Annotated in this window: 162 protein-coding genes, 2 tRNA genes and 1 riboswitch; of the genes, 73 read left to right on the forward strand and 91 right to left on the reverse strand. The window is 56.1% G+C overall.

Features of this window, described 5'->3' with window-relative positions; all coding sequences use genetic code 11:
* Positions 1-21 precede the first annotated feature (21 nt).
* On the forward strand, positions 22-1,707 hold the full coding sequence (locus tag Q7C21_RS10225; RefSeq protein WP_375150703.1) for an alpha-amylase family glycosyl hydrolase: 1,686 nt from the start codon (positions 22-24) through the stop codon (positions 1,705-1,707).
* Here Q7C21_RS10225 and Q7C21_RS10230 read toward each other — a convergent pair whose 3' ends face one another.
* Positions 1,708-1,977 (reverse strand): YdgH/BhsA/McbA-like domain containing protein, encoded by a 270-nt coding sequence (locus tag Q7C21_RS10230; protein WP_003853019.1) that lies wholly within the window; start codon positions 1,975-1,977, stop codon positions 1,708-1,710.
* Positions 1,978-2,148: 171 nt separating this feature from the next.
* Positions 2,149-2,925, reverse strand: coding sequence for a pimeloyl-ACP methyl ester esterase BioH (gene bioH, locus Q7C21_RS10235; protein WP_003853021.1), 777 nt, complete (start codon positions 2,923-2,925; stop codon positions 2,149-2,151).
* Between the two features lie 34 nt (positions 2,926-2,959).
* On the opposite strand from bioH, the gene gntX reads away from it, so the two are divergent.
* Together gntX and nfuA are read left to right on the forward strand one after the other, a co-directional pair.
* Positions 2,960-3,640, forward strand: coding sequence for a DNA utilization protein GntX (gene gntX, locus Q7C21_RS10240; RefSeq protein WP_003853023.1), 681 nt, complete (start codon positions 2,960-2,962; stop codon positions 3,638-3,640).
* A gap of 58 nt (positions 3,641-3,698) precedes the next feature.
* Complete coding sequence (gene nfuA / locus Q7C21_RS10245) at positions 3,699-4,274, forward strand: Fe-S biogenesis protein NfuA (protein WP_003853024.1); 576 nt, start codon at positions 3,699-3,701, stop codon at positions 4,272-4,274.
* A 35-nt stretch (positions 4,275-4,309) separates the two neighbouring features.
* Here the strand turns inward: nfuA and malQ are convergent, their stop codons facing one another.
* The 5 genes from malQ to glpE form a co-directional block, all read right to left on the reverse strand.
* Positions 4,310-6,391, reverse strand: coding sequence for a 4-alpha-glucanotransferase (gene malQ, locus Q7C21_RS10250; protein WP_039660829.1), 2,082 nt, complete (start codon positions 6,389-6,391; stop codon positions 4,310-4,312).
* Between the two features lie 9 nt (positions 6,392-6,400).
* On the reverse strand, positions 6,401-8,806 hold the full coding sequence (gene malP, locus Q7C21_RS10255; protein WP_375150704.1) for a maltodextrin phosphorylase: 2,406 nt from the start codon (positions 8,804-8,806) through the stop codon (positions 6,401-6,403).
* Between the two features lie 160 nt (positions 8,807-8,966).
* The gene (locus Q7C21_RS10260) at positions 8,967-9,725 is read right to left on the reverse strand and encodes a DeoR/GlpR family transcriptional regulator (RefSeq protein WP_003853028.1); all 759 of its coding nucleotides are present in this window, start codon (positions 9,723-9,725) and stop codon (positions 8,967-8,969) included.
* Positions 9,726-9,755: 30 nt separating this feature from the next.
* Positions 9,756-10,577, reverse strand: coding sequence for a rhomboid family intramembrane serine protease GlpG (glpG, locus tag Q7C21_RS10265; RefSeq protein ID WP_033743324.1), 822 nt, complete (start codon positions 10,575-10,577; stop codon positions 9,756-9,758).
* Between the two features lie 29 nt (positions 10,578-10,606).
* On the reverse strand, positions 10,607-10,933 hold the full coding sequence (gene glpE, locus Q7C21_RS10270; protein ID WP_003853030.1) for a thiosulfate sulfurtransferase GlpE: 327 nt from the start codon (positions 10,931-10,933) through the stop codon (positions 10,607-10,609).
* 227 nt (positions 10,934-11,160) lie between these two features.
* Between glpE and glpD the strand changes: the two genes are divergently transcribed.
* The 9 genes from glpD (at position 11,161) to mdcH (ending at position 20,088) form a co-directional block, all read left to right on the forward strand.
* Positions 11,161-12,666, forward strand: a complete 1,506-nt coding sequence (gene glpD, locus Q7C21_RS10275) for a glycerol-3-phosphate dehydrogenase (RefSeq protein ID WP_003853033.1) — start codon at positions 11,161-11,163, stop codon at positions 12,664-12,666.
* 359 nt (positions 12,667-13,025) lie between these two features.
* Positions 13,026-14,681: a malonate decarboxylase subunit alpha gene (gene mdcA / locus Q7C21_RS10280; protein WP_003853034.1), complete on the forward strand. Its 1,656-nt coding sequence runs from the start codon at positions 13,026-13,028 to the stop codon at positions 14,679-14,681.
* The gene (locus Q7C21_RS10285; protein WP_039660832.1) at positions 14,681-15,541 is read left to right on the forward strand and encodes a triphosphoribosyl-dephospho-CoA synthase; all 861 of its coding nucleotides are present in this window, start codon (positions 14,681-14,683) and stop codon (positions 15,539-15,541) included. Before mdcA ends, Q7C21_RS10285 begins: the two co-directional genes overlap by 1 nt.
* Positions 15,542-15,549: 8 nt before the next feature.
* On the forward strand, positions 15,550-15,849 hold the full coding sequence (gene mdcC, locus Q7C21_RS10290) for a malonate decarboxylase acyl carrier protein (protein WP_008926277.1): 300 nt from the start codon (positions 15,550-15,552) through the stop codon (positions 15,847-15,849).
* Positions 15,842-16,675, forward strand: coding sequence for a biotin-independent malonate decarboxylase subunit beta (locus tag Q7C21_RS10295; protein WP_078805134.1), 834 nt, complete (start codon positions 15,842-15,844; stop codon positions 16,673-16,675). Before mdcC ends, Q7C21_RS10295 begins: the two co-directional genes overlap by 8 nt.
* Positions 16,675-17,475, forward strand: coding sequence for a biotin-independent malonate decarboxylase subunit gamma (mdcE, locus tag Q7C21_RS10300; RefSeq protein WP_003853040.1), 801 nt, complete (start codon positions 16,675-16,677; stop codon positions 17,473-17,475). The genes Q7C21_RS10295 and mdcE overlap by 1 nt, the downstream gene beginning before the upstream one ends.
* Before the next feature lie 135 nt (positions 17,476-17,610).
* The gene (locus Q7C21_RS10305) at positions 17,611-18,570 is read left to right on the forward strand and encodes an AEC family transporter (RefSeq protein ID WP_375150705.1); all 960 of its coding nucleotides are present in this window, start codon (positions 17,611-17,613) and stop codon (positions 18,568-18,570) included.
* Position 18,571: 1 nt separating this feature from the next.
* Positions 18,572-19,189 (forward strand): malonate decarboxylase holo-ACP synthase, encoded by a 618-nt coding sequence (locus Q7C21_RS10310; RefSeq protein WP_003853042.1) that lies wholly within the window; start codon positions 18,572-18,574, stop codon positions 19,187-19,189.
* A complete protein-coding gene (mdcH, locus tag Q7C21_RS10315; protein WP_078805130.1) occupies positions 19,186-20,088 on the forward strand; it encodes a malonate decarboxylase subunit epsilon in 903 nt (300 codons plus the stop codon). Before Q7C21_RS10310 ends, mdcH begins: the two co-directional genes overlap by 4 nt.
* On the opposite strand, the gene Q7C21_RS10320 is transcribed toward mdcH, so the two are convergent.
* The 7 genes from Q7C21_RS10320 to asd all read right to left on the reverse strand — a co-directional run bounded on the left by Q7C21_RS10320 (position 20,069) and on the right by asd (position 32,118).
* On the reverse strand, positions 20,069-21,004 hold the full coding sequence (locus tag Q7C21_RS10320) for a LysR family transcriptional regulator (RefSeq protein WP_187513116.1): 936 nt from the start codon (positions 21,002-21,004) through the stop codon (positions 20,069-20,071). The genes mdcH and Q7C21_RS10320 overlap by 20 nt on opposite strands.
* A gap of 215 nt (positions 21,005-21,219) precedes the next feature.
* Positions 21,220-23,667 carry a glycogen phosphorylase gene (gene glgP / locus Q7C21_RS10325; protein ID WP_008926283.1) on the reverse strand — a complete coding sequence of 816 codons (2,448 nt, stop codon included), beginning with the start codon at positions 23,665-23,667 and terminating at the stop codon, positions 21,220-21,222.
* A 19-nt stretch (positions 23,668-23,686) separates the two neighbouring features.
* Positions 23,687-25,120, reverse strand: coding sequence for a glycogen synthase GlgA (gene glgA / locus Q7C21_RS10330; RefSeq protein ID WP_003853048.1), 1,434 nt, complete (start codon positions 25,118-25,120; stop codon positions 23,687-23,689).
* A 63-nt stretch (positions 25,121-25,183) separates the two neighbouring features.
* Positions 25,184-26,476 carry a glucose-1-phosphate adenylyltransferase gene (gene glgC, locus Q7C21_RS10335; protein ID WP_003853050.1) on the reverse strand — a complete coding sequence of 431 codons (1,293 nt, stop codon included), beginning with the start codon at positions 26,474-26,476 and terminating at the stop codon, positions 25,184-25,186.
* A 10-nt stretch (positions 26,477-26,486) separates the two neighbouring features.
* Positions 26,487-28,469: a glycogen debranching protein GlgX gene (gene glgX / locus Q7C21_RS10340; RefSeq protein WP_003853051.1), complete on the reverse strand. Its 1,983-nt coding sequence runs from the start codon at positions 28,467-28,469 to the stop codon at positions 26,487-26,489.
* Positions 28,466-30,649: a 1,4-alpha-glucan branching enzyme gene (glgB, locus tag Q7C21_RS10345; protein ID WP_003853052.1), complete on the reverse strand. Its 2,184-nt coding sequence runs from the start codon at positions 30,647-30,649 to the stop codon at positions 28,466-28,468. The genes glgX and glgB overlap by 4 nt, the downstream gene beginning before the upstream one ends.
* A gap of 359 nt (positions 30,650-31,008) precedes the next feature.
* Positions 31,009-32,118, reverse strand: coding sequence for an aspartate-semialdehyde dehydrogenase (asd, locus tag Q7C21_RS10350; RefSeq protein WP_003853053.1), 1,110 nt, complete (start codon positions 32,116-32,118; stop codon positions 31,009-31,011).
* A gap of 217 nt (positions 32,119-32,335) precedes the next feature.
* Between asd and Q7C21_RS10355 the strand changes: the two genes are divergently transcribed.
* From Q7C21_RS10355 to Q7C21_RS10365, 3 genes are all read left to right on the forward strand, one after another.
* A complete protein-coding gene (locus Q7C21_RS10355) occupies positions 32,336-32,929 on the forward strand; it encodes a YhgN family NAAT transporter (protein WP_003853054.1) in 594 nt (197 codons plus the stop codon).
* A 180-nt stretch (positions 32,930-33,109) separates the two neighbouring features.
* Positions 33,110-33,271: a hypothetical protein gene (locus Q7C21_RS10360; protein ID WP_003853055.1), complete on the forward strand. Its 162-nt coding sequence runs from the start codon at positions 33,110-33,112 to the stop codon at positions 33,269-33,271.
* Positions 33,268-33,585, forward strand: a complete 318-nt coding sequence (locus Q7C21_RS10365; protein WP_003853056.1) for a DUF805 domain-containing protein — start codon at positions 33,268-33,270, stop codon at positions 33,583-33,585. Before Q7C21_RS10360 ends, Q7C21_RS10365 begins: the two co-directional genes overlap by 4 nt.
* Before the next feature lie 24 nt (positions 33,586-33,609).
* Here the strand turns inward: Q7C21_RS10365 and gntU are convergent, their stop codons facing one another.
* The 4 genes from gntU to Q7C21_RS10385 all read right to left on the reverse strand — a co-directional run bounded on the left by gntU (position 33,610) and on the right by Q7C21_RS10385 (position 37,423).
* Positions 33,610-34,950 carry a gluconate transporter gene (gene gntU / locus Q7C21_RS10370; protein WP_008926287.1) on the reverse strand — a complete coding sequence of 447 codons (1,341 nt, stop codon included), beginning with the start codon at positions 34,948-34,950 and terminating at the stop codon, positions 33,610-33,612.
* 2 nt (positions 34,951-34,952) lie between these two features.
* Positions 34,953-35,489, reverse strand: coding sequence for a gluconokinase (gene gntK, locus Q7C21_RS10375; RefSeq protein ID WP_003853059.1), 537 nt, complete (start codon positions 35,487-35,489; stop codon positions 34,953-34,955).
* Between the two features lie 140 nt (positions 35,490-35,629).
* Positions 35,630-36,625: a gluconate operon transcriptional repressor GntR gene (gene gntR, locus Q7C21_RS10380; protein ID WP_003853061.1), complete on the reverse strand. Its 996-nt coding sequence runs from the start codon at positions 36,623-36,625 to the stop codon at positions 35,630-35,632.
* A 102-nt stretch (positions 36,626-36,727) separates the two neighbouring features.
* Positions 36,728-37,423, reverse strand: a complete 696-nt coding sequence (locus tag Q7C21_RS10385) for a pirin family protein (protein WP_003853063.1) — start codon at positions 37,421-37,423, stop codon at positions 36,728-36,730.
* Positions 37,424-37,921: 498 nt separating this feature from the next.
* Here Q7C21_RS10385 and Q7C21_RS10390 point away from each other — a divergent pair, with 498 nt between their 5' ends.
* Entirely contained in the window at positions 37,922-39,205 is a 1,284-nt protein-coding gene (locus tag Q7C21_RS10390) for an HAAAP family serine/threonine permease (RefSeq protein ID WP_003853066.1), read from the forward strand.
* Between the two features lie 60 nt (positions 39,206-39,265).
* Positions 39,266-40,633 carry an L-serine ammonia-lyase gene (locus tag Q7C21_RS10395; protein ID WP_003853069.1) on the forward strand — a complete coding sequence of 456 codons (1,368 nt, stop codon included), beginning with the start codon at positions 39,266-39,268 and terminating at the stop codon, positions 40,631-40,633.
* Positions 40,634-40,711: 78 nt separating this feature from the next.
* On the opposite strand, the gene Q7C21_RS10400 is transcribed toward Q7C21_RS10395, so the two are convergent.
* A complete protein-coding gene (locus Q7C21_RS10400) occupies positions 40,712-41,155 on the reverse strand; it encodes a helix-turn-helix transcriptional regulator (RefSeq protein ID WP_003853070.1) in 444 nt (147 codons plus the stop codon).
* 500 nt (positions 41,156-41,655) lie between these two features.
* Between Q7C21_RS10400 and Q7C21_RS10405 the strand changes: the two genes are divergently transcribed.
* Positions 41,656-42,150: a GNAT family N-acetyltransferase gene (locus tag Q7C21_RS10405; RefSeq protein ID WP_375150706.1), complete on the forward strand. Its 495-nt coding sequence runs from the start codon at positions 41,656-41,658 to the stop codon at positions 42,148-42,150.
* 250 nt (positions 42,151-42,400) lie between these two features.
* Here the strand turns inward: Q7C21_RS10405 and ggt are convergent, their stop codons facing one another.
* Positions 42,401-44,152, reverse strand: coding sequence for a gamma-glutamyltransferase (ggt, locus tag Q7C21_RS10410; protein ID WP_375150707.1), 1,752 nt, complete (start codon positions 44,150-44,152; stop codon positions 42,401-42,403).
* Between the two features lie 207 nt (positions 44,153-44,359).
* Here ggt and Q7C21_RS10415 point away from each other — a divergent pair, with 207 nt between their 5' ends.
* Complete coding sequence (locus Q7C21_RS10415) at positions 44,360-44,641, forward strand: DUF2756 domain-containing protein (protein ID WP_003852222.1); 282 nt, start codon at positions 44,360-44,362, stop codon at positions 44,639-44,641.
* On the opposite strand, the gene ugpQ is transcribed toward Q7C21_RS10415, so the two are convergent.
* The 10 genes from ugpQ to Q7C21_RS10465 all read right to left on the reverse strand — a co-directional run bounded on the left by ugpQ (position 44,638) and on the right by Q7C21_RS10465 (position 55,045).
* Complete coding sequence (gene ugpQ, locus Q7C21_RS10420) at positions 44,638-45,381, reverse strand: glycerophosphodiester phosphodiesterase (RefSeq protein WP_003852221.1); 744 nt, start codon at positions 45,379-45,381, stop codon at positions 44,638-44,640. The two genes, Q7C21_RS10415 and ugpQ, sit on opposite strands and share 4 nt — an antisense overlap.
* Entirely contained in the window at positions 45,378-46,451 is a 1,074-nt protein-coding gene (locus tag Q7C21_RS10425) for a sn-glycerol-3-phosphate import ATP-binding protein UgpC (RefSeq protein WP_003852219.1), read from the reverse strand. Before Q7C21_RS10425 ends, ugpQ begins: the two co-directional genes overlap by 4 nt.
* A 1-nt stretch (position 46,452) precedes the next feature.
* Complete coding sequence (gene ugpE / locus Q7C21_RS10430; protein WP_003852217.1) at positions 46,453-47,298, reverse strand: sn-glycerol-3-phosphate ABC transporter permease UgpE; 846 nt, start codon at positions 47,296-47,298, stop codon at positions 46,453-46,455.
* On the reverse strand, positions 47,295-48,182 hold the full coding sequence (gene ugpA, locus Q7C21_RS10435; protein ID WP_375150708.1) for a sn-glycerol-3-phosphate ABC transporter permease UgpA: 888 nt from the start codon (positions 48,180-48,182) through the stop codon (positions 47,295-47,297). The genes ugpE and ugpA overlap by 4 nt, the downstream gene beginning before the upstream one ends.
* Positions 48,183-48,237: 55 nt before the next feature.
* Entirely contained in the window at positions 48,238-49,554 is a 1,317-nt protein-coding gene (ugpB, locus tag Q7C21_RS10440) for a sn-glycerol-3-phosphate ABC transporter substrate-binding protein UgpB (protein WP_003852214.1), read from the reverse strand.
* Positions 49,555-50,172: 618 nt separating this feature from the next.
* Entirely contained in the window at positions 50,173-50,886 is a 714-nt protein-coding gene (gene livF / locus Q7C21_RS10445) for a high-affinity branched-chain amino acid ABC transporter ATP-binding protein LivF (RefSeq protein ID WP_008926291.1), read from the reverse strand.
* A 1-nt stretch (position 50,887) separates the two neighbouring features.
* Complete coding sequence (livG, locus tag Q7C21_RS10450; RefSeq protein ID WP_003852209.1) at positions 50,888-51,655, reverse strand: high-affinity branched-chain amino acid ABC transporter ATP-binding protein LivG; 768 nt, start codon at positions 51,653-51,655, stop codon at positions 50,888-50,890.
* A complete protein-coding gene (locus Q7C21_RS10455) occupies positions 51,652-52,923 on the reverse strand; it encodes a high-affinity branched-chain amino acid ABC transporter permease LivM (protein ID WP_003852208.1) in 1,272 nt (423 codons plus the stop codon). The genes livG and Q7C21_RS10455 overlap by 4 nt, the downstream gene beginning before the upstream one ends.
* Positions 52,920-53,846, reverse strand: coding sequence for a high-affinity branched-chain amino acid ABC transporter permease LivH (gene livH / locus Q7C21_RS10460; RefSeq protein ID WP_008926292.1), 927 nt, complete (start codon positions 53,844-53,846; stop codon positions 52,920-52,922). Before livH ends, Q7C21_RS10455 begins: the two co-directional genes overlap by 4 nt.
* 71 nt (positions 53,847-53,917) lie before the next feature.
* Positions 53,918-55,045: a branched-chain amino acid ABC transporter substrate-binding protein gene (locus Q7C21_RS10465; RefSeq protein WP_003852205.1), complete on the reverse strand. Its 1,128-nt coding sequence runs from the start codon at positions 55,043-55,045 to the stop codon at positions 53,918-53,920.
* 395 nt (positions 55,046-55,440) lie between these two features.
* Here Q7C21_RS10465 and panM point away from each other — a divergent pair, with 395 nt between their 5' ends.
* On the forward strand, positions 55,441-55,836 hold the full coding sequence (gene panM, locus Q7C21_RS10470; RefSeq protein ID WP_008926293.1) for an aspartate 1-decarboxylase autocleavage activator PanM: 396 nt from the start codon (positions 55,441-55,443) through the stop codon (positions 55,834-55,836).
* Positions 55,837-55,896: 60 nt separating this feature from the next.
* On the opposite strand, the gene rpoH is transcribed toward panM, so the two are convergent.
* The 4 genes from rpoH to ftsY all read right to left on the reverse strand — a co-directional run bounded on the left by rpoH (position 55,897) and on the right by ftsY (position 60,341).
* Complete coding sequence (rpoH, locus tag Q7C21_RS10475) at positions 55,897-56,754, reverse strand: RNA polymerase sigma factor RpoH (RefSeq protein WP_003852201.1); 858 nt, start codon at positions 56,752-56,754, stop codon at positions 55,897-55,899.
* Between the two features lie 239 nt (positions 56,755-56,993).
* Positions 56,994-57,977 carry a permease-like cell division protein FtsX gene (ftsX, locus tag Q7C21_RS10480; protein WP_003852199.1) on the reverse strand — a complete coding sequence of 328 codons (984 nt, stop codon included), beginning with the start codon at positions 57,975-57,977 and terminating at the stop codon, positions 56,994-56,996.
* Entirely contained in the window at positions 57,967-58,635 is a 669-nt protein-coding gene (gene ftsE, locus Q7C21_RS10485; RefSeq protein ID WP_003852197.1) for a cell division ATP-binding protein FtsE, read from the reverse strand. The genes ftsX and ftsE overlap by 11 nt, the downstream gene beginning before the upstream one ends.
* Before the next feature lie 5 nt (positions 58,636-58,640).
* Positions 58,641-60,341: a signal recognition particle-docking protein FtsY gene (gene ftsY / locus Q7C21_RS10490; protein ID WP_337028761.1), complete on the reverse strand. Its 1,701-nt coding sequence runs from the start codon at positions 60,339-60,341 to the stop codon at positions 58,641-58,643.
* Positions 60,342-60,573: 232 nt separating this feature from the next.
* On the opposite strand from ftsY, the gene rsmD reads away from it, so the two are divergent.
* The gene (rsmD, locus tag Q7C21_RS10495) at positions 60,574-61,173 is read left to right on the forward strand and encodes a 16S rRNA (guanine(966)-N(2))-methyltransferase (protein ID WP_003852194.1); all 600 of its coding nucleotides are present in this window, start codon (positions 60,574-60,576) and stop codon (positions 61,171-61,173) included.
* Entirely contained in the window at positions 61,163-61,435 is a 273-nt protein-coding gene (locus Q7C21_RS10500) for a DUF1145 family protein (RefSeq protein WP_003852192.1), read from the forward strand. Before rsmD ends, Q7C21_RS10500 begins: the two co-directional genes overlap by 11 nt.
* 26 nt (positions 61,436-61,461) lie before the next feature.
* Here the strand turns inward: Q7C21_RS10500 and Q7C21_RS10505 are convergent, their stop codons facing one another.
* Positions 61,462-61,818: a DUF2500 domain-containing protein gene (locus tag Q7C21_RS10505; protein ID WP_039660845.1), complete on the reverse strand. Its 357-nt coding sequence runs from the start codon at positions 61,816-61,818 to the stop codon at positions 61,462-61,464.
* 145 nt (positions 61,819-61,963) lie between these two features.
* Here Q7C21_RS10505 and Q7C21_RS10510 point away from each other — a divergent pair, with 145 nt between their 5' ends.
* Positions 61,964-62,593: a lysoplasmalogenase gene (locus tag Q7C21_RS10510; RefSeq protein WP_003852187.1), complete on the forward strand. Its 630-nt coding sequence runs from the start codon at positions 61,964-61,966 to the stop codon at positions 62,591-62,593.
* A 95-nt stretch (positions 62,594-62,688) separates the two neighbouring features.
* Entirely contained in the window at positions 62,689-64,974 is a 2,286-nt protein-coding gene (locus Q7C21_RS10515) for a zinc/cadmium/mercury/lead-transporting ATPase (RefSeq protein WP_375150709.1), read from the forward strand.
* Between the two features lie 53 nt (positions 64,975-65,027).
* Here the strand turns inward: Q7C21_RS10515 and tusA are convergent, their stop codons facing one another.
* Positions 65,028-65,279, reverse strand: a complete 252-nt coding sequence (tusA, locus tag Q7C21_RS10520; RefSeq protein WP_003852184.1) for a sulfurtransferase TusA — start codon at positions 65,277-65,279, stop codon at positions 65,028-65,030.
* A 204-nt stretch (positions 65,280-65,483) separates the two neighbouring features.
* Between tusA and Q7C21_RS10525 the strand changes: the two genes are divergently transcribed.
* Both Q7C21_RS10525 and Q7C21_RS10530 read left to right on the forward strand, forming a co-directional pair.
* Positions 65,484-66,149 carry a 7-cyano-7-deazaguanine/7-aminomethyl-7-deazaguanine transporter gene (locus Q7C21_RS10525; protein ID WP_003852182.1) on the forward strand — a complete coding sequence of 222 codons (666 nt, stop codon included), beginning with the start codon at positions 65,484-65,486 and terminating at the stop codon, positions 66,147-66,149.
* Between the two features lie 322 nt (positions 66,150-66,471).
* Entirely contained in the window at positions 66,472-67,026 is a 555-nt protein-coding gene (locus Q7C21_RS10530) for a DcrB family lipoprotein (protein WP_003852180.1), read from the forward strand.
* Positions 67,027-67,075: 49 nt separating this feature from the next.
* On the opposite strand, the gene iolE is transcribed toward Q7C21_RS10530, so the two are convergent.
* From iolE to iolD, 3 genes are all read right to left on the reverse strand, one after another.
* On the reverse strand, positions 67,076-67,972 hold the full coding sequence (iolE, locus tag Q7C21_RS10535) for a myo-inosose-2 dehydratase (protein ID WP_008926297.1): 897 nt from the start codon (positions 67,970-67,972) through the stop codon (positions 67,076-67,078).
* Between the two features lie 47 nt (positions 67,973-68,019).
* The gene (locus tag Q7C21_RS10540; RefSeq protein ID WP_003852177.1) at positions 68,020-69,030 is read right to left on the reverse strand and encodes a Gfo/Idh/MocA family protein; all 1,011 of its coding nucleotides are present in this window, start codon (positions 69,028-69,030) and stop codon (positions 68,020-68,022) included.
* A gap of 62 nt (positions 69,031-69,092) precedes the next feature.
* A complete protein-coding gene (gene iolD, locus Q7C21_RS10545; protein ID WP_008926298.1) occupies positions 69,093-71,033 on the reverse strand; it encodes a 3D-(3,5/4)-trihydroxycyclohexane-1,2-dione acylhydrolase (decyclizing) in 1,941 nt (646 codons plus the stop codon).
* Positions 71,034-71,578: 545 nt separating this feature from the next.
* On the opposite strand from iolD, the gene iolC reads away from it, so the two are divergent.
* Complete coding sequence (gene iolC, locus Q7C21_RS10550; protein ID WP_105099958.1) at positions 71,579-73,492, forward strand: 5-dehydro-2-deoxygluconokinase; 1,914 nt, start codon at positions 71,579-71,581, stop codon at positions 73,490-73,492.
* Positions 73,493-73,983: 491 nt separating this feature from the next.
* A complete protein-coding gene (locus Q7C21_RS10555; RefSeq protein ID WP_003852174.1) occupies positions 73,984-74,832 on the forward strand; it encodes a MurR/RpiR family transcriptional regulator in 849 nt (282 codons plus the stop codon).
* Positions 74,833-74,924: 92 nt separating this feature from the next.
* Here the strand turns inward: Q7C21_RS10555 and iolB are convergent, their stop codons facing one another.
* The gene (gene iolB / locus Q7C21_RS10560) at positions 74,925-75,743 is read right to left on the reverse strand and encodes a 5-deoxy-glucuronate isomerase (RefSeq protein WP_039660847.1); all 819 of its coding nucleotides are present in this window, start codon (positions 75,741-75,743) and stop codon (positions 74,925-74,927) included.
* A gap of 126 nt (positions 75,744-75,869) precedes the next feature.
* A complete protein-coding gene (locus Q7C21_RS10565; RefSeq protein WP_375150710.1) occupies positions 75,870-77,375 on the reverse strand; it encodes a CoA-acylating methylmalonate-semialdehyde dehydrogenase in 1,506 nt (501 codons plus the stop codon).
* A gap of 421 nt (positions 77,376-77,796) precedes the next feature.
* Between Q7C21_RS10565 and Q7C21_RS10570 the strand changes: the two genes are divergently transcribed.
* A complete protein-coding gene (locus Q7C21_RS10570) occupies positions 77,797-78,612 on the forward strand; it encodes a TIM barrel protein (RefSeq protein WP_003852169.1) in 816 nt (271 codons plus the stop codon).
* Positions 78,613-78,687: 75 nt separating this feature from the next.
* Here Q7C21_RS10570 and Q7C21_RS10575 read toward each other — a convergent pair whose 3' ends face one another.
* Positions 78,688-79,911 (reverse strand): MFS transporter, encoded by a 1,224-nt coding sequence (locus tag Q7C21_RS10575; protein WP_110410945.1) that lies wholly within the window; start codon positions 79,909-79,911, stop codon positions 78,688-78,690.
* A gap of 300 nt (positions 79,912-80,211) precedes the next feature.
* On the opposite strand from Q7C21_RS10575, the gene Q7C21_RS10580 reads away from it, so the two are divergent.
* Positions 80,212-81,267, forward strand: coding sequence for an AI-2E family transporter (locus tag Q7C21_RS10580; protein ID WP_003852166.1), 1,056 nt, complete (start codon positions 80,212-80,214; stop codon positions 81,265-81,267).
* Here the strand turns inward: Q7C21_RS10580 and Q7C21_RS10585 are convergent.
* The gene (locus tag Q7C21_RS10585) at positions 81,256-81,933 is read right to left on the reverse strand and encodes a FadR/GntR family transcriptional regulator (RefSeq protein ID WP_039660851.1); all 678 of its coding nucleotides are present in this window, start codon (positions 81,931-81,933) and stop codon (positions 81,256-81,258) included. The two genes, Q7C21_RS10580 and Q7C21_RS10585, sit on opposite strands and share 12 nt — an antisense overlap.
* Positions 81,934-82,081: 148 nt before the next feature.
* Here Q7C21_RS10585 and uxuA point away from each other — a divergent pair, with 148 nt between their 5' ends.
* The 5 genes from uxuA (at position 82,082) to Q7C21_RS10610 (ending at position 89,266) form a co-directional block, all read left to right on the forward strand.
* Positions 82,082-83,266, forward strand: a complete 1,185-nt coding sequence (gene uxuA, locus Q7C21_RS10590) for a mannonate dehydratase (RefSeq protein ID WP_003852162.1) — start codon at positions 82,082-82,084, stop codon at positions 83,264-83,266.
* 273 nt (positions 83,267-83,539) lie between these two features.
* The gene (locus Q7C21_RS10595) at positions 83,540-85,126 is read left to right on the forward strand and encodes an EAL domain-containing protein (RefSeq protein ID WP_375150711.1); all 1,587 of its coding nucleotides are present in this window, start codon (positions 83,540-83,542) and stop codon (positions 85,124-85,126) included.
* Positions 85,127-85,587: 461 nt separating this feature from the next.
* Entirely contained in the window at positions 85,588-87,093 is a 1,506-nt protein-coding gene (proP, locus tag Q7C21_RS10600) for a glycine betaine/L-proline transporter ProP (RefSeq protein WP_375150712.1), read from the forward strand.
* A gap of 127 nt (positions 87,094-87,220) precedes the next feature.
* Positions 87,221-88,198 carry a porphobilinogen synthase gene (gene hemB / locus Q7C21_RS10605; protein WP_033734324.1) on the forward strand — a complete coding sequence of 326 codons (978 nt, stop codon included), beginning with the start codon at positions 87,221-87,223 and terminating at the stop codon, positions 88,196-88,198.
* A gap of 99 nt (positions 88,199-88,297) precedes the next feature.
* Positions 88,298-89,266: a diguanylate cyclase gene (locus tag Q7C21_RS10610; RefSeq protein ID WP_003852154.1), complete on the forward strand. Its 969-nt coding sequence runs from the start codon at positions 88,298-88,300 to the stop codon at positions 89,264-89,266.
* A gap of 26 nt (positions 89,267-89,292) precedes the next feature.
* Here Q7C21_RS10610 and Q7C21_RS10615 read toward each other — a convergent pair whose 3' ends face one another.
* Complete coding sequence (locus tag Q7C21_RS10615) at positions 89,293-90,315, reverse strand: alpha/beta fold hydrolase (RefSeq protein WP_003852152.1); 1,023 nt, start codon at positions 90,313-90,315, stop codon at positions 89,293-89,295.
* Positions 90,316-90,654: 339 nt separating this feature from the next.
* On the opposite strand from Q7C21_RS10615, the gene Q7C21_RS10620 reads away from it, so the two are divergent.
* Entirely contained in the window at positions 90,655-91,155 is a 501-nt protein-coding gene (locus tag Q7C21_RS10620; RefSeq protein WP_078805114.1) for a helix-turn-helix domain-containing protein, read from the forward strand.
* On the opposite strand, the gene Q7C21_RS10625 is transcribed toward Q7C21_RS10620, so the two are convergent.
* Entirely contained in the window at positions 91,156-91,815 is a 660-nt protein-coding gene (locus tag Q7C21_RS10625) for an epoxyqueuosine reductase QueH (protein ID WP_003852147.1), read from the reverse strand.
* 270 nt (positions 91,816-92,085) lie between these two features.
* On the opposite strand from Q7C21_RS10625, the gene Q7C21_RS10630 reads away from it, so the two are divergent.
* Positions 92,086-93,474 (forward strand): sugar porter family MFS transporter, encoded by a 1,389-nt coding sequence (locus Q7C21_RS10630; RefSeq protein WP_375150713.1) that lies wholly within the window; start codon positions 92,086-92,088, stop codon positions 93,472-93,474.
* A 15-nt stretch (positions 93,475-93,489) separates the two neighbouring features.
* On the opposite strand, the gene Q7C21_RS10635 is transcribed toward Q7C21_RS10630, so the two are convergent.
* Positions 93,490-94,167, reverse strand: coding sequence for an SDR family oxidoreductase (locus tag Q7C21_RS10635; protein WP_375150714.1), 678 nt, complete (start codon positions 94,165-94,167; stop codon positions 93,490-93,492).
* A 229-nt stretch (positions 94,168-94,396) separates the two neighbouring features.
* Between Q7C21_RS10635 and Q7C21_RS10640 the strand changes: the two genes are divergently transcribed.
* Complete coding sequence (locus Q7C21_RS10640) at positions 94,397-95,416, forward strand: LacI family DNA-binding transcriptional regulator (RefSeq protein ID WP_182630257.1); 1,020 nt, start codon at positions 94,397-94,399, stop codon at positions 95,414-95,416.
* Positions 95,417-95,473: 57 nt separating this feature from the next.
* Here the strand turns inward: Q7C21_RS10640 and Q7C21_RS10645 are convergent, their stop codons facing one another.
* Positions 95,474-96,301 carry a hypothetical protein gene (locus tag Q7C21_RS10645; RefSeq protein ID WP_182630258.1) on the reverse strand — a complete coding sequence of 276 codons (828 nt, stop codon included), beginning with the start codon at positions 96,299-96,301 and terminating at the stop codon, positions 95,474-95,476.
* 1 nt (position 96,302) lies between these two features.
* A complete protein-coding gene (locus Q7C21_RS10650) occupies positions 96,303-96,500 on the reverse strand; it encodes a hypothetical protein (RefSeq protein WP_003852137.1) in 198 nt (65 codons plus the stop codon).
* A gap of 293 nt (positions 96,501-96,793) precedes the next feature.
* On the opposite strand from Q7C21_RS10650, the gene Q7C21_RS10655 reads away from it, so the two are divergent.
* The gene (locus tag Q7C21_RS10655) at positions 96,794-97,780 is read left to right on the forward strand and encodes an aldo/keto reductase (protein WP_110410942.1); all 987 of its coding nucleotides are present in this window, start codon (positions 96,794-96,796) and stop codon (positions 97,778-97,780) included.
* A 7-nt stretch (positions 97,781-97,787) separates the two neighbouring features.
* On the opposite strand, the gene Q7C21_RS10660 is transcribed toward Q7C21_RS10655, so the two are convergent.
* Positions 97,788-98,972 carry an NAD(P)/FAD-dependent oxidoreductase gene (locus tag Q7C21_RS10660; protein WP_072040370.1) on the reverse strand — a complete coding sequence of 395 codons (1,185 nt, stop codon included), beginning with the start codon at positions 98,970-98,972 and terminating at the stop codon, positions 97,788-97,790.
* Between the two features lie 242 nt (positions 98,973-99,214).
* On the opposite strand from Q7C21_RS10660, the gene pitA reads away from it, so the two are divergent.
* Positions 99,215-100,717 (forward strand): inorganic phosphate transporter PitA, encoded by a 1,503-nt coding sequence (gene pitA / locus Q7C21_RS10665; protein WP_139364727.1) that lies wholly within the window; start codon positions 99,215-99,217, stop codon positions 100,715-100,717.
* Positions 100,718-100,754: 37 nt separating this feature from the next.
* On the opposite strand, the gene uspB is transcribed toward pitA, so the two are convergent.
* Positions 100,755-101,090 (reverse strand): universal stress protein UspB, encoded by a 336-nt coding sequence (gene uspB / locus Q7C21_RS10670; protein ID WP_003852126.1) that lies wholly within the window; start codon positions 101,088-101,090, stop codon positions 100,755-100,757.
* 414 nt (positions 101,091-101,504) lie between these two features.
* Between uspB and uspA the strand changes: the two genes are divergently transcribed.
* On the forward strand, positions 101,505-101,942 hold the full coding sequence (gene uspA / locus Q7C21_RS10675; protein WP_003852123.1) for a universal stress protein UspA: 438 nt from the start codon (positions 101,505-101,507) through the stop codon (positions 101,940-101,942).
* Positions 101,943-101,998: 56 nt separating this feature from the next.
* Here uspA and rsmJ read toward each other — a convergent pair whose 3' ends face one another.
* Together rsmJ and prlC are read right to left on the reverse strand one after the other, a co-directional pair.
* Positions 101,999-102,745 carry a 16S rRNA (guanine(1516)-N(2))-methyltransferase RsmJ gene (rsmJ, locus tag Q7C21_RS10680; RefSeq protein WP_375150715.1) on the reverse strand — a complete coding sequence of 249 codons (747 nt, stop codon included), beginning with the start codon at positions 102,743-102,745 and terminating at the stop codon, positions 101,999-102,001.
* An 8-nt stretch (positions 102,746-102,753) separates the two neighbouring features.
* Complete coding sequence (gene prlC, locus Q7C21_RS10685; RefSeq protein WP_375150716.1) at positions 102,754-104,796, reverse strand: oligopeptidase A; 2,043 nt, start codon at positions 104,794-104,796, stop codon at positions 102,754-102,756.
* 430 nt (positions 104,797-105,226) lie between these two features.
* Here prlC and Q7C21_RS10690 point away from each other — a divergent pair, with 430 nt between their 5' ends.
* The gene (locus Q7C21_RS10690; RefSeq protein WP_008926315.1) at positions 105,227-106,069 is read left to right on the forward strand and encodes a 23S rRNA (adenine(2030)-N(6))-methyltransferase RlmJ; all 843 of its coding nucleotides are present in this window, start codon (positions 105,227-105,229) and stop codon (positions 106,067-106,069) included.
* Between the two features lie 6 nt (positions 106,070-106,075).
* Positions 106,076-106,894: a CPBP family intramembrane glutamic endopeptidase gene (locus Q7C21_RS10695; RefSeq protein ID WP_105099952.1), complete on the forward strand. Its 819-nt coding sequence runs from the start codon at positions 106,076-106,078 to the stop codon at positions 106,892-106,894.
* On the opposite strand, the gene rnz is transcribed toward Q7C21_RS10695, so the two are convergent.
* Complete coding sequence (rnz, locus tag Q7C21_RS10700; RefSeq protein ID WP_008926317.1) at positions 106,891-107,802, reverse strand: ribonuclease Z; 912 nt, start codon at positions 107,800-107,802, stop codon at positions 106,891-106,893. The two genes, Q7C21_RS10695 and rnz, sit on opposite strands and share 4 nt — an antisense overlap.
* Before the next feature lie 128 nt (positions 107,803-107,930).
* Between rnz and gorA the strand changes: the two genes are divergently transcribed.
* Positions 107,931-109,283 carry a glutathione-disulfide reductase gene (gene gorA / locus Q7C21_RS10705; RefSeq protein ID WP_008926318.1) on the forward strand — a complete coding sequence of 451 codons (1,353 nt, stop codon included), beginning with the start codon at positions 107,931-107,933 and terminating at the stop codon, positions 109,281-109,283.
* A gap of 57 nt (positions 109,284-109,340) precedes the next feature.
* Here gorA and Q7C21_RS10710 read toward each other — a convergent pair whose 3' ends face one another.
* Positions 109,341-110,471: an ROK family transcriptional regulator gene (locus Q7C21_RS10710; protein ID WP_003852110.1), complete on the reverse strand. Its 1,131-nt coding sequence runs from the start codon at positions 110,469-110,471 to the stop codon at positions 109,341-109,343.
* A 300-nt stretch (positions 110,472-110,771) separates the two neighbouring features.
* Here Q7C21_RS10710 and Q7C21_RS10715 point away from each other — a divergent pair, with 300 nt between their 5' ends.
* From Q7C21_RS10715 to Q7C21_RS10745, 7 genes are all read left to right on the forward strand, one after another.
* Positions 110,772-111,545, forward strand: a complete 774-nt coding sequence (locus Q7C21_RS10715) for an inositol monophosphatase family protein (RefSeq protein WP_008926320.1) — start codon at positions 110,772-110,774, stop codon at positions 111,543-111,545.
* Between the two features lie 255 nt (positions 111,546-111,800).
* On the forward strand, positions 111,801-112,937 hold the full coding sequence (locus Q7C21_RS10720; RefSeq protein ID WP_050556837.1) for an ABC transporter ATP-binding protein: 1,137 nt from the start codon (positions 111,801-111,803) through the stop codon (positions 112,935-112,937).
* Positions 112,934-113,803: an ABC transporter permease gene (locus Q7C21_RS10725; protein ID WP_008926322.1), complete on the forward strand. Its 870-nt coding sequence runs from the start codon at positions 112,934-112,936 to the stop codon at positions 113,801-113,803. Before Q7C21_RS10720 ends, Q7C21_RS10725 begins: the two co-directional genes overlap by 4 nt.
* The gene (locus Q7C21_RS10730) at positions 113,800-114,636 is read left to right on the forward strand and encodes an ABC transporter permease (RefSeq protein ID WP_105099948.1); all 837 of its coding nucleotides are present in this window, start codon (positions 113,800-113,802) and stop codon (positions 114,634-114,636) included. The genes Q7C21_RS10725 and Q7C21_RS10730 overlap by 4 nt, the downstream gene beginning before the upstream one ends.
* A 31-nt stretch (positions 114,637-114,667) precedes the next feature.
* Complete coding sequence (locus Q7C21_RS10735) at positions 114,668-115,771, forward strand: extracellular solute-binding protein (protein ID WP_033743318.1); 1,104 nt, start codon at positions 114,668-114,670, stop codon at positions 115,769-115,771.
* Between the two features lie 37 nt (positions 115,772-115,808).
* The gene (locus Q7C21_RS10740) at positions 115,809-116,555 is read left to right on the forward strand and encodes a glycerophosphodiester phosphodiesterase family protein (protein ID WP_003852105.1); all 747 of its coding nucleotides are present in this window, start codon (positions 115,809-115,811) and stop codon (positions 116,553-116,555) included.
* A 197-nt stretch (positions 116,556-116,752) separates the two neighbouring features.
* Entirely contained in the window at positions 116,753-117,832 is a 1,080-nt protein-coding gene (locus Q7C21_RS10745; protein WP_375150717.1) for a porin, read from the forward strand.
* 117 nt (positions 117,833-117,949) lie between these two features.
* Here Q7C21_RS10745 and Q7C21_RS10750 read toward each other — a convergent pair whose 3' ends face one another.
* From Q7C21_RS10750 to Q7C21_RS10765, 4 genes are all read right to left on the reverse strand, one after another.
* Positions 117,950-118,882 carry an alpha/beta hydrolase gene (locus Q7C21_RS10750; RefSeq protein WP_003852102.1) on the reverse strand — a complete coding sequence of 311 codons (933 nt, stop codon included), beginning with the start codon at positions 118,880-118,882 and terminating at the stop codon, positions 117,950-117,952.
* Positions 118,883-119,049: 167 nt separating this feature from the next.
* Entirely contained in the window at positions 119,050-119,394 is a 345-nt protein-coding gene (locus Q7C21_RS10755; protein WP_008926325.1) for a hypothetical protein, read from the reverse strand.
* A 22-nt stretch (positions 119,395-119,416) separates the two neighbouring features.
* A complete protein-coding gene (locus Q7C21_RS10760; protein WP_078805108.1) occupies positions 119,417-120,763 on the reverse strand; it encodes a sodium:proton antiporter in 1,347 nt (448 codons plus the stop codon).
* 61 nt (positions 120,764-120,824) lie between these two features.
* Positions 120,825-122,027 carry an MFS transporter gene (locus Q7C21_RS10765; protein ID WP_008926326.1) on the reverse strand — a complete coding sequence of 401 codons (1,203 nt, stop codon included), beginning with the start codon at positions 122,025-122,027 and terminating at the stop codon, positions 120,825-120,827.
* A 93-nt stretch (positions 122,028-122,120) separates the two neighbouring features.
* Between Q7C21_RS10765 and Q7C21_RS10770 the strand changes: the two genes are divergently transcribed.
* Complete coding sequence (locus Q7C21_RS10770; RefSeq protein WP_105099945.1) at positions 122,121-123,089, forward strand: LysR family transcriptional regulator; 969 nt, start codon at positions 122,121-122,123, stop codon at positions 123,087-123,089.
* A gap of 38 nt (positions 123,090-123,127) precedes the next feature.
* Here the strand turns inward: Q7C21_RS10770 and Q7C21_RS10775 are convergent, their stop codons facing one another.
* The 9 genes from Q7C21_RS10775 to Q7C21_RS10815 form a co-directional block, all read right to left on the reverse strand.
* Positions 123,128-123,625, reverse strand: coding sequence for a TIGR00645 family protein (locus Q7C21_RS10775; protein WP_003852093.1), 498 nt, complete (start codon positions 123,623-123,625; stop codon positions 123,128-123,130).
* Positions 123,626-123,679: 54 nt separating this feature from the next.
* A complete protein-coding gene (gene kdpD / locus Q7C21_RS10780) occupies positions 123,680-126,355 on the reverse strand; it encodes a two-component system sensor histidine kinase KdpD (protein WP_110410937.1) in 2,676 nt (891 codons plus the stop codon).
* 16 nt (positions 126,356-126,371) lie between these two features.
* Entirely contained in the window at positions 126,372-126,938 is a 567-nt protein-coding gene (gene kdpC, locus Q7C21_RS10785) for a potassium-transporting ATPase subunit KdpC (protein ID WP_039661149.1), read from the reverse strand.
* Positions 126,939-126,948: 10 nt separating this feature from the next.
* Complete coding sequence (gene kdpB / locus Q7C21_RS10790; protein WP_105099943.1) at positions 126,949-128,997, reverse strand: potassium-transporting ATPase subunit KdpB; 2,049 nt, start codon at positions 128,995-128,997, stop codon at positions 126,949-126,951.
* Positions 128,994-130,682 carry a potassium-transporting ATPase subunit KdpA gene (kdpA, locus tag Q7C21_RS10795; RefSeq protein ID WP_003852084.1) on the reverse strand — a complete coding sequence of 563 codons (1,689 nt, stop codon included), beginning with the start codon at positions 130,680-130,682 and terminating at the stop codon, positions 128,994-128,996. The genes kdpB and kdpA overlap by 4 nt, the downstream gene beginning before the upstream one ends.
* The gene (kdpF, locus tag Q7C21_RS10800; RefSeq protein WP_010253443.1) at positions 130,682-130,771 is read right to left on the reverse strand and encodes a K(+)-transporting ATPase subunit F; all 90 of its coding nucleotides are present in this window, start codon (positions 130,769-130,771) and stop codon (positions 130,682-130,684) included. The genes kdpA and kdpF overlap by 1 nt, the downstream gene beginning before the upstream one ends.
* Positions 130,772-130,879: 108 nt before the next feature.
* Positions 130,880-132,046, reverse strand: a complete 1,167-nt coding sequence (locus Q7C21_RS10805) for an HD-GYP domain-containing protein (RefSeq protein ID WP_140034144.1) — start codon at positions 132,044-132,046, stop codon at positions 130,880-130,882.
* A gap of 157 nt (positions 132,047-132,203) precedes the next feature.
* Complete coding sequence (locus tag Q7C21_RS10810; protein ID WP_140034143.1) at positions 132,204-133,160, reverse strand: 2-hydroxyacid dehydrogenase; 957 nt, start codon at positions 133,158-133,160, stop codon at positions 132,204-132,206.
* Complete coding sequence (locus tag Q7C21_RS10815) at positions 133,141-134,532, reverse strand: MFS transporter (RefSeq protein ID WP_375150718.1); 1,392 nt, start codon at positions 134,530-134,532, stop codon at positions 133,141-133,143. Before Q7C21_RS10815 ends, Q7C21_RS10810 begins: the two co-directional genes overlap by 20 nt.
* Positions 134,533-134,951: 419 nt before the next feature.
* On the opposite strand from Q7C21_RS10815, the gene Q7C21_RS10820 reads away from it, so the two are divergent.
* Positions 134,952-135,869, forward strand: a complete 918-nt coding sequence (locus Q7C21_RS10820; protein WP_140916329.1) for a sugar ABC transporter substrate-binding protein — start codon at positions 134,952-134,954, stop codon at positions 135,867-135,869.
* Positions 135,870-135,904: 35 nt separating this feature from the next.
* Here the strand turns inward: Q7C21_RS10820 and Q7C21_RS10825 are convergent, their stop codons facing one another.
* Complete coding sequence (locus Q7C21_RS10825; protein WP_078805101.1) at positions 135,905-136,405, reverse strand: GNAT family N-acetyltransferase; 501 nt, start codon at positions 136,403-136,405, stop codon at positions 135,905-135,907.
* A gap of 72 nt (positions 136,406-136,477) precedes the next feature.
* Between Q7C21_RS10825 and Q7C21_RS10830 the strand changes: the two genes are divergently transcribed.
* Positions 136,478-138,310, forward strand: coding sequence for an ABC transporter ATP-binding protein (locus Q7C21_RS10830; RefSeq protein WP_008926335.1), 1,833 nt, complete (start codon positions 136,478-136,480; stop codon positions 138,308-138,310).
* On the opposite strand, the gene Q7C21_RS10835 is transcribed toward Q7C21_RS10830, so the two are convergent.
* On the reverse strand, positions 138,307-139,431 hold the full coding sequence (locus Q7C21_RS10835; protein ID WP_078805100.1) for a GNAT family N-acetyltransferase: 1,125 nt from the start codon (positions 139,429-139,431) through the stop codon (positions 138,307-138,309). The genes Q7C21_RS10830 and Q7C21_RS10835 overlap by 4 nt on opposite strands.
* Positions 139,432-139,572: 141 nt before the next feature.
* Between Q7C21_RS10835 and Q7C21_RS10840 the strand changes: the two genes are divergently transcribed.
* The 3 genes from Q7C21_RS10840 to Q7C21_RS10850 all read left to right on the forward strand — a co-directional run bounded on the left by Q7C21_RS10840 (position 139,573) and on the right by Q7C21_RS10850 (position 142,147).
* On the forward strand, positions 139,573-140,478 hold the full coding sequence (locus tag Q7C21_RS10840) for a LysR family transcriptional regulator (protein WP_110410929.1): 906 nt from the start codon (positions 139,573-139,575) through the stop codon (positions 140,476-140,478).
* A gap of 98 nt (positions 140,479-140,576) precedes the next feature.
* Positions 140,577-141,518 carry a glutathione S-transferase family protein gene (locus tag Q7C21_RS10845; protein WP_182630269.1) on the forward strand — a complete coding sequence of 314 codons (942 nt, stop codon included), beginning with the start codon at positions 140,577-140,579 and terminating at the stop codon, positions 141,516-141,518.
* A gap of 23 nt (positions 141,519-141,541) precedes the next feature.
* Entirely contained in the window at positions 141,542-142,147 is a 606-nt protein-coding gene (locus tag Q7C21_RS10850; protein ID WP_039661131.1) for an alpha/beta hydrolase, read from the forward strand.
* Here Q7C21_RS10850 and Q7C21_RS10855 read toward each other — a convergent pair.
* Positions 142,144-142,959, reverse strand: coding sequence for a sugar phosphate isomerase/epimerase (locus tag Q7C21_RS10855; RefSeq protein WP_039661130.1), 816 nt, complete (start codon positions 142,957-142,959; stop codon positions 142,144-142,146). The genes Q7C21_RS10850 and Q7C21_RS10855 overlap by 4 nt on opposite strands.
* 127 nt (positions 142,960-143,086) lie before the next feature.
* Complete coding sequence (gene crcB / locus Q7C21_RS10860; protein ID WP_003852055.1) at positions 143,087-143,464, reverse strand: fluoride efflux transporter CrcB; 378 nt, start codon at positions 143,462-143,464, stop codon at positions 143,087-143,089.
* Positions 143,465-143,553: 89 nt separating this feature from the next.
* Positions 143,554-143,629, reverse strand: a riboswitch (Fluoride riboswitch).
* A gap of 117 nt (positions 143,630-143,746) precedes the next feature.
* Here crcB and Q7C21_RS10865 point away from each other — a divergent pair.
* Positions 143,747-144,667: a nucleoside hydrolase gene (locus Q7C21_RS10865; RefSeq protein WP_182630270.1), complete on the forward strand. Its 921-nt coding sequence runs from the start codon at positions 143,747-143,749 to the stop codon at positions 144,665-144,667.
* A 9-nt stretch (positions 144,668-144,676) separates the two neighbouring features.
* On the opposite strand, the gene Q7C21_RS10870 is transcribed toward Q7C21_RS10865, so the two are convergent.
* Positions 144,677-145,705: a zinc-binding alcohol dehydrogenase family protein gene (locus tag Q7C21_RS10870; protein ID WP_375150719.1), complete on the reverse strand. Its 1,029-nt coding sequence runs from the start codon at positions 145,703-145,705 to the stop codon at positions 144,677-144,679.
* Positions 145,706-145,842: 137 nt separating this feature from the next.
* On the opposite strand from Q7C21_RS10870, the gene Q7C21_RS10875 reads away from it, so the two are divergent.
* Positions 145,843-146,745, forward strand: a complete 903-nt coding sequence (locus Q7C21_RS10875) for a GntR family transcriptional regulator (RefSeq protein WP_140034141.1) — start codon at positions 145,843-145,845, stop codon at positions 146,743-146,745.
* Positions 146,746-146,915: 170 nt separating this feature from the next.
* Positions 146,916-148,268, forward strand: coding sequence for an MFS transporter (locus tag Q7C21_RS10880; protein ID WP_003852047.1), 1,353 nt, complete (start codon positions 146,916-146,918; stop codon positions 148,266-148,268).
* Positions 148,269-148,287: 19 nt separating this feature from the next.
* Here the strand turns inward: Q7C21_RS10880 and Q7C21_RS10885 are convergent, their stop codons facing one another.
* Positions 148,288-149,679: a hypothetical protein gene (locus Q7C21_RS10885; protein WP_003852046.1), complete on the reverse strand. Its 1,392-nt coding sequence runs from the start codon at positions 149,677-149,679 to the stop codon at positions 148,288-148,290.
* Positions 149,672-150,583, reverse strand: a complete 912-nt coding sequence (locus tag Q7C21_RS10890) for an alpha/beta fold hydrolase (protein ID WP_110410926.1) — start codon at positions 150,581-150,583, stop codon at positions 149,672-149,674. The genes Q7C21_RS10885 and Q7C21_RS10890 overlap by 8 nt, the downstream gene beginning before the upstream one ends.
* Before the next feature lie 351 nt (positions 150,584-150,934).
* On the opposite strand from Q7C21_RS10890, the gene Q7C21_RS10895 reads away from it, so the two are divergent.
* Positions 150,935-151,264, forward strand: a complete 330-nt coding sequence (locus Q7C21_RS10895; protein WP_003852044.1) for a hypothetical protein — start codon at positions 150,935-150,937, stop codon at positions 151,262-151,264.
* Here the strand turns inward: Q7C21_RS10895 and Q7C21_RS10900 are convergent.
* The 3 genes from Q7C21_RS10900 to mntP form a co-directional block, all read right to left on the reverse strand.
* The gene (locus Q7C21_RS10900; RefSeq protein ID WP_008926344.1) at positions 151,242-152,057 is read right to left on the reverse strand and encodes a DUF4225 domain-containing protein; all 816 of its coding nucleotides are present in this window, start codon (positions 152,055-152,057) and stop codon (positions 151,242-151,244) included. The two genes, Q7C21_RS10895 and Q7C21_RS10900, sit on opposite strands and share 23 nt — an antisense overlap.
* Positions 152,058-152,494: 437 nt before the next feature.
* Complete coding sequence (azuC, locus tag Q7C21_RS10905) at positions 152,495-152,572, reverse strand: stress response protein AzuC (RefSeq protein ID WP_123809971.1); 78 nt, start codon at positions 152,570-152,572, stop codon at positions 152,495-152,497.
* Positions 152,573-152,689: 117 nt separating this feature from the next.
* On the reverse strand, positions 152,690-153,265 hold the full coding sequence (gene mntP / locus Q7C21_RS10910; RefSeq protein WP_003852038.1) for a manganese efflux pump MntP: 576 nt from the start codon (positions 153,263-153,265) through the stop codon (positions 152,690-152,692).
* A gap of 316 nt (positions 153,266-153,581) precedes the next feature.
* Here mntP and Q7C21_RS10915 point away from each other — a divergent pair, with 316 nt between their 5' ends.
* Positions 153,582-153,824 (forward strand): DUF1158 domain-containing protein, encoded by a 243-nt coding sequence (locus Q7C21_RS10915; protein ID WP_078805093.1) that lies wholly within the window; start codon positions 153,582-153,584, stop codon positions 153,822-153,824.
* Here Q7C21_RS10915 and Q7C21_RS10920 read toward each other — a convergent pair.
* Positions 153,814-155,256 (reverse strand): PLP-dependent aminotransferase family protein, encoded by a 1,443-nt coding sequence (locus Q7C21_RS10920; protein ID WP_375150720.1) that lies wholly within the window; start codon positions 155,254-155,256, stop codon positions 153,814-153,816. The two genes, Q7C21_RS10915 and Q7C21_RS10920, sit on opposite strands and share 11 nt — an antisense overlap.
* Positions 155,257-155,313: 57 nt before the next feature.
* Between Q7C21_RS10920 and Q7C21_RS10925 the strand changes: the two genes are divergently transcribed.
* From Q7C21_RS10925 to Q7C21_RS10935, 3 genes are all read left to right on the forward strand, one after another.
* Positions 155,314-155,769 (forward strand): carboxymuconolactone decarboxylase family protein, encoded by a 456-nt coding sequence (locus Q7C21_RS10925; protein ID WP_008926347.1) that lies wholly within the window; start codon positions 155,314-155,316, stop codon positions 155,767-155,769.
* A gap of 511 nt (positions 155,770-156,280) precedes the next feature.
* Positions 156,281-157,894 (forward strand): malate dehydrogenase (quinone), encoded by a 1,614-nt coding sequence (gene mqo, locus Q7C21_RS10930; protein WP_003852028.1) that lies wholly within the window; start codon positions 156,281-156,283, stop codon positions 157,892-157,894.
* A gap of 126 nt (positions 157,895-158,020) precedes the next feature.
* Positions 158,021-160,405, forward strand: coding sequence for a phosphoketolase (locus Q7C21_RS10935; RefSeq protein WP_375150721.1), 2,385 nt, complete (start codon positions 158,021-158,023; stop codon positions 160,403-160,405).
* Here the strand turns inward: Q7C21_RS10935 and Q7C21_RS10940 are convergent.
* Positions 160,402-160,989, reverse strand: a complete 588-nt coding sequence (locus tag Q7C21_RS10940; protein WP_003852024.1) for a LysE family translocator — start codon at positions 160,987-160,989, stop codon at positions 160,402-160,404. The two genes, Q7C21_RS10935 and Q7C21_RS10940, sit on opposite strands and share 4 nt — an antisense overlap.
* 134 nt (positions 160,990-161,123) lie before the next feature.
* On the opposite strand from Q7C21_RS10940, the gene Q7C21_RS10945 reads away from it, so the two are divergent.
* The gene (locus Q7C21_RS10945) at positions 161,124-162,611 is read left to right on the forward strand and encodes a PLP-dependent aminotransferase family protein (RefSeq protein ID WP_375150722.1); all 1,488 of its coding nucleotides are present in this window, start codon (positions 161,124-161,126) and stop codon (positions 162,609-162,611) included.
* Here Q7C21_RS10945 and Q7C21_RS10950 read toward each other — a convergent pair.
* Positions 162,578-163,201: a glutathione S-transferase family protein gene (locus Q7C21_RS10950; RefSeq protein ID WP_003852022.1), complete on the reverse strand. Its 624-nt coding sequence runs from the start codon at positions 163,199-163,201 to the stop codon at positions 162,578-162,580. The two genes, Q7C21_RS10945 and Q7C21_RS10950, sit on opposite strands and share 34 nt — an antisense overlap.
* A 106-nt stretch (positions 163,202-163,307) precedes the next feature.
* Here Q7C21_RS10950 and Q7C21_RS10955 point away from each other — a divergent pair, with 106 nt between their 5' ends.
* Entirely contained in the window at positions 163,308-164,156 is an 849-nt protein-coding gene (locus Q7C21_RS10955; protein WP_110410923.1) for a PhzF family phenazine biosynthesis protein, read from the forward strand.
* A 39-nt stretch (positions 164,157-164,195) separates the two neighbouring features.
* Here the strand turns inward: Q7C21_RS10955 and Q7C21_RS10960 are convergent, their stop codons facing one another.
* Positions 164,196-164,954, reverse strand: a complete 759-nt coding sequence (locus Q7C21_RS10960; protein ID WP_008926351.1) for an SDR family NAD(P)-dependent oxidoreductase — start codon at positions 164,952-164,954, stop codon at positions 164,196-164,198.
* 115 nt (positions 164,955-165,069) lie between these two features.
* On the opposite strand from Q7C21_RS10960, the gene Q7C21_RS10965 reads away from it, so the two are divergent.
* The 3 genes from Q7C21_RS10965 (at position 165,070) to Q7C21_RS10975 (ending at position 168,638) form a co-directional block, all read left to right on the forward strand.
* The gene (locus Q7C21_RS10965; protein ID WP_008926352.1) at positions 165,070-165,969 is read left to right on the forward strand and encodes a LysR family transcriptional regulator; all 900 of its coding nucleotides are present in this window, start codon (positions 165,070-165,072) and stop codon (positions 165,967-165,969) included.
* Between the two features lie 45 nt (positions 165,970-166,014).
* A complete protein-coding gene (gene yhjD / locus Q7C21_RS10970) occupies positions 166,015-167,034 on the forward strand; it encodes an inner membrane protein YhjD (RefSeq protein ID WP_003852018.1) in 1,020 nt (339 codons plus the stop codon).
* A 272-nt stretch (positions 167,035-167,306) separates the two neighbouring features.
* Positions 167,307-168,638, forward strand: a complete 1,332-nt coding sequence (locus Q7C21_RS10975; RefSeq protein WP_003852017.1) for an MFS transporter — start codon at positions 167,307-167,309, stop codon at positions 168,636-168,638.
* A 628-nt stretch (positions 168,639-169,266) separates the two neighbouring features.
* On the opposite strand, the gene ilvC is transcribed toward Q7C21_RS10975, so the two are convergent.
* Complete coding sequence (ilvC, locus tag Q7C21_RS10980; RefSeq protein ID WP_008926354.1) at positions 169,267-170,742, reverse strand: ketol-acid reductoisomerase; 1,476 nt, start codon at positions 170,740-170,742, stop codon at positions 169,267-169,269.
* Positions 170,743-170,904: 162 nt separating this feature from the next.
* Between ilvC and ilvY the strand changes: the two genes are divergently transcribed.
* The gene (gene ilvY / locus Q7C21_RS10985) at positions 170,905-171,786 is read left to right on the forward strand and encodes an HTH-type transcriptional activator IlvY (protein ID WP_008926355.1); all 882 of its coding nucleotides are present in this window, start codon (positions 170,905-170,907) and stop codon (positions 171,784-171,786) included.
* On the opposite strand, the gene ilvA is transcribed toward ilvY, so the two are convergent.
* The 6 genes from ilvA to ilvL form a co-directional block, all read right to left on the reverse strand.
* Positions 171,787-173,334 (reverse strand): threonine ammonia-lyase, biosynthetic, encoded by a 1,548-nt coding sequence (gene ilvA, locus Q7C21_RS10990; RefSeq protein WP_039661112.1) that lies wholly within the window; start codon positions 173,332-173,334, stop codon positions 171,787-171,789. It abuts the gene before it with no gap.
* Positions 173,335-173,336: 2 nt separating this feature from the next.
* On the reverse strand, positions 173,337-175,187 hold the full coding sequence (gene ilvD, locus Q7C21_RS10995) for a dihydroxy-acid dehydratase (protein ID WP_008926357.1): 1,851 nt from the start codon (positions 175,185-175,187) through the stop codon (positions 173,337-173,339).
* 62 nt (positions 175,188-175,249) lie between these two features.
* The gene (locus Q7C21_RS11000; protein ID WP_039661111.1) at positions 175,250-176,179 is read right to left on the reverse strand and encodes a branched-chain amino acid transaminase; all 930 of its coding nucleotides are present in this window, start codon (positions 176,177-176,179) and stop codon (positions 175,250-175,252) included.
* Between the two features lie 18 nt (positions 176,180-176,197).
* Positions 176,198-176,455, reverse strand: a complete 258-nt coding sequence (gene ilvM, locus Q7C21_RS11005; protein WP_008926359.1) for an acetolactate synthase 2 small subunit — start codon at positions 176,453-176,455, stop codon at positions 176,198-176,200.
* Complete coding sequence (ilvG, locus tag Q7C21_RS11010) at positions 176,452-178,098, reverse strand: acetolactate synthase 2 catalytic subunit (RefSeq protein WP_008926360.1); 1,647 nt, start codon at positions 178,096-178,098, stop codon at positions 176,452-176,454. The genes ilvM and ilvG overlap by 4 nt, the downstream gene beginning before the upstream one ends.
* Before the next feature lie 150 nt (positions 178,099-178,248).
* On the reverse strand, positions 178,249-178,347 hold the full coding sequence (gene ilvL / locus Q7C21_RS11015) for an ilv operon leader peptide (RefSeq protein ID WP_072101316.1): 99 nt from the start codon (positions 178,345-178,347) through the stop codon (positions 178,249-178,251).
* A gap of 330 nt (positions 178,348-178,677) precedes the next feature.
* Here ilvL and Q7C21_RS11020 point away from each other — a divergent pair, with 330 nt between their 5' ends.
* Positions 178,678-180,198, forward strand: a complete 1,521-nt coding sequence (locus Q7C21_RS11020) for a YifB family Mg chelatase-like AAA ATPase (RefSeq protein WP_008926361.1) — start codon at positions 178,678-178,680, stop codon at positions 180,196-180,198.
* 26 nt (positions 180,199-180,224) lie between these two features.
* Here Q7C21_RS11020 and Q7C21_RS11025 read toward each other — a convergent pair whose 3' ends face one another.
* On the reverse strand, positions 180,225-180,563 hold the full coding sequence (locus Q7C21_RS11025; protein WP_008926362.1) for a DUF413 domain-containing protein: 339 nt from the start codon (positions 180,561-180,563) through the stop codon (positions 180,225-180,227).
* A 120-nt stretch (positions 180,564-180,683) separates the two neighbouring features.
* Here Q7C21_RS11025 and hdfR point away from each other — a divergent pair, with 120 nt between their 5' ends.
* Positions 180,684-181,517 (forward strand): HTH-type transcriptional regulator HdfR, encoded by an 834-nt coding sequence (gene hdfR, locus Q7C21_RS11030; protein WP_008926363.1) that lies wholly within the window; start codon positions 180,684-180,686, stop codon positions 181,515-181,517.
* 120 nt (positions 181,518-181,637) lie between these two features.
* Here hdfR and Q7C21_RS11035 read toward each other — a convergent pair.
* Both Q7C21_RS11035 and Q7C21_RS11040 read right to left on the reverse strand, forming a co-directional pair.
* A tRNA-Trp gene (locus Q7C21_RS11035) sits at positions 181,638-181,713 on the reverse strand.
* Between the two features lie 7 nt (positions 181,714-181,720).
* A tRNA-Asp gene (locus Q7C21_RS11040) sits at positions 181,721-181,797 on the reverse strand.
* Positions 181,798-181,954 lie beyond the last annotated feature (157 nt).

A 181,954-nucleotide genomic window follows, 5' to 3' on the forward strand; every position in this document is an offset into this window, starting at 1 on the left:
TGCTGTGGCACCCAATTCACGATGGAAACGATCACCGATCTGATTGATAAGATTTATGCTGGCACATTCCCGGAGGCGACCTTAGCGCGCCTGAAGGCTGACATTGCCACAGCCCGCGAGGCGATTAAGCTGCCGCGCAAGGCCCACTGGGATGAGCAGGATGTGGTGCTCATCACCTACGCCGACCAGTTTCGTGAAACCGATAAACCCACGCTCAATACCTTTTCCCGTTTCTATCAGCAGCACCTGCAATCCACCTTTCCGTTGGTTCACCTGCTACCTTTTTTCCCCTGGTCGTCCGACGACGGATTTTCGGTGATTAATTACCACGAGGTCGATCCGGTGTGTGGCGACTGGCAGGATATTTCGCGTTTGCATCAGGAAACCCGCCTGATGTTCGACTTCGTCTGCAATCATATGTCGGCAAAAAGCGCCTGGTTCAGCCACTTTCTGGCGCAGGATCCCGGCTGGGACGATTTCTTTATCAGCATGCCACCCTCCACGGATCTCAGCGCCGTGACGCGCCCACGCACCTCGCCGCTGCTGACACCGTTTAAGATGGCGGATGGTGATACCCGCTTCATCTGGACCACCTTCAGTGCCGACCAGATTGATCTTAACTTTGCCAATCCTGAGGTATTGTTGCGCATGGTCAACGTGTTGCTCGACTACCTGGTCCGTGGCGCCGACTATGTGCGCCTTGATGCGGTCGGCTATATGTGGAAAACGCCAGGCACGCGCTGTATTCATCTGGAAAAGACCCATCAACTGGTGAAGCTGTTCCGCGCGATTGCCAACCATGTCGCGCCAGGTACGGTGATTATTACCGAGACTAACGTGCCGCATCAGGACAACATCAGCTACCTGGGCAACGGGCACGATGAAGCGCAGATGGTTTATCAGTTTTCGCTGCCGCCACTGGTGCTGCATGCCATTCACACCGGCTCGGCGCGCGCGTTGCGGCAGTGGGCCAGCTCACTGGATCTCAGTAGTAATGACACCACTTTCTTCAACTTCCTGGCGTCTCACGATGGTATCGGGCTGAATCCGGCGCGCGGCATCCTGTCTGAAGTGGAGATTGTGTCGCTGGTGCGCGACCTGGCGCTGGAGGGCGCGCTGGTCTCCTATAAAAATAACCCTGACGGTAGCACCAGCCCCTATGAAATTAATGTCACGTTTCTGGATGCGCTGAACCGTGAAGCGGATGATGATGCCACGCGGCTGAAACGCTTCCTGCTGGCCCATGCGATTCTGCTGGTCTTTCCTGGCGTGCCGGCCATCTATGTCCAGAGCATTCTGGGCGGTCGTAACCATTATGATGGCGTGCGGGCCGCCGGACATAACCGGGCGATTAACCGTCAGAAGTATGATTTACAGCAGATTGAGGCGGCCCTGGCGGGTGGTGACTGGCTGCGTCAGCAGATTTATACCCGACTCAGCCAGTTGATCCAGCTGCGTCGTCGTCAGCCCGCATTCCATCCTGATAATCCGATGACGATCTACGACAGCGAAAACGCCCTGCTGGTGCTCAGCCGTCATCAGCCAGAAAGCGGCGGCGGATTGCTATGCGTGTTTAATCTGAGTGGCCGGTCAGTGGAAACGCGATTGCCGGTGGCGCATACGTTGCAGGATGTGGTGAGCGGAGAGAAGATTGATGGCACCCAGCCGGTTAAGCTGGATGCCTGGCAGTTCATGTGGCTGCGTTAATTACTTGTAGACTTCAGCCGTTGCACTGAATTTACCGTGTTCGCGACCGGCGATCACCAGGTAGTATTTCCCGCCTTTTTCGTCAGCGAGCTTAGACAGTACTTTTTTAGCATCCATTGGCGAGGTGGTTTCCGCTGTGGTGTTAACGGTGCCAATTTTCTGCAGGTTCATTGTCTTAACTTCTTCTTTGGTGACTTCCTTCGCTGCCATCGCAGAAAATGAAATCGCGCCCATCATCATTGAAGCCACAACCCATTTAAAAACCTTCATTATGTTTACCCTCATTCATGATCCATTGTGAGATGTAAGCAGCCGCTAAACGCGTAAGGCAGTATGGAACGGCATAGTCATTTCCGTGACTAATCACATAAAATTGCAGCGGCCTTGCTCACAAAGAGAAGTATTGATGCTGTTAACGATTTTTGCCAACCCGTAGCACGACTATCCCTCTAAACTGCTGATAAAATTAATAATGTGCTGACAAAACATCTCTGGATGAGAAATAAAAGGTGCATGTGCTGCTTTTTCGATAATCACAGAGGGCGAGGCTGGCAACATTTCATCGATCTCAGCAGCAATCCGACGCGGCACCAGACCATCTAATGCCCCGTAGAGTCGCAAAAACGGCAATGTGATCTGCGGTAACGCGTCGCGCAGGTCGACCTGACGCAGAATGTCGAGCCCGCCATCCAGCACCGCCACCTCCGGCACGGGTTGTGACAGTACCACCTCTTTCAGCTGTCGCGCATCGGCACGCGCCGTTTCGGTGCCCAGCGTCTGCAGCGCCAGAAAGCGCTCCACCGTGCGCTGAAAATCATTACTGAGCATCTGCTGAAAGTTCTGCAGCGTTTCCGGTTTAATGCCGGGCCAGTGCTCTGTGGCGGTGAAACAGGGTGATGATGCAACGGTAATCAGGGCGTCCAGCTTTTCTGGCGCGGTCAGCGCAAGCTGCGTCGCGACCAGTCCGCCCAGCGACCAGCCCACCACAATGGCCTGCGGTGGCAGGAAAGGCATTATCTGCTCAGCCATCTGCTCCAGTGTCAGCGCGTCAACGTTCTGGCTGCGACCATAACCGGGCAGGTCGACCAGATGCAGACGGTAATGCGCGCTGAGTCGCGGAATAATGCTTTGCCAGACTTCGGCATTCAGTCCCCATCCGTGCAGCAGCACAAGATCGCGTTTTCCTTCTCCGCAGGTGTGCCAGTAGAGCGACGTCATCAGTTACTATCCCGAAAATGATAAGGAGGTCGCTATGCTAGCAATGCCCGCCCTGTGTTGGCTATGCCGGATGCCGTTGCGGATAGCCCGGCACGGTATCTGCAGCTTATGTTTACGCAAATTACCGCCATTACCGCGGCTCTGCCCACGCTGTGGGTTACCGGCAGGATCAGAAAAGGTCGCCTGTGGCCGCTGCCAGCTTAAACCGCCCGCCTGGCAGGCGCTGGTCTGCGTTAATGACTATTGTCTGCCGTTCAGCCAGTGGGTTAATCAGCTTAAATTTTCTCACATAACCGCACTCAGGGTGATGCTGGCGCGGCTGATTTTGCTAAGCTGGCTTAATGTTTACCGACGCGGTGATGTGCCGCGTCCTGATCTGCTGCTGCCGGTTCCGCTGCACCAGCGACGACGCTGGCAGCGCGGCTTCAACCAGACTGTCCTGCTGGCCGCACCGCTGGCGCACTGGCTGGGATGTGAATGGCGTGAAGGGCTTTCCCGCACGCGCAGAGGCGCATTACAGCATCAGCTCAGCGCCCGCCAGCGCCGCACTAACTTACGCGGTGCTTTCCGCCTTGAAATGGCGGTGCAGGGACGCCATATCGCTTTGCTGGATGACGTCATTACCACCGGCAGTACCGTAGATGAAATCAGTCGTCTTTTACTGGCGCAGGGTGCTGCCAGCGTGCAGGTCTGGTGTCTGTGCCGTACCTTGTAGCGCGTCATTGATGGGCGTATTATAACCAACTAAATTAGTCAACTATTGAGCAATCGACATGATCCGAATTACTGACTCTGCCCAGGAACATTTTTCTAAACTGCTATCCAAACAAGAAGATGGCACCCAGATTCGCGTATTCGTGATTAACCCGGGTACGCCAACAGCCGAGTGTGGCGTCTCTTACTGTCCGCCCGATGCTGTTGAAGCCACCGATACTGAACTGAAGTTCGAGAAGCTCTCAGCGTATGTTGATGAACTGAGCAAACCTTATCTGGAAGATGCGGAAATCGACTTCGTGACTGACAATCTGGGTTCTCAGCTGACGCTGAAAGCGCCGAATGCCAAGATGCGCAAAGTCTCTGATGATGCGCCAATGGTTGAGCGTGTTGAGTACCTGCTGCAGGCGCAGATCAACCCACAGCTCGCTGGCCACGGCGGTCGCGTATCGCTGATGGAGATCACCGAAGATGGCTACGCCATTCTGCAGTTTGGCGGCGGCTGTAACGGCTGTTCGATGATCGACGTGACCCTGAAAGATGGTATCGAGAAAGAGCTGCTGGCTGCCTTCCCGGAACTGAAAGGCGTGCGGGATATTACCGAGCATCAGCGTGGCGAACACTCGTTCTACTGATGATAAAGCGCGGCAGCCTGACTGCCGCGCTATTTTTATTGCCCTTTCTGTCCTGACTGACGCTGCTCACTGACCACCTTCAGCAGCGTATTCACCTCCTTGTCCGCAAAGATCGCCTCCAGCGTTTTGCTCAGCTTGCGTCGCCAGTTAGGGTACTGATCTACCGTGCCCGGCACGTTGACCGGCGTGGTCATACCGAGCCAGTCTTCAGGCTGCAGGCCAAGCAGCGCACTCTCGGTATCTGCCAGGAAGCGATGGATGGCCCGGTTCAGCGCAGGCGTCATGGTCAGCTTCTCCGCCTTCTTCTGACTGCGGGCCGGTAAGGCACCTGCCTGATGCAGCGCATCCAGCAGCGCCTGTTTCTGCGCGGCACGCTGCTGATGCAGCGCTTTCACTGCATCGCCTGGATAAAGGCCCAGCTTCTCACCCAGATCCAGGTCGCCCTGCTCCCAGAAACCGGTCAGCGTCGGCAGATCATGGGTACTGGCGCTGGCGATAGACTGGCGTGGATAGTCCTGCGGCGCGCGATAACGCTGATCTTTCTCCTGCTCAAACCAGAGCACCTTCCATGAAAAGACACCGCTTTTACGCAGCAGGCTGATAATTTCCTGAGGCACGGTGCCCAGGTCTTCACCAATCACCATGCAGCGCAGCCGATGGCTCTCCAGCGCCAGGATGCCCAGCAGGTCATTGACCGGATAGGCGACATAGGCGCCTTTATCCGCTGTCTCCCCGGCCGGTACCCACCACAGACGCAGTAGAGACATCACATGGTCGATACGCAATGCGCCGCAGTCGCGCATGTTGGCGCGCAGCATGTCGATGAACGGCTGATAGCCCCGCGCCTGCATCACATGCGGGTCCATCGGCGGTAAGCCCCAGTTTTGTCCCAGCGGACCCAGACGATCGGGTGGCGCGCCCACTGAGGCTTTAAGGCGATAAAGCTCCGGGTCGTGCCAGGTTTCCGCACTGCCCTCTGCTACGCCCACCGCCAGATCACGATAAAGCCCCACACTCATGCCCAGCGCCTGACTGTGCGTCCAGCAGGCCGAGAACTGCTGCTGTGCCAGCCATTGTAGCCACTGCCAGAACGCGATCTCCTCTTCATGCTGCTCACACCACTGCTGCACCTCGGGCAACTGGCTGTTACGCCACGCTTCCGGCCATGCAGGCCAGCCGCCCTGCTGCGTCTTGTCCGCCTGCCGCTCCAGCTGGATACCGTCGTAGGCCGCCTGATAACGCAGGCTGTCGCCGCCTTGACGTACAAAAGCTGCCCAGGATTGATGCTCTTCGCTCTGGTTATCACGCGCCTGGAAGTGGGCCCAGGCGTGCCGCAGCGCAGTGAGCTTAAGCGCCATCACGGCCTCGTAGTCAACCCACTCTGCCTCTCGCGCTTTGGTCAGCGCCTTCTGGGTTTTGGCACTTTTCCACCACTTCTGTGCTGCCGCGCTTTGCTGAAAATCGGCGACCTGACTGACGTCGATATAAATCACATTCAGCCAGCGGCGGGATGACGGACTGTACGGGCTGGCGAAACCGGCGCTGGCGGGATAGAGCGCATGCAGCGGATTCAGCCCGACAAAATCGCCGCCGCGCTCAGCCAGTTGCACCAGCAGCTGGTCAAGGTCGCCGAAGTCGCCAATGCCCCAGTTCTGTTCAGATCGCACCGTGTAGAGCTGCACCAGCGCGCCCCAGCGTTTCTCTCCCGCCTCCAGCGCTGGCGGCAGATAGCAGCGGCGCGGCGCGACAATAATCCGCGTCTGCCAGCGCTTCTTTCCTTTAGTGAGCGTGAGCTGGTGATAACCTTGTGTCAGCGGCCCCGGCAGCGAAAAAGGCTCTCCGGCGGTTAACTCGCCGCTAAACTGCTTGCCCTTTTCGGTCTGCAACTGCCAGCTGTAGACGCCGCTGCCCTGTGGCGTCAATTGCCGTTTGCCACTGCCGCTGAACACCGCGACCGGCGGCAGCGGTGATTTTTTGGCATCCTGCGGATCGTCCATTACCGCCAGCAGCGCGCGTTTGGTCTCATCGCTGATCGCCGCTTTCTCGCCGTTAACGTTGATGTAATCCAGTGAAATTCCCGCGGCACGGGCGGCCTGATCGAGTGCATTTTGCTTCATTGCTGCTCCTTAGCGCGGTGCCTGCCAGATACGTTGCTGATAGTCACGAATGGAACGGTCCGAACTGAACATGCCGGTTCGGGCCGTATTGAGGATAGCGGCGCGGGTCCAGCCTTCCGGGTCACGCCACAGGGCTTCCACCCGTTGCTGTGCCTCGACATAGGCCTGAAAATCAGCCAGCACCAGCCAGGGATCGCCATTTTTGGTCAGGCTCTCCAGCATCAGGTCAAACGCATGTTTATCCCCGCCGCTGAATTTGCCTTTCTCCAGCGATTTCAGTAAATCGTCCAGCGGCTTGTTCTGCTTACGCACCTTTTTCGGGTTGTAGCCTTTCGCTTTGAGCGCCTTCACCTCATCCACGGTGTGACCGAAGATAAAGATATTCTCCTCACCCACCTGTTCGGCAATTTCGACATTCGCACCATCCAGCGTGCCAATGGTCAGCGCGCCATTCAGCGCCAGCTTCATGTTGCCAGTGCCGGAGGCTTCATAACCGGCTGTAGAGATCTGCTCGGAGAGATCGGCCGCCGGGATCATCAGTTCAGCCACGGTGATGCGGTAGTCCGGGATAAACACCACTTTGAGCCTGTCACCCACCCGCGGGTCGTTGTTCACCACCTCCGCAACCTTGTTAATGGCGTAGATAATATTTTTTGCCAGGTAGTAACCCGGCGCGGCTTTGGCCCCGAACAGGAACACCCGCGGCGTGAAGGTGACATCTTCCGGGTTGTTCAGAAGCTTCTGATAGCAGTAGAGGATATGCAGCAGGCTGAGGTGCTGGCGCTTGTACTCATGCAGACGTTTGATCTGCACATCGAACAGCGCCGCCGGGTTCACGATGATGCCGGTATGGCGGGCGATATACTCTGTGAGCTGCGCTTTGTTCTGCTGTTTGATGCTGCGATAGCGCTGACGAAACGCCTGATCGTCGGCATACGGCTCCAGACCGGTTAACGCATCAAGGTTATTGGCCCACTCCGTTTTCAGCGTCTCATCAATCAGTGCCGCCAGCGCCGGATTACACTGCTTCAGCCAGCGACGCGGCGTAATGCCGTTGGTGACGTTGTGGAATTTTTGCGGCCAGAGCTGGTGATATTCCGGGAAGAGATCGCTGACCACCAGGCGGGAGTGCAGTGCCGCCACGCCGTTGACCGCAAAGCCACTCACCAAACAGAGATTGGCCATGCGCACCTGTCCGTCCGCCACCACCGCCAGCTTGTGCCACATCGCTTTGTCATCCGGCCAGTGCTGTTTCACCTGCTTTTTCAGCCGCTGATTAATCTCTTTGATAATCAGCATATGGCGCGGCAGCAGGCTGCGCATCAGCTTCTCATCCCAGCGCTCCAGCGCCTCCGGCATCAGCGTGTGGTTGGTGTAAGCGAACAAGCGGCTGGTGATATGCCACGCCTCATCCCAGCTCAGCTGATGTTCATCCAGCAGCACACGCAGCATCTCGGGGATGGCGATGGTCGGATGGGTATCGTTGAGCTGGATCACCTCAAAGTCCGGCAGACTGTGAATGCTGCGGCCCGCCAGATGGTGACGGCGCAGGATGTCGGCTACGGCGCAGGCACACTGAAAATATTGCTGCATCAGACGCAGCCGCTTGCCGGCCTGATGGTTGTCATTGGGATAGAGCACTTTGGTGAGTTTTGCCGCCTCAATACCAGGCTGCTCCGCCTGAAGGAAATTGCCGTCGTTAAAGGCCGTCAGGTCAAACGGGTGCGCACTTACGGCCTGCCACAGGCGCAGCGGCAGTGTCACGCCGTTGCGGTAGCCGGTCACCGGCAAATCCCAGGCCTCACCACGCAGCGTAAAATCGGGAAGCCAGCGTACACCGCCATCCTCACGCTTTTCCACCCGGCCGCCCATCGCAACGTCCACATCCAGCGCCGCATTGTGACGAAACCACGGATAGCGTTCACGCTGCCAGTCATCGGGCGCTTCAATCTGCTTACCCTCCTCGAAAGACTGGCGGAACAGGCCATACTGATAATTCAGCCCGTGGCCGGTGGCGGACTGCCCCACCGTTGCCATCGAATCCATATAGCAGGCGGCGAGTCGCCCCAGCCCGCCGTTGCCGAGTGCCGGGTCGATCTCCTGCTCCAGCAATTCGGTTAAATCAAGTTGCTGCTCAGCCAGCGCCGCTTTGACCTCGTCATACCAGCCGAGATTCAGCAGATTGTTGCCGGTCAGACGACCAATGAGAAACTCCATCGACAGGTAATTTACGTGACGCTGCTGCTTAGCCGGACGCGGTGCCGGCTGGGTATCGAGCAGTTCTGCCAGTGCCGCACTGACCGCCTGCCACGCCTGGTGCGAGGTCATCTGTTGGGCGGAATGGAGACTCAACTGTTGCCACTGTCGGGTCAGGGCAGCGGTAAAACGGGCTTTATTAAATTTTTGCTGCGGCATATCACTCCCTTCTGTTACGCAATGAGGTGAAGCAAAACAAAAATAGAAAGCGCACGGGCTGGCAACCGGGTGCCAGCAACCGTTAAGTTAAGACGTGAGTGGGGGAAAAAGCGACAACAATCAAAGAAAAACGCCAGCCGGGTGGCTGGCGTCGCAGGAATCAGCAGAGTTCGAGGTGAACCTCATGCTGCTCAATCACTTTCATGACGCTGGCTGGCGGCATTTTATCGGTGTAGAGATAATCCAGCAGACTCATGTTGCCAAGGTTAACCATGGCATTTCGGCCAAATTTCGAGTGATCCACCACCAGCATCGCGCAGCGTGAATTTTCTATAATCGCGCGTTTGGTGCGGACTTCGTGATAGTCGAACTCCAGCAGCGACCCATCCATGTCGATGCCGCTGATCCCCAGGATGCCGTAATCGAGCCGGAACTGAGAAATAAAGTCGAGCGTCGCTTCCCCCATCACGGCGCCATCGCGGGTGCGCACTTCACCGCCCGCGATAATCACCCGGAAATCGGGTTTGCCCATTAACAGCATCGCGACGTTAAGGTTATTGGTCACCACACGTAAATTGCTGTGGTTGAGCAGCGCATGCGCCACCGCTTCCGGCGTGGTGCCAATATCAATAAACAGCGTAGCGCCATCCGGGATCTGGCTGGCTACACGCTGCGCAATCCGCGCTTTTTCCGCTGACCACATCATTTTGCGATCGTGCCAGGCGGTATTCTCAGAGCTGGAAGGAAGCGCCGCGCCGCCGTGGTGGCGCTGAATTTTGTTTTGATCGGCCAAATCGTTGAGGTCGCGACGAATGGTCTGCGGGCTGACCTCAAAATGATCTACCAGCTCCTCAGTACTGACATATCCCTGACGACGGACTAAATCGATAATCGCGTCATGACGTTGCGTCTGCTTCACGTTCCTCTCCTGTTAACCCGCTAAACCTGTCTATCGACGCGTGACGTTACGCGTATCGACCAGCGCCATCGCCAGCCCGACCACCAGACCAGCAACGTGCGCCGCGTTGGCAATCGCCAGACCAAAGACGCCGAACCAGCCAATCACCAGCCAGACCACCGCAAAACCGATCAATCCCCGTTCAAGATAGACGCCGCTGTCGGGATCGCGCTCACCGCGTAGCCAGCAGTAACCCATCAGGGCATAGACCACGCCCGACAGACCACCAAACCAGATGCCACTGAACTTCGCCTGCAGCCAGCCGCTGAGCAGCGCCGAAATCAGCATAATTACAAACAGTTTGCCGCTGCCCAGACGCTTTTCAACCGCGCCGCCGAGATACCACCACCACATCAGATTAAACAGGATGTGCAGCAGTGAAAAGTGCAGCAGCGCATGACTGAACCAGCGCCAGACCTGAAGATGCTGGTCGGCATCCGGCCAGGAGAGCCACGCCATCACGGCCTGATCGCCCATGACCTGCATCAGAATAAAGACCGCGATGCAGAGCACCATCAGGGTCATGGTCAGCGGACCGGCACGCTCGCGGATGTTCGCCCAGATATTGCTACGCTCATAGCGCAAACCGCTGTCAGTCTTGCCGCTGTGCCAGCTGGCGGCCTGATAGCGCGGATGGTTAGGGTCATGCAGAAACTGCTGAAGTTCGTTTTCGACCACTGCAATCTTGCTCTCATCATCCAGCATGATGACGTAGTGATTTTCATGCTCAATACGCAACGTGATGCCCTGCGTCGCCATGTAGTCAACAAACGCCTGCGCCATGCGCGGCTGATTAAATTGGGTAATGCGCATCATTAACTCTCCATGTGACGAGCAGCAAGCTATTCACTGCCAGAGGCAACCTGCTGAGGGAAGGCGGCACGCCAGGCATCAAAGCCGCCATCAATGCTGTACGCCGCGCTGAAGCCCTGTCCCAGAAGATACTGCGCCGCACTTTTGCTGCTATTACCGTGATAGCACATCACCAGCACGGGCAGGCTTTGATCCGCGCCACTGACAAACTCGCTGAGGTTGGCGTTGGTCAGATGCAGCGCGCCCGCCGCATGGCCAAGGGCATAACTTTGCGGATCACGGATATCCACCAGCAGCGCACCCTGCGCCAGACGCGCCTGCGCCTGCTGCACATCAATACATTCAAACGTTTCCATGGGATCTCTCATAACAGCATCACAATAGCGCGTAGTGTAACCCGATAATCCGCGCCGATAACCTGACAATCGTTACGGCTATCTGTTTTTTTGGTGGGCAGAATGTTAGCTATATCACGCAAAAATGTTTTTACCGGGTTAAAGACTGGCGTAAATGTTGGTTTGCGATTATGATTATGCTCGAAAACGAACATAAGAGAACTATTCCGAACATCGGAGGAGATGACGTGGAAACCAAAGACCTGATCGTGATCGGCGGCGGCATCAACGGTGCCGGCATTGCAGCAGACGCTGCAGGACGCGGACTGTCGGTGTTAATGCTGGAGGCGCGGGATTTGGCTTGCGCGACCTCTTCAGCCAGCTCAAAACTGATTCATGGCGGCTTGCGCTACCTTGAACATTACGAATTCCGCCTGGTCAGTGAAGCACTGGCCGAGCGCGAAGTCCTGCTGAAAATGGCGCCGCACCTGGCGTTTCCGATGCGCTTCCGCTTGCCGCACCGTCCGCATCTGCGTCCGGCGTGGATGATTCGTACCGGCCTGTTCATGTATGACCATCTTGGCAAGCGTACCAGCCTGCCAGGCAGCAAAAGTTTGCGATTTGGCGCGGATTCGGCCCTGAAGCCAGAAATCACGCGCGGATTCGAATACTCCGACTGCTGGGTAGATGATGCCCGCATGGTCGTTCTGAATGCGCAGGAAGTGGTTAAGCATGGTGGCGAAGTGCGTACCCGTACTCGTGTCACCCGCGCCTGGCGTGAAGGTGGCCTGTGGATGGTCGAAGCCGAAGATGTTGATACCGGCAAAACCTTTACCTGGCAGGCGAAAGGTCTGGTCAACGCGGCAGGCCCGTGGGTCAAACAGCTGTTCGACGACAGCCTGAAGCTGAAATCGCCTTACGGTATCCGCCTGATTAAAGGCAGCCATATTGTGGTGCCGCGCGTCCATACCGAGAAACAGGCTTATATCCTGCAGAACGAAGATAACCGCATCGTGTTTGTCATTCCCTGGATGGATGAGTTCTCAATCATCGGCACCACCGATGTGGAATACAAAGGCGATCCGAAAAGCGTCCATATCGACGACAGCGAGACCGAGTACCTGCTGAAAGTGTTCAACGGACACTTTAAAAAGCAGCTGACCGCCGACGATATCGTCTGGTCTTACTCGGGTGTCCGTCCGCTGTGCGATGACGAGTCTGATTCGCCGCAGGCGATCACTCGCGATTACACGCTGGATGTGCGCGATGATAACGGTCAGGCACCGCTGCTTTCCGTGTTTGGTGGCAAGCTGACCACTTATCGCAAGCTGGCAGAACATGCGCTGGAGAAACTGGCGAAGTACTATCCGAAAGCCGGCCCAGCCTGGACCAAAAACTGCGTGTTGCCGGGCGGTAATATCAACGGCACCAGCGATGATTATGCGGTCAGCCTGCGTCGTCGTTATCCGTTCATCACCGAAAACATGGCGCGCCACTTCTCACGCACTTACGGCAGCAGCACTGAAACCCTGCTGGCGGGTGCGAAAAGTCTGGACGATCTGGGTGAGAACTTCGGTCACGACTTCTATGAGGCGGAGTTACGCTACCTGGTGCAGCATGAATGGGTACGTGAGCTTGACGATGCTATCTGGCGTCGTACCAAACAGGGTATGTGGCTGACCAAAGAGCAGCAGGCCCGGGTGGCAGAGTGGCTGGCGGCCAAAGCCAAACCGGCACTGTCCCTGGCGTCATAAGCGAGCAATACAACAACAGAAAGCAGGCTTCGGCCTGCTTTTTTATTGGCTGCTTATTCGGTTAATATTCAGGCCAGCCGCATCCTCACACCTCATCAGAAGAAACGCCTGTCATCGAGCAAACCGGTATGACTGGCTTTGTTCATCATGAATACCGATTCAGGCTTTTGCCCCCCTGCAACCTTTTCTTCATGCTTCCCCGCGTAAACTCAACGCATCCTGACTGCGTATCCCCCTTTTCGCCATTGTTACCTTAAATCTAACGTTCCGTTTTTTTGCTTAATTGAACACCGTTTTAAGAAAGCTCAGACTTCCCTCAGCATAAACGTCAACAGAGCGATTCAAATCCGGAGGTTGAAATGAACACAGGCCAAACGCCTGCCCGGGAGTGGAACACACGCCGCAGTGAAAAAGCGCGTCGTCTGGCCTCCTTTCCCCTTGATGGCAAAGTTATTCCTGCTGAAAGAGCCGTTGAAGCATTTGAACAGTTAATCGCACCAGGCGACCGCGTGGTACTGGAAGGCAACAACCAGAAGCAGGCTGACTTTTTATCCCGCACCCTGGCGGCGGTGAATCCGGCGAAAATTCACGACCTGCATATGATTATGCCCAGCGTCGGCCGCAGCGAACATCTCGATATTTTTGAAAAAGGCATTGCCCGCAAACTCGACTTCTCCTTCTCCGGTCCCCAGAGCCTGCGCATGTCTCAGCTGTTGCAGGATGGTCAGCTGGAAATCGGCGCGATTCACACCTATATCGAACTCTATTCCCGTCTCTACGTTGACCTCAGTCCGAATGTGGCGCTGATTGCCGGCTATAAAGCCGACCGCAAAGGCAACCTTTATACCGGCCCGAGTACCGAAGATACCCCGGCGCTGGTGGAGGCCGCTGCGTTTCGTGACGGTATCGTGATAGCCCAGGTCAACGAACTGGTCGATGACGAAACCGACCTGCCGCGCGTCGATATTCCTGGCTCCTGGATTGACTACATCGTGGTGGCAGATAAACCGTTCTTTATCGAACCGCTGTTTACCCGCGATCCGCGCCTGATTAAGCAGGAGCATATCCTGATGGCGATGATGGCGATTAAAGGCATCTACGCCGAGCATCAGGTGCAGTCGCTTAACCACGGTATCGGTTTTAACACCGCCGCGATCGAACTGCTGCTGCCCACCTACGGCGAACAGCTTGGTCTGAAAGGCAAAATCTGTAAGCACTGGGCGCTGAACCCGCATCCGACGCTGATCCCGGCCATCGAGAGCGGCTGGGTGGAGAGCGTGCACTGTTTCGGCGGCGAGCTGGGGATGGAAGAGTATATCCGCGCCCGTCCCGACATCTTCTTTACCGGCAGCGACGGTTCAATGCGCTCTAACCGTGCGTTCTGTCAGCTGGCAGGTCAGTACGCGGTCGATATGTTTATCGGTGCCACCCTGCAGGTTGATGGCCTGGCCAACTCCTCTACCGTCACCCGTGGTCGTCTTTCCGGCTTCGGTGGCGCGCCAAACATGGGTCACGATCCCCACGGCCGCCGCCACGCAACACCCGCCTGGCTGAATATGATCACCGAGCCAGACCCGATGCAGCGCGGTAAAAAACTGGTGGTGCAGATGGTCGAGACCTTCCAGGCCGGTGCAAAACCAACCTTCGTTGAAACCCTCGATGCGGTTGAGGTGGCGAAATCCTCCGGTATGCCACTGGCGCCGGTGATGATCTACGGCGATGACGTGACGCACGTGCTGACCGAGGAAGGTATCGCCTATCTCTATCGGGCAGAAAGCCTTGAGGAACGTCGCGCCATGGTCGCCGCAGTCGCCGGAATTACCGATATCGGTCTGGGTGTGGATGCAGCACGCGTCGCTGCCCTGCGTAAAAGCGGCAAAGTAGTTTACCCGGAGGATATGGGTATTCGTCGCTCCGATGCCACCCGTTCACTGCTTGCCGCTGGCAGCGTCGCTGACCTGGTTGAATGGTCAGATGGCCTGTACAACCCGCCTGCTAAATTCCGGAGCTGGTAATGAAACTCCTGTCACAGACTCATGCCGAGGCGCAGGCCAGTCATCTGGCGACGATTGCGCGCGATTGCCTGATTGATGAAGCACGCCTGAGCCCCAAGCCGGGTCTGGTAGACAGTCGGGGAAACGGCGCACATCGGGATCTGACGCTGGCGCTGATGGAGCGTTCTGCCCACAGCCTGATGCCCACCTTTCTGGCGCTGGCCCGTCACAGCTGGCTTCGTCCCGCCGACATCGCCCTGCGCGAAACAGTCGGTCGGCTCGGCCGCGATGGCGAACAGCAGATGATGGCAGCAACCGGCGGCGTGAACACCCATCGGGGCGCGATCTGGGCGCTGGGATTGCTGGTCAGTGCCGCTGCCATGCAGGGTGGCACAGCCACGGCTGACACGCTGGCCCGCACCGCTGCCGCGCTGGCGAGCCTGCCCGACAGCCACGCCCCCAGAGTGTTCAGCAAAGGGTTAAAAGCGACGCACCGCTATCAGGTACCCGGCGCACGCGAAGAGGCGCAACAGGCATTTCCTCACGTGATGAAGCTGGCGCTGCCGCAGTTGCTGATCAGCCGTGCGGTTGGTGCCAGTGAGAGCGAAGCCCGGCTGGATGCGCTGATGGCAATCATGACTTCACTCAGCGATACCTGCGTGCTGTCACGTGCAGGCATGACCGGACTCGACGCCATGCAACAGGGCGCACGCGCCGTGCTGCTGGCAGGCGGCTGCCGTACAGCGGCGGGTCAGAGGGCGCTTCAGCAGCTTGACCGCCGGATGCTGGCGCTCAACGCCTCGCCGGGCGGAGCCGCCGATTTGCTGGCCGCAACGCTGTTTATCGATCGGGTCTGTTCGCCTGAACATTCTTATTTTTAGAGGCCATTATGGAACACATCACATTATCTCTACCTGCTAACCGCCTGCTCAGTGGCAGAGCGCTGGCCGGGGTCGTTGGTTCCGGTGATATGGAAGTGCTGTACACCGCAACTGAAGGCCAGACACTGAACGTCAATATCACCACCTCACTGGATAACAGCGACGCCCGCTGGAAAGCGCTGTTTGACCGCCTGAACTTAATCAACGGCCTGCCCGCCGGAGAGATGATTATCCACGATTTCGGTGCGACACCGGGCGTAGCGCGTATTCGTATTGAACAGGTTTTTGAGGAGGTGAGTCATGCGTAACGATGCCAGTTTTATTGAATTACGAGCCCGCGAACGTGCGCATGCGCTGCTGGATGCGGGCAGCTACCGCGAACTGCTGGATCCTTTTGAGGGCATCATGTCGCCCTGGCTGGCTCCGCAGGGCGTGGTGCCCCAATCCGATGATGGCATGGTCGTGGCACGCGGCACGCTGAACGGTCAGTCTGCGGTGGTGATCGCCATCGAAGGCACCTTCCAGGGCGGCAGCATGGGTGAAGTCTCCGGGGCGAAAATGGCGGCGGCGCTGGAGCTGGCGGCAGAAGACAATCGCAACGGCATCCCGACACAGGCGGTGCTCTGCCTTGAGACCGGTGGCGTGAGGTTACAGGAAGCGAACCTGGGGCTGGCAGCGATTGCCGATATTCATGCGGCGATTGTCGACCTGCGTCGCTACACCCCGGTGATCGGCATCGTCAGCGGCACCGTTGGCTGCTTCGGCGGGATGTCTATCGCCGCCGCGCTCTGCAGCTATCTGATTGTGACCCGTGAAGCCCGTCTGGGCCTGAACGGCCCGCAGGTGATTGAGCAGGAAGCGGGAATTGAAGAGTACGACTCTCGCGATCGTCCGTTTATCTGGAGCATGACCGGCGGCGAAATCCGCTACGCCAGTGGCCTGGTCGATGCGCTGGTGAATGACGGTATCAATGCCGTGAAAACCGCGATGCATGATTTTATTGCCAGGGGCGTTCCGGCGCAGAACCGCAGTGATAAGTATGACGACTTCCTGTCACGTCTGACGCAGTTCGATACCCGCCAGCAGGCGGACACCGCGCAGATTAAACAGCTTTTCGCCCGGGAGGAGAAATAATGACGCAGACAAGCAGCCGTGGTGCAACCTGGCTGGAAAAACTTGCACCTGATGCACAGCGCCTGAGCGGTCTGTGCGCCTCTGTTCAGGTGGCTGACGGCCAGCTTAATGGCGAAGATGTCCGCTTTATCGCCGTCGTGCCCGATGCCCAAAACCACTATCCGCGCGCCGCGCAGGGCGAAGTGGGTCTGCTGGAAGGCTGGACGCTGGCGAAAGTGGTGAATGAAACGCGGGAAGCTGACAAAAACAGCGCTGTGAAACGTCCGATTGTGGCGGTGATCGACGTCCCCAGTCAGGCCTACGGTCGCCGCGAAGAGGCGTTTGGCATTCACCAGGCGCTGGCAGGTGCAGCAGGCGCCTATGCGAATGCGCGCCTTGACGGTCATCCGGTGATTGGTCTGATTGTGGGTAAAGCAATGTCCGGTGCGTTCCTGGCACACGGATATCAGGCCAACCGCCTGATTGCGCTCAACGATCAGGGCGTGCTGGTCCATGCCATGGGCAAAGCGTCAGCGGCGCGCATCACACTGCGTTCGGTAGAGGCGCTGGAGAAACTGGCCGCCACCATTCCCCCAATGGCATATGACGTGAATAACTTCGCCACGCTGGGTCTGCTCTCTGATCTGCTGAACGTTGCTAATCCTGATGCGCCGTCTGACGCTGATGTGGCGATGGTCGAAATTGCATTACAGAAGGCGATCAGTGACGCGCGTCAGGATCCTACCCTGAAAAACCGCCTTGGCGCCTCTAATCGTCAAAGCTCCTCCCTGGTTCGCGAACGTATGCGCGCGACCTGGTAATGACATAAAAAAAACCAACCTGCCGAAACCGGTCTGACGGGGCGCATCGCGACGTGCGCCCCGGAGCAGTGGCCGTGTTCAGAATTATAAACATCGCTGTTTTTAAAGAATTTTTCTCTTAATTACAGGTGATTTATGATTTACATAATTGTTCATGCCCTTGCTCCAATTTTTATCACTATGCTGTTAGGTTTCTGGGCCGGTAAGGCCGGAATGGTCAATAACAGAGATGTCTCCCTGCTCAATATTTTCGTGATGGATTTTGCGCTGCCCGCTGCGCTGTTCAGTGCCACCGTACAGACACCCAGGTCGGGTATCGTGGCGCAGTCGCCGTTGATTGTGGTCTTAACCGGGGCGATGTGGATAACCTATGTGGCACTCTATTTCCTGGCGACCCGCCTGTTTAAAAAGTCGCCTCAGGATGCTGCGGTATTAACGCTGACTGTCGCCCTGCCCAATTACGCCGCGCTGGGGCTGCCGATTCTGGGCAGCGTACTGGGAGAAGGTTCAGCAACTTCACTTTCTGTTGCGGTTTCAATTGCCTGCGGCTCGGTGCTGATGACACCCTTCTGCCTGCTGATTCTGGAACGGGAAAAAGCGCGCATTGCCGGTGAGAATGTGGGTTCGACAGTGACCATGCTGCCGGTGCTGATGTGGCGCTCGCTCAAAAAGCCGATCGTTCTTGGCCCGCTGCTGGGTGTGGTGTTGTCGGCGCTGGGCTTCAGAATGCCGGAGCTGGTCATCTCAGCGATTAAGCCGCTGGGGCTGGCAGCCACCGCCGCCGCGCTGTTCCTGACCGGCGTGATCCTCTCCGCACGTCAGCTGAAACTCAACGCCATCGTCGGCGTCGGGACGGTTGCCAAACTGCTGATTCAGCCCTTTATCGCCTGGGGTCTGGTGCTGGCGCTGGGACTTCACGGGTCAGTGGCAATCACCGCTATTCTGATGATAGCGCTGTCAGCCGGTTTCTTTGGCGTGGTGTTCGGCAACCGCTTTGGCGTGCAGTCACCCGATGCTGAGGCCGTGCTGCTGCTAAGCTCAATTCTGTGTATTTTATCTTTACCGTTGTTCATTACGCTGACATCAGGAATGTAATATGCGTGCGCCGCGTCCCCACGATTTGCTCTGGCTGCGACACAGCAGTGCTTTAGCCACGATTCAGGAGAGCTGGGTCAGCCCGTTCTGGCATCCCGACATGCCGGTGGTGGTGCGGCGCGATCGCCATGAATCCGGTTTGATCCCGATTGGCGTGCGCGGTGAGCGACGTGAGCAACGCGCCGCTGGCTGGATCACGTCAGACACTATTATCCGCGTGGTGACGCCAGAATGGCTGGCTGAACGCACACGGCTGCTGGATTCGCCCTTTACGGCTTATGCGCCTGTCAGCGCGGCGATTTCGCTCAGCGAGACCGCCTGGCCGTGGCGCTGGGGCATTACCGGCAGCACCGGTTATGCGCTGGCAACGCAATGCCCTGTGTTGCACGCCGCCAGCGATCTGGATGTCATCATCCGCGCCCCGCAGCCACTGCCACGCGATGCGCTGCAACGCTGGCAGACAGCGACCGACGCGCTGAGCTGCCGGGTGGATACGCAGGTGGAAACGCCGTCTGGCGCCTTTGCTCTGAACGAGTGGCTACGCGAGGAGCGCGTGCTGTTAAAAACCGACACCGGACCGATCCTGACCGCTTCACCCTGGAGCAGGGAGAATCCATGAAAATACTCTTTACCTTCCCCGGCCAGGGCACCCAGCGTGCCGGGATGCTGCAACATCTGCCTGAGGGCGATGCGCTGAAAAGCCGCGTGCGTGCGGTGCTGGGCGAAGAAGCTGACCGGCTCGACAGTGCCGATGCACTGCGCCACACCCGCGCCGTGCAGCTCTGTCTGCTGATTTCAGGTGTTGCCTGGGCGCGCGAACTGATCCGCCGTGGGGTGAAACCCGATATCGTCAGCGGTTTATCGATTGGCGCGTTTCCTGCGGCGGTGATTTCCGGCGCGCTGGATTTCAGCGACGCTCTGCGGCTGGTTGCGCTGCGCGGCGATCTGATGGAGCAGGCGTATCCGCAGGGATATGGCCTGACCGCGATCACTGGCTTAACGCTGAGCCAGCTGGAGAAACTGCTACCCGGCAGCAACACCTACATCGCGAACCTCAATGCGGAAACGCAGATTGTGATTGCTGGCCGCGACGAGGATATGGCAGTGGTCGCGCAGAGGGCGCTGGATGCGGGAGCCAGTAAAGCGATTAAGCTCGCGGTGAGCGTGCCGTCGCACTGCGCGCTGCTGGATAAACCCGCCGCCGAACTGGCTCGCGCCTTTGCGTCCGTCACCCTCTCCCGCCCCGATTGTGCCTACCTCAGCGGCTCAACCGCGCGGGTGATTTGGGAGCCGGAGAAAATTGCCGACGATCTTGCCTTTAATATGGCGCGCACGGTGCAGTGGAATGATGCGATGGTTGCAGCGAATCAGCGTGATGCCCGACTGGCCATTGAGATGCCGCCTGGCAGTGTGCTGACCGGTCTGACGCGTCAGGCGAACTGGCAGGGCGAAGCGATTTGTCTGGAGCGCAATAGCGTGGAGGTAGCACTGCATCTCGTTAAACGGTTACATCAGTAAGGCTGCGGGCGTACATTCGCCCTTCTGCCGCCAGGGCCAGCAGGTCATTGTCACGTTCGCGGTGATGTGAGTAGACAATCGAGATCTGCTGACGCATCTGGTAAGGCTCAGCCAGCCTCAGCAGCTGGATGTTATTTTCATACACCTTCTTCATCCGTCCCGGAATCAGCGCCAGACCCACGCCCGCCTGCACCAGGCTTATCATCGAGAAGATGTCATTTACCTGAGTAACCATGCGCGGTTCAAATCCGGCAATCTGAAATGCCTCCTGTGAACCGGCATAAGTGGCGAATCCCTCTGCCAGTGAGACAAAATCACGGTCAGCATAATCACGCAGATCCACCGGTCCGGATTCGCTCTGCGATTCTTCAGCCGGCATGGCCAGAAAGATGCTGTCTGTGAACAGCGGAATCACTTCAAATTGCGCATCACTGAGTTCGCCCTCATCGGTGGCGATCAGAATCGCATCCAGCGCGTCATCTTCCAGCATATTGAGCAGCATCTGATTCGACCCCATAGTCAGGTCAAGCTCCAGTGCTGGACGACGCAGCTTCATGCCCATGATCAGGCGGGGAATGGTTTCAAGCGTCAGCGAGTAGAGTGTGCCAAGCCGCAGGCGACCCCCGCCGATACCCGCCACTTTGCGCGCCTCTTCAATGCCTTTGCCCATCAGTGTGGTCACGTCGCGACAATAGTCCAGCAGCGTCCAGGCAGCCGGCAGCGGCACCAGGTTGCGGCCTTTATGAATAAACAGCGGGCAGTCGATGCCCTCTTCCAGCGTGTGCAGGGCGCGATGCACGCTGACGCTGCTCAGCTCCAGCGCTTCCGCCGTGCGGGCGATATTGCCTTTGCTCATAAACATCATGAAGACGCTGAGCTTACGGAAGGTAATTTCCTGGTTAATGTTGTCACTCATTGGCTGCGGTTGCCTGTAGGGTCGTTTTGCATGTCCGCATAGTAACGATTCTTCACCAGGGTGTAATGATCACGCTCGCACAACGGGCATTTACAGGCCCGGAGTCGATAAGCGGCTGAATTTTTTAGAGGTGTGTGGCGTGGGAGAGAAGCAGAAAGAGGAAGAGTGCGGCCGATCCCTCGGCCGCAGAGAAAACAAAATTTACTGCAGGAGCCTTACAACCTTACCGGCGAGATATTCCAGATCTCGTCAGCGTACTCCTGAATAGTACGGTCCGACGAGAAGTAGCCCATTCCGGCGATGTTTTTCGCCGCGCGGCGCTGCCACTCATCCGGCTTACGGTAGAGCGCATCCACCTTATCCTGGGTATCTACGTAGCTGCGATAATCCGCCAGTAACTGATAGTGATCGCCGAAGTTAACCAGTGAATCGAACAGATTGCGGTAGCGGCCCGGATCCTGCGGACTAAACAGACCTGAAGCAATCTGGGTCAGCACCTGGTGCAGTTCCTCATCGCCTTCGTAATAGTCACGCGGGTTATAGCCGTTCTTACGCAGCGCTTCGACCTGTGGCGTGGTATTCCCGAAGATAAAGATGTTCTCTTCACCAACGTGATCCAGCATCTCAACGTTAGCCCCATCCAGCGTACCGATAGTCAGCGCGCCATTCAGCGCAAACTTCATGTTACTGGTGCCGGAGGCTTCAGTGCCTGCGGTGGAGATCTGTTCAGAAAGATCGGCTGCCGGAATGATGATCTGCGCCAGACTCACGCTGTAGTTCGGGATGAAAACAACCTTAAGCTTGTTCTTCACCTGCGGATCATTGTTGATCACATTCGCGACATCGTTGATCAGGTGAATAATGTGCTTGGCAACGTAATACGCTGATGCCGCTTTACCGGCAAAGATATTCACGCGCGGCACCCAGTTCGCCTGCGGATCGGCCTTGATTCGGTTGTAGCGGGTGATCACATGCAGCACATTGAGTAACTGGCGTTTGTACTCGTGAATACGCTTGATCTGCACATCGAATAGCGCATTCGGGTCGAGCACCACGTCCAGATTCTTCGCGACCCAGTCAGCCAGGCGGCGCTTATTCTGATGCTTGGCGACCGCCACTTTTTCAATAAACGCCGGATAGTCGATCTGCGCTTTCAGTTCGCTCAGCTGACTGAGATCGGTGCGCCAGTTACGACCAATCTCCTCATCCAGCACCTCTGACAGCGCCGGGTTGGCCAGCGCCAGCCAGCGACGTGGCGTCACGCCGTTGGTTTTGTTACAGAAACGCCCTGGGAACAGGCGCGAGAAATCGGCAAACAGAGACTGCACCATCAGATTGGAGTGCAGCTCAGACACGCCGTTCACTTTGTGACTGACCACAACCGCCAGCCAGCCCATGCGAATCCGGCGGCCGTCGTTCTCATCAATGATCGAAATGCGTGACAGCAGATCCAAATCATCCGGGTAGTGATCCTGAATGGTCTTGAGGAAGAAGTCGTTAATCTCGAAAATAATGCTGAGGTGACGCGGCAGGATCTTGCCGATCATATCAACCGGCCAGGTCTCCAGCGCTTCGGTCATCAGCGTATGGTTGGTATAGGAGAAGACCTGACAGCAAACGTCAAAAGCGCTGTCCCAGCTGAATTTATGGTCGTCGATCAGCAGGCGCATCAGTTCAGGGATCGCCAATACCGGATGGGTATCGTTGAGGTGAATGGCGATTTTGTCCGCCAGGTTGTCCCAGGTCTGATGCATCCGCCAGTGACGATTCAGGATGTCCTGCACCGTCGCGGAGACCAGGAAATATTCCTGACGCAGACGCAGTTCACGGCCGGAATAGGTGGAGTCATCCGGATAGAGCACGCGCGACACGTTCTCAGAGTGGTTTTTATCTTCCACTGCCGCAAAATAATCACCCTGGTTAAACTTACCGAGGTTGATTTCGTTGCTGGCCTGCGCACCCCAAAGTCGTAAGGTGTTGGTGGCGTCGGTGTCGAAGCCCGGGATGATCTGGTCATAAGCCATCGCCAGAATCTCTTCGGTCTCCAGCCAGCGCACTTTCGTGCCTTCATGCTGCACGCGACCGCCGAAACGCACTTTGTAACGGGTATTGAAACGCTGGAATTCCCACGGATTACCATACTCAAGCCAGTAATCCGGAGACTCTTTCTGCTCACCTTCCACGATGTTCTGTTTGAACATGCCGTAGTCATAGCGGATGCCGTAGCCACGGCCCGGCATGCCCAGCGTCGCCAGCGAATCGAGGAAACAGGCCGCCAGGCGACCGAGACCGCCGTTGCCCAGTCCCGGATCGTTCTCCTCTTCCATCAGCTCGGCCAGATCCAGCCCCATCTCATCCAGCGCCTGGTTGAGATCGTCATAAATCCCCATCGCCAGCAGCGCATTCCCCAGCGTGCGGCCCATCAGGAACTCCATCGACAGGTAATAAACCTGGCGGACATCCTGAGAGAGCTGGGCACGGCTGGAACGCAGCCAGCGCTCCACCATCCGGTCGCGCACCGCCAGCAGCGAGGCGTTGAGCCACTCGTGCTTGTTGGCAATAGAGGGATCTTTGCCGATGGTAAACATCAGTTTGTAGGCAATCGAATGCTTTAAGGCATCAACCGTCAACGTTGGTGAGGCGTAAGTGAAAGGTGCATTCATATCCAGTTTTCCCAATCCGTTACATCAAACGTTGGTAGAGATCACGGTAGGCTGTTGCTGCCACCTGCCAGCTAAAGTCCATTGCCATCGCCTGGCGCTGAACATAGCGCCATAACGAAGGACGGGACCACAATACGAACGCACGTCGGATGGCCCGTAACAGCGACCAGGCATTGGCATCTTCGAAACTGAATCCACTGGCGATACCGTCGGCCAGATTCTCTAACGAGCTATCATTAACGGTATCGGCCAGTCCACCCGTACGTCGCACTAACGGCAACGTACCATACTTCAGGCCATAAAGTTGTGTCAGACCGCAGGGCTCAAAGCGACTCGGCACCACAATGACGTCCGCGCCACCCACAATGCGGTGTGAAAATGCTTCGTGATAGCCAATCTGCACGCCTACACTTCCGGGATGTTCTGCCGCCGCCGCCAGGAATCCCTGTTGCAGTTCGGCATCGCCCTGACCCAGCAGCACCAGCTGTCCGCCCTGCGCCAGCAAGCCAGGCAGCGCCTCTAAAACCAGGTCCAGACCTTTCTGTTTAGTCAGGCGGCTGATCACGCAGAACACCGGCGCTTTATCATCCACTTTCAGGCCCATCGCAACCTGCAGCTGACGTTTATTTTCTGCTTTTGCTTCCAGCGTGTCGCGGTTATAGCGTGCGCTCAGCAGCAGGTCGTGCGCCGGATCCCAGATAGAGGGATCAACGCCATTAAGAATCCCGCTAAGACGACCTTCCCGCATCCGCTGCGCCAGCAGGGTTTCCATGCCGTAAGCATATTCAGCAGAGGTAATTTCATGGGCGTAAGTCGGACTGACCGCCGTGATATGGTCGGCGTAAAAGAGCCCCGCTTTCAGGAAAGAGATCTGACCGAAGAACTCCAGCCCATGCATGTTAAAGAATGACCATGGCAGGCCAATCTCATCCATATGATGCGCCATGAACAGGCCCTGATACGCCAGGTTGTGCACCGTGAACACCGACTTAGCCGGACGTCCTCGCGCTTCCAGATAGGCGCAGGTCAGGCCTGCATGCCAGTCATGCGCATGCACGATATCGGGACGCCACATGGAATCCATGCCACACGCCAGTTCGCAGCCAACCCAGCCCAGCAGCGCAAAGCGCAGATAGTTGTCGACATACGCAAACTGCGACTCATCATGATAAGGACTACCAGGACGATCGTAGAGGCCGGGCGCATCAATTAAGTAGATGCCCACACCGTTAAATTCACCAAATAACAGACGTATATGACCAGCAAATGTCTCTCGCTCCGTCACTACCTGGAGATCAGGTATGCCTTTGCGCAATGCGGGAAAAGCAGGCAACAGCACCCGCGTATCCGTACCGCCCGCAATTTGCGCCTGAGGTAATGCCCCGACTACATCAGCCAGTCCGCCCGTTTTCAGCAGCGGGAAAAGTTCTGAACAGACATGTAAAACCTGCATCCTCGACCTCATTAAGTTATCCGGCACGCTCCGCGTGCCGATTGCGTAAGTTCCGCTTATCGCTTACAGCCCCGCTTTGGCCAGTCTGGCCAGCATGGCGCGGGTTACCAGTACGATCCCTTCATCCGAACGATGAAACCGGCGACTGTCTTCATCGGGGTTTTCGCCAATCACCATGCCTTCCGGCAGTTCGCAGGCGCGATCAATCACGCAGCGACGCAGACGACACGATCGGCCAACGACCACATCAGGCAGCAGTACAGTTGAATCGATATTGCAAAACGAGTTAACGCGTACCCGTGGGAACAGCACCGAGTTGACCACCACCGAACCGGAGATGATGCAGCCGCCTGAAACCAATGAATTCATGGTCATCCCGTGACTGCCGGAACGATCCTGAACAAATTTGGCTGGCGGCAGCGGCTCCATATGGGTACGAATCGGCCAGGTGACGTCATACATATCGAGTTCCGGCATCACCGATGCCAGGTCGAGATTGGCGCGCCAGTAGGCTTCCAGCGTCCCGACATCACGCCAGTAAGGTGGCGCGTTGTCGTCGTTCTGAACGCAGGAGAGCGCGAAAGAGTGTGCATAGCCTTCGCCACTTGCCACAATTTTCGGCAGAATATCTTTGCCAAAGTCATGGTTAGAGCCTGGCGTCTGCAGATCTTCCTCCAGCAACGCATAGAGATAGTCCGCGTTAAAAACGTAGATCCCCATGCTGGCCAGCGCCTGCGTGTCATCACCTGGCATGGTAGGCGGCTTCGCAGGTTTTTCCACGAAGTCGATCACCATGTTCTCTTCGTTCACCGCCATCACACCAAACGCCGTGGCTTCATGTACCGGCACGGGCAAACAGGCAATGGTACATTTCGCCTCGTTGACCACGTGATCCAGCAGCATGCGTGAATAATCCATCTTATAAATGTGGTCCCCGGCAAGGATCACGATGTACTGCGCCTGATAGCGGCGAATCACATCAAGGTTTTGCGTCACGGCATCGGCCGTACCGCGATACCACTGTTCGGTCGAAAAGCGCTGCTGCGCTGGCAGCAAATCGACAAACTCATTCATCTCTTCATTGAAGATGGACCAGCCACGCTGGATATGCTGAGTCAGGGTATGGGACTGATACTGCGTAATCACGCCAATCCGTCGGATACCGGAGTTAACGCAGTTGGAGAGGGCAAAGTCGATAATGCGGAACTTGCCGCCGAAATGCACCGCAGGTTTGGCACGCTTAGCCGTTAAATCGACCAGTCGCGTGCCGCGTCCGCCGGCGAGGATCAGAGCAACCGTCTGTGTAGGGAGCTGGCGGGCCAGCATCAGGTGATCTGTTCTATCTAACTTAACCATGTCTGACTCCTTATGATTGCTTTTGGAACACGCACACACCGTGTGCGGGACCATGCCAGACAGTTAACAGGATGGGGTTGTCGTCCCCGGCGAAAGGAGGAAGGGCACGCCATTCTCCGTCTGGTAACACGATGTCATTCACCGTATCCGTGGCGTTTATTGTTATTAACCAGCGGCCGGACAGCAGGATCTGCAATCTGTGCATTCCCTGTGCCCATTCATCGTGTTGCAGTGGCTGGCCACCGGCATTGAGCCACTGCACATTGCCGTCACCGTCCTGCCACCAGCGATCTGCGGTCAGCGCCGGAATGCGCTGGCGCAGAGCAATCAGTGCTGCGGTGAATCCGACTAATCCTTTCTCATCCGCCTGCCAGTCAAGCCAGCTCAGCGCGTTGTCCTGACAGTAAGCGTTGTTATTACCGCGCTGGGTGTGGCCACGCTCGTCACCTGCCAGCAGCATCGGCGTGCCCTGTGACAGCAGCAGCGTCGTCAGCAGTGCCCGTACGCTGCGGCGACGGCGTTCAATGACGTCAAAGCTGACGTTCAGCCCCTCTTTGCCGTGGTTGTGACTGTAGTTATCACCATGGCCATCGCGGTTATCTTCCCCGTTCGCCTCATTGTGTTTACGTTCAAAGCTCACCACATCCCACAGCGTAAAGCCGTCGTGGGCGGTGATGAGATTAACCGTGGCGTGTGGCGGCCGGTCGTCGTGCTGGTAGAGATCGCTGGAGGCGGCAAAGCGGCGAACGAACTCGCCATTGCTTAAGCCACCATGGAGCCAGTATTGACGCGCGGTGTCGCGAAACTTATCGTTCCATTCGGCAAACGGTGGCGGAAAGCGGCCAACCTGATAGCCGTCAGGGCCGATATCCCAGGGTTCCGCAATCAGCTTGACCTGAGAGAGCAGCGGACAGGCGCGTATCGCGTCAAAAAAGGGCGCATCACGCTGGTAATCGGGCGTGCGGCCCAGCACCGGCGCAAGGTCAAAGCGGAAGCCGTCGACGTGGCAGACCCGCACCCAGTAGCGCAGCGCCTCCAGGGCCCACGTCATCACCTGCGGATGGTGGATATTCAGTGTGTTGCCGCAGCCGGTCCAGTTCTGATACTCACCCTGCTCATCCAGCCAGTAGTAGCTGGCGTTATCGATGCCGCGCATTGAAATCGTCGGGCCAATCACATCCAGTTCGGCTGTGTGGTTAAACACCACATCCAGCACCACTTCGATACCCGCAGCATGCAGGTTTTTAACCGCCTGCTGGAACTCCTGAAGCGGCGTTACGCCCGGCTGACCGGAGGCGTACCGGGGATCCACCGCCCAAAGTGCAAAGGGGTTGTAGCCCCAGTAGTTACTCAGGCCAAGCTGCAGCAGTCGCGGTTCACTGGCGAAATGGGCAACCGGCAGCAGCTCAAGAGTGGTAATCCCCAGATCGCGCAGGTAATTCACCATAACAGGATGACCCAGCGCCGCGTAAGTCCCGCGTAACGTTTCCGGAATTTCCGGATGCTGCTGCGTCAGGCCGCGCACGTGGGCTTCATAAATCACTGTGTTACCCCACGGGATACGTGGTGCGACATCGCCCTGCCAGTCAAAATCCTCCGCGACGACCCGGGACTTCGGCGCAATCGCCGCGTTGTCATGCGGATCGGGCTGCGCTTCACCGCCATGAAACAGCGGATCATCAGGCACATCGCCTTCCACGGCGCGGGCGCAGGGGTCAACCAGCAACTTCGCCGGATTAAAACGGTGTCCCTGCTGCGGCGCCCAGGGGCCATGCACCCGGTAGCCATAGCGCTGTCCCGGTTTTAACGCCGGAACATAACCGTGCCAGATATCCCCACTGCGGCCAGGCAGGTCAAGACGCTGTTCCGCGCCCTGTTCATCAAACAGGCAGAGCTCTACGCGCTCTGCATGCTGTGAGAACAGGGTGAAGTTAACGCCTTTGCCATCGTAACTGGCACCCAGCGGTTCGGGATCGCCGGCAGTGATGGTCATTCAGCCTCCCGCACCAGCCATACTGTTGCCAGCGGTGGCAGATTGAGACTCAGCGACTGCGGTCGTCCGTGGCTCTCCTGCTCATCGGTATGTACCCGCTGATTTCGCACGTCACTGCCGTGATAATCATGCTGGTCGGTATTCAGCACCTCGCGCCAGTAGCCCGGCTGGTTGACGCCAAAGCGATAACCCGGGCGCGGCACCGGCGTAAAGTTACTGACCACGATCACTTCGTTGCCTTCACGATCGCGGCGCACAAAGGCGAAGACGGAATGCTCTGCGTCGTCTACCACTAACCACTCAAAGCCTGCCGGATCGAAGTCGAGCTGATGCAGCGGCGTGTAGTATTGATAGGTATGGTTGAGATCACGCACCAGACGCTGAACGCCGTTGTGCCAGTTATCCTCCCCTTCCAGCAAATGCCAGTCGAGACTGACGTCATGGTTCCACTCACGGCCCTGGGCAAATTCATTGCCCATAAACAGCAATTTTTTGCCCGGGAAGGCCCACATCCAGCCGTAGTAGGCACGCAGGTTGGCGAACTTCTGCCAGGCATCGCCCGGCATACGATCCAGAATCGAGCGTTTACCGTGCACCACTTCATCATGCGATAGCGGCAGCACAAAGTTTTCAGTGTAGTTGTACATCATGCCGAAGCTCATCAAATTGTGATGATGCTTGCGGTAAATGGGATCGACTTTCATGTAGTCGAGGGTGTCGTGCATCCAGCCCAGATTCCATTTGAACCAGAAGCCCAGCCCGCCACCTTCAGTTGGACGCGTCACGCCAGGATAGTCTGTAGACTCTTCAGCCATTGTCACCGACCCGGATGCTACCGTGCCGAGCGTGCGGTTGGTGTAGCGCAGGAACTCAATCGCTTCCAGGTTCTCACGGCCACCGTACTGATTTGGCACCCACTCCCCTTCACTGCGGCTGTAGTCGCGGTAAATCATCGACGCGACCGCATCCACACGCAGGCCATCGATGCCAAAGCGCTCCGTCCAGTAGAGCGCATTACCCGACAGGTAGTTGCTCACTTCGCGGCGGCCAAAGTTGTAGATCAGGGTGTTCCAGTCCTGGTGGAAGCCTTCACGCGGATCGCTGTGCTCATAGAGCTCTGTTCCGTCGTACTTCGCCAGACCGAAATCATCGCTGGGGAAATGGCCTGGCACCCAGTCGAGCAGCACGTTGAGGCCCGCTTCATGGGCAGCGTCAATGAAGGCGCGAAACTCGTCACGCGTACCAAAACGGCGGGTCGGCGCATACATGCCCAGCGGCTGATAGCCCCAGCTGCCGTCAAACGGATGTTCGTTAACGGGCAGCAGTTCGATATGGGTAAAGCCCATCTCTTTAACGTAAGGCACCAGCTGTTCAGCCAGCTCTTTGTAGCTCAGCCAGAAGTTGTTGTCGGTGTGACGACGCCAGGAACCCAGGTGGACTTCATAGATTGAGATGGGCGCGTCGAAAGCGTTGGCGGCCTTGCGCTCCTCTTTCATCTCAACCGGCTCCGGCAGACCACAAATCATCGACGCCGTCTGCGGACGCATCTGTGCCTCAAAGGCGTACGGGTCCGCTTTGATGCGCAGCTCACCATTGGCATCGATAATTTCATATTTGTAGAGCTGGCCATTAACCGCACCTGGCACAAACAGCTCCCAGATACCTAACTCCTGACGCAGACGCATCGGATGACGGCGGCCATCCCAGAAGTTGAAATCGCCAACCACGGAAACGCGACGGGCATTGGGTGCCCAGACGCAGAAACGGGTGCCGAAGACGCCATCAATCACGTCGCCGTGCGCGCCCAGCGTCTCATAAGGGCGCAGGTGCGTCCCTTCCGCCAGCAGCCACAGATCCATCTCCTGCAGCAGCGGGCCGAAACGATAGGCATCATCGACGAGGTTTTGCTGACCATGCCAGTTGACCGCCAGCTGATAACGGAATGGATTTTTACGGCGTGGAATGACGCCACTGAAGAAGCCGCGTGCATCTTCACACACCAGCTGAGCCAGTTTGCGCCCGGTGGAGGTTTCAATGACCCACACTTCAAGCGCTTCGGGGAGCAATGCCCTGACCTCAAGGCCTTGCTGAGTTCGGTGCATCCCTAGTAACGAAAAAGGGTCGGCATAATTACCCGCAAACAGGGCATTGATCGCATCGCGATCGGGAAGCTCTGACATGACTTTCTTCCTGTGATAATTGGCAGCCGAAATGAACGCAACATAGCCTGTCGCGCTTCACCTGCGCTGCTCTTCATTGAGCCATACGTACAACGACAAAGCAGTCAGGCCATTCCATGGGAAAAGTGTTTTTGTCGCGTACCACAACCATTTAATCCGGAAAGCACAAGGGTTACCTGTGGCACATCATGGTTAAATCATAGCTTGGTCACGGCAGTTGCCATGGACTTAAGCAAAATATTCTTTAACGGCTGGCAAAAAAGGGAAGCTGATCACTGAGTAAGCGAAACGGCAGGTTGTTTTGCATACGACAAAAACAAAAAAGGCCGGGTAAATCCGGCCTTTGGTGCTATTTCTGTTTAGCTGATTAACAACCGCAGCATGCGACGTAGCGGTTCGGCTGCGCCCCATAACAACTGGTCGCCCACCGTGAAGGCCGAGAGATATTCCGGCCCCATGTTGAGTTTCCGTAACCGGCCAACGGGTGTGGTGAGCGTGCCGGTGACAGCGGCAGGCGTCAGTTCACGCATCGTCAGCTCACGGTCATTTGGCACCACCTTGACCCACTCATTGTGAGAGGCCAGCAGCTGTTCGATTTCCGCCAGCGGCAGGTCGCGTTTCAGTTTCAGCGTAAAGGCCTGGCTGTGACAGCGCAGCGCACCGACACGTACGCACAAGCCATCAACCGGGATGACTTTAGAGGTGGCAAGGATTTTGTTGGTCTCTGCCTGGCCTTTCCACTCTTCGCGGCTCTGGCCGTTGTCCAGCTGCTTATCAATCCACGGAATCAGGCTGCCCGCCAGCGGTACGCCGAAGTTGTCGGTCGGTAACGTGCCGGAACGGGTGAAGTCGGTCACGCTACGCTCAATGTCGAGAATGGCGGAAGCCGGGTTCTGCAATGCAGGCGCAACGTGATCGTGCAGCATGCCCATCTGGGTCAGCAATTCGCGCATGTGGCGCGCACCGCCACCCGAGGCTGCCTGATAGGTGGCAACTGAGGCCCACTCAACCAGATCCTGAGCAAACAAACCGCCCAGTGACATCAGCATCAGGCTGACGGTACAGTTACCGCCAACAAAGGTTTTGATGCCACGGTCGATGCCGTCACGAATAACCGCGTGGTTAACCGGATCGAGGATGATGATGGCATCCTCTTTCATGCGCAGCGTGGAGGCCGCATCAATCCAGTATCCCTGCCAGCCGCTGGCGCGCAGCTTAGGATAGACGTCACTGGTGTAGTCGCCACCCTGGCAGGTAATAATGATATCCAGCGCGCGCAGCGCCTCAATATCAAACGCATCCTGCAGTGTGCCCTGCTGTTTGCCCGCAAACGCGGGTGCCGCCTGACCATGCTGCGACGTCGAGAAGAAGACCGGATTGATTGCATCAAAATCACGCTCTTCACTCATGCGGGACATCAGCACTGAGCCGACCATGCCGCGCCAACCAACAAAACCTACATTCTTCATGTCGTGTCCGTCTAAGGCAGTTACACCTGCTTTTCATTTCAGAGGAGAGAGCGGCGTGCTATTTTCACGCCGCTCTGCGTAATAATAAGATTTACCTGTGTCCCCTCACTCTACAAAATGCAGGCCGGGTAGCAAGTGAATTAATTCGATTACGCTAACTTTTTCAGCAGCGTAACTAATAACTCTGCTTTTTCGCGAACAACATGGCGTAAAACCGATGACTGAAATGATTTCGGCGACAATATTATTGTTGTTAATTATGGATCCGCTGGGCAATCTGCCGATTTTTATGTCGGTTTTAAAGCATCTGGAGCCGAAAAGGCGGCGGGTTGTGCTAATCCGTGAAATGCTGATTGCCCTGATCATCATGCTGCTGTTCCTGTTTACCGGCGAACGCATTCTGGCATTTTTAAATCTGCGCACCGAAACGGTATCGATTTCTGGCGGGATCATTCTGTTTCTGATCGCCATCAAAATGATTTTTCCGTCGGCGGAAAGCAGCAGTTCAGGCTTACCGGCGGGTGAAGAGCCATTCCTGGTACCGCTGGCGATTCCGCTGGTCGCCGGGCCATCGCTGCTGGCAACGCTGATGCTGCTATCGCATCAGTATCCACATCAGATGTCGCATCTGGTCGGTGCGCTGTTGATCGCCTGGGGCGTGACGGTCGGCATTCTGCTGATGTCAGGACTGTTCCTGCGTCTGCTGGGTGATAAAGGCGTGAATGCGCTGGAGCGGCTGATGGGATTGATACTGATTATGCTGGCCACCCAGATGTTCCTGGATGGCATTCGGGCTTATCTGAAGTTGTAAGCGCACCTGTGTCCTTTTATCCTGGCAGGCGAGCAGGCTGCCGCCTTCATTCAGCCGGCTTATCACAACGTTACGGCATTGAAATGAATAATAATATTTATATAATGCCGCAAAAAGAGATATCCATGGCAGGCAGTATCGAAAATTAGATGCAGCGTCTGAAAACGCGGGGGAAATGTAATGAGGTTGGGCCTGACCGTACTATCCTTCCCGGGCCAGAAAGCGGCGCTGAATGACGCGCAGCTGATGCAGGTTGACGTTACTGATTTTGCCTGGGTTTACTTATCTGCCGCCGCCATCACGCTGGTTCTTTTTGCTCTGATAAGAAGAAAATGGGCATGAACAGTCTGCTGCAGATCATCAAAAGCTGTTTTTTGCGCACCTTTAATTATCAAGGGCGTGAAGGCAGGACGAGCTATTTTATTTTCCTGCTGTTCCAGCTGGCCTGGTTCTGCAGTTATCTGCAATGGTTTACCGGGCCATTGCATGAAATTGGCTTAATCGCGCTGCTGCTGTTTATTTTGCCTGTTTTTTCCTGCGGGGTGAGAAGAATAAATGACGCTGGCTATTCATCCGGCGTCATTGTCCTTTTGGTAGTAGCGCCTTATCTGCTGTTCCCTTTTTTACTCTTCCCCCGCTCGCGGGAAAAAAACTGACGGGCAGTTAGCCCGTCAGGTTGGTCAGGAAAGCAGTTCGAAAGCAATCATCCCGACCACCGCGCCAACAGTGCCAAGAATGGTCTCCATCAGCGTCCAGGTCTTCAGCGTTTCCGCTTCGCTGGCCCCGGTGAAGCGGCCAAACAGCCAGAAGCCGGCATCGTTCACATGGCTGATAATGATTGAGCCACCGCCGATGCAGATCGACAGCGCTGCCAGCTGAGCACCGCTGTAGTGCAGCGGTTCAATCACCGGCATGATTAGCCCGACGGTGGTCAGACAGGCGACCGTCGCCGACCCCTGAATAACCCGCACCGCGCCCGACAGGATAAAGCAGGCCAGCGCAATCGGCAGTCCTGCGCCGGTCAGCGCATTGCCCAGCACCGGACCGACGCCAGAATCCACCAGTACCTGCTTAAACACACCGCCCGCGCCAATCACCAGCAGGATAATCCCGGCCGGTTGCAGCGCGCTGCCACACACCTGCATCACCCGCTCTTTATCCATACCCTGACGGTAAGCCAGGCCATAAATCGCCACCAGCAGCGCCAGCAGGATCGCAGTGAAAGGATGGCCGATAAATTCCAGCCATTCATACAGCGTGGTGCCTTCGGTTGTGAAGCGTGCGCCGATGGTTTTCAGGCCAACCAGCACCAGCGGGAAGAGGATCAGTGAGAGGCTGAAACCAAATGACGGCAGCTTGCTCTCATCAACATCCGGCTGATGATCTTCCGGCGGCGCGCTGAACGTGACGTGGTTGCCGATAAAGTTGCCAAACAGTGGTCCGGCAATCAGCATGCCGGGAATCGCCGCACACAGACCCAGCAGGATCATCCAGCCAAAGTCCGCGTGCATCTGCGAGGCCAGCAGCATCGGGGCCGGTCCGGGCAGCAGGAAGGCCGCCGATGCCGCAACGCCCGCAAACAGCGGGATCACCAGTTTCACCAGATTGCCGCCGGTACGCCGCGCCACCGCAAACGCAATGCTGATCAGCAGCACCACGGCAACTTCAAAGAAGAGCGGCAGCGCGCAGATCAGACCGGCAATGCCCATCGCATAATGGGCACGACTCTGACCAAAGGTTTTCAGCATCCGGATGGCAATCTGATCGACGGCGCCGGTTTCATGCAGGATTTTGCCGAACATCGCGCCCAGCGCAACCACAATGGCAAGGAAGCCGAGCGTGCCGCCCATCCCCTTTTGCATGGTTTCCGCGATTTTGTTGAGTGGCATGCCGGAGAAAAGTCCGGCACCAATGGAGACTAACATCAGCGCGACAAAAGCGTGCATGCGCGCCTTCATCACCAGAAAAAGCAGCAGCAGGACAGAGCCTGCTGCGGTCAAAACGAGTGTTGCGGTATTCATCTCTAACCCTGGCTGATAGCGTCCTGGATAGTGGCAACCGTAGCTGCCACCACATCGTCCAGTGAATGCGCGATATCCACCACCAGTACATCCGACTCATCGCTGCCTGGCTCTTCCAGCGTGGCAAACTGAGTTACCAGCATCTGCGGCTTGAAGAAGTGGCCTTTACGCGCTTTCAGACGGGCTTCGATAGTGTCGAAATCGCCTTTCAGGTAAACAAAACGCAGGTTGTCATTTCCCTGACGCAGAATGTCGCGATAACTTTTCTTCAGGGCTGAACAGACAATGATAGAGATCGCCTGGGTGCGCTGCATGGCAAACGCGGCATCGTTCAGCGCCTGTAACCACGGCTGACGATCGCTGTCATCCAGTGGATGACCATCGGCCATTTTCAGGATGTTGGCACGCGGGTGGAGAAAATCACCGTCAAGAAAGGCCGTGTTGAGCTGGTGAGAAACCTGGTTGGCGACGGCAGACTTTCCGCTGCCTGAAACGCCCATCAGGATGAAGACGTGATGTGACGGGGATTGCGTTGTCATTTTTCTGCTCCGGCAGGTGAGAATTTGCCAATGTTACCGATAACAATGTCGTTTCTCATTCTCCTGGCCGGTTAACAGCCTGGCAACCTTTTTACCAGGAAAAGCATGAAAGTGTGAGCTGACTCATAAAAACGCCACAATCAGATGCTGCCACCTTCACTGATTTCAAAACCGACATCCAGCAGCCGATTATCGCTGCTTTCACCGGCAATGCGCGCCAGTAGCCGCGTCGCCGCTTCACGCCCCATGCGGTCACGTGGCGTGAGCACGGTCGCCAGTTGTGGCGTCACCACCTGGCTGATGTCATGGCCGTGGAAACCGGCAATGGCCATCTGCGAGGGCACCTGTAATCCCTGCCGCTGGCACTCAAACATCGCCCCGACCGCCAGATCGTCATTGGTACAGAACAGGCTATCCGTTTCAGGATAAAGACGCTGCGCCTCACGCAGCAGATCGCCACCGGCGCTGAATGAAGAAGCCTCTTCCATCATCACGCTGCGTGGCGTCAGTCCCGCTTCGCGCATGGCGATTTCATAACCCTGCTGCTTCTGCAACGTACGTTCATCAAGGCGTGCGCCGAGGTAGACAGTGTGACGATGGCCTTTACTCAGGATAGTCCGCGTCATCTGCCGGGCTGCTTCAACGTTATCAAAGCCGACGGCCATATCCAGGCAGGGTGTGACGCTGTCCATCATCTCTATCACCGGAATACCGGCCACTTCCAGCATGCGCAGCGTGCCTGGCGTATGGGTACGTTCGGTGAGAATCACGCCATCGATGTTCCAGCCCAGCAGCGAGCGCAGTTGCCGCTCCTCTTTTTGCGGGTTGTAACCAAAGTGGGCGACCAGCGTCTGATAGTTCGCTTCGTCGGTGACGGCTTCAATGCCGCGCAATACGTCGGCGAAAACCTGGTTGGTGAGTGACGGCAGCAGCACGCCAATGGCGCGACTGGTGGCGTTAGAAAGCATATCGGGGGCGCGATTGGGGATATAACCCAGCTCATCCAGTGCCACTGCAATCTTGTCCCGCAGGGCAACAGAGACCTGCTCAGGATTACGCAGGTAACGGCTGACGGTCATTTTAGTAATGCCGACGCGATCGGCAACGTCCTGTAATACCGGTCTTTTCTTCTTCATCGTAGCGCCTGGGATCGCCCTGAAAGCTAAAGTACGATGAGTCTATCACTTTTCTGTCACAAAATTGCCAACCGGGCGCGATGATGCGCGCCCGTAATCTGCTTAGACCGGTGGCAGATCAAACAGCAGGACTTCTGCAGCCGTGCTGGCTTCAATCGTCAGCGCGCTTTCGTCCCAGATCGCCAGGGCGTCACTGGTTGTCACCGCGTTACCGTTAACAGTCACATTGCCTTTGACCACCTGAATCCAGATACGACGTCCTGCCTCAACGGCGACATTGTCCTGCTCACCAGCAGCCAGTACCCAGCGCGATAAGGTCATGTCCTGATAAACTTTCAGCGACCCTTCACGGGCATCCGGGCTTAACACCAGCTGACGCCCTGTAACATCCGGGAAGCGGCGCTGATCGTAGCGTGGCTCAATGCCGGTACGCTCAGGAATGATCCAGATCTGATAAAGGTGCAATGGCTCGCTTTCACTGGCGTTGTACTCAGAGTGACGTACACCCGTGCCGGCGCTCATGATCTGGAACTCCCCTGCCGGGATCTGCTCTTTGTTACCCATGCTGTCCTGATGCTCAACGGTACCGGAAAGCACGTAGGTCAGGATTTCCATATCTTTATGAGGATGGGTGCCAAACCCCTGACCACCATCGATCACATCTTCATTGATGACACGCAGCGCGGAGAAACCCATGAAGTTCGCATCGTGATAGCTGGCGAAAGAGAAGGTATGCCAGCTATCCAGCCAGCCATGGTTTGCGTGACCGCGTTCTTCAGCTTTGCGTACATAGATCATGTTTAATTCTCCTCAATGTTTTTTATAGTGTGTTCCCGAGGCGGTATGATTGATAGCTGAAAAACTTCACTTCTCTGTTCAAATTCGTTGAACAAAATCGGGCTTCTCACTGAAACAGATCGAAGGAAAAGGAGGTGATGCAGGAATGAAAGATATTAAGGGAAAGCCTGAAATAAAGGTTAATCTGATAAACCCGTAAAATAATGAAAGCCGGATAATCCGCGGTTACTTTATTTTCCGTGTCATCATCCCAGGCTAATTTAGCCTCTGGATTTGACACACACAACGTGATTAACGCATTAAAAATGATACCTTAAAAAATAGAGTCAATAAGGTATTACTTTTGATGCCTTAAAACTTCACCTGTAAATTAAAGAATGTGATCGCCGTAAATAACCCGCCTTCATAAATCCTACTAAAATAGCCGATAAATAAAAACCTTTCGTTTTAAACACCCTCCGATTCATTTTATTTTAAATTATTATCAGGAGCCCGATTATGGATGCCGTTCAAAATACGCTGATATCAGATGAAACGCCACGCTGGAGAAGAAGTGATACCGTCTGGATGCTGGGATTATATGGAACTGCAATTGGTGCTGGCGTTTTGTTTTTGCCGATAAATGCAGGCACTGGCGGTTTGCTGCCGTTAATCATTATGGCTGTGCTGGCTTTTCCGATGACATTCTTTGCCCATCGCGGGCTCACCCGTTTTGTTCTTTCCGGCAAAAATCCGGGGGGAGATATTACTGAAGTGGTGGAAGAACATTTTGGTATCGGCGCGGGAAAACTCATCACTCTGCTCTACTTTTTTGCTATATACCCTATCCTGCTGGTGTATAGCGTCGCGATTACCAACACCGTCGACAGTTTTCTCACCCACCAGCTTCATCTGATATCGCCGCCGCGTGCGGTACTGGCTTTCATTCTTATTGTCGGCATGATGGCTATCGTACGCTTCGGCGAAAAAGCTATCGTGAAGGCGATGAGTATTCTGGTGTTTCCGTTCGTGGCCGCACTGATGCTGCTCGCGCTGTATCTGATTCCACAATGGAACGGCGCTATTCTGGATACGCTCTCGATGAGGGGTTCTGAAACGACCGGTAGCGGATTATGGCTCACACTATGGCTGGCTATTCCCGTCATGGTCTTCTCCTTTAATCATTCTCCCATTATTTCATCATTTGCAGTAGCCAAGCGTCAGGAGTACGGCGATCAGGCGGCGTCAAAATGTTCACGCATTCTGGCCTGTGCTCATATCATGATGGTGCTCACCGTCATGTTTTTCGTTTTCAGTTGTGTGCTGAGTCTCTCTCCGGAACACCTGGCGGAGGCAAAGGCGCAGAATATTTCTATCCTTTCCTACCTCGCTAACCATTTTAACGCGCCGTTAATTGCCTGGATGGCCCCCATCATCGCAATTATCGCGATCACCAAATCTTTTCTCGGCCACTATCTGGGGGCGCGTGAAGGTTTCAATGGCATGGTGATCAAATCGCTTCGCAGCAAAGGCAAGTCGATAGAAATCAATAAACTGAACCGCATCACCGCCCTTTTTATGCTGATCACCACCTGGATTGTCGCCACCCTAAACCCCAGCATTCTGGGCATGATTGAAACCCTGGGCGGACCGGTTATCGCCATGATCCTGTTCCTGATGCCGATGTACGCCATTAATAAAGTCCCGGCGATGCGTAAATATAGCGGTCATTTGAGCAATCTTTTCGTCGTCATCATTGGCCTGATTGCTATCTCCGCCATCGCCTTTTCTTTACTTAACTGATGCCGTCGCTTGCCATACTGGTCAGCGCCTCTTTCATATTGCAATCCGCATGGGTGAATCATGATTAGCGTTTTCGATATTTTTAAAATCAGCATCGGGCCATCCAGTTCGCATACGGTGGGCCCCATGAAAGCGGGTAAACATTTTGTTGATACGCTAAAGGAAAAAGGCCTGCTGGATAGTGTGAGCCGGCTGGTCGTGGATATTTATGGCTCTCTTTCCCTGACGGGAAAAGGCCACCATACAGATATTGCGATTATTCTCGGCCTGAGTGGTTATCTGCCTGACACGGTAAATATCGATCAGATCCCCGCCATCATTCGCGACGTGAATACGCAGCAACAGTTACGTATCGAAGAAGGGCACCGGGAGATTGCCTTCCCGGTGGCAGAGTGCATACGCTTTCACAGCGAGTTTCTGCCGTTACATGAAAATGGCATGAGCATAACCGCCTTTTGTGATGGAAAAAGCGTTTACACCCAGACCTATTATTCTGTCGGAGGCGGCTTTATTGTCACCGAAGACGATTTTGGTAAAAGCCTGGATAGCGAAATCGATATTCCCTTCCCCTTCTATTCCGCCCGTAACCTGCTGGCGCATTGCCATAGCAATAACCTTTCGGTTTCGGCCGTCATGATGAAGAACGAGATAGCGCGTCATGGTCGCCGTGAGGTCGAAGAGAACATGGCACAACTGTGGCAAACCATGCGCAATGCGATAACACGTGGCATCAGCACTGAGGGCGTCTTACCCGGTCCGCTGAAGGTGCCACGGCGGGCATCTTCCCTGCATCGCATCCTGGCGCCACTGAGCCAGTCCATTAATCCCCTGAGTGCCATGGATTGGGTGAATATGTTCGCGATGGCAGTGAGTGAAGAGAATGCCGCTGGAGGACGTGTGGTCACCGCACCCACCAATGGCGCATGCGGGATTATTCCGGCGGTACTGGCTTATTATGATCGCTTCATCAAGCCGGTAACGCCTGAACTCTATATGCGCTATTTCCTCACAGCAGGCGCAATCGGCATTCTTTATAAGATGAATGCGTCAATTTCTGGCGCTGAAGTCGGCTGTCAGGGAGAGGTCGGCGTGGCCTGTTCCATGGCGGCGGCGGGTCTGGCTGAACTGCTGGGGGCCGATGCGGAGAAAGTCTGCATCGCCGCTGAAATTGGCATGGAGCATAATCTGGGTCTGACCTGCGATCCCGTTGCGGGTCAGGTTCAGGTGCCCTGTATTGAGCGGAATGCGATTGCTGCCGTCAAAGCCATTAACTCAACCAGTATGGCGATGTACCGCACCAGCGATCCCAAAGTGTCACTGGATAAGATTATCGAAACCATGTTTGAAACCGGCAAAGACATGAACGCCAAATACCGTGAAACCGCCCGCGGCGGTCTGGCGATCAAAGTGGCGATATGTGAATCGTAACGATCTGAAAACCGCTGGCTGTGAGGCTGGCGGTTTCTTCATTGCTCCGGTTTTGCTGAAGATGGGCTTTGAGCAGGATTATTTTGATTCGTTTTCGCGGGGCAGACTGGACCAGACCATACTCCGCATTTCAGAGGAGGTGTACCACTCATTTATCGTTGCGCTGACAGACTGCTCAGCAACAGCTTCAGTGTTATTCGCCGCCGGTGACTGGCTGCGCTGTTTTTTTCGGATGCGAATACGTGCAGGTGGCGAGTCGGTAAACTGCGCATTAAAGGTTCGCATATGAGAATCGGACAAAATGGACTCCAGCTGATGCAACCGTCCAAGACCCCGCAATATTCCTATTAAGGTGCTCAGCGTAACGGACTCACCTAACTCTGCCCGTTTAATGGTGGCCGTACCAACGCGTGCACGTTCAGCCAGTTCAATCTGAGAGATCCCAAGCTGCATACGGGTTTCTTTAATTCTGCAGCACAATTCAGCAATTATTGCGCCATCGGAAAGAGTATTAAAACGCATAGCAATATCTCATTGCGGGATATACAGAATAAATTATTGAGTAAACCCGCCGGCAAATAAAGAAGATAATTTTAAAATAACAGCACCTGCATCAAAGTAAGTTATTTATTAACAACGTAAGCGATGAAATATAACCTTCAGGCTTTATTTTTATTGAATTATGGCTATGTCTGAAAAGGGGCGAAAAGGGAAACCTGTTCCGCTGTCGGTCAGGCTCATATTACCGGCTTAAAACCAAATGATGAGTGAGCTTACCGCCTCTCTTTGCCAGTCAGTGAGTGGCAGGCAAAAAAAAGCCAGCGGATAAGCTGGCTAAATAATACTGGAAGCAATGTGAGCAATGTCGTGCTTTCTCAGACTGTCGATGACTGCCCGGGAACGCATGACAATAATAATCATTATCATTCGTATCTGTAAAGCTCTTTTCACGTTTTTTTCGCTTGATTATTGTGGTGAATACCTTGATGTTTAAAGGGTTTTTATCGGCAAAAGGAGAGCACATGAGTGACATCGTTATCCGCCACGTTACGCCAGAAGATGCCGCTGCGCTGCACAGGATTTATGGTCAGCCAGATACTCAGGCCAGCACATTGCATCTGCCTCACGCATCCCTGCAGATGTGGCATACCCGTCTCGCTACGCCACAGCCCAATGCGCATCTGCTGGTCGCCTGTATCGACGAAGAGGTTGTTGGTCAGTGTGCGCTGCACACAGAAGATCGCGCCAGACGCCGTCACACTGCCTCTTTAGGGATGGGCGTGGATGATCGCTACCGGCAGCGCGGCGTCGGCACGGCGCTGATGCGTGAAATGGTCTCGTTGTGCGACAACTGGCTGCAGGTGAGCCGGATGGAGCTGACGGTGTTTGTCGATAATGGCCCGGCCATCGCCCTTTATCAGCGTTTCGGTTTTGAGATTGAGGGAACGGCTAAAGGCTTCGCTATGCGACACGGTGAACTGATCGACGCGCATTATATGGCGCGGGTTAAAGCCTGACGATTGGAAGCATAAAGGGCACCGAAGGTGCCCTTTATGCTGATAAACCTGCCAGGATTCGCTGTCAGTTAGCGCCTGCGCAGGAAACAGGGTCAGATCGGAAAGACGCAAAAGCTGTCATCCATGACACGCTCGGCCCGCGCCGTCCTGCCGCGGGACGCTTTCCTCTTCTGACCCAGTTCCCTGCACATTGAGCTTATTTATTGCTGTCAGATTCACCTGGGTTTAGGTTTGTCAGCAGTCCTGGAAATTAATAACCCGCACTCAAATCATCAATGCTACGCGGATCAGACGCGCCATACAGCATGCCATCCGGCCCGATCATGATGCTCTGTGTACTGCCCATCGACGGCAGCACCTTCACATGCTGACCTTTGGCTTCCAGCAGACGCAGCGTATCGGGACTGAAGCCCTTCTCCACCCGCAGCTGGTCCGGCAGCCACTGATGATGGAAGCGCGGCGCATTAGTGGCTTCCGCCACATTCATCCCGAAATCGATACTATTTACCACCATCTGCAACACCGTAGTGATAATGCGGCTGCCGCCAGGACTGCCGGTGACCAGCCAGGTTTTGCCGCCTTTGGCGACGATGGTCGGTGACATCGATGACAACGGACGCTTCGCCGGTTGCACCGCATTCGCCTCACCGCCCACCAGTCCGTAGACATTGGGCGTGCCTGGCTTGGCAGAGAAGTCATCCATCTCGTTATTCATCAGGATGCCGCTTTTGCCCGCCACAATTCCGCTGCCGAAATAGGTGTTCAGCGTGTAAGTCACCGCAACCGCATTTCCCTGCTTGTCGACCACCGAGAAATGGGTCGTCTGATTGCTTTCATAAGGTTCGAGCTTGCCGGGTTTGATCTCACTGGAAGGCCGCGCCTTCGCCACATCGATCTGCTGCGCCAGGCTTTTAGCATAGGCTTTACTGGTCAGCGCCTGCCACGGCACCTTCACGAAATCGGGATCGCCGAGATATTCCGAGCGGTCCGCGTAGGCATATTTTTCCGCTTCAGCCATCACCTGCATGGCGTCAGCACTGCCAAAGCCCATCTTCGCCAGATCGAAGTTCTCCAGGATATTCAGAATCTGCACGATATGGATACCACCGGATGAGGGAGGCGGCATTGAGAAGACTTCATAGCCACGGTATGTCCCGCTGACGGGCTTACGCTCGACCGCGCGATAGGCTGCCAGGTCAGCTTTGTTGATCAGGCCGCCGTGTTGCGCCATCTCTACGGCAATCTCATCTGCAATTTCACCTTTGTAAAAGGCATCCGGTCCCTGACGGGCAATCAATTGCAGGCTGTGCGCCAGGTTCTTCTGCACCAGCCGGTCACCCTTCTGCCACGGCGTGCCGTCCGGTTTATAGAAGATCGCTTTGCTGTTGGGATGGGTAATCAGGACCTCTTTGCCGTAGGTTTTCAGGTCATCCGCCAGTGCGTCATTGACCGGAATACCGTCACGCGCCAGTTTGATCGCCGGTGCCAGCAGAGTGCTCAGCGGCAGGGTGCCATATTTCTGCGCAGCCAGCGCCAGTCCGGCCACAGTGCCCGGCGTACCTGAGGCAAGATGTGATGTCAGCGACAGCTTACTGTCGGCATTACCCTGCTTATCCAGGAACATATCGCGCGACGCGTGGCCCGGTGCCATTTCACGGAAATCAATAGCCGTCGCGCGTCCCGATGCGGTGCGCAGCAGCATAAACCCGCCGCCGCCCAGATTGCCTGCCTGCGGATGGGTCACAGCCAGCGCAAAGCCCACAGCGACCGCGGCATCCACTGCATTCCCGCCCTGACGCAGGATCTCCACGCCGACCTGGGTTGCCATCGCATCCACCGACGCCACCATGCCGTGCTGCGCTTTTACCGGATGAAAGGTGTCACTGTCCACGCCGTAAGAGACCGGCGGTGCCTGAGTGGGTGCGGCGTTCGCCCCTGCCACCACGGTGAAACTCATCACCAGCGACCAGCTAAGCTGACGCACTGTTTGCTGCATTTTCATCCTGCCACCATCCCGTATAGTTATTTACATTTTTTTATCATTTCTGCAAGTCTCTACAAATACAGCAAAATAACCGGGGTTAAGTCAAATCAGGAATACATCTGAAAGTAAGGTCTGTGATATCGGGTAAACTTATGGATGCGACCCTGATATCGGGGTGCGCGATTGTGCACCCAAAACCCTGTCGCGTTTACGGAAGGAGGAGTGATGAAAAAGTGGATAATTGTTTTAGCGGCCCTGCTGCCATTCGCCAGCCAGGCGAACACGCTCAACAGCACCAATGATCCCAATAAACCGGGCTATAACCCGAGCCAGCAGCGGATGCAGTCGCAGATGCAGACCGATCAGCAGCAGCAGCAGCTGAAGCTGCGCCAGGATCAGCAGCGTCAGACGCAGGATATGCAGCGCAAAATGCAGGAACAGCGAAATAGCGCCCAGCAGCGGGTTATTACCTCGCAGCCGGGCCAGCAGAATCAAAACCAGAACTAATGAAAATCGGGGCCAATGATGTCGATGCTGTCAGTACAGATGGCATCGACGCCCCATTTCAGCAATTCCCGCGCCCGATCCGGGTTGTTCACGGTATAAACCAGAATTTTCAGTCCGGCCGCTTTCAGTTCGGCGACCCGCTCAGCGGTCAGCACCTTGTGATTCAGATGGATCGAGACGCAGGCCAGCGCTGTTGTTTTTGCCTGCCACTCGGGATCCCAGCTGTGCGACAACAGACCACGCGGCAGTTGTGGTTCGGCCTGCATTGCTGCCTCCAGCGCCTCAAACGAGAATGAAGAGAGCAACGGCGCGGTCTGTCCCTGCCACAGGATTGCGGCTGCCTGCGCCACCGCACGTCCGGTTTCGGCATCACTGCCGGTGGTCGGTTTGATTTCGATGTTTGCCATCATCTGATGCTGACGGCAGCGTGCTGCCACCTCATCCAGCCGCGCCAGCTTCTCGCCGGTAAACGCCTTGTCAAACCAGCTGCCTGCATCGAGCTGCGACAGCTTCTCCCAGGGCAACTGACCTGCCACGCCCCAGCCGTTGCTGGTGCGATCCAGTGTGTCGTCATGCAGCAGGAAGATTTGGGCATCCATTGATAATTTGGCATCAAACTCAATCATTTGATGGCCATATTTCGCACCCGTGTCGATGGCTGCCAGGGTATTTTCCGGTGCCAGTTTACCGCCGCCGCGATGAGCGACGATGCGGGGATAAGGCCAGTGTTGTGTGCTCATTCCAGACGCTTTCCATGGGTTGAATCGAAGAAGTGTAACGCATCTGACGGCAGATGCAGCCACAGCGTACTGCCTGGCTGCGGCCGTTCGCTGTGGGCTAAGCGTACCACCAGTGGCGTCTCCCCGATGCGACCATGTGCCAGATTATCGGCACCCAGCATCTCCAGTGTATCGACCCGCAAAGGCACGCCGCCCTGCTCGCGGCTACTGAGTTGAATATGCTCTGGCCGGATGCCCAGCACCACCGGGCGGTTAGCCCATTTCGCTTTTGTGTCGCTGAGTGGCAGCGCGTGTGAGGCATCAAGCTGGAAGCGCGAGCCGTCACTGCTGAACTGTCCTTTCAGCAGGTTCATGGCGGGCGCACCGATAAACGAGGCCACAAACTGGCTGGCCGGACGTTCATATACGTCGACCGGCGTGCCAAGCTGCTCGACCACGCCTTTGTTCATCACCATCACCCGCTGTGCCAGCGTCATCGCCTCGACCTGATCGTGCGTCACATAGAGACTGGTGGTCTGTAAGCGGCGGTGCAGCTGCTGCAGCTCCAGCCGCATCTGCACCCGCAGGCGGGCATCAAGATTCGACAGCGGCTCATCGAACAGAAACACCGCCGGTTCACGTACGATGGCGCGACCCATCGCCACGCGCTGGCGCTGACCGCCCGAGAGTTCGCGAGGCCGACGCATCAGCAGGTGATCCAGTTCCAGGCTGCGCGCTGCGTCCAGCACCCGCTGGCGAATCTGCTCTTTGCCCATGCCGCGGATTTTCAGGCCATAGGCCATGTTCTCCTCCACCGACATGTGGGGATAAAGCGCGTAATTCTGGAACACCATCGCAATGCCGCGATCTTTTGGCTCTTCCTGAGTGACGCGCCGGTTGTCGATGTAGATATCACCGGAGCTGACGCGCTCCAGTCCGGCTACCATGCGCAGCAGCGTCGATTTACCGCAGCCGGATGGCCCCACCATCACCATAAACTCGCCGTCATTGATGGTGACGTTCAGCGGCTGAATGATCTGATTTTTGCCATCGTAGGACTTGGTTACTGCCTGAAGGGTTACGCCTGCCATCTTATTTCTCACTCTCAACCAGACCGCGCACAAAGGCACGCTGCATGACTAACACCACCACCAGCGGCGGGATCAGGGTTAATAACATTGCCGCCATCACTTCATTCCACTGGGTCGGCGATCCACTGGTGGAGATCATACTTTTGATCCCCGCCACCGCTGTGCCGAGGCTGGCGTCATTGATGATCAGCAGCGGCCAGAGATACTGGTTCCAGCCGTAGATAAAGGTGATGACAAACAGCGCCGCCAGATTGGTTTTCGACAGCGGCAGGACAATGTCGATAAAGAAGCGCATTGCGCTGGCACCGTCGATACGCGCCGCTTCTACCAGCTCATCCGGCAGCGACATAAAAAACTGACGGAACAGGAAAGTCGCGGTGGCCGACGCCATCAGCGGCAGGGTTAATCCGCTGTAGCTGTCGAGCATATTAAGGTCGGCTATCACCTGCACCGTGGGGAAGATACGCACTTCAACCGGCAACATCAGGGTGATGAAGATCAGCCAGAAAAAGAGCGTGCGCAGCGGAAAGCGAAACCAGACCAGCGCAAACGCCGACAGCATTGAGACGGTAATTTTGCCGAAGGTGATACCCAGCGCCATGATCATGCTGTTGAGCAGCATGAGGCCAAACGCTGGTCCGCTGCCGTTGACGCCCTGCGTCCAGATGCGCGAGATGTTCTCCCACAGGTGCGTGCCGGGCACCAGGGTCATCGGCACCTGATAGACCGCCTCGTTATCCAGCGTTGCCGCCACAAAGGCGACATAGAGCGGAAAGAGGATAGTGAGCACGCCCAGCACCAGCACGATGTGGCTGAAGATATCCAGCCCGCGTCGATTCTCAATCATTGGTATTGCACCTTACGTTCAACAAAGCGGAACTGAAGCACCGTCAGCCCGATCACCAGCAACATCAGCACCACCGACTGCGCCGCGGAAGAGGAGAGATCCAGACCGGTAAAGCCTTCGCGATAGATTTTGTAGATCAGCGTGGTGGTCGCCTGCACCGGCCCGCCGCCGGTTGCGGCATCGATCACCGGGAAGGTATCGAAGAAGGCGTAGATCAGGTTCACCACCAGCAGGAAGAAGCTGACTGGTGTGATCAGCGGCAGCGAGAGATTGAAGAAGCGACGCACCGGTCCGGCACCGTCGATGGCAGCGGCTTCCACCAGCGATTTAGGGATAGACTGCAGTGCGGCAAAGAAAAACAGGAAGTTGTAGCTCATCTGCTGCCAGATCGACGCCAGCACCACCAGGAACATCGCCTGACCGCTGTTCTGCGCGAAGTTCCAGTTGTAGCCGACGTGGTTCAGCAGGTAGCTGAACAGGCCCAGGCCAGGGTTAAACAGAAACATCCACAGCACAGCAGCCACCACCGGCGCAACGGCGTAAGGCAGCAGCAGCAGGGTCAGATAGAGGCGGCGGAGTCGCACCACATAATCCACCAGCGCCGCCAGCAGCAGCGAGAAGACCATGCCAAACACCGTGACCATGCCACTGAATTTTATCGTGGTCCAGAAGGAATCCAGATAGTAAGGATCGGCAAATAGCCGTCTGAAGTTTTCCAGCCCGACAAAGCTGCTGGAGATGCCAAAGGGATCGAGGCTTTGCAGCGAGTACCACAGCGCTTCACCCGCAGGCCAGAGAAAGAAGATGGCGGTAATCAGCAGTTGCGGCAGTACCAGAAGATAGGGCAACAGACTGGTGCGAAAGACCGGACGGGATGAAGACATGGCATACCTGGCGTCAGAAAGAGCGGGCCAGCCTGAGCGGGCCCGCAGGAAGAGATTACTTCACCTGCTGCTGAAAGCGGCGCAACAGCTCGTTGCCGCGTTTCACGGCGTTATCCAGTGCGCTTTGTGGCGACTGTTTGCCGGTCCAGACACTTTCCAGCTCTTCGTCGATCACGGTACGAATCTGCGGCATATTGCCCAGACGCATGCCTTTAGTGAAGGGCAATGGCGGCTTGTTCATCATCTGGCGAGTGGCGATATCCGCACCCGGATTTTTGTCGTAGAAGCCCTGCTGTTTCGTCAGCTCGTAGGCGGCGGTCGTAATCGGCAGATAGCCGGTTTTCTGGTGCCATTCCGCAGCGATTTCCGGTTTAGCCAGGAACTGCATGAACTCAGCTACGCCTTTGTACGTTGCTGCATCTTTGCCTTTCATTACCCACAGGCTGGCTCCGCCAATCAGGGCGTTCTGCGGCGCATTCGGTACGGTGTCGTCATACGGCATCATGCCAACGCCGAAGTTGAATTTGGCGTAGTGACGGATATCGGCCAGCGAACCGGATGAGGCGGTGGTGATACCGCAATCGCCGTTATAGAACTTGGCGGTGGATTCATCTTTGCGGCCAAAGTAGGTGAAGTCCCCTTTCTTGTTCATCGCTTCCAGCAGTTCGATATGACGAACCTGCACCGGCTTGTTGAACTCCAGCACCGCATCGAGTCCGTCAAATCCGTTGTTTTCCGTCGCGACCGGCAGAGCATGCCAGGCACTGAAGTTTTCAATCTGGATCCAGCCCTGCCAGCCGCTGGCGTAGCCACAGCTCATGCCCGATTTACGCAGTGCGGCGGCATCTGTCGCCAGCTCCTGCCAGGTTTTAGGCGGCTGGTCCGGGTTCAGGCCCGCTTTTTTAAAAGCGTCTTTGTTGTAGTAGAGCACCGGCGTCGAGCTGTTGAACGGCTGAGAGATCAGCTGACCTTTGCTGTCGCTGTAGTAGCCCGCCACCGTTGGCACGAACTGTTTTTCATCGAAGGGAATGCCGGCGTCTTTGAATACCTGATGCACCGGCACAATCGCCTTTGAGGCCATCATGGTCGCCGTACCGACTTCATAGACCTGCAGCACCGCTGGCGCTTTGCCGCTGCGCACGGCCGCAATCCCTGCTGCCAGGCTCTGCTCGTAGTTACCTTTGTAGGTCGGAACAATTTTGTAATCGGGATGCGTCTCGTTAAAACGCTGTGCCAGCGAATCCACTTCTTTGCCAAGCTCGCCTTCCATGGAGTGCCAGAAAGGGATCTCAGTGGCGGCCATGGCATGGCTGCTGAGCGTCAGACCGAGCAGCGCGCTCATCAGGCTACGACGAAAGGTAACGACGGACATAGAATTTTCCTGTGCAGGTAAATACGCGTGAAATCACGGATTTCTGTTTCGCGAAGTAACATGACACGGGGAAATGACGGATTAATAACAGGGAGATGACAGCAGGATGACAGGCGAAAAAGAGGAAAAGCGGAGCAGCTAACTATTGTTGAGATTGTTGACAAAGTCTGGCTTGGTTGCTTTAAGACTGTGCCCTGCACAGAGAACACGGTCAGATCGGAAAGACGCAAAATCCGCCATCCATGACACGCTCGGCCCGCACCGTCCATGGCGCGGGACGCTTTCCTCTTCTGCCCGTGTTCCCTGCGCGTTAAGTTTATGTGTTGCGGCCAGATTCACCTGATTTGAGTTTGTCAGCAGCCTGAGCTGCTATACATCATTATTACGTCGGATTTATTACCAGAAGCTGCAACGGCCTCTGGCAATGGCAGAACTTGCCCCTACTTTCAGGCAAATTTAAAGGCCGTCGGCACCACCACCCACACCGACACTCAAGGCCGTCGGCGTCGCAGGCAGTTCGGCACCGGCCAGCGCACAGCATCCGGAGCGTACTGAAGTACGTGAGGAATGCGAGCACTGCCCGGTGTCGAAATGGCAAGTAAGCCAGGCCTCTAAACCTTAAGCGCCGAGGTAAGCGCTGCGGACGGCTTCGTTGGAGAGTAGCGCTGCACCTGTGTCTTCGAGCACCACATGCCCGTTCTCCAGCACATAGCCCCTGTCCGCCAGCTTCAGCGCCTGGTTCGCATTCTGCTCCACCAGGAAGATCGTCATCCCCTCGCTACGCAGTTGCTCAATAGTGTCGAAGATCTGCTGAATAATGATCGGTGCCAGCCCCAGTGACGGCTCATCCAGCAGCAGCAGTCGCGGCTGGCTCATCAGTGCACGGCCAATTGCCAGCATCTGCTGTTCGCCGCCTGACATGGTGCCAGCGCGCTGGATTTTACGCTCTTCCAGACGCGGGAAGAGTTCATAAACGCGTTTGATCCGCGTCAGATAATCCGGACGGCTGGCAAAAAAACCGCCCATCGCCAGGTTCTCTTCCACCGTCATGCGCGAAAACACCCGCCGGCCTTCCGGCACGATGGCAATCGCTTCACGCATAATGCGCGCCGTTTGCCAGTCGGTGATAGCTTTGCCATCAAAGGTAATGGTGCCCTGCGTGGCGCGTGGCTCACCGCACAGCGTACCCAGCAGCGTGGTTTTTCCGGCGCCGTTAGCGCCAATCAGGGTAACGATTTCACCCTGATTGATATAGAGGCTGACATTGTGCAGCGCCTGAATTTTGCCGTAGTGGGCGCTGACGTTCTCAATGGTTAACATCGCATTTGCCATCTCAGGCCTCTCCTAAATAGGCACGGATGACATCCGGATTATTACGAATCTCTTCCGGCGTTCCGTTAGCCAGCGGCGTTCCCTGATTAACCACATAAATACGGTCAGAAATGCCCATCACCAGCTTCATATCATGTTCAATCAGCAGCACTGATACCTTATGTTCGCCACGCAGCTCCGCAATCAGCGCATCCAGCTCGTGGGTCTCTTTAGGGTTAAGGCCTGCTGCCGGTTCATCCAGCATCAGGATCTCCGGGCGCGTCACCATGCAGCGTGCAATCTCCAGCCGACGCTGCTGACCATAGGCCAGATTGCCCGCCTGACGGTTAGCCAGCTCCAGCAGACCGACCCGCTCCAGCCAGGTCGCCGCGCGATCCAGCGCCTCGCTCTCACTACGGCGAAACGCAGGTGTTTTCAGCAGGCCGGAAAACACGCCGCTTTTCAGATGCTGATGCTGAGCGACCAGCAGGTTTTCAATTACCGTCATCTCACGGAACAGACGCACATGCTGGAAAGTACGCACAATGCCCATCTGCGCAATCTTCTGACCCGTCAATCCTTCCAGATGCTGTTCACGCAGTTTAATCGTGCCGCCAGTGGGCTTATAAAAACCGGTCAGGCAGTTAAACACGGTGGTTTTACCGGCACCGTTAGGGCCAATCAGCGAAACGATCTCCTGCGGACGCAGCTCCAGCGCCACATTGTTCACGGCTAACAAACCGCCGAAGCGCATCATCAGGCCTTCAACGGCTAATAAAGGCTGGATCATGCCTGCTCTCCTTTTTTACCGGTTCTGAGCTTCAGATGCGGACGCTTCATCGGCAATAATCCCTGCGGACGCCAGATCATCATCAGCACCATCAGGCCACCCAGCACCAGCATGCTGTATTCATTCAGATCACGCATCAGCTCGCGCGACACCACCAGCAGAATGGCCGCCAGAATCACTGCAAACTGCGAACCCATTCCGCCCAGAACCACAATCGCCAGCACAAAAGCCGATTCGACAAAGGTAAAGGACTCCGGGCTGACAAAGCCCTGGCGCGCAGCAAACAGCGTGCCCGCGAAACCAGCAAACGCGGCACTGATGGTAAAGGCGGTCAGCTTGATGCGGGTCGGGCTCAGGCCCAGTGAACGGCAGGCAATCTCATCCTCACGCAATGCTTCCCAGGCACGGCCCAGCGGCATCCGCAGCAGCCGGTTGATCACGAACAGCGTCAGCACCACCAGCAGCAGCGCCACCAGGTAGAGATAAATCACGCGGTCGCTGGGATCGTATTTCAGGCCAAAGAAATCGTGGAAGGTGTTCCAGCCCCCTTCAGAGACTTTGCGGCCAAACTCAAGGCCGAACAGTGACGGTTTGGGGATCTGCGCAATGCCGTTGGGACCGCCGGTAATCGCCGTGTTATTCAGCAGCAAAATACGCACAATCTCGCCGAAGCCCAGCGTGACGATCGCCAGATAGTCTCCGCGCAGGCGCAGCACCGGAAAGCCGAGCAGCAGCCCGAACAGCGCCGAGACAATGCCCGCCAGCGGCAGACACTCCCAGAAGCCGAGACCAAAATAGTGGTTCAGAAGAGCAAAGGTGTAAGCGCCAATGGCATAGAAGCCACCATAGCCGAGCACCAGCAGCCCCGACAGGCCGACCACCACATTCAGGCCCAGACCGAGCATCACGTAGATCAGCGTCAGCGTGGCGATGTCTACCGTGCCGCGCGACACGAAAAAGGGCCAGGCCACAGCGACCAGGATCAGCGCCAGCATAAACAGCTTCTGCTTCGGCGTTGAGCCGTCGATGCCAGGCAGCACCAGCGCCGGACCGGAAATCTTTTTCAGACCGCGCTGCCAGAACGGACGCAGCAGCTGAAACAGAAAGACCACGGCACAGCCGACGAAAATCCAGTTCCAGCGCACGTCGCCCGCGCTCTGCACCACCAGTCGGGTGCCGTCGAGGCCGAGACGCATGCCCATAAAGAAGCTGGCCAGCACCAGCAGCATGACAGAAGAGAGCAGCGCGTTGATAAAGGAAGATTTCATACTTTCTCAACCTCCGGGCGACCCAGAATCCCGGTCGGCATTACCAGCAACACCACGATCAGCAGAGCAAACGACACCACATCTTTGTATTCCGTGCTGAGATATGCGGAGGTCAGTGCTTCAGCAATGCCCAGAACCAGGCCGCCAATCATCGCGCCCGGAATACTGCCAATGCCGCCCAGCACGGCAGCGGTAAAGGCTTTCATGCCCGCCATAAAGCCGATGAAGGGGTTGATGGAGCCGTAGAACTGGCCCAGCAGCACGCCCGCTACCGCCGCCATGGCAGCACCAATCACAAAGGTCAGCGAGATGACGCGGTCGGTGTTAATTCCCAGCAGGCTGGCCATTTTCAGGTCTTCAGCGCAGGCGCGACAGGCGCGGCCCATGCGGGAATAACGGATAAAGGTGGTCAGCGCCAGCATCGCCAGGAACGTCACCACCCAGATCACAACCTGCATGGTAGAAATTGTGGCGGCAAAACCGTTGCTCTCGCCTACCGTCCACTGTCCGGTGATCAGGCTCGGCAGCGCCAGGTCGCGTGAACCCTGCGTCAGGCTGACGTAGTTTTGCAGAAAGATCGACATGCCGATGGCGGAGATCAGTGCGATCAGACGCTTCGACGATCGCACCGGCTTATAGGCGACGCGCTCTATGCTCCAGCCGTAGGCGCTGGAGATCAGTATCGCCATCACGAAGCCAGCGGCAATCATCAGCCAGCCCGTGTCGATACCCATCATCATCAGGGCGGCAATCACGATAAAAGAGACATAGCTGCCGATCATATAGACTTCGCCGTGGGCGAAGTTGATCATGCCGATAATGCCGTAAACCATGGTGTAACCAATGGCGATCAGCGCGTAGGTGCTGCCGAGAGTGACCCCGTTAAGCATCTGCTGAATGAAATAAAGAAACTGCTCGGACATAGTGAAGACCTGCATGAGAACGGGAAAATCCTCTGCCGACGCGGCAGAGGATTGGTCTGTCGATGGAACGATTACTTAACTGCGGTAGACGAACCGTCTTTGTGCCATTTGAATACGCCGAACTCGAAGCCTTTCAGATCGCCTTTCTGATCCCAGCTCAGGTTGCCCATCACTGTTGGTACCGGCTCACCGGTTTTCAGGTTTTTCGCGATCGCGTCTGGCTCGTCGCTCTTACTGCGTTCGATACCCGCTACCAGCGACTGGATTGCCGCATAAGTGGTCCAGACGAACGGACCGGTCGGATCCTTGCGATTCTGTGCGCTGTTGGTTTTGATGGCCTCAACAATCGCCTTGTTCTCCGGCAACTGGTCGTAGCGCTTCGGCAGCGTCACATAGATACCTTCTGATGCATCACCCGCGATATTGGAGAGTGAAGCGTTACCCACGCCTTCCGGTCCCATAAAGCCCGCTTTCAGGCCAGCCGCTTTCGCCTGACGCAGAATCTGACCCATTTCCGGGTAGTAGCCACCGTAATAAACGAAGTCGACGTTCTCTTTCTTCAGGCGCGTAATCAGCGTAGAGAAATCTTTATCGCCTGCAGTGATGCCTTCAAACAGCACCACGTTGCCGCCTTTCGCTTTCAGCGTTTTCTGTACTGATTCCGCCAGACCCTGACCATACTGCTGCTTGTCATGCACCACGGCGATACGCTTAGGCTTGATCTGATCAAGAATATAGTTCGCGGCAGTCGGGCCCTGATCGGAGTCCAGGCCGGTTGTACGCATAATGGTTTCGTAACCGCGTGCCGTCAGCTCCGGTGCCGTGGCTGCCGGGGTAATCATCAGCACACCTTCATCGTTATAGATGTCGGACGCAGGCTGGGTAGAAGAGGAGCAAAGATGGCCGATAACGTATTTAATGCCGTCGTTAACAACCTTGTTTGCCACCGCCACGGCCTGTTTCGGATCGCAGGCATCGTCATACTCTACGCCGACCAGCTTGTTACCGTTTATGCCGCCTTTGGCGTTAATGTCCTTAATCGCCTGCGCGGCACCAGTGAACTGCATATCACCGTACTGCGCGACCGGGCCAGTTACGGCACCAACGATAGCGATTTTAATGTCGGCAGCCAGGGCGGCGTGGCTCATTGCCAGCGCAACGCAACCCGCCAGTAATGCGCGGCCTTTACTCATTTTCATGCGGACTTCCCCATCTTGTTGTGACTGTGAGTTGTGGTTTGCTGTTGCTACCGGATAAAGCCGAAAAATGATGTTTATGAATGGTTTAGCGCACTTTTCCGGTATTTTTTGATAATAAGGCTTTATTTTTCAGGTTATTAAACAGGAATTTTCTTCTTTAAATCAACTGACATATTCAGAATTGACTGAGTGAAACAGCATAATACACTGGAGGCAATGGCCGGTTTTTCACCATTTTGCCAGCGCGTTGTGCTGGATTGATCGTCTGATTTCCCTGTTTACAACTATCATCCTGGCATCCAGGCCATCTTTTGACCTGTTTTATTGATGAAAATGTGGTGGCACTCTGGTTGTATACTTTCGCTGCACTTTCCCCTATTACAGAGGTTTTTGTTATGAAGCTCACTATTCAGCGTTTAACCACGCTGACCGCGCAGGACCGCATCGATCTGGGCAAAGTCTGGCCGGATCTGGAGATTGAAAAACTGGAGCAGCACCTGGATGAGCGTCATCGTCTTTATGCCGCACGCTTTAACGATCGGCTGCTGGCGGGTCTGCAGCTGGAAATCTCAGGGATGCATGGCAAGGTCCACCGGCTGACGGTGCGCGATGTCACCCGGCGACGCGGTGTGGGACAATATTTGCTTGAGGAGACGATCAGGCAGAACGGGTCGATATCAGACTGGTGGATTGCCGATGATGGCAGTGACGATCAGCAGGTGCGGGCGGCATTTATGCAGGCGTGTGGTTTCAGGGCGCAGAGTGATGGGTGGATACTGGCGGTAGAGTAGCCTGACGCAGAAAACAAAAAGGGCGACATCATCTGTCGCCCCTTGAGGTGTCGAAGTGCGTTACGCTTCGATCGCCATACGCAGTTTCTTCATGGCGTTCTTTTCCAGCTGCCGGACACGTTCCGCTGATACGCCGTATTGATCGGCCAGCTCCTGTAGCGTGGTTTTGTTGTCTTCATCCAGCCAGCGGGCGCGAATGATGTGCTGACTGCGCTCATCCAGACCTTCCATCGCATAGCTCAGCTTGTCAGCGGCATGCGCGTCCCAGTTATCCTCTTCAATGCCGTCAGCAAAGTCAGAGGTTTTATCCTGGAGATAAAGCACCGGCGCCATCGAACGGCCTTCGCTGCTCTCATCGTCGGCAGACATATCAAAGGTCATGTCCTGCGCGGCCATACGCGATTCCATTTCACGCACATCTTTGCTGCTTACGCCCAGCTCACGCGCAACCATCTCGACTTCGTCCTGATTGAACCAGCCCAGACGCTGCTTGGTTTTACGCAGGTTAAAGAACAGCTTACGCTGTGCTTTGGTGGTCGCGACTTTCACGATACGCCAGTTACGCAGCACGTATTCGTGAATCTCCGCTTTAATCCAGTGCACGGCAAATGAAACCAGACGCACGCCCACTTCAGGATTGAAGCGACGCACCGCTTTCATCAGACCGATGTTGCCTTCCTGGACCAGGTCAGCCTGTGGCAGACCGTAGCCGGAGTAATTACGAGCGATATGAACTACAAAGCGTAGGTGAGACAGGATCAGCGTCTTTGCTGCTTCCAGATCGCCCTGGTAATGCAGCCGTTCAGCCAACGCTTTTTCCTCTTCAGCCGAGAGCATCGGCCAGGTATTCGCAGCCCGGACGTAAGACTCCAGGTTGCCAAGAGGAGCAATAGCTAAAGTTTGCATTTCTTTGGTCATTCAAACCCTCACAAATTTAGTGGAATTGCCGCACATTTCCCTGCGCAGACGATACATTACGTCAACGTCGCGCGAAATCCGAAAGCAATCTGTGCTACTTAGAGTGCTAAAGTTATCCACAAGTTCAATTATAGCGGTGAATATTTTACACACAGATGACAGGAAGGGAAGAGGGAGAAATCCTCTGCACCCACCATCGGTAGCAGAGGACCATTATAACAAAAAAATGTTGCAGGCGTTTACTGCGGCGTAAATCGACGTAAATGTTGTACCGTTGCCAGCCACGCAGCCACCCAGCCGATGATTGCTGCAATCAGTAAAAGCAGCAGCGCCTCATCCCAGGAGAAGCCTTCCAGCGAGAAGGTGGTACCAAATACGGTCGCCACACTGGCGACGACAGACTGGAGACGCAGCACCAGCACTTCCGACAGCAGCAGCGACAGCACCGCGCCGCTGAACCCCAGCAGCGCCCCGCCGTAGAGGAAAGGACGCAGGATAAAGCCGTCAGTCGCACCAATCAGCTTCTGCACGTTAATCGTGTCGCGTCGGGCAAAGATGCTGAGACGAACACTGTTACCGATCACCAGGAACACCGCCACGATCATCAGCACACCAATCATCGACGCGATTTGCCCCACCAGTCCGGTCAGTGCAGCCAGCCGCGCAAACCAGCTGTCATCCATCCGCACTTCATCCACGCCCTGCACTTTGGTGACCCGATCGCGCAGGCTCTGCATGGTGTCAGAGTTCTGGAAATTGAGTTTCGGCGTAATGATGGCTACCGCAGGCAGCGGATTCTGCTCCAGCATATCCATTGCGCCGCCAAAGCCTGACCAGTTGCGGAACTCATTCAGCGCCTCTTCCCGTGTCAGGTAGTTAACGTTATCCACGCCTTCGACCTGCTTGAGCTGCGCCACGACGTTTTCTGCTGCCGTGTCATCAAGCGTTTTGGAGAGATAAACGGTTAACTGCGGCGCCGGATACCATTGCGTGGCCGCCTGGCTAACGTTTTTCCACACCATGTAGCAGACGCTGGGCAGCGTCAGGGAGATGGCAATAACCATCACCGTCAGCAGCGTGGCCAGCGGCTGACGCCACATGTCTGAGAGCGTGCCACGCAGTGCATAGCGCCACTGCTCCTGCCAGCCGCCCTTCAGCGCTTTACTCTTCGATGGCTGCTTCGCTTTCGGTGCAGCCGGACGTTTAATGCGTTTATTGACCATCGTGGCCTCCGTGCAGACGTCCCTGATTCAGCGTCATCATCCGGTAATTACGCCGGGCGATCAGGCCGCTGTCATGCGTTGCCATCAGAACGGTGACGCCAACGCGGTTAAACTCTTCGAACAGGCGCAGAATGTCTTCTGACAGCGCGTCATCAAGGTTACCGGTCGGTTCATCTGCCAGCAGCACGGCTGGCTTGTTCACCACCGCCCGGGCGATGCCCACACGCTGCTGTTCACCACCCGAAAGCTGAATCGGATAACTTTTCGCTTTGTCGAGCAGGCCGACTTTATCCAGCGCCGCCGAGACGCGACGACGGATATCTTCGCCGCTGGCACCGGAAATAATCAGTGGGATAGCCACATTGTCGTAAACAGAGCGATCCATCAGCAGGTGGTGATCCTGGAAGATCATGCCAATCTGACGACGCAGGAAAGGCACCTCACTGTTGCGCAGGCGGGAAATGTCATGGCCGCTGAACCAGATTTTTCCGGCACTCGGGCGTTCAATGCCACAAATCAGCTTCAGCAAGGTACTTTTACCGGCACCGGAGTGGCCGGTCAGAAACGCCATTTCGCCAGGACGCAGACGGAAATCTACTCCCTGTAGCGCCTGACGTCCGCCGAGATATGCCTTACTGACCTCTTCAAAGCGAATCATCCTAATTAGTCCTCTCGGGCAAACAATGCCTCAATAAAATCTTCCGCCTTAAACGGCCGTAAATCTTCAATGCCTTCACCGACGCCGATGTAGCGAATCGGAATACCGAACTGATCGGCCACCGAGAAGATGACGCCGCCTTTAGCGGTGCCATCCAGCTTGGTGAGCGCGATACCGGTCACGCCAACCGCTTCGTTAAACAGTCGGGCCTGGCTGACCGCATTCTGTCCGGTGCTGGCATCCAGCGTCAGCATCACTTCGTGTGGCGCTGAATCATCCAGTTTTTTCATCACGCGGGTGATTTTTTTCAGCTCTTCCATCAGGTGCGATTTGTTCTGCAGACGACCGGCCGTATCAGCAATCAGCACGTCAACGCCGCGCGATTTCGCTGCCTGAATGGCATCGAAGATCACCGAAGCAGAATCTGCACCCGTGTGCTGAGCAATCACAGGAATGTTATTACGCTGGCCCCACACCTGCAGCTGCTCAACCGCCGCTGCACGGAAAGTATCACCAGCCGCTAACATCACCGTTTTGCCTTCGGCCTGATACTGGCGCGCCAGCTTACCGATGGTCGTGGTTTTACCCACGCCATTGACGCCAACCATCAGGATGACAAACGGCGTTTTGCCTGAGACTTCCAGTGGCGCATCCACTTTTGCCAGAATCGAGGCCATTTCCGCTTTCAGCAGGCCGTAGAGCGCTTCGGCGTCACGTAGCTGCTTGCGGTTTGCCTGCTGGGTAAGATGGGTAATGATGCGGCGCGTGGTATCCACACCGACATCCGCAATCAGCAGCTGCTCTTCCAGCTCATCAAACAGGTCATCATCAATCTTTTTGCCACGGAACAGACTGATAAAACCGGAACCGAGGTTCTGACGGGTTTTGACCAGGCTGCGCTTCAGGCGAGCAAAGAAGCCCTCTTTGCTGGGACGTTCCTGCTCCTGCACGATGAGTGGCGCGGCGGCCAGCGGAAGATCGCTGACGGTGTCGGATAATGTATCTGCCGGTTCCGCGTCAGTGACGTCGGCTTCGCTCAATGCCAGCGCGGTCAGCTCTTCTTCGGTCAGCGGTGATTCCGCTTCACTGTGAGAGATTTCAGCGGTGGGTGCGTCATCCCGTGCCAGCGCGGTCAGCTCTTCTTCGCTTAATGGCGCGTCTGCTTCACTGTGTGGCGTTTCAACGATAGGAGCATCGCCCAGCGCCAGCGCTGTCAGCTCTTCGTCGCTTAACGGCGCGTCTGCTTCACTGTCCGGGATTTCAATGATCGGAGCGTCGCCCAGCGCCAGCGCGGTCAGCTCTTCTTCGCTTAACGGCGCGTCTGCTGATGCGTCGTCCGCGATCGGCGTGACCACATCGTCGGCATCGATAACCGGCGTCGCGTCATGTTCAGGTGCGGAGACGTCCAGTAATGCTTCAGGATCGGCCTCAATCGGCTCAGCCTCATCCAGCACCGCCGGTGCTGATTCGTGCGGCGCAGCCGCGGTGACGTCCGCCTCACGCTGCTGTTCGGCCACCGTTTCGGTGATAGCGACAGTCTCTTCCGCTTGCGCTTCAGCCTGGCTTAATGCCGGCGCTTCCTGTTCAGTCTGCTGCTGTGCGGGTTCTGCGACCTCGTGTGTCTGCTCCTCCGCTACAGGTTGTTTCTCTTCCTCTTTGCCAAATCCCAGCCAGGAAAAAAAGCCACGTTTTTTCTCTTTTGCCATTGTGTGACGACACTCCTCGATGGCTTTGTCCCGGTCGCGCGTGGTTTCCAGGGGTAAATCAATGAAAGTCGGTCAGCGCCAGACCGGCGTAAACCGCAGAATAATGCATGACTTCAGCAACTCAGTAGTCTAACACTTTCCAGCCAGCTCACCACAGCACCCTTTTTTAACGTTTCTTCTCACCGATTCGCCCGTTAAACTACGCAACAAATTATGACGAGTTGTGAGCAAGATGAATAAAAACCCCCGCAGTACAGGCGGTGCCGGGCAGATTCGCATCATTGGCGGCCAGTGGCGCGGACGTAAATTGCCGGTGCCGGACAGTGCCGGACTCCGCCCGACCACCGATCGGGTGCGTGAGACACTGTTTAACTGGCTGGCCCCGGTGCTGCCAGAGGCGCGCTGCCTCGACTGCTTTGCCGGTAGCGGCGCATTAGGGCTGGAGGCGCTGTCGCGTTACGCGGGATCGGCTACGCTACTGGAGCTGGAACGGCCTGTGGCACAACAGCTGACAAAAAATCTGCAGACGCTGCGCGCGAGCAATGGCACTGTGATTCAGACCAATGCGTTAAACTGGCTGGCACAGCCGGGTACCCCGTTCGATGTGGTGTTTATTGATCCGCCGTTTCGTCAGGGATTGCTGGAGCAGACGTTGCAGTTGCTGGAGCAGAATCACTGGCTGGCCGACCAGGCACTGATTTACGTCGAAAGTGAAGTGGAAAATGGCGCACCGCCGGTGCCGCCCGAGTGGGATCTTTATCGCGAGAAAATAGCCGGACAAGTGGCTTATCGTTTGTATCAACGTCAACAGGAGACGCAGGATGTTACTTAATTTGGGGCGTCTGTTGATGCTATGCGTGTGGGGATTTTTACTGGCTAACCTGGTTCATCCCTACCCTAAACCGCTGACGTATTTTATCAACGTTGCGCTGATTTTCATGATCCTGATGCATGGCCTGCAGCTGGTTTTACTGCGCACCACGCAGACCAAAGATGCGCCGCCAATTGACCGCGTCACCCAGGCCAAAGTGTTTCTGTTCGGGGTGTTCGAACTGGTCGCCTGGCAGAAGAAAAACTTCCCACGCAAGAAATAGTGCCGTGCGGGCGCCATGCCCGCCGGTCACTGCAGGGGCGTGAAGCTGATAAAGCGCGTGCCCTGCATCTTCAACTCGCCTCTCGCGCCTTTATCCAGCTGATGATATTCCGCCTCTTTCAGCTGCACCTTGATGTCGCTGGCCCCGTTCAGTGGATGAAACAGCACCTCATACCGCATCTCTTCTCCGGCGATCACCTCACGCTGCCGTGAACGGCGATTGGGAGAAGGAAATTCACGTTTAGTTTTGACCTCGGCCTGCAGAGAACGCACCGGTGAGGCATCATTGACCGCCACTTCACGGCGTTGCTTAATGAACTGACGGGTCGCCAGCACGGCGATTATCGCCAGGACAATGATAAAGATTAGCGGCGGTTTGCTCATAGTGCTCTTGTGCCTGCGGGGAAAATTAATCAGGCGGTAAAGCATACAACCAGAGTTGACCGATTGTCACATCTCAGGGGCTTAACCTAAACTGGAAGGGATATTTTGGGATCTTTCACCACTTTGAGTAAAAAAGGGAGAAACAATGCTCTGGTCTTTCCTCGCTGTACTTTTCTCCGGCTGGCTCTATGTCGACGCCACCTATCGCGGCCCTCAGTGGCAACGCTGGCTGTTTAAACCGGTCACACTGCTGCTGCTTGTCGGGCTGGCCTGGCAGGCGCCGGTGCTGCAGACCACGGACTACCTGATTCTGGCCGGTCTGGTCGCGACACTGGTCGGTGATGCGTTAACGCTGCTGCCGCGTCAGCAGATGCTCTATGCCGTCGGGGCTTTCTTCCTGTCGCACCTGCTTTATACGCTCTGCTTCGCCGCCAGCATGACCATGACCTTCTTCTGGCCGATTCCGCTAACGTTGCTCATTATCGGTGCCGCCCTGACTGGCATCATCTGGAGCCGACTGGAAGATCTTCGCTGGCCTGTCTGTACGTTTATCGGCATGACGCTGGTGATGACCTGGATAGCGACCGAGCAGTACTTCTTCCGTCCAACTGATTACAGCTTCTCTATCATGGTCGGTGCCGGCCTGCTGCTGCTGGCAAACGCCGTCTGGTTTATCTCGCACTATCGCCGTCGCTTCACCGCTGACAGCGCGATCGTCGCCGCCTGCTACTTTGCCGGTCATTTTATGATCGTGCGCTCATTGTGGGTCGTCTGAGAAAATAGCCTTGACTCTGGAGTTCACTCCAGAGTGTAGGATAGCGGGATGAGCCGGGTTGCTCATCCCGCTTTTTTTTACACTCTGGAGGTCATATGCATCAACATCACGCCTGTGGCTGCGGCAAACCGCGTGCCAGCCACGCCGCAGCGAAACCGCTGTGCCAGGTTCGTCAGGCCCGTCCCCTCTCCCTTTCTATTCATGCTGCTACACCCGTAACGGCGGATACAGCGGGCTGTTGCTGTGACAGTAACAGCAGCCCTGGCAATGACGCCGACGCCGCTGAGGAAAGTGACCGGCGAGGCTCCTGGCCCTTTAGCTGGCAGGTCAGCGGGATGGATTGCCCGAGCTGCGCCCGCACCATTGAAACCGCCGTCCGTCAGGTAAAAGGCGTGACCGACGCCCGCGTGCTGTTCAGCAGCGAAAAGCTGGTCGTCAACGCCGATCAGGATGTGCAAAACGCCGTTGTACAGGCGGTGAAAAAAGCCGGTTTTCAGCTCGCCATTCCATCAGCCTCGTCACCCGCCACGGCAGCCACTCCGGGCTGGCAACAGAACCGGATGCTGATTTTGCTGGCATTGCTGGTACTCGTCAGCAGTGTCGTCAGCCAGTTCGCGCCCGCCTGGGGCGATCGGCTGTTTGTGCTGACCACGCTGGTCGGCCTGATCCCGGTCGCGCGCGGTGCATGGCAGCGCATTCGCAGCGGATCGCCTTTTACCATTGAGACATTAATGACACTGGCGTCAGCCGGTGCGCTGATTATTGGCGCGCACGCTGAAGCCGCGATGGTGCTGGTGCTGTTTCAACTGGGCGAACAGCTGGAAAGCTATGCCGCTTCCAGGGCGCGCAGCGGCGTCACCAGCCTGATGGCGTTGCGGCCTGAGTCGGCTATTCGCCTTGAACAGGGCAAACGTCGTGAAGTACCGCTGGCAGCGCTGCAACCCGGCAATGTGATTGAAGTGGCGGCGGGCAGCCGCCTGCCGGTCGACGGCCGTTTAATCAGCCCGCTTGCCAGTTTCGATGAGAGCGCGCTGACCGGAGAATCATTACCGGTCACGCGGGCCAGCGGCGAAAAGATTCTCGCCGGCGCCACCAGCGTGGATCGGCAGGTAATGCTGGAAGTGGTGTCGAAGCCGGGTGAAAGCGCGATTGACCGTATCCTGCAGCTGATTGAGGAGGCGGAAACGCACCGTGCGCCGGTAGAACGCTTTATCGATCAGTTCAGTCGCATCTATACGCCACTGGTGATGCTGCTGTCGCTGCTGGTGATGGTGGTGCCGCCCCTGCTTTTCGCAGGCGACTGGCAGCCGTGGATCTATAAAGGTCTGACGCTGCTGCTGATTGGCTGCCCCTGTGCGCTGGTGATCTCCACGCCCGCCGCGATTACCTCCGGGCTGGCGGCGGCGGCGCGACAGGGCGCGCTGATTAAAGGCGGTGCGGCGCTGGAGCGGCTGAGTTCGCTGCGCAGAATGGCGTTTGATAAAACCGGCACGCTGACGCTGGGCAAGCCACAACTGACGCAGATCCTGCGATTTGGCGAGGCCAGCGAATCAGAGATGCTGGCGCTGAGTGCCGCTGCGGAACAGGGTGCGACCCATCCACTGGCCAGCGCTATCGTGGCGGCCGCGCAGGCGCGTGAGCTGGTGATTCCTGACGCGCTGGATCAGCAGGTGCAGGCCGGACGCGGTATCCGTGCGCAGGTCTCAGGCCAGCAGATTCAGCTGCTGACGCCAGGCCATGCTCCCGGTCTGACGCCGCAGCAAAATGCGCAGATAGCGCAACAGGAAGCCGAAGGTGAAACGCTGGTAGTGCTGATGCGCGATGGCGACGCGCTGGGTGCGCTGGCCCTGCGCGATCAGCTGCGCGACGACGCCGTGGAGGCGTTAAAGGCGCTGAAAAAGCTGGGCATTGAGAGCCTGATGCTGACGGGTGACAATCCTCGCGCCGCAGCAACCATTGCCCGTCAGCTCGATATCGATTATCGCGCCAGCCTGCTGCCCGCCGATAAGGTGGCGGCCATCCGTGAACTGAGTCAGCAGCAGCCGCTGGCGATGGTCGGAGATGGTATTAACGACGCCCCGGCGATGAAAGCGGCGACGCTGGGCATTGCCATGGGTAGCGGCACTGATGTCGCGCTGGAAGCGGCCGATGCGGCCCTGACGCGAAATCAGCTCAGCAATCTGGCCCCGATGATTGCGCTGGCACGCCGGACACGGCGCATCATCCGCCAGAATATCGGTATTGCGCTGGGTCTGAAGGCGATTTTCCTGGTCACTACCCTGATGGGCCTGACCGGACTGTGGCTGGCGGTGCTGGCAGATTCCGGTGCGACCGCGCTGGTCACTGCCAACGCCTTGCGGTTACTGCGTCGTCGCGCCTGAGTGTGAGGCTTCTGATCGATGAGTAAAGTTAACGACGGCCCGAACGGCTGTCGTTAACCCGCCATGCCTTTACGAATCAGAAACTGATAAGGCAGCGTGTCGGTCTGCTGCGCCAGCAGGCCATGTTCCATAAAGCGGCAGAAGCCGGGAATGTCGCGCGTCGTCGCCGGATCGTCGGCGATAATCAGCAACGTCTCGCCATCCTGCAGGCCGCGTACGGTTTTGCGCACCATCATCACCGGCTCCGGGCAACGCAGGCCACGGGCATCCAGCTGATGATCGGCAGAGGAAAAAGCATCGCTCATAATCAACTCAGTTCAGCAAAAGGGCGCCTATTCTAGCGCGTGCTGGCGGTGAAGCAAGGCGATAACGATTGCGTTAAAATTAACCATTGCATAAAAAGCACAACGCGGTAAGATGCCGCCGCTTTTTGCTCATAAAACTGCCAGGCGCTGCCCGAACGGCGTCCCGCAATGGGTTCCCTCACCCCAACATTAAAAAGGTTGAATATGCTCGCATTTTCTTCACGTCAGCGCATGCATGCGCTTTTCTGGTTGTCGCTGTTTCACCTGCTGGTGATCACATCAAGTAACTATCTGGTACAGCTGCCAATTTCTGTCTTTGGCTTCCACACCACCTGGGGTGCATTCAGCTTTCCCTTTATCTTCCTGGCGACCGATCTCACCGTGCGTATTTTTGGCGCACCGCTGGCCCGACGCATTATTCTGGCTGTGATGATCCCGGCGCTGTTTATCTCTTACGGCGTTTCGGCACTGTTTTATCAGGGTGAATGGCAGGGCTGGCAGGCACTGGAAGTCATGAATCTCTTTGTTGCCCGTATCGCCTGCGCCAGCTTCATGGCTTACGCGCTGGGTCAGATCCTCGACGTTCATGTATTCAACCGTCTGCGTCGTCTGCCGCAGTGGTGGATAGCACCAGGCTGTGCCATGTTCCTGGGAAATATCAGCGATACGCTGGCCTTCTTCTTCATCGCCTTCTACAAAAGTCCTGATGCCTTTATGGCGCAGCACTGGGTTGAGATTGCACTGGTGGATTACAGCTTCAAAGTGCTTATCTGCATGGTCTTCTTCCTGCCCGCCTACGGCGTACTGCTCAACGCCGCGCTGAAGCGTCTGGCGGAACGCCAGACCGCCCGCCAGGTCAATTTCGGCTGAGCCGGGTTTATCAGACGTTATTGGTGCAGGCAGTCTGGACACGGACAGCGCGGAACAATCCGTAGTACACGTAGTTCGTGAGGATTACTCGCTGCGCCCGCCCCTTCAGGGCCGCCCTGACGGGCGTTCAGGTTGCTAAAGCAGCCTGTGTGAGCACTGCCCAGGTTCAGAATGACAAAAAAATAGTCTGATTGGCCAGGCGCTAAGAGCCCATACCATTTCCGCCATTACCCGCTAAGATCTTCTGACAATCATCAGGTTGCGTTTGCAGCCTGATTCCTGTTGTATTACTGCCTGACTGGAAACTTAAAAAGGGATTCTGATGCGCAATCTGGTGAAATATGTAGGAATGGGTTTACTGGTATTGGGCTTAGCCGCCTGTGACCAGAAGAAAGATGAAGCGGCGAATGACAACGGCGTCAGCGCCAGTCAGTCGGCGCAGACTGTCACGCTGATGGATGGCAAACTGAGCTTCTCACTGCCACCAGGCATGTCAGATAAAAGCGGTAAACTGGGTTCGCAGACCACGAACATGCACGTTTACGCAGATGAAACCGGTGCCCGCGCCATCATTGTGATTGCCGGCGACCCGACCAGTGATGGGCTGGATGTGCTGTCGAAGCGCATGGAACAGCAGCAGCGTAACCGCGACCCGCAGCTGCAGGTGGTGTCGAACAAATCTGTGACGCTGAAAGATCAGCCCGCACAGCAGCTGGATACGGTGATTTCTGCCAACAATCAGACCTCATGGTCTTCTGTGGTGCTGGCTAAAGTCGATGGCAAGCTGGTGACACTGCAGATTACGCTGCCAGGCGATAATCAGCAGCAGGCGCAGAGCGATGCAGACAACATTGTGAAAAGCATTACGCTGAAGTAAAACAAAAGGCTGGCTTCCCACGGGGAAGCCAGCCTTTATTCAGAGCAGATTATAAACCTGTATTTTCCCGGATATATTTCCGCGCTTTCACGGCATATTCAAAAGGATTGGCCAGCGCCGGATCCTGCTCCGCTTCCACCACCATCCAGCCTTTGTAGCCGTAATCATTCAGAATTTTAAACACCGGTTTGAAGTCGATCACGCCATCGCCAGGCACGGTAAAGGTGCCCTTTTTCACACCTTCCAGGAATGAGAGATGATTCTCCCGCACCTCAGCGACCACCTCATCACGCACATCCTTGAGATGAACGTGGAAGATGCGCGGCAGATATTTTTCCAGTACCGCCAGCATCTTCTGCTGGGAGCCTTCGGAGTAGTAAACGTGGCCAGTGTCATAGAGCAAACCCACCTGCTCGTCAGTCATCGCCATAAACCGGTCAATCTCTTCCGTGGTCTGAATGCCAGTACCCATGTGGTGATGCAGCGTCACGCGCATCCCTTTCTCCGCTGCAATGCGGGCGAGTTCGTTGTAGCCTTCTGCCGTTAACTGCCACTCTTCATCGCTGAAAATCGCTTTCTCTTCAAACACCGCAAGCCCGGTGCCCTGAATACTTTTACTCTGCTCAGAACAGCCGATCACCCGCGCGCCCATCGCATGCAGGAAGTTCATGTGCTCGATGAACTGTTCGATGGTTTTCTCTTTGTCACCGTTGGCGAAAAAGGTGCTGAACCAGGCGTTGCAGATCTGGATGCCGCGAATGTCGAGCATCGGTTTCAGAATCGCCGGATCGCGCGGGTATTTGCTGCCCACTTCGCTGCCGGTAAAGCCAGCCAGCGCCATCTCACTCACGGTCTGCTGGAAAGTATTTTCACTGCCGAGATCCGGCATGTCATCGTTGGTCCAGCCGATCGGCGCGATAGCCAGTTTTACGTTCTCTTTGTTCATTTTCTCATTCCCAGGCGGAGAGCGGCCAGGCCGCATAGACAGCTGAATCAGTTATAGAAAGCAGGACGTGGCGGCATCTCTACCGGCTCAATCGCACCACTGTTCTGCGCTTTGATACAGGCATCGGCGGCCACGGAGGCGGCAAAGCCATCCCATGCAGAAGGTCCGGTAAGCTGGCCCGCTTTGATGTCGTTGATAAACGCCTGCAGCTCAACGTCATACGCTTCGATAAAGCGATCTTTCCAGTCCACCAGAATGGTGTTCGACAGGCGCGCATCTTTGCGCAGCTGTACTGATGAAGGCTCCGGCAGACGAGCAATCCCCTCTTCACCGACCACTTCACACTGAATGTCATAGCCGTAAGCGCAGTTAACAAAAATCTCAACGTCGATACGCACCCCTTTGTGGGTTTCGAACAGGACGATCTGCGGATCTTTCAGCTGACCATGCGACTTCGACGTCACGCGCGGGAAGATGACCTGCACGGTTTTATAGTCGTCGTTTGTCAGCCAGCGCAGCACATCCAGCTCGTGGATGAGGGTGTTGGTGATCGCCATCGGCGTGGTGTAGTTCTCTGGCACGGTCGGGTTGCGGTGCGCGCAGTGCAGCATCAGCGGCTCACCGATATCGCCATCGGTAATCACTTTTTTCAGGGCGCGATAGCCCGCATCGTAAGGACGCATAAAGCCGACCTGCACCAGGCGTTTACCGGCCTGAATCTCTGCATCCACCACCCGGCGGCAGCCCTCGGCGCTCATCGCCAGCGGCTTCTCACAGAACACCGGTTTACCGGCGGCAATCGCCGCTAAGGTGAACTCTTCATGGGTTGGATCCCATGAGGTGACCAGCACCGCATCAACATTCGGTGACTGAATCACATCGTGGCCATTTTCGAACACCTCCGCCTCAATGTTCAGGCGCTGCAGTGCAGCACGCGCGCCTTCGACATTGATGTCAGAGACGGCAACCACCTGGGCACCCTGCAGCACATGGCTGCAGCGGCGAATATGTTCCTGACCAATTGCACCTGTACCGATGACACCAAGTTTCAAAGTCATAATTACACCTGTGTAGGGTTCGTACGGAGAAGAGGAAAACGGGCCGCAGCACGGCCCGGAAATTAATATTTGCGCGCCTGATCCAGATGGCTGTTGAGCTTGTCCGCCACCGCCTGAGCGCGTTCGGTCTTCGACGCCTGCGCCACACCGACATGCCACCAGCTGAAATATTTGTGGATCATGGTTTTAGGCAGCACTTTGATGTCGATAAGGGTGGAAACCGTCTGGGTGCGGGCATCTTCCAGCGCCGCTTTGAGCTGCTCCAGCGTGGTGACACGATAGGTTTTGCAGCCATAACCGGCAGCAATCGCGGCGAAATCGACCGGGATAAAACCGCCGTCCAGCTTGCCGCCTTCCGGGTTACGGAAGCGGAACTCGGTGGTGAAGCTGTCCATGCCGTGTTCCATCTGCAGGTTATTGATGCAGCCGTTGGTCATGTTATCCAGCAGCACCACGTTAATTTTCGCCCCTTCCTGAATCGAGGTGACCAGCTCTGAGTGCAGCATCATAAAGGAGCCATCACCGACCAGCGCATAGACCTCGCGCTGCGGTTGCGCCAGCTTCACACCCAGCGCGGCATTCACTTCATAGCCCATGCAGGAGTAGCCATATTCAACGTGGTAGGCGTTGTAATCTTTGGTGCGCCAGACGCGCTGCAGGTCACCCGGCAGACTGCCTGCCGCTGCCACGACCACCGCATCTTTTGGCAGTTGCTCGTTCAGCGTGCCGAGTACGCTGCTTTGCGTCAGCAGCGACTGGGTCAGGCGGTTAAATTCAGCGAACACCGCTTCGCGGTCGAGATGGTCAGCAATCTCCGGCACAAAGTCGCCATCGTGATATTCCACCTGGTAGACGCGCTGCGTCTCTTTCAACAGCTGACTCTGCGCCTGCTCAATCTGGTTGCCCCAGTCGTTGCTGTAGTGCTGTGAGGCCAGCGCGGCAGTGAGCGCGGTCAGCCCTTCGCGGGCATCGGCCAGCAGCTGCACGCCATCCAGCTTGTAGCTGTCGAAGTTGCTGACATTGATGTTCAGGAAGCTGACATCGGGATGCTGGAAAATCCATTTCGATGCAGTAGTGAAATCGGTGTAGCGGGTGCCGATGCCGATCACTAAATCGGCCTCTTTTGCCAGCAGGTTAGCGGCCAGACAGCCGGTTTCACCCACGCCGCCGACGTTCAGCGGATGGTCAGAAACCAGCGTGCCTTTGCCCGCCTGCGTCTCGGCAAAGGGAATCTGATAACGCTCAGCAAACTGGCGCAGCGCCTCGCCCGCTTCGGAGTATTTCACACCGCCGCCGCAGATAATCATCGGCTTGCGCTTACGATTAATCAGCGTCAGGGCATCTGCCAGCTGCGCCGCCACCGGCAGACGGCGATCCAGACGGTGCACACGTTTCTGGAAGAAGTAGTCCGGATAATCCCAGGCTTCGCCCTGCACATCCTGCGGAAGAGAGAGCGTGACCGCGCCGGTTTCAGCCGGATCGGTGAGTACGCGCATGGCATTAATACAGGCGGACATCAGCTGCTCCGGGCGGCTGACGCGATCCCAGTATTTGCTGACGGCGCGGAAGGCGTCGTTGGTGCTGATGCTGAGGTCGTAGCTCTGCTCAATCTGTTGCAGTACGGGATCGGGCTGGCGGGTAGCGAAGACGTCGCCGGGCAGCAGCAGCAGCGGAATGCGGTTAGCCGTCGCCGTCGCGGCGGCGGTGATCATATTCGCCGCACCAGGCCCCACGGATGAACTGCAGGCGATAATCTGACGGCGCAGTGACTGGCGTGCAAAGCCGGTGGCAGCATGGGCCATGCCCTGCTCATTACGGCCCTGATAAACCATCAGATCGCCGCTATCCTGTTCCAGCGCCTGGCCCAGCCCCAGCACGTTGCCATGGCCGAAGATCGCGAAGATACCTTTGACGAACTTCGTTTCAACGCCATCGACATCAATGAATTGATTATCCAGAAATTTAACCAGCGCCTGTGCCGTGGTCAGTCTGATAGTGCTCATATTCTTCCTTACATGCTGGTGGACCCCGACTTCCGCGACAGCACGCCAGGCGTTGTCTTGGGCGGAAAAGGCGACCGGAATAACTGAAACGTGAGGCGATTATAAACAAATATTTTTTTCATAAAACACGATTACAGAAGAAACATTTCATTTTGCGAGTGAGATCAAATTTAATGGCGGCTTCAGGTGTGACGGGGGATTGCAGAGGGGAAATCTGGAACGTTTAACAGAGAGTGGCACATGATGAAAAAATTTATTTCAATGCAGCAGCATGCCTGACTGGCGTGCGGATTCCTGCGATCCCCTTCACAACCCTGACATACCGGACATCGTGCCGACGAAGACTGCGCAGACGGAAGAGAATCAGGAGTTTTACCTGGTTCACAAAATTGCGATGGATATTTCATTTCGTGTTGAATATGGAATTTTTATTCCTCATAATTCTCCCATTGTCAGTCAGACACCCACAGACCCGGATGCAGAGCGAATATAGCGTCGACCTTTTCGCCCGCCAGCCCTGCTAATCACAAGAGGAAACCACAGGTATGAGTACACAACAGAAGCCGCTTGATGTGATTTGTATCGGGCGAATTGCCGTTGATTTTTATGGTCAGCAAATTGGAGCGCGGCTGGAAGATGTCACCTCCTTTGCGAAATATCTGGGCGGTTCCTCAGGCAACGTCGCCTATGGCACCGCGATTCAGGGGCTGAAATCAGCGATGCTGGCGCGGGTGGGAGATGAGCATAATGGTCGCTTTCTGCGTGAAGCGTTGCAGCGCGTCGGCTGTAATACCGATGCACTGATCACCGATCCGCGGCGTCTGACGGCACTGGTGATCCTGGGCATCAAAGACGAAGAGACTTTTCCGCTGATTTTCTACCGTGATAACTGCGCTGACATGGGGCTGGTGCCGGAAGATATTGATGAAACCTTTATTACCTCTTCCCGCGCGGTAGCGGTAACCGGCACTCACTTATCGCATCCACAAACCCGTGAAGCTGTGCTGAAAGCGCTGGATATCGCCCGCCGCAACGGTCTGCGCACGGCGCTGGATATTGATTACCGCCCGGTATTGTGGGGGCTGACCTCGCTGGGTGACGGTGAAACGCGTTTCATTGAGTCTTCCCAGGTTACGCAGCAGTTGCAGGAAGTGGTGCACTATTTCGATTTGATCGTCGGCACCGAAGAGGAGTTTCACATCGCCGGTGGCAGCACCGACACCCTGACTGCTCTGAAGAACGTTCGCAAGGCGAGCCAGGCAACGCTGGTCTGCAAACGCGGTCCGCTGGGTTGCGTGGTGTTTGAAGGGGATATACCGGATAGCTGGGAAGAGACTCAGCTGCACACCGGCGTGCGCGTTGACGTGCTCAACGTGCTGGGCGCGGGTGATGCCTTTATGTCTGGCCTGCTGCGCGGCTGGCTGAATGATGAAGGCTGGGAGCAGGCGTGCCGTTACGCCAACGCCTGTGGGGCGCTGGTGGTTTCACGCCACGGCTGTGCCCCGGCCATGCCAACCAAAGCGGAACTGGATGATTTCCTGAGCCGCGACAAAGAGGTGAAACGTCCCGATCTCGACAGTCGTCTCAACCACCTGCACCGCGTGACCACCCGCAAGCAGGCGTGGCCGGAGCTGAACGTTTTCGCTTTTGATCATCGCAAACAACTGGCGGACATGGCGGAGGAAGCGGGCGTGGATGAAAGCCGTATTCCACAGCTGAAACTGCTGCTGCTGGAAGCCGCTCAGAAGGCCGCCAGAGAGGCGGGATTAGAGAATAAGAGCGGTATTCTGGCGGATACCACCTATGGTCAGAAAGCGCTGAATGCCATCACCGGGAAGAACTGGTGGATTGGCCGTCCGATTGAGCTGCCGAGCTCACGTCCGCTGCGCCTGGAGCATGGCAACATTGGCTCGCAGCTGATCGACTGGCCCGCCGAGCACGTCGTGAAATGTCTGGTGTTTTATCATCCTCACGACAGTGCTGAACTGCGCAAAGAGCAGGATGACGTGGTGCTCGATGTCTGGAATGGCTGTAATAAAAGCGGGCATGAGCTGCTGCTGGAAGTGATTCTCCCGGAGAGCAACCCGGATAAAAATGAAGCCTATTACCTTGATATGCTGACGCATTTCTACAGTCTGGGCATCCAGCCTGACTGGTGGAAACTGCCACCGCTGTCCGCGGAAAGCTGGCAGGCGATCAGCACGCTGATTGAGCAGCAGGATCCCCACTGTCGCGGCATTCTGTTGCTCGGTCTGGATGCGCCTGAAGAGAAGCTTAAAGCGGGCTTTGCCGCGGCGGCCAACGCGCCCTGGGTGAAAGGCTTTGCGGTGGGTCGCACCATCTTTGGTCAGCCTTCGCGCCAGTGGCTGCAGGGTGAACTGGACGATCAGGCGCTGATTGAGACCGTTAAAGGCAATTATCTGCGGCTGATTGAGTACTGGCGTGCTGCCCGCGCCTGATTTCATGCTCTGCTATAGACTGTCTCAACCGCGATGGCCTCAGACGGCTGACTTACTCAAGGCAGGGTGAAGGTTGCAGCAACAAATAAGCTCAACGCGCAGGTAACATGGTCAGAGGAGGAAAGCGTCCCGCGCCAGGGACGGGGCGGGCCGAGCGGCCATGGATGGCTTAAGCGACTTTCCGATCTGACCATGTTACCTGAGCCTGCGCGAACTCATAGCAGGCAGAGACAGACTCTTTCATCACGCTATCCCAACCGGGATGGCGTTTTTTACTGGTTACCCTCCCAGCCTGCTGTCATTTCATCCCGGTTTTCACCCTGACATTGCCCGCGAAGAGTCACGCCTCGGGCGCTAAAGCTAATCTGTGAACCATTTCATAAAGCCATGAAATAAACTGCGCCGTTAACGCAAAGAAATGAAATTTTCCATCCATCTGGTAATATAGCGCTCATTATGCAGCCATTATTCTAATTATACGGGCAGAAGTGATGAACAATAATCCCACCCAACTTTCTCTCTTGCAGGACGATATTCGTCGCCGCTACGAAACGCTGAGCAAGCGTCTTAAACAGGTTGCGCGCTACATCCTTGATAACAGTAACAGTATTGCTTTCGATACCGTCGCCTCGATTGCCCAGCAGGCCGATGTGCCGCCGTCGACGCTGATCCGTTTTGCGAATGCGTTTGGCTTCAGCGGTTTCAACGAAATGAAACAGGTTTTTCGTCAGCACCTGATGGAGGAGACGGTCAACTATACCGAGCGCGCTCGCCTGTTTCGTCAGACCTCAACGGACGACAGCGCCAGTGCCCCTGAAAGCCCAGCGGAGATCCTCAACGTCTTTACGATGGTGAACAGCCAGGCGTTGCAGCAACTGGCGATGCAGGTTAATCCTGAGCAGCTGAACAAGGCAGTGAAACTGCTGAATGAGGCTGAGAACATCTATGTCATCGGCCTGCGTCGCTCCTTTAGCGTCGCCTCCTATCTGGTTTACGCGCTGCGTCACCTGGAGCGTCGCGCGTTTCTGATTGATGGCCTGGGCGGGATGTTTACCGAGCAGCTCAGCCTGGTAAACCCGAAAGATGTGGTGATTGCGATCAGCTACTCGCCTTATGCGCGTGAGGCGGTCGAAGTGGTTGAAATGGGTGCTAAACGTGGCGCGCATCAGATTGCTATTACCGACAGCCAGGTCAGCCCGCTGGCCGCCTTTAGTGATGTCTGCTTTGTGGTGCGTGAGGCGCAGGTCGACGGCTTCCGTTCGCAGGTCGCCTCGCTCTGCCTGGCGCAGACGCTGGCGGTGTCACTGGCTTTGAACAACGCCGAGAGTTCCGCTCAGTAACCTGCGTTCCACACAGTAAAAAGGGCAGCCCAATTGGCTGCCCTTTTTGTGGCTATCCACGCACTATGCACGCCTGATAAAACCGCCGTGATTTACGCGTTGCGCGGATAGCTGTCGCTGTTCACCCAGGCGTGATCTTTCTCCCAGCTGAATTTCCACAACCGCACCGGCCCCGCCATCACGTTCAGATAGTAGTTGTTGTAACCTGCCAGCGTCGCCACCGGATGATAGCCGCGCGGCACCATCACCACGTCGCGATTATAGGGTGCCATGCAGACATCCAGTGAGCGGTCGTCGGTGTAGACGCGTTGCATGGCAAAGCCAGGCTCCGGATCGAAACGGTGATAGTAGGTCTCTTCCAGGTAGGTTTCGTTTTCACTCTCCTCCTGGTCGTGCTTGTGGCTGGGATAAGAGCTGGTATCGCCCTCGTTGGTATAAACCTCAACCACCAGCAGGCTGTCAGCCGGTTCAGTGTCAGGCAGGATATTATGCACCAGGCGCTGATTGCGCCCTTTTCCGCGATGCTCAACACCTACATCCGCTGGTGCAATCAGTCGTGCAGGCAGATTTCCCTGACCGGGCGCGTTACAGACCGCCAGTTCAAGATCGCTGTCTGCATACACTTCCACTTCATCATCATGCGGCACATAAACGGAATAAGGCGGCACGCGTTCGAAAGGCGACATGCGCTTACCGATACCGGGAAACTCAGCATGGCGGGTTTTCACCGAGGCCAGCCCGGCCACCAGCACCAGACACAGCTCTTTATCACCACTGTTGAGGCGCAGGGTTTCCCCTTTCTTCAGCAGATAAGCATCAAACCCGACATAACGCCAGCCAGCACGCTCAGGTGTGACATGCTGAATACGGCCCTGTGCGTCAGGGGCCTGTGCTTTCGACAGTAAAGACATCCCGATCCTCCTCTCTGTCACGATTAACACGGCGAGAGTCACGCGGACGCAATGCCAGCGAACAAAGCGACCGGCAGACTATCCTGCCGGTCGCACACCGTGATCCGTGATCGACGTTGAAATAAATTAGCCTAAGGTTGGCATACTGAATTCAGACACGGTCTGCTGACCGGATGGCCAGCGCACGGTGGCGGTTTTCATGCGCGTATAGAAGCGCACGCCGTCCGGCCCGTGGACATTCAGCGCGCCAAACACGGAACGTTTCCAGCCGCCAAAGCTGTGGAATGCCATCGGCACCGGAACCGGCACGTTGACACCCACCATGCCCGCTTCAACGTTCTGCACAAACTCACGCGCGGTGTGACCGTTGCTGGTGAAAATCGCACTGCCGTTGCCAAACTCATGGCTGTTAACCAGTTGCAGTGCGCTGTCGTAATCCGGTGCGCGCATGATGCTCAGCACCGGCCCAAAAATCTCTTCACGCCAGATCACCATCTCAGAGGTGACGTTATCAAACAGCGTGCCGCCAACGTAGTAACCTTCTGCGTGACCCGCAACCTGCACGTTACGGCCATCCACCACCAGCTTCGCACCTTCCTGCTCGCCTTTATCGATGTAACCCAGCACCTTCTTCTGGTGCGCAGCGGAGACAACCGGACCCATCTCATTTTCTTCGGCACCCTGACTCATTCCCGGGCCGATACGCAGTGCTTTCACCAGCGGTGTCAGGCGGGCAATCAACTTGTCTGCGGTGTCATCACCCACGGCGACAACAACAGGCAGAGCCATACAGCGTTCACCGGCAGAACCAAACGCACCGCCCATGATGGCGTTAACGGTGGCATCCAGATCGGCATCCGGCATAACGATAGCGTGGTTTTTCGCCGCGCCAAATGCCTGCACTCGCTTGCCGTGGGCGCTGGCGGTCTTATAGATATGCTCAGCTACGCCTGAAGAGCCGACGAAGCTCACCGCGGCAATGCGCGGATCCTTATAGAGCTGCTCAGCATCTTCATTAGAGCTGTGCACCACGTTGAATACGCCATCCGGCAGGCCCGCTTCGGTCAGGAGCTCGGCCATACGCACGGCCGCAGACGGATCCAGCGCCGGTGGCTTCAGGACAAAGGTGTTACCGCAGGCCAGTGCGATCGGGAACATCCACAATGGCACCATCGCCGGGAAGTTGAACGGCGTAATGCCCGCCACGACGCCAACCGGCTGCATCAGCGAGAAGCTGTCAACGCCGCCGCCGACGTTCGGGGAATATTCGCCTTTGAGCAAATGAGGGATCCCGCAGGCAAACTCAATCACTTCAATGCCACGCGTCAGTTCACCCAGTGCATCGGACCAGACTTTGCCATGCTCAGAGACAATCAGCGCCGCCAGCTCATCACGATGCTGCTCCATCAGGGCTTTAAAGTTAAACAGAACGCGGGCGCGACGCAGCGGCGAAGTTTTAGACCAGGCTGAAAATGCGTCATGCGCGGCACCAATCGCCTGAGCCACTTCATCAGCGGTACTTTGCGTCAGTTCACGAACCACTTTGCCGGTTGCCGGATCGTAAACAGGAATGGTTTCGTTGCTGGCGCTGAACGTGATTTTACCGCCAATAAAGTTACCTATGGTTGTCATGATGTTGCCTCTTAAGATGGTTAAGTTCCCTGCAGACGGGCCCTTTGGCCTGCCACACTGCCTGACCAGGCAAACCTGAAAGCGTGCTATGAAGCTATTACAGTGGAATAAATTTTTCAAATAGTTATTTTTGGAAAATTTGATTTTAGCGGCACAGATCGCATTTTTATTGTCCACCCCTGTCTGACCGCGTGATGAGAGCAGCAGAGCAATATTACCGGTCAGCCTTAGCGTAACAGGGGAATTACCGCGGCGTGGATTACGTCTGTTTCTGCGAAGTCGATCCTGCGTTGACGCATCAGCGTGAAACGAAATATGAAATTAATGCGAGGCTGATCTAATAAAATACATTTCATAATTCACTAATTATGAAATAAATGTTTTCTTTAGTCGAAACATTCTCCTGTTCCGGAGTTAGCGCATGGCCATCGACCCAACCCGTTTCTGTATCAACCGCAAAATTGCGCCCCGGCTCTCGCTGGAAGCCTTCTTTCAGCTGGTTCAGCGTCTGGGCCTGAGCAAGGTTGAACTGCGTAATGATATGCCCGGCGGCAGCGTCACTGACGATCTCAGCACCGATCAACTGCGCGCCCTGGCCGACAGATACCACATTGATATCATCAGCATTAATGCGCTCTATCCGTTTAACCATATTGATGACGCGCTGCTGAGCCGGGCCGAGGCGCTGTTACAGACAGCACAACAGATTGGTGCAAAAGCGCTGGTGATGTGTCCGCTGAATGAGGGGATTACCGTGTCGCCTCAGCAGACACAGGCGGCGATGCAGGCACTGGCGCCGCGCTTTGCCCACTATGGCATTCTGGGGCTGGTGGAGCCACTGGGTTTCCCGGTCAGCTCACTGCGTTCGATCGTGCAGGCGCAGGCGTTAATTGCTGCGGCAGGCGTGCCTTTTAAACTGTTGCTGGATACGTTTCATCATCATCTCTATGAGAAGGCTGAACAGGAATTCCCGGTGGGTATCGATATTGACCAGATTGGACTGGTGCACCTTTCAGGCGTGGAAGATCAACGTCCGACCGCCGAACTGACCGACGAAGAACGCATCATGCTGAATGACAATGATGTGCTGAAGAGCGTGGTGCAGGTTAAACGGCTGGAGATGCTTGGCTATAAGGGCGTCTACGCCTTTGAGCCGTTCTCCGGTCAGCTCAACAGCTGGACCCCGGCGGAGATTGAACGCCAGATCCGCCACAGTATTGAACTGCTGCAGGCCTGAATCCTGCTGCATCCCGCATTTATCCGTTTATCTGTGTCTGAAAAGACGTTATGGCCCGCTGCTGGGCCATTTTTTTTATTCTGAAGAACCGTCTGCTGCTGACTGCGATGCCTGACGCTTCAACAGCCGCAGCGTGCAGAAAAACGCGACACAGACCAGCAGCGCCGTGAGCAGATAGACGCGTGAGACATCCGCATAATTCATGATGAATCCGGCCAGTGGCCCGGTTATCCCCAGCGACAGATCCATAAAGGCGGTATAGGTTGCCAGGGCGCTGCCCTGATTCTGCTGCGGCACCACTTTTACCGCCACCACGCCCAGCGCCGGGAACACCAGAGAAAACCCGGCCCCGGTCAGAAAAGCACCCGCGTTTGCCATCCAGGGATTACCCGCAGCGGCGACCAGAAACAGTCCGGCCGCTTCAACCGCCAGACAAACGCTGGCGACCCGCAGACCGCCGTGGCGGTTAATCGCATTGGGAAACAGCAGGCGTGCGCCAACAAAAGCCATGCTGAACAGGGAAAGCGCAAAAGCGGCTCCCTGCCAGCCTTTATCCTGATAGAACAGCGTGATAAAGGTGGCGATAACGCCAAAACCCGCCGATCCCATCGCCAGAATCGCACCAAAACCGGCGATTTTTCCCAGCACAGCCCGAAACGGCAGCGGTCTGGCGCGGCTGGCTTTTACGGCCGGACGCGGCACGGCACAGACGATGCCCACGACACAGATGGCAACAATGACCAGTGACAGCCACAGCAAACCGCCTGCCTGAAAAATCACTACGCCGAGCGGTGCGCCAATGGCCATCGCGCCATAGGTGACGATCCCGTTCCAGGATATTACCCGACCAATGTGCAGTGAACCCACCCTTGCCACTCCCCACAACGAGGTGCCGGTGCCGGTAAAACTCTGGCCCACGCCCAGAATCAACCGGCCCACGCAGAGCAGGATCAGGCTCCACATCGGTGATGCGATCAGGGCCGCCAGCAGAATACACAATCCGCTGATCAGACAGCCTACCAGGCCCGTGACCACCACTTTTTTGGGTCCCCAGAGATCGGCATAGCGCCCAGCATGTGGCCGGCTCAGCAGCGTCGCAACATATTGCAGGCTGATCACCAGGCCGGCCCAGAACGCGCTGAAGCCCAGCTGGTCATGCACCCAGCCTGGCAATACCGCCAGCGGCAGACCAATGGTGAGATAGCTGGCAAAGTTGTAGGCCACAATAGAGAGGATCAGCAGAGAGATATTCAGGTTGCCATGTGGGGTAGTCGGTTCCGCTGCAGGCTGTTCAGGCATGCGTCCTCACGATCGTATTTGGCTGAATGATAAGGTTTATCCCTTAACTATACCCGCTTTCGCCTCCTGCGCATCACAATGGCACGGTTATCTGGCAAACACGACTGCCCGAACGTGCTGCAGATAACCGGATGAAAACAGCCACAAGGGAGAGTGGCTGTTCTGTTGCTATAGCTGAGTGCTGTGGCGCTAATACTCTCGCCACTTTGCCGCCGCGCTTTACCGTTTCTCTGATAAATCAGATTGTTAATTTTCTTTCAGCTACACTTTCAACAGCCAATTTACGTTATGAGAGAGAGAATGAGCGAGCTGCAACGGGAAAAGATCGGACAAAATATTCTGATAAAACTGGCGATGCTGGTCATCATCCTCGCCGGGGTTCGGGCAGCGTCCGATATTCTGGTTCCGCTTTTGCTGGCGGCGTTCTTTGCAATTGTACTCAACCCACTGGTGACGATGCTGATGCGCCGGGGCTTTCGCCGTGGACTGGCCATTGGCCTGGTTATCACGGTGATCTTCTGCGCACTTGTGCTGCTGGGCGCCATCATCGCCAGCTCAATGAGCGAGTTTTCCGACCTCTACCCGCAACTACGTGCCACGATGGAGCAGAAGATGACGGTGCTGCAACATCTGGCGGCAGGCTTTCATATCAATATCTCAACAGATGCGCTGGTACAGCGTTTCGATCCTAACACTATGATGAACCTGGCAAGCGTGGCGCTGAGCGGCTTTTCCGGTGCGATGACCAATACTGTGCTGCTGGTGCTGACCGTGGTCTTTATGCTGTTTGAGGTTCATCACCTGCCCTATAAAATGCGTAACGCGCTGGTGAATCCTAAAATCCGCATCGCCGGGCTGCATAAAGCGTTGAAAGGGGTCACGCACTATCTGGCGCTGAAAACGCTGGTGAGTCTGATTACCGGCATCGCGGTCTGGCTGAGTCTTTATCTGCTGGATGTGAAGTTCGCGCTGCTCTGGGGTGTCGTGGCATTTATCCTCAATTTCATTCCCAATATTGGTCCGATTATCGCCGGTATCCCGCCCTTACTTCAGGCGCTGTTACTGAACAGTCTGTTTGATGCCGCGATGGTGGCGGCGCTGTTTACCGCGATTCACATGGTGTTCGGCAATATGCTGGAACCGCGACTGATGGGTCGCGGTCTGGGCTTATCAACGCTGGTGGTGTTCCTGTCGCTGGTGTTCTGGGGCTGGCTGCTCGGGCCGGTCGGCATGCTGCTCTCGGTGCCGCTGACCAGCATTACCAAAATCCTGATGGAAACTACGCCAGGCGGCAGTCGTCTGGCGATTATGCTGGGCACCGGACGACCTAAGCGGGCGCGGGGATTAACCAAGTAGCTGCTGCTGCACGTGCTGCAGATGGTTCTCCATCGCCTGACGGGCAGCCGCTTCATCGCCCGCCACGACGGCCTCGGCGATCTGCTGATGGTCAGCATTCATCTCGCGTGCGAAGTTATTATCAGCATAATGGCGCTCCAGTCGCTGCACATGCGGACTGTGCCGCCGGTTCCATAACTGCTCCAGCAGGTCGCGTAACACATCATTGCCGCTCATCTCGCTGATGAGCAGGTGAAAGCGTTTGTCCTGCTCCAGGAAAGCCGCATCGTTTGCATTGTACTGCTGCAGTTCAGCGGTCAGCGCCAGCAGTGCCGCGCGCTGAACGGCGGTGCCGTTACGTGCGGCAAATCCCGCCAGCATCCCTTCAAAGGCTTCCCGCGCCTGCAGCAGGTCCTGCAGACTGCAACTCTCCTGCGGAACGGCGGCCTGCGGCAGTGGCTGCGCGACGTAGACGCCGTTGCCCGTGCGGATATCGACCCAGCCGGTCATTTCCAGCGCAATCAATGCTTCACGCACTGACGAGCGGCTGACACCCAGCTGTTTTGCCAGCTCGCGCTCTGGCGGCAGTAAGCCTCCTGCCGCAAAGTCACCGCGCGTAATGCCGGCCATAATGACGTTGGCGATCTGACGATACAGGCGCTCAGTTTTAATAACGGGTAGCGTCATCACCCTCTCCTCTTCGTCCGCTTAAAACCGATCACATCGCTGATGCAGTTTGTGATGCTGCGATCCGGATCACGGCCCTGTTTTGTCCACTATCATACTCTTGGCCCAGCGGCCTGACCACTGGGCCACATCACACTAAGGAGTAATAATGGAACATACATGGCGATGGTACGGCCCAAGCGACCCGGTATCCCTGGATGATGCGCGTCAGGCGGGTGCGACCGGCATTGTAACGGCGCTGCACCATATCCCTAACGGCGAGGTGTGGCCGGTTGAAGAGATTAAAGCACGCCAGGCCCTGCTGGCTGAAAAAGGTCTGGTCTGGTCGGTGGTCGAAAGTATCCCGGTCCATGAGGCGATCAAAACTCAGCGGGGTGACTACCTTCGCTACATTGCCAATTACCAGCAGTCGATACGCAATCTGGCTGCCTGCGGCATTGATACCGTCTGCTACAACTTCATGCCGGTGCTGGACTGGACGCGCACCGACCTCGCCTGGACGCTGCCAGATGGCGCAAAAGCGCTGCGCTTCGACGCTGATGCGTTTGCCGCCTTTGAGCTTTATCTGCTACAGCGCCCGGGCGCGGAGAAGGATTACAGCGCTGCCGAGCAGCAGGCCGCAGCGCAGCGCTTTTCCGCCATGAGCGCAGAAGAGAAAAACACCCTGGTGCGCAATATTATCGCCGGTCTGCCAGGTGCTGAAGAGGGTTACACCCTGGCGCAGTTTCAGGCGCAACTGGCACAGTATGACGGTATTGATAAAGCGAAACTGCGCGAGCATATGGCAACGTTTCTGCGCGCCATCGTGCCGGTTGCGGAAGAGACGGGCGTTAAACTGGCGGTGCATCCGGACGATCCACCGCGTCCTATTCTGGGTCTGCCACGCATTATCTCCACGCAGGAAGATATGCAGTGGCTGAAAGAAACCGTGGACAGTCTGCACAACGGATTCTGCTTCTGTACCGGCTCTTATGGTGTGCGTGCCGATAATGCGCTGGTTGAGATGGCGGAAACCTATGCCGACCGCATCAACTTTGTCCATCTGCGCGCCACGAAGCGCGAAGCTAATCCCGCCAGCTTCCATGAAGCGGCGCATCTGGCGGGCGATGTCGATATGGTCGGCGTGATCAAAGTCATTCTGGCGGAAGAGCAGCGCCGTCGCCGTGCAGGCAACCTGCGGGCAATACCTATGCGTCCCGATCACGGTCATCAGATGCTGGACGACCTGCATAAACGCACGAATCCGGGTTACTCAGCCATTGGACGTCTTAAAGGTCTTGCTGAACTGCGCGGCGTTGAAGTCGCCTTGAAACAGATCTATTTTGCTCATTAAGTCAACGGCTACCCTGTGCCCGATTCTGACGGGCCAGGGTCTCTGCCGGCCGCAATGAGATGTTTTCCTCCGCGTTACTTATCCCTGCCTGATTTCTGCCGAATTCAAATGAAAGCAAAACAACCCCCTCAATTAAGGCTGTGTCGGGTCGATAATTGACCTGAGTCAGTTCTGTTGCTCGCAAAAACGCTAATCTGCCCGGCCCGGAGAAATGCTATGCTGCGCAACTGTTCAGCCCCTGCATAAAACGAATAATACTCAGAGGATTCAGCGGTGCCGCTACTGAAACGAAAACGCGACTATGCCAGGCTGGTGATTATTTTCTCCGGTGTGCTGCCTCTGCTTATTGGCCTTTTTTTTACTGCTCTGGATGCGCGTCACACCGTCCAGCAGCATCAGGTGAATGCAGCCAATACCCTGCTCTCTCAGGCTGAAAGAATGAGTGACAGCGCCTGGGATATGATTAATACGCTGCGCCAGTTTCAGTATCAGCCCTGCAGTCAGATTCAGAATCAGTTACAGCGCATCGGCTCACTGAATCCCTATTTCCGCGCAATCGGTAAAATTGAAGAAAACAGAATTGGCTGTTCGTCAGCATATGGAACCATGCCGGGTTTACTGAAAGATATGATCATGCGCGATGCGCCGGTTACCGGAAAAGCCTGGTGGAGCCTGTCAATTGCCGGCACCTCCGGTGTGCCGGATCGCCCGGCCGTGATTTTTATGCGTGACCTGCCTGATGGCGTGGGATTCTGGGCAGTGGTTGATGGCCAGTATCTGCTTGATCTGATGCGCGCTATCAGCAGCACTCACCGCTATCATTTCAGCATGGCATTCAGCGACGGCGCCCCCATCTCGTTTGGTGACCCACAAATTGCTGCATCCGGCTGGTTTGAGCCTCTGATTTATGAGGCCCGTTCAAACCGCTACCCGCTCTCTGTCAGTCTGATTGCCTCGCCCACTGAGCTGATCTCTGCCTGGCGCCAGGTGATTTTTATTATCATGCCGATGGCGGCGATCTTTTCTGTTCTGCTGATGATGCTGACGGCGAACTGGCTGCGACGGCGTATTTCATGGCGCGATGAGATTCGCCGGGCCATCATCTGCGGCCAGTTCAGGGCGCACTATCAGCCAGTCTATGATAACCGGCTGCAACGCTGTAGCGGTGCAGAGGTGCTGCTGCGCTGGACAACGTCCGACGGTAACGGCGTTCGGCCTGATATTTTTATTGGTGCAGCAGAAGCGGAAGGGATGATTGTGCCGCTGACCCGCCACCTGCTCGATTTGATTGCAGAGGATGTGCAGAGCTGGCAGGTGGATCCCCATTTTCACCTTGCGATTAACGTGGCGGCGGAGCATCTGCAGCATCCTGATTTTGTTCGCGATATGCTGCAATTCGCCGACAAAATAAAAGATAAGCAGTTTGTCATTACGCTTGAGCTGACTGAGCGCAGTCTGATTAAAGAGGGTGAAGCGGTGGCGCGTAAGCTGGAGCAGTTACGCCATGCGGGTATGAAGGTTGCGATTGATGATTTTGGTACCGGCCACTGCTCACTGAGTTACTTACAGACCTTCACGCTGGATTATCTGAAAATCGATCGTGGATTCATTAACGCTATCGAATCGCTGGAAGGCGAAACGCCAGTGCTGGATGCGATCATCAATCTCAGTCACAGTCTGGCGCTGGAGGTGCTGGGTGAAGGTGTGGAAACGGAGCTGCAATTTTGCTATCTCCAACAGCGCGGCGTCGTGTTTATTCAGGGTTTTTATTACGCCCGCCCGATGGATAACACATCGCTGGCAGAGTGGCTGGCGCGTCAGGGGGATCAGCGTGTGCTGGCTGACCCGTGTCACGTTTGAACCTCCGCAGCACATCGAAAACCGGACGACACCGAAACCGGGATTGCCACCCGCGGCTCTTGCGCCAGCCCGTTCACCGACGAATAATGTCCAGCCCCCGACCCTTCGCACTGAACCGTCGGACAGGGATCCCTCCCGTTAAGCGCAAATAAACATCACTTGCGCAGACAATCTGCTGAAAAAAACGGCTGTCGTCACGCAGCGTGATAATTTTTTTGCGGTGCTAAACAGTCATAAAGATTGCCGGAACAGGTCAGCATTAGCTCAAACATGACAGATATCACACAAAAACGGTATACTCTGTCGCTGTTTGCAATAATCACAACAGTAATTATTGTGTTCGCTGGCGCGTAATGAGCGCTTAATTACGGCTATGCTTAAATTTCTCAACGCAGCGGTCTGAACGATTTACCACGGCTCGCGCCGTTGAGGACTTTCGTGTTCCATTACAGGGTAATTCTATGAAATTGCGTAGGAAGCGTGTAAAACCAATTGGGATCAATGATGTCACCATCATTGATGATGCTCGTTTACGTAAAGCCATCACTGCGGCCTCTCTGGGTAACGCGATGGAATGGTTTGACTTCGGTGTGTATGGCTTCGTGGCCTATGCGCTGGGTAAAGTCTTCTTCCCGGACGTGTCACCCGGCATTCAGATGATTGCTGCACTGGCAACCTTCTCTGTACCCTTCCTGATCCGTCCGCTGGGTGGCCTCTTCTTCGGTATGCTGGGCGACAAATATGGTCGTCAGAAAATCCTCTCCATTACCATTATCATCATGTCGGTCAGTACCTTCTGTATCGGCCTGATACCGTCCTATGCGTCTATCGGCATCTGGGCACCGATTCTGCTGCTGCTTGCGAAGATGGCGCAGGGCTTCTCCGTGGGCGGTGAATATACCGGCGCCTCAATCTTCGTGGCGGAGTATTCGCCTGACCGCAAACGCGGCTTTATGGGAAGCTGGCTCGACTTTGGCTCAATTGCGGGCTTTGTACTCGGTGCGGGTCTGGTCGTGCTGATCTCTTCTGTTATCGGAGAAGCACGTTTCCTTGAGTGGGGCTGGCGTCTGCCGTTCTTCGTGGCGCTGCCGCTGGGCATTATCGGCCTTTATCTGCGTCATGCGCTGGAAGAGACCCCGGCATTCCAGCAGCATGTGGACAAACTGGAACAGGGTGACCGCGAAGGCCTGCAGGATGGTCCGAAAGTCTCGTTTAAGGAAATTGCAACCAAACACTGGCGCAGCCTGCTCTCCTGTATCGGTCTGGTTATCGCCACCAACGTCACCTACTACATGTTACTGACGTATATGCCGAGTTACCTGTCGCATAACCTGCACTACAGCGAAGACCATGGTGTGATGATTATCATCGCTATCATGATCGGTATGCTGTTTGTTCAGCCTGTGATCGGCATGATGAGTGACCGCTTTGGCCGTCGTCCCTTTGTTATCATCGGCAGTATCGCTCTGCTGGTCTTTGCCATTCCCGCCTTTATGATGATTAACAGTGGCGTGCTGGGACTGATTTTTGGTGGTCTGCTGCTGATGGCCGTTATTCTTAACTCGTTTACCGGTGTCATGGCCTCGTCGCTGCCTGCAATGTTCCCGACCCATATCCGTTACAGTGCACTGGCCAGTGCGTTTAACATCTCTGTACTGGTTGCCGGTCTGACGCCAACGCTGGCCGCCTGGCTGGTTGAAACCACCAACAATCTTTACATGCCAGCCTACTACCTGATGGTGGTGGCTGTCATTGGTCTGATTACCGGTCTTTCCATGAAAGAGACGGCAAACAAGCCACTGAAAGGTGCAACGCCAGCTGCGTCCGATATGGAAGAAGCGCGCGAAATCCTGCAGGAACATCACGATAACATCGAGAACAAAATCGAAGATATCGATGCAGAGATCGCCCGCCTGGAAGCGAAACGTAAAAACCTGGTGCAGCAGCATCCGGATATCAACGAGTAATCGTTCTGCTCTCCCGCCGCCCGGCGGGAGAGCGCTTTTCCCTCTCTGTTACCGCACACAAACCTTCATCCCTCGCGGTCAAAGGGAGTAAACTGTTGTTACTTTTTTCACCTGCGTAAGAATGAAAATGTCTGATTATTCCCTTATCCAGCGCCCAAGAAGATTGCGCGCCAGCGCCTCAATGCGTGAAATGTTCCAGGAGTCATCCCTGAGCCTGAACGATCTGGCTCTGCCTATCTTTGTTGAAGAAGAAGTCGACGATTACAAAGCGATTCAGGCGATGCCTGGCGTGATGCGTATTCCGGAAAAGCGCCTCGCCTATGAGATTGAGCGCATCGCCAAAGCGGGCATCCGCTCGGTGATGACCTTCGGTATTTCTCACCACACCGACGCCACCGGCAGCGATGCCTGGAACGAAAACGGTCTGGTGGCGCGCATGTCGCGCATCTGCAAAGATACCGTACCGGAAATGATTGTGATGTCTGACACCTGCTTCTGTGAATACACCAGCCACGGCCACTGTGGCGTGCTCTGTGATCACGGCGTCGATAACGATGCAACCCTGGCAAACCTGGGCAAGCAGGCCGTTGTTGCCGCCGCAGCCGGTGCAGACTTCATCGCCCCGTCAGCGGCGATGGATGGTCAGGTTGAGGCGATTCGCCGCGCACTTGATGCGGCAGGCTTCACCCAGACCGCCATCATGTCTTATTCCACCAAATTCGCTTCATCGTTTTACGGCCCGTTCCGTGAAGCGGCCGGAACGGCGCTGAAAGGCGACCGTAAAACCTACCAGATGAACCCGATGAACCGTCGGGAAGCGATCCGTGAATCGTTGCTTGATGCGGCGCAGGGCGCGGATTCATTGATGGTGAAACCGGCAGGCGCTTATCTGGATATTCTGCGCGATATCCGCGAACGCACCGAACTGCCGCTGGCGGCTTATCAGGTGAGTGGCGAATACGCGATGATTAAATTTGCCGCACAGGCCGGTGCCATTGATGAGCGCAATGTGGTGCTGGAAAGCCTCGGTGCGATTAAACGCGCCGGAGCCGACCTCATTTTCAGCTATTTCGCCCTTGATCTCGCCGAACAAAAAGTGCTCTGATCCCCTCCTCATAAAGAGCGTGGTCGCTGTATCACGCTCTTCTTCGCTGTTAGGCACACACCAGAACCTGGCTTCAGCTAAAAACCAAAGGGCTCTGTGATGAAAGCACCTGAAATCGCCGCCGACGAGGCACAACGTTTATCGCAGTTGCGTGCGCTGAACATAATGAATACGCCAGCGGAAGAACGATTTGATCGTTTAACTCGCCTGGCGCGCCGCCTGTATGACGTGCCTATCGCGTTAGTCAGCCTGCTGGAAGAAGATCACCAGTGGTTTAAATCTGCACAGGGTTATGCGCCTACCGGATCGCCACGGAATATCTCGTTTTGCGGCCACGCTATCCTGCAGGATGAAATCATGATCGTTGAAGATGCGTTACAGGATGAACGTTTTCACGATAATCCGCTGGTGACTGGCGAACCACACATTCGCTTTTATGCGGGCTGTCCGCTGCGTGCGCCGGGCGGTGCCAAAATGGGTACGTTCTGTATTATTGGTCGTGAGCCGCGTCAGTTTAATGAAGAGGATCAGGCCACCATGCGCGATCTCGCCGCCATGGCTGAAGCGGAATTGATCGCCTTTCAGACGGCTACCTGTGATGAACTGACGCAGATTACCAATCGCCGCGGTTTTATGACGCTGGGACAGATGGTGCTTAATGAGTGCCAGAGGAAAAACCGTCCCGCCTGTCTGACTTTTCTCGATCTCGATAAGTTTAAGCAGATTAATGACACACTGGGCCATCGCGAAGGCGATCGCGCGCTGATGGACTTTGCCAATGCGATGAAAGTGGCGTTCAAACATTCCGACCTGTTTGCCCGCCTGGGCGGCGATGAGTTTGTGGTGCTGTTTGATGGCCTGCAGCAGCAGCAGAGTGAAGCGCTGCTCATGCAGTTCGACCGTTATCTGCACCAGCAGTCAGTCAGCCTGAACCGACGTTACCGCCTGCAGTTCTCTTCCGGCGTGGTAGAGTTTGACCCGGCCAATCCGCAATCGCTGGAACAGTTACTGCACGACAGCGATAAACAGATGTATCTGACTAAAAATCAGAAACGCATTGCCGTGTAAGGTCAGGCGCCGCAGCGCCTGAGGGGTCAGGGACGGGCCAGATCGTCGAGCAGCGTCTGATTAAACTTAGCCGGATCTTCCATTTGTGGTGCGTGCCCCATGCCAGGAAATTCAATTAAGCGCGCGCCCGGGATACGTTTAGCCGCCTCTTTTCCCAGCACCGCATAATCACCCAACCGGGCTTTCACCTCCGCCGGTGCGATATCACTGCCAATGGCCGTGGTATCTGACGTACCGATTATCAGAGTGGTCGGCACCCTGAGATCGCCGAACTCATAAAACACCGGTTGAGTGAAGATCATGTCGTAGATTAAGGCGGAGTTCCACGCCACCTTCTGATGGCCCGGCCCGCTGTTGAGTCCGGCCAGCATATCGACCCACTTATCATATTCGGGTTTCCAGCGCCCGACATAGTAAGTCTGCTGTTCATACTTCTTAATACCCGCCGCGCTGAGTTTGAGTTCGCGCTGATACCACTGATCCACCGAACGCCACGGTGCACCTTTGGCTTTCCAGTCCTCCAGCCCTATCGGGTTAACCAGTACCAGCTTCTGCGTCTGCGCCGGGTACATCAACGCATAACGCGTTGCCAGCATCCCGCCGGTTGAATGACCGACAATGACCGCCTTCTCCACTCCCAGCCGTGCAAGCAGCTGATGGGTGTTCTCTGCCAGTTGCTGAAAACTGTATTGATAGCTGGCGGGCTTGGTCGAGCTGCAGAAGCCAATCTGGTCGGGCGCGATAACGCGATATCCCTGCTGACTCAGTGCGCGAATCGTCTCTTCCCAGGTCGCGCCACAGAAGTTTTTACCGTGCATCAGCACCACGGTTTTGCCGTTGGCACGTTGCACCGGTTTGACATCCATAAAGCCCATGCTCAGCGGTTGCTGCTGAGACTGAAAGTCAAAATGCTGCAGAGGATAGGGATATTGAAACCCCTCCAGCTGTTCGCCATACACAGACGCAGCATGGGCAGGTGCATGAGCCAATAAGGCCAGCGAGGTGAGCAAGGCGGCAAGCGGTTTTTTCAGCGCGTATGTCGGGCTCATCCGGGGGTACTCCATGTTAAAGGTGAGTCGTAAGCCTGGCATGTCATTGTGAAAAATCTATTGCCAGGCGGTGCTATCACGTTAATAACACGGCGGCTGCCAGGATTCATCAGGAGGTGGTCAGCGGCATAGCGCCTGATTTAATTTTTATCTGCCAGATATCAATCATCTATATTTCCCAACAGATTTATCACAATTCATCTAATTTAATAAAAAAAGGTTGTTCGGATGAATAATATCAGGAGATAAAAACTCAAAACCTGAAAAATGTTTACGCAAAGAATAAGAACATTAAGGTAGATTTTTCACATTCGTGATGAATTTAACCGTGGAGTCGCTATGAGCGAAAATAAATATAATGAAAGCGTAATCATCTCTGTCACTGAATGGATTAATAATAATCCTGGCCAGCGCCTGAGTGTTGATGATATTGCCATAAAGGCAGGTTATTCCAGATGGTATTTACAGAAACTCTTTGCCCGTTACCATAATGAAACACTGGCGCGTTATATTCGTAAGAGAAAACTTAACGCCAGCATTCATGATTTAAAAAACAGCCAGACACCTATTATCACTCTGGCACTGAAATACCATTTTGAAAGCCAGCAATCTTTTACCCGCTCTTTTAAACAGATTATGGGTTGCACGCCGAGCACCTGTCGCAAACGTCAGATGAACCACAAGGCGAAACAGCAGCTGGCTGAGGTAGCGCATCCCTGTACCTTATGCAGCTTTGTGCGTGAGGAAAGTATAAAGCCGGATGCTGGCGTAACAGTCCGGCCTGTTACGCACTTCACGCACGAATATACGCAGGCAGAGTCATTCCGCGACAGGGGTTAATCAGGCTTCATCCGGCTGATAATATTGCACGCCAATCTGAATGCGCTCACGCCCCTGGGCGACGCGATGACGATTGGTGTCGCGCAGTGAATAGACGCAGCCACAATATTCCTGCTGATAAAAACTCTCGCGCTTACTGATTTCAATCATGCGCGAAGACCCACCGCCTTTACGCCAGTTAAAATCCCAGTACATCAGATCCGGATATGCTGACGCGGCGCGGACACCACAGCTGTTAATCTGCTTCATATCTTTCCAGCGTGAGATCCCCAGGCAACTGGTCATCACCGGGAAGCCGTTCTCATGGGCATAGAGTGCCGTACGCTCAAAACGCATATCAAAGCACATGGTGCAGCGCTCACCCCGTTCCGGTGACCACTCCAGCCCGCGCGCGCGCTCAAACCAGTTATCCCGGTCATAGTCCGCATCCACAAACGGCACACCAAATTTTTCGGCAAAGCGAATATTCTCCTCTTTTCGCAGCTCATACTCTTTGAGCGGGTGAATATTCGGGTTGTAAAAATAGATGGTGTATTCAATACCGGATGCCAGCATCGCTTCCATCACTTCACCCGAACAGGGCGCGCAACAGGAGTGCAGCAGGACTTTTTTATGACCGCCCGGCAGCGGCAGCGGCTGGCGCTGGAAAGGTTCAGACATAAGCACCTTCAATCAATGGCTGAAAAGCAGCAGTGTAATGCTGCAAGCAGTCAGTTGCAAAACGGGTCTGATATGCCTCGTTTGGTGTAATCGTGCTTCATCCGCCCTTATTCCCTGTAGTGCCAACCCGCTGATCTTCGATGTTTTCTTTTTAGCGTAATGCTGTGCAGCACGGGTTATGGCCAGAAGTGTGATCGTCACCACACTGGCATCAACTATGTTTACATAACATTAACAATATTGACATTGAATCGCCTCAAGGAGACTCGCATGGTCGCGACAAAAAAATCGGGAAGTCAGCAGAACCGTTTTACGTGGTTCGTCTGTTTTATGGCTGCGCTGTCAGGCCTGCTGTTTGGTCTGGATATCGGTGTCATTGCCGGTGCCTTACCGTTTCTGGCAAAGGATTTGCAGATAACTAACCATCAGCAGGAGTGGGTGGTGAGTTCAATGATGTTCGGCGCGGCGCTGGGTGCGCTGGCGGCGGGCTGGATGTCATCAAAGCTGGGACGCAAGAAAAGTATGCTGGCAGGCGCAACGCTGTTTGTGATTGGCTCGCTGTGGTCAGCGTTCTCCCCGGATGTCGAGTCACTGGTCTGCGCCCGCGTGATGCTGGGTCTGGCGGTGGGCATCGCCTCTTATACCGCACCATTGTACCTGGCAGAGATTGCGCCGGAACGTATTCGTGGTTCGATGATTTCCATGTACCAGCTGATGCTGACCACCGGCATCGTGGTGGCTTATCTCTCTGATACCGCGTTCAGCTACAGCGGCAACTGGCGTGGGATGCTCGGTGTTATCGCCATCCCAGCGGTGATCCTGTTTATCGGCGTGCTGTTCCTGCCTAACAGTCCGCGCTGGCTGGCAGCACATGGGCGTTTTAACGAAGCACAGCGGGTACTGGATCGGCTACGGAACAGCAGTGAACAGGCCCGGGAGGAGCTGGAAGAGATTCGTGAAAGCCTGCAGGTGAAGCAGCGTGGCTGGTCGCTTTTCCGCTCTAACGGTAATTTCCGCCGCGCGGTATGGCTGGGCATGCTGCTGCAGGTGATGCAGCAGTTTACCGGCATGAATGTTGTGATGTATTACGCCCCTAAAATCTTCAATATTGCCGGCTTCTCCAGCACCAGTGAGCAGATGTGGGGTACGGTGATTGTCGGGCTGGTCAACATGCTGGCTACGCTGATTGCGATTTTCTTTGTTGATCGCTGGGGTCGCAAGCCGATGCTCACCACCAGTTTTCTGGTGATGGCAGTCGGCATGGGCGTCCTGGGCACGCTGCTGCATATTGGCGTTGAAACAGATTTCCGCAAATACTTTGCTATTGCGATGCTGCTGATGTTTATCGTCGGCTTCGCGATGGCGGCCGGACCGGTCATCTGGCTGCTCTGCTCAGAAATTCAGCCGCTGAAAGGACGTGATTTCGGCATTACCGCCTCCACCACCACGAACTGGGTCGGTAATATGATTGTGGGTGCGACCTTCCTGACCATGCTGGATCAGCTGGGGAATGCCAATACCTTCTGGCTCTACGGCGCTCTTAATCTGGTGTTTATCGTGCTGACGATGATGCTGGTTCCCGAGACCAAACATGTGACGCTGGAGCACATTGAACGCAACCTGATGAAGGGTAAGGCACTGCGTAACATCGGGGCGTAACCGCCCCGTATCAACTTACCATTGCAGCTGCTGGCCGGCGTAATCGACATACTGATGACCACCACGACCGCGCCAGTGGGTCAGTTGCCGGACGATACCGGCCGCACTCTCTTCTGCTGTCAGTGGCGCACTCTCGCCACCCATATCTGTTTTCACCCAGCCGGGGTGCAGCGTCAGCAGCGTCCCGCTCTGCGCGTCAACTGCCGGAGTCAGTGTGCGGCTCAGCATATTCAGGGCCGCTTTGCTGGCCGAATAAATCGGCATCTGCGCCTGCGGGTTTTCATTCAGGCTGCCGAGCTGAGATGAGGTCAGCGCCAGCACACCTTCCGGCTTCAACAGCGGCAGCAAAATCTCTGCACTGCGAACCGGCGCTATCGCGTTGGTCAGGAACAGCTGCGCCAGATCCTGATCGCCACTCTGCGACACCTTCTGGTGTGAAGGCCCGGAAATCCCGGCGTTAATCAGAATCGCATCGAACGTTTTGCCACTGAGCTGGCTGGCAAGCTGCTGAACCGCCGATGAGTGCGTCATATCCAGCGCATGCCAGTGAATGTCTGGCTTATTACCCTGCTCTGGAATGCCACTGCGATGCGTAGCCGTGACCTGCCAGCCCTCACCCGCAAACGCCTGTGCCACCGCCAGCCCGATACCGCGCGAAGCACCAATAATCAGAACCTCTTTTTGCTGAGCCATATTCACTCCTCGTTGATTGTCTCACTACAAGCTTAACGGGTATTCCGCCAGGACAGCGGCCCGCTGTGCTTTTTAGCGTGGCGACAGCACGGTCGGTAAAAACCTTGCGGCACAACGCTGATGATGGTTTTCCATCATTAAATTGCTTTATCTTTTACTTTTAACCGATTAGAAGAGATAAATAGTCAGGCATGCAGCAGTTAATCGCCATTTTTCCCGTGGAGTCTGAATGAAAAAGCTCACCTTAGAGGTGGTGGCAAAAATGGCGGGCGTCGGGATTGCGACGGTCGATCGTGTGCTGAATGAACGCGGCGGCGTGTCACTGGAGACCAGCCGTAAAGTCCTGAAAGCTGCGCGCGAAGTGGGATTGAAGCGTCTGCTGCCAGAGGAGTACCAGCATCCCTGGCAAATTGAGGTGTTCCTCAGTAATAACGGCTCCTCCTTTTTTCAGCAGCTTACTACCCATTTCAGCGAAGTCGCCAGCCAGCTTGGCTATCGTCGCCTGAAACTGCATAAAACTCTGGTGGCCGAGGCACAGCCTGAGCAGCTGGCGCAAAGTATTATCGCCCGCAGCAGCACGCGCGACGGCATCATTGTCTTTGCACATGATTCACCGCCCATCTACCGGGCGCTAGCGCTGTGCCGCAGCCGCAATGTGCCAGTGATTACCATCGTTACCGATCTGCCTGATGCCGACCGCTTATGTCATGTCGGCATTGACCAGTATCAGGCCGGACGCACGGCGGGATTACTGATGAGTAAAACGGTGAGTCAGCCCGGCGACATTCTAATGGTCAGTGGCCGCTTCGATTATCGCGCCCACCGTCAGCGCATTGACGGATTCCGGGAGGCCATGGCGCAGCGTGCGCCCCAGCGTCATCTGCGTGAGGTGCTGTCGGGTCAGGATCAGCGGGAGACAATCCGCAGCGTGCTGGCCCGCAACCTGCAACCGTCGCAGATGATTGCAGGGGTCTACAACACTGGCATGGGCAATACTGTTGTCAGCGACACACTACGTGCCCACCAGTTGCTGGGTAAATGCACCTATATCACTCATGAACTTTATGATGTGACACGTAAGCTGCTGCTGAACGATGAAGTGGCCTTTACCCTGGATCAACATGCTCAGCAGCATGCCCGGCTGGCGATTGATTTGATGCTGAGTCATCTGGAAACCGGCTATCAACCGGATATCTATCAGGCGGGTAAAGTGGCGTTCAGACTGTTTACGGCGGAAAATATGGCGTGAGGGGGATCGGTTTCCCCTGAGGATGCCACATCATCAGGGGAAACCGATCGGGCTTTCTTAACCCGCAGCGTCCCGGCTTTTATCATCCGGGCTGTCCGCGTCGTCAGTACCCTGACTCTTCTCCACTTCCTGCGGATGTCCCATTGACAGCGCGGCGGCACTGGCGGGATCGAACAGTGACAGACTCTCAATCTGGTCAACCATGATCACTTTGCGGAACGACATCGCATCTTTGGGTTTCGAGTCGAGCGTGATGTCATGCTCGGCGTACCACTTGCTGTAGTTATGTTCCACCGCCAGCTTCAGTGTCTTGCTGTCGCGGTATCCGCTCAGCATCGGGATCAGTACAATGTTTTTGGTGCTCTCATATTCAAACGTCGAGGCATGAATCATGCCGATGTAAATGCGGCGCGACTTCATCGTAATCCACGCGAGTTCGCCCTCTTCCATGCACTGAAACAGCAGTTGTTCAACGCCGTTGGAGCGTGACAGTTGCTGATAAAGGTCTTTACGGCCCGATACGTTCAGCCGTGCACTGCCCGCCCAGTTTGAGCGATACAGGCAGAGCAGAATGGCAAAAGCGAGCATGATCACAACTGGTGCCTGAATCCCCAGGAAACTCCAGTTCATAAACTCGACCTGCCACTTCAGATGCACGCCGGGGATCATCTGGACGGCATTCGCGATGCCGGAAATACAGAGCAGCAGTAACCAGATGATGCCGGTGGCGAAGACACCCTGCAGAACAAAAATACAGCCGTAGAGCGCCACCAGGAAATAGACATCCCAGCCCGACGAGCGACGGATTTTAAAGCGGCTGTTTAAATCGCGGCTGGTGTACCAGTAACCACTCACCATCAACACCATAAATATTGCGGTACCCACCTTATACTCCCTTTAAGGTATTCACGTGCCGGGCAAAATCTTCGTGGACTTCCTCGCTCAGCGTGTTGACTGAAATATTGCCGTTCTCATCAATAATGATGCGCTCACCTTCAGCAATTGAGTCGTTGATATCCTGACGGGTCATAATCTGCAGAAACTTATCGGGACTGGCAAAGACCGACTTAATAAATTTGAACATAGCGATCCCATTGTTGGCCTGAAAAGTGAAGTATGTGACCGAATCGACACTCTCGCCTGTTTAATTTCGGGTGAAATTTCTTAAAATCAATAAATTAGCGAAGCGGCAATCGCCTGTTTAAAGCCGATTTCCGCAGAAATCTTCAACGTAACCAGCAGCCTGCCGTCAAAAACATCCTGTCCAGACTCGTCTGGTCTGCAATAACGCTGGCTCACCTCACCGGCGGAAAAGGCTAAGCTCAATGGTTAGCCCTTTTCTGTCACCCTGTCTGAAACGCATCGAGGAAGGTTTGCATGAAACAACGAACACTGGGCCGTACCGGTCAGCGCGTCTCTGAAATTGGCTTTGGCGCATGGGCCATTGGCGGAACCTGGGGAGAAGTGAGCATGGAGGATGCCAAAGCCGCGCTGAATGCTGCGCTGGATGCAGGCATCACCTTTATTGATACTGCCGATGTCTATGGCGATGGCCGCTCCGAAAAAATTATTGCAGAGGTGCTGAATCAGCGCGGCGGTGAACGCCCGTTTGTGGCCACCAAGCTGGGGCGTCGTCTGTCACCGCACGTGGCTGAGGGCTACAACGCCGAAAACCTCAACGCCTTTATCGATCGCTCACGGGAAAATCTGCAGACCGACACGCTGGATCTGGTGCAGCTGCATTGCCCACCGACGGAGGTCTACTACAACCCGGACGTGTTTGCGGTGATGGATGAGATGGTCGCCGCCGGAAAAATCCGTCACTACGGCGTCTCCGTTGAGAAAGTCGAGGAAGGCCTGAAAGCGCTGGCATTTCCAAACGTCTCGTCGATTCAGCTGATTTACAACATTTTCCGTCAGCGTCCCGCGGAACTGCTGTTGAGTGAAGCGAAACGCCGTGATGTGGCGATCATTGCCCGTGTGCCGCTGGCTTCAGGCCTGCTGACCGGCAAAATGCGCGCCGACAGCGTGTTTGCCGCTGACGACCATCGCACCTTTAACCGTAATGGCGAAGCGTTCGATAAAGGCGAGACCTTCTCCGGTGTGCCTTATGAGGTGGCACTGGAGGCGGTGGAGGAGATTCGCCGCTTTGTTACGGGCGACACCACCATGGCGATGTTTGCACTGCGCTGGATCCTGATGAACGAAGATGTCAGCGTGGTCATTCCTGGCGCGAAAAATCGTGAGCAGGCTGAAGCCAATGCCCGCGCCAGCGACGTCGGTGCACTCTCTGAGGATACGATGGCGGCGCTGAAGCAGATCTATCAGGAGAAGATTGCGCCGCACGTGCATCAGCGCTGGTAAATGCGCGTTACAACGCCTGGGCGCACGCCCAGGCGGAACTCCAGGCCCACTGGAAGTTATATCCCCCCAGCCAGCCGGTGACATCGGCTACTTCGCCAATAAAGTACAGCCCCGGCACCGCGCGCGCCTCCATGGTTTTCGAGGAGAGCTGCGTGGTGTCTACGCCGCCCAGCGTCACTTCAGCAGTCCGATACCCCTCAGTGCCGTTTGGCTGAATGCGCCAGGCATGCAGCGTCTGCGCCAGTTCAGTTTGCTGTTTGCTGTTGAGCTGTTTCAGGGTGATATCCGGCACCACTTTGAGTGCCTGCAATACTTCCACCAGACGCTTCGGCAGGATTTTCGCCAGACTGTTTTTCAGGCTGAGATTCGGATGCGCTTCACGCTGCGCCGTCAGAAACGCCTCAAGCGGCGTAGCGGGTAACAGGTCGATGGTGACGAATTCGCCGGGCAGCCAGTAGCTGGAGATTTGCAGTACCGCGGGGCCGGAGAGCCCACGGTGAGTGAACAGCATCGCCTCTTTAAAGCGGGTACCATCCTGCGCATCGATGGTGGTGTCCAGCGCAACGCCTGAGAGCGTCTGTAATTGTTCCAGCAGTGGCTTATGCAGCGTAAAGGGCACCAGAGCCGCCCGGGTCGGATACACATTCAGACCAAATTGCTCTGCAATTTTGTAGCCAAACGGCGTGGCACCCAGGCCTGGCATCGACAGACCACCACTGGCAATCACCAGCTTCTTCGCCTGAACCGTACTGCCGTTGAGTTGCAGGGTGTAGCCGCTTTCATCGCGCTCAACACTGAGCACTTCACTGCGCAGTCGCAGGGTGACATTGCCCTTGTCACATTCGGCCAGCAGCAGATCGACAATTTGCTGAGCAGAGTCATCACAGAAGAGCTGGCCCAGGGTTTTTTCATGCCAGGCGATACCGTGGCGATTAACCAGATCGATAAAATCCCACTGGGTATAACGCGCCAGCGCGGATTTACAGAAATGAGGATTGTGCGACAGATACGCCGCCGGTTCAGTGTAGAGATTGGTGAAGTTGCAGCGGCCACCGCCCGACATCAGAATCTTGCGGCCTGGCTTTTTGCCGTTATCCAGCAGTAACACGCTCAGTCCGCGCTGCCCGGCCTGGGCGGCACAGAACAGCCCTGCGGCTCCGGCACCAATGATGATAACGTCAAACTGTTCCACTGCATTCACTCACTTAACTGGAAAGGCGCAGATTGTAGTGATCTGCTCACCCGGACGCCAGCGTCAAAAAATTGCCGTAAATGTGTCATATTGTATCTGTCTAATATCTAACCCTTTTTCACTGAGTAGCCCATTCGCTCTGCGAAGAAAGGTTAAATTAGCGCTATATTTTCCTTTCCCATACAGCACGTTGTCGCGGATAATGCGCCGCGTTCATGTCCTCCAAAAATGGCGTAACGTTTATGCTACATCTGTTTGCTGGTCTAGACCTCAGTACTAGCCTGTTATTGGTTCTTGCCCTGCTGTTTGTATTGTTTTACGAAGCAATCAACGGTTTCCACGACACGGCCAACGCAGTTGCGACGGTCATCTATACGCGTGCCATGCGTGCCCAGCTTGCTGTGGTCATGGCGGGTGTATTCAACTTCCTTGGCGTACTACTCGGTGGATTGAGTGTTGCCTACGCTATTGTTCATATGCTTCCCACCGATCTGTTGCTGAATGTTGGATCGGCTCACGGTCTCGCCATGGTGTTTTCTATGCTGCTGGCGGCGATTATCTGGAACCTCGGCACCTGGTATCTCGGTCTGCCGGCCTCCAGCTCCCATACACTGATCGGCGCGATTATCGGTATCGGTCTGACCAACGCCCTGATGAGCGGAACCTCGGTGGTTGATGCACTCAACATTCCGAAAGTCCTGAACATCTTCCTTTCTCTGATCCTGTCGCCGATTGTCGGCCTGGTGATGGCGGGCGGGTTAATCTTTATTCTGCGTCGCTACTGGAGTAATACCAAAAAGCGTGCGCGTATTCATATGACGCCTGCTGACCGCGAAAAGATCGACGGCAAGAAAAAGCCGCCGTTCTGGACCCGTATCGCACTGATTGTTTCGGCAATTGGCGTGAGCTATTCGCACGGTGCGAATGACGGTCAGAAGGGCATTGGCCTGATCATGCTGGTCCTGATTGGCGTGGCGCCGGCTGGTTTCGTCGTGAATATGAATGCCTCCGGTTATGACATCACGCGCACCCGCGATGCCGTCAACCATCTGGAACAGTATTACCAGCAGCACAACGCCTCGCTGACGCATATCATCCAGATGGCACCGCCTAAGTTGCCAACACCGGAAGAAGTACCGGCAACCAGCCCGCAGGAGTTTCACTGTGACAGCGCGCGAGCACTGCAGGCAGTACAGCGTGCACAGGTGTTGCTGAATAATCTGCAGAGCTACGATCAGCTGACCGTTGATCAGCGTGGTCAGATGCGTCGTCTGCTGCTGTGTATCTCAGACACCGCCGATAAAGCGGCCCGTCTGCAGGAAACTACGCCAGATGACAAACGCTTCCTCAATAAGCTGAAAAGTGACCTGCTTGGCACCATCGAGTACGCGCCTATCTGGATTATTGTGGCCGTGGCGCTGGCGCTGGGCACCGGTACCATGATTGGCTGGCGTCGTGTTGCCACCACCATCGGTGAGAAGATTGGTAAAAAAGGCATGACCTATGCGCAGGGAATGTCAGCCCAGGTGACAGCAGCGCTGTCGATTGGTATTGCCAGCTATACCGGCATGCCCGTCTCTACCACGCATATCCTCTCTTCATCGGTGGCCGGTACCATGCTGGTCGACGGTGGCGGATTGCAGAGCCGGACTATCAAGAACATCGCCATGGCGTGGATCTTCACCCTGCCGGTTTGTATTCTGCTGTCAGGTTCGCTCTACTGGATTGCCTTGAAACTGGTGTGATGCCAGCTGACAAAAGGGCGACGCAAGTCGCCCTTTTTTAATGCCAGATCGCCAGCGCCACCAGACTGATAACCACCAGCCCACACAGCGCACTGGTCAGAACAAACTGTCCCCGCACCCGTTCACAGCGCCGGATAAACTCATCGTCGTGGTGATCAAGATAGCGTTTTGCCCAGATATAAGTGACCAGCCGCACCTGTTTACTCGGCTGACCGTGAGAGGTGAAAAACCCCGCCCCATCGACATACTGATACAGCAGTGGATCACAACCCCGTAATACCGCCAGCAGCGCGCGCAGCGATGAAAAATAGCGCGCCATATTCACGATACACACCACACAAAGAGCCCAGAAAAGCGCAATAGTGCTGATCATATTCCCCCCTCCCAGCTGGAATTGCAGCAACAGACTCAGTGTCTGGCACTGAATCCGCCTGCAGAAAAAACCAGCCACTGAATCTCCGGACTGCGAAAATTTTCGACCCCCTGAGCGGCTGCGAACCGGACCGCCTTTTCTCAGTGTAGGAGAATTCTTTACATTTTTTCCAACGATGATTTTCGTTCAGCGCGAGTAAATCTGGCATAGCCTTGATCTTATTAATAAGCCAGACGGCAACAGCAGCATTTACAATGAGAGAAGGCTATACTCAGACTATAACAACATCATCACCTGCAACGCAGGTTGACACTTTGGTGGCGCTCATCGCCCGCTCGCGCAAGGGACTTCGCTAAGCTGTGACGCGGCAGGAACACCGGATGCCATCCTTAATCTCGTGAAAGGAGTTTTATCATGGCTTATAAACACATCCTGATTGCAGTAGACCTTTCTCCCGAAAGCCAGTTGCTGGTGGATAAGGCTGTCTCGCTGGCGCGTCCCTACGATGCCAGAATTTCCCTGATTCACGTTGATGTGAATTATTCTGACCTCTACACCGGCCTGATTGATGTCAACTTAGGGGATATGCAGAAGCGTATTTCTGAAGAGACGCATGCCGCACTGAAAGGGTTGTCAGATGCGGCGGGCTATCCGATCAGTGAGACACTGAGCGGCAGTGGTGATCTCGGCCAGGTTCTGGTTGATGCCATCAAGAAATATGACGTTGACCTGGTGGTGTGTGGTCATCATCAGGATTTCTGGAGCAAGCTGATGTCCTCAGCCCGTCAGTTGATCAATACCGTGCATATCGACATGCTGATTGTGCCGTTGCGCGATGAAGACGAGGCGTAATTCAGACGCTTAACGAAATGAATAAAGCCGGCGCGACGCCGGCTTTTTTTATACGTTCAGAGCGGGGGATAGATATCAAAGCGATGGCTTTTGGTGACCACAGCCGCCTGTGTCACGACACCCGACAGCGGCGGTGCATAGTCTGGTCGTTTGACCACAATACGCTTTTTCGCCAGTCGACGAGCCGGTTCCAGTAACGCATCCGCATCTTCATCCGGCCCGACCAGCGACTGAAACACCCGCATCTCCTTTTTCACCAGTGCACTTTTCTGGCGATGGGGATACATCGGATCGAGATAGACCACATCTGGCTGCGGCGTAATATCGCCCAGGGCCTGCGCGCTGGCCGCATGAATCAGCGTCAGACGATCGCGCAGCCAGGGGCCAATTTCCGCATCCTGATAACCGCGCTGTAATCCATCTTCAAGCAGGGCAGCCACCACCGGATGACGTTCCAGCATCCGCACCCGGCAGCCGAGCGCCGCCAGCACAAACGCATCACGCCCCAGTCCTGCCGTCGCATCCACCACATCCGGCAGATAACCGCCTTTAATACCCACCGCTTTGGCGACAGCTTCGCCGCGTCCACCGCCGAAACGACGGCGATGCGCCATTGCGCCGGTGACGAAATCAACAAAAATACCGCCCAGCTTAGGCTCATCACGTTTACGCAGTTCCAGGTGCGTTGAGGTCTGCACCAGCGCCAGCAGCGCATCTTCATCGTGCTCCAGCTGCCAGCGCTGCGCTAAACGTGATAAGGCGCCGTCTCCGGCGCCTGATTCATCGAGCAAACAGATTTTCACAAACTGACTTATCCCTGAATGCCGTAGTGTTCCAGCATCGCATCGAGCTGCGGTTCACGACCGCGGAAGCGTTTGAACAGCTCCATCGGCTCTTCAGAACCGCCACGCGTCAGGATGTTATCCAGGAAGGATTGACCGGTTTCACGGTTGAAGATCCCCTCTTCTTCGAAGCGGGAATAGGCATCCGCTGCCAGCACGTCTGCCCACAGATAGCTGTAGTAGCCCGCCGCATAACCACCGGCAAAGATATGGCTGAAGGCGTGCGGAAAACGGCCCCATTCCGGACTCGGAACGACCGCAACGCGGCTTTTCACTTCGCGCAGGGTTTCCAGAATCTGCGCGCCCTTCTCCGGATTAAACTCGGTGTGCAGACGGAAATCGAACAGGCCGAACTCCAGCTGACGCAGGATAAACAGCGCGGCCTGGTAATTCTTCGCCGCCAGCATTTTATCCAGCAGTTCTTTCGGCAGCGGTTCGCCAGTCTCAAAGTGACCCGAGATAAACGCCAGCGCATCCGGTTCCCAGCACCAGTTTTCCATAAACTGGCTTGGCAGTTCGACCGCATCCCATGGCACACCGCTGATACCGGAAACGCCAGGCGCTTCGATGCGGGTCAGCATGTGGTGCAGGCCATGACCAAACTCATGGAACAGAGTAATCACTTCGTCATGGGTGAACAGCGCAGGTTTGCCTTTCACCGGGCGGTTAAAGTTACAGGTCAGGTAAGCGACCGGCTTCTGCAGGCTGCCATCGGCTTTACGCATCTGGCCCACGCAGTCATCCATCCACGCCCCGCCACGTTTGTGCTCGCGGGCGTAGAGATCGAGATAGAAGCTGCCGCGCAGTTCGCCGGTTTCATCGAACAGATCGAAGAACTTCACGTCCGGATGGTAAACCTCAACGTCGGTACGCTGCTTCGCGCTGATGCCATAAATGCGTTTAACCACTTCAAACAGACCGGCAATCGCACGCTCTTCCGGGAAGTAAGGACGCAGTTGCTCATCGCTGATGGTATAGAGATGCTGCTTCTGCTTTTCGCCGTAATAGGTGAGATCCCACGGATTCAGTTCAGTGACGCCATGCTCTTTTTGAGCGAAAGCGCGCAGTTGCTCCAGCTCTTTTTCACCCTGCGGACGGGCGCGTTCAGCCAGGTCATTCAGGAAGTCGATCACCTGAGACGGGCTTTGCGCCATTTTGGTCGCCAGTGATTTATCGGCGTAGGAGTCGAAGCCCAGCAGCTGTGCCAGCTCGTGACGCAGCGCCAGCTCTTCCGCCATGATAGGTCCGTTATCCCACTTACCAGCATTCGGACCCTGATCGGAGGCGCGCGTTGCATAGGCGCGATACATCTCTTCACGCAGCGCCGCGTTGTCGCAGTAGGTCATGACCGGCAGATAGCTTGGGATATCCAGCGTCAGCAGCCAGCCGTCCTGCTCTTTGGCTTCAGCCTGAGCTTTCGCTGCCGCCATGGCACTTTCCGGCATACCGGCCAGTTCCCTTTCATCGGTGATCAGCTTGCTCCAGCCCATGGTGGCATCGAGCACATTGTTGCTGTAAGCCGAACCCAGCTCCGAGAGACGCGCGGCGATTTCGCCATAGCGTTGCTGTTTATCTTTTGGCAGGCCAATACCGGAGAGTTCAAAATCACGCAGGGCGTTATCGACCGCTTTCTTCTGCGCCAGATCCAGAGCCGCGTACTGATCACCCTCTTTGAGATTGCGATACGCCTGATAGAGGCCTTCATGCTGACCGACCCAGGTGCTGTATTCAGAGAGCAGCGGCAATGTCTGCTCATAGGCTTCACGCAGTTCCGGGCTGTTTTTTACCGCATTCAGATGGCTGACCGGTGAGAAAATGCGGCTCAGACGATCGTCGGTTTCCGCCAGCGGCTGAACCAGATTATCCCAGGTATAGGGCGCACCCTGCGCCACGACTTTTTCGACTTCTGCGCGGCATTGGCTCAGCACTTCCGTCACGGCAGGAACAACATGTTCAGGCTGGATGGCAGAAAAAGGGGGAAGCGTAAAAGATGTCAGTAGCGGATTGGTCATAGCGCAGTCCTTTAGAGATGTATGGGGCGCAGCGGGTCGCGCAACGCAATTTAAGTAACATGCGGCTTAGTGTAGCGAAAATCAATGGCAGCCAGGATGAGGTGGGGAAGAAACGCGCGGATGATCGCACGGAAGATGCCTGCTTTTGTCTGATGCCTGAAATCCTGGCGGGCGCGCCGGGCAGATTTTGCGGCCGGTTTACCCGCCTGAAAACCGCAAACTCAGCTCGTCACCCTGAACCGCACTCTGCAATCCCGATTTGTTATCACGCTTCTGGCCCATCAGCGGGTCATCCCTGATATAATCGCCGATTCTCATGCTTTTCCTGCGTCGGTTGCTGTGCGTCGTTCTGTGGGTAATACGTGGGGTAATAATTGGTATAAATTGATTTTTCATCAATTAAAACCTTATACATTCAACAGGATAAACAATGCTGAGTTATCGCCATAGCTTCCATGCTGGCAACCACGCCGACGTGCTGAAGCACACCGTTCTGAGCCTGATCATCACGGCGCTGAAAGAGAAAGAGAAACCGTTTTTCTACCTGGATACCCATGCAGGCGCAGGTCGCTACCAGCTGAGCGGCGAGCACGCCGAGCGTACCGGTGAATATCTGGAAGGCATCTCACGTATCTGGCAGCAGCCCGATGCGCCTGAATTGTTGCAGCCCTATTTTGATGCGATTCGTGCGCTGAACCGCAGTGGCACGCTGCGCTACTATCCCGGCTCGCCGCTGATCGCCCGTCATCTGCTGCGTGAAGATGACAAGCTGCAACTCACTGAGCTGCACTCCAGCGACTATCCGCTGCTGCGTAACGAATTCAGCAAAGATAACCGCGCGCGCGTCGATCGTGCCGACGGTTATCAGCAGTTAAAATCGAAACTGCCACCGCCGTCGCGTCGCGGTCTGGTGTTGATTGATCCGCCGTATGAGATGAAAAGCGACTACCAGGCGGTAGTGAAAGGCATTCAGGAAGGCCATAAACGCTTTGGCACCGGCGTCTTTGCACTGTGGTATCCGGTGGTGTTACGCCAGCAGATCAAACACATGCTGCGCGACCTGGAAGCAACCGGCATCCGCAATATTCTGCAGATCGAACTGGCGGCCCGTCCGGACAGCGATCAGCGCGGCATGACGGCCTCTGGCATGATCGTGATTAACCCACCGTGGAAGCTGGCCCAGCAGATGAATACCCTGCTGCCGTGGCTGCACCAGAAACTGGTTCCGACCGGAACGGGTCACTATGCAGTGAATCAGATCGTTCCTGAATAAGTCCTCATGTGGATTCTGCTGGCAGGTGCGCTGGGCGCCCTGCAACCCGCCCGGCGGCTGGCGCTATTGCTGTTAGCGCTCGCCGCGCTGCTGGGATTTTATCATCAGGTTCTGACCTGGCCGGTCTTGCCGCTGCTGGGCGGGATCGCCGCACTGGTCGCGCTGCGCCGCTTTGACCCGATCCGTTCCCGCCAGCAAATCCTGAGCGAGGCGCTACTGGTGCTGATTTCGCTGGGCTTGTTTCTCCATCTTTTCCCTGGCTTTAACAATCCCCTCCAGGTCGATGAGGTGCAGACGGGTGCCCGGAGCCTGCCGTTCAGTTTCTCCTTCAACGCCGATAAAGCGCTGATCCCCTTTGTGCTGCTGGCCTGCCTGCCGACGCTGTTCCGCGCTCGTGCCTGCCCGCCGCGTTATCCGTGGATTGCCGCACTGACGTTAATCACCGCCGTGCCGCTGCTGCTGTGTAGTGCCGTGCTGCTGGGTGGTCTGGCATTTGAGCTTCACAATCCACCGTGGCTGCCCGCGTTTATGCTGGCGAATCTGTTCTTTGTCTCGCTGGCCGAAGAGGCGCTGTTCCGGGGCTATCTGCAACAGCGGCTGAGAGAGTCGCTGGGAGGGATGCCCGCGCTGCTGATCTGCTCGCTGCTGTTTGGGCTGGCACATATCCAGGGCGGCGTGCTGCTGGTGGTATTCGCCTCCCTGGCCGGGCTGATTTACGGTCTGGCGTGGCACTGGAGCGGCCGGTTATGGCTGGCGACCGCCCTGCACTTTGCCCTTAACCTCACCCATCTGCTTTTCTTTACCTATCCGGCACTGCATCACTAAACAGTGAATACGGCCAGATCCGAGGCCAGCTCGGTGCGGGGGAAAATCGTCTGGCACTCCGCCAGCAGGCGGCTCATGTCCTTTGCCAGATAGCGGGAGCTGAAATGGGTGGCGATCAGTCGCTTTGCCCCGGCGCGTTTTGCCACGTCCGCGGCCTGCAGGGTGGTGGAGTGCCCGCGTCCGTTGGCTTTCTCCATCATCGCCGCCTCCAGCGTGGTTTCATGCACCATCAGGTCAACATCCGCCGCCAGTTGCAACGCGACGTCGGTCGGTGCGGTATCGCCAAAGATGGCCAGCTTTTTGCCGGGTGTCGCCGGGCCAAGGTAGTCAGCGCCGTTGATTACCCGCCCATCTTCCAGCGTCACACATTCCCCCTGCTTCAGCTGCTGGAACCACGGGCCACGGGGCACGCCTTCCGCTTTGAGCCGCGCGGCATCCAGCAGGCCGGGTTTGTCGTGCTGTTCAATGCGATAGCCAAAACACGCCACCGGATGGCTCAGCGGCCAGGCACTGATACGAAACTCACCGTCATCCAGCGTCCAGCCCGCCTCAATCTCAACAAGGCTCAGCGGATAGTCGGTATAGGAGCCACTGATCGACAGCGCCGTCTCAACAAAGGTCTTTAATCCTTTAGGGCCATAGACCGTCATCGGTGAGGTCAGTCCGGCCATCGACCGGCTGGTGAGTAATCCCGGCAGCCCGAAAATATGATCGCCATGCAGATGGGTGATAAAAATCTTGTCCAGCTTGCCCGGTTTCAGGCTCGAGCGCATAAACTGTAATTGCGTGCCTTCCCCGCAGTCAAACAGCCAGGTTTCACCACTCAGTGCGCGGGTAAAAGCAATGGAGGTCACGTTACGTTGCAGGCTGGGAGCACCGCCGCCGGTGCCAAGAAAAGTAAGGTGCATGGTATGCTTCCCTGTAAGCGAGTGAAAAAACAGAACCCTATTACAATCATAGGCGCAAACTTTGCGTCATTTCGACCTCCAGCGTTACACTCAACCCCAATTTTTTATGCAACCGGATGGATACTTCAATGACCCGACATTTCGACTATCTCGCCATTGGCGGCGGCAGCGGCGGCATCGCCTCAATTAACCGTGCAGCTATGTATGGCCAGAAATGTGCCCTGATTGAAGCAAAAGAGCTGGGCGGCACCTGCGTAAACGTGGGTTGCGTGCCGAAAAAAATCATGTGGCACGCTGCACAAATCGCCGAAGCTATCCATCTCTACGGGCCGGATTATGGCTTTGACACCACGGTGAATCGCTTCGACTGGGCCACACTGGTGAAAAACCGCAGCGCCTACATCGACCGCATCCATAACTCTTACGACAACGTGCTGGGTAAGAACAAGGTTGAAGTGATCAAAGGCTTTGCCCGCTTTGTCGATGCGCACAGCGTTGAAGTTAACGGCGAGATTATTACGGCTAACCATATTCTGATCGCCACCGGCGGTCGTCCGGTTCACCCCAATATTCCGGGTGCGGAGTACGGCATTGATTCCGACGGTTTCTTTGAGCTGGATGCCCTGCCAAAACGCACCGCCGTGATCGGCGCGGGCTACATCGCGGTCGAGCTGGCCGGCGTGGTAAATGCGCTGGGCTCAGAAACCCACCTGTTCGTGCGTAAACATGCACCACTGCGCAGCTTCGATCCGCTGCTTACCGAGACGCTGGTCGAAGTGATGAACACGGAAGGCCCGGCGCTGCACACCGAATCCATTCCAAAAGCCGTGATTAAAAACAGCGATGGCAGCCTGACGCTGCAGCTGGAAAACGGCAGTGAATATATTGTCGATTGTCTGGTCTGGGCGATTGGCCGTGAGCCAGCCAACGATAACCTCAACATCGAAGCTGCGGGCGTGGCGCTGAACGACAAAGGCTATATCAATGTCGACAAGTTTCAGAACACCAATGTCTCAGGCATTTATGCTGTGGGTGACAACACCGGTGCGGTTGAGCTGACACCGGTGGCGGTTGCCGCTGGCCGTCGTCTCTCTGAGCGTCTGTTTAACAACAAACCGGACGAGCATCTGGATTACAGCAATATTCCGACCGTTGTATTCAGCCATCCACCGATTGGTACCGTGGGACTGACTGAGCCACAGGCGCGCGAACAGTATGGCGATGACCAGGTGAAAGTCTACAAATCGTCGTTCACCGCCATGTACACCGCGGTCACCCAGCATCGCCAGCCGTGCCGCATGAAGCTGGTCTGTGTGGGTGCCGATGAGAAGATTGTTGGTATTCACGGCATCGGATTCGGCATGGATGAGATGCTGCAGGGCTTCGCCGTGGCACTGAAAATGGGTGCGACCAAGAAAGACTTCGATAACACCGTGGCGATCCACCCGACCGCAGCGGAAGAGTTTGTGACAATGCGCTAGTAACTCACCTCATGCGCATCCGTTACCCGCTGAAACGTTGTTCTGCGGGTAACGGCCTTAATTAAAATAGGTTTCCCGCAACGGCGTCAGTGCCGCGCCCAGTGCCGAACTGTCTCCCTCAATGGCGCTTAGCAGAATATCCGGATATTCCGCAGAAATGTCCCAGCGTTTACCCGAACACGTCCGCGGCATGGCTAAGAACATTTCGCCCAGCTTCCGGGGAATTTCGCCTCCTAAGATAATGGCCGCGGGATCGATCACCGCATTCATGGCATCCATTGCCCGATGCAGGTTTGGCGTTACCTCTTCTACCCACTGTTGCGCAATCGGCCAGGCCGGATCGAATTTATGATTGAGATCGCGAATATCTTTAATTTCAATACCGCCGTGACGTAACCGATCGATCAGGATCCCCAGAGCCGGCCGCAGCTTGCCCTCTTCCGGCGTAAAAATACGGCTGATCTCCCCCGCATTACCAAATGCACCCTGGAACGGTTTACCGTTAATCACGATGCCACCGCCGAATCCATAATTAAAAGAGAGATAACCAAACGTATCGTATTTCAGCCCGGCGCCTAAAAAGGCTTCAGCGTGCGCCGCCGTCGTGGCGTTATTTTCAATCCATACCGGCCGATCAAATAACATGGTAATTTCACGACGCAGATCGATCCCCATCCAGTTTTTTAAAGGTTCAGGCGGATTGAAATACTTTCGGGAATCATAAAGAAAGCCCGCCATGCTGTATCCCACACCACAGACTTTTTCTGGCGAAATACCGTATTGTTTTAAGGTATCCAGATAGTGATGTTTGATATTGAGTAAGGTACGGGCAGGGTCGCGCGGATGCGTGTCCAGTACGCAGTATTCTGTAATACCGCCCCGGAAATTAATCAGGCTGGCGGCAACACTGTCTGAGTTAATAGAGATACCGTAACCATAACGTGCATTCGCATTCAGTGATAACGACGGGCTGGGCTTGCCTCTTCCCTGGGACGGCGATTCCCCCAGGCTGAGAAAGCCATTTTCGGTCAGCGTATCAACAATACGGTGAACAGATGACTGATTCAAAATGGTTTGCGAAACCAGTGAGGAGCGGGAAATGCCATCGTTACGGCGGACAAGCTCCAGAATGAGTTTTTCACTGCGATTAAGTTCGACATCATGACCAGCGGAATATCCATGAACCACAGCGTTGTCCTCACCATATTTAATAATGGGTTCTGTTAATACCCTAGCATGCTTTTATGCATGACGAATAGTAAAGGGCCCTGCCTTTATGTTTTCGTAAAATGTGCTGATTTTCAGCCTCTCCTGCCCTGCTTATCGCGATCATAAAAGCATCATAATAGTGAAACATAGCAGAGAGACACTCTAATATCATGCAGTGAGCATTATATTAAAAGCGAGCCTGATGTCCGGATGGGTATTTTCGCTGTGCACTGGGTTTTGCCTCCATACACACGCTTCTTTTTATGCATCAGGTAAACAATGGAAACGCGCTTAAAGGTTGCTGAACGTATCGCACAAGAGGCTTCACTTTTGGCTCTGGACTATTTCAGACAGCTGAGTGAATTAGAGGTCTGCGAAAAAAGGCCGCAGGATGTCTTCAGTGAAGCCGATCGGGAAGTGGAAAATCTGATCCGGCAGCGTCTGGGAGATCATTTCCCACAGGATCCTGTTATCGGTGAAGAGTATGGCGGTGAGCTCAGCGCCAGCTACTGGTCTGTTGATCCTATTGATGGGACCAGTAACTTCCTGCGCGGCTCGTCATTGTGGGGGATTTCTGTTGGCTATGTGCAGGATGGCGAGCCGGTTATGGGCGTGATCGTCCATCCCGTTTTAAACCTCATGCTGAGCGGCGGCAAAGAGAGAGGTGTTTATCTGAATGGTGAACCCTTTGAACGGCCTGTGATCGCCGGGGGGCTTAAAACCGTGGCGATTGGCGACAGTCCATCATGGGATTTCACCCATCAGCTCTGTATTGAAAAGGCCTATCGGGACGACGGCTGGAATGTTGTGCGCTATCGCTGTGCCACCGTCGGTTTAACCTTTAGCGTGCTGGGTTACGTCGACGGTTATCAGGAATGTTTTAGCAGCATGTGGGACGTTTCTGCGGGCTATGCCCTCTGTAAAGCGGCGGGACTGGATGCGCATCTTGCCGGCACACAGGAAAAAAGCAGCACACATGTGAGTGTCGGCACGCCCGAAATGAACCGCCTTTCTGCCCGGTTTATCCCTTATCCTCGATTTACGCCTGCCTGACCACGCATTGCCCCGGACTTACCTTATCACTGCATTTCAGGACAGCGTCTCCCCGCTGCCCTGCCCGCTGTGCGCGCTCTGCCAGAGCATCTTAACCCTCTGAACTTAATATTAATCATAATGCATTAAAATAATTAGCGCGTTAAACATACGATTTCAAATAAACCTTACATTAACCTGTTAAATATAGGTTTTAAAAACTTAATAAATTCTTAACCTCTCTGAAATTGCTTAAATTCACTACGCCTGATTATTATGCGCATCGCATTAATTAAGAAATCCCTGGCATTTTATGACGGAGCAGACCACGTGAACACGCTAGAAATCCACAATGCCATGCTGACATTTGACGATTTTGTCGCGCTGAACGGCATTTCACTGCAGGCCAAAAAAGGGCAATTTGTTTCCCTGCTTGGCCCCTCTGGCTGTGGCAAAACCACGCTGCTTAAAGTCATTGCCGGCTTTTACAGTCTTGATAGTGGCGAAGTACTGATCCACCAGCAGGACATGCATCATGTCAAACCTGAACATCGCGACACGGCGATGTGCTTTCAGTCCTATGCGCTTTTTCCTCACCTTTCCGTTGCTGAAAATATCGGTTTTGGCCTCAGGCAGATGAAGATGGCAAAAACGGATATTCACGATCGCGTAGCGCAGACCGCTGCTCAGGTATCACTCAATGCGCATTTGCCTAAACTGCCGGCGCAGTTATCCGGCGGTCAGCAGCAGCGCGTGGCGCTTGCCAGAGCGCTGGCCGTGCGTCCGGAAATCGTGTTGTTTGATGAGCCGCTGTCAAATCTGGATGCCAAATTACGGGACAAGGTACGACTGGAGATCAGACAGCTTCAGCGCTCCCATGGATTTACCGCCATTTATGTTACCCATGACCGTGCAGAAGCCCTGTCGATGTCTGACGTTGTGGTGGTCATGAATGCCGGAAAGATCGAACAAATCGGTACGCCGGATGAGATCTATTATTCCCCGATAAACCGCTTTGTCGCCGGTTTTGTCGGTCAGGCTAACGTGATGGAAGCCCGCGTACTGGACGGAGATAGCAGCAGCGGTATTTATCGTATTGCGTGTGTCATGGGCGAAATGGAAATACACAGTCACCAGCCGCCCGTCTCGGACAAGGTCTATACCTTCTGGCGTCCTGAGGATGCCCTGCTGAGCGAACAGGATACGGGGAAAAACACCCGGGCTTTTGAGATCGGTGCCGTGAGTTTTCTTGGCAATATTTCTGAACTCCAGGTTCATCCGATTGGGCATGAAGAAACAGACTATCAGTGGTGTATCCAGTTAGTCGGCAAAAACACCATACAGGAAGGTGATCGGGTTAACTTCTCCATTGCGCCAGACAGAATCCGTTTTTTACAGGAAAGCTGTTCATGAAAATGCGCAACCGCAACAGGCTTAGCTGGCTGCTGGTTTTGCCTGCCGTCGCGCCGGTCGTGCTGACGCTGGTGCTGATTGTCATCATGGCGCTGGCGCAGTCCGTTGGTCTGTTTAATTTTGGCGCGCCGGCGCATTTCACACTTCAGTACTGGCAAACCATCCTGAACGACAGTCAGCTTTGGCGCGCGACAGGCTATTCACTCAAAATTGGCGTCATCAGTGCCGTTCTGTCCGTCGCGCTGGCGCTCCCGCTGGCACTGTGGCTGAGAAAACCCTTTCCCGGCTCAATGCTGATGGGCGGTTTGCTTAAAGCCCCGCTGATGGTGCACGGACTGGTTGCCGCGCTGCTGTTTATCAATCTGATTTCGTGGCAGGGTTTTATTAACCTGGGGTTACTTAAACTGGGGATCATCTCTCACCCCATCAGGATGCAAAATGACCGCTGGGGAACGGGCGTGATTATTTTGCAGGTCTGGAAACAGCTTCCCTATGCGCTGCTGATTATTACCGGCAGCCTGCGCGCGATTGGTGACGAAATTTTTAATGCCGCGCGGGATTTGGGTGCCGGCAGAGCTGCCCGGCTGTTACAGATCATTCTGCCTTTATCTATCAAGTCCGTTCAGGTGTCGCTGGTGCTGATTTTCATCGGTGCATTAGGTGACTTTTCATTCCAGGTCGTTGCGGGGCCGACCAGCGTGTTCTCTCTTTCGCAATACATGCTGCGCTTCCCCGAAATCAGCGCCCAGGGCTGGAATCTTGCCGCGGTTGTCGCCGTGATTTTAATGCTGGCGGCTTTTGTCGGTGCAGTCGTGCTTGCCGCCCTGGCGAAGTGGCTACAACAAGCCGGAGAACAGCGATCATGAAAGCCAGAGAGACCTTATCCCCGCTGCGAATCGTCATGATGATCATTATCACCGCCCTGTTTATGCTGTGGCTGGTCATTCCCTTTATGTTGACCGTCCTGTGGTCACTGGTCGATAAAACCCATCCGTGGGCATGGCCAGATGCGCTGCCGCCGGTTGTCTCACTGGGCCGTTGGGTGGAAGTCTGGACCACGACCGCGTTACCGCAGGCGCTCAGGAACAGCTATTTACTGGCGGCAACCGTCTCGGTCTGCACGCTGATGCTGTCTCTGCCTGCCGCGTGGGCGTTTGGCAGAATGTCGTTTACGGGCAAACATTTTTTACAGAATGCGATCTTATTGCCGCTTATCGTTCCGGGCTTTGTCGTGGCACTGTTTTTTTCCATGTTGCTTAACGTGGCGGGCATTCACAGCCGGTTTGGCGGCATTTTGCTGGGGCATATTATTATCCTGATGCCTTATGCCGTGCGCATTCTCACCCTGTCGTGTTCGCAGATACGCCAGGACACGCTTGATGCGGCACGGGATATGGGCGCTTCGGTGATAAACCGTTTTTTAGTCGCCTGCCTGCCCACCATCAGGCCGGGAATATTTGCCGCACTAATTATTGTTTTTACGTTATCAATAGAAGAGTTCGCCATAAGTTTCATTGTTGGCTCACCCGATTTTATTACCGTCCCGGCCATTCTCTATTCTTATCTGGGTTATAACTTTATTCGACCCAATGCGGCGGTCATTTCTTTAATGCTGGTTGTGCCAAATGTCATTTTAATGCTGATTGCAGAAAAATTACTGACAAGAAATCCTGTCGCCGCCTTTGCAGGAAAAGGCTGACAGTCTTTAATTCGCGTTATTGGGGAAACATATGTTCAGATTCGTTGCTGCAATATTATTGCTGGCCGGGGCTTTCTGTAGCCAGGCTCAGGATTTAACTACGATGAACTGGGAACAGATTGTCGAACAGGCGAAAAAAGAAGGGGAATTAACCTGGTATCAATGGTATTACCAGGACCGTTTAAAAGAGCAGGTCAGCCTGTTTGAAAAACAGTACGGTATTAACGTTACCCTGTCTGAAGGCACACTACAGGGTAATATTAATAAACTCATGGCAGACCGGGGACGGGATACGGGTGACATTGATCTGTTTTCGATTGGCGGCGGGGCATTCGGGACCGTATCACCTCAGAAAACGTTTTTTGGCCCGATTAATACACTGCTGCCGGCAGGCAAAACCCTGAACTACACCATTGAGGGAACGGACAGTAAAGGCTATGGCGTGGCATTTTGGGGCAACCAGACCGGTCTGGCCTACGATTCGCGCCGCCTGAAAGAAAGTGAGTTACCGCGAACATTGCCGCAGATTACGGCCTTTCTGCAGCGTCATCGTCAGGAGTTTGGCTTCAACGTTGAAAACGGCGGATCCGGCCCGGCCTTTATTGAATCGGTGACGCGCACACGGGTACCGGGTTTTGATTTCACGAAAGGCGATGCGGATCTAAAAAGCCTGACGGCTCTGCAGCCGGCCTGGAACTGGTTCAAACAGCAGCGCCCCAACTACATCATTACGGCCTCCAACGCCGACAGCGTCACCCGGCTGGTCAGCGGTGAATTCCTGCTGGTCCCCGCCTGGGAAGATTATCTGGTGGGATTAGAAAACCACGGTGAAGTCCCGAAAACGATCCGGCTCTATATCCCCGATTTCGGCATGCCCGGCGGCGGAAATATGGTGGCGATACCTGTAAACGCCCCCCATAAAGCGGCAGCGTTGCTGTTTATCCACTGGCTGACGCTGCCCACCACCCAACGGCTGTTTCAGCAGGTTTATGGCATTACGCCTCAAAACAAAGACGTAAATCGTGATGCCGGACTGATTAACAGCAAAGAGCGTATCCATGGCACCCAGTTCATGCCTAAACCGCTGGGTGATGAAGTCAGAACCGAATTTTCTAACCAGGTTTTGCTCAGGTAGACCTGCGATATAACCCTAACTGAAGGTAACGCCAATAATGTCGACCCAAAAACACCCTGCACGTGTAGTGAACTCCCGTCTGATTGCCCATCGGGGAGCACCGCTACTGGCACCGGAAAACACGCTACCTTCGTTTCTGGCGGCGGTGGAACACGGCGCAACGTGGATAGAGGTGGATGTCAAACTCACCAAAGATATGCACCCGGTCATTATTCATGACGATTCCGTAAACAGGACAACGAATGGCAAAGGCTATGTGGCGAATCTGACCCTGGATGAGATCCGGTCGCTGGAGGCTGGCGTATGTTACGGCCACCTTTTCAGGGGCGTGAAAGTGCCTACACTGGCTGAAACAGTCGGCTTTGTACTGGATAAAGGCGTCGGGCTACAACTGGAAATCAAACCCACCTCCGGGCAGGAAGTGGAGACGGCGGAGATTGCGATCGCTCAGTTGAAATCACTGTGGCCAGCAAGCGAGAAGAAATTATTCATCAGCAGTTTTTCTGAGATTTCGCTGCAGGTTGCCGCACGGCTTATGCCTGACGTACCCCGCGGGCTGGCGGTTTGCGTCCCGCCGAAAGACCCCGCGGCGCTTCTCGCCAGAACAGGTTGCCAGATCCTGCATTTCCTGGGTGACTTCGCGACAGACGAAGACCTGGCGCGACTGGCCCGTTCAGGTATTGAATTCGCGATTGCCACGATCAATGACCCGGTTCTTGCCCGAAAATATATTGATGCGGGCGCGCAAACCGTATTAAGCGATATACCTGACTTAGCCTTTTAATAAAAAATCACCAGGAAATACGCTACCAGAATGTAATAACACCAGGGAAAGTCATTATAAAAAATGGCCATAACCTTTATGGCCGATATCACCATTTCATGATTTAGCGATTAAACAATACGAATGTGAGATTGAAATAAATACCGTCCTGAGCGGTAACCTCCTCATGCTTCAGCTAACTGAAAAGGGCAGATGATATGCACAATAAAATAAAAACAGCCGCGCCGTATGCAATGTTTTTTATGGTCTCATTCTCTGCATGCTCCGCTGGAATTTATAATAAAGATGGAAATAAGCTCGACCTGTACGGTAAAGTCGATGCGCGCCATGTTTTCTCAGATAATATTGCAGAAGATGGCGACAACTCTTATGCACGCCTGGGTTTTAAAGGTGAGACGCAAATTAATGATCAGCTTACCGGTTATGGTCAATGGGAATACAATTTCCAGCTGAATCACAGTGAAGGCGGTAGCGACGCGCAAACGGGGAATGCCACACGTTTAGGCTTTGCAGGTCTGAAAATGGTCGACTTCGGCTCGTTCGATTATGGCCGTAGCTTTGGGGTACTGTATACCGCCTCCGCCTATACGGATATGGCACCGGTCTACGGTTCCGGCACCATGACCACTAACGATAACTTCCTGTCAAAACGCTCAACCGGCCTCGCGACCTGGCACTCTCCGGAGTGGGGTGGATTAAATCTAACCCTGCAGTATCAAGGGAAAAATGACCGCGCAACCGCCAGACTGGCTAACGGGGATGGTTACGGTGCTGGCCTGACTTACAACATTACCGATGGACTGAGCATTGCGGCGGCAGGGATGAAAGCAAAACGGACGCTGACTCAGCAAGCTGACGGTCAGGGAGACGATGCCACCGCCTGGGTAACCTCTGCAAAATATGATGCCAGCCAGATCTATCTGGCTGGCATGTATGGCGAAGCCAGTGACGTTACGCCTTATGGACAGCTGGCACAGGTCGCTGACAAAACCCATAACGTTGAGGCAATTGCGCAGTACCAGTTCCTGAACGGTTTGCGCCCTTCAGTCGGTTTTGTCACGCAGCGTGGCGAAAACCTGCAGGGCGCAGGAAATTTTGCCGGGGGCAGTCAGACGATGCAGAAATATATTGCGGTGGGCACCTATTACTATTTCAACAAGAACATGCTGACCTACGTGGACTATCGCATTAACCTGCTGAAGGAAAACGACTTTACGCGTGCCACCGGCATTTCGACGAAAGACAGTATCGCTATGGGCCTGACCTATCAGTTTTAATCAGGCGGCCTCTGCCTGCACACAAGCTTTAACCTGTGTCGCTTCAATCCTGAAAATCGCTACTGTCGCGAGGCCGGCGAATGCCGGCTTTTTTTACGTCAGTCGCAAGGGGAAGGGTTACAGGGATGAGTCGTGCATGCCCAGGTATGCAACCTGACGGAGGTTTTCCAGCCACTTAACATACGCCTGATCCCATAACGCCGCGGGCGTGCCCGCCTTGCCAAGACCAAATCCATGTCCGCCTTTGCTGATTTGAATCAGCTCAACCGGCACGCGGTTGCGGCGACAGGTGTCGCGCATCAGCTCGGTGTTAAACGGATTTGAGGTGTGATCGTCCTCGGCCTGCGCCAGAAACGTGGGCGGATATTGCCGGGTGACATAGTTCTGCACTGACCAGTTCGCCTCATCCTGCGGCGTGGCATTTTTGCCGACCATCATCAGATGGGTATTAGTGTGCTGATAAGGCGCTTCCAGGGTAATAACCGGATAGATCAGGCCAACACTGTCGACTTTCGGCACCACTTCATCCAGCGGATCGATGGCCGGATACGATGCAAAATCTGGCCGCGCTGCCGCCAATCCCAGCAGATGTCCACCTGCCGAGAAGCCCAGTGCATGCACTTTGCGCTCAAAAGATCGCACCAGCCGGATGGCACGCTGCGCATCCTGCAGCGGTGCCAGCCGTCCCGCCTGCCACTTCTCATGCGGCAACCGGTAGCTGAGCACATAGGCGGTATAGCCACTGGCATTGAGCCAGCGCGCCACCGGCCAGGCTTCGCGGCCCATACCGATCCAGCGATAACCGCCGCCTGCAGCGATTAATACGGCTTCACCATTGGGGTTTTCCGGTTTAAAGCGCTGAATGGCCGGACTGACGATATTTGACCAGGAACCGGTGCTGTTAATATTTAACTGGCCGGATGGGCCGCCGCCGCCGGGCGGATCATCCGGCCAGAGGGGAATAATGTCATCGCGGGCAAATAATTTGCCGGTGGTCATGGAGAGCCCGAGCGCTCCCGTGCCGAGAATAAAGCGTCGACGCGTAATCATAATGCCTGTTGTGTGAAGCCCGAAATGTCAGCAAACCGTTGCGGTAGGCTAAAGAAGTATGAACAAATGCAAGTCTGGTGCACTGGCTGGCGATTATGTACGCAACAGCCCCTGAAAAGCCATAAAAAAACGCGCCCGGCAGGCGCGTTTTATTTCATTCCGTCTGGTTAATCTTCCTGCTGGAACTGCGCCATCACGGCCTGTTCACACTGCTGTTCGTTGACGCGCAGTTTGGCACGCTCATCGTCCCCCAGTTGCAGCCAGGCACTGGCCACTTCACGCGCAGACTCTTCGTCGAATTCGGGCTGATTCATCGCCGACGGTGACTGGCCGCCCGCCACGGTCGATTTCATCTGCTCAACGTAATGATCTGCAGTGGCGACCTTTTTCTCGCCGCTGACGATGTGGCATAACTGACTGGCGTAAACATTCTGCTCAGTGTCAGTGTCATCCGCCGCCAGCGCGCTGCCGGTGGCGAGGATACTCAGCAGCACTATCTGAGTTACTTTCATTCTTAACTCCTGTTCGTTCGGGTTAAACCTTGCGCTGAAGGGCTTCGAGGCGCTTCTGACGCCAGTTCAGCAGCGGCGTCACGGTGGTGCCGTGAACCACCACGCTGCAGACCACCAGCGTTAACGCCATATTGGTCATAATTTCCATCTGCGGGCCTTGCATCCCGTGCGTCCAGGCATAGGCGATGTAGTTCAGACTGCCAATCCCCCGGATGCCCAGCCAGCCAATCAGCAGACGCTGCCCCAGCGGCAGTCCGGCTCGCATTGTTACCAGCCAGACGGCCAGCGGTCGCACCACCGCAAACAGCACCAGGCCAATCAGCACGCCGTAGATGTTCCAGTGCTGCGCCAGTGTGACGCCCAGCACCACCATCATGCCAGCCGCCAGTAAACGTTCAATAGTATCGCCAAAAGAGAGGGCGTCGCCTACTACAAACCCAATCGATTTGACCATATTCGTGCCGCCCTGATGCGCCAGACGCATGTTAGGATTCACCAGCGCCTCAGAGGGCAATATCCGCTCGTCGTCAGAGAGATCATCCGGCTGATGACGACGGAACACGCCCAGTTCTGCGCGGCGTAATCCCAGCCCGGCGGCAAAGGCAGCCAGGAAGCCGGAAGCACCCAGCCACTCCACCAGTGAATAACTCAGTGCTATCAGCGCCAGCGCCAGAAAATCATTGGGTGCGACATCGCCATTGGCATTGCGCAGTCGGGTCGCCAGCATGCCGATCAACTGCCCCAGCACAAAACCGATGATAAGACCGCCGCCAATCGCCCAGAGCACTTCGACCGCGCCCCAGTGCGCCAGCATCGCGCCATTCAGGCTTTCGCCATTGAACAGCAGCAGCGCCAGCATCAGCAGTGGTAATGCGGAGCCGTCGTTCATGCCCGCCTCGCTGGATATTGCCACACGCAGCGAGTCATCATCCTGCGCATCATTGACCGAGATTAAGCTCGCCAGCACCGGATCGGTGGGTGCGACAATCGCCCCAAACGCCAGCGCAATCGGCCAGTCTAATCCCACAAGGAAGTGTGCCAGCAGGGTCATCGCGGCGACGGTGAGCAGCATGGCGGGAAAGGCCAGCTTCAGCCCGGTGTGCCAGCAGTTGTTCTGCAGCGGCTGACGCAGCTTGAGACCGGTGATAAACAGCGAGGCTGCCATGGTGATTTCAGTGATGTGGGCCACGGCTTCGGAATGGGTAACGATATCAAGGTGGATAACATCAAATCCCCACGGGCCGCACAGCATACCCGCGATCAGAAACAGGCCAAATGAGGTGACTGGCCCCCGGTGAATCCAACCGGAAGCCAGCGACATCAGCAGCAGGAGGCCGCCCGTCGCTGCTGTCCAGGCTAAAAAGTTCATAACACTCCAGAATATTTCGGGTTTATGAATAAGCCTGGCACATTTTTTGACGGGCGAGGTGTCAGTTTTTCAGGTGACGACTGGCGAAGCGGACCGCGACAGCGGCTGCACCAGCTATGGTGGCGAGCGCAACCACGCCATTCCAGCCCCAGTGTGCCAGCGCCAGACTGCCCAGCGCCGCACCGGTCGCCATACCGATAAACACCACGGTAAACAGCAGGGCATTAAGGCGACTACGTGCTTCCGGGGCCAGGCCGTAGACCAGCGTCTGATGCGCCACCAGCGTGGCCTGTACGCCTAAATCAAAGCCGATAGTACAGACGACTATCAGCGCCAGCTGCGCCGGCATGGGCAGTAATGGCAGCAGGAACATCAGCGCAAAAGAGATCGTTACCAGCGCGGCACCCGCCTGCGTGACCCTTGCCGGACCAATGCGGTCAGCAAAACTGCCCGCCAGCGGTGCCGCCATGGCGCCCGCTGCACCGGCTAAACCAAAGGCTCCGGCAACGGCACTGTCCAGATGAAAGCGGTCGCTAAGCATTAACGCCAGTGTCGACCAGAAGGCGCTGAAGGCCACTGACAGCAGACCCTGCGCCAGCGCGGCCCGGCGCAGCGTCTGGTGGTGACGCCACAGATGCACCAGCGACAGCAGCAGGCGCGGGTAGCTTACCGAGGTACCCGGTGTGAAGCGCGGCAGCACACGCCACAGCGTCAGCGTAATCAGCAGCACCGCCAGCGCGGCAATCATATACATGGTGCGCCAGCCGAAATACTCCGCCACCACCCCACTGACCACCCGCGACAAGAGGATGCCAACCAGCAGCCCGGTCATCACCGTGCCGACCGTTTTACCCCGGCTGCGTTCCGGGGCCAGCGCCGCCGATGCAGGCACAATATCCTGCGCCACCGTAGCCGTCAGGCCGGTGATAAAACTGGCAATCAGCAGCGCGCTGAGCCCACCGGAAAAACCACACAGCAGCAGCGCTGCCACCAGCAGTAAGCCCTTGATGAAGATAATGGTGCGACGGTCATGACGATCGCCCAGTGGCGCCAGCAGCAGAATACCCAGTGCATAGCCCGCCTGGGTCAGCATCGGCACCATACCGACTGCGCCAATGCCTGCGTTAAACTGTTTGCTGATGATATCCAGCATCGGCTGGCTGTAGTAAATCGACGCAACGCTGAGTCCGGCACCCGCGGCCAGGGTAAACACCAGCGGTGTGGAGAGCGATTCATTTTGAGTCTGGGTTGATATGGCTGACATGCTGTAATCCTCTTCATTTCGTACAACCATTAAAGCGCATCGCGGTTATACGCGGTAGACTGATATCAGGCAAAACCGTTATGCGTGGTACGTATGAACAATCCTAACAGCAGCGATCGCATCGACCTGATGCAGACCTTTATCCGTATCGTCGAGAGTGGCAGCTTATCGGCCGCCGCGGCCCAGCTGGGTACGACACAACCTACCGTCAGTCGTCGGCTGCAGACCCTTGAGCAGCGGCTGGGGCTGAAGCTGATCCTGCGCACCACGCATGCGCTAAAACTCACCGATGATGGTGAACGCTGCTACGCCCAGGCACGGCAGCTGCTGGCGACCTGGCATACGCTGGAAGATGAGCTGACCGGCGCCAGTGCCGATCCGGTCGGTACACTGCGGGTTCGTGCCCCGCACGCCTTTGGCCAGGATCAGCTGATCGCCCCACTGGTGGACTATCTGCATCGCTATCCCCGGCTCAATATTGAGTGGATGCTGAACGATCGCACGCCCGACTTTATGGCCGAGAATGTCGACTGCGCCATTCAGGTCGGTGCGCCAACCGATCCCTCGGTGGTGGCGGTTCTGCTGGCCGAAGTGCCGCGCATTGTGGTGGCGGCCCCGCACCTGCTGGCACAGTATCCGCCCATAGCGCAGATTGAACAGCTGCGTGATCTGCCATGGCTGGCCCTCACCAGTTTTTACCGTAACGAAGTGGCATTGCAAAAGATTGACGATGGCCAGCCGGTGAATCTGGCGATTACGCCACGGCTGAGCAGTGACAGTTTATATGCGGTGCGCAAAGCGGCGCTGGCGGGCATGGGTGCGGCAATTGTCTCCTCCTGGGCGGTACAGGAAGATTTAGCCGATGGCGACCTGGTTCAGCTGGTGCCTGCGTGGCAGGCACCACCGCTGCCGGTGTGGCTGACTTATCCCTGGGCGAGTTACTACCCGGCCAGGCTGCAACACTTTTTTGCGATGATTAAAGAGGTGATGCCGCAACTGGCGGGCACGCGTCCGGCGTCGCAGCCAGCAGGTCGTTCAGGGAAAACAGATCGGAAAGGATAACGCAGAGGCCCGCGTCAGCGGGCCACCAGGGGGATATTTTACTTTTTATCGTAGCGCGACATTTTGTCCAGCCAGCCCATCACAAAGGCAGAGAGCACAAAGGTCAGGTGGATAATCACGTACCACATGAGTTTGTCGTTTTCGACATTACGCGCTTCCATGAACACCCGCAGCAGGTGAATCGACGAGATGGCAACGATGGAGGCAGCGACTTTGTTTTTCAGCGAGCCGGAGTCCATCTTGCCCAGCCAGCTCAGCTTCTCTTTGTCTTCGTCGATGTCGAGTTTAGAGATGAAGTTCTCATAACCCGACAGCATTACCATCACCAGCAGGCCGCCAACCAGCGTCATATCCACCAGTGAGAGCAGCAGAAGAATCAGATCGTTTTCCGCAATGCTGAAAATGTTGGGCAGCAGGTGGAAAATTTCCTGGAAAAATTTAATGGTCAGCGCCAGTAATCCCAGCGAAAGTCCAATGTAAACCGGAGCCAGCAACCAGCGCGATGCATACATCAGGTTTTCGGTAAAACGTTCCATACAATCCCACGAATAATCAAACAGGACCGGCAGTATAACTGATCCACTGTGAAGTTATTTCAGCCCTTCGTCAGAAATTTCAGGGGCGGGCGGCAGCGGCAGCGAGAGACGAAATGCCGCGCCACCTTCGGGCCGGTTTTCGGCCCAGATCTGGCCGCCATGGCTCTCGATAATGGTTTTACAGATCGCCAGACCCAGCCCGACGCCCGGCACCGCCGACTCTTTATTGCCGCGCCAGAACTTATCGAATATCCGGGTTAAATCCTCTTCGGCAATGCCGGGTCCGCCATCCCAGACCGCAATTTCCAGTCGTGATGCTGCACGCCAGGCGCGGATGCCGCGTGGCGCGCTATTACCGGCATACTTCAGGCTGTTCTCTATCAGGTTAGTGAAAACCCGCTCCAGCAGCGTGCTGTCCCCTTTGATCAGCACGATGTCATCCGGCAGGTCGAGCTGGACCTCATGCCCCTTGAGCGAGGGTGCCATGCTGCTCAATGCCCCACCAATCACCTCTTCCAGCGCCAGCCACTCTTCCCGCAGATTGAGGCCGCCCGACTGAATGCGCGCCATATCCAGCATGTTGCTTACCAGCCGGATGGTGCTGAGCGTCTGCTCGCGAATCTGGCTGGCCTGCGGCACATATTTTGAGTTGTCACTGGCCAGGTCAAGCATCAGCATTTCTGCCTGACCAAACAGTACGGTCAGCGGGGTGCGCAGGTCGTGTGACAGCGCCGACAGCAACGCATTGCGCAGCTGTTCACGCTCAGCTGAGAGACGGGACGCTGCCTCGCTGTGAGACAGCGCCATCCGCTCCAGGGCATTGGCGATCAGCACCGTAAAGGTTTCCACCAGCCGCTGCTGCTCAGGAATCATCAGCTGACGCAGGTTCTGCGGCTCCACCACCAGCAATCCCCGGCACTGCGCGCCGCTTTTCAGCGGCAGGATCTGATAAGGCACTGCCGGTAAGGTATCGGTGCCCGCGCCTGCAGGCTGGCCTTTGCTGTAACTCCATTTAGCAATCGCGCGATCCGGCTCGCTGGCCGGTAACGCATCGCCCACCGCTTTCAGCTCGCCCTGCTCATCGGGCAGCAGCAGCAGGCAGCGCGCCTGTAGCGTGGCGTCGAGCACACGCTGGCTGGTGGCGGCGATATCCTGCGGTGTCAACGCGCTGCCCAGCGATTTCGCCATCTCATAGAGCTGACGCGCCCGCTGCTCGCGGTAGCGCGCCACCCGCGCCTGATAGCGCACGCCTGCCGTAAGATTCCCGACAATCACGCCGACCGCCAGCATCACGCCAAAGGTCACCAGGTATTGCAGGTCGGAGACCGCCACCGTGCCGGTGGGGGCCACAAAGAAGAGGTCGAAGGCGACGATATTTATCACCGTGGCGATCACCGACGGCCAGCGGCCATAGCGTAGTGCCACGATCACCACCGCCAGCAGGTAGATCATCACGCAGTTGGCGGGATCGAAATTGATCAGCACCGATTGCCCGGCTGCGGTCACCAGGATGCAGAGCACCAGCGCCATCATCACGCCGCGCAGCTGAATGCGCCATTTTTCGCTGTTAACACGACCATCCGGCAGCGGATGCGGCGCATCTTTCAGTGGCTCATCCAGCGCCACGACCAGCAGATCGAGATCCGGGCCAAGCTGGCCCAGTCGTTCAGCAAAACTGTCACGCCGCCAGCGCCGGAGTGGGCGACGGCCAGTGACGATTTTGCCCAGATTGTGTTCGCGGGCATAACCCAGCACCGCTTCCGCTTCATCCGGTTCAGAAAGGGTGGCGGTTTCCGCGCCCAGCTCCTGTGCCAGCTGTAATGTGCGCAGGATGGCCCGTCGCCGTGCTTCCGGCAGCCGGTTGAGCCGGGGCGTTTCAACATAGACCGCGTGCCATTCGCTGCCCAGTCGCGCCGCCAGTCGGGCTGCGGTGCGCACCAGCTTTTCACTGCCGCTGTCGTCGCCAATACAGAGCAGGATAGCGTCGCGGGTGTGCCAGACCCGATCCCGTCCCTGCTGATCGCGCCAGGCGCGCATCTGATCGTCTACCCGATCGGCGGTGCGGCGCAGCGCCAGCTCACGCAGGGCGAAGAGGTTACCTTTACGGAAAAAGTTTTCGATGGCGCGCTCAGCACGATCGCCAATATAAACTTTGCCCTCTTTCAATCGCTGGCGCAGATCGTCAGGCGGCAGATCGACCAGCACCACTTCGTCGGCACTGTCAAAAAAGGGATCGGGCACGGTTTCGCGCACCTGAATGCCGGTGACGCCGCCGACCACATCGTTGAGGCTCTCAAGATGCTGCACGTTGACGGTGGTCAGGACGTCGATGCCCGCTTCCAGCAGCTCCTCGATATCCTGCCAGCGCTTGGGATGGCGCGAGCCCTTAACGTTGGTGTGCGCCAGCTCATCCATCAGGATGACGGCAGGATGGCGGGCCAGCGCGGCATCGAGATCAAACTCTGCATGACGCGAGCGGCCGGTCGCGCGACGCGGCAGCAGGGTTAATCCTGTCAGCAGCTGTGCGGTTTCCGGCCGTTCGTGGGTCTCTACCACGCCAATCAGCACATCCAGACCCTGCGCACGCAGCCGCTGTGCCTCCTGCAGCATGGCGTAGGTTTTGCCCACGCCAGCACAGGCACCAAAGTAAATTTTCAGCTGCCCGCGATGCGTTTCGCGGTTAGCCTGCAGCAGCGCGTCGGGATCGGGACGCTGGGGTTCGTGGTTCATCGCTTCCTTAACACCATTACAGTTCGTTGAGCGCCATATTCAGCTGCAACACGTTGATTGTCGGTGTGCCGAGGAATGGCATCAGTGGACGATGCGTCATCTTTTCAATCAGCGCCTCGACCTGCGCCACCGGCACCTTGCGGCTGGCGGCGACACGCGGCGCCTGCCAGCGCGCGGCCTCCGGCGAAATATCCGGGTCCAGCCCGCTGGCTGAGGCAGTGACCAGCTCGACCGGCACGGCAGCCGATGCCTGCGGGTTCGCGGCCCGCAGCGCAGCGACGCGATCGGCTACCGCTTTATCCAGCGCCGGATTGCTGGCGGCCAGGTTGCTGCCGCCTGAGGAGAGCGGGTTATAGGGTTTATCGCCTGTGGCTGAAGGGCGGCCCCAGAAATAGTTGGGCTGGGTAAAATTCTGGCCAATCAGTGCTGACCCGCGCGCCACGCCATCTTCCTCCAGTAGCGAGCCGCTGGACTGGGACGGAAACAGCCATTGCGCCAGACCAGTAGTAAGCAAAGGATAAACCACGCCGGTGACAAGCGTAAGCAGCAACAACAGTAAAATTGCCGGACGTAACTGACTCATTTTTCTCTCCTCAGGCCATGCCTGAAAACACTAACAGCAGATCGATCGCTTTGATGCCGACAAACGGCACCAGCAGGCCACCCAGACCATAAATCAGCAGGTTGCGGCGCAGCAGCGCAGCGGCGCTCAGTGGGCGGTAGCTGACGCCTTTCAGGGCCAGCGGGATCAGGAAGACAATCACCAGGGCGTTAAAGATCACCGCCGACAGGATTGCGCTGGCGGGCGAGTGCAGCTGCATCACGTTAAGCATGTTGAGCTGCGGATAGGTCGCCGCAAACGCCGCCGGGATAATGGCGAAATATTTCGCCACGTCGTTGGCAATACTGAAGGTGGTCAGCGAACCGCGCGTCATCAGCATCTGTTTACCGATGTGCACCACTTCCAGTAGCTTGGTCGGGTTAGAGTCGAGGTCGACCATGTTGCCCGCCTCTTTCGCCGCCTGGGTCCCGGAGTTCATCGCCACCGCCACATCCGCCTGCGCCAGTGCTGGCGCATCGTTGGTGCCGTCACCGGTCATCGCCACTAAACGGCCTTCGGCCTGATACTGACGGATCAGCGCCAGTTTGGCTTCTGGTGTGGCCTCTGACAGGAAGTCATCTACGCCCGCTTCTGCGGCAATCGCCGCGGCGGTCAGTGGGTTATCACCGGTGATCATCACCGTTTTAATACCCATTTTGCGCAGTTCGGCAAAGCGCTCTTTGATGCCGCCTTTCACGATATCTTTCAGCGCCACCACACCCAGCACATTTGCGCCTTCTGACACCACCAGCGGCGTGCCGCCACTGCGAGCCACCTCTTCCACCTGCGCATTCACTTCCGCAGGGAAACGACCATGGTTCGCTTCGATATGACGGCGAACGGCATCGACCGCGCCTTTGCGGATCAGCCGATCCTGCACATTCACGCCACTCATGCGGGTCTGGGCTGAGAACGGAATAAAGCTGGCGTCCATGCTGCTGAGATCGCGTTCACGCAGGTTAAATCGCTGTTTCGCCAGTACCACGATGCTGCGGCCTTCCGGCGTCTCATCGGCCAGCGAGGCGAGCTGCGCGGCGTCCGCCAGCTGCTCTTCGCTGACGCCTGGCGCGGGCAGGAACTGGGTCGCCTGACGGTTACCCAGCGTGATGGTGCCGGTTTTGTCCAGCATCAGCACATCCACATCCCCTGCGGCTTCCACCGCACGACCGCTGGTCGCGATGACGTTTGCACCCAGCATCCGGCTCATCCCCGCCACGCCAATCGCCGACAGCAGGCCGCCGATAGTGGTCGGGATCAGACAGACCAGCAGTGCCACCAGTACCGTGACGCTGACCGGTGTGCCGCCCCATGCCGAGAACGGCCAGAGCGTCACGGTCGCCAGCAGGAACACGATGGTCAGTGATACCAGCAGGATGGTCAGGGCGATCTCATTTGGCGTTTTGCGGCGTTTTGCGCCTTCCACCATGGCGATCATCCGGTCAAGGAAGGTTTCGCCCGGGTTGGCGCTACAGGTGATCACCAGCCAGTCAGAGAGAATACGGGTACCGCCCGTCACGGAAGCAAAGTCACCCCCTGACTCACGGATTACGGGTGCAGATTCACCGGTAATGGCGCTCTCATCCACTGAGGCACCGCCCTCCATCACTTCACCGTCACAGGGAATGATATCGCCCGCTTCTACCAGCACCGCATCGCCTTTGCGCAGCGCATCGGCACTGACCTGCTGCCACTCGGCACCATAGCGCGCCGCTGAGAGTTTTTTGGCAAAGCTGGTCTTTTTGACGCCTTTCAGGCTGCTTGCCTGGGCCTTGCTGCGCCCTTCTGCCAGCGCCTCTGCCAGGTTGGCGAACAGCACGGTGAACCAGAGCCAGACCGCAATCGCCCCGGTAAAGCTGGCGCTGCCGTTGATGCGCCCGGTCAGCATGCCCACCGCCAGCAGCGAGGTGAGGATGCTGCCGAGGTAGACCACAAACATCACCGGGTTACGGAACTGTACCCGGGGATCGAGCTTTTTCACCGCATCCCAGGCCGAGGTACGCAGCAGGGCTGCGTCAAATAACGCCTGTTGTTGACGACTCATGAGGATTGTCCCTGAACAAGTTGCAGATGCTCAGCCACCGGGCCCAGCGCCAGAGCAGGAATAAAGGTCAGTGCACCCACCAGCAGCACGGTGCCGATCAGCAGTGCAATAAACAGCGGACCGTGAGTTGGCAGTGTGCCGTTACCTACCGGCTGCACTTTTTTAACCGCCATCGCACCGGCAATCGCCATCACCGGGATGATGATGCCGAAACGGCCCAGCAGCATGCAGACAGCCAGTAACAGGTTCCAGAACGGCGTGTTGGCACTCAGTCCGGCAAAGGCACTGCCGTTGTTATTGGAAGCCGAAGAGACCGCATAGAGCACTTCACTGAAGCCGTGGATGCCCGGGTTTGCCATCGCGCTGCGCCCGGCGTCGGTCATCATCGCCAGTGCAGTGCCAATCAGCACCAGCGCCGGGGTAACCAGAATCGCCAGTGCGGTCATTTTCATTTCCCACACATCGACTTTTTTACCCAGGAACTCCGGGGTACGGCCAATCATCAGTCCGGCAATAAAGACCGCCAGCAGTACAAACAGCAGCATGCCGTAGAGGCCGGCACCAACACCGCCAAATACCACCTCGCCCAGCTGCATCAGCCACATCGGCACCATGCCGCCCAGCGCGGTAAAGGAGTCATGCATGGCATTCACCGCACCGCAGGAGGCAGAAGTGGTAATGACCGCGAACAGGCTGCTGTTAAGGATGCCAAAGCGTGTCTCTTTACCTTCCATGTTGATGGCGCTGTCGGCCCCCAGCTGGAGGAAATGCGGGTTGCCCTGCAGTTCGGCCCACATCACGACGGCGACCGCCGCCACAAACATCAGCGTCATCGCCCACAGCAGCATGTGGCCCTGACGACGGTCACGCACACTTTCGCCAAACGCGAAGCAGAGCGCTGCCGGGATCAGGAAGATGCTCAGCATCTGCACCAGATTCGTCAGCACCGTCGGGTTCTCAAACGGATGGGCGGAGTTGGCGTTAAAGAAGCCGCCACCATTGGTACCCAGCATTTTGATCGCTTCCTGCGACGCCACCGGTCCCATCGACAGCGTCTGCTGCACGCCTTCCAGCGTGGAGAAGCTGTGATAAGGCGAGAAGTTCTGGATGCTGCCCTGACTGACAAAAAACAGCGCCATCAGCAGGCTGATCGGCAGTAAGACGTAGAGCGTGATGCGGGTCAGATCGCGCCAGGCGTTACCCAGGGTCGCAGAGCTGCGATTGGCGAAGCCACGGATCAGCGCAAAGGCCACGGCGATACCGGTCGCGGCAGAGAGGAAGTTCTGCACCGTCAGGCCCACCATCTGACTGAAATAGCTCAGGGTGCTTTCGCCACTGTAAGCCTGCCAGTTGGTGTTGGTCACGAAGCTCACGGCAGTGTTCAGCGCCAGATGCCAGCTCAGGCCAGGCAGCTGCTGAGGATTCAGCGGCAGCGAGCCCTGCAGCAGCAATATAGACAGCAGCACCACGAAACCCAGCGCGTTGAACAGCAGAATCGCCAGCAGGTAGTGCGGCCAGCGCATGTCCGACGCCTGCGCGCCCAGCAGGCGCCACAGTGGCGTTTCCAGGCGGGCAAACACCGGCTTGTCCGCCACTAACGAGGCCAGACCCCGTCCGAGCGGCTGCGCCAGTACCATCAGCAGCACCAGATAAAATGCGATGAGTAAAAAAGCATTGGCCGCCATCAGAAGGCCTCCGCATTTAACAGGGCATAGATCAGATAGCCCAGTAACAACACCACCAGCACAATGCCGGTTATTACGCCCACGCTCACAGGAACCTCCAGAGGATTGGATTTATGGCTTAGCTTGCGCGGAGGCGTATAAAGACGGGGTTAAAATGCAGCGGGCGGGCGTAAAAATAGTGTAAAAATGGCGAAAAATCAGGCGACTTCCAGCGCCCAGATACGATTGAGATCGACGTTGTCCCACAGCTTACTGTCCTCTGCACCCACAATACTGTCGGTGCAGAAGCTGTCGCCGAGGTCGAGCTCTTCCGGCTTCATTTCACGCTGGGCGTGCAGCGACCAGAAGACATGCACGCAGGGCCGCATCAGCGATTTTTCGCCTGCTTTCACCACCAGCGCCACCCGGCCGGAAGCCAGACGCACCAGCGATCCCACCGGATAGATGCCAATGGTGCGTACGAAGGTGTGCAGCAAGCCAGGATCGAAATGGCCGCGCCAGCTCAGCATCTGGTGCATCGCCTCTGCGGGTGTCCAGCCGTTGCGATAGGAGCGGGTCGAGGTCACCGCATCATAAACATCACACACCGCCGCCATGCGGGCGTAGAACGAAATCGCCTCGCCTTTCAGGCGGTGCGGATAGCCGCTGCCATCATATTTTTCATGATGATGAAGAGCGATATCGAGCAGATCGTCGTCAGCGTTGGCCTCTATCAGCATCTGCGTGCCGACCACCGGATGCTCACGCATCACCCTGAACTCTTCTTCAGTCAGCTTGCCCGCTTTGTTCAGGATCTCCAGTGGCACAGCCGCTTTGCCGACATCATGCAGTAAACCGCCCATGCCCACCCGGCGCAGCTGCTGCTCATCCAGTCCGAGTTTTTTACCCAGCGCAATCATCAGCCCGCAGACCGCCATAGAGTGCAGATAGGTGTAGTCATCATGATTTTTCAGCCGCGCCACGCTCAGCATGGCGGAAGGTTCACGCGTGATCGATCCGGCGATTTCATCCACCAGGTCCATCATATAATCGAGCTTCAGGCCGTTACCCAGCCGCGCTTCGTTGAACATCGCCCGCACTTTCGGTTTGCCCTGCTGGAAGATCAACTGCGCCTGATCCATTTCCTGAAAAAACGGAGTGCGGCCAATGGTTCTTTTTGCGACCGTGGTGGCGATCGGCGTCTGAACCGATCGATCGAGGTCGATCCAGAGCTGGCGGATCCCTTCGCTGCGTAGCGTGGCAATTTGTCGTGGATCGGTGATCAGCATCTGATTATGAATGCGCTGCTCTTTTATCCACCAGACCTCAAGCTTGTGGATAAACATCCCTGGCCGCAGTTCATCGATGGTAATCAGCTTTATCACGCTATCACTCCTTAAGATCAGCGGGTGGTAAGGTGATATCGGCAGCTGGACAAATTTTCTTCAGGCTGTTTTGTGCGAAGTCTGGGGGTCTGATGAGTGGTCAGAGGAGAGGCATCCTGCCTCACGTCCGTTTCGCAGGGTTACGTCATTGGTGTGGTTACACCACGCGTGTCAGCACGGGCTCACCACGGGAAAATGCCAGCATGTTCTCAAAGACCAGGTCAGCCATCGCCGCCATGGTTTCGCGGGTGCTGCTGGCGATATGTGCCGTAATGACCACATTGTCACGCTGGCGCAGTGCGTCAGGCACCTGCGGTTCCTGTTCAAACACATCCAGCCCCGCTCCGGCGATCCGTCCGGTTTCCAGCGCCTCCACCAGCGCCTGCTGATCCACCACGCTGCCGCGTGCAATATTGATCAGATAGCCCTGTGGTCCCAGCGCCTGCAGCACTTCCGCGTTGATAATATGGCGGGTCGCAGCCCCCCCTGGCAGCGTCAGCACCAGAAAATCGGCCTGCTGCGCCAGGGCCACCAGGCTCTCATGCCGGGTATAGGGCACATCGGGCCGTGAACGCGGATTGTAGTAATGAATCTGCATATCAAATGCCTGCGCACGCCTTGCCACCGCCTGGCCGATATTGCCCAGCCCGACAATGCCACACACCTTACCGCCAATTTTGCTGCTCAGCGGAAAGCGGCCCTGCGCCCAGTGCCCGGCGCGCGTGAAACGATCGGCCTCACTGATGCGGCGCGCCACATCCAGCAGCAGCGCCATCCCCAGATCGGCGACGCAATCATTCAGCACCTCTGGCGTGTTGGTCACCACAATGCCGCGAGACCGGGCAGCTTCCGTATCAATGCTGTCATATCCGACACCGTTACTGCAGATCGCTTTCAGGTTGGGCAGCGCAGCGATTAGCGCAGCCGGTGCGCCCATCACCGCATTGCCGCTGGTCACCAGTATGTCGATCTCTGTTCCCTGCTCAGCCAGAAAGGCCGCCTCATCCTCCGCCTCCCACAGCCGGAAGGCGGTGAACGACTGTTCGATATTCTCGATCAGCTGCGGTGGCAGAAATTTCCCTTTGATCAGCACTTTACATTGCTTTAATGCCATCTTCTTTCTCCTGATTGTTAAATGATGCCGGGCGTCCGGTCTCTTCGCCGACGCGTTCAATCGGCCCCATCACCAGCAGGAACAGCAGCGCCGCGACCACGCAGTGTGCCGCCACAAACGCCAGTCCAATGCTGTAGCTACCGGTCAGCCCAACGATGATGCCGAACAGCAGCGGCGTGGTGAAACCGGCAATATTGCCGATGCCGTTAAAAATGGACCCCGCCAGACCCACCGCCTCTTTGGGTGCGGTATCACTGATCACCGTCCAGGTGCCTGCGCCAGCCGCGATGCCTTTGCCAAAAAAGGCGAAGGACATAATGGCGATGATGCCGCCGTTACCAGGAATGATCGCTGCCAGCACCAGGCTGGACGCCATCAGCATGCCGACGATATAGGGCGTTTTACGCGCCCAGGAGACGCTCCAGCCTCGGGCGATTAACTTGTCTGACAGGTAACCGCCACTGATGCCGCCCAGAAAACCGAACAGCGCTGGCGCAATAGTGGCGAATCCCGCTTCCATGATGTTCATGCCGCGCGCCTGCACCAGATAGATTGGAAACCAGGTAATAAAGAAGTAGCTGAGCGCAATGATGCAGTACTGACCGAGATAGGCGCACCAGAGCATGCGATTGGTGAGCAGCTTTCTGAACATCGCTTTGCTGACCGGTGGTCGTGCTTTCAGCGTCTGCGCCGCATCGATATCCACCAGCGCGCCACCGTCGACAATGTGGCGCAATTCACTTTCCGATACGCCGGGGTGGTTACGTGGCTCGCGCATCCAGGCCGCCCAGACCAGGACCGCCACCAGACCGATGCCGCCCAGCACAAAGAATGGCCATTCCCAGCCAAAGCGCGAGACCAGCCAGCCTGAAAGCGGCGAGAAGATAGCGACAGCAAAATATTGCGCCGAGCTGAACAGCGATGATGCCCGTCCCCGTTCTGCGCCCGGAAACCACATAATGACCACGCGCGCATTAGCGGGAAAGCTGGGTGCCTCTATGAGTCCCAGCATAAAGCGCAGTCCAAACATCAGCATCAGCGCGCCGGTCATGCCGCTGGAGAACTCGCCCACAAATCCCATCGCCAGCGTTGAAACTGACCAGAGCGCCAGTGTAACGCCATACACTTTTTTGGCCCCGAAGCGGTCAAGCAACAGTCCGCCAGGAATCTGACCGAAGACATAGGCCCAGCTGAAAGCAGAGAGGATCAATCCCAGCTGGATCGCTGACAGACCGAACTCCTCTTTGATTGCCGACCCGGAGATCGAGAGGATCGAACGGTCGGCGTAAGCCACAACCGACAGAAACAGGATCAGGCAGAGGATCCCGATGCGGACATGGGTCGTCCGTTGAGGCGTTTGTTCTTTAGGCATGAGCTGAATTCCTTAAAAAGCGGCAGGTTGCACCACGAGGTTTTTTTCAGGAATAACGCTGAGAATTCCCGCTTCTGGAAATATAGATAGGAGGCTAACGATGGGTCACTGTGCAGATGTCAGGATCGTCTGGCCCGATTAAACGGTTTTCTGACAATCCTCACAACTGCCCGTGCGGCACTGCACAAAAGCGCGAAAAGCTGCGGCTCACTACTGCAGAGTGTGCACCAGGTCGGGGATTTCCCTCGCGCTGACCGCTATGAGGAGGCGATTTCACGACAAAATGTGGCGGCGCTAGCAAGAGTGAAAAGGACCGGTTGTCAAACCTGATAGCAGTTTCTAATCTGCAAATGATCCTGCTTTTCCATTTTTATAATAAATGAAAATTCCATTCCATCCGGTAACCTCGGGAGCCTCTAATGAAAAAACATGCATGGGCATTACTCTGTCTGCTCTCTCTTTCAACACCGGCGCTGGCTGAGAAGATAGGTGTCTCGATGGCCTATTTCGACCAGAACTTCCTGACTATCATCCGCCAGTCGATTGAGAAAGAGGCTAAAGTGCGCCAGCTGGAGGCGCAGTTCGAAGATGCACGTGGCGACGTAGGGCGTCAGACCGATCAGGTGCAGAGCTTTATCAGCGCCGGGGTGGATGCGATTATTGTCGACCCGGTGGACTCTGCCAGTACGCCAGCCCTGACAAAACTGGCGCAGCAGGCCCATATTCCACTGGTCTATGTTAACCGCTCACCGGGCGATAAAACCCTGCCGCCAGGCGTGGTGTTTGTTGGCTCTGACGAGCGCGAGTCAGGCACGTTGCAGATGGAAGCGCTGGCAAAGCAGGCCGGTTACCGTGGCAACGTCGCCATCATGATCGGCAACCTCAGCGATGCGGGCGCGCTTCAGCGCACCAAAGATGTGGAGCAGGTGGTGGCGAAGTATCCCAATATGAAAGTGGTGCTGAAGCAGACCGCTAACTATGCGCGCAATGAGGGGATGGATTTAATGCTCAACTGGCTGTCGAACGGTGAGGATATCGATATTGTCGCCGCGAACAACGACGAAATGGCAATTGGCGCCACGATGGCCATTGCTCAGGCGAAGCCGAAGAAAACCATTCTGGTGGGCGGGATTGATGCCACGCCGGATGGCCTGAAAGCGCTGGCCAGCGGTAAACTGGCCGTAACCGTGTTCCAGGATGCCGTGGGTCAGGGCAAAAAATCGGTTGAAGTGGCGCAGCAGATGATCAAAGGCCAGAAGGTAGATTCTCACCAGTGGATCCCGTTTGAGCTGGTAACGAAGCAGAATATGCAGCACTACAGCAATAAAAATCCGTAATGCAACACGGAGCGGCCGTGATGCCGCTCCGGTTATCACTTCTCGTGCAGCAGCTTCGCCATCATCACCACGTCGCGCAGCTGACCGTCGCGGAGTGCCGCCTGCCGCATCACCCCTTCACGCTCAAAGCCCAGCCGCTCATAGAGCCGCAGCGCCCGTTCGTTGTCGTGAAACACCTCCAGCTCCATACGGGTAATGCCCAGCCAGTTGCGGGAGTAGTCCATTGCGGTGCGAATCAGCCGCTCACCGACCCCGCGACCGCCGAAATCGGGATGCACGCCCAGTCCAAAACTGATGCAGTGGCGGGTGCGCGGCTTGTTATCGACAAACAGCGTCAGCTCACCCACCAGCTCACCATCAATTTCTGCCACAAAGGCGATAAACCCCTCGGCGTCCATTCGGGCAATTTTTTTCTCCCAGGTCGCAACGCTGGGAAACGGCAGTTGCAGTGTCCAGGGATAGACATCGGGATGACTGTAGAGGCGCTGATAGGCGGCGGCATCCTGCGGTTCCCGTGCCCGAATAATGATTTCCATATTTTCTCCTTTTAGCCGAACGGGGTTCATGCACTAAGCTGTAGCTCTTTACCGGACGGAAAGAGTATCGCTATGTTGTATCGTCGTTTTGAGCGTTTTATCAATATATTTCATGATGCACCCACCGATTCACCGCCCTCAACGGTCTGGTCGTTTTACCTCTACTACCTGCGCCAGGTCTGGCCCAGTTTCGCAGCACTGCTGGTGGTGGGGCTGGCGTCAGCGCTGATCGAAGTGTCGCTGTTCAGCTATCTGAGCCGCATTATCGATATGGTGAACCACTCCACACCCGCCAGCCTGTTTCAGGATAACTGGCCGATACTCCTGTGGATGGGAGCAGTGGCGCTGATTCTGCGGCCGATTTTTATCGCCCTGCACGACATGCTGGTTCACCAGAGCATCAGCCCGGGCATGACCAACCTGATCCGCTGGCAGAATCACAACTATGTGCTGCGCCAGAGCCTTAACTTCTTCCAGAACGATTTTGCAGGTCGTATCGCCCAGCGCATCATGCTGACCGGCAGTTCACTGCGTGATTCCGCGGTGCAGCTGGTGGACGCTATCTGGCACGTGCTGATCTACGCCGTGACGTCGCTGGTGTTGTTTGCGGATGCCGACTGGCGGCTGATGATCCCACTGATTATATGGATGGTCGCTTACAGCGCCTCGCTGCGTTTCTTTGTGCCCCGCGTCAAAGCCCGTTCGGTGGTCTCTTCAGAATCGCGTTCGAAGCTGATGGGCACCATTGTTGATGGCTATACCAATATTGCCACCATCAAGCTGTTCGCCCACAGCGATCTGGAGCGTAAGTATGCGCGTGAGGCGATGCAGGAGCAGACGGAAAAAACTCAGCACGCTGGTCGCATGGTCACCAGCATGGATCTGACGCTGTCAGCACTGAACGGCCTGCTGATTGTCTCTACATCCGCGCTGGCGCTGTGGTTGTGGAGCCAGTCGCTGATTAGCGTCGGCGCTATTGCGCTGTCGACCGGTCTGGTCATCCGCCTGGTCAATATGTCTGGCTGGATCATGTGGGTGGTCAACGGCATTTTCGAAAATATCGGTACGGTTCAGGATGGCCTGAAAACCATTGCGCAGCCGCTGAGCGTGCAGGATGCGCCGCAGGCTAAACAGCTTAAGGTGACGCGCGGCAACATCCGATTCGAGGATGTGCGCTTTGACTATGGCGGTGGCCGTCAGGTGATTAACGGCTTTAATCTCGACATTAAGCCGGGCGAGAAGATTGGTCTGATTGGTCCTTCGGGGGCCGGTAAATCGACGTTAGTGAACCTGCTGCTGCGTCTTTATGACCTGAACGGTGGGCGGATTGTGATCGACGATCAGGATATCGCCGCGGTGACGCAGGAGAGCCTCCGTAGCCAGATTGGCATGATTACGCAGGACACCTCGCTGCTGCACCGTTCGATTCGGGAAAACCTGCTCTATGGTCGCCCTGACGCCAGCGAGGAGGAATTACAGCTTGCGATTCACCGCGCCCGCGCCGATGAGTTTATTCCGCTACTCTCCGATTCACTGGGCCGCACCGGGCTGGATGCACACGTGGGGGAGCGTGGCGTGAAACTGTCGGGTGGTCAGCGTCAGCGTGTGGCGATTGCCCGCGTGCTACTGAAAGATGCGCCGGTGCTGATCATGGATGAGGCCACCTCGGCGCTGGACTCCGAAGTGGAAGCGGCGATTCAGGAGAGCCTGGAGTCACTGATGCAGGGCAAAACCGTTATTGCGATTGCACACCGCCTGTCGACCATCGCGAAGATGGATCGACTGGTGGTGCTGGATAAAGGCGGTATTGCTGAGATGGGCAGCCATCACGAGCTGCTGGCGCAGAACGGTCTGTATGCCCGTCTGTGGCAGCATCAGACCGGTGGCTTTGTCGGCATCGATTAATCGCCGCGTCGATAGGGTAAGGCGTCGCGTGCTTCTTCCGCCCAGCCGCGCACGCCTTCCCGCTCCTGCACCAGAAAATCGGCCACGGCATCGCGCAGGCCGGGATGCAGCAGATAGTGCCAGGAGTGGGTAATCTGCGGCTCAAAGCCGCGCACCAGCTTGTGCTCGCCCTGCGCACCCGCATCAAATCGCGTCAGCCCTTCATCCAGGGCTAAATCCATTCCCTGATAGAAACAGGTTTCGAAGTGCAGCCGGTCGAACTCCGCCAGGCAGCCCCAGTAGCGGCCATAGAGCGAGTGGCTGTCCCGCAGATAAAAAGCCATTGCCGCCGGTTGCTGCTGTAAGCGGGCGATCACCACCACAATATTCTGCGGCATTCGTTCCGCCAGCAGACTGAAGAAGTCGCGCGTCAGATAGGGCCGCTGACCGCGCACCGCATAAGTGTTAGCGTAACAGGTGTAGACAAAATCCCACTGATCTTCGCGCAGCTCATCACCGCGATAGCGGTCAAACACAAAACCGCTCTGCGCCACCTGTTCACGCTCTTTACGCAGCTGTTTGCGCTTGCGCGACATCAGCGTGTCCAGGAAATCCTGAAAATCACGGTAGCCACGGTTATGCCAGTGATACTGACAACCGAGCCGCAAGAGCCAGTCGGGCTGATCGGCCAGCAGCGCGTTAGCCTGTGCATCGGTAAAGTTGATGTGCGCGCCGCTTAGGCCCTGCTGCAACAGGCTTTCAGGCAGGGCTGAAACCAGCTGAGACGCGGCAGAGGCTTCTCCCAGCAGGCGTGCACCGGTGACCGGGCTGAAGGGTATCGCGCCCAGCCATTTCGGGTAGTAGCGGATGCCGGCGCGCTGGCTGGCATCCGCCCAGGCGTGATCAAAGACATATTCGCCCTGTGAATGGCGTTTGCGGTAGCCCGGCAGCGCGGCGCGGGTCACGCCCTCTTCCCGCCACAGCAGATGGTCAGGCTGCCAGCCCGCCTCAAACCGTACGCTGCCACTCTCTTCCAGCGTCAGCAGAAAGGCGTGGCGCAAAAATGGCTGGTCATCAGGCAACAGCGCATCCCACTCGGCGGCCGGAATCTCCGCCAGTGACGTCAGGTGAATCAGCGACATGAAATACTCCAGTGAACGTCGGGCAGAGAATCAGTCAAGCAGGTTTTCCGCGCCAGCGAAAGGGTCAAGGCACGCAAAGTGAAGGCTGCATCGCCTGGCCACAGCCCCTATACTGCGACTTTACCTCCTCAGGACTTCGCCATGGATCGACTCGATTGTGACCGGATGTTTGTCACGGTGCTGGAAACCGGCAGCTTTTCTGCCGCAGCGTTGCGTCTCGGCACCAGCAGCAGTCAGGCATCAAAACTGGTTTCAAAGCTGGAGCAGCAGCTCGGCGTGCAGCTGTTTAAGCGCAGCACGCGCGCGCTGTCGCCCACCGATGTCGGACGCAGCTATTATGAGCGGGTGAAAAACCTGCTTGATGCCTTTGAGGCGCTGGATGCCAGCGTGCGTGAAAGTGCGACGACGCCCACCGGCAGGCTGAAAATCAGCGCACCCGGCTCCTTTGGCACGGCGGTATTGTCTCAGGTGCTGGTGGCGTTTGCCCGCCGCTATCCGTTGATTGAGCTGGATGTCAGCTTTTCAGACCGGGCCGTGAACATCGTCGATGAAGGTTTTGATATGGCGATCCGCATCGGCACGCTCAGCGACAGCAGCCTGGTGGCGCGCAAGCTGAGCGAAGTACATGTGCGTATCGCCGCATCACCGGTCTATCTGGAGCAGTTCGGCACGCCGCAGCACTGGCGTGACATGGCACAGCATCAGTGCATTATCGACACCAATTTTCGCGATCCCTGGCACTGGCCGTTTACCAGCGGGGACGGCAGCAGTGAAATTGTGACTGTGCCGGTGCGTGGACGTTTGCGCTTCGCCAATACTGAAGCCTCTCTGCAGGCCGCCATCGCCGGTCTGGGCATTGCGCGTTTGCCCGGTTTTATTGCGGCCCCGGCGCTGCAACGTGGGGAGATTGTCCGGCTGCTGGAAAATTTTGAGACGCCACCGCTAGGCTTGTTTGCGGTTTATCCGCCGGCCCGTCATCTGCCACATCGGGCACGCCTGCTCATCGACTTCCTGGTGACGCACTTCACGCACGCTCCACCGGCGTGATTTCTTCCATATTGGAAGAAATCATTGTCTTACAGACCCGATTATCAGTCGTTTAGTCATCAGTTAAGCTACTTCTCTCACCACAGAGGAGTTGCGCGATGTTAGTAGAAGGCAAATGGAGTAGTGACTGGCATCCGGTGCAGGCTACCGATAAACAGGGCGGATTTGTTCGCCAGACATCCGGTTTCCGGCACTTTATCAGTAGCGATGGCTCGACTGAATTCGCCGCCGAACCGGATCGTTACCACCTCTATGTGGCGCTGATCTGCCCGTGGGCGTCACGTGCGCTGATGGCCCGCAAACTCAAAGGGCTGGAGTCAATGATTAGTGTCACGGTGGTTGAGCCGCAGCTCGGGGCTCAGGGCTGGCGCTTCGGCACGTTTCCCGGCGCACAGCAGGACCCGCTGAATAACGCGCAATATCTGCATGAAATCTATACCCGTGTCGCGCCCGATTACACCGGCCGCGCCACCGTGCCGGTGCTGTGGGACAAGAAGACCGGCACCATCGTCAATAATGAGTCCGCTGACATTGTGCGCATGTTTAACAGCGGCTTTGGCGATCTGGCCGATAACCGCATCGATCTCTATCCTGCAGCGCTGCGCCAGGAGATTGACGCGCTGAATGAGAGTCTCTATCAGCGTCTGAATAACGGTGTTTATCGTGCTGGCTTCGCCACTACCGCCCTCAGCTATCAGCAGGCATTTAATGACGTCTTTAGCCAGCTCGATGAACTGGAAGCCCTGCTCAGCGATGGTCGCACCTTCCTGCTGGGAGAACGGCTGACTGAATCCGATATTCGCCTGTTCGTGACGCTGATTCGCTTTGACGCCGCCTACCATGGCCTGTTCAAATGCAACCTGCGCCGGATACACGACTATACGCTGCTGAATCGCTATCTTAAGAGCATGTTATCGGTCTCCGGCGTACGTGAGACGGTCAGTATCGATCACATCAAACAGGGTTATTACTCGATCAAGGCGCTGAATCCGAACGGGATTGTTCCGGCTGGCCCGGATATGAGTGAATACAATTTGTAAGGGCATAAGCTAAAGGAGCAATGATGGCAAAAGCACTGGTAATTTTTCTGCATGGCGTGGGCAGTAACGGCGACGATCTGGCACCAATTGGCCGTCACTGGGCGACGCTGTTGCCGGATGTGATTTTTGCCTCTCCCAATGCGCCTGAACGTTTTCCCGGTGGTTTTGGCTGGCAGTGGTTCAGCCTGGCGGACATCACACCTGAGAACAGGCCTGCCCGTGTTCGGGCAGCGCGGGCGGCATTTGATGCAACCCTTAGCGAGATTATTGCGCAGCACGGCTTCGCGGAACGCTGGCAGGATGTGGTGCTGGTCGGCTTCTCGCAGGGATCGATCATGGCACTGGATGCCCTGGCGTCAGGCCGTTATCCGCTGGCAGGCGTGGTCGCCTTTTCCGGGCGTCTGGCGGTTGACGGTGAATTAACCCCGCAGGCTCATGTGCCCGCGCTGCTGATTCACGGTCAGGCCGATGAGGTGATCCCGTGGCAGGAGAGCGAATCTGCCGCAGCACGACTCCAGGCCGCAGCGGTGCCGGTCGACGCGCGCTTTGAACCCGCCACCGGCCACACTATTTCCGCTCAGGGTGCTATGCACGCCGCCGGATTTATCGGCCAGTGTTTACAGGATTAACCCCAGTAGCGGTTTAACGCCTGCCAGGCATGACGTGCTGCGACGTCGGGCGGCAGGCGTTTCAGCGTATCATTAAAGACTTCGATGCCCACCGGCCCCTGATAGCCCGCACTTTTCAGCTTATCGACGAAGCGTTCAACATCAATAATGCCATCGCCGGGCAACTGACGATGGTGTTTTGCCATCGCCATCAGGCTCTGCTTATCCTGCGCGGGAACCGCGGCCATATCACACAGCTGCACTTCATAAATACGGTCGGCAGGAATGCCGTCCAGCTGCGAGGCGTCACCGCCCAGTGCGCAGATATGGAAAAGATCCACCACCAGCCCGATATTGGGCTGATCGAGCCGCTGCAATCGCTGCCACGCCAGCGGCAGCGTATTGTCCACGCTGCACCAGGCCATCGGCTCATACATAATGCGCATGTTGTAGCGTGCAGCTTCAGAGGCCATCCAGCGCAGGTCATCATCAATCTGGTCGGCGCAGCAATCTTCACGGGTGCTGGCCGGTGCCTGAATCGTGTCGCAGCCCAGCGTCCGGGCAATCTGTATAAACTGGCGCAGCTCTTCGCGCTTCTGGCACCGTAGCGCACCCGGTGCGCCGGTAAAATCGCGCAGCACCTGCAGATTAGTAAAGCCAGGTCCCTTCAGTGCGCTGATCTCAGCCAGTGCTGCCGCACCGCCCTCGTATGCGTCAACATCCTCGCGCCAGATCTCGACCTGATCAAAACCGGCGTCGCGCGCCGCCTGCAGTTTCTGGTCGGGTTCACCGTTTAACAACACCAGGTTAAGGAAGGTAGGATTGGTTCGCATGGCTCGGCTCCTTAATCGTCCGGAATAATCGGTGACGTTCAGCGTTACGCCCGCAATAGCCATGCGGGCGTAAAACCTGAAACAGTATCTACCTCTTAAGCGTTAAGACAAGCGCCGATTAGCCAGATCAGCCCAGCAGCGTGACCAGCGCAAAACCCGCAAACGCCATCAGCAGTGAGCCAATCACATGCACCAGCGCGCTGGCCATCGCCCACATATATTTTCCGGTCTGAAGCAGCCCCATTAATTCCGCAGTAAACGAGGAGAATGTTGTCAGGCCGCCACAGAGTCCGGTGACGATCAGCAGTTTCCAGATCGGGTCCACGTCGGGATGGCGCACAAACCAGGCCATTGCGCCGCCGATCACCAGCCCGCCGATCAGATTCACCAGCAGCGTGCCCGGCGGCAGATTAGGAAAGAGCGCATTAAAACGCATCGAGAACAGCCAGCGCAGTACACAGCCGGCAGAGCCGCCGATCATCACAGCCAGTAACGGTTTAAACATGTGTTGCTCCTGATAACAGAGTAATGCCGGGCTGAGGGGGGAAAGGCAGAGATAAACTGCGCCTGACACCTCAGCTCCCGCGAAAGGATTGAGTGTCAGGCGTCATCAGCCGGTGTTAAGCCCACCGGCGGTTGGGAAAGGTGGCACGCCATCACCTTGAGCCGGTGATAATACGACGCCCGTTTCAGGCTGGCAAGCCTGTGCGCATGGCAGATGAATCGCTTGACGCCCTGCCCGCTGGCGGGGTAATGCTGAGAGTTTACAGCCTGTTGCGGAGAGCCTATGCGTACCCTGATTTTTGATACTGATATCGGCGTGGATGATGCCTTTGCGCTGGCTTATGCGGCGCGGACGCAGCATCTGCTGGGAATTACCACGGTGTCTGGCAACGTAGCGGTGGGTCAGGCGGTGAAAAATGCCCGGCTGTTCTGCGACAAAATGGCGATTAATGCGGAGGTCTATCGCGGCTGTTCACGGCCGCTGGCACTGGCGCCCTCAGCGCCCGCCCGGCTGCACGGTGAAGATGGACTGGGCGATGCGTTTGATAACACCTGCAGCGATGAGGCGCCAGGCGCGGTGCAGTTTATTATCGACAGCGTGCGGGCGCAGCCGCATCAGATCACCCTGGTGGCGATTGGTCCGCTGACCAACATCGCCACGGCCATTAATCAGGCGCCGGATATTATTCCGCTGGTGAAAGAGCTGGTGATCATGGGCGGCGCGTTTGGCACCGATGGCCACAGCGGCAACGTGACGCCCTTCAGCGAATTTAATATCTGGAAAGACCCGCATGCCGCCGATCAGGTGCTCGCCTCGGCGCTGAACGTGGTGGTCATCCCGCTGGATGTCACGCACAAGGTGTTAATCAGCAGTGATGAGGTTCAGCGTCTGAACCAGCCGGTGCTGAGCGCTATCTGTCGTCCTTATCTGGCTTACAGCCTGGCAAAGGAGGGTTTTGCCGGTATGGCGCTGCACGATACCCTGGCAGTGGCGTGGCTGACGCTGCCGCAGGCCTTTACCCTCACTGAAAGTCCGCTGCGGGTCATCACCGAGGGCATCGCCGGCGGTCAGACTGTGCGTAAGCTCGGCGCACTGGCGTCGCGCAATGATCCCTTTGCCGGTCTGCCCGCCCAGCGTATCGCGCTCGGCGTGGATGCCGACGCGGTGCGGGCGCACTTCTTTGAAACCCTCACCGCGCCCTGAAACGCCGCGTTAGCGGTCGAAGTGAATCACACCTTTGATCAGTTCGCGATTATTGATGACTTGCGACTCAAAGGTTTCATCCAGCGTAGAGAAAGCCAGGTGATGATTCAGCATCATTTCAGCACGCAGCTGGCGGCTGGCCATCAGTGCACTTACCCGATCAAAATCTTCGCGGGTGGCATTGCGGCTGCCCATCAGCGTGGTCTCTTTTTTGTGGAATTCACTGTCAGGGATAACCAGATCGCCTTTGTGCAGGCCGACATAGACGATTGTGCCGCCATGTCGCATCAGGTTAACCGCATTGTTCATCGCCGCCGGGCTGCCGGTGGCGTCGATCACTTTCAGCGCCAGACGACCACCAAACTGATCCCGTAGCGCGCTGTAAAACGCCTCATCCGCCGGATTCAGTGCCGCCAGACCCAGCTGATCAGCGACATGCTGGCGACGGAATTCGCTGGTGTCCGCCACCACGACCTGCGCGCCACTGGCGGCGGCAATGGCGGCGACACCCAGCCCAATCGGTCCGGCACCCACCACCAGAACCTGCTCATCCGCTACAATGCCTGCACGACGCACCGCATGGGCGCTGATGGCAAAGGGCTCAATCAGCGCGGCCGCTTCCGGGGCCACCTCATCCACCGCCAGCAACGTGCTGACCGGCACGCTTAAGTAGTCGCAGAAACCGCCATCCTGATGCACGCCTATCACCGAGATCTGTTCACAGCAGTTGGTCTTGCCACTCTGGCAGGCGTCGCAGCGCAGACAGGAGATGTAGGGCATTAACGCCACCCGCTGGCCTGGCTGAAAGCCCTCGGCGCCACTACCCAGCGCCACCACTTCCGCACAGATTTCATGGCCCAGCACCCGTGGATAGCTGAAGAACGGCTGATTGCCGGACCAGGCGTGGATATCCGTGCCGCAGATTCCGGCGGTGAGAATTTTAATCAGCGCCTCGCCAGCGGCAGGCGTGGGGGTGTCGCGGGTGGCCCAGACCATCTTACGTGGTTCAGCGATGACCAGTGCTTTCATTGTTGTCATGGTGATTCTCCGGTTGTCCTGCAGGCAGTTACGGCGAATCCTGCCTGATGCGCAGCGTTCGTTTACGGGAAGTGTGAAGCACGGCGATTTTTTTGGGCTTTGAATGGTTTTTAATGCATTAAAAACCGGAGAGTCAGATGAGCCGCAGCCAGAATTTGCGCCAGAACGTCATCAACCAGATGCTGGAGAGTATCGCTCAGCGACATATTCGTTCGCCCCTGCCACCGCAGGCGGCGCTGGCGGAGATGTTCAATATCAGCCGGACCACGGTGCGACATACCCTGCACTATCTGCATCAGTGCGGCGTGCTGGATAAAGTGGATCAAACCTACGTTATCGTGCGTGATCCCCGCGAAGAGGACAGTTTTAGCGCCTTAACGCCGCCGATTGAGCAGCAGGCCAGTCACTTTGAGCAGATGTTTTTTAATATGATCAATCAGCGGCAGCTGGTGCCCGGCGACACCTTCAGCGAGCTGCAACTGGCGCAGCAGGTGAAAGTCAGTCCGGTCGTGGTGCGCGAATTTCTGCTGCGCTTTATGCGCTATGACCTGCTGGAGCCGGTGAAACGCGGTCAGTGGCGCATGAAAAAATTCACTCAGGATTATGCCGAGAAGCTGTTTGAACTGCGCGAGATGCTGGAAACCCACGCCCTGAGCCGCTTCCTGAATCTGCCCGCCAGCGATGAGCGCTGGATGCAGGCGCGGGATCTGCTGGATCGTCACCGATCCATGCGCGACACCATCGCCAGCAACTATCGCCACTTTGCTGCGCTGGACCGTCAGATGCATTCGCTGATTTTATCCGCCGCCAATAATCCATTTTTTAATCAGTCGCTGGAGATCATCTCAGTCATCTTTCACTCGCATTATCAGTGGGATGAAAGCGATCTTAAGCAGCGTAACATTGTCGCGCTGGAGGAGCATATGGCGATACTGACCGCGCTGATTGGCCGTCAGGATATTGATGCGCTCTGTGCATTACATAACCATCTGGCGACCGCTAAAACCTCAATGGTGCGCTCAATCGGTCAGTACAATTAAAAACCGATTAAAAACCACAAAGCATTAGCTCCCGCACGATTCAGAAACATCTTTGCAACATCCTTAACCCTTTGCTCTTAGTCTCGACTGCAACGTCACGGCGGCCTTTTGCCGCTGCGCGCAGACCCCTTCTCACCATAACGATAAGTACCCAGTTTCGGGAGAGTGCAATGGAAAAGACCTCAGTAACCGGTCGCGACAGCGTGACCGGCGACACGCCACCAGGCCAGGATTTCGTGCCAATGCGCAGCGATGTGGTGCGTTCACCGCGTATCCGCAAAGTGCAGATTACGGCGATGCTGCTGTTGCTGTTCGCCGCCATCATCAACTATCTGGATCGCAGCTCGCTGTCGGTCGCGAACATGACCATCCGCGATGAGATGGGGCTAAGCGCCACCGAAATCGGCTTCCTGCTTTCTGCTTTTTCGCTGGCGTATGGCCTGGCGCAGTTGCCATGTGGCGCGCTGCTGGATCGTAAAGGGCCGCGCATTATGCTCGGCATCGGCATGTTTATCTGGTCGCTGTTCCAGGCCGCCTCGGGTCTGGTGCATAACTTTACCCAGTTCATCCTGGTGCGCATTGGCCTGGGCATTGGCGAAGCGCCGATGAACCCGTGCGGCGTGAAAGTGATCAACGACTGGTTCAACATTAAAGATCGCGGCATGCCGATGGGGATGTTCAATGCCGCCTCGATGATTGGGCTGTCGGTGGCCCCGCCGATTCTGGCGGCGATGATGCTGGTGATGGGCTGGCGTGGCATGTTTGTTACCATCGGTATCCTCGGCATGTTCCTCGCTATCGGCTGGTATATGATTTACCGCGACCGCGACAACAACACCCTGAGCGCCGAAGAGATCCACTATCTGCAGGCGGGCAGCGTGGCGTCGCGGAAAGAGCCGATCAGCTTCAAAGAGTGGCGTGGCCTGTTTAAGCAGCGCACCATGTGGGGCATGATGATTGGCTTCAGCGGCATCAACTACACCGCGTGGCTCTATATCGCCTGGCTGCCGGGCTACCTGCAGTCCACCTATCATCTCGATCTGAAAAGTACTGGCCTGCTGGCGGCGATTCCGTTCCTGTTTGGTGCAGCGGGCATGCTGCTGAATGGCTATGTGGTTGACTCGCTGGTGCGTCGTGGCTTTAACGCCGTAAAAACCCGCAAAGTCTGCATCGTCAGTGGGATGCTGCTGTCAGCCGGATTCACCGCCGTGGTGACCCGCGCGACCGATACCACCAGCGCCGTGACGCTGATTGGCATGGCGCTGTTCTGTATCCATTTCGCCGGCACCTCATGCTGGGGATTGATCCACGCCAACGTCACCGCCCGCATGACCGCTTCGGTCGGCAGCATCCAGAACTTTGCCAGCTTTATCTTCGCCTCGTTCGCGCCAGTGATCACCGGCTGGGTGCTCGACACCACCAAATCGTTCAGCCTGGCGCTGATGATCTGTGCCTGCGTCACGCTGGTTGGCGCACTCGCCTACCTGCTGCTGGTGCGCCAGCCCATCACCGACGGCGAATAATCGCAGGACGGCGCGGCGGCTACGTCAGCGCCGTCAGCGTGACGCCATGTTTTGCACCGTAACGTTTAATACCTGCCATCACCTTCTCTGAATTAAGCGGAGGCGGCGGTGGCAACAGCGGTGCCCGTTCACGCAGCGCCGAGTCGAAGCGGGCAAACGTCGCGAAGTCACGCGGGTAGCGGGCTTCATCCACACCAATTAAAACTCCCTCGTCACGCGCATGGGACAGCAGCGCCCGCCAGCGATCAATCTCCGCTAGCCCGATACTGTCGGTACCATGAGAAAAGAGCATCATATCGATGTTACGGAATGGCGGCTGTTTTTCCAGGAAACGTTGCAGCGCTAATGCCGAGGATTCGCTGCTAAAGCTCAGCCAGAACGGAATCGACTGCTGCTGCTGCGTACACCACGGATCCATCAGCAGGAAACTGTCCACCGTCAGCCGGGTCGGTAAGATTCCCGCCGCCAGATACCAGTCGCGGTAGATCTCCGCCACCACATAACTCATTGCTTCCGGATTCTCGTAGCGAATCTCCATCAGCTTCCAGCTCTGCGCTTCGGCAAGCTTTTTCAGCGGTGCGATCAGATAACCATCCAGCCCCCACTCCGCTTCCGGCACCCGGTCGGTAATGGCTGGCGGCGTCCAGCGCTCACGATCCACGCCGTAACGTGCCAGATATTCCGCTACGCGCGGACCGCCCTGCATAAACTCTTTTTCGCTGGCTCCGCCCGGCGCACCAAACTGAAAGAAAGAGCGATCGCTGGTGCGCGTTACCGGCCATTGCTGGGTGCAGTGATTGATAAACAGTGTGGAACCGGCGGGCAGACTGCCCATCAGGAATTCGTTAAAAGCCAGCGGCAGTTCGCGCAGTTTCAGCCGGAAATAGCGCATCTGGTCGAGCATCAGGCGATCCTGATTCGGGTCGTGCATGTGGTGAACCGCCAGCCGTGGCCAGGCAGCCAGCAGCGCGGCGGCCACCTCTTTACCTTGCTCGAAATTCGCTTCTGCATCATCCGGATCGTTACTGGCGGCGCGCACCGGACAGAGAAACGTCTGCGGCAGCCAGGGCACGTTCATTGCCGACGCCAGATGCACCAGCGCGCCGTTCGACGAACCGATAAAGGCCGCCGGATAATCCTGCTGTGGGTACTCACTCACCATCCATTCAGCAATGCCTTCTATATCCAGCTCACCCGCCTGGCGCAGGCTGATGCCTTCTGCCATGCCGCCCAGCGCATAACCCCACTCACGTAGCCCGGTCGGCAGACGATTCAGCGAGGGCAGTAACCGGTCAAGCGTCGGTGACTGGCTCGGACTGGCGAAGGGACGATCGTGAAGCGCATTTGCAAGCGCCAGAAGCATGGCGGCAGCAGAGTCAAAACGGGCGATGCCCTTGGGCGGTTTACTCATGCTGATTCTCCTGCTGAATGCGCGCCACGAACGGGCGGATGGCGTTGCAGAAACTCCACGGATAGACGTAGTGCAGCGTGTGGGTACCATCGCGCAGCGTCAGACGTTCGCTGCGCGGCATCAGCGCGGCGAGCTCATCCAGCCAGCGTGCCGGGCAGACTGGATCACGCGAGCCACGCAGCAGCAGCGTTGGCGCGTTGATGTAAGTGAGGCGATGCTCAATATGGTCGCGCATCATGACGCGTAATGTGCCGAACGCGCGCCATAGCCCGGCCTTGGCGTAGTCGATGCACGCCAGCGAACCCGGCGAGCGATGCGCCTCCAGACCACGATTGCGCCAGTTGCGCCAGAACTGGCGTGTCAGACTGCGCGCATGGCGATCCACCGTCGGCCCTTGCAAGACCAGCCCCGCTACCGCCTGCGGATATTTCACCGCCAGCGCAGCCAGAATCTGGCAGCCAAACGCATTGCCCACCCAGATGGCACGCTGAAACCCGTTGTGCTGCAGCCAGAGCCAGAGCGCATCAGCCTGCTGATCCACCGTCATGATGGGTGCGGAAGGTGGCAGCGTGCTGGCCCCAAAACCAGGCAGATCCGGCACCAGTACGTGATAGTCGCGGCCCAGTGCCAGTGCGAGCGGCTCCATCGCCCGGCCCGACATCACCAGCCCGTGAATCAGCACCACCGGCAGTCCCTGATCCTCATTAGGTGTGACACGCGTAAACATGCGCCAGTCGCCCACCTGCTGGAAATAACCCGCCAGCCCGGCGTGGTGACTGCGCGGCAACACCGGCGGCGTCTGCTTCAGTTGCTGCCAGCGTTTCATACCCCAAAGCGTAGCCGCTACACCTAATCCCACGCCTGCCACAATCGCTGCCTGTTTTCGTCGATGCTTCTGGATCATCCGCTGCTCCTGATTTGGGGAGGATAATTCAGTGTAGGACGGGATTGGGTTGAAGGCGGGTTAATGGTGGGTTGAAGGTTTGGCGTAAGAGGTAATTTCTTAGAGAATGGCAAAATTTGCTGTGTAGCGTCGCTTGCTGTTTTGCGGACAACATGACCCCGACCGTACACTATATTGCAGATGGCAAGTAGCGCACTGCTGCATAATCCTGTTTACGAGTGCTTCGCGCTTTAGAGCTGGATATCAGACATAAAGAGTAGTTATCAGAAAGAGTGCCCTTTGCGGGATTTTTAGTGCCATTATCAGGTAAAGTTATTTAAGCTACACAGGTAATTTTAAGGATAAAAGTCTATGAAATTGAACGAAAAGGCGCTGCTGGATTCCGGCTTTAACTATGCAGATCTTCAGAAGCTTAAAAACAACATTGCTAACTATGGCGGCTCTCTGGATTCGGTTATCCATGACCTTGCTAACCGCTTTATTGCTGCAAAGTGGATTACTATCGTTGCCTTAGCCATTCTCGTTCTCACGTTAGTGCTGGCATCCTCAGATACCAGCATCACGCTCACAGGTACACTTGCAATTGTATTACCTTTTATATGGTATCTAACGCCAGCAACACTTGCCTATAAGGCATGGCGCTATCGTAAATTAACAACTAATTCTGAACAGCGCCCTTAACAGATATAAGGTCAAATATGACTTTGGCCGTAACACCATAACCGACTATGTGCATTGTGAGTTTGGCGCGGCTCATTGTGTTAACTTTTCGGAAATAATCGGATGGCATGTATCTGAATAAACGCCAGGTTCCGGGGCGCCTGAAGAGGCCAAATACGGTATAAGCATTTGCGACCAGCGAGACTGATTTATAGACTGCCAGCCCGCTGTTTGGACTGAACCCCATAAATTGAGCGGAAGACATGGCAGCATCAGCCACTAAACCTTCGGTGTTTTTTATACCCATAACGTAGTTCGAAAATTCTTTGCTTATGCCGTTAGCGCCGTCAATAACCAGCACTGCACCGGCCAGAATACCCATAGGCGTCATAGAACCTATAAGGGTTAGGCCAGTAGCTATTTCGGCACCGGCCATAACAACATTTACAGCAGAAATCACATACCCAACGATTTTATTGTTTTCCTTAACAAACTCCACTTTGGCGTAGAGTTTCGCAGCTTTCATGCGCAGCATTCTGTCCTGCTCCTGAAGGTTTTCCATTTCTATCCGCAAATTTCTAATACATGCCACGCACTCTTCGTCAGATTTTGCACGTCGTGCAGCGGCAAATTCCTTCTCAATGAGATCTCTAATCTCCTGAACGAACTTTACCTGAGTCATGCCATTTGAAAGATGGGCCGAGGACACATGATTAGCCGTATTGATCAGCTTTCTGGCCTCAAGATTAATCATTGTTTCAGCCCAGTGCTTATTTCGGCCTGAGCGCATCATATCGAGCAATGCTGCATCCATTTATATTCTCCCTGAACATTATATCGCCGATAAGACCTCATATATTCAGCTATAAGCCGTCGATTACGACAGAATTAAGCTACATGAGATAGCATATTAAAGGATGACCTATCAGAAAAAATTTACAACTTAGAGCGGCACTAAATCATGACACTTTTGCCATGATTCTCACGTTGACGCAGAGACAATCAGCATGAAATCGAAAACCAGGTTACATAAACAAGGAATTACAACCAGCCCATAACGCACGGCTGCAAAGGCGTCATTTTGTCGCCAGAAAGTGTTTTTAGCGGAAAGACAACAAGAAGAGTGGCAGAAGCAGATTAGACGCACCAGGAAGTGCAAAACGCGGGTTTACTCAGAAGAAAGCAAAAGCAAAAGGTGATAATCACAGGTCGATCCCTGACCGCGATTATCGAGGGTTTCTTGCGGGGTACTTAGTACATGGCACCCGGCGGTACGTGTTTGAACGTCTCAACATAAGCGCGGAACACGTGTTTAATGATGCGTTTCATAAAATGCCTGATTCAAATTTAGTTGAACATATACTGAAAAAGTATAGCCGCTGTGCGTTTTAACAGCAAATAAATTTGAAGCAGATCACAAAAATGCCGCTTTTATGTGCAAAGGCCCTAGGCGGTGTAGCCAAGATGCTGCAACAGAATGGTGGAGCCGACGGCGATTAACACCACGCCGCCCAGCACTTCCGCCCATTTGCCCAGTACCGGACCGATAAAGCGTCCGACTAATACGCCGGTCGTCGCCATCACTGTGGTGGCGGCACCAATGGTCAGCGCGGTGGTGATGATATTCACCTGTAAAAAGGCCAGACCAACGCCGACCGCCAGTGCATCCAGGCTGGTCGCGACGGCAGTGGTCGCCAGGACCATAAAGCCATGACTTTGCGGGGCTTCACAAGGTTCTGCGACGGCTGTCTGACGAAAACCCTCCATCATCATACGGCCACCCAGAAAGGCCAGCAGGGTGAAGGCAACCCAGTGATCCCACGCCATGATGTAACGACTGGCCGCCAGGCCAAGTGCCCAGCCAATCAGCGGGGTCAGCGCTTCAATAGAGCCGAAGATCAGACCGGTACGCAGCGCTTCTTTAAAACCAGGACGATGCAATGTGGCACCTTTGCCCAGCGCAGCGGCAAACGCGTCCATCGACATACCCAGCGCAAGAATTAAAGTGGCAATAAAGGTCATGATTTATTCACCTGGGGCGAAAAAGCGGCAATTCACGCTGAATTCACCACACAAAGTGTTCAGTTATGAAAAAGTGGGCGCAGTCTACCACGCAAACCTCAAGATAAAAAGACAGTAAAATCAGGGATTTAAGTATAGCAAAGGCTATAACTCTTATCATTCGCTATGAATGGCGCTAAGTCGATGGTGGCAAAGCATTTTCTGGCCGTTTTCCCTGCCCTGCACTACGCCATGTGGGCGTATTGCGGCACACCACCATTGAACCCTGTCGCCGATTACCGGAAAATGCCGGGCTGATAAATATGGGATACCGGTTATGAATAACCCTTTTGAAACGTTGGTTGTGCCTGGTGGCATTTTGCTGCTGGGCTTTCTCTCGGCGCTGCTGCTGCCCGCGCCCGCTTTTAGCGTGACGGTGGCGCAGCATCTGTTGCAGATGTTCCATTTACAGGATCTGAATCAGCTCTACACAGTGGTGTTTTGCGTCTGGTTTTTGCTACTGGGCGCCATAGAGTTTTTTGTTATCCGCTTTGTCTGGCGTCGCTGGTTCAGGGGCTGACCGCCTGCGCATCGACCAGCGCTTTTAGCCGTTCAGCGCTGCGCGCGTAACCTTCACGCGGCAGATGTGCCGCACCCAGTACCAGACCCGCACCGCGCTGCCCGGCCTGCTGATACCAGATCGACAGCGGCGAGGGTGCCATTCCCCACTCCACCGCCTGCTGCGCAATGGCCTCATCAGGAGTACCGGCGGGTAAGCGGACAATCACCGCCAGCCCGGCGCGCTGCAGGTCGGGAAAGTGAGGATGGAGCGCCGCGATCATCTGTTCCAGTCGCTCATGATAGACGCGCTTCATGCGCCGCAGATGCCGCATAAAGTGTCCGTCCCGCAGAAACTCCGCCACCGCGTTGTGTAACAATCCTGAGGATGCAGGCGCAAGCAATGCGCAGACCTCACCGAACCGGGTCGTCAGCGCCGGCGGAACCACCATAAAACCGAGCCGCAGTTGCGGCGTCAGCGTCTTGCTGAAGGTGCCGATGTGCAGAACCCGCCCTTCACTGTCGAGCGCGGCAAGTGCAGGAGCCGCGCGATTACCGGGCTGAAGCTCGCCGAGATAATCATCTTCGATAATCCAGCGCTGCTCCCGGCTGGCCCAGTTCAGCAATTCATGACGGCGTACTAGGCTCATGGTCATGCCCAGCGGCGCCTGCTGTCCCGGTGTGACCAGCGCGAAAGCGGCATCCGGCGCGCGGGCAATCCCGGTCGCCACCTGCAACCCTTCGGCATCAACCGGCACGGCAACCGGCGTGACGTGTAGCGCTTCAACCGCGCGACGTGCCACCCAGAATCCGGGGTCCTCCAGCCAGGCCTTTTTGCCCTGAAAATTCATCGCCAGCCCAATCAGGCCCATCGCGCCCGCATAACCGCTGGTGATAATGATCTGATCCGCCTGACAGCGCAGGCCGCGTGCCACCGCGAGGTAGGCCACCAGCGCCTGACGCAGCGCTAAGCTGCCGCGTGGATCGGGATAACTCGCCGGTCTGCTGACCTGCATGCGCGTCTGACGCTGCAGGATGCGCAGCCAGACTTTTGCCGGAAACGCATCGCTGGCCGGAATGCCCATCTGAAAGGTCAGCGGTGGCGCTTCATACTCTTCAATTCCATCAGGATGGAGTGACTTGCAGTTGGCATCATTGCCGGCCGGTTTTAACGGTGGTAATGGACTGACGAAGGTGCCTGCTGCGCCTCTGGCCTGCAGAAACTGACCATCAACCAGCATGTCATAGCTGGCACGCACGGTGCCACGTGCCACGCCGAGCTGCGCCGCCAGATCGCGGCAGGAAGGTAAACGCGTACCAGGCTGTAAACGCCCTTCACTAATCGCCTGTTCAATCAGTAGTCGCAGCTGCTCGCTGAGCCCCCGTGATGCACCGCGTTGCAGTGTCAGCGTAGAAAGCGGCGATGGGCCAGTCAGACTCTCATTTTTTGGCACTTTATCTGCTCCATTGAAAGGCCGAAAATCACCTCATCAATCCCAGGAGGCAATAAGATGAGCGAACGTATCGATTTTCACCTTGCAGCACCGGCAGGCATGAAAGCGCTGGGCGGCGTATACAGTTATCTGGCACAAACCGATCTGCCACTCACTTTACTGGAACTGCTGTTCCTGCGCATTTCCCAGATTAACGGCTGCGCCTACTGCATTGATATGCATACTAAAGCGCTGAATAAATCGGGTATGAGCTGGGATAAGATCGTGCTAACCCCGGTCTGGCATGAATCGGGGACGCTGTTCAGTGAGAAAGAGAAGGCCGCTCTCCACTGGGCTGAATGCCTGACGCTGATTGCTCAGCAGGGTGCGCCAGACGCCTGCTATGCGGCACTGACAGCCGAGTTCAGTGAGAAAGAGATTGTCGATCTGAACATCGCGATTGGCCTGATGAACACCTATAACCGCATGGCGATAAGTCTGAAAAAGCTGCCTGCCAGCGCGAATCAGTCATAGGTGAATCCGATGCGTGGGCCGATGCGCACGCATTTTCACACTCACAAAAATGTAACATTATTTTTACACAAGCGGCTGTTAAGGCCCTGCCATTCTGATTCCTGTTATTCCTTACTGCGCAATAAATCGCTAAATTTCAGCTAATTAAATAATTCCGCACTGTTCACATCGTTTCCGGCACTGCACCAGCATGGGGCTTTCCCGCAACATCCTTTTTTAGTTAACTCACTGACTTCACTCTAAAAAATCACTAATACGCCGCGTATCGTGATGATTAATTCTTATGCTGAATCATTTCTGCATTTAAAAAATAAACTAATGTTTAATTCAGATGCGAGAATGTTATATTCGGATGACTAAGCATAACGTTCAGTTAACGCGTTATCACCGCTTTAACCCTATACCTGAGACTTAACCTTTGAGAAATAGCGCAACGCGCTCGTAAGAAGCGTGACTATTTCGCCTGCGAAACTGTTGGGCTTCAGGTCAACAGAAGAGGAGATGTCGCCTCATGAGCAATTCAGCTGTAAACCTTGCGCTCGCGATGAGTGCCATGGCAAAGGACACCACTACTGCGCAGGAGCGCAAAGACGTTGACGTGCTGCTGATTGGTGCTGGTGTGATGAGCGCTACCCTCGGTGCATGGCTGCAGGATTTAGAGCCGGACTGGTCCATCGAAATGGTGGAGCGGCTCGATAGCGTGGCCGAAGAATCCTCCAACGGCTGGAATAACGCGGGCACCGGTCATGCGGCGCTGGCGGAGCTGAACTATACGCCTCAGCAGGCGGATGGCAGCATCGACATCTCTAAAGCGATAACGATCAACGAATCGTTTCAGATTTCCCGCCAGTTCTGGGCTTATCAGGTTCAGAAAGGCAACCTGCGCAATCCCAAAAGCTTTATTCATAGCACGCCGCACATGAGCTTTGTCTGGGGCGACGACAATGTCGACTTCCTGCGCAAGCGCTTCAAAGCGTTGCAGAAAAGCACTCTGTTCCGCGGCATGGCCTACTCCGAAGATCCGCAGCAGATTGCCCGCTGGATCCCGCTGGTAATGAATGGCCGTGACCGTCGACAGAAAGTGGCCGCGACCTGGACAGAGATGGGCACCGATGTGAACTTCGGTGAGATCACCCGTCAGCTGATTGCCTCGTTAGAGAAGAAAGCGAATTTCCAGCTGCGTCTGCGTCAGGAAGTGCGGGATCTCAAAAAGCTTGCCGATGGTCGCTGGCAGGTGACGCTGCAGTGTCTGAACAGCGGCACGCGTCGCACGCTGACGGCGAGCAAAATCTTTATTGGTGCGGGTGGCGCGGCGTTACCGCTGCTGCAGAAAGCCGGTATCCCGGAAGCGAATGGTTACGCCGGTTTCCCGGTGGGCGGTTCATTCCTGGTCACGGAAAACCCGCAGGTCGTTGCGCAACACATGGCTAAGGTTTACGGCAAAGCCAGCGTCGGTGCGCCGCCGATGTCCGTGCCGCACGTTGACACCCGCGTGCTGGATGGCAAGCAGGTGCTGCTATTTGGCCCGTTCGCCACCTTCTCGACCCGGTTCCTGAAACAGGGTTCGTTGATGGATATGTTCACGTCCCTGAACAGCAGCAATATGTTGCCAATGGTTAAAGTGGGGCTGAAAAGCTTCGATCTGGTGAAATACCTGATGGATCAGGTATTGCAAAGCGACAGCGACCGGATGGAGGCGCTGCGTGCTTATGTGCCGCAGGCGAAGCAGGAAGACTGGCGCCTTGTCACAGCGGGTCAGCGTGTGCAGATCATCAAGAAAGATGAGAAAGAGGGCGCCGTGTTGCGTCTGGGCACCGAAGTGGTCGCCTCGCAGGATGGTACGATTTCAGCTCTGCTGGGTGCCTCGCCAGGCGCCTCAACGGCGGCACCCATCATGCTGGAGCTGCTGCACAAGGTCTGTCCTGAGCAGATGGCTTCACCGGAATGGCAGAACAAAATCCGTGCGGTGGTCCCCTCCTGGGGACGTAAGCTTAATGGCGACGTGGCGCTGACAGAAAAAGTGTTAGCCGAGACCAGTCGTGTTCTGCAGCTCGACTATTCGCCGGTTACGCCGATGGCGGCCAACGATGAAGGACGGGAAACCGCGTTCGTCGTCGGCAAGTAATACAGTGCCGTTGATAAAAAGGCTCCGCATAGCGGGGCCTTTTTTATTGGGCGGTTGCCTGGTCGTCCTGAGGATTCTCTATTAGGGTTAAGGCATCTTTTAGCCGAACGATCAGGAGGAACCCGCATGTCTTACTCCCCTGCGTCACCCGAATTTACCCTGCTCGACCGCTACTGGCGGGCAGCGAACTATCTCTCCGTTGGACAGATTTACCTGATGGATAACCCGCTGTTGCGCGAGCCACTCAGGCCGGAACATATTAAACCGCGTCTGCTGGGTCACTGGGGCACCACGCCAGGTCTGAATTTTATCTATGCCCACCTCAACCGTGTTATCCGCAAACAGAACCTGGATATGATCTATATCTGCGGGCCAGGCCACGGCGGTCCCGGCATGGTGGCGAATACCTGGCTGGAGGGCAGCTATAGTGAGATTTATCCGCACATCTCGCAGGATGCGGCGGGTATGCAGCGCCTGTTTAAACAGTTCTCCTTCCCTGGCGGCATTCCCAGCCACGCGGCACCGGAAACGCCGGGCTCAATTAATGAAGGCGGCGAGCTGGGCTATTCGCTCTCTCATGCCTTTGGTGCGGCCTTCGATAATCCCGATCTGGTGGTGCCGTGCGTGATTGGCGACGGCGAAGCGGAGACCGGGCCGCTGGCCTCCAGCTGGCACGGCATCAAATTCCTCAATCCTGAACGTGACGGCGCAGTGCTGCCGATTCTGCATCTTAACGGCTACAAGATTGCTAACCCGACGCTACTGGGCCGCAGCAGCGATGAGGATCTGCACCAGCTATTCAGCGGCTACGGCTATGAGCCGCTGTTTGTCTGCGGGCATGAACCGGTAAAAATGCATCCGCTGATGGCGGAGACGCTGGATACCGCCTTCAGTAAGATCGCTGCGTATCAGCGTGAGGCGAGCAGCGGCAACGCCAGCAACGACGTGCCGCGCTGGCCGATGATTATCCTGCGTAGCCCCAAAGGCTGGACCGGCCCTGAAACGGTTGACGGCAAGAAAGTGGAGGATTTCTGGCGGGCGCATCAGGTGCCGGTCGCGGCCTGTCGTGAAGATGAAGGTCATCGCCAGATCCTTGAAACGTGGATGCGGAGCTATCAGCCCGACGATCTGTTTGATGAACAGGGTCGCCTGAAGCCGGAACTGCAGGCGCTGGCACCGGAAGGCGATAAACGCATGGGGGCTTCGCCATATGCCAATGGCGGCCTGCTGCGCCGTGAGCTGGATGCACCTGACATCGCGGAGTTTGCCTGCGATATCAGCGAGCCAGGCACAGAGATAGCGCAGGCCACAGAGCATCTGGGGCGCTATCTCAGCGTGTTGTTCCAGCGTAACCGCGATAATTTCCGCCTGTTTGGCCCGGATGAAACGGCCTCTAACCGTCTGACGCCGGTCTTTGACGTAACCAGCCGCACCTGGCTGGAACGAATAGAGCCGTACGATGAGCAGCTGGCGCGGGATGGCCGGGTGATGGAAATCCTCAGTGAGCATCAGTGTCAGGGCTGGCTTGAAGGCTATCTGCTGACCGGCCGCCACGGGCTGTTCAACTGCTATGAAGCTTTTATTCACATCGTCGATTCGATGTTTAACCAGCACGCTAAGTGGCTGAAAGTGACGCGCAAGCTGGGCTGGCGTAAACCGATTTCGTCGCTGAATTACCTGCTCTCTTCGCACGTCTGGCGTCAGGACCACAATGGCTACAGCCATCAGGATCCGGGCTTTATCGATCATGTTGCCAACAAGAAAGCAGACATCGTGCGCATCTATCTGCCGCCCGATGCCAATACGCTGCTTTGGGTGGGCGATCACTGCCTGCGCACCTGGGACCGCATCAATGTGATTGTGGCGGGCAAACAGCCTGCGCCGCAGTGGCTGGATATGGCCAGTGCGGTAACCCATTGTGAAGCGGGTATGGGCGAGTGGCGCTGGGCGGGCACCACGCCGGCACATGACCAGCCAGATGTCGTAATGGCCTGTGCCGGTGATGTCCCAACTATGGAGACGATGGCGGCGGTCGATCTGCTGCGTGAGATGCTGCCTGAACTGCGCATCCGCGTGGTGAACGTGGTCGATCTGCTGGCACTGCAGCCGGAAGATCAGCATCCGCATGGCAAATCTGATGCGGAGTTCGACGCGCTGTTTACCCAGGATAAACCGGTGATTTTTGCTTTCCACGGCTATCCGACGCTGATACATCGCCTGACCTATTCCCGAACCAACCACCGCAACTTCCATGTGCGCGGCTTTAACGAAGAGGGAACCACCACCACGCCATTTGATATGACGGTACTGAACGAGCTTGACCGCTATCATCTGGCGCAGGAGGCGATTCTGCGCGTGCCGGGCCTGGCCGACGCGCATCCTGAGCTGCTGGAGGATTTACAGCAGCGTCTGGCGGAACATCATCGCTATGTCCGTGAGCATGGCGAAGATTTGCCGGAGGTGCAGAACTGGAAATGGCCGTCGGCCACTGCACCGGGTGTGCCCGATTAAGCGGCCAGCAGCGCGTCGGTCAGCATCCAGACGGTGGTCGCCACCAGCGACAGCGCCATCAGGCTGTTAAACAGCTGGCGCTTCCAGGCAATCTGCAGATGGCTGCGCAGGCGATCGCCCAGTGCTGCCCAGATCAGGATGCAGGGCAGATTGAGCAGCATAAAGCCGATCATCACCGTCAGGACGCCGCTGCTGCCGCTATAGAGCAGCGCGACGTTGGTGGCCATCAGCCAGGCCTTGGGATTGATCGCCTGGAAGCAGGCGCCGCCCACTATCGTCATTGGCTGAGGACGGGTGCGCGCTTCGGGTGCGGCAGCGCGAAAAATTTTCCAGGATAACCACATCAGATAAGTACAGCCTGCCAGCGTCAGCGGCAGGCGAATCGCCGCCATCCAGTGCAATAACACCTCCAGCGCCATCCCGGCAATCACCGTCTGCACCGCACAGCCCACCAGAATACCGAACACCATTGGTAGGGTGCGCCGCATACCAAAATTGACCCCGGAGGTCGCCAGCAGCAGATTGTTCGGGCCTGGCGTAATTGACATCACGGTAACGTAACTGAAGAAAGAGGGATCAAGCATGGTGACTCTCCTGAAGGTAGACAGAGTTCTATGCTACGGCGGGGAAAGAGATGGTAACAGGGACACAAAATCACTATTGTTATGGTTACAGTTATCGTTAACAGAAATTGTACCCATTCAGGCCGGAGGCTATTGTGTCCCTTGCTCCCACGACCGAACAACCCCTCTATCAGCAGCTGGCAGAGAGCTTCGCTGAAGCCATCCATCAGGGAACGCTGAAACCCGGTAAACGCCTGCCGGCGATCCGCCGTGTTGCGCAGTCACATCAGGTCAGCGTCAATACCGTGCTGAATGCCTGGCAGATGCTGGAAGATCGCGGGCTGATTGAGGCGCGTCCGCAGTCGGGCTATTACGTGCGCGGCGTGTTGCCTGCCGTCACCCGCCACGGTCAGCATAAGACCCGGGTACGCGATCCGAGCAGCGGTAAACTCGACCTGATCGATAAGGTGTTTGCGGCGCAGAATCATCCCGACTACACCAATATTTCGCTGGCCTGCCCGCAGGACAGTGAGCTTTTCCCGGCGGCACGCATCGCCCGGATTACCGCCTCATTGTTGCGTCGTGATCCCAACATGATTGGTCGCTATGCGCTTCCGCCCGGTAGTGAGCGCTTACGGGAGGAGATAGCGCGACGGGCGCTGCACGCCGGACAGACAATTACCGCCGATGAGATCACCCTGACCCACGGCTGCATGGAGGCGCTTCAGCTGGCGCTCAGAGCAGTCACGCAGCCCGGCGACTGCGTCGGACTGGAGTCGCCGACCTACTTTTTCCTCTTTCCGCTTCTGGCCTCGCTCGGTCTGAAAGCACTGGAAATCCCCACTGACCCACAGCACGGGCTCTCGCTGGATGCACTGGAGATGCTGCTGCAGGAGCAGCGTATCAAGGCGCTGATTGCGATGCCGAGCGCGCAGAACCCGCTGGGCTGCGGTATGTCGCTGGAGAATAAGAAACGGCTGGCAAAGTTAGTGAACACTTACCACGTTCCGCTGATAGAAGATGGGCTGTATGACGAGTTGCAGTTCGACTGGCCGCTCTCACCCGCCGTGAAAGCCTTTGATCGCGATGGCTGGGTGATCTACTGCACCAGTTTCACTAAAACCGTGGCACCCGATTTTCGTATTGGCTGGACCGCCGCAGGCCGTTTTCATGATGCGATTGCCCGACTGAAAGCCGTCTCCTCAATGGCTGAATCTGCCCTGCTCTCCGAAACGCTGGCGGAGTTTCTGGCTTCCGGCGGTTACGACCACCATCTGCGCACGCTGCGCCGTCGCTACGCGGCTAATCTGGATGAGGCGCGGGGTCTTATCGCCCGCTACTTCCCGGAAGGCACGCGCGCAACGCTGCCGCGCGGTGGCTTCGTTTTCTGGGTTGAGCTACCGGGCGGCGTGAATACCACCGAGATGTTTGATCGGCTGCTGCAGGAGCAAATTTGCGTTACGCCTGGCGCGCTCTACTCACTGAGCGAGCGCTACAACCATGCGCTGCGACTCTCCTGCTGCTATCCGTTTGATGCGCGCTACAGCCGGGCGATTCAGCGCGCAGGCGAAATCGCCTGTGAGCTGGCGGTTCTGCCTTGCGGTGAGGCTCAGGGTGTGCCGTTGCGGCCCCAGACGGTATAGCCGCGACGTTCAGTCAGGCGCTCGTAATAAGTCCGCACCGCAGGGTAATCAGGATGGTCGAGCGGGGTCTCAAACCAGCGGTTCACCGCCAGGCCAATCGGAATGTCTGCCAGCGTGAAATTACGTCCGGCAACATAGCGGCCGGTTTTTTCCAGCTGCTGATTGAGAATGCTCATGGTATGCGCCCAGCCTTTACTGGCCGCGGCCAGCAGACGCGGATCCTGATGAGCCGGGGAGTTTCGCACCAGCGACATAAATGCGTAGCGCCATGAGGTGTTGAGTTCGGTAGCTTGCCAGTCTATCCACTGATCGACAGGCGCTCGCGTTTGCGGATCATGAGGATAGAGCCACTCGCCGCCATAGGCGTTCGCCAGATAGCGCAGAATGGTATTGGATTCCCACAACACAAAGTCATCATCTTTCAGAACCGGCACCATCGCATTGGGATTCAGTGCCATGAATTCGGGTAGGTGGGTTGAGCGGAAGCCATCGCCCCACTCTTCGCGCTCAAAATCAAGGTCAAGTTCGTCACACAGCCATAGTACTTTGCGCACGTTGATTGAGGAGGCGCGTCCCAGGATCGTTAGCATTCAGAGTCTCCGGTAAAATCTTTAACTTATTGATAACGCTGTTAGCTGTTATAAGCAATCATCCGGCAGAGAAAAGGCCACACTGAACCCAGAGCAAGGAGTCACAATGAAGGTCGCGTTTAAGCAAGTCGATGTGTTTACCTCGTCCGCCTTTAATGGCAATCCGCTGGCGGTGATCATGGATGCTCAGGGGCTAAACGACAGCCAGCTGGCGGCAATTGCCCGCTGGACGAACCTGTCGGAAACTACCTTTGTGCTGCCGCCGCAGCACGAAGAGGCGGATTATCGGGTGCGTATTTTTACCGTGGAAGGCGAACTGCCGTTTGCCGGTCATCCGACGCTGGGCACCGCACATGTGCTGCTGGAGGCGGGCTGGCCTACCCGAACGCCGGGTGAAATCGTGCAGGAGTGTGGCGTCGGAAACGTGACGGTGAAGATAGGTGAGGCGGGCGAACTGGCATTTGCCGCGCCGGCGGCCACCCTGATGCCGTGGCAGGATGCGCTGATGGGGAACGCTTTAAACAGCGACGCGTTCGATCTGACGCAAAGCCCGACGGTGGTCGATATGGGGATTCGCTGGCTGCTGGTACCGATGGTCAGTGCCGACGCTGTGCTGGCGCTGCAGCCCAATGTCAGCGATTTGCAGCGTCTGGTTAAGCATGCGGGTGTTTCGGGAGTGATGCCGTTTGGCCGGTTGCCTGAGGGCGAGCCTGAGCAGTATGAAGTGCGTGGCCTGCTGGTAGAAAATGGCAGCCTGACCGAGGATCCGGTGACCGGCAGCGCCAACGCCTGTCTGGCGCGTTACTTCGCAGCCGCAGGCCATACCACCGCCTATCGCGTTCGCCAGGGAACGGCCCTGCAGCGTGCAGGCCGGGTGAACGTATCTTTCGCTGGTGAGACCATCTGGATTGGCGGCAATACGGTTACCGTCATCGATGGCACCATTACACTGTGAAAGACGGCGGCGTCGTGTTTTCAACGACGCCGCCCGCGGTTAAATCCCCTGCCCGCCTGAAGCCTCAATCCGCTGCGCGGTGATCCAGCCGGTTTCGTCACTGAGGATCGCGCTGATGGCGTCGCCGATATCATCCGGCAGTCCGACCCGACCCAGCGCCGTCAGTCCGGCAATCTGATCGTTAATCTCGCGGGTATCACGCACCCGGCCACCACCAAAGTCAGTCTCTATCGCGCCAGGTGCCAGAATATTGACGCGAATGCGCCGTTCGCCCAGCTCTTTCGCCTGGTAGCGCGTCAGGACTTCCATCGCCCCTTTCATCGACGCATAGGTCGAGGAGCCAGGGTAGACCAGTCGGGTCAGCCCGCTGGAGATGTTCAGGATGCGGCCACCGTCATTGATCAGCGGCAGCAGCTTCTGAGTGAGAAAGTAAGGCCCTTTAAAATGCACATTCACCAGCGCATCAAATTCCGCCTCGGTGGTGTCGGTAAACGGCTTGTAGTGTCCATGACCCGCGTTGTTCACTAAATAGTCAAATCGCTCCCGTTGCCATTGCTGCTGCAGTGCCTGTTTCACCTCTCCAACAAAGCGGTCGAACTGACCGGTTTCGCCGACATCCAGTGCCAGCGCCACGGCGCGCCTCCCCATCGCCGCAATTTCCTTTACGACCGCCTGCGCCTCATCGGCATGGCTGCGGTACGTCAGAATGATATCGGTGCCTCTGGCAGCCAGTTTTAAGGCTCCATTCCGGCCTAACCCACGGTTTCCACCGGTAATTAACGCCACTTTCTGATTCATCGCTCACACCTGTTGAAAAATTGAACACGGGTTAAGGATATTCGCGAATTATTGATCTATAAACAGGGGTAAACGCGCATCACTGTTTCAATAAAAACAACAATCGGTGAACAACATGGACAAAATTCACGCAATGCAGGTCTTCGTGCGGGTGGCAGAAATGGGCAGTTTTACCCGCGCAGCAGAAAGTTTAGGTGTGCCGAAAGGCAGTGTATCCCGGCAGATCCAGGCGCTGGAGAATCAAATGGCAACACGTTTGTTGCATCGCACCACGCGCCGGGTGCAACTCACCCAGGATGGATTAGTCTATTACGATCGCTGTCTTGATTTATTGTCGATGATTGACGATATGGACAGCCTGTTTCAGCACGAACCCGCCTCGCTCAGCGGTAAACTCCGGGTGGATATGTCGGTGGCGATGGCCACCGGTTTTATCCTGCCACGGCTGCCCGAATTTTTGCAGCACTATCCCGGCATAGAGATTGAGCTGAGTAGCAGCGATCGTCAGGTGGATGTGATCCGCGAAGGGTTTGATTGTGTCCTTCGGGTTGGCGAACTCAAAGATTCGGGGCTGATTGCGCGAAAAATTGGTACCCATACCTTGATTAACTGCGCCAGCCCTGGCTACCTTTCGCGGTTCGGCATGCCAATCCGGCTGGAAGAGCTGTCGCAGCATGCGATGGTGCATTACAGCCAGCAGCTCGGTCAGGCATCACCCGGATTTGAATATTTTGATGGCAGGCAGTGCCATTACGTTCATACCGGCGGCGTGGTGACGGTGAACAGCACCGAAACCTATCGCGCCGCCTGCCTGGCGGGCTTAGGGATTATTCAGGTGCCTGCCGCCGGCATTCAGACATTGCTGGAAAGGGGTGAGCTGGTGGAAGTGCTGCATCGCTTTCCCGCCAGGCCGATGCCGATCCATCTGCTCTATCCGCACCGGCGCAATGTGGCACGTCGCGTGCGGGTATTTATGGAGTGGCTGAGTCAGGTGTTACAGGAGTACGTCACCTGAGCGGCTATACTTTGATTTTAATGATAAACAGGACAGTGAAGGTCTATGACAGACAAGCAGGAAAATCCGCAGGATTTGCAGCCACAAAAGCCGCTTATCGATATTAAAACCGGCAACCACACCGTAGATGAATCTATTGTTCGCGTGTCGCGTTTCGCCACCTGGTTTCAGGCTATTCCGGCGGTGGCGCATTTCATTCGCGCCCTTGACCGCTTTAACGATCGGCTCGGCAGCCAGTTTGGCGCGGCGATTACCTATTTTTCGTTTTTATCGCTGATTCCCATTCTGATGGTGTCGTTCGCCGCCGTGGGTTTTGTGCTGGCATCGAATCCGGATTTGCTGACCGATATCATCAACAAAATCGTCAGCAGCATCAGCGACCCGACACTGGCAACCACGCTGAAAAATACGGTGAATACCGCGATTCAGCAGCGTGCCACCGTGGGGATTACCGGTTTACTGCTGGCGCTCTACTCCGGCCTTAACTGGATGGGTAACCTGCGTGAAGCGATTCGTGCCCAGTCGCGCGACGTATGGGAACGCAAACCGGATGACAAGGAGAAGATCTGGAAGCGTTATATTCGCGATCTGCTGTCGCTGGCGGGTCTGATGCTGGCGCTGGTGATTACGCTGTCGCTGACCTCGGTAGCCGGCTCTGCGCAGGCCTCTATCGTCAGTGCGCTGGGCCTGGATGGCATTGACTGGTTGCGGCCTGCCCTGACCATTATCGCCACCTCGATTTCCGTTATGGCGAACTATCTGCTGTTCCTGTGGATTTTCTGGATCCTGCCGCGTCATAAGCCGCGTAAGAAAGCGTTGTTCCGCGGGACACTGCTGGCGGCAATCGGCTTTGAGGTGATTAAGTTTGTGATGACGCTGACACTGCCGAAGATGGCGACCTCGCCTTCCGGTGCCGCCTTTGGTTCAGTGCTCGGCCTGATGGCATTCTTCTACTTCTTCGCTCGTCTGACGCTGTTCTGTGCAGCGTGGATCGCCACTGCCAAATATAAAGACGACCCACAGATGCCTGAAGCGGGCAGCGCGTCACGACACAAATCATCGTAATCCGTTAACAACAGCGGAAAATATTTCCCCTCGGCTATTTTTTAATCAGATAACAGGATGAATAGCTGAGGGGTCACTTTTATTTAGCCCTTTCTTAGAGTATCCCGCCATATATCGTCCGGTTTACCCCGGTATCACCCGGTATTCACAGCACCACAGAAATTATCCTCTTTTTGCCCTCTGAAGCCAGACGCGGCGCGGGTTTTCATCATTGAATGCGCCCTGGCAGATGCGTAAGATTCTTTATCTGTATTTACAAATAAGAAACAGTTATGCAAGCCTCCCTCACAGACACACTCGACAAACAGCAGGATCCCACGCCGGTTAACTCACGCAGTAAAGTGGTAATTGCCTCGCTGGTCGGTACGGCCATCGAATTCTTCGACTTTTATATTTATGCCACGGCTGCGGTAATTGTTTTCCCGCACATTTTCTTCCCGCAGGGTGATGCCACGGTCGCAACGCTACAGTCGCTGGCCACTTTCGCTATCGCCTTTATCGCGCGTCCGATTGGCTCAGCGGTGTTTGGTCACTTTGGCGATCGCGTCGGGCGTAAAGCCACGCTGGTTGCCTCGCTGCTGACCATGGGTATTTCCACCGTGGTGATTGGTCTGCTACCCAGCTATGAGACGATTGGCGTGATGGCGCCGCTGCTGCTGGCGCTGGCGCGTTTTGGTCAGGGACTGGGGCTGGGTGGAGAATGGGGTGGTGCGGCGCTGCTGGCGACGGAAAATGCGCCAGCGAAGAAGCGTGCGCTTTACGGTTCGTTCCCTCAGCTGGGTGCGCCGATTGGCTTTTTCTTCGCTAACGGGACTTTCCTGCTGCTTTCATGGCTGCTGACCGACGAGCAGTTTATGCAGTGGGGCTGGCGCGTGCCGTTTATTCTCTCTGCCGTGCTGGTGCTGGTTGGTCTGTATGTGCGCGTTTCGCTGCATGAGAGTCCGGTGTTTGCCAAAGTGCAGAAAGAGAAGAAGCAGGTTCGGGTGCCGATTGCGGCGCTGCTGAGCAAGCATCTGACCGCCACGATTCTCGGCACTTTTATCATGCTGGCGACCTATACGCTGTTCTATATCATGACCGTCTATTCGATGAGTTATGGCACCACGGCAGCACCGGCGGGTCTGGGCATTCCGCGTAACAGTATGCTGTGGATGCTGATGCTGGCGGTGATTGGCTTTGGGGTGATGGTACCGATTGCTGGTTTGCTGGCTGACCGTTTTGGTCGTCGCAAGACGATGATTACCATTACGCTGATGATTATCGGGTTTTCGTTCCTGTTCCCGGCAATGCTTGGTTCAGGTTCACAGGCGCTGGTGATGGCGTTTCTGCTGCTGGGTCTGAGCATTATGGGGCTGACGTTTGGCCCGATGGGCGCGCTGCTGCCGGAGCTGTTCCCGACTGAAGTGCGTTATACCGGCGCATCGTTCTCCTATAACCTCTCCTCGATTCTGGGTGCCTCCGTTGCGCCTTATATTGCGACCTGGCTAAATGCCCATTATGGTTTGCAGGCGGTGGGGCTGTATCTTGCGTCAATGGCAGTACTGACGCTGATCGCGTTGCTGGCCTGTAAAGAGACGCGTCACCAGACGCTTTATGACGTGTAATCCGGTTGGATGAAGGTCAGTGAAACCCGGCAGATGCCGGGTTTTTTTATGGGTTGGGTTGAGTAAATAAAGGGCGTTTCAGGGAGCATACATCTACTCCGCAGGGTTTAAAGTGTCGCCTTGAGGTCAGGTAGCAGGCTCAGGGCGCATACGCCTGAAGCAAAGACGTAAAAGACGCCATCCCTGGCAGGCTCAGCGCGGCCGATTACGCACCTCATCCCTGAGGTGCGCCCGTAGCCGGGCCAACGCATTGCGTTGTTCAAAAACGCTCCCGGCGTTGTTGTCCCTGGCCCGCGATGCTTTGCTACAGGCGTATGCTCCCATCGCCTGAAGCAGGTTAGCTGTCAGTTTGAAGATCTTGCATAGTGCTAATGAGGCAGGGTGATTCGGGCAGCAATGAAGAAGCTTGAGGGCACTGGCAATACGGGCAGAGGAGGAAAGCGTCCCGCGCCAGGGATGGCGGGTTTTGCGTCTTTCCGATCTGACCGTATTGCCTGTACAGGCTCGATCTTACAGCAAAGCAGGCAGTGCAGGCACCGTTCCTACAGTGAACCTTCCAGGCAGTGTTCACAAATAAAAAACCCCGGCGAGCCGGGGTTTGTTTTGCTGAAAACGGTGAAGAGGTTTATTAGCCCGCGACAGCGATACGCTTCATGTCGGTCATGTAGCCACGCAGCTTGCGGCCAACGGTTTCAATCGGATGCTGGCGAACGGCTTCGTTAACGTCACGCAGCTGCGCGTTGTCGACCTGCGTGCCTTCAACCGCTTTACCCAGATCGCCTGGCTGCAATGTGGTCATGAACTCTTTCAGCAGCGGAACTGCGGCGAAGGAGAACAGGTAGTTACCATATTCGGCAGTATCAGAGATAACCACGTTCATTTCATACAGACGCTTACGGGCGATGGTGTTCGCGATCAGCGGCAGCTCATGCAGTGATTCATAGTAAGCAGACTCTTCAATGATGCCGGCGTCTACCATGGTTTCAAACGCCAGCTCAACGCCCGCTTTAACCATCGCTACCATCACCACACCTTTGTCATAGTACTCCTGCTCTTCGATTTTGCCTTCATACTGTGCGGCGGTTTCGAACGCGGTCTGGCCGGTCTCTTCACGCCAGGTCAGCAGGTTTTTATCATCATTTGCCCAGTCAGCCATCATACCGGAAGAGAATTCACCGGAGATGATGTCATCCATGTGCTTCTGGAACAGCGGCGCCATGATGGTTTTCAGCTGCTCTGACAGCGCATAGGCGCGCAGTTTCGCCGGGTTAGAAAGACGATCCATCATCAGGGTGATGCCACCAAACTTCAGTGACTCGGTGATGGTTTCCCAGCCGAACTGAATCAGTTTTTCTGCGTAAGCCGGATCGGTACCTTCAGCCACCAGCTTGTCGAAGCAGAGCAGTGAACCCGCCTGCAACATGCCACACAGAATAGTCTGCTCACCCATCAGGTCAGATTTCACTTCTGCAACGAAGGAGGATTCCAGCACGCCAGCACGATCGCCGCCAGTCGCAGCTGCCCAGGCTTTAGCAATCGCCATGCCTTCGCCTTTTGGATCATTTTCAGGGTGAACCGCGATCAGCGTCGGCACACCAAAGCCACGTTTGTACTCTTCACGCACTTCAGTACCCGGGCACTTCGGCGCCACCATCACAACAGTGATGTCTTTACGGATGCTTTCGCCCACTTCAACGATGTTGAAACCGTGTGAGTAGCCCAGTGCAGCGCCATCTTTCATCAGCGGCTGAACAGCCTGAACTACAGCAGAGTGCTGCTTGTCTGGCGTCAGGTTAACCACCAGGTCAGCCTGCGGGATCAGCTCTTCGTAAGTACCCACTTTGAAACCGTTATCGGTCGCTTTGCGCCATGAAGGGCGTTTCTCCGCAATCGCTTCAGCACGCAGTGCATAAGCAACGTCCAGACCGGAATCACGCATGTTCAGACCCTGGTTCAGGCCCTGCGCACCACAGCCAACGATAACGACTTTTTTGCCTTTCAGGAAACTGGCACCATCCGCGAATTCATCACGCGCCATGAAACGGCATTTGCCTAATTGCGCCAGCTGGTTGCGCAGGTTCAATGTGTTGAAATAGTTAGCCATGGGTACTCCAGTAAGGTTGTGTTTGCTTTTTTTGTTCAGGAACGGCGAATCGTGCAGCGCCGCGAATGACCCCATCATATGACAGGAATTCTGTTGCTTAAATTGATATATTAACAACGTCACATTGCAATAAATGCAACACCACCCAGAGGCGACGCGCACATGGATTTACGGGATCTGAAACTGTTTCTTCATCTGGCAGAAAGCTGCCACTTCGGGCGCACTGCGCGTGCGATGCACGTCAGCCCTTCCACGCTGTCACGCCAGATCCAGCGGCTTGAAGAAGATGTCGGCCATGCGCTGTTTCTGCGCGATAACCGCACCGTGACGCTGACGGAAGCGGGCGAACGCCTGCGCCAGTTTGCCCAGCAGACGCTGTTGCAGTATCAGCAACTGCGCCATGTGATGGATCTTAACGGCCCGTCACTCAGCGGCGAACTGCGACTGTTCTGTTCTGTGACGGCGGCCTACAGTCATCTGCCGCCCATCCTTGACCGCTTTCGCGCTGAACATCCGCAGGTCGAAATCAAACTGGATACCGGCGATGCCGCGGATGCGGTGGAAAAAGTGCACTCCGGTGATGCCGATCTGGCGATTGCCGGACGGCCTGAAACTCTGCCCGCCAGCATTGATTTTATGCCACTGGGGCTGATCCCGCTGGTGCTGATTGCGCCTGCACTGCCCTGTGCTGTTCGCACTCAGGCCACACAGCCGCAGCCCGACTGGTCAAAAATTCCCTTCATTCTGCCGGTGCAGGGACCCGCACGGCGGCGTATCGATCTCTGGTTCCGTCGTCAGCGCATCCCGAATCCGGTCATTTACGCCACCGTATCGGGGCATGAAGCGATTGTCTCAATGGTGGCGCTGGGTTGCGGTATTGCACTGTTGCCGGATGTGGTGCTGGAGAACAGCCCGGACCCGGTGCGAAACCGCGTGCTGCTGCTGGAGAATATTGACTCGGTTGCGCCGTTCGAACTCGGCATCTGCGTGCAAAAAAAGCGGCTCGGAGAGCCGCTGATCAGTGCTTTCTGGAGCCAGCTGTAATCAGTGGCCTGACAGGAAGAAGCGGAACGCCGGGTTCTGGCTTTCGTCATGAAAGTCGTAACCCAGATCGGTGAGATGCTCCTCGAAACGTGGCTCATCGCTGCCGAGTTCAAAAGCCGCCAGCACACGACCATAGTCGGTGCCGTGGCTGCGGTAGTGAAACAGCGAGATATTCCAGTGAGTGCCCAGCGTCTGCAGGAACTTCAGCAACGCGCCAGGTGCCTCCGGGAATTCAAAGCTGAAGAGCCGCTCACGCAGTGGCTTGGAGGGCCGTCCGCCCACCATGTAGCGCACGTGCAGTTTCGCCATCTCATCATCTGAGAGATCGACTACCTGATAGCCGCCGCTGGTGAGTTCGCTGATGATCTCACTGCGCTCTTCCACGCCACGGGTCAGACGTACACCCACAAAGATGCAGGCTTTGTCCGCATCGGCGTAGCGGTAATTGAACTCGGTGATTGAACGTCCGCCCAGCGTCTGGCAGAAGCGCAGGAAACTGCCCTGCTGTTCCGGGATGGTGACGGCCAGCAGCGCTTCACGCTGTTCGCCCAGCTCACAACGCTCGGAGACGTAACGCAGACCGTGGAAGTTGACGTTGGCACCTGATAACACATGCGCCAGCCGCTCGCCTTTGATCTCATGCTGCTGGATATACTTTTTCATGCCCGCTAGCGCCAGTGCGCCAGACGGCTCCGCCACAGCACGCACATCTTCGAACAGATCCTTCATCGCCGCGCAAATCGCATCGCTGTCGACGGTAATGATGTCATCGAGGTAGGCCTGACAGAGCCGGAAGGTTTCGCTGCCAATCCGTTTGACCGCGACGCCTTCGGCAAACAGCCCGACGCGCGGCAGATCGACCGGATGACCCGCTTCCAGTGCGGCTTTCAGGCAGGCTGAATCTTCTGACTCCACCGCAATCACTTTGATTTGCGGCATCAGCTGCTTGATCAGCACCGCCACGCCGGCCGCCAGACCGCCGCCGCCAACCGGGACAAAGACCCGGTCAAGGTGCGCATCCTGCTGCAACAGCTCCATCGCCAGCGTGCCCTGTCCGGCAATGACAGCCGGATGGTCAAACGGCGGCACGAAGGTGTAGCCGCGCTGTTCAGCGAGCTCTATCGCTTTGGCTTTCGCCTCATCAAAGTTGGCACCAAACAGGAAAGCCTCACCGCCAAATGCGCGCACTGCATCGACCTTGATGTCTGCGGTCGCCAGCGGCATCACAATCAATGACTTGATGCCCAGTTTCGTCGCGGAGAGTGCCACGCCCTGCGCATGGTTACCGGCTGACGCCGTCACCACGCCGCGCGCTTTCTGCTCTTCGTTCAGACCGGCAATCATCGCGTAAGCACCGCGCACCTTGAAACTGTGCACCGGCTGGCGATCTTCCCGCTTCACCAGAATGGTGTTGCCGAGCCGCGCCGAAATTTTTTCCATAACCTGCAGCGGCGTCACCTGTGCCACTTCATACACCGGTGAACGCAGCACTGCGCGCAAATATTCGGCGCCGCCAGGCGCGTCAGGTAGCGGTTGAGACTCGGCCATTTTTAGCCTCCCAGCTTGCTCTTATCGCGGACAGCGCCTTTGTCAGCACTGGTCGCGAGTAATGCGTAAGCACGCAGCGCAAAGGAGACTTCACGCTGACGATTGACTGGCGTATAGGCCGCATCGCCACGTGCCTGCTGCTCTTCACGGCGGGCGTGCAGTTCGTTATCCGGCACAGCGAGTTTGATGCCGCGATTAGGGATATCGATTTCAATGGTATCGCCATCTTTGACCAGCGCAATGGTGCCGCCGTTAGCCGCTTCCGGCGAAGCGTGGCCGATAGAGAGGCCCGACGTACCGCCGGAGAACCGACCGTCGGTGATCAGTGCGCAGCTTTTGCCCAGGCCCATCGATTTCAGATAGGTGGTCGGATAGAGCATTTCCTGCATGCCCGGCCCGCCTTTTGGTCCTTCGTAGCGGATGACGACCACGTCGCCTGCCACAACTTTGCCGCCCAGAATCGCTTCTACCGCGTCATCCTGGCTTTCATAGACTTTAGCCGGGCCCGTGAAGGTCAGGATCTCTTTGTCTACGCCCGCCGTTTTAACGATACAGCCATCTTCGGCGATGTTGCCGTAAAGCACGGCCAGACCGCCATCCTGCGAGTAAGCGTTTTCGCGGGTGCGGATACAGCCTTCGGCACGATCATCATCCAGCGTGTCCCAGCGGCAGTTCTGTGAGAACGCCTGGGTAGTACGGATGCCTGCCGGGCCAGCGCGGAACATATCTTTCACCGCCTGATCTTTGGTCAGCATGATGTCGTACTGATCCAGCGTTTCACGCATCGTCTGCTGCAGAATATTACGGGCGCTGCTGTCGAACAGGCCTGCGCGATCCAGCTCGCCCAGAATCGCAAAAACACCACCCGCGCGATGCACATCTTCCATGTGATATTTCGGGGTACTTGGCGCGACTTTACAAAGCTGAGGCACTTTACGTGACAGGCGATCGATGTCGGAGATATTAAAGTCGATGTCGCCTTCCTGTGCCGCCGCCAGCAGGTGCAATACGGTGTTGGTGGAACCGCCCATGGCGATATCCAGCATCATGGCGTTCTCGAAAGCGGCCTTGTTAGCGATGTTACGTGGCAGCATGTTGACGTCATCCTGCTCGTAGTAGCGCTTGGTCAGACTGACGATGCGCTTACCGGCATTGATGAACAGCTCTTTGCGATCGGCGTGCGTGGCCAGCAGTGATCCGTTGCCAGGCTGCGACAGGCCCAGAGCTTCGGTCAGACAGTTCATCGAGTTGGCGGTGAACATACCGGAGCAGGAGCCACAGGTCGGGCAGGCAGAGCGTTCGATCTGATCGCTGTCGGCATCGCTGACGTTCGGGTTGGCACCCTGAATCATCGCATCCACCAGATCCAGCTTGATGATTTTGTCAGAAAGCTTGGTTTTACCCGCTTCCATCGGTCCACCGGAAACAAAGATCACCGGAATATTCAGGCGCAGTGACGCCATCAGCATTCCCGGCGTGATTTTATCGCAGTTAGAGATGCAGACCATGGCGTCTGCGCAGTGCGCGTTGACCATGTACTCGACCGAGTCGGCAATCAGTTCGCGCGAAGGCAGTGAATACAGCATGCCGCCATGACCCATGGCAATACCGTCATCCACCGCGATGGTGTTGAACTCTTTAGCCACACCACCTGACGCTTCAATCTGCTCAGCGACGAGTTTACCCAGGTCGCGGAGGTGAACGTGGCCAGGGACAAATTGGGTGAATGAGTTAACCACAGCGATAATCGGCTTGCCGAAATCGTCGTCGGTCATTCCTGTCGCGCGCCATAAGGCACGGGCACCTGCCATATTGCGGCCGTGGGTGGTAGTGGCGGAACGGTACTTAGGCATGCTCTATTTACTCCAGTAAGAATAAGCTCGCGGACGTCAGATGACGCCCGCGCTGTATCTGATTATGGGTTAACCGGATCTAACCAGCCCCATTTGTCTTCTGTTTCGCCAGTGAACAGACCAAAGAAGGCCTCCTGGATGCGTTTGGTGACCGGGCCACGTTTGCCTTCGCCCACCTGAATGCGATCCACGCTGCGTACCGGCGTGATTTCTGCGGCGGTGCCAGACATAAAGACTTCGTCAGCCAGATAGAGCGACTCACGCGACAGCGTCTGCTCACGCACTTCAATGCCCATATCGCGCGCCAGCGTGATGATGGCATCGCGGGTGATACCCGGCAGTGCAGAGGAGGTGAATGGCGGCGTAAACAGCACACCATCTTTAACTTCAAACAGGTTCTCGCCAGCACCTTCTGAAATCAGGCCATTGGTGTCCAGCGCGATACCTTCCTGATAACCGTGACGACGGGCTTCGCTGCCCACCAGCAGTGAGGAGAGGTAGTTACCACCCGCTTTCGCGGCGGTTGGCAGGGTATTTGGCGCAACGCGGTTCCATGAGGAGACCATCGCATCGATGCCGTTTTCCAGCGCTTCTGCGCCCAGGTATGCGCCCCACGGGAAGGCAGCAATGATCACATCGGTGGTGAAGCCGTCTGGCGGGTTCACGCCCAGGCCCACATCGCCAACAAAGGCCAGCGGACGGATATAAGCACTTTTCAGTTTGTTCACGCGGATGACTTCGCGGCACGCTTCCATCAGCTCATCAACGCTGCTTTTAATCGGGAAGCGGTAGATTTTGGCGGAGTCGTGCAGACGTTGCATGTGTTCGCGATGACGGAACACAACCGGTCCTTTGTGAGAGTCGTAGCAACGCACGCCTTCAAATACCGACGTACCGTAGTGCAACGCGTGAGACATGACGCTGACCTTCGCATCTTCCCACTTAACCATCTCGCCATTGAACCAAATAAAGTCTGCTTTCTTCGTGCTCATTGTTATTTCCTCTCGCGGCTACGCGCGGATTTGTTGTGTTGTCTGTTGTTGAATCTGAACGCATGCAACGTCGATCAATTTACTTAACTGCGAAGACAGTAAATCGACGGAGCGCTGGCTGGCAACGGTCATTTCAATATTAATGTTTTCTGCGTTAGCGACTGAGGCCATGTTCATAGAACAGACCTGAAAACCGCGGTGACGCACGACGCGTAAAATGCGCTCTAATATTTCAGGGCGGAAACGGGCTTCGATAGACAATTGATGCTGGTTCATACGGTTTTCTCCATCATGTTTGCATTGCTGGCACCCGGCGGTACCAGTGGCCAGACGTTTTCATGCTCATCTATTGCAACATGCAGGAAGTAAGGACCTTCGCTGTTCAGCAGAGCATCAAGGGCGGCGTCGACCTGATCTTTACGGGTAATGCGCTGGCCAGGAATGTTGAACGCGCTGGCCAGCGTGAGGAAGTCGGGATTATCGGACAGATTGGTTTCGCTGTAGCGACCGTCAAAAAAGAGCTGCTGCCACTGGCGCACCATGCCCAGACGCTGGTTATCCATCAGTACGATTTTAACCGGCAGCTTGCCGCGCTTGATGGTACCCAGTTCCTGAATGTTCATCATGATGGAGCCATCACCCGAGACACAGATAACCGTATCTTCCGGGCGTGCAACCTGTGCGCCGATAGCGGCAGGCAAACCAAAGCCCATGGTGCCTAAACCACTGGAGGTGATGAAGTTTTCCGGTGCGCTAAATGCCATGTGCTGTGCCGTCCACATCTGATGCTGACCAACGTCGGTGGTCACAACAGTATTGGCCGGTTTGCGATCGGAAAGCTGCTTCAGCAACAGCGGCGCATAGATCGCTTCGCCTGGATGGTCATAGCGCCATGAGTGACTGGCTTTAAGCGCTTTCACCTCATCACGCCAGGCGTTGATATGCAGCGGCTGACTCAGAGCAGGCAGCAATTCGTTGAGATCACCCTGCAGAGAGACGTGTGCGCGACGTAATTTGTTTAACTCAGCGGGATCGATGTCGAGATGAATCACGCTGGCGTGGGGTGCAAAGGTATCCAGCTTGCCGGTGACGCGGTCGTCGAAGCGCGCACCGACCGCGATCAGCAGGTCACATGCCTGTACGGCCAGGTTAGCGGCTTTGGTGCCGTGCATCCCCAGCATGCCCAGATAGACCTCACTGTATGGATCCACACTGCCTAAGCCTTTCAGGGTAGCCACTGCCGGAATACCGGTTTCTTCTGCCAGCGCACGCAGTGCCGGAACAGCCTGCGCCAGACCGACGCCACCGCCAACGTAGAGCATGGGTTTTCTGGCCTGCGCCATCAGTGCACGTGCTTCGTGAATTGCCTGATGTGGCAGCGCGCTTCCCTCTTCTACCGGCACCAGATGCGGTGCGGGCTCACCCTGCGCAATCTGAATGTCTTTCGGGATATCAACCAGCACCGGACCCGGACGACCCGACTGCGCCAGCGCAAAGGCTTCCGCCATGATAGCGGGCAGCTCATCCAGCGACTCGACCAGGAAGCTGTGCTTGGTACAGGCCAGCGAGAGTCCCAGTACGTCGATCTCCTGGAAAGCATCGGTGCCGATGAAGGCAGAGGTCACCTGACCGGTGATTGCCACAACCGGAACCGAATCCATCATGGCATCCGCCAGGCCCGTAATCAGGTTAGTCGCGCCAGGGCCTGAAGTGGCGATACAGACGCCAGTTTTGCCGGTTGAGCGGGCATAGCCAATCGCCGCCATCACTGCGCCCTGCTCATGACGACACAGTAGGTGTTCCACGCCGCCATCATAGAGCGCGTCGTATACCGGCATGATTGCGCCACCAGGGTAACCAAATACGGTATTAACCCCCTGCGCGCGTAAAGCCTGAACTACCCACTGTGCACCTGTCATCGCTATTCTCCTGTGTCCTGACCGGAACAACAGAATTTTATGCTACTGTTCATTGTTTGTTCCTTGTGGATTTACTGATATTTCCTCGGGTCGAAAAAAAACCCCCGGACCTTTCGGTGCGGGGGTTTTTTCGGATTCGAGGCTTGATTTTTAAGCCTTTCTTTCTCCAAGCGTTGCCCCGCACGGTAGGTTAATAACCACCACCACGCTAATCACGACCAGGCTAATCACTTGTAGAAGGGCTTTCATGTGTTGTTCAATTCTTTTACGTGTTCGAAGTAATGCCTACAGAGTTATCATAGTCAGGGGTTATGGCACAACTTTTTTTACAGACTTTTTTTAACCACAGGCGCTGGATAACGACCTATCAACCTGTATTACAAGAAATAATTACGTGATGATAATTATTCATCACTTTAGGGGCGTAATCATGTTTTGATGAATTTGCGCGCAGTCGCACAAGGTTTCAATACGCCTTGAAAAAAACGCTGATGGGCTGGACGATGGCCTGAACAGTGCTGATCATCCCCTCGCTTTCGTTTGACGCTGTCACCAGACTGGCGGCAACAAGGAGCGAGTATGTCATTATCAAAAGTTCTGACCCGGGCAGCATTAGGCGTAGAAGCCCCGCTGGTGACCATTGAGGCGCATATCAGTAACGGCCTGCCAGCGTTAACACTGGTGGGTTTGCCTGAAACCACCGTGAAAGAGGCACGTGAGCGGGTCCGCAGTGCCATTATCAACAGTGGTTTTACCTTTCCGGCTAAGCGCGTCACCATCAATCTGGCCCCGGCAGATTTACCCAAAGAGGGCGGGCGGTATGACTTACCTATGGCGATCGCCATTCTGGTCGCCTCTGAGCAGCTTCCTGCCGATAAGCTGACGCACTATGAGTTTCTGGGTGAGCTGGCACTCGACGGCGCAGTGTGCGGTGTACAGGGCGCGATTCCAGCGGCTATGGTGGCGATACAGGCGGGAAGGCAGCTGGTGCTCTCCGTTGAAAATCAGGGTGATGCCGGACTCATCCGTCAGGGGTTGTCGCTGGTCGCCTCTCACCTCAGCCAGGTATGCGCCTTTCTGCGTAATGCGCTCACATTACCGACGGCCCAATACCCTGAACAGCAGGGCGACGTGCCGGCTGATGATCTCGCTGATGTCATTGGTCAGGAGCAGGGGCGCAGAGCACTGGAGATCACAGCGGCAGGCGGTCATAACCTGCTGCTGATTGGGCCACCGGGCACGGGTAAAACCATGCTCGCCACCCGACTGCCTGGCATAATGCCTTCTCTTAGCGATCAGGAAGCTCTGGAGTGCGCGGCAATCGACAGCCTGGTGAACAACAATACCCTGCACCGACAGTGGCGCACGCGGCCTTTCAGGTCACCTCACCATAGCGCATCTCTCTATGCTTTGATTGGTGGCGGATCATTGCCACGGCCCGGTGAGATATCCCTCGCGCACAATGGCGTACTGTTTCTGGATGAGTTACCGGAATTTGATCGCAAGGTACTGGACTCCCTGCGCGAGCCATTAGAGTCGGGCGTCATCGCTATTTCCCGTGCCCGGGCAAAAGTTACCTATCCGGCACGGTTTCAGCTGATCGCTGCGATGAATCCCAGTCCAACCGGGCATTATCAGGGACAACACAACCGCTGCTCACCCCAACAGGTTTTGCGGTATCTCAGCAAGCTATCAGGCCCTTTTTTGGATCGTTTTGATCTTTCGCTGGAGGTGCCGCTACTGCCGGGTGGGATGCTCAGCGGTCAGCGCGCCAGAGCGGAAGCGTCTGAGCAGGTACGTCATCGGGTGGTCGCGGCACGTAACATTCAGCTGGCCCGTACAGGCAAGATCAATGCGCATTTAAACAATGCAGAGATTATGCGCTGGTGTCAGCCTGCCAAAGAAGACGCGGAGTGGCTGGAGTCCGTGCTGGAGAAACTGGGTTTGTCTGTGCGGGCATGGCAGCGGATTTTGAAAGTGGCGCGTACCGTTGCCGATCTCGCGGGGGATACGGATATTAGCCGGTCACATCTGCAGGAAGCGGTCAGTTACCGTACAATAGATCGATTAATGATTCATCTGCACAACAGCCTGCAATAAAAAAAGGGGCTTTCGCCCCTTCTCTGTTAATCGTCGCTGTCGGTAAAGTCTTCAACGGTGTCCATCTGCGGTTTACCGCCAGAGAGCGTATGAAAACGCTTAGGACGCTTAATGCGGGTCATATACTTAGACCACACGCGCTCAGCTTCCGTTTGCGGCTCACGCACGCCACGACACACTTCAATAAACAAACGTTCTTCTTCAGTTACAGGCTCACGCTTTGATAAATCCAGCTCATTAAAAGCAAAACCGTGGCGTTCAAGAAGCTGAGCCTCTTTAATAGTAAAGTCACCGTGGCGTGAGAAACCACGCGGGTAATGTTTGTTATCAAAGAAACGATTCTCTGTTGAGAAGCTTTCCGCCATGTTACACGCTCCTGATTTTCTAATGCCGTGCTGTTAATGGCGCGGAGTATTAGATAGGCTTGACAGAGTGTAAAACAAAACATTTAAATCTATACGACAAACATTTTTTGGGAGAACGCTGTGGATACGGAATTACTGAAAACTTTCCTGGAAGTGAGCAGGACACGTCATTTTGGGCGTGCTGCAGAAGCACTTTACCTTACGCAATCTGCTGTCAGTTTTCGCATCCGTCAGTTAGAGAATCAGCTTGGCGTTAATCTTTTTACACGGCATCGCAATAACATACGTCTGACAGCGGCAGGAGAGCGACTGCTTCCCTATGCTGAAAGCCTGATGAGCACCTGGATGATGGCGAAGAAGGAGGTTTCTCATACTCAGCAGCATCATGAGCTTTCTATTGGTGCCAGTGCATCTCTATGGGAAGCCTATCTGACGCCATGGCTACAGACGCTGTATGAGAATCGGGAGAGCCTGCATTTAGAAGCGCGCGTAGCACAGCGGCATCTGCTGGTTAAACAGCTTCATGAGCGCCAGCTGGATCTGTTGATTACCACTGAAGCGCCTAAGATGGATGAGTTAACCAGTCAGCAGATTGGTCATATTTCACTGGCGCTGTTCTGCGCCCGGCAGAGCGAAAAGCGTGAGAAATATGATTATATTAAGCTGGAATGGGGAGCTGATTTTCATCAGCATCAGAGCTATCTCTCGGGGGCTGATGATGTGCCGGTCCTCTCCACAACGTCAGCGCATGTCACCCGTGAACTGCTGCATACCACCGGCGCATGCGCGTTTCTGCCGGACTTCTGGCAAAGTGTTTACAGTGAGTTGATGATGATTCCGGATACACCCGTTGCCGTTCGTCCGCTCTATGCTGTCTGGTTGCAGAACAGCGATCAGCAGGCACACATCCGCCAGTTGCTTAAATTCCCGATTCTGGTCAGGCAAAACAGCTGAATTTACGGGAAAAAGAGGTGAGCAGGGAAGATCAGAGGCCAGTTAGCGTTAGCTGGTTTTTCTTTTTTGCTTTTTTAAAGGCAAAAAAAAAATCCTTTGCCGAAGCAAAGGATCGTTTTCTGGCAGGGGCGGAGGGACTCGAACCCCCAACACCCGGTTTTGGAGACCGGTGCTCTACCAATTGAACTACGCCCCTAATAGGGTGGCGGAACGGACGGGGCTCGAACCCGCGACCCCCTGCGTGACAGGCAGGTATTCTAACCAACTGAACTACCGCTCCACCGATTCTTTCACGGTTCTCAGCAACCGGCTGAGAGCCGTCTGTTCCTGTTGCTTTCCTTGTCAGGGGAAAAGGAACGAATTTAATGCCTGGCAGTTCCCTACTCTCGCATGGGGAGACCCCACACTACCATCGGCGCTACGGCGTTTCACTTCTG

This window comes from Pantoea sp. ANP04 (assembly GCF_041982285.1).
Lineage (GTDB): Bacteria > Pseudomonadota > Gammaproteobacteria > Enterobacterales > Enterobacteriaceae > Pantoea > Pantoea eucalypti.

Bases quoted from the DNA above. Each gene is read 5' to 3' on its own strand.
- Q7C21_RS10225 (WP_375150703.1), top strand. From the start codon at position 22: ATGGAAACGATCACCGATCTGATTGATAAGATTTATGCTGGCACATTC.
- Q7C21_RS10230 (WP_003853019.1), bottom strand. From the start codon at position 1,977: ATGAAGGTTTTTAAATGGGTTGTGGCTTCAATGATGATGGGCGCGATT.
- bioH (WP_003853021.1), bottom strand. From the start codon at position 2,925: ATGACGTCGCTCTACTGGCACACCTGCGGAGAAGGAAAACGCGATCTT.
- gntX (WP_003853023.1), top strand. From the start codon at position 2,960: ATGCTAGCAATGCCCGCCCTGTGTTGGCTATGCCGGATGCCGTTGCGG.
- nfuA (WP_003853024.1), top strand. From the start codon at position 3,699: ATGATCCGAATTACTGACTCTGCCCAGGAACATTTTTCTAAACTGCTA.
- malQ (WP_039660829.1), bottom strand. From the start codon at position 6,391: ATGAAGCAAAATGCACTCGATCAGGCCGCCCGTGCCGCGGGAATTTCA.
- malP (WP_375150704.1), bottom strand. From the start codon at position 8,806: ATGCCGCAGCAAAAATTTAATAAAGCCCGTTTTACCGCTGCCCTGACC.
- glpG (WP_033743324.1), bottom strand. From the start codon at position 10,577: ATGCGCATTACCCAATTTAATCAGCCGCGCATGGCGCAGGCGTTTGTT.
- glpE (WP_003853030.1), bottom strand. From the start codon at position 10,933: ATGGAAACGTTTGAATGTATTGATGTGCAGCAGGCGCAGGCGCGTCTG.
- mdcA (WP_003853034.1), top strand. From the start codon at position 13,026: ATGAACACAGGCCAAACGCCTGCCCGGGAGTGGAACACACGCCGCAGT.
- Q7C21_RS10285 (WP_039660832.1), top strand. From the start codon at position 14,681: ATGAAACTCCTGTCACAGACTCATGCCGAGGCGCAGGCCAGTCATCTG.
- mdcC (WP_008926277.1), top strand. From the start codon at position 15,550: ATGGAACACATCACATTATCTCTACCTGCTAACCGCCTGCTCAGTGGC.
- Q7C21_RS10295 (WP_078805134.1), top strand. From the start codon at position 15,842: ATGCGTAACGATGCCAGTTTTATTGAATTACGAGCCCGCGAACGTGCG.
- mdcE (WP_003853040.1), top strand. From the start codon at position 16,675: ATGACGCAGACAAGCAGCCGTGGTGCAACCTGGCTGGAAAAACTTGCA.
- Q7C21_RS10305 (WP_375150705.1), top strand. From the start codon at position 17,611: ATGATTTACATAATTGTTCATGCCCTTGCTCCAATTTTTATCACTATG.
- Q7C21_RS10310 (WP_003853042.1), top strand. From the start codon at position 18,572: ATGCGTGCGCCGCGTCCCCACGATTTGCTCTGGCTGCGACACAGCAGT.
- mdcH (WP_078805130.1), top strand. From the start codon at position 19,186: ATGAAAATACTCTTTACCTTCCCCGGCCAGGGCACCCAGCGTGCCGGG.
- Q7C21_RS10320 (WP_187513116.1), bottom strand. From the start codon at position 21,004: ATGAGTGACAACATTAACCAGGAAATTACCTTCCGTAAGCTCAGCGTC.
- glgP (WP_008926283.1), bottom strand. From the start codon at position 23,667: ATGAATGCACCTTTCACTTACGCCTCACCAACGTTGACGGTTGATGCC.
- glgA (WP_003853048.1), bottom strand. From the start codon at position 25,120: ATGCAGGTTTTACATGTCTGTTCAGAACTTTTCCCGCTGCTGAAAACG.
- glgC (WP_003853050.1), bottom strand. From the start codon at position 26,476: ATGGTTAAGTTAGATAGAACAGATCACCTGATGCTGGCCCGCCAGCTC.
- glgX (WP_003853051.1), bottom strand. From the start codon at position 28,469: ATGACCATCACTGCCGGCGATCCCGAACCGCTGGGTGCCAGTTACGAT.
- glgB (WP_003853052.1), bottom strand. From the start codon at position 30,649: ATGTCAGAGCTTCCCGATCGCGATGCGATCAATGCCCTGTTTGCGGGT.
- asd (WP_003853053.1), bottom strand. From the start codon at position 32,118: ATGAAGAATGTAGGTTTTGTTGGTTGGCGCGGCATGGTCGGCTCAGTG.
- Q7C21_RS10355 (WP_003853054.1), top strand. From the start codon at position 32,336: ATGACTGAAATGATTTCGGCGACAATATTATTGTTGTTAATTATGGAT.
- Q7C21_RS10360 (WP_003853055.1), top strand. From the start codon at position 33,110: ATGAGGTTGGGCCTGACCGTACTATCCTTCCCGGGCCAGAAAGCGGCG.
- Q7C21_RS10365 (WP_003853056.1), top strand. From the start codon at position 33,268: ATGAACAGTCTGCTGCAGATCATCAAAAGCTGTTTTTTGCGCACCTTT.
- gntU (WP_008926287.1), bottom strand. From the start codon at position 34,950: ATGAATACCGCAACACTCGTTTTGACCGCAGCAGGCTCTGTCCTGCTG.
- gntK (WP_003853059.1), bottom strand. From the start codon at position 35,489: ATGACAACGCAATCCCCGTCACATCACGTCTTCATCCTGATGGGCGTT.
- gntR (WP_003853061.1), bottom strand. From the start codon at position 36,625: ATGAAGAAGAAAAGACCGGTATTACAGGACGTTGCCGATCGCGTCGGC.
- Q7C21_RS10385 (WP_003853063.1), bottom strand. From the start codon at position 37,423: ATGATCTATGTACGCAAAGCTGAAGAACGCGGTCACGCAAACCATGGC.
- Q7C21_RS10390 (WP_003853066.1), top strand. From the start codon at position 37,922: ATGGATGCCGTTCAAAATACGCTGATATCAGATGAAACGCCACGCTGG.
- Q7C21_RS10395 (WP_003853069.1), top strand. From the start codon at position 39,266: ATGATTAGCGTTTTCGATATTTTTAAAATCAGCATCGGGCCATCCAGT.
- Q7C21_RS10400 (WP_003853070.1), bottom strand. From the start codon at position 41,155: ATGCGTTTTAATACTCTTTCCGATGGCGCAATAATTGCTGAATTGTGC.
- Q7C21_RS10405 (WP_375150706.1), top strand. From the start codon at position 41,656: ATGAGTGACATCGTTATCCGCCACGTTACGCCAGAAGATGCCGCTGCG.
- ggt (WP_375150707.1), bottom strand. From the start codon at position 44,152: ATGAAAATGCAGCAAACAGTGCGTCAGCTTAGCTGGTCGCTGGTGATG.
- Q7C21_RS10415 (WP_003852222.1), top strand. From the start codon at position 44,360: ATGAAAAAGTGGATAATTGTTTTAGCGGCCCTGCTGCCATTCGCCAGC.
- ugpQ (WP_003852221.1), bottom strand. From the start codon at position 45,381: ATGAGCACACAACACTGGCCTTATCCCCGCATCGTCGCTCATCGCGGC.
- Q7C21_RS10425 (WP_003852219.1), bottom strand. From the start codon at position 46,451: ATGGCAGGCGTAACCCTTCAGGCAGTAACCAAGTCCTACGATGGCAAA.
- ugpE (WP_003852217.1), bottom strand. From the start codon at position 47,298: ATGATTGAGAATCGACGCGGGCTGGATATCTTCAGCCACATCGTGCTG.
- ugpA (WP_375150708.1), bottom strand. From the start codon at position 48,182: ATGTCTTCATCCCGTCCGGTCTTTCGCACCAGTCTGTTGCCCTATCTT.
- ugpB (WP_003852214.1), bottom strand. From the start codon at position 49,554: ATGTCCGTCGTTACCTTTCGTCGTAGCCTGATGAGCGCGCTGCTCGGT.
- livF (WP_008926291.1), bottom strand. From the start codon at position 50,886: ATGGCAAATGCGATGTTAACCATTGAGAACGTCAGCGCCCACTACGGC.
- livG (WP_003852209.1), bottom strand. From the start codon at position 51,655: ATGATCCAGCCTTTATTAGCCGTTGAAGGCCTGATGATGCGCTTCGGC.
- Q7C21_RS10455 (WP_003852208.1), bottom strand. From the start codon at position 52,923: ATGAAATCTTCCTTTATCAACGCGCTGCTCTCTTCTGTCATGCTGCTG.
- livH (WP_008926292.1), bottom strand. From the start codon at position 53,846: ATGTCCGAGCAGTTTCTTTATTTCATTCAGCAGATGCTTAACGGGGTC.
- Q7C21_RS10465 (WP_003852205.1), bottom strand. From the start codon at position 55,045: ATGAAAATGAGTAAAGGCCGCGCATTACTGGCGGGTTGCGTTGCGCTG.
- panM (WP_008926293.1), top strand. From the start codon at position 55,441: ATGAAGCTCACTATTCAGCGTTTAACCACGCTGACCGCGCAGGACCGC.
- rpoH (WP_003852201.1), bottom strand. From the start codon at position 56,754: ATGACCAAAGAAATGCAAACTTTAGCTATTGCTCCTCTTGGCAACCTG.
- ftsX (WP_003852199.1), bottom strand. From the start codon at position 57,977: ATGGTCAATAAACGCATTAAACGTCCGGCTGCACCGAAAGCGAAGCAG.
- ftsE (WP_003852197.1), bottom strand. From the start codon at position 58,635: ATGATTCGCTTTGAAGAGGTCAGTAAGGCATATCTCGGCGGACGTCAG.
- ftsY (WP_337028761.1), bottom strand. From the start codon at position 60,341: ATGGCAAAAGAGAAAAAACGTGGCTTTTTTTCCTGGCTGGGATTTGGC.
- rsmD (WP_003852194.1), top strand. From the start codon at position 60,574: ATGAATAAAAACCCCCGCAGTACAGGCGGTGCCGGGCAGATTCGCATC.
- Q7C21_RS10500 (WP_003852192.1), top strand. From the start codon at position 61,163: ATGTTACTTAATTTGGGGCGTCTGTTGATGCTATGCGTGTGGGGATTT.
- Q7C21_RS10505 (WP_039660845.1), bottom strand. From the start codon at position 61,818: ATGAGCAAACCGCCGCTAATCTTTATCATTGTCCTGGCGATAATCGCC.
- Q7C21_RS10510 (WP_003852187.1), top strand. From the start codon at position 61,964: ATGCTCTGGTCTTTCCTCGCTGTACTTTTCTCCGGCTGGCTCTATGTC.
- Q7C21_RS10515 (WP_375150709.1), top strand. From the start codon at position 62,689: ATGCATCAACATCACGCCTGTGGCTGCGGCAAACCGCGTGCCAGCCAC.
- tusA (WP_003852184.1), bottom strand. From the start codon at position 65,279: ATGAGCGATGCTTTTTCCTCTGCCGATCATCAGCTGGATGCCCGTGGC.
- Q7C21_RS10525 (WP_003852182.1), top strand. From the start codon at position 65,484: ATGCTCGCATTTTCTTCACGTCAGCGCATGCATGCGCTTTTCTGGTTG.
- Q7C21_RS10530 (WP_003852180.1), top strand. From the start codon at position 66,472: ATGCGCAATCTGGTGAAATATGTAGGAATGGGTTTACTGGTATTGGGC.
- iolE (WP_008926297.1), bottom strand. From the start codon at position 67,972: ATGAACAAAGAGAACGTAAAACTGGCTATCGCGCCGATCGGCTGGACC.
- Q7C21_RS10540 (WP_003852177.1), bottom strand. From the start codon at position 69,030: ATGACTTTGAAACTTGGTGTCATCGGTACAGGTGCAATTGGTCAGGAA.
- iolD (WP_008926298.1), bottom strand. From the start codon at position 71,033: ATGAGCACTATCAGACTGACCACGGCACAGGCGCTGGTTAAATTTCTG.
- iolC (WP_105099958.1), top strand. From the start codon at position 71,579: ATGAGTACACAACAGAAGCCGCTTGATGTGATTTGTATCGGGCGAATT.
- Q7C21_RS10555 (WP_003852174.1), top strand. From the start codon at position 73,984: ATGAACAATAATCCCACCCAACTTTCTCTCTTGCAGGACGATATTCGT.
- iolB (WP_039660847.1), bottom strand. From the start codon at position 75,743: ATGTCTTTACTGTCGAAAGCACAGGCCCCTGACGCACAGGGCCGTATT.
- Q7C21_RS10565 (WP_375150710.1), bottom strand. From the start codon at position 77,375: ATGACAACCATAGGTAACTTTATTGGCGGTAAAATCACGTTCAGCGCC.
- Q7C21_RS10570 (WP_003852169.1), top strand. From the start codon at position 77,797: ATGGCCATCGACCCAACCCGTTTCTGTATCAACCGCAAAATTGCGCCC.
- Q7C21_RS10575 (WP_110410945.1), bottom strand. From the start codon at position 79,911: ATGCCTGAACAGCCTGCAGCGGAACCGACTACCCCACATGGCAACCTG.
- Q7C21_RS10580 (WP_003852166.1), top strand. From the start codon at position 80,212: ATGAGCGAGCTGCAACGGGAAAAGATCGGACAAAATATTCTGATAAAA.
- Q7C21_RS10585 (WP_039660851.1), bottom strand. From the start codon at position 81,933: ATGACGCTACCCGTTATTAAAACTGAGCGCCTGTATCGTCAGATCGCC.
- uxuA (WP_003852162.1), top strand. From the start codon at position 82,082: ATGGAACATACATGGCGATGGTACGGCCCAAGCGACCCGGTATCCCTG.
- proP (WP_375150712.1), top strand. From the start codon at position 85,588: ATGAAATTGCGTAGGAAGCGTGTAAAACCAATTGGGATCAATGATGTC.
- hemB (WP_033734324.1), top strand. From the start codon at position 87,221: ATGTCTGATTATTCCCTTATCCAGCGCCCAAGAAGATTGCGCGCCAGC.
- Q7C21_RS10610 (WP_003852154.1), top strand. From the start codon at position 88,298: ATGAAAGCACCTGAAATCGCCGCCGACGAGGCACAACGTTTATCGCAG.
- Q7C21_RS10615 (WP_003852152.1), bottom strand. From the start codon at position 90,315: ATGAGCCCGACATACGCGCTGAAAAAACCGCTTGCCGCCTTGCTCACC.
- Q7C21_RS10620 (WP_078805114.1), top strand. From the start codon at position 90,655: ATGAGCGAAAATAAATATAATGAAAGCGTAATCATCTCTGTCACTGAA.
- Q7C21_RS10625 (WP_003852147.1), bottom strand. From the start codon at position 91,815: ATGTCTGAACCTTTCCAGCGCCAGCCGCTGCCGCTGCCGGGCGGTCAT.
- Q7C21_RS10630 (WP_375150713.1), top strand. From the start codon at position 92,086: ATGGTCGCGACAAAAAAATCGGGAAGTCAGCAGAACCGTTTTACGTGG.
- Q7C21_RS10635 (WP_375150714.1), bottom strand. From the start codon at position 94,167: ATGGCTCAGCAAAAAGAGGTTCTGATTATTGGTGCTTCGCGCGGTATC.
- Q7C21_RS10640 (WP_182630257.1), top strand. From the start codon at position 94,397: ATGAAAAAGCTCACCTTAGAGGTGGTGGCAAAAATGGCGGGCGTCGGG.
- Q7C21_RS10650 (WP_003852137.1), bottom strand. From the start codon at position 96,500: ATGTTCAAATTTATTAAGTCGGTCTTTGCCAGTCCCGATAAGTTTCTG.
- Q7C21_RS10655 (WP_110410942.1), top strand. From the start codon at position 96,794: ATGAAACAACGAACACTGGGCCGTACCGGTCAGCGCGTCTCTGAAATT.
- pitA (WP_139364727.1), top strand. From the start codon at position 99,215: ATGCTACATCTGTTTGCTGGTCTAGACCTCAGTACTAGCCTGTTATTG.
- uspB (WP_003852126.1), bottom strand. From the start codon at position 101,090: ATGATCAGCACTATTGCGCTTTTCTGGGCTCTTTGTGTGGTGTGTATC.
- uspA (WP_003852123.1), top strand. From the start codon at position 101,505: ATGGCTTATAAACACATCCTGATTGCAGTAGACCTTTCTCCCGAAAGC.
- prlC (WP_375150716.1), bottom strand. From the start codon at position 104,796: ATGACCAATCCGCTACTGACATCTTTTACGCTTCCCCCTTTTTCTGCC.
- Q7C21_RS10690 (WP_008926315.1), top strand. From the start codon at position 105,227: ATGCTGAGTTATCGCCATAGCTTCCATGCTGGCAACCACGCCGACGTG.
- Q7C21_RS10695 (WP_105099952.1), top strand. From the start codon at position 106,076: ATGTGGATTCTGCTGGCAGGTGCGCTGGGCGCCCTGCAACCCGCCCGG.
- rnz (WP_008926317.1), bottom strand. From the start codon at position 107,802: ATGCACCTTACTTTTCTTGGCACCGGCGGCGGTGCTCCCAGCCTGCAA.
- gorA (WP_008926318.1), top strand. From the start codon at position 107,931: ATGACCCGACATTTCGACTATCTCGCCATTGGCGGCGGCAGCGGCGGC.
- Q7C21_RS10715 (WP_008926320.1), top strand. From the start codon at position 110,772: ATGGAAACGCGCTTAAAGGTTGCTGAACGTATCGCACAAGAGGCTTCA.
- Q7C21_RS10720 (WP_050556837.1), top strand. From the start codon at position 111,801: ATGCGCATCGCATTAATTAAGAAATCCCTGGCATTTTATGACGGAGCA.
- Q7C21_RS10725 (WP_008926322.1), top strand. From the start codon at position 112,934: ATGAAAATGCGCAACCGCAACAGGCTTAGCTGGCTGCTGGTTTTGCCT.
- Q7C21_RS10730 (WP_105099948.1), top strand. From the start codon at position 113,800: ATGAAAGCCAGAGAGACCTTATCCCCGCTGCGAATCGTCATGATGATC.
- Q7C21_RS10735 (WP_033743318.1), top strand. From the start codon at position 114,668: ATGTTCAGATTCGTTGCTGCAATATTATTGCTGGCCGGGGCTTTCTGT.
- Q7C21_RS10740 (WP_003852105.1), top strand. From the start codon at position 115,809: ATGTCGACCCAAAAACACCCTGCACGTGTAGTGAACTCCCGTCTGATT.
- Q7C21_RS10745 (WP_375150717.1), top strand. From the start codon at position 116,753: ATGCACAATAAAATAAAAACAGCCGCGCCGTATGCAATGTTTTTTATG.
- Q7C21_RS10750 (WP_003852102.1), bottom strand. From the start codon at position 118,882: ATGATTACGCGTCGACGCTTTATTCTCGGCACGGGAGCGCTCGGGCTC.
- Q7C21_RS10755 (WP_008926325.1), bottom strand. From the start codon at position 119,394: ATGAAAGTAACTCAGATAGTGCTGCTGAGTATCCTCGCCACCGGCAGC.
- Q7C21_RS10760 (WP_078805108.1), bottom strand. From the start codon at position 120,763: ATGAACTTTTTAGCCTGGACAGCAGCGACGGGCGGCCTCCTGCTGCTG.
- Q7C21_RS10765 (WP_008926326.1), bottom strand. From the start codon at position 122,027: ATGTCAGCCATATCAACCCAGACTCAAAATGAATCGCTCTCCACACCG.
- Q7C21_RS10770 (WP_105099945.1), top strand. From the start codon at position 122,121: ATGAACAATCCTAACAGCAGCGATCGCATCGACCTGATGCAGACCTTT.
- Q7C21_RS10775 (WP_003852093.1), bottom strand. From the start codon at position 123,625: ATGGAACGTTTTACCGAAAACCTGATGTATGCATCGCGCTGGTTGCTG.
- kdpD (WP_110410937.1), bottom strand. From the start codon at position 126,355: ATGAACCACGAACCCCAGCGTCCCGATCCCGACGCGCTGCTGCAGGCT.
- kdpC (WP_039661149.1), bottom strand. From the start codon at position 126,938: ATGAGTCAGTTACGTCCGGCAATTTTACTGTTGTTGCTGCTTACGCTT.
- kdpB (WP_105099943.1), bottom strand. From the start codon at position 128,997: ATGAGTCGTCAACAACAGGCGTTATTTGACGCAGCCCTGCTGCGTACC.
- kdpA (WP_003852084.1), bottom strand. From the start codon at position 130,682: ATGGCGGCCAATGCTTTTTTACTCATCGCATTTTATCTGGTGCTGCTG.
- Q7C21_RS10810 (WP_140034143.1), bottom strand. From the start codon at position 133,160: ATGGCATTAAAGCAATGTAAAGTGCTGATCAAAGGGAAATTTCTGCCA.
- Q7C21_RS10815 (WP_375150718.1), bottom strand. From the start codon at position 134,532: ATGCCTAAAGAACAAACGCCTCAACGGACGACCCATGTCCGCATCGGG.
- Q7C21_RS10820 (WP_140916329.1), top strand. From the start codon at position 134,952: ATGAAAAAACATGCATGGGCATTACTCTGTCTGCTCTCTCTTTCAACA.
- Q7C21_RS10825 (WP_078805101.1), bottom strand. From the start codon at position 136,405: ATGGAAATCATTATTCGGGCACGGGAACCGCAGGATGCCGCCGCCTAT.
- Q7C21_RS10830 (WP_008926335.1), top strand. From the start codon at position 136,478: ATGTTGTATCGTCGTTTTGAGCGTTTTATCAATATATTTCATGATGCA.
- Q7C21_RS10835 (WP_078805100.1), bottom strand. From the start codon at position 139,431: ATGTCGCTGATTCACCTGACGTCACTGGCGGAGATTCCGGCCGCCGAG.
- Q7C21_RS10840 (WP_110410929.1), top strand. From the start codon at position 139,573: ATGGATCGACTCGATTGTGACCGGATGTTTGTCACGGTGCTGGAAACC.
- Q7C21_RS10845 (WP_182630269.1), top strand. From the start codon at position 140,577: ATGTTAGTAGAAGGCAAATGGAGTAGTGACTGGCATCCGGTGCAGGCT.
- Q7C21_RS10850 (WP_039661131.1), top strand. From the start codon at position 141,542: ATGGCAAAAGCACTGGTAATTTTTCTGCATGGCGTGGGCAGTAACGGC.
- Q7C21_RS10855 (WP_039661130.1), bottom strand. From the start codon at position 142,959: ATGCGAACCAATCCTACCTTCCTTAACCTGGTGTTGTTAAACGGTGAA.
- crcB (WP_003852055.1), bottom strand. From the start codon at position 143,464: ATGTTTAAACCGTTACTGGCTGTGATGATCGGCGGCTCTGCCGGCTGT.
- Q7C21_RS10865 (WP_182630270.1), top strand. From the start codon at position 143,747: ATGCGTACCCTGATTTTTGATACTGATATCGGCGTGGATGATGCCTTT.
- Q7C21_RS10870 (WP_375150719.1), bottom strand. From the start codon at position 145,705: ATGACAACAATGAAAGCACTGGTCATCGCTGAACCACGTAAGATGGTC.
- Q7C21_RS10875 (WP_140034141.1), top strand. From the start codon at position 145,843: ATGAGCCGCAGCCAGAATTTGCGCCAGAACGTCATCAACCAGATGCTG.
- Q7C21_RS10880 (WP_003852047.1), top strand. From the start codon at position 146,916: ATGGAAAAGACCTCAGTAACCGGTCGCGACAGCGTGACCGGCGACACG.
- Q7C21_RS10885 (WP_003852046.1), bottom strand. From the start codon at position 149,679: ATGAGTAAACCGCCCAAGGGCATCGCCCGTTTTGACTCTGCTGCCGCC.
- Q7C21_RS10890 (WP_110410926.1), bottom strand. From the start codon at position 150,583: ATGATCCAGAAGCATCGACGAAAACAGGCAGCGATTGTGGCAGGCGTG.
- Q7C21_RS10895 (WP_003852044.1), top strand. From the start codon at position 150,935: ATGAAATTGAACGAAAAGGCGCTGCTGGATTCCGGCTTTAACTATGCA.
- Q7C21_RS10900 (WP_008926344.1), bottom strand. From the start codon at position 152,057: ATGGATGCAGCATTGCTCGATATGATGCGCTCAGGCCGAAATAAGCAC.
- azuC (WP_123809971.1), bottom strand. From the start codon at position 152,572: ATGAAACGCATCATTAAACACGTGTTCCGCGCTTATGTTGAGACGTTC.
- mntP (WP_003852038.1), bottom strand. From the start codon at position 153,265: ATGACCTTTATTGCCACTTTAATTCTTGCGCTGGGTATGTCGATGGAC.
- Q7C21_RS10915 (WP_078805093.1), top strand. From the start codon at position 153,582: ATGAATAACCCTTTTGAAACGTTGGTTGTGCCTGGTGGCATTTTGCTG.
- Q7C21_RS10925 (WP_008926347.1), top strand. From the start codon at position 155,314: ATGAGCGAACGTATCGATTTTCACCTTGCAGCACCGGCAGGCATGAAA.
- mqo (WP_003852028.1), top strand. From the start codon at position 156,281: ATGAGCAATTCAGCTGTAAACCTTGCGCTCGCGATGAGTGCCATGGCA.
- Q7C21_RS10935 (WP_375150721.1), top strand. From the start codon at position 158,021: ATGTCTTACTCCCCTGCGTCACCCGAATTTACCCTGCTCGACCGCTAC.
- Q7C21_RS10940 (WP_003852024.1), bottom strand. From the start codon at position 160,989: ATGCTTGATCCCTCTTTCTTCAGTTACGTTACCGTGATGTCAATTACG.
- Q7C21_RS10950 (WP_003852022.1), bottom strand. From the start codon at position 163,201: ATGCTAACGATCCTGGGACGCGCCTCCTCAATCAACGTGCGCAAAGTA.
- Q7C21_RS10955 (WP_110410923.1), top strand. From the start codon at position 163,308: ATGAAGGTCGCGTTTAAGCAAGTCGATGTGTTTACCTCGTCCGCCTTT.
- Q7C21_RS10960 (WP_008926351.1), bottom strand. From the start codon at position 164,954: ATGAATCAGAAAGTGGCGTTAATTACCGGTGGAAACCGTGGGTTAGGC.
- Q7C21_RS10965 (WP_008926352.1), top strand. From the start codon at position 165,070: ATGGACAAAATTCACGCAATGCAGGTCTTCGTGCGGGTGGCAGAAATG.
- yhjD (WP_003852018.1), top strand. From the start codon at position 166,015: ATGACAGACAAGCAGGAAAATCCGCAGGATTTGCAGCCACAAAAGCCG.
- Q7C21_RS10975 (WP_003852017.1), top strand. From the start codon at position 167,307: ATGCAAGCCTCCCTCACAGACACACTCGACAAACAGCAGGATCCCACG.
- ilvC (WP_008926354.1), bottom strand. From the start codon at position 170,742: ATGGCTAACTATTTCAACACATTGAACCTGCGCAACCAGCTGGCGCAA.
- ilvY (WP_008926355.1), top strand. From the start codon at position 170,905: ATGGATTTACGGGATCTGAAACTGTTTCTTCATCTGGCAGAAAGCTGC.
- ilvA (WP_039661112.1), bottom strand. From the start codon at position 173,334: ATGGCCGAGTCTCAACCGCTACCTGACGCGCCTGGCGGCGCCGAATAT.
- ilvD (WP_008926357.1), bottom strand. From the start codon at position 175,187: ATGCCTAAGTACCGTTCCGCCACTACCACCCACGGCCGCAATATGGCA.
- Q7C21_RS11000 (WP_039661111.1), bottom strand. From the start codon at position 176,179: ATGAGCACGAAGAAAGCAGACTTTATTTGGTTCAATGGCGAGATGGTT.
- ilvM (WP_008926359.1), bottom strand. From the start codon at position 176,455: ATGAACCAGCATCAATTGTCTATCGAAGCCCGTTTCCGCCCTGAAATA.
- ilvG (WP_008926360.1), bottom strand. From the start codon at position 178,098: ATGACAGGTGCACAGTGGGTAGTTCAGGCTTTACGCGCGCAGGGGGTT.
- ilvL (WP_072101316.1), bottom strand. From the start codon at position 178,347: ATGAAAGCCCTTCTACAAGTGATTAGCCTGGTCGTGATTAGCGTGGTG.
- Q7C21_RS11020 (WP_008926361.1), top strand. From the start codon at position 178,678: ATGTCATTATCAAAAGTTCTGACCCGGGCAGCATTAGGCGTAGAAGCC.
- Q7C21_RS11025 (WP_008926362.1), bottom strand. From the start codon at position 180,563: ATGGCGGAAAGCTTCTCAACAGAGAATCGTTTCTTTGATAACAAACAT.